This is a genomic window from Acinetobacter guerrae, from assembly GCF_009372255.1.
Lineage (GTDB): Bacteria > Pseudomonadota > Gammaproteobacteria > Pseudomonadales > Moraxellaceae > Acinetobacter > Acinetobacter guerrae.
The window spans coordinates 230686-430515 of sequence record NZ_LXGN01000056.1 but is presented as its reverse complement, the minus strand read 5'-3'; the positions used below and the strand labels follow the sequence as shown (position 1 = coordinate 430515).

The following is a 199830-nucleotide window of genomic DNA, read 5'->3' as shown; positions in this document are numbered from 1 at the left end:
ACAGAATATTACTTGGGTGACACCTGAAGGTGGCGGTGGGCCGAATTATCCAAATATGTAAGTTTTAGCCACCTTCGCTGCAAAAGCATAGCTTTTGCACTTGCAGCAGGGCAAAGCATGCTTTGCTCTCCCTGCTTCAGGCGGTGGGCCGAATTATCCAAATATGTAATTCGTTAAAAAACGGCGAGAGATTATCTTGCCGTTTTTTTATTTTTCCCTAGTGATAGCGATATTCTATATCCACATCATGGGTTAACCCATCGCAATAGTGTCATCGGTTTGAAGAACGCTTATTTTATAGAACACACCTTCTTTGAAACGAACTCATCATTTAACAGGCTGAGCTTCTGGGAAGTGCCATGTACCATTTAAAATAGAGGCTTGAGGTCGATATAACCGCACCATATAGTTCCAGCCTTTTACTATCGGAATACAGTTGACTGTGGTTTTATTGCAAGCGCCAAATTGAATACTAATTGAACCATCTTTGGCCTTTTGTGCAGTCACGCTGTTTAAGTTATAGCTGTTAAATTCATTTGGCTCATAATATCCCTGTTCGTTATAGACACTTACTGACCAAAACTCTTTTACAGGTACATCTTTAACCGTAAGTTTATAAACAGTTTTACCATCATTTTGTTTTGGTGTTATGTTCAGATAAGTGGCTTCTGTTTCTGGATTTCCACCCCAAGCCGATGCAGAACCAATCAAATGTAAAACAGGATCAACTTCATCTTTTTTGCCAAACATTCCATTCGTATTCGGTAATGTTTCACTTAATACCAATAAAGCATCTCTCACTTTTTTCTGGCTAGTTTGATCCCATTTTGGAATCACAAATTTTCCAGGCCCATTATTCTGTTCAATTTTTATTTGATCTTGCACTAAATGCGCCGATTTAACATCGTTAGGATCATTCGGATTTACTAATGTTCTGAAACCAAATAGTACATAACGTGTCCCAATATTTTTCTTATTAAATATATATGTCCCTTTGTCGTAAATAACAAAAGGGGTGTAATGATCTTCGGAAATTACTTGTAAAGATTGAAATCTCCCTTTGGTATCAGGCATAGTGATTTTTACAGGCCCCGCATCTAAATCATATACCCCTGAAGAATATAGCGTGTCACGGTTTAAGCGAATAATGGTCTGATTTTTCACAGAAGCCACATCTCTTCGATTATATAATTTACCTAAGCCCCCATCCTTTACCTGAGCAGCCAAATATAAATCACTTTCAGCTCGTACAAAGTTTTTAGGTGTAACCGTTACAGTCTCATCTGCATAGACACTGTTTGCTATAAATGCAATAGAGGACAAGAGTGCTGTATTCAATAATTTTTTAGACATGATAGATCCCTTCTTTTTGGGTTTTTTGATTATTCTCGTTAAAAATAATATACGCTTTTGATCTAACTGTTTATAAAAAAAAACTCACTTTTATTTATATCAATTTGAAAATCAGACGAGCAAAGAGTAAGCAATTAACCACATTACAATACCAATGATAATATCTAAAATTTTCCATGCTTTAGGTTTCTCAAATATCGGTTCGAGTAATCTGGCGCCATAACCCAAACTAAAAAAGAATACAAAAGATGCCGTGACGGCTCCTGCAGCAAAAGCAGCTTTATTGGCATATTGAGAAGAAATAGAACCTAATAAAACCACCGTGTCCAAATAAACATGTGGGTTCAACCAAGAAAAACTTAAACATAAAATTAAAGTCTGTGCTAAAGAATTCACTTTTTGTCCCGCAGCATGCAAACCATCTTTAGCAGTATAAGCACTATAAAAACTGCGTAAGCCATAAGCGAATAAGAAAATAGCACCAAACCATTTCATCGCCTGAATGAGCCATGTCTGTTGACTCAACAAGCTTGCAAAACCAAAAACACCTAATGAAATCAGCAATGCATCTGAAACCGCACAAATCAAACACACCAAAAATACGTGTTGTTTAAGTAGCCCTTGTTTTAAAACAAAAGCATTTTGTGCGCCAATGGCTAAAATTAAAGAGAAACCAAGTAATAAACCTGCCAAATAGGTAGAGAACATTATCCTTTTTGCACCAAATAACGGTATTCTTTTAAACCTGCATCATCTAAAAGTTCTTCTTGAGCTAAAAGTACATGCCCCAAATGCAGGCAAAACTTGGGAATATCCCATGAAGTAGACGGGTCTGTCGCCAACACTTCTACCACTTCTCCCGATTTTGATTTTCGAATGGCTTGATGCAGCATCATGACAGGTTCAGGACAACGCAAACCGCGTGTATTCAACTGAATCGTTGGAGTTAAATCTAGTGAGGACATGCCTATACTTGAGCAAAAAACTGGATCGTAGTTTAACATAAACTTAACTTCCCAAGAAAAATGAAAAAAATCATGACTCATCAATTTGAATCATTTACGGTTTCTAATCGTTTTAGTAATGCATAAGCCATTTTTCTTCGGTATGATTAAAAATCATTTATTGGCAAATTAAGAGTCTTTAGGAAAGATCATGCAAGAGGAATCAGGCCCATCGTGGGGTATGCGTGGCTTAAGAAAATGGTTAGGCACGGCACCAGAAACACGTGACGAACTGTTAAAACTCGTTCAAGATTCACAACGTTTTTTAGAACCAGATACTGTGGCCATGCTAGAAGGTGTACTTGATCTTCCTGCGACCAAAATCCGCGAAGTCATGACACCACGCACTGCCATGATTAGTTTGCAAGAAGATGATGAGCTACTGGATATTTTGCACGTCTTGGTTGAATCAGCGCATTCACGGTTTCCTGTATTTTCATCAGATCAGCCCGATAATGTAGTTGGAATCTTACTTGCTAAAGATTTATTGCCGTTCTTAACTGAACATGGCGCTAAGGTGGATGTACGCGCTTTAATGCGACAGCCACTTTTTGTTCCAGAAAGTGCACGTTCTGATCAGGTTTTGCGTATGCTCAAACACACACAAACGCATATCGCGATTGTGATTGATGAGTACGGAACAACTTCTGGACTTGTCACGCTTGAAGATATTCTAGAAGAAATTGTCGGTGAAATTGAAGACGAACATGACAATGCCGATGAAGAAGCACAATACATTGTGCCAGATCATGCACATAACACAGCAAATACATGGTTGGTACAGGCACTTACACCAATTGAACACTTCAACACGGTTTTAGATGCTGATTTTTCTGACGATGAAGTAGAAACTATGGGCGGTTTATTGCTTCAGGAAATTGGTTTAGTGAGTGATTTGCAAGGTCAGATCGTAGAGCTTGAAAATTGGGAATTTACGATCGTTGAAGCAGATGCACGTACTATTCATCTGATTCGAGCTGTTCGTAAATGAGAACATACTTCAAAAAATTGTTAGGATCATCCCAGCAAAAACAACAACTGCCTTTTATTATTCCCCTGCTTATTTCACTATGTGCAGGTGCTATTTTTAGTCTGGCACTCGCGCCTTATTATTACTGGTGGCTTGCAATTTTATCGCCAGCATTATTGTATGCTTCTCTCAAAAACCGTACAGCCAAACAAGCGTTTGGGATTGGTTGGGCATATGGTTTTGGCTTATGGTTTGTTGGAGCATTTTGGCTCTATACTTCGATACATGTCTACGGCGATACCAATGCTGTTTTAAGTGTACTTATGATTGGCTTTATGGCCTTAGTCATGGGACTTTTTACCGCAGTTCAAACTTGGCTATATCGTAGGTTTTTCCCAGAAACACCGCTAACTTTTGCACCACTCTGGATATTCTTTGAATGGGCAAAAACTTGGGTGTTTACAGGTTTCCCGTGGCTTTTTGCAGGTTATGCTTTCACCGAACGGTTTCTGGATGGCTATGCGCCGTTATTCGGAATTTTCGGGGTTTCCTTTGCGGTCATCGTATTGGCGTGTGCATTGGTTGAAATTTTACAACGTCGTATTTTCTGGGTGATTCCATCAGCCCTATTATTATTAGGCGCGTGGGGAGCATCAAAGCTTGAATTTGTGCAGCCCAAAGACAGCAAACCGTTATCTGTATCTCTCATTCAAGGTAATATTCCACAAGATCTAAAATGGCTGACTGAATATCAAGTCAAAACCTTGATGATCTACGCCAATTTAACCCGCACAGAATGGGGACGTGATCTAATCGTTTGGCCTGAATCCTCTATTCCAATGTTCCAAACCGATATTGAGCCTTTTCTGGATGCCATGCAGCAGCAAGCAAAAAAAACGGGTTCAGCATGGGTGACGGGGATTCCATATTGGGATTTAGAAGCTTCTCAACACATTGGAACTCCGCAGTACTACAACAGTATTATGGCTTCGGGCAGTGACGCTTCTGGGCTGTATAAAAAACAGCGTTTAGTTCCCTTTGGTGAATATATTCCGCTTTCAGGGCTACTGAGTTGGGTATTACCTGCCTTACAAAATGACCCTTCGATGAGTGGTTTTAGTCAGGGAGCTAGTGACCAAAAACCCTTGATGATTAAGGGGCATCCACTTGCAGCAGCCATTTGTTACGAAATTGCTTATCCGAATCTCACTCGGCGTAATGCAGAGAATAGTGACTTTTTGGTCACTGTATCCAACGATGCATGGTTTACTGGAACCGCAGGCCCAATGCAGCATTTACAAATGGTGCAGATGCGCGCTAAAGAAAATGGGCGCTGGTTTATTCGTGCCACCAATACAGGTGTAACTGCGTTCATCGATCAACATGGTCACATTGTTAAACAAGCACCAATTGATAAAGAAGCCGTACTACGTGGTGAATTGCCTGCGATGCAGGGTGAAACGCTATATACCCGTTTAAGTGACTGGCCAATTTTAGGCTTTTCATTGTTACTTTTAATCATGGGTTGGTTTTATCGCCCCAAACGAGTCGATGTTAGCTTTAAATCACGACGTTAATTTTTGTAGAATCATGATACCGAGATTTAAATAGATCTCGGTTTTTTATCAATACGCTCAAAGCAATTTAGTCCCCAACGGTACATTCAAATCAGGCACACAAAGCGCCACGTCACCATCTGCATTATGAAAACCAGTAACCAGACATTCGGACTGAATAGGGCCAATTTGTTTCTTGGGAAAATTGATCACAGCAACTACAAGTTTATTCACTAAATTTTCTGGTTGATACAGTTGGGTAATTTGTGCACTGGATTTTTTTATCCCCAGTTCTTCTCCAAAATCAACATGCAAGATATAAGCAGGTTTACGTGCTTTTTCAAAAATCTCAGCTTTAATAATTTTTCCTACTCGTAACTCAACTTTTAAAAAATCCTGCCATTCAATTAAATCCATCATGTATTTTCCATTTGCTTCATTTTAGCCACTATTATGCAGATACAAGCCAAAATTAAAAATGGAAAATAAAAAAACGAGTCCTAAGCCTCGTTTGATCATTCAGGATATTTATAGTGTTTCAGTAAGATAAGACACCATTACAGCCAAGCTTAACATTGGCACATAACGATAAATTGAAACCACGGTCTGCTCAAAATTCGAGATTTGTTCTTCAACGACGACTTTTAATACCGTTGCTTTTAACGCTGAATAAAAACTTAAAATCAGGATTGCACTAAATAAACTAAGCGCAATGAAACCTACCATAATTTGGCTAGTTGCATCTGACATTTGCCAAATCGCTAAAATACCCTGACTTAACGGAAGTAGGCTCAAGATCAAGAGAATAGATTTGAGCATTGACCAATGAAATTGATGAATTTCATCTAAAAAAAATAATGCTTTCATACTCTCCCTCCGACAGTAAAATGACTGACTTATAATCTATTATGCAAAGTTTTAATTAAATAAAAAGTCTATTTCCATCCATAATTCACTAATCTTGTAATCAGTAAATATGGGAATAGTTCTTATTATAAGTCTCATCTCTTTATATTTTAACAATATCGATAAAAATCAATTAAATAGTTTAAAAATTCAAATTGATATGTATTATCATTTTATAGTTTTATTCTTTAATCCGATGCAACAAACCGATAATTTCCATATTAACATTTGATTATTTTACATAGATAACATTCTACTTGAGAATGTTATCTATTTTTAAGCCCAACTTTTAAAACTAATCTTAAGGTTTATAGTAAATATCTGCATCGTTACTTTCGCCGCCAGATTTTCCATCTGCACCAAAAGAATATAAGTCATAAGCGCGTCCTTCTGTACCAGGAATAACGTATTGAATATCATTTTCCCAGCTATCTTTTGGATAACCGCCTTTGACATAACCGCCTGGCAACCAGTTTTTCGCAGTAGCAGGCTGAGTCACGAGCGCATCCAAACCACCTTCTTGCATAGATGGATAATGACCATTGTCTAGCTTGTATTGATCTAATGCTCCTGCCACACCTTTTAAGGTGATTTGTGTGGTATCCACTTTGGCTTTTTCACCACGCCCCATCACATTTGGAACAATCAATGCAGCTAAAACACCTAAAATTACGATCACGACCATCACTTCAATAAGTGTGAATCCAGACTGTTTGTTCATGATTTTATTACTCTGCATTTTCTGCTTATTCATTTTCATCTCTAACATACAACTCATTAAATCATATTATTCATATTTACAATTGGCAGCATTACCGCAATGACAATCACCAGTACAATAGCTGCCATAAACACCAGCATCAACGGTTCAAGCAGTGCCAATAAGGTTGAGATAAATGTTGTGACTTCACGATCCTGCATATCGGATGCTCGCTTCAACATTCGGTCTAGTTCGCCTGATGCTTCACCACTTCGTATCATTTGTACCATCATTGGTGGGAAATAACCACAACGCTCAAGTTGGGTTGCCAGATTACCACCTTCAGTGACTCTTTCAGCCGCAATATTAATCGCATCTCTAATCACCCAGTTGCTACTGACCGCAGCCCCAATTTTAAGTGCATCGACTAAAGGGACACCTGATTGAGTCAAAATCGATAAGGTACTGGCAAAACGTGCCGAGTTTATACCACGTGATAATTTACCAAATAATGGCAACCTGAGCGTTAAACGATCAAATGCATAATGCCCTGCGGTTGTTTTTAAAAATCGAATAAAAGCAATAATAGCAACAACACTGATGACCAATAAAAATGGCCATGCGTGACGAATCAGATCACTAGCTTTCATCAATACCACGGTAATCCATGGCAAGGCCTGTTTACTTTGGTCGAAGGTTTTAACAATATCAGGTACTACATAAGTCATGAGCCCCATCACAATTGCAAAAGACATCAGCAATAAAATGATTGGATAGATCATTGCACCTTGAATTTTCTTTTGCATGGCAAATCGATTTTCAGTGTAGTCAGAAAGCTGATCGAGTATCAGATCCAAATGCCCTGAGCGTTCACCTGCAGCAATAGTCGCAATGTATAAGTCAGGGAAACGACCCGATTGCTGCATGCCTTGTGCCAACGAATGCCCCTCAAGTACCTTAGAGCGCACCGAAAGGAGTAAGTTTTGTACATGGGCTTTTTCATTTTGTTTGGCCACTGCCCGTAATGCTTCCTCAAGCGGGATCGATGCAGCCACCAATACAGAAAGCTGCCTCGTCATGAGTGCCAGATCATAAGCACTAAACTTTTTTTGAAACCATGAACGTTGCTGATGTTTATCTTTTTGCTCAACGGGTTCAACAGCGATTGGTGTCCAGGTTTTATCCCTTAGTTGCTGGCGGATTTGTCGTGCTGAGTCCCCTTCCAGCACACCTTTTTGCTGTTTCCCTGAAGCGTCAATGGCAGTAAATTGATAGGCAGGCATGATCTTTTCTAATTTTTTCCAAAAAAATAGTCGGCTAGCTGTTGCATCTTTCCTACAGAATCCCTCATATTTCGGAGCATTACAGCTTTGCACACTTTAGCACAGCGCCTATCATCCGAAAATGAATCGGCTTAAAAATAGTGACGAAACAGATTTATGCCAAATATGCCGCCACATCAAACAGAGATTTACCGTATTCGGGTTGCTGTGCCCGTCTATCTGTATGAGACTTTTGACTACAGCTTAACTCAGGCTCAATATCAACAAGCTCAAGTCGGCACACGTGTGGTGATTCCTTTTGGTCGGCAAAAACTGGTTGGTATTATTACCGAAAAAATCACACCAGATACTCCAATTGATTCGCGTTTTCAACTCAAAACTATTTTTGAACTTCTCGATGACAATGCGATTTTAGATGATAAAGTTTTAACTTTATTGACATGGTCAGCGCAATATTACCAATTTCCAATCGGTGAGGTCTTTCAAGCCGCTTTGCCTGCATTATTAAGACAAGGTAAACCACTGGATATATTGGCACATATCTGGAAAATTAAGCCTTGTGAAGATGCGACATCTAAACTCAAACGCTCGCAAAAACAATTTGAAGCCTATCAAATTTTAAAACTGCACCCCTCAGGTACGACCGAAAATATTTTAAATTTAAGTGGCGTAGAAACAGCAACTCTACGAGCGTTGGCAAAAAAAGATTTAGTAGAATGTCATCTAGAAGCGCAAGACTTTAGCCCAATCCCTGTTCAACTGGCACAGATGCCTTTAAAACCCAATGAAGATCAGAAAAATGCAATTGAGCAAGTTGTGCATTCGCTTCATCACTATCAGGCATTTTTACTGGATGGCTTAACAGGTAGCGGTAAAACCGAAGTGTATTTACATATCATGCATGAGGTGTTGAAACGAGGGCAACAAGTATTGGTTTTAGTTCCCGAAATAGGACTGACACCCCAAACCATTTCCCGTTTTAAATCGCGTTTTCATTGTGATGTTGCGCTCATGCATTCAGGCTTAAACGACTCGAAACGCCTGCAAGCATGGCAACAAGCCAAAATGGGCAAAGCTTCGATTATTTTAGGCACGCGCTCTGCAATTTATACGCCTTTGCATAATCTTGGTTTAATCATTCTGGATGAGGAACATGATATTTCCTATAAACAGCAGGAAGGTTTTCGTTACCATGCAAGGGATGTAGCGCTGTATCGAGGGCATCTGGAAAATTGTCCTGTTATTTTAGGTTCAGCCACACCAAGTATTGACAGTTACCATCTGGTCGAACAGGAAAAATTAAAACGACTACAATTAAATCAACGTGCTGGTCTGGCGCTCATGCCGAAAATGCATGTGATCGATTTAAAAGTTGCGAAGAAAAAACATGGATTAAGTCAGCAACTAATCGACCAAATACAGAAAACCCTCGATAAAAAAGAACAGGTCTTAATTTTTCTAAATCGACGTGGTTATGCACCTGTTTTGGTCTGTGAAAGCTGTGGTTGGCAAGCCAATTGTCCACATTGCGATGCACATTTTACCTTGCACACTCAGCCTTATTCTTATCTGCACTGTCACCACTGCGGTACGATTCAACGCTTACCTGATCAATGTCCAGAATGTCAGCATCAGACCTTAAAAACTCTGGGCATGGGAACAGGCAAGGTTGAAGAACATCTGAATGAGTTATTTCCAGATCATGATGTCATTCGGGTCGACCGTGACAGTACCAGTCGGGTGGGAAGCTGGCAAAAAATTTATGATCGGATTCAGCAAAATCAACCTGTCATCTTGCTGGGGACACAGATGCTAGCCAAAGGGCATCATTTTCCTTACGTGACACTGGTTGCAATTTTAGATGTCGATGCAGGATTACTGTCTGTTGATATTCGTGCGCCAGAACGTACTGCGCAATTGATTGTACAAGTCTCGGGTCGTGCTGGACGTGGGGAACATAAGGGAGAAGTGTATTTACAGACGTTAAGACCCGATCACCCTATGCTGACCACGTTAATAGAGAAAGATTATCGTGCTGTCGCCAAACATATGCTCCATGAGCGTAAAGCAGCTCTCTTTCCGCCTTATCGTTATGCTGTATTAATACGCTCAGAGTCCAGAAGTCGCGAATATAGTCAGCAGTTTTTGGCAGAGATTGCAGCACAATTACAAGCACTTGCACAGGAAAGCATCGAGATTTGGGGACCCATTCCCGCCCCAATGGAGCGTAAAGCTGGACGTTTTCGCGCGCATATGGTGATTTTGTCTCAGGATCGTGCACGTATGCATTTCTTTTTACGACAATGGTGGGCGCAAGTGGTTCATTTACCCAAACAGCATCAATTACGTTTATCCATTGATGTTGACCCACAGGAATTTAACTAAAACGCTTAATATCTTAAATCCCTAATCTTTAAAATGATGTTTATACTGGTGAGACAAAAGAAACCAGTCTCTAAACGATTCAGGGTAATTCATGTCGTTATTACTACAAATCACCATTTTTTTAGGTGCAGCGTTACTGTTGGTGCCATTGGGTAAACGCTTTGGGATTGCCACAGTTTTAGGGTATCTCTTTACAGGGATTTTACTCGGGCCGAGTGTTTTAAATATCGCCAGTGATGCCCAATCGATTATGCATCTGGCCGAATTTGGCGTGATTTTACTGATGTTTATTATCGGTCTAGAATTACGTCCCCAACGTTTATGGGAAATGCGGCATTCCATTTTTGTTATGGGTAGTATGCAGGTTGTGATCACAGGCGTGGTCTTAATGGCTATTATTCTGCTGCTGTTTAAACAAAATCTGGCAAGTAGCTTTGTTATTGGCTTCGCTTTGGCTCTTTCATCAACTGCCTTTATCTTGCAGTTGCTCAACGAAAAACAACAGCTTAATACAACCTATGGTCAATCTTCTTTTTCTATTCTGTTATTTCAGGATATTGCAGCAATCCCACTTTTAGCCCTCATTCCACTTTTGGCTGGCACACAGACCACACATCATGGGATTGCTTATTTCGCTGCAATTATTGCAACTTTTACGGGTTTATTTCTGTTTAGCCGTTATATTTTGCGTTATTTTTTCCGCTTCGTCGCGCGTAGCGGTGCAAATGAACTGATTACCGCAGTGGGCTTGTTTATCGTAATGGCCGTTGTTTTGTTGATGGATTTATTAGGAATTAGTACCACGCTAGGCGCATTTTTAACAGGCGTATTATTGGCTGATTCTGAGTTTCGTCATGAACTTGAAGCCAGCATTGCACCGTTTAAAGGTTTATTGCTTGGTTTATTTTTCATGACCGTTGGCATGACCACTCAGATTTCACTTTTTGTCGATATGCCGTGGCTCATTGTCGGCGGTGCGATCAGTTTAATGCTGATAAAACTACTGATTTTAACGGGTATTGCGCGATTTAATCATTATAGCTGGAAAAACAGCTTACTGATGGGAACATGTCTGGCACAAGGTGGTGAGTTTGCGTTTGTGATATTTAGTGCAGCTAAAAGTGAAAAAGTCCTCACTCAGGCATTGGTTGAACCATTAACATTGATTGTCACTTTATCCATGATGCTGACCCCTGTTTTATATTGGCTCATGACTTCAAAAATTGTTCCTGTTCTGTTTAAGGATAAAGCGCAAGAATATGATGATATTCCTGCCCATGATCATCCAATTATCATTGCAGGGTTTGGTCGTTTTGGTCAAATTATCGCCCGCATTGCACGTTTACATCACTTTAGCTTTACCGCAATTGATAACAATATGCAGCGTATTGATTTCGTACGTCGCTATGGCGGAATACTATATTATGGTGATGTCACACAGCCAGAAATCTTACGTGCTGCAGGTATTGAAAAAGCCAAAATTTTTGTTCTCGCAATCGATGATGTAGAAGATAATATGAATGTCGCTCGACACATTCGCCTGAACTACCCAGAACTCAAACTATTCGTCCGCGCTCGTGACCGACATCATGTCCATTTGCTACGCGATTTAGGCATCGAATATATCTGGCGTGAAACCTATTTATCATCACTGGGTATGGCTTATAGAGTGTTATGCGATTTAGGCGTTTCTGCACAGCAAGCCTATGAAAATATTGAAACTTTCCGCGATTACGATGAAAAACTGTTAGCGAAACAGCAAAGCATCTATACGGATGAACAAAAAATCGTAGAAACTCACCGCAATATGCTTGCTGAACTTGAGCATCTCTTTGAAAGCGATGAAAGAAATCAACCTGTAAGTTCAGGTGTCAATTTACAACGTGGCTTAGAAAACCATACACAAAATCATCGTATTGATGTTACACGGGATGATCATGATTGACTTGTGTTTTACAATAAAGACACCATTAAGACAGGGTTATGGAGAAAAATATGTCTGATCTACGCCAACGCTTTTATATTGAGGACTGCCCTGTTCGTGGAGAAGTCGTTCATCTTGAAGAAGCCCTGCAAACCATTCTGGCGCAACGTAATTATATGCCTGCAGTAAAAGCACTATTAGGGGAAATGCTCTGTGCTACTGCATTATTGGCCAGTACCTTAAAAATTAAAGGGCGTATTAGCTTACAAATACAGGCTTCGGGGACTTTTAAATGGGCAATGGCTGAATGTAACCATTTAGGTGAAGTTCGCGCTTTAGCCGATTATGAACAAGACCCACATTTTCAGGAAGGCACGGATAGCCGTGTGGTATTAAGCAGCCTACAAAATCCTGTATTGTTCATTAATATTGAACCAGAATTTGGAGAACGTTATCAAGGCATCGTGCCATTAGACCAACCGACACTTGCGGGTTGTTTAATGCAATATTATGACTTATCAGCACAAATTCCGACCCATATTGTACTCGCTACCACGCCTAAACGCGCAGGTGGTTTATTGATTCAATTGCTTCCGCGTAATAATGAAGAAGAACAACAACTCATTGATGAAGACATTTGGCCACGTCTCGCCATGTTAACTGAAACACTCAAAACTGATGAGTTAACTGAACTTTCAGCCAATGAGATTTTGTATCGTCTTTATAATGAAGAACAAGTCCGTTTGCCAGAAGTTGAACATCTCAAATTTGGCTGTACTTGCTCCAAAGAGCGTTGTGCCGAAGCCCTGATTCAGATTGGTGTAGACTCTGTACGCGAAACACTCGCTGAACAAAATCCGATCCGTATGGACTGTCAATTCTGTAATACTCAATATCGCTTCACTGCCGAAGAAGCACTGGCTTTATTTGGTGAGCATTTAAGCTAAAAGACATCTAATTTAATGCCAATAAAAGCCTTCAGAGTCCCGAGATTCTGAAGGCTTTTTGCTGTGTTTCATTTTCTAAAAATCAACATATTGTTATGCTTTGTTGCTTGTAATTGCTCAGTTTGTCACCATAATTAAAAAGAAATAAAACCCAATTTTAAAAGAGCTTTTATGGCAAAAAACTATTATGAAGAACTTGGGGTTTCACGTAGCGCAACTCCAGATGAAATCAAAAAAAGCTATCGTAAACTTGCACGAAAATATCATCCTGATGTCAGTAAAGAGTCGGACTCAGAAGCAAAAATGCAAGTCATTAATGTCGCCTACGACACGCTAAGCAATCCTGAAAAAAAAGCTGAATATGATCAAATGCTCGATCATCCACAAGGCTTTTCAGGATTTGGACAAAGTGGTGGTCAGGGTGCAGCCAGTGGCTTTGATGGTGCACAATTTTACCGTCAAGGTAATGCGTCTGACTTTCAGGGCTTTGAAGACTTATTTGGTCGCTTTGGCTCAGGTTTTGGTGGTGGTGATTACCAATATCAGCGTCAAAAACGGAGTCAGCGTGGCGAAGACCAACATGCCAGTATCGAAGTAGATGTCGAGATTGCTTATCATGGTTCGACTCAACAGATTACGCTTCAGATTCCAACGGTCAATGCCTATGGTGAACCTGAGGTACAGCGTAAAACCTTACAGGTAAAAATTCCTAAAGGCATGAAAGAAGGTCAACAAATTCGCTTAACTGGACAAGGCCAAAGCGGAATTAATGGCGGTGAAAATGGCGATCTTTATATTGAAATTCAGTATATAGACACAGACCGTATTCGTGTCGAAGGTGCTGATGTTTATGCAACGGTCGATGTTACACCATGGGAAGCTGCGCTCGGGCAAAACATTCAGGTCAATACGCCTGCGGGCAAACTCGGTGTTAATTTACCTAAAAATGCGAAAACGGGTCAACAACTTCGTTTGAAAGATAAAGGGATTCCGACTAAAACAGCAGGAAATCTTTATCTGGTGCTTAATATTGTGCTACCGCAAGCGACCACCGAAGAACAACTGCAAGCCTATGAAAGCTTTGCTCAAGCCTTTTCATCCTTTACACCGCGTTCATAAGGAGCTGAATAATGCCAACCATACATTATCGTGAAATCGTGTATAACGGATCGAATGAAGCGGAAATCATTGATGAACAATGCACCTTTGATTTGAATCATTTTGCTCAGGTCTGCGGTCAAAGCCCAGAATGGATTTTACAACTGATTGAGTATGATATTTTGTCTGCCACCGTTCAGTCTCAGCAGTATCATTTTTTGGGGAAAGATGTCATTCGTGCCAGACGAGCTTATCGTTTGCAACGTGATTTTGATGCCAGTCTTTCTGCGGTGGCTGTCATGCTAGATTTGATTGATGAAGTTCACCAATTGCGTCGCCAACTTCGCCCAAATCAATCTTAATTATTGCCTATTCGTGATCATGTAACTGATCACGAATTTTATTTTCATGTTAATGTTGGGCAATCCATTGATAGGATAATAATCCTAAAATGGTGCAGATGAGTGAACCCAATAAATGAATACAAATTAGAAAAATCGCAACTGAAATTTTTTGCTGCTGTAATAGGCCCACGACTTCTGCCGAAAATGTTGAAAATGTGGTGAGCGCGCCACAAAAACCAGTAATGATAAATAATTTATAGTTTGAACTTAAATGACTATTTGCAAAAAAAGCAATTGCAAATCCAATAACAAAGCCACCGATCAAATTCGCCAACAATGTCCCTAATGGGACATTCTCAAAAGTTGTATTAAATTTTAATCCTAAAAACCAGCGTGACCATGCACCTAATATAGAACCCAACGCGATAGAAAGAAGCGAATAATACATAATAACCTTATGCTCCAAAATTATTTTTATCGAACAGAGCACGTACACCTACGCTCCCCTGTCAAATAAAGGGACGTAGGCATCATTAGCCAATATTGGCGGTTTGTATCAGGAAGAATGCCATCTCCTGTGGCTCTAGTCTAGCTGACTCAAATTTAAATGTGAAGCCAACAATGGACTCATCAATCCTCTGCTGTTTTACTTAAATTTGGTCATTTTTTCAACTTCTTTAAGGGTTTGTTTCAGTGGTTCGTACTCAAGAAACCAAAATAAATTAACATTATGCTGACGCTTTTGCTGGGCGAGCAGTTCAATCACACTTTTTTCACCACGACCCACCAGATGTTGCCGATAAAAATAGTAAAGCAACAGCAACGTACACAATAACATCACGGCCAGCATCATCCAGAAACCAAGTGGAGATTTTAGACCCGGAATAAACTCAAAATTCATCCCATACACGCCAGTCAACAACGTCAATGGCGCAAAAACAGCAGTAATAATTGCAAGAATACGCATGTTTTCGTTGGTTTGATTGGCAATCGCGTTGAAATGCAAATCAATTGCAGATTGAATCGCCATGCGTAAACGTGAAGTATGCTTCTGAGTGCGTTCCAAATGGCTGACCAGATCGTTCATACGCACCAGTAACAGATCGGGGGACTCTGTTGCATGCTCACCCATCAGATGGTGATAATTTTCGACCAGTTCATCGCGTAATTCCTGCAAGGTTTCAATCTGTTCTTCACACAAATTTTCAACCTGCTGAAATGCCATATTTTCCTGAAATAATTGTGGCCACTGGTTAAAACGCTTTCGTCCTTGTAATAGTTCTCGTTGCCAATGTTCCACACGACGGGTCAAGGGTGTACGTAATTCAAGATAACCATCAATAATGGTATTGAGCAATCTCAAGCTCAAATCAATCGGACTTTGGGGCAACTTTCTGGGTTTATTTTGTTCTTCAATATTTCGCTGTAATATATTCTGAAAGCGTTGCACATAGTTATCAATCGCTTTGTTGCCTTGTTCTCTGATACTCACCAAAATATGCTGACTTACGATAAAGCTGATTGGTGTTGTCGCCAACCCAAAAATACTTTCGTGCTGTTCGCCTGTACCATTATTATTTTCGATATGATCATCTGGGGTAATTATTTTTCTGAAAATCAAAACGTCATAATCTTCCATGGTGTCAAAATCACACGGATGATCAATATTTAAAATATCCCGAATATGAAATTCATTAATGGTGAGCCCTGTTATAGCTTTAATTTTTTTCTGCCAGTCTTCGGCATGATTCACTACATCTTCACGGACACAATCTACCCATTGAAAGATCAATGAATGATCACTTCGAGCTTCATGACTTAAAAAAATATATTGTTCTGTAGTGTGCCGATAAAAATAATAGATCTGCATAACAACGTCTCTTAATTTCTGTTGTTATTTTTAGCATAAATAGCTAGATAAAAGCTTAACTGACCAGCAATTTCATCATTTGGCTTAAAACAACATTCAACTTCCCCAATCAAAAGTGGCGGCAGTAGATCAAGCATATTTCTATAACTTAATAACGGTATTTTACTTACAGAGATCACACGGTATTAACTTAATTTAACTGCCATATTTTAGCATAAAGGCATATTATCTTTAAGGATTAAATCTGTATGGCTCGCCTATGTTTTTTGAGATCATTTTTAGTCAGTTTTAAGCATACTCAAATGAGAGAAATAAACTTAAACATGAAATAAAAGGTGAATCTATGTTTCCAGAATACCGCGCTCTAATTAGCCAACTCAAACAAGATGATGCTCATTTTTCTAAAATTTTTGAAGAACACAATGTGCTAGATCATGAAATTATTCGTTTAGAACAAAATCCTGTGACCAGTGGACTCACCGAAATTGAGGACTTAAAACGTCAGAAATTAAAACTCAAAGATGAGCTGTATAAAATGCTCAAACAAGCAGAGTAATAATTTCAGGCTTGAATTTTCATCGCTACAATAAAAAAATCCGCCGAAGCGGATTTTTTTATACTATTTTAAACAGTCTTATTTAAGCCTGTTCAATGTCTTTCATCGTCAATTTAATACGACCACGATTGTCAACATCGGCAACTTGGACTTTGATTTCCTGACCTTCTTTGAGCACATCAGTTACGTTAGCAACACGCTCATTTGAAATTTGAGAAATGTGAAGCAAACCATCTGTACCCGGCATAATGTTTACAAACGCACCGAATTCAACAATACGAATTACTTTACCATCATAGATCTTACCTGGTTCAACTTCAGCTGTAAGCGCTTGAATCTTCGCAATCGCAGCACGTGCAGCAGCTTTAGATTCACCAAATACACGCACTGTACCATTGTCTTCGATATCAATCGCTGCTTTGGTTTCTTCAGTGATTTGACGAATTGTTGCACCACCTTTACCAATTACATCACGGATCTTATCTGGATTAATCGTGATCACTTCAAATGTTGGTGCAAACATTGAAATTTCTGGACGAGCACGAGAAATCACTTTATTCATTTCATTCAGGATATGCATACGACCCGCATATGCCTGATTCAATGCAACTTCCATAATTTCTTCGGTAATACCTTCAATCTTGATGTCCATTTGAAGTGCAGTAATACCGTTTGCAGAACCTGCCACTTTAAAGTCCATATCACCTAAATGATCTTCATCACCCAAGATGTCTGAAAGAACAGCGAAACGCTCACCTTCTTTCACTAGACCCATCGCGATACCCGCAACTGGTGCTTTTAATGGTACACCTGCATCCATAAGTGATAATGAAGCACCACATACAGAAGCCATTGAAGATGAACCATTTGATTCAGTAATATCAGATACGATACGAATCACGTACGGGAAGCGGTCAGCAGCAGGAAGAACTGCTTGAACACCACGACGAGCCAAACGACCATGACCAATCTCACGGCGTTTCGGGCCAGATTCACGACCTGTTTCACCCACAGAATATGCAGGGAAATTATAATGCAACATAAAGTTGTCAGTTTTAGTTCCTGCAAGGGTATCAACCATCAATGCATCACGTGTATTACCCAAAGTTGTTGTCACTAACGCTTGAGTTTCACCACGTGTAAATAATGCAGAACCGTGCGCACGACCTAACACACCAACCTGAACGTCGATACCACGAACTGTTTTGGTATCACGACCATCAATACGTGGCTTACCAGACAAGATGTTGTCGCGTACAGTACGGTATTTAAGATCTTCAAAAAGTTCGTTTACTTCATCAGCAATACCAGTTTCGTCATTTTCAGGAACGAATTGTGCAACGGCTTCTGCATAAAGTGCATCAAGCGCTGTGTAACGGTCTTGCTTGACCGCAATGGTATATGCTTCAGAAATTTTCGCTTCAAAAGCTGTTTTTAATTGCTCAAGCAAAGTTTCATTTTTAGTTGGTGCAACCCAAGTTGACTCAACCGCGCCCGCAGCAGCAGCAAACTCTTTAATCGCCTGAATTGCGATTTGCATTTCATCATGACCAAACAGAACTGCACCGAGCATCTGATCTTCTGAAAGCTCTTTAGCTTCAGATTCAACCATCAACACCGCAGATTCAGTACCTGCCACGACAAGATCAAGATCAGACTGTGCCAATTGCTCATGATTTGGGTTTAAAACGTATTCACCATTGATAAGACCAACACGCGCACCACCAATTGGACCACGGAACGGCGTACCTGCAATTGACAATGCAGCAGACGTACCCAACATTGCAGCAATATCAGCATCCATAGTTTTATCAGAAGATACAACAGTTGCAGTCACCTGAATTTCGTTGAAGTAACCTTCTGGGAACAATGGGCGAATTGGACGGTCAATCAAACGAGAAATCAAAGTTTCTGCTTCAGATGCACGTCCTTCACGCTTACCATAACCACCTGGAATACGACCAGCAGCATATTGTTTTTCTTGATAGTTTACAGTCAATGGGAAAAAGTCTTGACCTGCTTTCGCTTTAGGTTGAGCAACTACTGCAACAAGTACCGTTACACCACCCATGGTGATTAATACGGTATTTGCTTGACGTGCCACACGACCTGTTTCTAAAACAACTTGATGCTGACCGAATTGAAATTCTTTACGAACGATATTAAACATTGACATGTATTATATTTTCCTGGTTCTTTTTGAACAGTTATTCTAGTGGAGACCCCTAAGGTTTGGCATTCAAACCATTGCGATCAGATGATTACAAACAATGGTCAATGACAAAGCTTAGAAGCCGACCTCACTAGAGAATAAACACAAAGAAGGAGCGAACAATCGCCCCTTCTAAAGTCATTTAGTGACACACACTAAATGATACTTTCTTTTCAGTACTATTTTATTAACGCTTAGACACAACGTCATATAAATACCGAAAATCAAGCCTGAAATCGAATTAACGACGTAAACCTAGTTCGTTAATTAGACTTACATAACGACCATGGTCTTTACCATTTAAGTAGTCAAGTAATTTACGACGTTGGTTAACCATACGGATAAGACCGCGACGGCTATGATGGTCGTGTTTGTGTTCTTTAAAGTGACCTTGCAAATCATTGATTTGTGCAGTCAATAAAGCAACTTGTACTTCTGGTGAACCAGTGTCGTTTTCAGCACGAGCAAATTTAGCGATGATCTCTGCGCGATCTGTGTTAGTTAAAGCCATTCGATTTCTCCGAGATGCTTAAAATAAAATAGATTGATACTGATCAATAAATTTAAGGTAAAACCCAAACCTACTGACTGCCGTGCATCACTACAGCAGTGACATATTTTAAAGGATTCAGGTCGAATTGACAATTCTTAAATCATGCAGCTTATCCGCTTGGCAATATTTCATTGCATAATACGCATGCATACTGGTCATTTAAGACACTGACATTTACATAACAGCTCTGCACACTAGCCTGATATAAAAAGAAAAGAAATGGATTTGCTGTGAAATTACTATCAACCAATACTTGTTTTGTCCCTCACAATCTTATTTCAGTGATGCGTAGTCAGGATGAAGTCAACCCAGAACAAGGGGGCATGACCGAGCAACAACTACAAAAAATATGGAAAAGTGTAGAAGGGGCTTATAAAACTGGAAATTATCCATTTATCGGCTTTTGTTTACGTCGTCATGGAAAAGTTTTACTTAATCGCAGTTTGGGATATGCATCAGGAAATTCGACGCAAGGTTTGAGTACAACGGCAAAAATCGGCTCGCCAGACACCCCTGTTTGTTTATTTTCTGCCTCTAAAATGATAACTGCCATGCTCATCCATATGCTTGATGAACAAGGCGAAATTAATTTACTCGACCCAATTAGTTATTATATTCCTGAATATGCTGTACATGGTAAACGCCGCACCACGATATTTCATTTGCTTTCTCATCGTGGTGGTATTCCCAAAATCGAAGGTGAAGTAACACCTGGATTACTGTTCGATAAAGATGAAATTTTAAAACGATTATATGCAGCAAAACCCATCTCTGTATCGGGTTCACGTCTGGCATATCATGCGGTTACAGCAGGCTATATTTTAGGTGAGTTGATTGAGCGCGTTACAGGTCAGGATCTACGTCATTTTCTACATGAAACCATCGAAAAACCTATGAATATGACGTATTTCAATTATGGTTTAAAACCAGAATATCGGGAACAAGTTGCCTTAAATTATCCAACGGGTTTACATCCTCGTCTGGGAACAGATCATTACCTCAATCATGTGCTTGGCGGCGGTTTACAATTGGCCGTTGATGTAACCAACGACACTCGTTTTATGGATAGTATTTGCCCCGCAGGCAATATTTATACTAGCGCCGAACAGGCAGGTCGCTTTTTTGAAATGTTGTTGAGTGGGGGTCAATACAACGGTAAACAGATTATGAGCCCCCGCACGGTATTTCGTGCCACTATACCGACGTCTGTAACCAGTCTGGATCGTACCCTACTCGCACCAATGCGTTACGCACTAGGTCCAATGCTTGGCAGCAACCCGATTGGATTGTTTGGCCCGCAAACAGGACAAGCCTTTGGTCATATCGGATTTTCCAATATTTTATGTTGGGCCGACCCTGAACGAGACATTAGCGTATCATTTTTAACTACAGGTAAATCGGTGATTGGCACACATTTGCCAGCATTGGGGAATGTACTTTATCAAATTTCAACACAATGCCCGCGAATTCCAAAACAATCACGTCGTTCACTTTTTGGTTCAGATCAGACTGAACATGAATGGGTACAAACCATATAGATAAAAAGAAGCCCAAGCATAACTTGGGCTCTTTTGCGCTGTATTTTTATTTTGCATCGTTATTGTTTTATTTTATTGTTGTATAGGGTTAACTACCCCTTGTGCTACCATTATGAATGTACTTTAAACATTCATAATGACTTCTTACCCTTGCCATTCTGCCACAACTAATTATGTAGAAAAGTAGTATTTTTCGTATCGATATGTAAGTCAAAACTTACATGGTTTCATTCTATTGATATTCCACTATTTATTTGATTTAACCCATTATCTTTTTTACTGTTCTTTCAAATTTTAATTGATAAAAATAAAAAAGGAGCAATAAAAAAGCCCTGTAGTCTCTCCCAAAACTACAAGGCTTAGCGGCTGTAAATTTCCTCGCTTATCACTTACTTCACTGTAAGTTCGCTGTTTTTCAACTTTATGGTTATTGTTTTGCGATTTTCTCAGCATTCCTTGCTGAGCTTTTTGTGCAAAACTATGATCTCAAAAAAAGCTCATATGCTCTATCAGCAAATTTCTCGAATCTTTGTAAGCATTTTCGTACAGACCTGTCTATAGAATAGGTCAACTTAACAATAAGAATTTTTTATTAATTTTTCTAATTAGTCCACTTTTCCTTGTTGTCTTGACAGTCAAGGCTTTCACCCACGCCTGACGATCTATCAATAAACTAACTGCTTTTTTGGCGCGGGTAATCGCGGTATAAATCAGTTCTTGACTCAGCAATTTTTCTGCTGAATGATCAAAGACCACCATAGTATGTGCAAATTCTGAACCTTGTGATTTATGGATGGTTAAAGCAAAAGCTGTCTGAATATTTTTAGGCAAGCGATGTGCTGCAATCCATTGATTCAAACTTGGAAAATAGACTTCGAACTGTTCAGGCTCTGTACGGTGTCGAAAACACAATCCAATATCCCCATTAGAAATACCAAGTTGGTAATCGTTATAAGTCATCATTACTGGACGACCAATATACCAGCCGCCGACAGGTAAAACGTATAAATGCTGTGTTAACCATTGTTCAACATAGCGATTTATTTGTTCCAGACCAAAATCACCAAAGCGAATTGCCACCAAAATTCGATACTGATCGAATGCTTGCATCACAGCATCTATATTGTCCTGAGCATAACCCGACTGCTGATAAGCTTTAAGCTGCGTTAAAAATGGAATATAGCCTGCCACTACCCGCTCATAATAAGGCATCAAATCGAAGATTTGATCAGGTAAATATTCAATCTGTACCACATCGCTCATGGAGGATGTCAGCTCAATTTTTTGTAAAGTTGTAGGAGTAGCAATCTGTTGTTCGAATTGTTGTAAAACCTGTTCAGCCGATTGCCCAATATCGACAGATTGAATAAAACTAGCTAGTTGTCCAATCTTGGCATCTGCTCCAAAACGACGGCTAGTGGTCAAATTCACCTGATGTTGGGCGAGTTTAGGCACTTGCTGTAAATCGGCCAATACTGACCCCACATCAACCGAAGCTAACTGTTTGGCATCGCCTAATAAAATCACTCGACAATCTTGTGGAATCGCTTCAAATAATAAAGTTGCCAAATTTAAATCAAGCATCGAAGCTTCATCAATCACGATCACATCATAAGGCAAAGGTTGTTTAGTATGAAAACGTGGAATCTGCCGATGACCCAGACCAAGTAATCGATGCAAGGTTTGAGTTTTTTGCTGTTTTAAAGTTTCAGTGATCAGACCAGAAGCCAATAAATTTTCATCATTAAATGAAGCTTGTAGAGCTTCCTGCATGCGCTGTGCTGCCTTGCCTGTGGGCGCTGCCATTGCAATACGAATATCTGGAATAGCCTGATTTAATACCGCTATGATTCGCGCAAGTGTATAAGTTTTACCCGTTCCAGGCCCACCTGTAATAATATTCAAAGCTTGACTGGCGACCATCGCCAAAGCAGCTTTTTGGTGAATATCTTGCAATAAGTCCCGATAAGCATCAATCGAAATCGCCTGAATATTTTGTGTGCTTAAGCGTGTAATTTGGCTCGCCAAACGTTGTTCCAATGACCAATAACGATATAAGGCCAACAATTCACCATCATAAATCATAGGCGCAATCTGGGTTTTCGCCTGCTGTTCTTCAAGAATAAAACCGTCTGTTTCGGGAAGTGCTGTTGAAGAAATCACCAAACCGCTATCACCCTGCAAACTTACATCAATTAATGCTTGCAACAACACTGCAATTTCGGCAGAATTGCGCTCCCTGAGATTGAATGGCGCTTGAGCTAAATACTCACTCCAGTCTTTCAGCCATGTCATTTCTGCATTTTCAGCACCTGTTTGCTTTTCCACACAGTTATCCTCAAGCTTTTCCACAAGCTTATTAACATATTTATCCACAAATCAACTATTTGATTATAATAACATTACAGCAATTATCCGCATTTTTCATAGTTATTTATCCTCAGTACTCTGATCAAAATTAAAGTAACCTAAAATTGCATCCAAACGTAAAATAAACTCAGTGTCAGGTTGCCAATAATAATAACCCTGTCCTGCTGTTCCATTCATACCACGCAAATACAAATACGTTGCGCCACCCAAATGCTGCTCGATCTGATAATGTTGCAATTTCACTTTTAAATAACGATGTAAAGCCACCAAATACAGTGCAGCCTGTAACCAATAACTTGATTGACGCATATTCTGCTGAATCGCATCTGTCTGATAATCATTCAAGTCCTTACCCAGATAATTGCTTTTATAATCGGCAATATGAAACCTTGAACCATCGAAATACATCAAATCAATTGAACCATTTAAGTAGCGCGCGGCATGAGCATCCAGAAAATCAGGCATTTCAATCTGGTACTCTATAAATAATTGCTGAATGCGACGCATCGCCAGTACACGATCAGATAAAGCCAGATAAAAAGGACATTCCGATAAGAACTGCCCCGCCTGTAATTGTTGCAGTTGAAAATTTTGATGTAATGGTGTGGTTAATACTTGCCTTAACCAATCTGCTAACCACCCATAAAGTCGGCTTTCATCCTGTTTCTGTTCAGGAAAATCCTGTTGATAAGTCGAATAAAGCTGATCCCATAAAGTACCATAATCATTTTTAAAACGCCGCCGAATCTCAGTGATCCATTCACTTTGATCCTGAAAATCAACATGTTCAAAAATCTCATGCAGGAAATTCCCTGCAAGTGTGCCTTTGGGGAAATTTTGCTGAATCCAATCAATCGGCTGTGTTGTCGTGGATGTTTCAAAAATTAAGAGATCTTGTTCATCTTCGGCTTGTTCTAATCTTTGATCCTGTGCAGACAACACATCGCTGACCATTTGATGAGGTTTTAAATGTTGTGCCAGATAACTAAAACTGGTTTTACCACGTGCATAAAAACGCTGTGTAGGTAAAGGCTGTGCATAAAGTGTCAGTTTCGGTTCACTTACTGTTGATTTGAATCTTGGTGGGCATTGTGTAAGTTCAAGCTCATCAGTAGCATAGTGATGTTGAAAAGTACCCGTCTGATCTTTCCAAAATGCCAATGCATCCTGTGTTTTTTGTTGCTGATCCTGCATCATGGCATAAACCCGATGGCTGGCACGGGTGAGTGCGACATACCACAATCGATTTTGTTCAGCCTTGCTACGTTGATCATTTTGTTCCAACGCTTCGGGGCTTAAACGTTCTTTATCTTTAATCGCGATGACCCGTTGCGTGGTCACTTGTCCATTTTCAGGATGGGTAACTTCTACAGTCGAAAAATTTAATGCGTTATTTTGATCTTTAAAGGGTTTATCTGCTCTCAATAAAAATACAATCTTAAACTCTAAGCCTTTGGATTGGTGAATGGTCATCAGTTGAATGCCTGCATCACTGGAAAGTTTGCGTTCCATTTCCCAATCACGTTGGCTCGGTGCTTGGAGCTGCTTTAAATACCAATGATATAGATTTTGCGCACCCTGATAATGCTCACTGTGCTGACTTAAAATTTCACCCAAGTGACGCAAATTCACCACATCGCGTTCATTATCTTTACTGTGCTGTGCCACCAGATTTTGCCAAACCTTAAATTGGCTCATACACGCTTGCCATGCAGTTAAAAAGCCCTGTTGCAACCAAAGTTCACGTAAATGATCAAATGTTGCAATATAGCCACTTAAACCTTCCGCAGTCTGCTCCAGTTCCATCAATTGTTTAAGATTAAATCCAATAAGGCGGCTTAATACAGCACGTTTAATTTTTGCTTCGTCATAAGGATGTAAAACAGCGGTAAGTAAGGCAGCTACATCCTGCGCTATCGGATGATCAAATACACTGCGCCGTGAAGGGCGATTGACCCGAATACCCAGATACTCCAAAGCAGACTGTACTGCATCGAGTGCCACATGGTTTTTGGAAAGTACCGCAATGTCATCTTCAATGACATGCTGAGATTGTTCTGCCTGTAAATACAATTCCCCTGCCTGCGACTGATTGAGCAATGCACGAATTTTCCATGCAACCTGCTCAGCCTCTTTAGATTTATCACTCAGCATAAACCAGCGTAAAGGTGCAACATTGGGCTGACCTTGATCGATCAAGGCAGGATGTGCGCGTGAACCAGCCTGAATCGGGTCATAAATAACCTGTTCACCAAAATCAGGTTGCTGTTGAAATAGATGATCAACAACTTCCACTAACTCCTTGACCGAACGATGATTAAAATTGAGCTTATATTCTCGACCTTGCTTGGCTTTAATATCTTGGTATGCATTTAAAAAAGTCAGCATATCGCCACCACGAAAGCCATAAATTGCCTGTTTACGGTCACCAACCATAATCATGCAGCCTTTTTGGTAACGCTGTGGATGCCGCCAAATACTAGCTAGCATATCGTCCTGATCCTGATTGGTATCCTGAAACTCATCAACCAAAATCAAGGGATAGCGGGCTTGAACAAAAATCGCAAACCGTTGTCCTTGCTCGCCTTGCAACGCATCTGCAAGGGTGCGAATTTGTTGTGAAAATGTGGTTTCACCTTTTTGTTGTAGTAATTGTGGTAGGCGCTGTTTAACTTCAAGACATAAATGCGCTTTCAATTGTTGGCTTAGGCGTTGTAAATCTTTCTCAATTCCTAAACGAATCTCGGTCATTGTTTTTAATATTTGAATAAGTGGATGATTAAAAAAATCATCCTGAATGTGTTGTTCACATTTATTAAAAAACTTTTTCCGAGTTTCTTTATCTTCAGTTAAAAATAAGGTTTCGATTGGATAAAATAACGCACGATTGAAGTAAACATTTTTCCCTTTCAAATGAATAGCATCGACAAGTTTCGGCAAAGCTTCAACCAGTGCATGATTTAATTTAACTCCCATCGCTTTTTGAATATTTTTATAATACTTGCCATCAAATAAATAATATTCATGCAATTGTCCAACCAGAGCCTGCTCTTTCAATAGTTCATCTAAAGCCTGTTCAAAGCGATGAAAATTAATTTCTGGTTTTGAAATGGACTGAAAATGCGCAGAGCCAAAATTCAGCGAATTTTCTACAACATCGACAAAAGCATCAACACTTTTTAAAGTGCCCATATGATACAAACCATCGATCAGTTGTTGTGGTTGTGCCTGAATCCACTCACGCAATACATCATGAATCAACTGCCGAGTATAGCGTTTGGCATCATCCGTGATTTGTGCGCGTTCGATCTTGCCGCTTTCAAATGCAAATTCGCGTAATAGTTTTTGACTAAAGCTATCCAATGTACCGACAAAGAGTTCATCCAACTGATCCAGCACCAGTTTTAAGCGTTCGCAGGCATAACCAATCCGTGTCGCAAAGGTACGCAACACATGCTGCATCAAAGGATCAGATTGCTGTGTTGCTTGCAATAAAATTTCTGATTCAGTCAGACCACGATAGGCTTGTAAATCACGATACATGTCTTGCAAACGCAGTCGTATTCGAGTTTTCAACTCTGCTGCCGCAGCACGGGTAAATGTGGTCGCAATCACCTGATTGGGCAAATATTTTTCTAGAAAAATGCGTACCATTAAACTAGAAAGGGTAAAAGTTTTACCTGTACCTGCCGAAGCTTCAATTAAATGTAAACCAGAAAATTCAATATCGGTAATCGGATGATAAGACACAGATGAGTTGGATGACATCAGAGCTTACTCCATACGCACATAGTGAAAAATTGGGGCATATAAGGCATAGGAAAATTCTGTCAACGCGACATTTAATAAAGCCTGTGCATCTTGTTCCTGCAAAATAAATGACCAGTCCTGATGCGACTTGTTGCTTTCATCCTGAGTCACATCGAAAGCACTAAAAGCGCCTGTTTTATTCCATTCTTTTAAAATACTTTCGCGATCTTTTTCAGCAAGCAATAAGTCTGCCCCTTGTTCTTCCCAATGATACTGTTTACCTTTTTCAAGAGGCTGTAATAATAGTGCCGCAGGGAGTACTAAAGGTTGCTGCACAGCATATTGCCATGCCAGCAACCATGCATTCAGATATTCATGTGCCTGAACCGATGAAAGCCCTTCACAAATGACCGTTTGATCACCAAATACTACGATACGGCGCTTGTCTTGTGCATGTTCACCCTGATTCAGATAAGCAAGCCAAATAAGATATTCTAACCATACTTTGGCGATCCTTTTGGCCCGCGCACTTGATGCTTGCACACTGATCCAATCCTGTACATCCTCAGTAGGGATTTGAATGTTCATGTGCAACTGTGATGATAAGCGCCATGTCCGATAAGTGGTGGATGTCTCCTGCATCGCATAGTGTTGCAAACGTTCTTGTAATCGTTCCTGCTCAAATAAACTCTGTTGCCATGCACTGTGTTTAATTTTACTGACAGGTAATTGGTCTAACAGTAAATCAGCAGGTGCATCCTCTGGATGTTGATGTAAAAAATGACGAATAGCATATTTACCTAAGCCATCTAGAAACAGAGGTTCATCCTGATCAAGTCGTGCCTGTTGACTCAGATTTTCGATACCCAATGTTTTCAGGTACAAACGTGCCGGAAAAGTAATATCTGCGATCCATTGCTGACTATCAAGCAAGACCAAATCCTGTGATTGTTGCTGATAATCCATATTTACCCACGGCTGACGTTGCCCTTGTCGCTGCTGAATATTTTGGGCAACTTGATACCATTGATCCTGATAACGCTGTAATGGGGGCTGCTGAATAAACCCTGTAAGGTCAAAAGGTTGCAAGCTATGAATTCGATAAAGAGGAATAAGTTGAGGCGGAACCCCTAACTGCTTAAACTGCTCAAATTGAGGTTGATCAACCTCAGACTTAACAATATAAGCCAGATGGGCTGTTAATTCTTGAACAATACTTGAAGGCTCTCGCACTTCGCCATCATTCACATCAAAGCCATTATAAAATAGCCACAGATTATCTTGCGCCAACAACACCGCATCCAGAAATGCCCCTTGGTCATCTTCCAAACGTGAACGATCGCCAAGTTGTGGTCGCAGCACATCCATCAAATCAAACGGAGTATGATTGTCACGATTTGGAAATTGCCCTTGATCCAGATTGAGTAACACCACTAACCGATAAGGCAAGGGTCGAATCTGACCGATTTGGCTAAAGGTAATCTGACCTGTAGGTTCTGCTTGAGCAGTTTGATTTTCTAAAGTGCGCTGAATTTCTTCAAGCAAATAGGGCAATGGCAAAGAAATCTGACGTAAATGCTGAGTTTCTGCCTCTCCATAGAAACTGGCCAGAGTCACCATACGTTCTTGTTTTTTGATTGCGTCTCGTGCAGGTTTTAAAGCCGTTACGCCTACTTGCTCAAATTCGCTGACATCTGTCATTAAACGTTTTAACCAGATTTCAACAGCCAGTTGTTCGCCCTGTTCATGTGCTACTAACCAATCACGACGCTGGTCAAAATCTCGATAAATCTGAATCAGTTTGCCAATGAGTTCAAAATCATCAGGTTGTACCTGTGCATAACTTAAAGTTCCCTGAAACAACACATGATCTGGAATCGCAATTCCTAAAGCCAGTCGATCCAGTGCAAATTTAAAACTGTAGCGATAATCATCATCGCCACCGACTAAACTTTGTTGTAAGTGAACCGTATCAAAACCACGCTTAAAACCCGATGCAGCCAACAACTTGAGTAAACGTGACACTTGAGTGTCATCTAGTCCATAGCAGAGCTGAGTTGCATTTAGGCTGAGCCAATCTGCAAATTCATCATAATTAAAACGGCTTTGCAGTAGTTGAATACGTCCTAATACTGAACGCCATGCATTCAGTACATCCAATTGTGCTACCCCTGCAATTTTTACAGGCAAAAACACACCTTCATCACTTGGTGTTGCTGGGAAAACACTACGAATCTGTGGTTCTAGTGCTTTAAGATTTGGAGTGAGAACGAGGATATCACTAGGACGGCGCGGATGATCTAAGGTTCCCTGTGCTAACCAATATATCAGTTGATCACGTAAGACTTCTAGCTGTCTTAAACCTGAGTGGCAGACATGAATCTGTATAGATTCGTCCGTTAGCTTAAATGAATACTGCCCTGCTTTAGGCTCGACCAAATGCAAAATATCGGACTGGACATGCCCCAATAACGTATCAGGAAAGCTATCGACAAAAGCATCTACCCAATGCCCTTCTTCACCTGTCGATAAATTTGAAAGTAGCGAAAAATGATCCCGTGCTTGCTTACCTAAACGCGTCAATAAAGGATGACGTGATTCACGAGCTTCAGCATTGAAATGCAAAGTGAATTGTTGGAAAAACTCAGCGATCTCAATATCATTTGCCTTAGGGTTTTTGGCAATAAAACGCTCTTTTACCCCAACATCATAACGCTGTTTCCAAAGTGGATCGACGCTATCGGCCCAGTATTCCTGTGAAGGGTTATAATGAAAAATATAAATCTCAAGATATTGTCCCAAGCGACGCAAAAACTGAAGTTGATTAGGTGGTAAATCCAATAAAGTAAATAATGCCACCTGCTGAGGTAAACGCTTTAACGCCTGCGCACGTGTCTCCTCAGTATCAAGCTGCTGCCAAAACAGCTCATCAATTTTCTCTATTTCTAAAAAATCCTGATGGAAATGCTCTTTCCATAACCAACGTTGCCAAGCTTCTAAGTCTTGCGCTTGTTGTAATTGAAATGCTGAAACGCTTTGATCCTGATTCATCATCAACTTTTCAATATCGAGTGCATGATCATTGCCCCACGCACTTAGCCAATTGGTTGAGCAGGTACATTTTCCAACACAGTTTTTTTGACAATGTCCCCGATACAACATGTAATTGCTAAATAATTGCGAGACTTGTTCAGCAATCCAATACAACATGCTTTGTTTTTTGAGTTGCTTCTCAATACCGTGATTCAGTCGATCTGCGCTGTCATAAATTCGGGCAATGATCGAATGCAATGGATGTTCGATCGTCACTTGCATCTGGTCAGATTGAATATAAGAATGCAAGGCCTGATAAATTCGCCATTTTAAAATCAGGCGGGGAATATTGGCTTTACGTACCTGATCCTTATGTTCACTTAATACTTGTTGATAGGCATACCACTGAAATCCACGAATACGTTGATGAAACTGATAATTGGCATGAATTCCCTGTAGTTCCGAGAGCTTTTCAGTCAACCATTGCTGCACGGCGGCATTGGGAACAATAAAATGTTGAGTGGCCAGTACCTGAAAAGGTTGTTCATAGCTATATTGCGAAGTTTGCGCAAGCCCTTGCAATAATACATCGATACGTTGACTTTGAATGACATGTATTGCCATGTATTCCTTACCTTACTAAGCTATGCTTTTATGCACAAAATCATAAACATTCGTCACTATACATCTAAATGTAACTATGTCACGTTTGTGATATGAAATAAAAATGTGAACATCATTTAAAATACATGCTTGAATGATTGATAAGGAACTGACTTGAGTATAACCCGATGAAAATAGAAAATATCCCCGATTCAATTGATCCTAATTTAGATCTGGAGCAGATCCGTACAGAATGTTTGGAAATGGTCAAAAAACGTGCCTATTTTTCTGCTGGCGCGGCTGTCGTTCCAATTCCTTTTTTTGATGTCGTCATTGATATTGGGATTTTGTCACAACTCATTCCAGAAATTAGCACTCGCTTTGGCTTATCGCCCGATCATATTAGTGTTTATGACCCTGAAACTAAAAAAATTCACTGGAATGAGCTTCGCAAACGCGGTTTTGAATTTTCTGGTTTGGTCGTTGCACGAACTGCGGTTAAAAAATCTTTAAATGGAATTATTGGTAAAGTCATTACCAAACAAGTCACCAAGTTTATTCCGCTAGGTGGGTCCATTGTGGCTGCCAGTTTGGGTTATATCGTCATGAAAAAAGTGGCTGAAGCACATGTACAAGATTGTTATCAATTGGCGAAACGCATTCAACAAAAAAATGCGAATGGAAATGTCGTCGCCTAAGTCGATATTCACCAAGAGATAAAACTGATCCCGAGCAACATGGCTTGGGTTCAACTCTCTTTTTTTAGATTTTGTCTTTAATTAGGTACAATTCATATAAATTTTCCTACAAACAATTCCATATTTTTAAGTTTTATTAAATATTTCATTTTTATCCTGCTGCAACGATGACAAAAAACTATGGAGAGTCGTTGTGCAACATGGATCTTCTTCGCGCCTACGCGCCATTTTTAATGTAACCAGTGGTAATTTTCTCGAACAATACGATTTCTTTTTGTTTGGACTCTATGCCAAAGCCATTGGGGAAACTTTTTTTCATTCTGACAGTAGTTATGCTGCACTGATGAAGACTTTCTTGATCTTCGCGGTAAGTTTCTTAATGCGTCCAATTGGTGCTTTGGTTTTAGGCCCTTATGTGGATCGTATTGGTCGTCGTAAAGGTTTGATGGTCACATTAAGTATTATGGCAGTGGGTTCATTGCTTATTGCTCTAACACCTGGCTATGCCACGATTGGCTTCGCTGCAACTGCGCTGATTTTTATTGGACGTTTAGCACAAGGTTTTTCAGCAGGTGTCGAACTTGGCGGTGTCTCGGTGTATTTATCTGAAATTGCAGAACCGCATAATCGTGGTTTTATGACCAGTTGGCAATCTGCCAGCCAACAAGTTGCGGTCATTTTTGCAGCAGTGTTAGGTTATATTGTAAGTCTTGCCTTTACCAAAGCACAGGTCGATGCATGGGCGTGGCGAATTCCTTTTTTTGTAGGCTGCGCCATTATTCCTTTTATTTTCTGGCTAAGAAAATCATTACAGGAAACCGAAGCATTTACCTCACGCAAAGAACATCCAACCACACGCCAGATTATGTCAACATTGGCAGCTAACTGGAAAGTCGTGTTAATTGGAATGTCGATGGTCGCAACCACCACAACGATGTTCTATTTCATTACGGTTTACACCCCGACTTATGGTAAAGAAGTTTTGCATCTGACTACCGCAGAAAGCTTGATTGCAACGGTGATGGTCGGCATAAGTAACTTTATCTTGTTACCCATTGGCGGCTATCTATCTGATAAATTTGGACGTAAGCCACTCCTCATTACCACAACAACGCTAATTTTTATCACAGCTTATCCACTGCTAAGTTGGTTAACGCAAAATATTAGCTTGAGCCATATGTTAATGGCTTTGTTATGGTTATCACTGCTTTATAGTTTTTATAATGGCGCTTTGGTCGTATCCTTGACAGAGATGATGCCAAGCTCGGTACGTATTGCAGGTTTTTCTGTGGCTTATAGTTTAGCGACCTCTGTTTTTGGTGGTCTAACACCAATGATTGCAACTTATTTGGTCGAACAAAGTGGCAGCAAAAGTATGCCTGCTTTTTGGCTCATGTTTGCTGCGATTGTGAGCTTGATTGCGACATTAATTGTCTTCCGTCAGCGCCAATCTCAAAACAGCCAAACACCCAAGATCAAAGCTCAACTTGCATCAAATACATCGCATTAATTCATATATAACATCTGACTTGAATATTTGCTTCAAGTCAGATGTTTTTTCTTTAATCCGACTTCATTTGTTTCAAAATAGCTTTAAGCACTTGAATACGCGCAGTGTACTTATCGTCAGTTGCTACAATCGTCCATGGTGCGCAATCGGTACTGGTTCGCTCAAACATATCTGCGGCAGCATTTAAGTATTCGTTCCACTTGCTTCGATTACGCCAATCATCTTCGGTAATTTTAAAGCGTTTATGCGGGGTTTTTTCTCTGGCATGAAATCGCTGTTCTTGCTCATCTTTACTGATCGATAACCAGAATTTAATAATCACAGTCTGACTATCAATTAAATCTTTTTCAAAACGATTAATTTCATCATACGCACGTTGCCATTCTAGCTCACTGGCAAAACCTTCTATACGTTCAACCAAAACTCGACCATACCAGCTTCGGTCAAAAATCCGTATATCGCTACAATTATCTAACTTTGTCCAAAAACGCCATAAATACGGATGGCGCAACTCGTATTTTTCTGGCGCACTGATGGTAAAAATATCGTATTCACGTGGATCAAGCCGTTTAATAATACGTTTGATAGATCCCCCTTTTCCAGCCGCATCCATCCCTTCAAAAACAATCATTACCTTACGCTCGTCATAGCGCATTGCATCGGCAACGCGGCGAGTCAGTTTTTTTAACTTTTTCTTATACTTTAGCTTATCGAATTGTTTTGAATCTGGATGCAACAATTCATGCGGAATCAAGGCTTGAGGCCAGTTTTCTTCACCTTGTGTCGAATGTTCAGGTAAATGCTTGAGTGTCTTTAAAATCGACTGTGCAAAAGTTTGATCACGAGCTTTTGCATCTTCACCGTCAATGATGATCCAATCGTGCGTAAAACGTTGACGCAATTTTTGCAGATTGTCATATTGCTTTTTATTACGCCAATCTAGACCATGCAGTTTATGCCACTGCCGCTCGGAAGCATCGATATGATCCAGACGTTTTTGTAAGGACTTCCATGACAAATCAAACCAAACTTTGACGACATCAACCTGATTGTTTTTCAGGTCTTGCTCAAACGCCCGCATTTGTTCAACATAAGCATCAAACAGTGTTTCATCCAATGGTTTGGACACATGCATAGCAGTAGTCAATAAATCGCTATACCAATTTCCAAACATCACTGCAATTTGACCTTCACGTGGAATAAAATTGACATAAGGTTGCCAAAATGCCTGATCAGTTGAAAGCATGTACGGTGGATCTGCTTTTACTTTTAGATATCGGGGATCGACCCATTCTCTGAGTTGTTTAACAGATTCACCTTTACCCGCCAATTCAATTCCACTGACCAGTACTAAAACACTTTTAGCATTTTTTTTGCCCCAACTATTTTTTAAGGTGTACTGTGCTTCAATCAACTCAGAAGAAAGATGATTTTCATCCATTAACTCAAAATGCGTATATTGTTCACTCATGATCTATTCTGTTTGTTCTGATTCTCTTGTGAGTATAACTAAATGTCCTAACAGCTCCAGTCCAATGCATGTACGATTTATGTCAATTTACACTTATCTTGATTCTGACTGACTTAGCATGCGTTATTTTGCTGCGTAAACGTCATAGCTCTCTAAACCTAAGACTTTTATGCTTTTGATAAATTGATTATTTTGAGTGATTCAAATGTCTAAACTTGCTCCTTTTGATGATTTACTTCAACAATATTACGCCTTTGAATATCATAACAACCCTGCAATATTACAACGTCTCAATGATGCCCAAATCTGGCTTAAAGCGCGTATCAAATATACTCATCAGGACTATTTTGACGAGCCAGAAAATCAGTTGATGGCACAATACTTTCTTAACCGTTTATATGGTGGCTCAGATTTTGATCCATTGGCACTACAAATCGAACGCTTGCTTAAATATGCTCATAAAGCAGAGAAACTCTTGCCTGATAATGCCATTAAAACGGGGACAAAATCGGTCAGCCTTGCGGTACTCGCAATGCAATTAGATGAGCAAATCGCCATTCAATTACTTAAAGATTATCCAGCAGATGCGCCAATCACAGATGAAATGATGCGCCAGACTTTGGTCAAACTGGATCAAAAAGAGCAGCGTTTAACCCAGTTAAAATTACTGGACGATTTAGGCGAAGCGCTAGATAAATACATGCGTTCATTTATGATGTATGCTGCTTTTAAAATGTGTAAAAGCGCCGCACATAAATACAATTTCGACCTGATGTATGAGTTTATTCAGGAAGGATTTGTCGCCATGAAACCGCTCAAATCTGCAGAAAAATTTATTAAAACCTTTAGTGCAGTTGAACGTGATATTATTGAAAAAGTGCATTCGGGTCATCCCGATCCTTTTCGCTGATCTCGATCGGCACTCACTGCAAGAATAGGCATTAAGCGCCTTATTTTTATAAATTTCTGTATAGTATTGATAACGATGGCACACTGATGACTGTAAAACCATACTAAACTCTGTCATCATGCAGACAGCCATAATCACTTTATAATGTGTTTAAATTCAGGAGCGACAAGATGTCTAACGAAAATCAAAAGCCCACTTCCTCAACTGAGCAGGCAGAACGTTCAGACAGCAATAGTCCATTCCTAAATGAACCACTTCCGCAAGGAACTCCTCAAGGTCAGCAACAATCTTTGCAACAAAATCTTCATCACACAGCAAACAATAGTGTACCTAAATATAACTTACCACGTGGTGCTGGCCGAACGGGTAATGTCGGTGAAACAACACACTTTGGCTATCAAACTGTGAATGCAGAAGATAAAGCCCAGAAAGTGGCTGAAGTCTTTCATTCGGTTGCCAGTAAATACGACATCATGAATGATTTAATGTCGTTTGGTATTCATCGCTTATGGAAGCGTTTTGCAATCAATATGTCTGGCGTTCGCCGTGGTCAACATGTGTTAGATATTGCAGGCGGTACAGGTGATTTGGCTAAAGTCTTTAGTCGCGAAGTTGGCCCTCAAGGTCATGTGGTGTTATCCGATATCAATGAATCGATGCTCAATGTCGGTCGTGACCGCTTACTCGATGCTGGTTGTACCAATGTCGATTTCGTATTGGCGAATGCTGAAACATTAGAACCTTTTGCTGATGAAAGTTTCGATCTATTAACCATTAGTTTTGGTTTGCGCAATGTCACAGATAAAGATGCTGCGCTTGAAGCCATGTATCGCGTACTTAAACCAGGTGGTCGTTTATTGATTCTAGAATTTTCAAAACCTGTATTTGAACCGTTTTCTAAACTTTATGACCTATATTCATTCACTGCTTTACCGATCATGGGTAAGCTTGTAGCAAATGATTCAGAAAGCTATAAATATCTGGCCGAATCTATTCGTATGCATCCAGATCAACGTACGCTCAAAAGCATGATGGAAAAAGCAGGCTTCCAAAGCTGTGACTATCATAATTTAACAGGTGGAATTGTCGCCGTACATCGTGGTTTTAAACTTTAAAGGTCAATGATTATGTGGTCAATTCTTGCGCTCGGTGCAATCGAACGCGGTATTCATCATTTTATCAATCTGGATGCGATTACCCGTATCCAGCTTAATCAATTACAAGGTCAAATGCTGCGAGTGGTCATTGATAGCCCGCAGCTTTCAGTTGATATTTTTTTTGATGAAAATAAAGTCCGCCTTGAACCCACAGTTACGGGGCATAGTCCGACACCGTCTATCTTTGAGCAGCGCCCATTCGATCAACAAGTAAGCTTAACTGAAGCGACGGCAACCCTGCACGTCAAAAATGTGGTTGAGCTACTTAAACTTCTATTAGGTGACGCAGAGCAGATTGGCAATATACCGCTCACAGGTGATTATCATCTGTTACAAGATATTCAACGTATTATGCAACAGGCTGAACCTGACCTTGCAGCCCATTTAAGTCCGTGGATTGGCCCAGCACTTGCACATGAACTGGCTAAAATCGGTCTTGTGCCAAAACAGATTAAACGCAGCCTACAAAGCCATCTATTTTTTGCAGAAGATGCACTAAAAGAAGATAGTGGTTTGTTTGCACCACGCTGGCAAATGGATGATCTCAATCAAGCTACACGACAGCTTAATCAGGATATTGATCGCCTTGAAGCCAGACTGCAACAACTCAATTCGCAATTTAATAAAACAAACGATTAGGTAATATCCCACTATGATTCCGCACGTTACACGGTTATTCGAACTTTGGCGCATCGCAGCACATTATCGACTTGACACCTTGTTCCCTGCGGAAGAATTGCCCGCTAAAGCGCGCCATGCATTGGCCCTTATCCGCTTACATCCAGCAGCATGGTCGAGCCGTGAACGTAAAAACCCACTGAAGCTTAAACAAGCATTGGAAGATATGGGACCTTTGGCGATCAAGTTGGGGCAATTATTGTCCACTCGCCGCGACTTGATTCCACCTGAAATTTTATCGCAACTGGTTTTATTGCAAGATCAAGTGAAACCTTTCGATGCTCAATTGGCGAAACAACGTATTCAGGAATCATTAAAAGCCGATGTAAATACTTTATTTGCGCGTTTTGATGAGCAACCTTTAGCTGCTGCTTCAATTGCCCAAGTTCATACCGCGGCTTTGCATGACGGTCGTGAAGTGGTGGTTAAAGTCACTCGTCCTGATATTCGTGTGCAAATTTTGCAAGATTTTGAAATCATTACATGGCTAGGACAGTGGCTTGAAAGTCGATTGGAAGCCGCTCGTGCCTTACACTTGACTGAAATTATTCAGGATTATCGTCAGATCATTTTAAATGAGCTTGATTTAACCATCGAAGCTGACAATACCCGTCGCATGCGCCATTATTTTACAGGCTCTAGCATGATGTATGTGCCAGAAGTCTATATGGACAGCAAAGATGTCATGGTTGCAGAGCGGATTACAGGTGTACCTATTTCTGATACCGCGACCTTCGATCGCATGGGAATGGATCGGGCTGAACTGGCAGAAAAAGGGCTTATTATCTTTTTCACACAAGTATTTCGCGATAATTTTTTCCATGCCGATATGCATCCCGGCAATGTCTTTGTCGAAACCATCAACCCCGTTTCTCCCCGTTATATTGCACTGGATTGTGCGATTATGGGTGAGCTTTCCAAACAGGATCAGATGACCGTTGCACGCATGCTATTGGCCGTCATGAATAATAATTTCATGCAACTGATTCAGATTGTGCATCAAGCAGGATGGATTCCACCAGGAACGGATCAGGATGCATTGGCAAGAGAAATGCGCCGTACCGTTGGGCCAATGGTTTCAAAGCCGATGGATCAACTCGATTTCGCTGGAATTTTATTGCAGGTCATGGATATTGCCCGACGCTTTCGTCTGGAAATTCCACCTCAACTGATGTTGCTCCTGAAAACACTGGTGCATGTCGAAGGACTGGGAACAGATCTTTACCCTCAATTAGATATTTGGAAACTGGCAAAGCCGATTTTGACCGAATGGGTCAAATCCAATATGAATCCTGTCAAAAACATGAAAGAAATTGGTCAGCAAATTCCAGATTTATTACTGGGTGCGCATGACTTACCGACTTTACTTATCGACAGTTTAAATGGATTAAAAAATCAGTCTGCATGGCATGACCGCCAAGTTCGGGAAATTCAACAACTGCGTATGCAGATACAACAACAACAGCAACGTAGCTGGTTGTTTGGTAGCCTGATGCTGATATTGCTCAGCATTGCGATGATTGCACCGTGGTATATTTCGATTGTCTTGATTGCGATGACTGCATTATTAGCGATTTGGCGTATTATTAAATAACTGGTATTAAAGATGGGGAAGCTATATTTTTCCTCATCTATCTTCAAAATAAAAGATCGATAATAATGAAAAAAATCAAAAATATTGCCATTATTGGTGCGGGAACCGCAGGTCTGGCCACCGCAATTTTATTGGCTCGCCAAGACATTGATGTCACTTTATTTGAAAAAGTTGAGCGTCTACAACCTGTAGGTGCGGGGCTATTATTGCAACCTGCTGGGCTAGCCGTATTTGAACATTTGGGCATATTACAAGAAACCTTAAAATTAGGCGCAACGGTGACGGGCTTAGAAGGTCGACTCGCCAATCAACGTTTGTTAGTAAATAGTCATTATCATGAAATCGATGCACAACATTATGGTATCGGAATTCATCGTGCGACACTGTGTCATTTACTGAGTTTAAAATTAGAGCAATACGCAAACGCTGTGACATGGAAAATGTCGCATGAAATCGATGAATTACACGAACATAGCGAAGGTGTGAATGTCCGTGGTCAATATCAAGGACAATCTTTCACTGCCAACTTCGATGCAGTCATCATTGCCAATGGTGCGCGTAGTCATTTACGCCCTGCGTCTTGGGTAAAAGTCGATAAAGCTTATCCGTGGGGAGCGGTCTGGAGTATCGTTCCCGAATGCCAAACTCTAAACCCTAAAATTTTGCATCAATTTTATGACCGTTCACAAATGATGATGGGGGTACTACCCACAGGTGCGATTCCACAAACACCGACCCAACGCCTGTCCAGTATATTTTGGAGTTTACCCACTCATCAATTACAACAGTTTTTAGATAATCCTCAAAAGCATGATTTTTTACTTCGTCAAATTTCATCTCGCTGGCGCCCCATAGCGGACTGGCTCGAACAGATTTTGCAAACAGATCAAAATCTACATTGGTTATCGGCTCAGTATCGAGATGTGGTATTGACAAAATTTGGACAAGGCCGCATAGGTATTATTGGCGATGCAGCACATGCGATGAGCCCTCAACTGGGACAAGGCGCCAATATGGCCTTATTGGATGCGTGGGCACTAGGACAAGCCATGCAACAATTTCCAGATCGGCAAGTCGATTGGACAATGTTCTGGCAGCATTATCATCAGTTACGCTATTCTTCCACTCAATTTTATCAAATGTTAAGTCGGCTACTCACGCCCCTCTATCAATCTGATTCAACTTGGGCAGGTCCGTTCCGAGATGTGAGTTTTTATTGGATGTACCAAATTCCTTATTTACGCAAACAAATGGCACTCACTATTTCGGGCTTAAAAAGTTCTCCGCTACAGCATATGAATTATGCGGAAATTGCGCAATCGCAGTCTCAATCACCTATTCTCAGTCAAAACTAAATTTAGAACTGGTTAAGGCTCATCGCTTCCCATCATAAAAAAGATGAGTTTTTTTCCGAAATGATCAACAGATGCCGTACACTATAGGGTGCGATGAATAACCGCAAATGAACTTATTTAATCCATAATTCTGGTGAATCTTTATGAACAACGTGCAATGGCTCGATGAAGTAAAATTTAACGAACAAGGTCTTATCCCTGCCATCGCACAACATCATCTTACAGGGCGTATTTTGATGGTTGCCTGGATGAATCGTGAATCACTTGCTCTAACCGCAGAAAAACAACAAGCTGTTTATTTCTCACGTTCTCGTCAAAAACTTTGGCATAAAGGCGAAGAGTCAGGTCATTTTCAAACGGTTTATGAAACTCGTTTGGACTGTGATGGTGATGTGATTGTATTACAAGTGGAACAGCATGGTGGAATCGCTTGCCACACAGGGCGCGAGTCTTGTTTTTATCGTAAACTTACGCCACAAGGTTGGGAAATTGTCGATCCACAACTTAAAGATCCGACAGCTATTTATGGTGCCTCTGCTAAAGATGCGCATGAACATACAGCACCACAAGAACAAATTGATGTTTTGGCGCATTTGGGACAATTGATGCAACAACGCAAACAAGCGGATGCTGATAGTTCCTATGTCGCAACTCTGTATAAAAAGGGCTTGAATAAAATTTTGGAAAAAGTCGGCGAAGAAAGCGTTGAAACGATCATTGCTGCCAAAGATTATGCCGTTCAGCCGACTCAAGAACATTTAAATGACCTGATCTATGAAACTGCCGATCTGTGGTTTCATACCATCGTCATGTTGGGTCATTTTGATCTTGATCCCAAACTGGTACTGGATGAACTGGCACGTCGTCAGGGACTTTCAGGTCTGGTTGAAAAAGCCAATCGTACGCAAGGATAACTATTGACTGTGTCTAATCTTGAGAAACCCAAAGCGACTTATGAACAGGCAACGGCCATTGATAATGCGCGTCTGGGCGAATCATTTAAAGTCATCGCGTATGCAGGCACAGGTAAAACCACAACTTTACAATTGATTAGTGATGCCATGCCGCAAAGGCGTGGTATGTATCTGGCTTTTAATAAAGCGATTGCCAATGAGGCACAGCAAAAATTTCACCGTCATGTAGACTGTCGAACTTTTCACTCACTGGCCTTCCGTAGTGTTCCACGTGGAATTACCGATAAATTACGCTTACCCCGTTTAAGCCCAAGTTTTATGGCCAAAGATTATCGGTTAGAGCCGATGACCCTGCGCCGCATGATGGGGGGGCGTTATGAAAAATATGTTTTGATGCCAAGTCGTTTAGCAAGTCTGGTCGCCAATGCGGTTAGTTATTTTTGCTCGACCAGTTCACAATATCCTGCACCACGGCATATTCAAGCACCAAGCTGGCTGCATCCTGATGATATTGAACAGTTACAAAAACAGCTCTATCCAGCAGTGGAACGACGTTGGTTAGAATCGATTGACCAAAGTCATCAGGCAGGAATTGGGCACGATATTTACCTGAAACTGTGGGCATTATCTGAACCTAATATTCCAGCCGATTATGTATTGTTTGATGAAGCCCAAGATGCCGATCCATTGATGCTCGGAATATTGCTTAGACAACGTAGCACACAGGTCATTTATGTCGGTGATGCACATCAGCAGATTTATGCATGGCGCGGAGCAGTCAATGCCATGCAGCAACTTCCGCTCCCAGAGTCACGTTTAACCACGTCATTTCGTTTTGGTGAGCAAATTGCCGATGTCGCCAACTATTTATTAAGTGGGCTGGATGAAACCGTGCCATTACTTGGCAATCCAAATCTCAACTCAAAAGTCGTGAATAAACCCCATACCAAGCAACGTGATGCCATTTTATGTCGAACCAATGCTCGTGCGATGGAATTATTGCTAGCAGGTTTAGTGCATGGCGATAAAGTGAGTTTGCAAGCTGATCACAATAAACTGAATCGTTTTGTAGATGCCGCAAGCTTATTAAAACAAGGCAAGCGTGTCACTGATGTGCCAGAACTAGCTTGGTTTAATTCATGGCATGATGTACATGAATATTGTGAAACTAATGATGGCAGTGATATTAAACCATTGGTCAAACTGGTCGATGATCATGGAACTGATCCTCTTAAACGCGCGTTGGCAAAAATCACTCCTATCGATCAAGCTGATTATGTCATTTCCACTGCGCATAAAGCTAAAGGATTAGAATGGGATCGAGTACATCTGGAAGATGATTATCAATTTAAAATCAATGGACTTGAACATAAAATTAGTGATGAAGAACTGCGACTACTTTACGTGGCGTGTACACGTGCTAAAGTAAGCTTAAATATTCATCATATTTACGACCTTGTTCAGCAGCTCAAACTGCAAGCACCGCAAAGTTTGCGTAAATCTGCAGCGGTCTAAAACATCGCGTTCCAACTCTGGTGGGCATATGAAACTTGAATCGATTCATCTTAAACATACAGGCTTGTTTAGCAATTTACAGGTTCAATTTCATTATTCGCATAAACCCATCACACTCATTTTAGGTGAACAATCCACAGGCAAAACGACTTTGCTGAAACACATTTATCAGGCATTAAGTTGGTTTCCGGCACGTTTAAAAGATAGTCGCACTGCGGGCATTGTCATGCTAGATCAGGATATCTTAAATTCTCGGATTCAATCTCGAATCGATATTCAGGTCAAGATTCCGAGTGAAATTGGACAATTACCAGAAGGCAGCCAATCTCAGCAAAGTGATACGTCATGCTGTGCTTGGAAATTATATAAAACACTCAATAGCCAAGGTATTGGGATTAGCCAAACAGAAACACAACAACTCGAATATTTGACCGAGCTGTATCAAAAGGCGATTAAGCAAGACCCGTTACAGGGCCTACCCTGTATTGCCTATTATCCATCTGACCGTTTTATCAATGAAATCAATTTATTAAGCAAAAATATTCCTGCTGTATTTCAAGCTTCATCTGCCTACGATGTTGCTGCCATTCCATTCACAACTTTTGCACGTTTTTTTGAATGGTTTAGGGAGATCAGTGATATTGAAAATGCTCAAAGTGCGCAGTTATTCCAGCATCTTATTGGAAAATTTAGTACAAAAAATTCTCCCAACTTTGAACAAGAATTTTTTCAGGCACACGCTCAACTCAATTCGCCTAATTTACAAGCATTGAAAGCCAGTTTGAATGTCATTTTTCCCGACATTACCGATATTTACCTACAATATCAGCCTAAACTTCAACTGATGGTGACGTATCAGGGGCAAAGTTTATATTACCAACAATTGTCAAATTCACTGAAAATTTGGATCGCCATGATTGGCGATCTTGTCCGCCGTTTATGTTTGCTTAATCCCTTAAGTCTGTATCCCTGCCTTGAAGGTGAAGGAATCCTGTTAATCGATAACATCGATAATCAACTTGATCATGTTTTGTGTCATGAAATTCTGGAGCGCTTACATGAGGCTTTTCCATGTTTACAAATTATTGCGACAGGTAATCGTGAAGAACTGCTCGAACACGCTGAAGAATATCAATGCCTGAGTTTATCCAATAAACAGATTTCATCTTTAGAGTTTGCAAACTCTCAAGAGACCTATGAAAGCGTCTATGAACATTTATTTAATCAGCCTTCAGAACCAGATTTGAATGATTTAACATCCGAAATTGCGATAGAAACAAATATGGATCAGGTTTATCAACTACTAGAAGGTTTAAGTGATACGCAAAAAGACGAAATCTTGCACCATTTACAGTCGAATATCAAACACCTAGATGAGTCAAGATTGTCTGAAAAATAAGTCGCTCCATAATTTAGACATCAAATTATCTTTCATGTTATCATTGGAAATAACTATCAATCAGTTTAAGAAAAACCGTTTTAGTAACATCCTTAAGTGATTGATATTTTGTTTTTTAAGTGTAAAAACAGTAACAGCGTGGTTCTTTCCTGCGGTATACTTTTTGACACTTATTTTTTATTTCTTGCAAGTCGCGCAATACAACTTGTTTTTTCTTTTTATTCACATTTATGGTTTTCAGGCTGTCAAATGCTTTGGAATTCTCTTTGATTTCCTGTACATCCTGAAAAATAAGATTCACGCTTAGGTTCCGACCTAAATCACGACATGGATACGAGTGTGCTACCGATTATTATCTTGTTACCGTTAATATTAGGCACCACCCTTGTTGCATTGCTACAGCGTTTTTCGCGGGAAGCAACGGCTTTAGGGGCAATTGCAGTCAGCTTAACCAGTTTTGGGTTGTTGCTGACTGAGGCAAAACAAATCTTTGCTGGTGCTGCCATTCAACAAAATTGGGACTGGTTACCGCAACTTGGACTAAATCTTAGTTTTCGTCTGGATGCACTTGGACTCCTGTTTAGCCTACTCATTACAGGCATTGGCACGCTCATTTATATTTATGCTTATTATTATTTAAGCCCTCGTAATTCCCTTGCTAAACTTTATATGCTGCTCATGGTCTTCATGTCAGCTATGCTCGGAATTTCTCTTTCAAATAATTTAATCTTATTATTAGTCTTTTGGGAACTGACCAGTATTTCATCTTTTTTACTGGTGGGCTACTGGAGCCATTACGAGGCCGCGCAACGTGGTTCACGAATGGCACTGACCATTACAGGCATGGGCGGTCTAGCAATGCTAGGTGGTTTTATTTTGATTGGGCAGATCACTGGAACGTATCAGATTGATCAACTAGTCAACATGAAAGATACCATTCAATCGCATCCCTTATTTGTTCCTGCCCTATTGCTCATCTTATTAGGTGCATTTACCAAAAGTGCTCAATTTCCTTTCCATTTTTGGTTACCCAATGCGATGGCAGCACCGACTCCTGTATCGGCTTATTTGCATTCCGCAACCATGGTTAAGGCTGGAATTTTTTTATTGGCGCGCCTTGCACCGATTTTTATAGGGGCGGCGATTTATCACAATATTGTCACTTTTGTCGGTTTATTTACGCTTTTTATGGCAGCTTTTTTCGCCATTTTTAAAGAAGATTTAAAAGGCCTTTTGGCTTACTCCACGATTAGTCACCTAGGATTGATTGTTTGTTTATTAGGGATTGGCTCACCTTTAGCAGTCGCCGCAGCTATTTTCCATATTATAAATCATGCCACATTCAAAGCCGCACTGTTCATGATCGCAGGGATTATTGATCATGAAACAGGAACCCGCGATTTACGTAAGCTGAGCGGTATATGGCAACTGCTGCCTTTTACTGCCACGCTTACCATGATTACTGCCGCATCCATGGCAGGTGTACCGCTTACAAATGGTTTTATTTCCAAAGAAATGTTCTTCACAGAATTGGTTTCTAGCTTAAGTGGTGGTGCTTTAATCTTTTCTGTCATTGTTGCAACATTGGCAGGTATTTTTGCGGTCAGTTATTCTATTCGGCTCGTTCACGGCGTATTTTTTGATGGCCCCGTCGGAGAAAAAGTTCCCAATAAAGAAGCACATGAACCTGCTTGGGGAATGCGTTTTCCTGCAACATTACTCGCTATACTTTGTATTTTAGTCGGTATTATCCCTTCTTTACTGGTTGAAAATATTGTCAATGGTGCAACCCGTGCCAGCCTTGCTACGCCTGAGTTTGCAGGAGTACATTTGGCCATTTGGCATGGTGTCAATTTACCCCTTATGATGAGCCTGATTGCTCTGCTTGGCGGAACGATTTTTTATTTTGCTTTGGCAAAAGACGGGCGTATTCGCCGTATTGATCTTGATCCATATTTAGGTAACTTTCAGGGCAGAATTTTATTTGATAAGTTTTTAAAATATTTGCTTTTGGGTAGTCGAAATATAAAACGCCGTACTGAGACAGGCTCTTTGCAGTTATATTTGTTTTTGATTGTACTTTTTAGTATCGCCATCGTTGCAGTACCATTATTTAATCAAGGACTTAATACAGGATCGCGTGAACTTACCCATGCGCCAATGATCGCTATTGTGTTATGGCTGATTTTATTCTCAGCCTGTTGGATGATGCTCTGGTTTCATCATGAACGAATTAAAGCAGTGCTGATTAGCGGTGCGATTGGTTTGGTCGTGACCATGATCTTTATTGGATTCTCTGCGCCCGATCTGGCATTGACCCAGATTACCGTTGATGTCGTGACCACTGTCTTATTATTGATGAGCTTATCATTACTACCGCAACTCACCCCTTATGAATCTAGGCGTTCAAGACGGTGGCGTGATGCCATGATTGCCATTATAGGGGGATTAGGCATTGGTTGGATTGCATGGCTAATTCTAACTCGTGATCATAACTCGCTGTCATGGTTCTTTATGCAGCAATCGCTACCTTTGGGTGGTGGTTCAAATGTGGTCAATGTGATTCTGGTTGATTTCCGTGGTTTTGATACTTTTGGAGAAATCACAGTCTTGGGTATTGCTGCCATTGGGGCACTCTGTCTGATGGATGGTATGCGGATTCATGGTACGAGCGTGACTCAAGGACTCACCTATCGTTTTAATCCATCACCACTGATGTTAAGAACAACAGCCTCATGGGTATTACCAATCGCCTTAGTGGTCAGTCTTTATATTTTTTTACGCGGTCACAATTACCCAGGTGGTGGCTTTATTGCTGGTTTAGTGACTTCAATGGCTTTAATTATCCAGTACATTGCACAAGGTCAAGATCGTGCCGAACACATGCTAAAAGCAAAATCTGGTCGTTTATATGAACTCTGGATTGGTATTGGTTTACTTATTGCGGGTATGTCGGGTATCGGCGCATGGTATTGGTCACGTCCATTCTTAACCAGCGCACATATTTATGTCGATATTCCAGTGATTGGAAAATCGCATCTCGCTTCGGCCGCCTTATTTGATGTGGGTGTCTATGTCACTGTAGTCGGCGCAACCATGTTATTAATTTCGGTACTTGGAGATTCACGTCACTCAAGCATAACTGGTCCAGTTCCGCGTGAAGGAGATTCGTCATGATTAGTCTGGAATTTTTACTTGCTTCTGCAATCGGTTTGCTTGTCGCTTCAGGTATTTATCTAATTTTACGAGCCAGAACTTTTCCTGTGGTACTGGGACTTGCCATGATTGGCTATGCTGTGAATCTCTTTTTGTTTGCGATGGGACGCATTCAAATGAATGCGCCTGCCATTTTGACAGAAACGGTTAAAGCGACTGATCCTTTACCACAGGCCTTAGTTTTAACAGCGATTGTCATTGGTTTTGCTACAACTGCATTTATTGTACAGCTTGCAATTCGAAGCCGTTACGAATCGGGCACAGATCATGTCGATTCCAAAGAAGACCCAGCCTTAAATTATGACCCGCGTGAGGATGAACCTTGATGATTGACTTTATCAATTTCTGGAACATGCACGCGCCTATTTTTAGCATTCTTATTCCTGCATTTACTGCATTTATCTTAATTATTTTAGGCAACCCTGGTTCTGGTGCTTTAGAAACAGATCGTCGCCAACCGTGGCGCAGAGCCATCAGCCTAGTTTCTGTTTTACTCGGTCTTGCCACTGCGGTCAGTTATTTTTTGATTGCACATACAGGTCAAATTACAGTTTATCAACTCGGCGAATGGTCTGCACCATTTGGTATTGTATTGGTTTTAGATCAGCTTTCTGCTTTTATGCTGCTGTTGACCTATGTACTCGCTGTACCTGTACTGTGGTTTGCAAGCAAAGAATGGGATACACGAGGTCGTTATTTCCATGCTATGTTTCATTTTTTACTCATGGGAATTAGCGGTGCTTTTTTAACAGGCGATTTGTTTAACCTGTTTGTATTCTTTGAAGTTTTACTCATGGCATCCTATGTACTGCTGCTACATACACAAGGCAAAGCGCGCTTTCAACTGGGCATTCATTATGTCACGATCAATTTGCTTGCATCTGCGATTTTTTTGATTGGTTTAGGCATGATTTATGGCAGTGTTGGCAGTTTAAATATGGCTGATGTATCACGCCTTTTGCCAACGCTTGAGCCAGATCAACACAAACTTGCCATTGCAGGCGGATTGCTCTTATTTGTTGTATTTGGCATTAAAGCAGCAATATTGCCCGTTGGACTATGGTTACCAAAAACCTATGCGGTGGCAACAACACCCGTTGCAGCCATCTTTACCATTATGACTAAAGTCGGTATTTATGCAATTTTAAGGGTCAATGGAACAGTATTTGATGATGTATTTGCACAAAATATTTTGAAGTACTGGTTGTTACCCATTGGTTTAGTGACTTCATTATATGGAGTCATTGGCGCTATTGGTGCAGATCGTTTACGACGTTTTGTCGGCTTTATGGTGCTGTCTTCTATCGGGACGATTTTAATTGCGATTTCCATGTTTAATACCCAAGCATGGGCTGCGGCTTTATATTATCTGGTACATAGTACGCTGATTGCAGCCGCTTTTTATTTACTCTGTGGTTGGGTTACGTCTCAACGTGGTAATTTTAAAGATCATCTCAAAGTTGCCCCAAGAATGAAACAAGGCAAAATAGTGGCTTTGGTTTATTTCGTCATTGCGATGATGATGGCAGGTCTGCCTCCGTTTAGCGGTTTTCTGGGTAAGGTATTTATTTTACAAGCCACTCATGATCAGCCTTATCAAGCTTGGATCATTGCGATTGTGCTGATTGTCAGTTTGCTCAGTATTATTGCTCTCACCCGTGTTGGTTTTGTTTTGTTCTGGCGATCGACTGCGCCTGAAGAAAATGAAAAGGAACCTGCTTTTGCTGCATATCAGGATTTACCTGAACATGCTCCTGCACGTAACGATTTGACAATTTATACACTCTTGGCAGGTTTAATTATTTATGTCATTTGCGCGCCTGCTATTTATTCCTATACCTTAAGTACAGCGACACAAATTCAGGATCATGCACTTTATACCAATTCTATTTTAAGCAAAGACCGTTTTGGTGAAGTGATCAGTGTACAACCTTATGATCCAAGCTATGTTCCTGAAACCAAATATGGTGGTGAAACGATCGATCCATACGCACATTATATTCCCGATGTCATATCTGATGATACGCTTGAAGGCGAGCACATTTCAGAATATAAGAAACGTCAAATTGAGCAAGAACAAAAGGATCAAGATATCGTACCAAATGAAAGCCAACTCAAACCGATGGAGCCTTGAAATGAAAAAAAAGAGTCCTTTGCTAGAACGCTGGTTTCCCCATCCATTTGTTTCAGTTCTTGTCGGTTTAAGTTGGGTCATGCTGGCACATAGTGTTTCCGCCGATAACATTCTCATTGCGATTGTTCTGGCTATTTTGATTCCGCGTCTGGTACAGCCTTTTATCACTCGTACTCCTCATATCCATTGGAAGCAGGCCATTTATCTGTTCTTTGTGGTGTTATGGGATATTGTTATTTCAAATATTCGTGTCGCAAAACTGGTACTTGGACCCACAGATCGGTTACATCCAAAATGGTATCGCGTACCATTAGAAACCCAACATGAGCAGGTCAATAGTATTTTGGCGATGATTATTACCACGACACCTGGCACTGTATCCGCAGGAATCGATCAGGAACGTGGTGACATTCTGGTACATTCACTCAGTACAGATAATGAAGAACTGGATATTCAAGAAATCAAATCACGTTATGAAGCACCATTGATCGCCATTTTTGATGTAAAGACGGTTGAAGAAGGAGAACCGACATGATCATCTTACCCTATGCTCTAGGCATTTGTATGGTCGCGATTACCATCTCCATGTTTCTATGTCTGATTCGACTGGTCGTTGGCCCTTCTATAGTAGATCGACTGCTGGCTTTAGATACTTTATTTTTGAATGCCACCTGTTTAGTCGTGGTCTTGGGTATTTACTGGACCAGTACCAATCTATTTGAAGGTGCACTTTTAATTGCCATGTTAGGTTTTGTTTCTACCGCAGCGTTGGCACGTTATTTCACCACGGGTCATGTGATCGATTAGGAGAAGCATCATGCAGCTATTTATGGAAATTTTAGTTTCATTTTTTCTGTTGGTTGGTGCTTTTTTTATGCTAGTCGGCGGTATTGGCATGATTCGGCTACCCGACTTGTTTATGCGTCTTCATGCACCAACCAAATCCAGTACACTCGGTTTAGGGAGTTTTTTGCTGGCATCCATTGTTTACTCTGCCTTTCATGGACGTTTTGGTTTTTCAGAATTATTAATCACTTTACTGGCTTTTATTACTGCACCTGTTTCAGCCAACTTGATGGCACAAGCAGCTTTACATTTGCGGTTACGTTCTTTGAGCGGTGAGGTTCCTGAAACACTCAATCGTCCACTGCCGTGGGATCGGTATTCTTTTTTAAATCGTCGTAGAAATTCAACAATTGACTCCCATTCAGAACCTCCTAAAGAGTAGAGTGAAATTTAAAAATAAAAGAAGCTTAAATTGACTAATACAATTTAAGCTTCCGCATAGTTCCATATATTTAATGAAATTGTGTACATGTCCTATAATTTAGATCTATTTTTAAACAATAGATCTAAAATCAATTATGCTGCAATTTTCTTAGACAAAATAAACATACAGATTGCTGCAATTACAATACAAGGAATAGCTGCTAGAAAAATTGTTGATGTACCACTTCCTAAAAAAAGTAATTGACCTACAACCATTGGTCCAACAATAGCCCCCAATCTACCAACAGATGATGCAGCGCCAATGCCTTGTCCACGAGATTCTGTGGGATACACAAAACTTCCAAAAGCGTACATTACCCCAATACCACCAATCATAAAGATTCCTGTGAATGCAGCAGCTAAATACATCATATTTAAGTGAGTTGATCCGCTCAGTAAAAATAATCCTGATAAAATACCAACGTACATCATTAAAATTACAAACGATTTATTCCATCGATCAATTAAATACGTTAGTAAAACTGTTCCAATCGTTGCACCTATCAGAAAAAATAGCTGTGCTTTACTCCCTTCTTGTTTAGTGAAACCTAATTCAACAAAGAGTGAAGGAAGCCAACTCAACATAATATATTGCACCATAGTCGTAAAAAAATTACTAACCCAGAACAATACTGTTTTTGATCTCATGCTCGTCTGAAATAAAGCACTAAACATATTGGTATTTTTTAATTTTTCAGTTTTTACTCCCATAAAATCTTTGGATTCTGGTAAAAACTTAATCAGTACAGGAATCAGTAATAGGGGAATAATACCGCCAATATAAAAAATCGATTTCCAGTTTTCACTAAAATCATACGCCACCCATAATGCGACTAATGCAGCTCCAACAGGCATCCCACAGTACATCAAGCCCACTGCCTTACCGCGTTTTTGGGGAGTTACAGACTCAGATGCCAAAGTGATTAAATTAGGTAAGGCTGCACCGAAACCTAATCCTGCCAAGAACCGTACTAACAATAGACTATGATAACTTTGAACCCAAACCATACAGATTGTAAACAGTGCAAAAAGTAATACTGAAAAAATCAGGACTTTCTTTCGACCAATTTTATCTGCGTAGTATCCACCAATGACTGATCCAGGTAACAATCCCAAAATACCTGCACTAAAGACCAATCCAAGTTGAGATTTATCTAATCCAAATGCTTCTTTGAGAGAAGTTGCAACAACCCCTACAGCCTGTATATCCATCCCTTCAATGATGGCAATGAGAAAACATAAAACAATCGTGATATTAAATTTTAATTTTTTCTTAGTACTAACCACCGAAACTACCATATTCATAATATTTATCTCTTAATTAAAAATTCCATGTATAATCAATGCCTAAACGAAATTCATGATCAGGTTTAAATGCTGCGGTTGAAGCAAAATCATTATCATACAAAGCATATCTTGCTCTGACAGATAACCCTTTTAACTTTCCCTCAGGAACGGTGTATTGAATATCAAAAGCAGTCTCTTTTTCTTTTAAGTCTGTTCCACCCAAGTTTGGCAAATAGATATTATGACCTTCGCTATAGCGCACCATTCCTTTAAGCCCTGAAATATAATTTTTAAAGTCATAGTCATAACGAATACTAAAAACATCTTCACGAGGATTAAGAAAATCCGTACTTATACCATCAAGAAAAAATAAAACTTCTCCTCCTGTAATATATGGAAATGCCGTATCACCATAACTTTTTAAAAAACCCAGAGAGAATGCATGAGTATCGTGTTGAAGACTAAAATTGGCAGCAATCAAATCATTGTCGACTTTTCCTGCCAATTTTTTACCATCTGCACGGTTAATGTAATATTTAAGGTCTGGAATTAAGCTCAAACTGTCATTCAAATGAATCACATTGTTTGACATGAATACGTGTTGTTGATAAATATCATCAAGCTTTATAGTGTAGAATCCAATAGAGTTTGATTTATCAAATAGATAATTAAAACCACCATAATAAACACTGTCAGTTTCTGCTGCTTTAAACTTACCATTGGCAGTCGAAATACGAATATTCTCAAAATTAGTAGAATCACGCTGATTTACTTTATCCACGTAGCCTAGCGTTAGATTAGTATTGTCGATATCTTTAGATTTTAATTCCACCCCTCTAAAAGTTTGTGGTAAAAGTCTTGCTCTAGATGAAAAAATTACAGGAGTAAAAGGCATAAGGGTTCCTGCTTTCACTTCAGTTTGCTGATACTTTGCTTTGACAGTCCAACCAATTTCTCCATAGCTATCTGCTGCTTCACGCGTTACTTTATCAACCGGTAACAACCCTGCTCCAGTCTGATCTCGATCCGCATGCAACTTAAAACCTGCAGCTGCTTGAATATCCAATCCGAATCCTACGGTTGTAGCCGTATAACCAGACTCAAAACTATAAATAAAACCTTGAGCCCATTCTTTTAGCGCAGGCGTAGTTGATACCTCTGTATAATTTCGATCATAGTAATAATTACGTGTCCATAAACTATTTTTGGAATCATTAAAAAAATGTTCAGCATTAGCATAACTACAAGCTAACATTGAACAAATTATTACCTTTTGTCTCACTGTATTTTTCCCCTTTTATTCTCTAGATATTTAAAAATCAGAAAATCGTTTATTTTTTTGATCGAACTTTTCATTCAATTTTTTAGTCAAGAAAAACATTAATTTTCTCTTACACCGATAAAATTAATGTTTTTATCCTGATCATTGATGGCCTAACCAGAAAAGTACTCCGATTATGTGGCTAACCTTTTTTCAATTTTTTTGCTAAAAAATCATGAGCTGTTCAAAACTCATCAATAATTTTCATTAGATATCGCGCACTCTGAATTTAAATCGAGACACAATATGCTTATGACAATTTTAAATATACAATTCATGTTTTATATACAAAACATTAATTTTCATTTAAAACATTTTTTAAACTTATAACGTTTTTTTAAAAAGCTTGTCAACGACTAAAAAACAGTCTTTTTCATCCGCCCATAATTGGAACATTTGAAAAAAATTGATTAAATTTAAATGCACTATTTTTTATCAAAAAAAATATAATTATTAATATCAGTATCTTATTTAAATTAATTTTCTTAAATTCTATTATCTGCAGCAAAACTGAAAAAATTTTAAAATAAATTTAAAAATTAATGCACTATAAAAATTCACTTTTTTTTGTTGAATAAAAAATGTTTTTATCTTCTAAAAATTTTTAGACTATTTAAAAAAAATATGTTATCTATATTTGATATACAAATACATGTTTCACCAATAAAACATATATTTTTATTAAAATTTTAAAAGATGCGGAGCACCTACATGCTAACTCAGGAAAAAAATGATCGCTTAACAAAAGTAGGACCAGATACTGAAATGGGACAATATCTGAGGAGATATTGGCATCCTATCGCAGGGGAATCTGAATTTGACAATCAAGCTATAAAACCCATCCGGATTTTAGGTGAAGATTTAGTTTTATATAAAGATTTAAGTGGCAACTATGGCTTAGTTGAACGTCATTGTCCTCACCGTAGTGCAGATATGTCTTATGGATATGTTGAACAAACAGGTATCCGTTGTAGTTATCATGGGTGGCAGTTTAATCTAGCTGGTGAATGTATTCACCAGCCTTACGAACAAGTTTGTGATCCCACTGCACGTATGTGCAAAATGACCAAAATTATTGCCTATAAGGTGCAGGCTAAGGCTGGATTATTATGGGCCTATATGGGGTCGGATCCGGTACCAGAGCTTCCAGATTGGGATTTATTTAATTATAAAAATGGTTTTGCGCAAGCAATTTTTGCCGAATTACCCTGTAACTGGTTTCAATGCCAGGAAAACTCAATTGATCCCATTCATTTTGAATGGACGCATAATAACTGGACTATACGCCAAGCAGAAACTGATGAACCCTATGTGGCAACTCATATTAAAACCAAATTTGAAGAATTTGAATATGGTTTTACTTACAAACGTCTAAGAGAGGGCGAAAGTGAAGATAACCCAATGTGGACTGAAGGACGAGTTACTTTATGGCCAAATGGGTTCTATCTAGGGCATCATTTCGAATGGCGTGTGCCAATTGATGACTATAATACCTTAAGCGTACTTTGGGTCTTTAGCAAAGTTCCTAAAGAACAGGAACCATATGTTCAAGAAAAAATTCCTTCTTGGTATGGTCCATTATATGATGAAAATGGGAAATGGATTACCACCCATGTTGCTAACCAAGACTTTGCCGTCTGGGTAGGACAAGGACGAATTACTAATCGTGAACGCGAATTTCTAGGGCAAAGTGATCGTGGCATTATTATGCTACGTAAACGTTTCTTTAAAGAGTTAGAGGAATTAAAAAACAACCCTGATTTTATTCCTAAGGCTCTGATTTTTAATCCAGAAAAGAATAAGGATATTTATTTACCATCTGCCTGTAGTAAAGAGTTGAAAGAAGGTTTACCACGCGGACAACTTGCAGCCCATCCTCTTCTTGGACCTTATCTCAATGATTTTATTGGACAAGCAGGACAACCCAAAGAAGTAAGAGAGGCTTATGAAAAAGCAGTAGGCCAAAAAATGTCTGGAGCTAAATTTTTTAGCGTACATGGTGGCAACAAAAAATCTGCATAAAGCAAAAACAAACAAGATAAAAAAATGCCACCCGAAGGTGGCATTTTTTTATCTAAATCTATTATTCAGAATCATCTTCTTTTTTATGATCAGGTAAGTCCTGTACTGCTTTCTCAATCAGACCAAACATATAGTTGCCATAAGCATTTGTCTTGTCATAATGAAAACGCAAGCGCGGTGTAATACGTGTTTTGATACGACGACTGAGTTCGTGACGCAAAAAACCAGACGCTTTATTTAATACATCTAAAGTTTCTTTATTTGCGGCTTCACTTTGTTCATCACCTAGCTCACGCCCCATTACTGTGACATAAACCTCAGCGTATCCCATGTCTGCGCTAACTTTCACCGCAGAGATGGTCACTAGACCACCCAAACGCGGATCTTTCAACTCCTGACGGATCAACTCTGACAACTCACGTTGTACCGAATCCGCCATGCGTTTCAAGCGTTGTCCACCCGCCATTAAAGACTCCGTTTCACCATTTGTACATCATAAACTTCGATCTTATCGAGCGCTTTGATGTCATTATAACCTTTCACCGCTAGGCCACATTCCATACCTGCACGAACTTCATCCACCACGTCTTTATAACGACGTAATGATTCAAGCTCACCTTGGAATACCACCACGTCATCACGAAGGACGCGAATTGGTTTATTACGGTGAATGACACCTTCCATCACCATACAGCCCGCAGCAGCACCGAACTTACTTGAACGGAATACTTCACGAACCTGAGCCACACCCAGAATCGTTTCGCGATGTTCTGGTGCAAGCTTACCGCTCATGGCATTCTTCACATCATCAATTAATTCATAAATGATGCTGTAGTAACGAATATCGATACCATCTTGATCGCTCTTCTGACGCGCAGTCGTATCAGCACGGACGTTAAATCCGAGTAAAACTGCTTCTGAAGATTCAGCCAGTGTTACATCAGACTCAGTGATTGCACCAACACCTGAACTAATCACGCGTACTTTAACTTCGTCAGTTGAAAGCTCATCCAAAGCAACAGTCAAGGCTTCTAACGTACCGCGAACATCTGCTTTTAAGATAACGTTCACTGCTGGTACATCTTTTTTGCCCATAGATGCCATAATGTTTTCAAGACGCATTGCACTTTGGCGATCAATACGTTTTTGACGTTCACGGTCTGCACGAGCATCTGCCACTTCACGTGCTTTTTTCTCGTCATTTACAACAAGAACTTCATCACCTGCCATTGGCGCATCTGGTAAACCTAAAATTTCGACTGGAATTGATGGACCTGCCGATTTAATTGGTTGACCATTTTCATCCGACATGGCACGTACACGGCCATAAGATGAACCCGCAAGAACAAGATCACCAATATTAAGCGTACCGTTTTGTACCAGAATAGAAGTGACAGCACCACGACCTTTATCAACACGTGCTTCGATCACGACACCCTGAGCAGCACCTTCGCTTGATGCTTTCAATTCCATTAATTCAGCTTGGATCAAGATTAAGTCAAGCAGTTCATCAATGCCCTGTCCAGAATGTGCAGAAACCATCGCAACTGGAACATCACCGCCCCATTGTTCAGGCACGATCTGTTTTGTGGTTAATTCATTCAATACACGGTCTGGATCTGCCGATTCTTTATCCATCTTATTGATGGCAACAATAATCGGCGTACCCGCAGCGCGTGCATGGTCAATTGCTTCTGCTGTTTGTGGCATCACGCCATCATCAGCCGCAACCACCAATACAACGATATCCGTTGCTTTAGCACCACGTGAACGCATCGCAGTAAATGCTGCGTGTCCCGGCGTATCAAGGAAAGTAATAATTCCCTTATCAGTCTCAACGTGATATGCACCAATATGCTGAGTAATACCACCCGCTTCGCCTGCTGCTACTTTAGAGCGACGGATACGATCAAGTAATGAAGTCTTACCATGGTCAACGTGACCCATGATTGTGACTACTGGAGGACGAGTTGTTTGCTCACCACGTGCTTCTTCAGCAGCGACAAGTAAGTTATCTTCGGCTTGTGTATCAGAAACCAAAACAGGGTTATGTCCCATTTCCTCGACCACGAGTACCGCAGTATCTTGATCAATCGCTTGGTTTTGAGTCACAAGCTCACCCATTTTCATGAGCGTCTTAATAACTTCGCGAACTTTAATCGCCATCTTTTGTGCTAAATCAGCAACAACGATTTTCTCACCAATCTCAACATCATAAATTTGCTTTTTAACAGGTTTTTCAAAACCGTGTTTATTCGCCTGACTGGTTTTTAAGCCGCGCTTATGATGGCTTTTGCTAAAGCTTTGCTCAGCTTGTGCATCACCACCTCGACCACCTTTTTTACCAGCACGTGGATTGGTTGTTGCGCCACCACGTTTGATTTCACGGTCTTCCTGATTGAAGGAATCTTCATAAGCCTGACCTACAAGACCAGCAGCCAATGGAGAATCATCAATCACACGAATGGTCGCACCAGTATCGTCATTTGAATATTTCGATGCCATTTGACGCATTTGCTCAAGTGTACGCTGTTGCGCTTCTTCAGCTGCTTTACGACGAACGGCTTCTTCAGTTGCTTTCAACTTTGCAGATTCAGCTTCACGTGCTTTTTTCTGTTCAGCTGTTTCTGTTGGTTTTACAACAATCGGCTTAATCGGCTTATTGGTTGAACGACGCTTCACCACAACTTCTGTAGTTGAAGTCTCAGCTTTCACTGTTTCTTTCTTCTGAGCAGCGCGCATTGCGTCTAATGTTGCTTGTGCTTTGTTTTCAGCTTTTTCACGAGGTTGCTGGGTCGTTTGCTGGTTTACTTTTTCATCAGTACGACCTTTTGCTTCAGCTTCAACACGTGCTTTTGCTTCAGCCGCAATTTGCTCAGGATTAGGCTTGGTAAACGTATGTTTCTTACGAACTTCTACGTTAATCGTTTTTGCCTTACCTGAAGTACTGGCCACTTTCGCCGTACTGGTTGTTTTACGTTTCAACGTGATTTTTCCTGCGCCACTGGCATCTTGACCGTGTACCTTTTTCAAATGGTTCACAAGCGTGTCTTGCTGCTCAGTGGTAATTGTGTCATTTGCGTTACGCTGTGGTAGACCTGCTTCACGAACCTGTTCTAGAAGCTTGTCGACAGGACGACCAACTGTTTGAGCCAAGTCTTGAATCGTTTTGTCTGTCATACGCTACTCCTTAGTTAAACCATGATTCGCGTGCTTTCATAATGAGCTGACCCGCTTTATCTTCACCAAGCCCTTCAATATCAGAGATATCGTCGGTTGCCTGATCGGCCAAATCATCGACTGTAATCACACCACGCGCTGCAAGAGCATAAGCAAGCTCCTGAGTCATCCCTTCCATTTCTAGAAGTTCCGCACTTGGTTCCTGAATATTTTCCTGCTGTTTTAATGCATCAGTTAATGCTGCCTCTTTTGCACGACTTTGTAGTAACTCAACCAAATCAGCATCAAGTTCAATTTCGTCAAAAGTTTCAGCTGGTACGTAGGCAATTTCTTCAAGTGAAGTAAAGCCCATTTCCACTAATGCCATCGCCAAATCTTCTTCAATATCAAGACGCTCTACAAACATGTCCAGATATTGCTGTGCTTCATTTTGCTGACGTGCACGATATTCATCTTCTAGCATCATGTCGAGTTTATAACCCGTTAATTCCGATGCCAAACGCACATTTTGTCCCTGAGAACCAATCGCACGTGCCAATTGATCATTGGTTGCAAAGATAATGTCTGCACTGCGTGCATCTTCATCCAGTACAATCCCTGATACATCAGCAGGTTCTAAAGCGCTCGCAATGTATTGTGCAGGATCATCTGACCACACCACAACATCAATACGCTCGCCATTAAGTTCTTGTTGTACGGCTTGAATACGCGTACCACGCATACCAATACACGCACCAACTGGGTCAATTCGATGATCGTTGGTTTTGACTGCAATCTTGGCACGTACACCTGGTTGACGTGCTGCTGCTTTAATCTCAATGATTTCTTCAGAAATTTCTGGAATTTCCTTTTTCATCAAGGCAATCAGCATTTCAGGTTTAGCACGTGACAACAATAATTGTGCACCACGACCTTCACGATTTACATTATATAAAATCGCATTCATACGCTGTTTAGGACGAAGTAATTCTTTAGGAATCATTTCTTCACGTGCTAAATAAGCCTCTGCATTATCACCCAAATCAATGATAAAACCGTCTTTGGTTTGCTTTTTCACTTCACCATAGATCAATTCGCCCACTTTGGCTTCATAAGCATCGGCAACTAAAGCACGTTCAGCTTCACGAATTTTCTGTACAATTACTTGCTTGGCAATCTGCGCTGCGATACGACCAAACTCGATAGATTCAACCTCAAGTTCGCGAATATCGCCAATTGACCATTGTGAAGGATCGACATCAGAAATCGCATCCTGACACGCTGGCATTTCATGATCTTCATCAGCAACGACTTCCCATTGACGGAAAGTACGATAATCGCCAGTCTTACGGTCAATTTCAACACGTAACTGCGCTTCTTCAGAGTGTGTTCCTTCGTAAAATTTCTTCTTCGTTGCAGCAACCAGTGCTTGTTCTAATGCTTCGAAGATCGCTTCACGACTAACACCTTTTTCATTACTAACCGTTTCTACAACGGTAAGAATTTCACGGCTCATAAGTCACCTACAGATTCTTATAAATTTAAATGAATTTAGTCCTGATAGATCAAGTTTGCTTTATCAATATTATGACTATCAATGTCAAGCACATGGTTGCCTTCAACTTCAACCTGAATCATTTCATTTTCAAGGTCGACACTGAGCAATTTTGCTTGGAACTTACGGCGATTTTCAACTGCGGTAATCAGTCGTAATGCAACTTGCTGCCCAATATATTCTGGCATTTGTTCAAGTTGAAAAAAAGGACGATCCCAACCAGGAGATGAGACTTCCAGTGCATATTCGCCAGAAATCGGATCATGAACATCTAACATTGCGCCAACTTGTTGAGTCACAAGCACACAGTCTTGCACACCAATACCACGCCCCTGTTCAACTTCACCATCTTCATTCATGACAGGTTCAGCATTATCATCGATAGCTTTATCGATATAGATACGCAACAGTGAACGCTTACCTTGAGGAACAAATTCGATTCCCCACAGATCAACATTACAAGCTTGCACTGCGGGTGCAATTAAATCATGCAGTGCTTGAGTTTTATTTGATAGCTTCATTTACTCTCGTCATTCTCGCGCGGTTCAATCGGCTCATGGCCAATTCAGACTAATCTATATAGTGAAGCACGACTATTTCACCTTTACGACATCTTATGTCTTGTTTCACCGCTACACGATAGCCAATAAAAAAGGGCGTTAAATCGCCCCTATATTTTACACAGAAAACTATAGCTCACTGTGCAAAAAGGCCCACCTATTTGTGAGCCCTCTTAGAAACTTGGTAGCGGGAGCTGGATTTGAACCAACGACCTTCGGGTTATGAGCCCGACGAGCTACCAGACTGCTCCATCCCGCATCAACGTGCAAACATTATATACAACTATCAAAAAAAGTCAATTTTAATAATTGCTGACTAAGTTGTTGCCCTTAGTCAATTAAAGGTGTAAATCAACTAAATCGGTATCAATACACTTTTAAAACTTGGTAGTACTAGGTATTGAGTTCTCAAAAAACTCTTTAATGATTTTATAAAGTAAAAGTCGTTAGACTAAAGCTTTATTTTCACATTTACCTAAAACTTGGTAGCGGGAGCTGGATTTGAACCAACGACCTTCGGGTTATGAGCCCGACGAGCTACCAGACTGCTCCATCCCGCATCAACATCACTGCAACACCAACTTTCTTTCTGGATCAAGTTGGTGCGGAAGGGGGGACTTGAACCCCCACGCCCGAAGGCACTACCACCTCAAGGTAGCGTGTCTACCAATTCCACCACCACCGCAGCTTGTGGGAGGCATTCTATTCGCTTCAATCACAAAAAGAAAGCGTTAATTCTAATTATTCACTCGTTTTTGGTGCAGTTGGTGAAGTTTCAGGCGAAGTTGGTTGCTGACTAGGTGCGGTTTGTACAGATTGTAAGCTATACGCATCTGTTGTTTGTTTTTTGGCAAAAACTGCCAGCGTCAAACTAGTAATAAAAAACAGCGCAGTACAGATAGCTGTCAACCGCGTCAGGAAGTTACCTGAACCTGAGGCACCAAATACGGTTGCAGCACCGCCACCGCCGAATGATGCACCTGCATCTGCACCTTTACCATGCTGAACCAGCACCAGTGCAATAATCAAAATGGCGAGAATAATGTGTACGACCAGCACAAAAGTATGCATGCTGAACTCCTATTGTTTTGATTGGGCAAATGCCTGAGCAATTTGATAAAACGATTGTGCATTCAATGATGCGCCGCCGACCAACGCGCCATTAATATCTGGACAAGCCGCCAACTCTACCGCATTCTCGGGTTTAACACTACCACCATATAGCAAGGCAATACGCGCGCCATGTGCAGTCATCTGGCATAACCCTTCACGAATTTTGGCATGCATGGCTTGAGCATCTTGCGGTGAGGCTGTTTTTCCAGTACCGATTGCCCAGATCGGCTCATAGGCAATCACGATTTGTTTCGACCATTGCTCATCATTTACAACACTGGCAATATCACAGATTTGTTGTAAGACCACCTGTTCAGCCAAGCCTTGTTCACGTTGTTCAAGGCTTTCACCTACACAGTAAATAATAGTCATGCCAGCCTGAAGTGCATTGTGGAGTTTAGCTTTCAAAATTTCAACTGAATCACCCAACAGGTCACGACGCTCTGAATGACCAATCAATACATGTTGAATCTGGCTATCTACCAAAAGCTCAGCACTCGTTTCACCTGTATAAGCGCCAGTTCCTGCAAAACGAGAAACATCCTGAGCAACGGTATAAACTTTACAAGGGGCTGAACTCAATGCCTGATGTGTACGATCCAATGCAATCAATGTAGGTGCAATCCCGATATGACAAGCATCAGAATCGATGGTCGATTGCGTCAATAAAGTTTTAAATTGTTGAATAAGTTGTGTGGCATCAGCTTGTATTGGGTTCATTTTCCAATTGCCAACTACCCAAGGAATAATAGTCGAACCCGACATACTGCTAACCTTTTATCGAAAATGCTGCACATTCTACACGCATTTTAGACAAACTTAGAATGTTTTCTTTAATTAATCAGTACCACATTGGTTGAAGTGCTCTTTGCAAATCTCGTATTTCAAAAATAATTATTTAAACCTACTTTCACCACCCCCAACCATTTAATAGAAAATAACATTTTCTGTTAAATGTTAAGCAAAATGACCTTATAAATGGATAATAAAGCAACCGTAGATTTGCCAACTGAAGATTGTTTAATAAAAATAGTATACGTATAATTTCTAAATAAAGTTTTTTAATAATGTTTATACTTTTTAATTTTGGGGTTAACTGATGGCGGATGACGAACTAAAGTCAAAATATCCAACCTACCTGGATCGTTTAGTAGCGACTGGATTTCTGACAAAAGAACAGATCCATCGGATGTTTTATGAAATAAATAAGAATAATAAATTTATTGTCCAATATCTTGTAGAAGCTTTTGATATAAAGCCATCAATTATTGCTGAAGCTATTTCAATTGAATATGAAGAACCTCAATTTGATCTTAATACATTTAATCTCTCTTTAATTCCTCATGGTATTATCGATGAAAAATTAATCACAAAGCATAAAATTTTACCTCTAAGCGTAAAAGACCATACGTTATATGTCGCTGTTGTAGATCCCTCTCTTACTCAAGATTTAGATACCATTAGATTTAACAGTAAGAAAAAACTAGAACTTGTCATTGTTGAACATGACAAATTGGAACGCGCACTCGAGGAAACTTATGGCACAAATGCTCAACTTGAATTTCTCAATAACCTACATAACGAAGATAACGAAAATACTGACGACATCCTAAGTGAGTTTAGCTTTGATATAAACGCTGATCATGAAAAAGATGACACTATTGTTGTTAAATATTTGAATAAGTTACTTTATGATGCAATTAAAATGGGGGCATCTGATCTTCATTTTGAGCCTTATGCCAAGATTTATCGTGTTAGATACCGAATCGATGGTGTTTTACACGCAATTTCCTTTCCACCTTTAGTCCTAGCACCAAGGCTCACTGTCCGTCTAAAAATTATGGCTAAGATGGATATTTCAGAACGACGTTCACCACAAGATGGTCGTATAAAGTTACCAGTGTCACAATTTAAATCTATCGATTTTCGTGTCAGTTCACTACCTACATTATATGGTGAAAAATTAGTGTTACGTATCCTCGATGCATCTAGTGCAACATTGGGTATCGATGCACTTGGATATGAGGAAGACCAGAAAGCATTATTTTTAGAGGCCTTAAATAAACCACAAGGTATGCTTTTAATTACAGGACCTACGGGTTCGGGTAAAACGGTCTCTTTATACACAGGACTGAACATTCTAAACACCGAGAGTTCAAATATTTCTACTGCCGAAGATCCCGTAGAAATTAATCTTGAAGGGGTTAATCAGGTGAATGTGAACGCTAAAGTTGGGCTGACTTTTGCTGCAGCATTAAAGTCATTTTTACGTCAAGATCCTGACATTATTATGGTGGGTGAGATTCGTGACCTCGAAACGGCTGAAATTGCAATTAAAGCTGCACAAACAGGTCACATGGTAATGTCCACACTGCATACTAACAGCGCTCCAGAAACTTTAACCCGTTTACGTAACATGGGGGTTCCCTCTTTTAATCTTGCGACATCTGTCAACTTGGTAATTGCTCAGCGTCTTGCTCGACGCCTCTGTAATAAATGTAAACAACCTATTGAGATTCCCAAAAATAGCTTAATAGAGATGGGGTTTACTGAACAAGACCTATCCAATCCCAAACTCCGTATTTATCAACCTGTGGGTTGCTCAGAATGTCGAGAAGGATATAAAGGCCGTGTGGGGATTTATGAAGTGATGAAAGTTACACCTGAAATTTCGAGAATTATTATGGAAGATGGCAATGCAATACAAATTGCTGATGCATCTGAAAAATTGGGGTTTAATAGTCTTCGTCGATCAGGTTTAAAAAAAGTGATGCAAGGGATTACTTCTTTACAGGAAGTCAACCGTGTCACTAATGAATAAAATATGAAATTCTAAAAATTAAGGATGAAACTATGGCAATTCAAAAAACACAAATGATGCCAACTTTTGCTTATGAAGGGGTTGATCGTAAAGGGGGAAAAATTACAGGAGAGCTATCTGCAAGAAATATAGCTTTAGCAAAAGTAACTTTGCGCAAGCAAGGCATCACCATTAAAACGATTCGTCAAAAACGTAAGAATATTCTAGAAGGGCTTCTTAAAAAAAGAGTTTCCACACTAGATATTACGATTTTTACCCGCCAACTCGCGACCATGATGAAAGCTGGTGTCCCATTAATTTTAAGCTTTGAAATCGTTGCTGAAGGATTAGAAAATCCTGCTATGAGAGACGTAGTTATCAGCTTAAAACGAGAAGTTGAAGGAGGGAGTACATTTGCAGATGCTTTAAGCAAATATCCCCAATATTTTGATCCTTTATTTTGTTCTTTAGTAGAATCGGGCGAAATATCTGGTGCGTTGGAAACTATGTTGGATCGAGTTGCGATCTATAAGGAAAAAAGCGAACTATTAAAACAAAAGATTAAAAAAGCTCTGAAATATCCACTTACTGTTATCGTTGTTGCAATGATTGTAACCATTATTTTAATGGTTAAAGTAGTTCCCGTATTTCAGGATTTATTCAGTTCATTTGGTGCAGAACTTCCTGCTTTCACTCAGATGGTTGTGAATATGTCAAAATGGATGCAATCCTACTGGTTTATTATGATTATCGGAATTGGTGTAGTTATTGCTATTTTCTTAGAAACAAAGAAACGAAGTAAAAAATTTCGTAATACGTTAGATAAATTAGCGTTAAAACTCCCAATTTTTGGTGATTTAATATACAAGTCAATTATTGCACGTTATAGCCGCACCCTTGCAACGACTTTTGCTGCCGGCGTCCCTTTAATTGATGCTCTAAAATCAACTGCTGGTGCGACCAATAATGTGATTTACGAAGATGCAGTTATGAAGATTCGTGAAGATGTTGCCACTGGACAACAATTACAATTTGCCATGAAAACATCTAACTTATTTCCATCTATGGCTGTTCAAATGGTTGCCATTGGCGAAGAATCTGGCGCACTAGATGCAATGCTAGATAAAGTTGCTACACACTATGAAAATGAAGTCGATAATGCTGTAGATGGTCTGACTTCCATGATGGAGCCCTTGATTATGGCTATTCTCGGTGTGCTGGTTGGTGGTCTGGTCATCGCTATGTATCTTCCAATTTTCCAGATGGGTTCAGTGGTTTAATGTCCGAAATTATCAATTATTTTATCCAAACCCCAACTGCGCTTTATCTTGCAGTTGGGATTTTTAGCTTGTGCATTGGTAGTTTTTTAAATGTTGTGATTTATCGCACGCCTAAAATGATGGAACAGGACTGGCACACTGAGTGCCAGATGTTATTACATCCTGATCAAGCGATCATTGATCAACCAAAACTCAGCTTAAGTTCACCACCTTCAACCTGCCCCAAATGCCATAGCCGTATTCGTTGGTATCAAAATATTCCAGTGTTAAGTTGGCTATTTTTAAAAGGGAGATGTGGCAATTGTCAAAATCCCATTAGCATCCGTTATCCCCTGATTGAACTGCTCACCATGCTATGTTCACTGATGATCGTGGCTGTCTTTGGCCCGAGCTTTCAAATGCTGTTTGGTCTGATTTTAACTTGGGTGCTTATTGCACTGACATTTATTGATTTTGATACTCAACTGTTACCCGATCGTTTTACTCTACCGCTAGCAGCATTGGGGCTAGGGATTAATAGCTATGGTCTTTATGTCTCACCAACCGCCGCGATTTGGGGCTATCTGATTGGTTTTTTATGTCTGTGGATTGTCTATTATTTATTTAAAATCATCACAGGTAAAGAAGGGATGGGCTATGGCGACTTTAAGTTGCTCGCTGCACTTGGCGCATGGATGGGACCTTTGATGCTTCCACTCATTGTGCTACTTTCTTCACTGGTCGGTGCGATTATTGGGATTATTTTACTCAAAATCCGTAAAGAAAATCAGCCCTTTGCCTTTGGTCCTTATATCGCAATTGCTGGATGGATCGCCTTTTTATGGGGTGAGCAAATTATGAAAGTTTATCTGGGAGGCTAATGATGAGTTTCATACTTGGTTTAACAGGTGGCATTGGTAGTGGAAAGTCCGCTGCCAGTCAATGGTTTGAAACTCAAGGGATTACTGTGGTGGATGCGGATGTGGTCGCCAGAGAAGTGGTTGAAATTGGGCAACCAGTGTTAAAGAAAATCCATGACAGCTTTGGTGATTGGGTACTCAGTCCTGATGGTAGCCTAAATCGCCGAGCGTTAAGAGAGCATATTTTTAAGAATCCTTCTGCACGCCATCAATTAGAACAAATGACTCACCCTGCTATTCGCCAATCTATTATTCAGCAATTACAGAATGCGACCAGCCCTTATGTGATATTGGTTTCGCCATTATTGTTTGAAACAGATCAACATCAACTTGCTGATCGTACTTTGCTAATCGATGCCAGTGAAGCTATTCAGATCGAGCGAGCCAGTCAACGTGATGGTCAAGATTCAGAACAAATTAAAAAAATTATTGCTGCACAAATGCCACGTGAGCAAAAGCGCAATATCGCAGATGATATCGTGATCAATGATGGTCATCTAGATCATCTATATCAACAGCTTTCAAAGCTACATCAAAACTATTTGGAACGTTCCTGATTCTTTTGGCGTTCCAGTTGTACCGTTAATGTATCTTTAAAACGCCAACGCCACGGTTGTAAAGCACCGATTCCCATCCCCAAAAGACCACATACAATCGCAAGACTTAAAGGTTCACCCAATAATGGCACAGCAATCACTGCGGCAATAAAAGGTGCAAGTGTGACGATACTACCTGTTTTAAATGCACCTAGACGCTCAATCGCCGCCACATAGGTAATGGTGGCAACAATCACCACAAAAACCCCATGAAATAAACCTTGAATCGCTAAATGTAATGGCTCAACCTCATGATAATGTTTAGGAAGAAATAGTAGGTAGATTGGTAAATAAATGATTGCTGACCAAATCGCGACGCTCGCCATCGAATGCCATGCAGAAAGCTTCCACTGTTTCAATAAAACAGTAAAAATACCCCACCAGATTGCACTCATCACAAATAAAATATCGCCTAGACCAAAATGAGACTGTTGATCCCGTGACATCAAATAGCTCATCAGTGCAATTGCAGTCAACATAATCCCGACACTCCACCATGTGTGCCGATCAAAAGGTTGTTTGAATAGTAAATAAGCTGCAAGCGCAGTACACAAAGGAATGCAGCCATTTAAAAAGATTGCTGCATGTGCCGCAGGGGCATAAAGAAAGGCGCTATAAGCCGTAAGACAATAACCGACGCCACCGATTAAAGCCAAAATCACCGACTCTTTTGTCCATAAAAAAGCCAAATCTTTTTTATACACTAGAATCGGCATTAAAATTACAAATGCAATGGCAAAACGCAGTGCGGTAATGTCCCATGCACTGATATGCCATTGTGCATTTAAACGGGAGAAAATAGTAAAACCGCCCCAGATGCACATTGTAATGGCAATAAAAACATAGCCTTGGGCTCGCGGAGACATAGCGTTCTTCTTTAAAACATCAGATCAGCTTAAAATGATTCTATGCAGGATGACGTTGGCGACTTGCTTCATAGAGTGCCATACCTGTTGCTACACTCACATTTAAACTTTGCAGGTTGCCGCTCATTGGAATATAAACGGTTTGATCACATTGTGACTGAGTAATAGGACGCAGTCCTGTATCTTCTGCACCCATCACAATCACCACACCACCTGTTAAATCACACTTCTGGATCGGTAGGGCTTTTTCATCCAGCATAGTCCCAATGACGCGCAGGAAAAACTGTTCCTTGACATGTGCTAATGTTCTCGCCAGATTTGTCACCTGAATAAATTTGACCTTTTCTGCACCACCTGCCGCAACTTTTCGAGCAGTTGGCGTTAAACCAGCGGAGCGGTCACGCGGTACAACAACGGCTTGTACACCCATTGCTGCGGCAGTACGAATACATGCACCCAAATTATGTGGATCAGTCACTTGGTCCAATGCTAAAAGTAATGCATCTGGCGTGGCTTGCAATAATTGATCCAGATCTTTTTCATTTAAACTTGGATGTGGACGGACGGCTGCCACCACGCCTTGATGAAACGGCATGCCTGCCAATTTTTCTAAACTATCACGACTGGCTTTTTGCACACTGATACCAAAAGGTTCAGCTAACTCCAGAATCTTTTGTAAGCGTTGATCATCCCGCCCTTTTAAGGTAAATAACGTCAAGACGCGTTCAGGCTCAAGCTCAAGCAATGATTCAACCGAATGTACGCCATAATAATATTCTGGTTTTGCCATGCCCGACCTCTGTATATACTTTATTTAACTCAAAATAAAAATCCCGTAAAGCCAACTTCACAGGATTTCTTGATTTACTCATCTATGCGGCTAGTTTAACCGATTTTAAGGCAAACAGGTTAACCTTCTAAATGGCAAACATAATCGAGCACATCATCTGTCTCAATTTTAAATAAGCTATTGCCTGGCACATAAAATGACTGCCCTGCACGAAATAATTCGCTTTCTGTACTGTCGGCAATTTTTACACGGCATTCACCCGAAATAATTTCCATACGTTCTGGTACATGAGTTTCAAAGGTTAATGCTTGTTCACTTGGCAAAATTACGCCCAGTGTCTTTTTTGTTCCATCTTCGAATTGAACCGTATGGCTAATGCACAAACCGCCAAAATAAACATTTGATTTTTTTACTACCGTTACATGATCAAACTGAGCTGAACTCATGCGTAACTCTCCAATTTCGCCGCATTTGTATTAGGGGTGATGACTGACGTAGTTTAATTCTGGGCAAATAACTAATCAATCTCTTTTATCTAGAGTCTGCTATCCAAGCAAGTTTTATATCTTTGTCATTTTAATTTTGATCAACATCCATGCTCACAGATTTATCTGATTTTTATCATTCAATATTTTAAAATATGACACAGAAACTCTTTTTTATTATTTTACAGTGAAAGCAAGACAATCTTATGACAGATTTGTAATAAATGGAGTCGATTTCAACAACATTTCTATTCAGTTTAAATCTTGCTAAACTGCATAAGCAATAATTTTAATAATGCCATGCACTCGTGGCATTTTATTAAGTTTATGCCTTGTGGCTACGATAAAATTTATCTATCTTAAACAAAAAATACTAACGCTCTGGACGCGTGTATGCTGACTCATTTAACACTGATTAACTTTGCGCTTGCTGATCACCTTGTACTCGATATTGAACAGGGATTTAATGTCTTAACAGGTGAAACGGGTGCAGGAAAATCGCTTCTGCTAGATGCACTTTCTGCCTGTTTAGGTGAGCGCACAGATACCAATTATGTTCGCTATGGTGCAGAAAAAGCTGATATTACTGCAAGTTTCAGTTATCAGCCGCAAAGTCCAGAGTCATATTGGCTCAAAGAGCATGAGCTAGATGATGATACGGGTGAAATTCATCTGCGTCGTGTAATTTTTGCAACAGGGCGCAGTAAAGCATGGATTAACGGCCGTCCAAGTAGTTTATCGGAACTCAAAGAACTGGGGCGTTTGTTGGTGCAGCTATATAGTCAACATAGCCAACAACAATTGCTTGAGCCACCCTACCCTAAGCACTGGTTAGATCGTTATCGTAATTTTTATCAACCTGCTCAGGAAGTGAAAGAAGCTTATCAAAATTGGCAAGCCACAATTCGCCAACATCAATCAGCACTAGATGCTCAGGCAACTCGTCTGCAACGTATTCAAACGCTAGAACTACAACTCGAAGAACTCGAAGATATTGTTCAAACAGATTATAAAGAAACTGAACAGGAATTTGATCGTCTCAGTCATCATGAACATATCATGCAGGACTGTGCATATAGTTTAAATGCGCTAGATGAAGCTGAACCGAGTATTAATCAGGAATTAGCGTCTATTTTAAGACGAATTGAAACGCATTCGGGTCGTAGCGAGCAACTTTCTGAAATTTATAATTCGATCGTCAATGCACAAAGTGAGTTAGACGATGCGACTTCAAATCTACGTCAATTCATGGATCGTCAGAGTTTTGATCCAGAGCGAATGGAAGAGTTAAATACGCATCTGGAAGTTTTCCATCGACTGGCTCGCAAATATCGTATTCAGCCCGAAGAACTTAAACAGGAATATGACAACTGGCAGCTTGAACTGGAAAAGCTACACCAACTAGAAGATCCTGAAACATTGGCTGAGCAAGTTGAAATTGCACATGGTATCTTTTTGGAGAAAGCACAGCACCTCGATCAAATTCGCCGTGACGCCTCAATTCCATTAGCCAAACAATTAACAGAACAAGTTAAACCATTGGCACTGCCAGAGGCACATTTTGAATTTAAGTTTGAACCTTTGGAACAACCCAATGCCGAGGGGCTAAGTTTTATTCAGCTTTTATTTACAGCAAATAAAGGGATGCCTCCGCAGCCTTTGGCGCGCGTCGCTTCTGGTGGTGAATTATCACGTATTGCACTGGTCATGCAGGTGATGAATGCTGAAAAAACTGAAGCAGAAACTTTGGTCTTTGATGAAATTGATGTCGGAATTAGTGGCGGTACCGCCGAAGTGGTCGGTCGTTTACTGGCAGATTTGGCACAACATGTACAACTTCTTTGTATTACCCATCAGCCACAAGTTGCAGCACAGTCTGATCAACACTTACTGGTAAAAAAACAACAAACCGATCCAGCCAGCAGTACCATTATCGAGCTAGATGAACAACAGCGCGTACTAGAGCTTGCCAGAATGTCAGGCGGTGTCGAGATCAACGACACAACCTTGCAACATGCCAAACAATTACGCCAACTCAAATTTCAACACAGCTAATCTTTTCATCACACATTTTTGACTTTTATCGACATCATTTTTCTGTAGTAAATCACTGAAAAATGATTGGCGAAATCCATTTACTCTTGTATGTTGATAAGAACATCCTATATCGATACAAAAGCGACCACGTTTTAAGGAGAACCGCTTAGGTGACCAAACAATATTTGACACACCGCTGTCTGATTGCTCCTCCAGAAATGGCCGATGATTTTTTTGCAAATACTGTTATTTATTTGGCACGTCACGATGAAGAAGGTGCGCAGGGTTTAATTATCAATCGTCCGTCTGGAATCCAAGTCAAAGAATTACTCAATGATCTGGATATCGATGCCGACCATGTACAACCTCACGAAGTCTTACAAGGTGGCCCTTTACGCCCTGAAGCAGGTTTTGTATTGCATACTGGACAGCCCACTTGGCACTCCTCTATTGCGGTGGGTGAAAACCTATGTATTACCACAAGTAAAGATATTCTAGATGCGATTGCACATAACGAAGGGGTCGGGCGTTACCAAATTGCACTGGGTTATGCCAGTTGGAGCAAAGATCAACTTGAGAGTGAAATTTCACGAGGCGACTGGTTAGTCTGTGATGCCGATATGGATCTCATCTTCAATTTACCCTATGACGTGCGTTGGGATGCTGCGTACAAGAAGCTTGGAGTAGATCGGACATGGCTCTCTTCCGAGATTGGTCATGCCTGAAACTGTAAGTATGCACATGATTATGGCCTTTGACTTTGGCACACAAAAAATGGGGATTGCAGTCGGTCAATCCGCTATTGAAAGTGCTAATCCACTGGCCTTATTTCCCATGAAAGATGGAATTCCAAACTGGGATCAATTGCTCAAGACTGTCAAAGAATGGCAGCCGAACCTATTTCTGGTCGGATTACCTTTAAATATGGATGATTCTGAATCAGAATTGTCTACTCGAGCGCGTAAATTCGCACGACGTTTACGCCATCAGACCAATATTGAAACATGGATGGTCGATGAGCGTTTGACCACTCGTGAAGCACGTGATGAATTAGACCATTACCATCATCAGGGACGTGGTAAGCGTCTATCGGCAGATAGTTTAGCCGCAGCTCTTTTGATTCAGAGTTGGTATCATCATCCTCAAGGTATTCAACCCTAAAAAAACAGGCTGGTATTGACCAGCCTGTTTTAAGGTAAGCAAAGTTAAACGGCGTTTTAGTTTTCAATCCTTACTGTCGCAGTACGACCTGCCACAAATGCCAAGGCATTTTTAGGGGTTTCATCTAGAACAATTTTAACGGGTACACGTTGTGCCAAACGCACCCATGTAAATGTAGGATTAACATTGGCAAGTAGGGTTGAACTACTAGAACGCTCACGATCTTCAATCCCACTGGCAATCCCTTGTACATGTCCACGAATTTTTTGTGAATCACCCATAAGCTGAATTGTCGCTTTATCACCTACATGAATATGATTGAGTTTGGTTTCCTCAAAATAACCCACCACATAAAGCTGCTCACGATCGACCAATGCCGCAACCGCGTCACCAATTTTGACATAATTACCAACACGTAAGCTAAAGTTGGATAATGTGCCATCTGCAGGTGCAATAACTTCTGAACGTTTTAAATTAAGCAATGCCAGATTCAATGCACTCTGCGAAACTTCGATTAATGCGTGTTCCTGCTTAATGGTCGCCTGCGCTTGCTCAATCGCTGCTGTCATTTGTGCATCTTCAGCTTTGGACTGATCACGTGTTGCATACATTTGATCTTGTTCCTGCTTAGAGATTGCACCGTCCATCAAGTTTGAGTAACGCGCTGCATTTTTTTCAGCGAGTTGTGTTGTCGCACGGGATTTCTCAAGATTGGCCTTTGCAGCAATCTCATTCGCCTCAGCCTGAGCAAGACCTGCTTTGGCTTTGGCTAGATCAGAACGAGCCTGCTCTACATCTAGTTGTTGACGTGCCACATCAATCCGAAATAAAGGCTGTCCTTTTTTTACTGTCTGGTTATCCTGTACCAGCACTTCAGTGACTAAACCAGATACATCCGAAGAAACCTGAATCACATCGCCACGGACTCGCCCATCACGTGTCCACGGTGCGGAGTTATAGTAATTCCACAAATGAACAATGACAAAAATCGCTAATATCGCAATGACCAGTGTAACCAGTGGACGGACAATTTTCCGTGCATCAAAAGAACTCATGTTGCTTACCTTAAATTTCGCCTTAAACTTTCGTTAAAACCTTTGTGACTCATGGCACATTCATTTTATTAACTACAGAGATATCACGTCTGAATCGTTAAAAATACCCAATGCACAATCATCAACATCAACACATATAGACTTAAATTAAAAATACCTGAAAATCCAATCCAGCCTGCCTCAATCAATCGATTGGTCGCCAAAGTCACAATTTTGAATAACACGTAGGCCAAAATTGCCTGAATTAGCAGTGTCGGGACATAAACGCCGTACAGATTCAATTCACCCATGTACTGCTCCGTTTAACACTTGCTTATCTGAATCATTTTTTTGTACATGGAAAATACTACTACGAATATTATTCATACCCATTTGAATCCGATGTCTCACTTCAATATCTGGCTCATTCAAGACCAATGTTTCAATATAATCAATTTGAGCAAGAACTTTAGCCTTTAGCACGCTATCCAGCACGATATTTTTTTCCTGATCGCGAAAACTGGCTTCGAGCAACTGTTGTAGATGTCTCAAGGCCTGTTTTAGTTCTGGCAGTGTTTTATTATTCTGGCTCAACTCGGCAATACGACTGAGATTAATCACAGCACTGGTTTCGATTAGCGCAAGATTCATGGCGTGCTTTAACTCGGCTGACTGTACCAGTTTACTATTTAATATCCCAATCCGATCTAACATACTGCGTAAATGAATACGAAAATTCACGCCATATGGAATGTAAAGCGCCTCTCTCAATGCCCGATAATGCAAACTCAAAATACGCCTTGCACTGGTTTCTGGAGACATAGACCGAATAAAATAAATGGCCAGAATCGAGATGATCGGCCCGATCACGCCTGCCATTGCCGTATCCATTAAAATAACAGCGTCCATCGCATAACGGTTTTGCAGATTTAAGCTCATAATAAAGTTAATTAGCATTGGGAGCGCCAGCATCATGAGCATGGGTGTTGGAAACATACTCGCCAGATAAATCACAAGTGGTGCAAGAACCAGTGCTAACTGCCAGAACTCATGTACCTGTGGCATGATGGTAAAAGCATAAAAAATAGTGAGTATGGCTGCATAAATCGACCCTCGGATAAACGTTTTCAATGCAGGAATCGGGTCATCTAACATGGAGAGAATACATGCACTTACCGCCGTTAGTTGTGCCATCATATAGCCAGCATGCCAACCTGTATAAATCCATATTAAAAATGAAGTCGCTGTCGCCAATGCCGCAGCAACAGAGCTACGTACTGCAATACCATGATCACGATGCAAACTTGGATATTGAGTTGTGATCGCAGCGATCGTGGTCGGAATACGTTTTTCCCCTCGCTGGATCAATTGCCATAATAATTTCACTGCCATGACATTTTGAATAAAATGACGAGTGTCCATTTTCAGAGCATCCATCATCACTATTTGTGCTGGTGTTGATAGACTAAATAGTTGCTCAAAATCTTGTTCAAATTCAGGTGGTAACTGATTTAATTGATCATCTTCAATATCCGTTTGCCCACGTAAAAATTGCAGTACATGCTCGTATAAAACCACTAAACTGCGTCGATATTCCAAATCAATCTGATCGAGTTGATAAATCCGTTCGGACATTGAGACCAGATTAGCGACGACCATAGTTTCCTGATGCAATAATTCCTGTATCGGTTTAGTCATACCGTGCAATTCACCGCTTTCATACGCCAGATGCACTGCAAGACCATGAATATCAGTTGTATCGCGGGCAATACTTCCCAAGAGCTGAGTATAACTTTGGCTATGTTTCTGATCGGTCATAATACTGGTGAATACATCACGGGTATCATCCAATGTTTTTTGCACACGTTGCTGAAGCTGTGCGCCTAAATGTGCAGGAAAAATTGTTGCAGAGACAACTGCACTACAAATCACAGCGATTGAAATTTCTAACACCCGACTTAAGGCCATGTCAAAAACACTGTGACTATCTATATTATAAATCGAACTACAGGCAATCATGACGGTGGTATAACCCGCCAACATAAAGACATAACTTCTTGGTGTACGATCTAACAATGAAATATATAAGCAAAAACCAACCCATATCGCCAGAATACATGTGAAGAGAATTGGCATGTCAATCAAACGTGGCGTAAAGAAAATAGCCAGAATCCCACCCAACACTGTGCCCGTAAGACGATACAGAGCTTTGGATGACACCATACCCGCATAAGGCTGTGCGATAATGATGACTGTCCCTGCTGCCCACATTGGATAAGTTAAGTCCAAAACAAATGCGGTATACAGAGCCAACATCATCGCGATAAAGGTTTTGACTGCAAAAATCAAATCCATTCGCGACGGTCTAAAGGCCAGTATCTGTTTAAATAACATGAAACGATCTCAAAACAAGGATTCCATAATGTTTAGTTTATACTCATGATCAATATGCGCATTGCACTTTTAAACAGCAATAGTCTAAAAGGGTTGCATGCTAAAAGCTTACAACTGCTAGCTAAAGATCATTTAAATAGTCAGATTATCGCTAAATACAGCGTCAAAAATTCAACTTTTACATATTTTTTGTCGTAAAAGCTAAATATGACATTTAGAGACCAATCATAGATGGGGTGAAAAAAGCACATTAGCAACTTTCTTCATTAGATATTTTATCTAAATAATTTTGACAAAAAAACTAAAAATAGTCAACAAAATATCTTATTATGATAATTAATCAAATTTTAAGCTTTATACTTTGTCGATTTTTAATAATTCAAAGAAGTAATGGCTCATGAAATTAGACTGCAAGGCGTGGCACAATTTGTTATAAAAGACGATTATGCACGTGTTTCTGATGGTTCTTTAGCAAAGTAGGTAATCATGGCGCTTTCAAGCTTTGGCAAAATTTTAACGGTTCTGGATTTATTTTCGGTATCACGGCCTGTGATTAACGTCGATCATATCTGTGATGAATTGGGTTTATCTAAACCCACAAGTTACCGTTATTTAAAAGAACTGGTTTCTGCTGATATTTTACAGCGCATCAGTGGTACTTCAGGTGATTACACACTGGGTTCAAAAATTGCAGTATTGGACTATATTTCACGTACCACAGATCCTCTGGTACAAATTAGTAGCCCTTTTATGCAGGAAATTGCTGAACGTATCGAATTGTGTTGTTTGCTGACACATTTGAATCGTGATTATTGTATTGATATTCATCATGAAGTTTTCCGCAACACCGATCTACTTTCCTATGGGCGAGGCTGTCCACGTCCTGTTTATATGGGTTCATCACCTAAAGTGATTATTGCTCAACTGCCTAAACGCCAGATTCAAGATTATTATTATCGTTTTGCAACACAACTGGCTGAGGTTGGCTTTGCGCAGGATGAAGAAAGTTTTCTTACACGCATGAAGAAAATCAAAAAGCAGGGTTACTACTTATCTCACGGCGAACTTGATCCCAATGTTTCAGGCTTATCTGTGCCGATTAAGCTGTCCACCAATAAAGAATCACCTTTAGCACTCACTATTGTGGCTTCAAAAAATCGTTTTGAATTTATTAATATCGACAAGCTTATTGAAATTTTGAAAAGCAATGCAGCACAAATTGAGCATAGATTTTTAACACTTTCTCAAAATGAGAAAGTATAAGGCTAAATAGCAACTTTAACGGAATATGACAATTGATCTAATTTTTATTAGATATACCATTTGAAAAATTATTCATATTCTCATATAATGAAACTACTCTTCAATATCGCTTAATTTTTCCATGAAATTAAGTCATTTTCATTTGAAGATACTCCTCCTCAGAGTAAAAAGCTCATGTTGATTTCATGGGCTTTTTTTCTTGTTACATAACACCCTCTTGAACATCTTATTTTTGCTTTTTAGACTGAAGCTAATGTAGATTGACTCTAAGCCATACAACAATAAAGATCACATGAATTTCTGGCATCTTTTTCAACAATTACGCCCTTTTGTACGACCATATCGGCTATTGGTCATCGCCACACTCATTTTAACGTTGATTGGCGCACTTACGGCTCAGGTCAATGCGCTCACTCTGCAATATGCAGTTGATCGGATTAATGCGTTGGTCGAAGCAGGAAAAGGACTCAACGAAGGCTGGATTATTTTAGCTACGATTTCAGCGATCTTACTGGGTAAAGAAATCCTCAATGCCTTAGTTCAATTTGGACAAAAATATTACGGTGAAAAACTGCGTATTTATGTTTCGCAAGATTTGGCACAAGGCATTATTGAGAAGTTTCTGACTTATCGTCTGACTTTTTTTAATCAGGAAAAAAATCAGGCAGGCAAATTGCAAACCCGTATTGATCGGGGGATTGGCTCGCTGACTCGTCTGGTACAAATTTTCTTTATTGATATTTTACCGCTATTTACCAGTGCGATTATTGCTTTGGGACTTATGTTCTACGCCAATTTCTGGATTGGTCTAGTCGCATTAATGATTGTTCCAATTTATTTTTGGTTAACCTTTAAACAAGCACAAAAACTGGGGGGATGGCGACGTCGTTTACGTGATGGTCGTGAAAAAAAGAGTCAGGGTATTTTAGGCATTATCCAGTCGATTACCGTAATTAAATCGTTTAATCGTGAAGAAATAGAAGCCGAAAAGCAACTTAAGCTACAGCGCGATCTGACTGACAATCAAATGCATACCCGTCAGACCAGTTTTATTTTTGATGGCGTCAAAACTTTTCTTGAACAGATTGGCATTGTGCTGATTATTATCCTGACTTCTTATTTTGTTCTGGCAGGACAAATGAGTATTGGAATGATCATGTACCATATTTTGTTGTTCAATAATGTTTCTGCCCCCATTCGTTCGCTGCATCGAATTTATGATGAAGTCAATGATGCCATGATTTATTCAGAAAGTTTCTTTCAAATTTTAAATGCCGATGACGAAATTGAAGATAGTGGTCATCTCAAACCTACCATTCACGGACAATTTGAACTTAAACATGTCAATTTTAGTTATGAAAATGGACATCAGGCATTAAAAAATATCAATATGGTGATACAGCCAAATAAAATTACGGCGTTAGTCGGACTATCGGGTGCGGGAAAATCTACGTTAATTAGTTTACTCGATAAATTTTATCTGCCTGAATCTGGCGAAATACTACTAGATGGAGTCAATCTCAATCAGATCGATACGCACTATTTACGTGATCATATTGGCCTAGTACTGCAAAAAAATCATATTTTTCAGGGTTCCATTCTGGACAATATCCGCTATGGAAAAATGGATGCCAGTCTGGATGAAGTCATTGTTGCAGCAAAAAAAGCATCTATTCATGATCAAATTAGTCATTTGGCACAAGGTTATGATACCGATGCACTGATGCTTTCAGGTGGACAACAACAACGTATCGCACTGGCTCGTATGTTTTTAAAAGACCCACCAATTATTTTTCTGGATGAACCGACTGCAAGTCTGGATGCCATTGCCACTGAGCAAATTAAGCAAAGTCTGGATGAAATCAAACAAGGTCGTACCGTGATTATGATTTCACATAGCTTGTCACAAATTATCGATGCCGATTATATGTATGTAATGCAGGATGGTGAAATTGTGGAACATGGTGAACACGAACAGTTGTATTTGCAAACTGGGGTGTATAAAGATATCTTTGATGCCATGGCGAAAAGTTTAAATATCGACAAAATTGCCAAAACTCTTGAAGACGAAGAAACCCATAGTTAAAACTATGGTAAAACGATTTAAAGCAAAAACTGTCTAAAGGTTAAATTGATACGGGGCTGCAAAATTTTTTGTGACTTCATAATCGCATGTTGCCAGTGCTGTTGGGTGACACCCCGCATGACGATGAGCTGACCAGATTGCAGCAGCATTTCAATTTTTTCTTTGGTATCTATATGCCGAAAACAAAATTTTCGAGTCGCTCCCAAACTCAAAGAGGCAATTGTGGTTTTTTCAGCCAGAGACATATCTCCATCGCTATGCCACGCCATTCCTTGTGTACCTTCTTCATATAAATTGGCCAAACAAGAATTAAACTGCTCTCCAAGCAAATGCTCAATATCGTGCTTTAATGTAAATAACTGATCATCCCACGGCAATGAGTCGCGCATGACACCCGAATAGGCATAGCGATAATGTGCATCGCCATACCACGCGACCTTACGTGGCGTAATAAAATGTTTTCCATAAAGTTTGGCTTCATCATGCCGCCAAGGCAAATGTTCAAGCAAATAATGAAAGTAAAACTCAACCTGTTCAGGGTTGAGGAATAGACCATAATCCTGCACTTCCCCCTCATAGGGCAGCAAATTTATTTGTGGTTCTGGAGCAAATAAATCAAGTGTCATAAAGCCTGCTCCTGCTTCGCCATTTCCCACGACAAAAGTGCCAGTTTACGTGCTTTTGTCCAGTGATACTCACCAATCATACCTGTAGATCGAATCACACGATGACACGGAATCAGATAAGCTATCGGATTTTGTGCGACGGCACTGGCAACTGCACGAACTGCTTTAGGATGACCAATTTTTTCTGCAACCTGCTGATAACTAAGTAATTGACCTTCTGGAATAGTTAAAAGCGCTTCCCAGACTTTGAGCTGAAAAGATGTGCCTTGTAAACGTAATGGAATTTTTTGCTGTAAATTAAACTTAAAATCATGCTGAAACCAGCCAACAACCTGCTGATGCAGTTGAGTGGATTGCTGCTGAAATTCAGCTAAAGTAAAACGCTGTTGCAATTGCTCAAGCGCGATCAAATCCGAAGATGAGTCTGATAAAAATTGAATGGAGCATATGCCTTTATCGGTACTGGCAATAAAAATGTCGCCAAAAGGCGTTTTTTCGCAGGAATAATCAATCAACAGCGACTCACCCTGCTGCTTGTATTCTCCAGGTGTCATTCCTTCAATGTGTACAAATAAATCATGCAAACGTCCAGTTCCAGACAGGCCTGTTTCAAGTGCAGTATCTAAAATACTATAGCGATGACTCAATAAAGCTTTGGCTCGTTGCAAACTCAAGTATTGCACAAACTTTTTTGGGCTTATACCCACCCATTGCTGAAACTGACGCTGTGCATAACTCGGACTTAAACCTACAGTTGCAGCCATTTGCTCAAGACTTGGCTGATCATCAAAATGCTGGTAAGCATATTCAATCATACTCGCGATCACAGCAAACTGACTGGAAGATAAGTTTTTCATCGTCAAAAACTCCTATATTCAGTTTTACTGTAAATCAAAGCTTAGACCCTGACGACCCGATTCTTGCACTCAATAAAAAGCCCTTCATCAGAAAGGCTTTAGAGACTTAAGGCTGTTTAAGATACGGCCATGCCGCTTTTAAATAAATAAACATCGACCATAAGGTTAAAATAACAGCTGTATATAATAATGCATAGGCCAGTAATTCAAGTGGTTGCCAGTTAAGTAAAAAGACACTGATCGCAATCATTTGAAATGCCGTTTTATATTTACCTACAGTAGACACAGCAACATTGGTTCTTGCTCCCAATTCGGCCATCCACTCACGCAATGCAGACACGGTAATTTCACGCGAAATGATCACAATCGCGGCAAAAGCCATTGCAATAGTCGGTTGCCATTGCACCAATACAATCAAAGCTGCTGCCACCATTAACTTATCTGCAACTGGATCTAAAAAGCGCCCAAAAGCCGAACTTTGATTCAATGCGCGAGCCAGATAACCATCAAACCAATCGGTAATTGCAGCTAGCACAAAGATTGCAGTCAAAATCAGATGCCTAAAAAAGCTTCCCTCGTGCTCATTTATTCCAATCGCAGGTGGCCAGTAAGCAATTAATAAAAACACTGGAATAAGCGCAATTCGCGCAAGAGTTAAGATATTTGGGATATTCAGGATGCGTCCTGTTGTCATAGACATCGCCAGTTTATTCCCCTCATTGCCGCCATTCGGCGTATGCAACATTTAAAAAAAGGCAAGATATTTTCTACACCCAACTTTATACGAAATACCCAATAGTGTCGACTAGGCAAATACAGTAACTGTCTGACGGCAAATCGCCATCAATTGATCTTGTTCATTCCAGACATAGGCATGTTCGGTTGAATAACCATGCTCGGCATATTCAGTGACGACTTTATATTTAAACCAGTCATGTAGTTGCTCTTTTAAAGAATGAATAAATGTTATATGCCAAGTCAATGAGCTCGCTGGTGCAAGTGTTTTAAACATGCTGAGTACACCGGGTGGCCAGATATCAGTCAAAGTTACAAAATCTGCCAGAGTCATTTTACGATTCGCTTCCTGCTCTGGGGCAAATCTGGCCCATCCACCAAAGTCTGGCGTTGAACTCCCCATCATAGGATATTTTCCTTCTGCCCAGCGTAGTTCAAAATGTTGATAACATTCTGGCATCATTTTAGCAAAAGGTAATGGTGCTAATTGCTCAGGTTGTGGATAAGCAGGGATCATAGGTTCCTGACGGACATGAATACTCGACTCTCGATCTGTACCAAAACTTGCGATCAAAATACTTTGTACTGCATTTTCCTGCCATAACCGTACTTCAATTGTGGTCACTGACTTGCCTTGACGTAAAATTTCAGCCGATAAACGTGCTTTCCCCGACTGTACTGGCCCGACAAAAGTAATACTACAACTCAATAAACGCTTGGTTTCATCCTGAATGGTACACAATGCTTTATGCATTAAAACCCCTGCGGCCAGACCACCAAAAATTGTGCGGCCCTGTAACCATCCATCAGGTAAATCAATCCATTCCTGTTGTTCAATTTCATGAAATAACGTTGCGAGTGACATGTTATTTTTCCAGTTTATTGATCTTTCACATATTGTGATGCTTTTTTATAGATGTAAATGATCATTGACGCATGAGTCATTGAATATTTTGGTCACTCTTTGGCGGTACTGTCATTCCCACAAAAGAGATCAAATATTATTCGTGCAGAATTTTATAGATGGTTCGCGCCATTGCTGGACCAAGTCCGGGAACTAAAGTCAGCTCTTTTTCCGAGGCTTTAAGTACGCCTTGAATTCCACCAAAGTGTGTCAGTAAATCGCGGCGACGTTTTGGCCCAAGCCCGGGAATCGCTTCTAACACTGAACCTGCACGGCGTTTATCACGTTTAGCACGGTGTTTGGTAATCGCAAAACGATGTGCTTCATCACGCACCTGTTGAATCAAATGCAATGCTTTATGATCTTCTGGTAATTGAATTTTGGTGCCATCGGTAAAATGCAGCGTTTCAAGTCCCGGTTTACGTCCTTCGCCTTTAGATACACCCACCATAAAGGCATCCAGTTGCAAATCTTGCATCACCTCCATCGCCATATGCAGTTGTCCTTTACCACCATCAATCAAGAGTAAATCAGGCAACAAATGCTTTTTATATCGGCGTGTTAAGGCTTGGCGCATAGCAGCGTAATCATCGCCACCCGTAATATCCTGAATCGCAAACTGACGATAATCACGCTTACGTGCGCCGCCCTGATCGAAGACCACACACGATGCAATCGGTGCTTCGCCCATGGTATGACTGATGTCAAAGCATTCAATCCGATCAATCGGTCGTCCCACCACTTGTTCTAATTGGTGAAAACGTTCATTCAATTCTAGGTGATTACTCAGTTGACCTTTGATCGCATGCTGCACGTTCATCTGAGCAAGCTCTAACCACTCAGCACGAGTTTCACGTACCTTATGTTTAATCTGTACTTTTTTCTCAAATTCGGTATGTAGCGCTTGTTCCAACTCTTTGCTGTCAGGCAATGCGACATTAATGATTAACTCACTTGGAACTTCATCTGCCACCTGAAAATAAAAGTTAGCCATAAAGTCACTCAGCATTTGCCCTAAATCATCACTGAGCATATCTGGAAAGTAACTTTTGCCACCCAACATGCGACCATTGCGCACATGCATAATCTGCACACAAGTCACTCCTGCTTGATGCGCAATCGCCAAAATATCTGCTTCACCTTTTACTTTAAACACTGCTTGCTGCGCTTGAACTTCACGTAACAATGCCAAACGATCACGATAAAAGACCGCTTTTTCAAATTCAAGCTGTTCTGCCGCCTGCTCCATTTTCGCAATCAGTTCCTGATTGAGTTCTCTGGTATCGCCCTGTAGAAAACGGATGGAGTTATCCACATCTTCCTTATAATCCTGTGGAGAAATCAAACCCACACAAGGCGCCGTACAGCGTTTGATTTGATATTGCAGGCAAGGACGTTTGCGTTGCGAAAAAAAACTATTTTCACACTGACGTACATTAAATAATTTTTGCAGCACCAATAAAGTATCTCGGGCATTGTAAGCGCTTGGATAAGGCCCAAAAAACTTCCCGACCTGATGCTTTCCCTTGCCCCGTCCACTGGCAATACGTGGATAAGGTTTATCTGCCGAAACAAAAATGTACACATAGGATTTATCATCCCGCAGCATGATATTGTACGGTGGACGATGCAGCTTGATCAGGTTTTGTTCTAGTAATAAAGCTTCTGTTTCTGAACGTGTGACCAATGTTTCGATATCATAGATACGTGCAACCAATGCCTGAGTTTTAGGGTGATCAATGGTTTTAACAAAATAACTCGACACCCGATTTTTTAGATTCTTGGCTTTGCCTACATATAATAGTTCACCCTCTTTACCTAGCATTTTATAAACGCCGGGTAATTGGGTCATATGAGCAAGAATTTTTTCAATATGTGGGCGGGCGTTTGAATTCACTGTATCTTGGCTTTCCTTTGGCTACATCAGTGTATGTTGTGCTCAAACATTCTCTTTTCAAGCATTTATATTATTGTTTGCAGGAAAGAAACATTTTCACTCCCAAAAGCCACCTATTTAATTAGCTTGATGATCAAGCTGTAATACTTTAATAAATTTCTGCTTATCTTTAGGCGAAATCAACACAGATTTGTTTTTTCCATCTTTTTGATAATCGATCTTGAGTCGATCCAGTGATAATGCAGGAGACGATAAAGGATTATTGCTTGGCGTAATATTCTGGATTTGGTTTCGTAGAATTTTCCATTTCAAAAACATACTATGAATGATCAGATAATCTTGAGTCACAACATAACGTGTATTCACAACAGGCCACCACATCATCACAATTACCAACGCATACACGATGCCGTGTTCTGGGTATTCTTCCAATGTTCCCCTGAGCTGCATACTCCAAAGCATTTGCAATAAAATTCCTGTTGCTGCAATGATGAAACCCAATATCCACCAGTCTTTTTTAGAGCGAAAGGTCTGCATGCTCAACTCCCCAATCAATATCAATTAATTTTAAAATTTTACTTCATTTGTAGATCTAGCTTTATCTTCTCATGAACATATTGCAAGGGTAAAGAATATACAAAATCATTGATCATGCTCTGTTCAAAACATTTACTTTATACTTAGAAAAAATGCCCTTTCGGGCATTTTATTACATTGGCTTTTGGAAAAATTCGATAATTTGTGACATATAAGGTCGAATAAAGATCAGGAAAAAAATTCCGAGCATCAAAAACCATTTCAGGAAATAGTATAATTTACGGTTTTGAGCCTTTAAAGCCTTGGCTTTTAAGCGAAGTTGATAAACATAACCAAATGCTTTATTTAAACCGCCCGTTTGGTCACCTGTTTCATTGGGTGAGCTAGCAGCCGTCATGACATTTTTACCAAACCAGTGATTGAACTTTTCCATCAATCGGGTTTTCAGTGGACGTTCAACATCTGCAAAGAAAATAATCCTGTTTTCATCTGTACCATTTTCAGCATAGTGGATATAGGTTTCATCAAATACGACACTTTCGCCATCGCGCCATGAATAAATTTGCCCATCGACATCAATAAAGCAACGATCATCATTAGGCGTGATCAAACCCAAATGATAACGTAATGACCCTGCATAAGGATCACGATGCCGCACCAAACGACTATGTGGTGCAAGTTCAGTAAACATGGCAGCCTTAATCGTAGGTAAAGTTTTCAATAAAGCCGTTGTTTTCGGACAAAGTTCAGCAGCAGAAGGATGCGCCGAGTCATACCATTTTAAATAAAAGCGTTTCCAACCAGTTTTAAAAAATGAATTAAAACCCAAGTCATTATAAGTACTTGAAGCTTTTATCCCACCTTGTGCATACAAAGCTTTTGCTTCATCGCGAATCATTTCCCAGTTATCATCTAGCACTTTTAAATCTTTAAAATACTGGGTATCGATATAAGGTTGATTCGGGACTTTTGAAAAGATGTACATCAAAAAATTAATTGGGGCCAATATAGTTGAATGATCAAAAAATTGACGATAGAACGAATGACGTACTTTTCCACGATTCTGGATATACAAGGCAGAAATCACAAATATCGCTAATATGATCCACTTAATCATACTATTACTCTTTTCAAAATATGGCAGACTTGGGAGAGGCCCTAAATGCTAGGCTTTGGTCTGCTCAGGTTCAATTTTAATGGCGAAAGATTCTAGCAAAAGTAGAACTCAAAACGCTACCCTTGCTGCTTTCTGGCATTTTTTTATAAGTTTATTGCAATAATAATTTAAATGAGTTGACCTTTTTGACAGAATGGTTACAAAAATAGGGCTACTTTTTTTGAGTTGAATCTATTATAAAAACCACAGATATAACGAAAAAACTTGAATTGAAACAGGAAGTTCATTATCTACCATTATACTTATGGAACGTCATTTCTAAAAACTCGCAATAACAGGTAACAAAAATAGATGACCCTTGCGTCACGGCTTGATACAACTTGTTATGCTGTTTTTGGATATAGTTATCGTAAGATTAGCGGAGCATAACTGTGTGCAGCAAATGCATACACGCTTCATCACATCAACGTAGAAGTCCTCCAAAATAAAGGAGATCAGGCATGATCCACGCTGGCAATGCCATTACCGTCCAAATGCTTTCGGACGGAATTGCAGAATTCCGCTTTGACTTACAAGGTGAGTCAGTCAACAAATTTAACCGAGCAACTATTGAAGATTTTCAAGCAGCGATTGCAGCGGTTAAAGCCAATCCTGAAATTAAAGGCTTAATCGTCACTTCAGGCAAATCGACATTTATTGTCGGTGCAGACATTACCGAATTTGGACAAAACTTTGCTCAGGGTGAAAAAGCCATTGTTGATTGGGCTTTGCCCGTTCATGAAATTTTCAATAGCTTTGAAGATTTAGATATTCCTAAAGTCGCTGCCATTAATGGTATGGCTTTGGGCGGTGGTTTTGAAATGTGTCTGGTCTGCGACTACCGTGTCATGTCAGAACAAGCACAAGTAGGCTTACCAGAAATCAAGCTAGGAATTTTCCCAGGCTTTGGTGGTACGGTTCGTTTAAGCCGTGTTATTGGTATCGACAATGCCATTGAATGGATTGCGATGGCTGTACCGAAGAAACCTGCTGCTGCACTAAAAGATGGCGCAGTAGATGCTGTAGTTACAGCAGATAAATTGCAAGAAGCTGCGATTGACTTGGTGAAACAAGCACTTGCAGGTCGTTTAGACTGGAAAGCAAAACGTCAGGAAAAACTTGAACCTGTAAAACTGAATCCACTCGAACAAATGATGGCGTTCAATTCAGCTAAAGGTGCTGTGCTGGCTAAAGCGAATCCTGCGCAATATCCTGCTCCTAAACTTATGCTTGATTCATTACAAGCAGGTGCAAGTCTTGGGCGTGATGATGCACTTAAAGCTGAAGCTGAAGGATTTGCCAAAGCAGCAGTTACTCCTCAAGCAGGTGCTTTGATTGGTCTATTCATTAATGATCAGATCGTGAAAAAAGCGTCTAAACAACATGAAAAAGGTGCCCATCCTGTGAATCAGGCAGCCGTTTTGGGTGCTGGGATTATGGGCGGTGGTATTGCGTATCAGGCAGCAAGCAAAGGTACACCAATTATCATGAAAGATATTGGTAATCCACAACTTGCACTGGGTATGAAAGAAGCCAATGGTTTATTAACCAAACAAGTTGAACGCAAAAAATTAACCCCTGCTAAAATGGGTGAAACTCTGGCGCGTATCCGCCCATCTTTAAGCTATGATGAGTTTAAAGAAGTCGATATCGTCATTGAAGCAGTAACTGAGAATCCTAAAATCAAGGAAGCTGTTCTTGCTGATACAGAGTCAAAAGTACGTGATAACACGATTATTGCTTCAAATACTTCAACCATTTCGATCACTCGTTTGGCTAAAGCATTAAAACGTCCTGAAAACTTTGTCGGCATGCACTTCTTTAACCCAGTACATATGATGCCACTGGTTGAAGTCATTCGTGGTGAACAGACCTCTGAAGAAGCTGTGGCAACGACTGTCGTTCTGGCTCAGAAAATGGGTAAAACCCCTATCGTAGTCAATGACTGCCCAGGCTTCCTTGTAAACCGTGTGTTATTCCCTTACTTTGGTGCGTTTGATCTCTTACTTAAAGATGGTGCTGACTTCCAGCAAATCGATAAAGTCATGGAGAAATTTGGCTGGCCAATGGGTCCTGCATACTTAATCGATGTTGTTGGTATCGATACAGGTGTACATGGCGCAGAAGTCATGGCTGAAGGCTTCCCTGATCGCATGAAACCTGATTATAAGGGTGCGATTGAAGTCATGTATGAAAACAAACGTCTTGGTCAAAAAAATGACGTTGGTTTCTACAAGTACGAATTAGATCGTAAAGGCAAAAAAGCAAAAACGGTTGATCCAGTTGCTTATGAACTTGTTGCATCTATGGCAACGAGTGAAAAACGTGAGTTTGATGCACAAGAAATCATCGACCGCATGATGCTTGCATTGTGCAATGAAACCGTTCGCTGCCTTGAAGACAATATTGTTGCAACACCAAGTGAAGCAGATATGGCGATGATTATGGGTATTGGTTTCCCTCCATTCCGTGGTGGTCCATGCCGTTACATCGATCAGACAGGTGTTGCTGAATACGTTGCGCTTTGCGACAAATATGCACACTTAGGTAAAGCTTATGAAGCGCCACAAATGTTGCGTGACATGGCTGCTAACAACAAAAAATTCTACGGTTAAGGAGCGACGTGAATGGCTACTTTAAATCCACGTGACGTTGTGATTGTTGATGGCGTTCGTTCTGCCATGGGCAAATCACGTAACGGTATGTTCCGCAATGTACGTGCCGACAGTTTATCTGCTGAATTAGTACGTGCCCTTGTTGCTCGTAACCAGTTTGATACCAATGAAGTTGAAGATGTACTTTGGGGCTGTGTAAACCAGACTTTAGAGCAAGGTATGAACATTGCTCGTAATATTGGTTTATTGGCTGATATCCCTAAAACGGCTGGTGGTCAAACGATCAACCGTCTTTGTGGTTCATCTATGCAGGCAATCCACACTGCGGCTGCACAAATTGCAACCAATCAAGGTGATGTGTTCATCATTGGTGGTGTAGAGCACATGGGTCACGTTGGGATGATGCACGGCATCGACCTTAACCCTGAAGCATCTAAACACTATGCCAAAGCATCAAACATGATGGGCTTAACTGCTGAAATGTTAGGTCGCATGAATGGTATCTCTCGTGAAGAACAAGATGCATTTGGTGTTGAATCTCACCGTCGTGCATGGGCTGCAACACAAGAAGGTCGTTTTAAAAACGAAATCGTAGGTGTTGAAGGTCACGATGCCATTGGCTTCAAAATCCTATGTGATATTGATGAAGTGATTCGTCCAGATGCAAATCTTGAAGCGTTTAAAGCATTGAAACCTGTATTTGATCCTAAAGGCGGATCAGTTACAGCTGCGACGTCTTCTGCACTTTCTGATGGCGCATCTGCAATGCTACTCATGTCTGCTCAACGTGCGCAAGACTTAGGTTTAAAACCACGTGCCGTCATTCGTTCAATGGCAATTGCAGGTTGTGATGCTGCAATCATGGGTTATGGTCCTGTACCAGCAACTCAAAAAGCACTTAAACGTGCTGGTTTAAGCATGGCAGACATCCAAACCATCGAGTTAAACGAAGCATTTGCTGCTCAAGGCTTATCAGTCATGAAAGGTTTAGGCGTGTATGACAAGCAAGACATCATCAACTTAAATGGTGGTGCAATTGCACTTGGTCATCCGTTAGGCTGTTCTGGTGCTCGTATCACAACAACTTTGTTGAATGTGATGGAGCAACAAGATACACAAATCGGTCTTGCGACAATGTGTATTGGTCTTGGTCAAGGTATCGCGACAATTATTGAACGTGTTTAATCGACACTAAGATAAAATAAAAATCCCCGCACATTGCGGGGATTTTTTATAACTAAGATAAGATTTTTAACGCGGAAACCAAGGGTTTTGCGGAGGATTCAATCCATCTTTAATTTGTTGCTGCAATCTCAAAATATCCTCTAAATTCACCTTCATCGTACCATCACGAAATGCATCGACATTATTTCGGTTGATATTTAAAGGTGCAAGCATATTAAAGATACCACTGGCTGGATCTGATGACTGCAATCCCGATGTAATCGATAAAATATATTGCTGCAAAAATGGAGAAAGTTGACTCATATCAGGTGAAGTTGAAGGTTGATAATCAATCGCGATATAAGGGTTCTGATTAACTTTAGGATTTTGTATCTCATTTTGGATTTTATCAATATGATGTCTAAGCGCCTGACGTACTGCTTTATCTTCTTGAAAAGGAACAATACCAGCTTCTTCTCGCAACTCCGATTCCGCCATGACGTGAATACTGGGTAAGGAAGTCACCTCTTTTGCCTGAACAATGGGCATCGCTAATAAAGCGAATACATAAATCAAGACTGAGGGTTTTAGAATATTCATTGCTTGCTCCAAACATCATTCACCCTTTAAAAAGGGTAAATTAAATAAAAGCATCATTAAATAGGCTACACCAAAGTCACATTTGACTCATCAGAACCCAGATAAACGGTAAAGTCATTTAATGACTCATGATAAACCTACAAATAATATTACCGCCAATGTTGAGTTCATTCGTGTGATTCAAGGCAGAGATTTTCCATTTGACTAAAAGTTTGTATTTAACGCTTCTTTTCATCTTCACCATAAATCGCAGATGCTGCATTTTCGGCACTTAAATCCTGAAGTGTGTATTGCTCATGATGCAACATATTTAAATAATACAAATATTGCCCTGCTTCGTGTGCCTTGCCATTTGCCAGTAAAAGCTGTGCATACTTATGTAAATTATAAGGCGACGCGCGATTTTCTACCATTTGACCCAGTTGAATCAGTTCCTCATCACTCAATTGCATAGTGGGATTCATTTGCAGCCAAAGCATACGATCTTTAAATTGTGTCAGCACATAAATATCGGTACTTCCCCACACGGTTTGTGTAGGCTGTTCACCACGAAAAGCCAAGCCATTATTGAGTTTATACACCGTATAATCACGCCAAATCAGCAGCATCAAAATACTACCGACAACAACAACACCCTTCACTACATACTTGGACAAAATTGATGCTTTAAGTTCAGGAGATTGTGATTGTACGAAGCCAAGTAAGAAACCCAAAGGAAATAAAAAATAGGCGTACCGCAACGGAAACTCGAGTAAGGCATGAATTAAAATGGCACTCACCATAAGTAGAGCAACAACAGACTCCAAGCTTTTTGCTTTGTGATTCAGCCATAAAATCCAGCACGTCATATAACCAATGATCAATAGACCAAGCGGTAAACCATTCCAGACGATAATATCTAGCAAAATATTATGTCCACTGGTCACCCATTCATGCGATGGATGTAAATTAAACACCGTAAGCTGTGCCAGACTGGTTTGCCCCCAGCCAGAACCACTTAAGGGATGCTGCTGAATTGCCAATAACATTTGCGTCCAAATATCAAAACGCAAATAGCCCGAAGTTGCTCGTTCGGCAACTGAACTCGCCTCAACCACTTTTTCTGCACCTAGAGATGCAATAAAACTAGATAAACTTGGTAGCAAGGAGATCATGGCAATAAAGCCGATCACCCAAAGTAGCATATAAGGTATACGTAAACGCACTGGGTATTTATAGGTTTTATACGACCAGTAAACCATAAAGAATAAGCACACCACCCAAGCGGTGCGTGATTGGCTTAAAGCGATTGCAAATAAAATAGCAACTGATGCTGAAATTAATAATAATTTTCTGAGTTTGTTTTGTTCAAATAAATACAAACATGCCATCAGCCCCATAACCAGAAAGGTCGACATATTGTTCGGTTGGGCAAAATTAGCAAATGGGCGATTGCCTGCTCGAAGTTCCATTACCCCATAAATATGTTGATCCAGATTCAGCCATTGCAATACCGCTATCACACTGGAAATAACACTGCTTATCATTAGAACATAGCAAATACGAGTAAAAAGCTTTTTTCGATCACTTTGTATAGCAAGGTTATAACTTGCTAATGTCACCCACCAGAAACCTAGTAAATAAAAGCTAAATAACAGAGCGCTACTTAGATCTAAAACTAGCCCACACATCCATTGAATTAATGGAATAAGGGTACTTGCTAAAGCGATCCATTGAATTCTAGGAACTTTAAAGTTTTGATCACACAGTCCCGCCAATAAGCTCAGCACGGCTGCAAAACTCAGCATTTCACTGGAAAATGTCAGCCATGGAAAAGCATGATCGGGAGATAGCCATGCAAGGCTAATGAGGATAGACGCTAAAAGCAGGAAAAAAGCGCGCATAGGTATAGTGCGAAAAATGGGGTGTGGGGATTATACACGGATTTTTCTGATGAATGATGAGAGGAAAATCCTCTCTTACTTCCATGGCCTTAAATCGACAATTTTAACCACTTGGCCTTTTTCTTTATTCATTAAAACGACCATATCGACTGTGTTAGCTTTTAGTGGAACCCAACTATCTGCTTCAGGATATTGCTTTAAGATTTTATCTGTATCCTGTTTAGCGTTAAATTGATTTAGTTCATTTAAACTTTGGGCACGTTGTTGTATCTGTTGTTTTACTTCGCTAAGAGCCACATAACGCTCAGGTTTTTGCGCTAAAGAAACCCCACCCAGTGCTTCTGCGAACATATCATCATTACGGGTTTTAATATCTTGAGCAAATGCAGTCGCTACATATTGTGGTTTAAACCAAGAAGGGTGTCGGTATTCAGGTTTCGCACGTTGGATATTTTGATCAATAATTTCATTATTACGCACCAACTCAAAACGATCAACGTTATACACCAACCATGCAGGGCGACCTTGACCAATACTATAAACCCCATAACATAATGCAGAAATTTGGATTAAGATAATAATACTTAGATCGAATTTAAGGGTCTTTTTCCCTTCTTTATAAACAATAAAACCAAGAACTGGTCCGACAATTACATCAATTGCCAGCATCATTAAAAAGATGTGAGTCACGCCCACAGCTTTAGCTAATGGAGATGGATACCAACAGAAAAATACCCACATTAAAATAATGACAGCTAATGACAAAGATAAGCCTAAATGCCCTAAAAAGAACTTTTGTCTCTTAGATAAACGATCGTTCATGGTTTAGATCCACTTTTATTTTGCCATTCAAAGGCCAAAGATTGATTAACTTGATATAACGACTCAACACTATATTTTTGACCATGCAGTTTTTCTAAAATTAATAGATGTTTTCTTGCAAGTTCAGATTGATGATTAAGTGCTAAAGCCTGTGCATAACGATACAAAGCGGCTGAAGTTGAATAACGATAAGCTACTTTTCTCATCCAATCCAACTGATCAAGGGTCATATTTTCCTTAGGTGGCGTACGAATAAATCTTATTTGCTCTCTTAATTGCGTCAGTAAAATCACATCTGGTGCATCATGCTCTGCATGTAAAGTACCGATATTAAGTGCCTCGAATCGAACCAACTGCACATCTTTCTCTATGATTTGATATTCAACAAAGATCCAAATATATAAAACAACGAAAATAGCCCATAAACTTGCTACCACTGTTCTTGGAATTTCAATTATCTTTATCGTTTTATCTTGAGCTTGTACTAAACCTAGTAAAAAGCCTACAGGCAATAGAAAAAAGGCATAATCTAATGGATATTCAAGCATGGCATGTACCAATACCGCCCCAATCATTGAAAGCGCAATAAAAGGCTCAATTGATATTGCCAATTGACTTAAACGATATAACCACCATGTAAAAAAACCAATAATTATAAGCCCCAATGGAATACCATTCCAGATCAGTAAATCCAAAAGAATATTGTGACTATGTTCAGTCCACTCAGTGGTTGGATAATCCAGATAAACCGAAAGTTGAGCAACACTCACTTGATTCCAGCCATATCCCCATAAGGGTTGCTCTTTGATTGCTAATAACATTTGATGCCACATTGGGATTCTTAAATAACCCGAACTTGCCCGTGTGACTGCATCTACTGTATTGGTAACACCTAAAGAATCAGAAATATAGGGAACTGTAAAAATAAAAAAGAGGAATATTCCTACAAAATAAAAAACTGAATATTTAGATAATCGAGTCTGAAAATATCGAGTTTTCCAAAACCACCAAATTAAAAAAGCAAGTGTAAACGCCCATGCTGTACGAGATTGAGTGAGCGTAATTCCAAATAAAATGAAGATTGTAAGTAATACTCCACAAAACTGATTAATATATTTTTTTTCGTATAGATATAAACATGCCATTAGCCCTATACACAGAAAAGTCGCACAATTATTGGGTTGACCAAAATTTGCAAAGGGGCGACCGTTAGGCGGTAAATCTGCCATCCAGATTCCACCATTTGTTAATAGCAGCCATTGCTTTAGAATAATATAAAGTGAAACAACTGAACTAAAAATAAAGATATTTGAAATAAAATATAGATACGGCGCTATACCATCTTTTCTTCCTAAATTTAGAGCTACTATATAACCTAAACCAAATGACGCTATATAAATAAAAGCAATAAAACCATCGCCTAAAAAATATATTTTATGAAACAAAATTTGAATTAGAGGAACTAAAGAAATAAATAAAATGAATAAAAATTTTAGGTCTAATACGAATTTTTTTTTTAGACAAAAAGTAAATATTATAGCCAATGCTAAAAAGGCTGAAAAATCTTGGCAGCTTGAAATCCAGGGATAATAGTGATTAGGCAATAAAAAAGAAAAACCAATAACTATAAAAATCGATACTAAAAAATAAATGTTTTTTTTCACAGATATATACCAGTAAAAAAGGGATATTAAAAATATCCCTTTTTCAAAAAATCTAAATATTAATTACCACGACATGAAGCTGGTAAATATTTAACAGGCATACCAGTAGCACCAGCCCCAGCACCACATCTCCAAGCACCTACAGGTGTATTAAGAGCAGCAGCTCCACCACCAGCAGCTAAAGGAGTCATAAGAATTGTTTTTGAACCCGCATCTTTTAAACTAGTTTCACCTGTTGTAGTTACAGTAATTGCGCCATCCGCACCTGTAGTTACAGATAATACATATTTTGATGGATTTGAAGCTGCTGCGCCAGTAACATTTTGCTCACAGCCGTAACCATTAGCAGCTGGTAAACTAGCTGCCGATTGGTACGCTTCTGAAATAGCTGTACGACAAGTTGAACCAGCTAAAATAGCCTCAGATACTTTAGCTCGGATCGTATAATCCTGATAAGCAGGCAGTGCAACTGCTGCCAAGATACCAATGATCGCCACGACGATCATCAACTCAATTAAGGTAAAACCTTTTTGTGCGTTCATAACATTCTCCACGAATTGTGTATTTTTTATAAAGCTTTGTAAGCTAATTTATATGAGCATAAAATATGCCAACTCTGATTATAATCATTTCAGAAGAAAAAACAGTAGTTTATAAAAAGTTTTTTTTGATTATGTTTTTCTAGTTATGCAAATAATAAAAAAGTGACAAATATTGTCACTTTAAAGCATTTCAGATATTTCTCGTTAATTTAAAATAATTGGTGAATTATCCAGCTCATCATCTTTATCTGTGATCTGCTTATCATAAAATTGATCTAAAATTTCCCCAATTTCCAAAACACCATTGACCACCGCTTGTCGGTATTTTTTGGCCTGAAGCTCAGCCACAATCTGCTGACAAACTGCTTGCCATTCAGCTTCATGAGTCAATGCACAAATACCCCGATCAATTACGATTTCGACCTGCCGTTCACACAAGTTTAGATATAACAATATGCCACTATTATATTCAGTATCCCATACGCCTAGTTCAGCAAAAAGCTGTTCAGCACGGCGACGGGTATTTTGATAATACGCGTGGGAACATGGAATATGCCCCTCAATCACGACCTGTATCTCACCAACATGACCATGTTCTGCTTGTTTAACGGCATCTGCTATCGTAACTTGATCCTGTTTTGAAAAGAAATGTTTACTGGGTGAAAAATAAAATGCATGTTTGAACCATCGCTTTAAACTCGGTTGTGCTTTTTCATCCAGTTTGGGCTGGGTAATGATTTGTGTTGTATCTGTTTTAGTTACCATGATCCTGATGCGCCCCCACCGCCAAAACTGCCGCCTCCGCCGCTATAACCACCGCCCCCACCAAAGCCACCACCTCCGTAACCTCCGCCGCCTCCACGTCCACCACCGCCCGAAGCAAAGATTTGCAAAATTAGCTGTGCCAGTGAAGTAATCAATAAGAAGAATATCCCCACACCCGCTAATATGCTGGTGCCTAAGCCTACACCACTCACAATACCTGCTGCGATAGCTGCGACACCTGCTGTAGCAGCACTAATCCGATTGCCTACAAGAAAAGAGGCAAATACGCCGATCACGATAATAATCAGTGAATAGATCATCATCTGTGAACGGGCTTCTTGTTCATGCATGGCCTGTGCCTGACGTTCTTTTAAGTCAGCCGCAGCTTGTTGGGCAATTTCAGGATCAAGGTTCAGAACCCTATCAATTTCGTTTAACCCCGCTTGAATGCCTTGTGCATATTGTCCTTGTTGAAAGTAAGGTGTCATTTGATTGCGAATAATACGACTTGCTACAATATCTGGAATCACGCCTTCTAGACCATAGCCTGTCAAGATTTGAATCCGTCGATCGTTCACCGCAATTGCCATCAACAAACCATTGTCACGTTTAGCTGAACCTAGCTGCCATTTTTCTCCCACGCGCATGGCGTAGTCAAAAATATCTTCCTGTCCAGTCGTTGGGACAATCACGATGCCAATTTGTGCTTTATTTTCCTGATAAAGTTTTAAAATCTGCTGTGAAATTGCCTGTTTCTGGTCTGCTGTGAGTAAGTTTGCCTGATCAATCACAGGCTCATTCATACTGGGTAAACCGCGAATCGACTCACCTTCTGCAATATCATTGGCAATTTCAGGTTGTTGCACCGTCGTCGAGCTTTGCGGTTTGGATATAGATGACTTTTGTTGCTGCTGAATGATCTTGCCTGCAATAATCGTTTCACCATCATCTGAGTCCTGTGCAGTCGCCACTTCGCTCCAAACCGTAGTAGAGAGTAGCAAACTGCAAAAACATAGCATCATCACAACCGTTTTTTTCCAGCTATTTTGCAGCTCCAGCATGACAGTTTTGATCATCACAGCACCTATTTATATAGAGGGTTTAGTTAAACGAAACCGTCGGTGCTTTTTCTGCGCCAGCTTCGGCACTAAAGTTTGGTTTTTCATGCATGCCAATGACTTTGGCTGTCATGACCTGTGGGAACTGTCGCACGTAAGTATTGTAGTCTTGAACTGTCGTAATATAACGATTACGTGCCACTGCAATACGGTTTTCTGTGCCTTCTAGCTGTACCTGTAAATCACGGAATTGTTCATTGGCTTTTAGGTCAGGGTAGTTTTCTGAAACGGCAATCAAGCGTGATAACGAACCTGTTAATTGACTTTGTGCTTCCTGATATTTTTTAAATAGTTCAGGATTTTCCAGAACGCTTTGATCTACTTTTAAACCCGCAACATTAGAACGTGCTTCTGTCACTTCAGTTAATACTTTTTCTTCATGTGTCGCATAACCTTTAACGACATTTACAAGATTAGGCACCAAATCAGAACGGCGCTGATACTGGTTCTGCACTTCTGACCATGACGCGGTCACGGCTTCATCTTTGGCTTGCAAGGTGTTATAACCACAGCCTGAAAAAGTAAGAGTACTTGCCAATAAAGTTGCAACAACCACTTTTTTTAATAGATTCATGTTCATTATCCTCATAGTATTTCTTGGAATTTTTTTTACATAAGCGCATTTTAACGAGGAATGAAAGCAGTGTTTGTTTCTTTTCTTTACATGATAAAAAAAACGGACATTTAGTCCGTTTACTTGAAGCCTTGATTTATATTCAATTTATTTAACTGTAAAGTCTTGGGGCAAGTTGCTCTTGAAAGCTTTCCATTTGATATTCATCTGCCATTTTCTCTTTCCAGTATTGCACAATCTTGCTGTAGTCATGTTCTGCTGGATGAAAACCTGCTTTGTAATAAGATAAATATTCTGGCACAAGCTGAATAAACATTTTCCCTAATAAATATAATCCAAATAGATTGCCTCCAATTTTAGGCAAGCTACTCCATTTGTCCTGCCAGAACAACCGCGTCGTTGAGTAAAGCGTTAAACTGGCAAAGCCCGTTGTAACACTACGCATCAATAAACGACGAACACGGTCATCGCCGTACACAGCCTGATAAACATCAAAAGCCACTGCACGATGTTCAATTTCTTCAATTGCATGCCAAACCCAAAGCTTCATGGCATCTTCATCGAGCGTGCTTAACACTTCAGGATGGCGCAAAATATAACCTCCGAGTAAAGCAGTAAAATGCTCGAAAGCACAGGTCAAAGCCAATTGTAGTTTTGGGTGAATGCCTCGCAAAATGTTATCGCGCTTTTTCAACCATGCCTGAAAACGATCCAGATTGTAATCTTCACGTCGCCATGCATCATTGAACTCAGTATGCGCTTTGGAATGCATTGCTTCCTGCCCAATAAATGCAGCAATTTGAGCCTGTAACTGCGGGTCTGTCACTTTATCCCGAACATTACGCACACTATTTACAAAAAACTGCTCACCGACAGGAAAGGTGGAAGACAATGCTGTAAGCAAATGAGACATAACAGGTGAGTTGGCAAAGTAATGTCGCTTAATTTTTTCAGGATGAAATTGCAAACGGCGTACTGTAATACCAAGCGCTTTCGGACGATTTAAATATGATTTTTCTTTCGTCACTTGAGATAAGCTCATGAGAATTCCTCAAGAATACAACTAAAAAATCAGTATTAGAGATTTCTATACATTTGTATATTGCATAAAACCCCAGCCATTTGCCAAAGTGCTCATCCTGACCAATGTACAAATTTTCAATGTTCTTGAAATAACTCATCACAGTCACCTCAAAATCGTCCCAAAGATTTTAAAAGCGTGTTGTAATTTAAGTGAATTAAATCGAATCGACCCCCACGGTCATCCCACCACAGACATATAAAATTTGCCCTGTAATGAATCCTGATTTTTCACTGAGAAAAAAATCACAGGCGTGTGCAATATCTTCAGGTTGCCCAAAACGTTTTACAGGGACGCTCTTTAAAATCTGCTGAGTTTGCGGTGCATCTTTTGGATTTGCCTGTTTAAACAGCTCTGTTTCGATTGGACCAGGTCCTATTGCATTCACGGTAATGCCATAAGCACCTAATTCCAAAGCTGCGACTCGTGTCAGCCCAATCAAGGCTGCTTTACTAGAAGCATAAGCTGCACGCATAGATTTACCTAACGCCGCCCGCGATGAAATATTCACAATTCGCCCAAACTGCTGTTGTTTCATTTGTGGAATCACCGCTTGAATACATTGCAAGGCACAACGAGTATTTAATGCCATAACCTGATCAAATTCGTCTAGGGTTTGTCGCTCAATACTGGCAGGTTTGACCATCCCCACATTATTGACCAAACCCGTAATTACACCTTGAGATAAAACATCTGCTAAGGCTTTCTGAGTTTGTTCAACATTGGATAAATCAACCTCATAATCGGCATTTTTCTGATCTAGTACGATGACTTGCTGACCATTGGCACGGCACTGAGCAGCAATGGCAGCTCCAATGCCAGAGCCACCTCCTGTAATTAAAATACGTTGTGTATTAAGGTGCATATATTATCCTTTATCATGTGCCAGTGAGTTTGTATCAAGTGCATAAGTCCTTTGTACTGCTTCATAGCGTGAGATCAGATACACTGCACAGACCATGCTGACCACGACATGAACCAGTGCAAGTACGATCACCGCAATGATAGAACCTGTTTGATTTAACAAGAATTGCGCCACAATTGGAGTTGAACCCGCGAAAATCATTCCACATAACTGATAACTCATGGAAATGCCTGTGTAACGTACATTGGCTGGAAAGGCTTTCACCAAAATACCGCCTAAAAATGAGTAATACATCGAGTGGGGAATCGTCGCGATTGCCATACCAAAAGCAGCCCAAGCATAAGATTTGGTTGCTATCAATAAAAATGCCAAAGGCAATAAGATAATTTCAGGTAATAGAATAAAAATAACCGCTTTTTTTAAGCTGATTTTAGAAGCAATAATTGCTCCAAAGGGTTGAAAAATCACTTGAGTAATTAAAGCAATCGTCACAATTCCCAGAAAATCAGAACGAGTAAAACCAATTTCATTGACCGCCCAAGACAAAGCAAAAGTCGTTTTAAAATAAGTCGCAGATAAGCCAATAATGCATGCGCCCATACCTAAAGCGACCATGACTTTATATTTGGCAAAAACTTCTTTGAGCGGCACTTTAACCAAATTTTTACTGCTTTGTAGCTGTTTCATGATTGGAGATTCTTCTACTCCCAAGCGAATCCATAAGCCCGTAATCACCAATAAAGCAGAAAATAAAAATGGAATACGCCAGCCCCAACTTAGAAATTGCTCATCTGGCAGGAAAGAAAACATAAAAAAGACAAACGTCGCAAGTAAGTTCCCCACTGGTGAACCTTGCTGTGCAAAAGCGGAATAAAGTAATTCCTTGCCTTTGGGTGCATGTTCTGCGGACAGTACCACAGCACCTCCCCATTCTCCGCCCATGGCTACACCCTGAATTAATCGTAACAAGATCAATAAAATGGGCGCAGCAACACCAATGCTATTGTAGGTAGGTAATAGACCAATGGCTGTAGTACAAACACCCATCAACATCAGTGTGGTGATCAGGGTTTTTTTACGTCCAATGCGGTCACCTAGATGACCAAAAATCATGCCACCCAAAGGACGTGCTAAAAAGCCAATCCAAAAAGTTGCAAATGCTGCCAAAGTTCCTGTCGCAGAACTGGTAGATGGAAAGAAAATTTTTCCAAACACCAATGCAGCAGCTGTGCTATAAGCATAAAAGTCATACCATTCAATCGTAGTTCCGACAAAAGAAGCCATTCCTGCTTTCTTCGCCGCACGTGTTTTTTCTAATTCGCTGACTTGTTCCATCGTTTTCCCTGTCTCCCGACAGCAAGTTTTGCCATGACGATCTAAAATCATTTCTTATCTGAATCGTCGCTACAGTTATCCTTACTGTCTATATTTATCGTTATCCATCTGGATCATGTAAATCTCAATCCTGATTCATTTCGGCGTGTAGTCTGCTTCGCTCTCTATGCAGGCACACTCATAACATGCTGAGAAATAATGCCTTGTTCGATCAACAATTCGATTTGTTCATCGCTAAAACCTTTTCGTTGTAAAACTTGAACCGTATGTTCAGCAAATACAGGAGGTGCTTGACGGTAGCTGGCAGGAGTCTGACTAAGCTTAATCGGTGAGCCGATGCCCTGATATTCATCACCAATCTCGACCACCATCTCACGATGTTTGGTATGCGGATGCTGAACGATCTCAGCGACATTTAAAATCGGACCACACGGTACGCCCGTTTGAATCAAGTCGTATGCCAGACGATCACCATCTAACTCCGCTAGACGATTTTCCAAAAGTTGCTTAAATACTTTGCGGTTTTGGCAACGTGCTGCGTTATCTGCAAAGCGTGGATCCTGCATCAACTCAGCCAAATCCAAGTGTTGGCAGAGTTTGGCAAACTGTTGATTATTTCCCACCGCAATGTAAATTGGGCTGGTTTTAGTTTGGTAGGCATCATATGGCGTAATATTAGGATGGGCATTACCTGTTCGTTCTGGTACTTTGCCTGACCATAGATAATTTGGAAGGTGAGGATGCAGTAACGATACACCTGTATCAAACAATGCAGCTTCTACAAATTGCCCTTGTCCTGATACTTGACGTGCTTGTAGAGCCAGCAAAATCCCAATCACTGCATTCAACCCTGTGACCATATCGACTACGGGCAACCCGACACGCAACGGCTCTCCGTCAGCTTCACCATTGACACTCATAATGCCTGAAATTGCTTGTATCACTGAATCATAGCCTGGCAGACCACCCAAAGGACCGTCTGCACCAAAACCTGTAACGCGACAATGGATCAATTTTGGAAATTGTTTGGAAAGGACTTCTTCAAAACCTAACCCCCATTTTTCCAGTGTTCCAATTTTAAAATTTTCAATCAAAACATCTGCATCACCGAGTAGTTTAAATAAAATTTTCCGCCCTTCTGCTTGATTCAAATCAATTGAAATTCCCTGTTTATTACGATTGATTCCAGAAAAATAAGCGGCACTGTCCTGACGAAATGGAGGCCCCCAAAAACGAGTTTCATCTTTTTGCGGAGGTTCAACTTTAATGACTTCAGCACCGTGATCGGCAAGGACTTGTGCTGAAAATGGCCCACCCAGTACCCGACTTAAATCGAGAACTTTTATACCTTTTAGCGCGCCTGTATTGATATTCATCCCTGAATGCTCCTTAGTTTAGAATCGACATGGCTTGCTCAAGCGTTAACTCTGTTTGCTGAATCAGTAGATTTTCAGCTTCCTCAAACTGTTGTGCATGATCAGGTTGCAATGGATCAATCACGCTCAGTTTAAATTTCACCACCAGATGCGCCCATGCTAGACGTTGCCAATGTTGTTCGATCTGCACAGATTCCCATGCCATTATGATTGCGGTTGTAATGTGATAAAGTGCTGACGCGGCTTTACGAGTATCTGCTTCATTTCTTTCATCAATGATTGAGATGATCAAGCCTTCAACCTGCTCAAGTTTCTGTTTTAAAATTTGACCAGTCATTTCTGGGATATTTTTGTCTTCAAGTAACTGTAAAAGATAAGGTTTGAGTACATCCAGTGCTTGAGCTCTTTGCGCGGCACGAATCACATCTAGCGCAACGATATTACTGGTGCCTTCCCATATGGAACCTAGATGTGCATCGCGTAAAAGACGTGGGTCTGACCATTCTTCGATATAACCACAACCACCACGTACTTCCATCGCATCGCCCGTGACCTTACGTGCATCACGACAAGCTCTAAATTTAATTAAAGGCGTCAAAATACGCACACAGCTTGCAGCTTTTTCATCGCCCGTTTTAGACGCATGTAGCAAACGTGCAATATGTAGCATCATGCTTCGCGCTTGTTCGCTAGGCAGCATCATTTTCAATAACTGCTTACGCTGCAAAGGTAAATCTTGTAAATATTTGCCAAAGGCTTGACGATTTTGACAAATATACAAAGCCTCGCCCACAGCACGACGCATTAAGCCTGCGGCACGGACACCATTAGACAAACGCGATAAATTAATCATATCGGCCATTTGTTGAAATCCTCGGCCTATTTCACCCAGTAAATAGGCTTTGGCACCTTGTAGCGAAATTTCACCACTGGCCATGGAACGTGTTCCCAACTTGTCTTTTAGGCGTAGAATCTGGTAATGATTATGGCAGCCATTGTCTAAAAACTTTGGCATTAGAAACAAACCAAGACCTTTCATGCCTTGTTCTGCGCCATCAACATGCGCCAGTACCATCGCCACACCTGCATCAGGGTTAGAACAAAACCATTTGTCTCCAGTTAGAAACCACTCACCATTCTTTTGTGTTGCAAGCGTCGTAATTGCAGATACATCTGAACCCGCACCTTGTTCTGTCATAAACATGGCACCCTGAGTCAGGCGATCAAAATCTGAAGTCAACAGATTGGGTAAATACTTTTCAATGATTTCAGGTGCTGCATATTTGCACATGGTATGTGTCAATGAATCGGTCATACTGACTGGACAACATAAGCCAAATTCAGCCTGTACAAAAAGATAAGTAAGCGCATATTTCGCCATAGGTGGCATAACCTCAGGCCAGCCTAATACTCCCTTTTTATGTGACATACTGGCCAGACCCAAATCAATATAAGCCTTTTTCTCTAGAGCAATATAATCAGGATGTTTTTTAATCTTTTGCTCATTAAAACCACGACGATTCCGATATTGTAAGGTTGGCGGATTTTTGTCTGCACTGGAAGCCAAGTCATCTAGCATGCCACCTACATCGGCACCAAGTTGCTCAAAATGCGGTAATAAATATTGATATAGCGGTGTAGCTAGATAGATTTGCAATAACTTCTTAAAGGTTGGATCCTGATTAAAAAAATTCTGTCCACGACGATCAGGGATATTATGCTCTGCTTCTAATTGATGAATAACATTCAAACTAACCATTGTGAGTTCCACTCTTTTTATGTGCTTATTTCCTAATTAAAATTAGCTTAGAGAGTGAACAACGATGTGTAAAATATATTATTTACATAGTTTGATATAAAAAATATATCAAAAATATGCTTTAATCTTGGGTTGAATGAAATATAACTGTCAGGATCGATAGTTAATAAAATAATATGGTAAGTCAATGAATTTAAAGCAATTACGTTATTTTGTGACCGTCGCAGAAGAACTTCATTTTGGCAGAGCAGCACAACGTTTACATATTTCTCAACCCCCTTTAAGCATGAGCATTCAACAACTAGAATCTCATTTAGGATTCGCTCTATTTTTACGAAATAATAAGAATGTAGCACTCACAGATGCAGGCTCATTATTCTATCGTGAGGCGCTAATGTTACTGAAGCACGCAGATGATATGCAGCAAATTGGTGAAAGGGTTGCACAGGGAACGATTGGTCATTTGCGGATTGGTTTTACCAGCTCGACTTTATTTCGTGGATTAAACCAATATATTGCAAGTTTTCAGAAGCAATATCCGCAAGTAGAGATTAGCCTTCGAGAACTTAATTCGTATGAACAATTTCAGGCGATTAAACAAGAACAAATTAATCTCGGTTTTGTTCATACACTCAATGATACTGAGCAAATCTCACATCGTTTATTTCTCGCCGAAGAATTTATCTGCTGTATGCCAAAATCACATCCGTTAGCTCAGCGCAATAGTATTGATTTAAAACACTTACAGCGTGAACCCTTTATTTTATTTCCCCGCGCTGTCTCGCCTTATTATCATGACCAAATTACTGCAATTTGTGTGAATGCGGGATTTAGTCCTCATCTTGTTCATGAAGTACGAAATTGGCTAACCATTGTAGAATTTGTCGAATTGGGTTTAGGAATTGCTCTCGTGCCTAAATCAATGCAGTCATTAAAAAAGGATCATGTGCGATTTATTGAAATTGAAAATAATGACATTCTTTCTGAAACACACTGTATTTGGAATAAACGTAGCTCGTCTATTTTACTTGATCATTTTCTTCAGCTTTTACCTTTTGGCGCAGTATAAAAAGCCCGCATCACTGCGGGCTTCATATCGCTTTTGAATCTCTAGATTTTAAACATCAAGATAATCCAAAATTCCTTCTGCTGCTTGGCGACCTTCCCAAATGGCTGTCACCACCAAGTCAGAACCGCGTACCATATCACCACCCGCAAAAATTTTCGGGTTAGAGGTCTGGAATTTATACTGTTGTTGTTCAGGCGCAATCACACGACCTGAACCATCTAAGCCGATGTTCGCACCAGTGAACCAGTCTGCTGGGCTTGGGCGGAAACCAAATGCCAGTAAAACTGCATCGGCTGCCAAAACTTCTTCAGAACCCGGAATTGGCTCAGGACTACGGCGACCACGACTATCAGGCTCGCCCAATTGAGTGGTAACAACCTTAACGCCAGTCACTTTGCCATTTTCACCAACAACTTCGATCGGTTGACGGTTAAATAGGAAGTTCACCCCTTCTTCACGCGCATTATTCACTTCACGACGTGAACCCGGCATGTTGGCTTCATCGCGACGATATGCACAGGTCACCTGTTCAGCACCCTGACGAATCGAAGTACGGTTACAGTCCATCGCGGTATCACCACCGCCCAGTACAATCACTTTTTTACCTTCGACACTGATGAATTCACCAGCATCTTTTTCCCAACCCTGACAGCGATTGACATTTGCAATCAGGAAATCCAGTGCATCGTAGACACCGTCCAGATCTTCACCGGGGAAACCACCTTTCATATAGGTATAGGTTCCCATTCCCATAAACACTGCGTCATATTCTTGAAGCAGTTGTTCAATCGTAACATCTGTACCAATTTCAGTATTTAAACGGAATTCCATCCCCATACCCGTGAAGATTTCACGGCGGCGTTTCATTACGTCTTTTTCCATTTTAAATTCTGGAATACCAAATGTGAGCAAACCTCCAATTTCAGGACGTTTGTCAAAAATGACGGGTTTTACGCCATTACGCGCTAGAATATCAGCACAACCAAGACCCGCAGGTCCAGCACCAATAATCGCCACTTTTTTATCTGTCCATTTTACATGTGACATGTCTGGACGCCAGCCCAGTGCAAAAGCGGTATCATTGATATATTTTTCAGCATTACCAATCGTCACTGCACCAAAACCGTCATTCAGGGTACATGCCCCTTCACATAAACGGTCTTGTGGGCAAACACGACCACAAACCTCCGGTAAAGTATTGGTTTGATGGCAAAGTTCTGCTGCTTGGAAAATCTGACCCTCAGCAATCAGTTTTAACCAGTTTGGAATGTAGTTATGCACTGGGCATTTCCATTCACAATACGGGTTACCACAAGCCAGACAACGATGTGTCTGATTCGCTGCAACATCAGCAGTAAAAGGCTTATAAATTTCCACAAATTCTGCTTTGCGGACAGTAATATCTTTTTTCTCTGGATCTTGGCGTGCTACATCCAGAAACTGAAAGTCATTATTTAGGCGTTCTGCCATGTCTCTCTCCGTGGGTAGGTGCAGAGTTCGCTGTTACCTGCACCTGCCTATGTATATGCAGTAGTGGAATTATTGAGGATCAGCTTGAGTTGCTTTCAAAAGCGTGAGCAAATTAGCAGCTTTTGGTTTTACAAGCCAGAACTTCCGACTGTAAAAATCGAACTCATTGCGGATCTTATACGCCCAAGCACTACCTGTTTCTTTAATGTGTTCATCCAGAATACGAAGCAGGAATTGTTGATGCTCTTCCATCGACTCAGTCGAGATACGAGTCAGGTCAATCAACTCATGGTTGTAATAATCAACAAAGTCATTATCCAGATCGAGTACATAAGCAAAACCACCTGTCATACCCGCACCGAAGTTATGACCGACTTTACCGAGCACAGTCACAATCCCGCCTGTCATATATTCACAACAGTGGTCGCCTGCACCTTCAATCACGGCAAACGCGCCAGAGTTACGTACTGCAAAACGCTCACCCGCCGTACCTGCTGCAAATAACTTACCGCCTGTTGCACCGTACATACAGGTATTACCAATAATCGCAGTATGTTGGGTTTGGAATGGTGAACCTTTTGGTGGGAAGATCGAAACTCGACCGCCTGCCATACCTTTACCAACGTAATCGTTGGCATCACCTTCAAGTTTGATATGCAAACCACCCGCATTCCATACACCAAGTGACTGACCTGCTGTACCTTTTAAGTTCATAATGACTGGATGTGATTCCATGTCCAGATTGCCATAACGACGCGCAATCTCACCAGAAACACGTGCGCCAATTGAACGATCACAGTTGCCGACTTCAAAATTAAACTCACCACCTGTACCCGCTTCAATGGCAGGAAGCATTTCTTCTACCATACGCTCAGCCAGTAAGCCTTTATCAAATGGCTCATTGCCCTGAACTTCACAGTACTGTGCCTTACCATTTGCCGCAGGATGTGACTGCAACAATGGTGTCAAATCAAGATGTGCGTGTTTATCAGTTTCACCCGGCAATACTTCAAGTAAATCCACACGACCAATCAAGTCTTTCAGGGAAGCAACACCTAATGCAGCCAACCACTCACGGGTTTCTTCAGCAATGAAATGGAAGAAATTGATGAGCATTTCAGGTTCACCAATATAGTGATCCTGACGGAGTTTGTCTTGTTGTGTTGCAACACCCGTCGCACAGTTATTCAAGTGGCAAATACGCAAGTATTTACAGCCTAATGCGATCATTGGCGTAGAACCAAAACCAAAGCTTTCAGCACCCAAAATAGCGGCTTTTACGACATCCAGACCAGTTTTTAAACCACCATCTGTTTGTACACGAACTTTACCACGTAGGTCATTTACACGTAGTGCTTGATGCGCTTCAGACAGACCAAGCTCCCACGGTGAACCCGCATGATGAATGGATGAAAGTGGAGAAGCCGCTGTACCACCGTCATAACCAGAAATGGTAATGAAGTCGGCATACGCTTTGGCAACACCTGCGGCAATTGTTCCTACACCCGGTTCAGAAACTAGCTTAACTGAAACCATCGCCTGAGGATTGACTTGCTTCAAGTCAAAAATCAATTGTGATAAATCTTCAATCGAATAAATATCATGATGCGGCGGCGGAGAAATTAGAGTAACGCCCGGAACTGAATAACGTAAACGTGCAATTAAGCTGTTTACTTTACCACCCGGAAGCTGACCACCTTCACCCGGTTTTGCACCTTGTGCAACTTTGATCTGTAATACTTCTGCTGAAGTTAGATAAGCAGGAGTTACCCCAAAACGACCCGATGCGATCTGTTTAATTTTCGAGTTACGAATCGTGCCATAACGCGCAGGATCTTCACCACCCTCACCTGAATTTGAACGACCGCCAATGGTGTTCATGGCAATCGCAATCGCTTCATGCGCTTCTGGTGACAATGCCCCTAATGACATACCCGCTGAGTCAAATCGTGGCAAAATTGCCTCAACCGATTCAACCTGCTCAACAGGAATTGAATTCGTGGTTTTGAGCTTGAATAAATCACGGATCGTCGCGATTGGGCGGCTATTGACCAGTTCCGCATATTCTTTAAAGTCAGCGTAATTACCAGAACGTACCGCTTTGTGTAATGCATTGATCACATCTGGGTTAAAGGCATGATATTCCTTACCGAATACAAACTTCAGCAAACCACCCTGATCAATTGGCTTACGTGTTTTCCATGCCAAATCTGCGAGTTTTTTCTGATCATTTTCAAGGTCAACAAAAGTTGCACCCTGAATACGGCTTGGTACACCGAGGAAGCATTTATCCACCACTTCTGATGATAAACCAACTGCTTCAAAAAGCTGTCCACCACGATAAGACGCGACTGTTGAAATCCCCATTTTAGAGAGAACTTTCAATAGACCTTTATCAATACCTTTGCGGAAGTTTGCTTGGGCATGTACGGGATCACCAAGTAACTCACCTTTTGCGATTAAATCATTGATCACATCATAAGCAAGGTATGGATAAACTGCCGTTGCACCAAAACCAAGCAAAACTGCAAATTGATGCGCATCACGTGCGACACCCGTTTCAACAATAATATTGGCGTCGGTACGCAAACCAGTCTGAATCAAATAATGGTGTACTGCGCCTGTCGCCAAAGCCGCATTTGCAGGTAAATAACCCTGACGCAAATTTTTATCAGAAAGGATCAATAAAGTTTGACCATCACGAACTGCCTGTGCAGATTCCTCACAAATACGATTGACCGCAGCTTGTAAGCCTTCTTCTGCAAGATAGTTCAGATCAATTTCTGCAATTTCATAACCTGCGCGGTTTAAATTGCGTAATTGATGCATTTTCGAATTTGAAAGTACAGGGCTTGAAATAATCAAGCGATCTGCATGTTCTGGTCCTTGCTCGAAGACATTCTGTTCACGACCTAAACAGGTTTCTAGTGACATCACAATCGATTCACGTAATGGATCGATTGGAGGATTGGTAACCTGTGCAAATTGCTGACGGAAATAATCAGAAACATGGCGAACCTGACGTGATAAAACTGCCATTGGCGTATCATCACCCATTGAGCCTACTGCTTCCTGACCACTTTCAGCAATCGGACGTAGCATCTGGTCACGTTCTTCAAACGTCACCATAAACATTTTCTGTGCTGTCTTTAACTCATCGCCAGCCAATCCCTGCTCAGATAATTTTTCTTCAAGCTCAGGATCTGCCTGTAAACGCAAGGCATGTTCACGCAACCACTCACGATATGGACGCATTTTTTTCAGATGCGTACTGACATCATTTGTGTCAAGTAATTTACCAGTAAAGGTATCGACCACCAGAATTTGACCTGGACCCACACGGCCTTTGGAAATCACATCTTCAGGTTCGTAATCCCACACCCCAATTTCAGAGGCAAGCGTGATGTAGTCATTTTTAGTGATCACCCAACGTGCAGGACGCAAACCATTACGATCCAGCATACAAATCGCGTGACGACCATCCTGAATCACGAGACCCGCAGGCCCATCCCACGCTTCCATATGTTTTGAGTTGAACTCATAAAATGCACGTAGGTCAGCATCTAAAGTTTCAACGTTTTGCCATGCTGGTGGAACCAGCATACGAAGCGCACGGAACAAATCCATACCGCCGCCAACCAGAATCTCTAGCATATTATCAAGGCTTGATGAGTCTGATCCCGTACGATTTACAATAGGATTAAGCTCAGTTAAACCTGGTAATAATGGGTTTTCAAATTTCGGTGTACGTGCCAAAGCCCAGTTACGGTTAGCTGTAATGGTATTAATTTCACCATTATGCGCCAAATAACGGAACGGCTGTGCCAAAGGCCAGCGTGGCAATGTGTTGGTTGAGAAACGTTGATGGAACACCACAATATGTGAAGTTAAACGCTCATCAGCAAGGTCAGTGTAAAAGTCGGCAATTGCCGCAGGCATCATTAAGCCTTTATAACTGATCACATTTGAAGATAAAGTGGTCACATAAAATGAGGAATCATTTTGTAGTTTTTGTTCTGCGCGACGACGTGCCAAGAATAACTTACGGTTAAATTCAACCTCAGTAACACCCATTGGACAATTGACAATAATTTGTTCAAACACAGGTAATGACTGAAGCGCAATTTCACCCAATACATCGTTATTTGTCGGGACAACACGCCAAGCCAAGACTTTTAAGCCTTCTGCTTCAATTTCTTTATTTAAGGTATTTTTGGCGTTGAGTGCAAGTGCAGGGTCGACATTTAAAAAGACCGTACCCACAGCAAAAATTTCACTTAAGGTAATATCACTGAGCTTTTTCGCTTCATCACGGAAAAACGCTTTTGGCATAGCCAGTAATAAACCACAACCATCCCCCGTTTTGCCATCTGCGGCAATACCACCACGATGGGTCATACAACTTAAACTGTGAATTGCGGTTTGGACAAGATGATGACTAGACTGGCCCTTCATATGGGCAATCAGACCAAAACCGCAGTTATCTTTAAACTCATCTGGTTGATATAAACCTTGAGCGGGAGCTACAGTATGAGGCGATGGCAAGTGCATAGCGTACCCTTCTTTCAACATGGCTCTTTCGAGCATAAAACGATCAATTTTCTTCGCGACGTTGTCGATTACTCACGTAAAGCTAAATGTTTCACAATTCATTTCTGCGTTACTCCCTGACTATACGCCGTTTGGCACGTGTAGGCAGTAATTTTCTGGGCAAAAACGTGTTGAGTTATTTCGCACTGTTTTAACGCAGTGGAAAATGACGATTTCGCATGCTAATAGATTTTTTTAGCGCCAAAATAGGGACAAAGTGATCAATTAGCGCATGTACAATGCAAAAAAAGTGCCAACAATAAATTAATTTAACTAAGTGATTTAATTTTAAAAAATAAATAATTTTATATTTTTGTAATGCACCAAAAACATAAATATTATCGAACCATATTTGTGCAAAATTAGTATGGATTTACAAAAAAGCACCATTAAGGTGCGTTTGTTAATTAAATGGATCACTGATCTCACGCTCACCATTTCGGGCAGGCTTATTTTCAGTATTTGTCACATTTGATGAGGCTGGCGAAGGCGATACCACTGTATTCGACTGTCGCTGTACATCCACCACATTACCTTGCTCATCACGACGAGTAATCGTCGTCGAAGTGGTCGGTGTAGTTGCCTCTTGCGTTGCCACAGGAGCAGGTACGGGTGCAACAGGAATAGGTGCATTCCTTAAATTAACACTATATAACTGTCCTGCACTTCCTTGAATTTCTTCTGAACCTAAATCATTGACTAATGGCATATAATTCGCCAAAGCAACAACCCGAGGATGAACTGACGCAGGGAATTTTAAATTTAATTGTGCAAGTTGAGTCTGAGCTTCAGCTTCCCGATTAAATATCCCATAGGCTAAAACGTATTGTTCTTCCTGATCTTCACCACTTAGGCGAAAATAAATAAATTTCTTACGGTCGGCCTGACTTTTTAGGTAGTTTTTAACAATGTTTTCATCTGATGAGCGGAACAATTCAATGGTGGAATTTCGTTGGTTTTCCTGCATAAATTTAGTACCACGAAATTCAGCTTCATGGTTCCCGGCAGTAATCACACGCATGGTTAAATCCAATGGCTTAACTTCATCAGACAAAGTTCCCAAGTTGGTGGTGGCGGTCACTTTTTGAGGCTGAATCTGGGTCTGTGTTTCTGCAATATCTTGTTTTTCAACTTGTACTACTTTGTCTGAACTGGTGATTGCCCAGAAAATCAATGCCAGCAATAAACACAGAAGACCTAACACCAACCAACTATAGTGCTGAATATTCTGCCACAGTGTACGCGATACCGTCATGTTACACCCAATTTTACTGTGCCTGATTGGCCAAAATGGCCTGTTTCATTTTTTCGACATCAAACTCTTTGGTAATGACTGCCTGACCCAATTGTTTTAAAAGTACTAACCTTAGCTGTCCGTTCAAGACTTTTTTATCATGTGCCATATAAGACAAAAAATCATCCAGTGGAATTTTCGGACATGATATCGGCAATTTTGCGCGTTGAATGATATTTTTTGTACGCTGCAAATCATCAAGTGAGATCCACCCCATACGCTGTGACAAATCCGCTGCCATAACCATTCCAGTTGCTACAGCTTCACCATGTAACCATTCACCATAACCAAGATAAGACTCAATGGCATGGCCAAAAGTATGACCCAGATTCAAAAGTGCGCGCTCACCCTGCTCTTTTTCGTCATTGGCTACAATGCGTGCTTTATGTGCGCAAGAACGGTAAACCGCCTGAGCCAATAAATTTTCATCACCTGCAAGTAAGCCATCCATATGCTGTTCAAGCCAAGCTAGAAATTCGAGATCACCAAGCAAGGCATATTTAATCACCTCAGCCAATCCAGCAGATAACTCACGTGCAGGTAAAGTGCGCAACTGCGCCATATTCGCCATGACCACTTCAGGCTGCTTAAAAGCCCCGATCATATTTTTACCCAACGGATGATTGATACCCGTTTTACCGCCTACGCTAGAATCTACCTGAGATAACAATGTAGTTGGCACCTGAATGAAATAAACACCTCGCTGGAAACAGGCCGATGCAAAACCAGCCATATCTCCAATCACCCCACCACCAAGCGCCAATACGGTACAATCCCGATTGAAACCAGCTTCGAGCAAAGCATTAAAGATCAAATTCAAATTTTCAAGGTTCTTATATTTTTCACCATCTGGAAGAATACAGGTCGCTATTTTTTTACCCAATAATTCCAAATCACGAACATAATGGGACAAATACAGTTGTTCCAATGTCGTATTGGTCACAACCATCACTTGTTGACCCTTAATATAAGGTGCTAACAAGGTTTTTGGATCTAACTGGCTACCAATAAAAATAGGATAACGACGATCACCGAGTTCAACATGAAGTGTTTGCATGAAACTTTAATGCCAATAATAAAATAAATAACTTAGTATGATTCTTCTGTCAGGATCACACGTAAAATATGCTGTGCCAATTCTCGTGCAGCACCTTGATGTGTTTCTATCACATAATGCGCAACTTCACGATATAACGGATCACGAATCTGAAGTAAATCTTTGAGTTTTTGCTCTGGATTTTCAACTTGCAATAATGGACGATTTTTGTCCCGATAGGTACGCTGTAATTGTAATTCAACAGGCGTATAGAGATAGATTACAATGCCGCGTTTTTTCAAATATTCACGGTTTTCGGCTTGAGTAACAGCACCTCCACCCGTGGCTACAACCAATTGTTTACGCTGGGTTAACTCATTAATGACCGTTTTTTCCCGCAAGCGAAATCCGATCTCACCTTCTTTTTCAAAGATCCACGGAATACTTGCTCCCGTTTTTCGTTCAATTTCATGGTCACTATCCAGAAACTCTCGCCCGAGAAGCTCAGCCAGATGCCTTCCTACTGTTGTTTTTCCTGCCCCCATCGGCCCTACCAAATAGATATTTGGTAGAGCTTTAAACTCTTTGCCTAGCAAGGAGTCACCTATTGTATAACTTGAATTAAACTTATATTACTGATTTCTCACCTGAGTGTCATTAACAATTCTTGGTGTCACAAAGATCAACAACTCTTGTTTATTGTCTGATTTGAGATCTTTTCTAAACAAACGACCAATCCAAGGTAAATCACCCAAGAACGGCACTTTAGTCTGTTGATTCGCTGTGGTTTGTTCAAACACTCCACCCAGAATCACCGTTTCACCATTATCGACCAACACATTGGTATTAATCGTGTTTTTATTCAAGATCAATTCACCATTTGGTGCTTGGTCAGCAACTGAATCTTTAGAAATATTCAACAACATCTGAATTTTTCCATCAGGCGTAATACTTGGCGTCACTTCTAAGCTGAGTAAAGCCTCCTTAAATGAAGTGGTTGCAGTGGAACCCGCCGCAGAGTTGGTGGTGGACTGATAAGGCACTTCCTGACCCGTTGCAACTTTGGCAGTTTGTTTGTCTGCGGTCATGACTTTTGGCGTAGAAATCACTTCACCATAACCATCTGCTTGTAATGCAGAAAGTTCTAAATCCAGCATAAAGTCAGACAGACTAATCAGACCAAATGCAATTTTACTCGCACCTGCAGAGGTGACACCTAAATCTACATTCAGGTTATCTGGACGTTCAATGGTGTACTTACCATCGTCATCTGGATCACGTAAGTTCCATAAAGTGGTTTCACTACCACCAACCAATAAATCATTATTTTTAGTAATGCCCTGTGAAAGAACACCCCATTTTACGCCCATTTCTTTGGTAAACGAGGTGCTTGCTCTCACAATACGTGCTTCTACCATTACTTGTTTGACTCGCACATCCAATAAATCAATCATTTTACGAATCTGATCAATTTTCTGTGCAGTGTCATTAATGATCAAAGTATTAGTTCTTGGATCAATGGAAACCGTACCTCTTGGACTTAACAAGCTACCAACACTATCTCCAAGCGGTTCTGAACCACCTGAACTTGATGAACCTGAGTTTGAGCTATTCTTTCCTTGCGTCATCAATTTTTCAATATCTGCCGCCTTAGCATAACTGAGTTGAATATATTCAGTTTGTAATGGCGCAAGCTTGACGCTTTGCGCAATTGCTTTAGCTTCTTCTTCTTCGGCTTTTGTAAGCTCCGTAACAGGAGCAATCCAAATCACATTACCATTACGGCGTTTATCCAGATTTTTTGTTTTTAAAATAATATCCAGTGCCTGATCCCACGGAACATCTTTCAAACGCAAGGTAATATTGCCCTGTACTGAATCAGCCGTGACCATATTGATGTCAGTAAAATCAGCTAACAACTGAAGTACACGACGTACCTCAATATCCTGAAAGTCTAAAGAGATTTTTTTACCACTATAGTTTGGTGTAGAACGAGTACGTAACTGATTACGCTCTTCAGGACGCTTCAAACTTAGGGTCAGTTTATTTTCCGCCTGATACGCCATATATTCATAGCTACCAGAAGACTGCACTACAATTACGCCATTTCCACCTTCATTGTAAGCATCAACACTGGCAACGGGTGTGGCAAAATCATTAACATTTAAGCGTCTTGCCAGATTAGTTGGGATTTTATTGCCAAGCATCCGCACAACAATTTTACTACCTTGTTGCTGCACATCTACAGGCGTATTACTGCCAAGCAAATCAATCACAACCTGACCTTCGCCCTGTGAACCACGCTGAAAACCAATATTGGAAACGCCTTGTTGAGCGCTAGAAGCCACTGGCGTAGCAACTGCGGCAGGTGTCATCGCTTGTTGAGCACTATTAATTTTTAAAACAAAAGTATTACCTTCAACGCGTGTGGTAAATGCACCCGCATCTTTTAAGTTGACGGTTAAACGTGAACGCTGCGCATCAGACATGACATCCACACTGCTGGCTTCATTGGTCGCCACAGCAATACTGTTCTGTTTAAGACTTTGTTGTGCTTTATCAAAATCTAAAATCAATCTGGACGGTTGTTCCATTTGATATGCTTGTGGTTGCGGTGGCAAACCATTGAACATGACACGGATTTCTGTTCCTTGCCCTGCGATATTCATGGGTACTACATTGGTAATACTGACCTGTGCATTGGCAACTTGCATGACTGCAAATGCAACCGCCCCCATTGAAAATTGTCGAACTGCATGATTCATCGATTCAACATCCCCAATCAGAAATTTTTTTAAACCCTTTTTCATTGTTATTCCTTTAATACTTAAGGCTCAGGCCCAATCAGAACCAATGTACGTGGTCGCTCGACATAACCTTCGCGACCATCTGGTACAATTTCAACCAAATCAATTTGTGTTGGACTGATTCCCACAATTCGCCCTTGATTCATTCCCATGTAACTTCCCACCTGAACCCGCTCTACTTGCCCATCAGGTGTCTGAATTAATGCAAGAATCTTTCCATTTTGGCTACGCATACTGCCTTTCATATTTAGAGATTCGAGTGCGTAACTTTCAAGCGGTTGTGGCTGACGGTTAAAGTTTGGATAAACACGTTTACCCGCCATTATTCTGAGTTCAGCAGCCAATGAACTTGGTAAAAAAGGACTTTTAAGCTGCATGGCTGAATAAGCAAATGTTGGAACAGGTGTAAAAATGGGTGCAGGTTCAATCGGCAAAGGTGGCTGATTACGAATCGCTGCCATTTGCTCATTGACTGCATCAATACGTGAATCACACCCCACTAAACCGCAGCTCAGCATGACCATGAAAATATAATGTTTTTTCATTATTTTGCCCCCGCTGCAACTGGAGCAGAAGCACCACTAGCCTGTTCATCAGCACCTATATATCGATAGGTTTTTGCTTTAACGGAATAGCTAATTTCAGGAATATCTGCTTTTTCTTTAACCTGTTTACCTTCAATCACAAAGTCATGCAAGGTTACAATACGAGGCAATGCCGCAATTGCGCTTACAAATGCACCAAATGCATGATAATCACCAGTTGCGTCAATCGAAATTGGCTGTTCAATAAAGAACTCTTGTCTAACTTCATTTTCGAGACGGATATTTTTAAATTTAAGTCCAGAATTTACGCCTGTCATATTAATATCTTCAACCAGACTTGGAATTTCTGTTTCTTTAGGAAGTTGCGCCAGTTGCTGGTTAAAATTCGATTCCATTTCCTGCAACTGCACTTGATATTGCTGTAAATTACGCAATTTTGAATCTTTCTCACGAAATTCGTTGAGTAGATTTTGCTCCTGTGCCTGTGCTGTTGAAATCGCATCAAGCTTTGGTTTGATTGCCAAAAAATACCCTAAAGCACATACTGCAAAGAAAATAAAAATCCAGCAGGTAATTTTGACTGAAAGTGGCCAACTGCCATAGTTATTCATATCCAGCGTATTAAATTGCTGGAAAAATTTATCTAAGGTCAATTTCTTTTTCTTTGGCGCAGCAACCTCAGGATCCAGTTCATTAAATTCATCACGACTCATTGCGCTGCCCCCGTATTTGAATTTTGTTGATTGTTATTATCTTCTGTGACAGGTGCCCCAATTTCACCTAAATCTGTTGTCACAACGAAAGTGCCATAACTTTCTTCTACACGCGGTACCACAGAGCTTTGATTTTGATCTTTTTTATCATCTGCTGCCAAAAATGAATTCATAAAAGCATTACGATACCACGGTGACGCTTCTAAATTACGCAATAATTCTGCAACAGTATTTGGACTTTCTGCCTTTCCTTCAATGGTAAATTTATCGCCAACACGACTGAATTTGGTCAAATACATATTACTTGGGGTTACTCGTACCAATTCATCAATAAGACGTACAGTGACTGGACGTTGACCTTCCAGACCTTGAATCAGTTTCATACGCTCTACAATTGCATTTCGGCGCTCTTGCAAACCATCCAATGATTTTAACTGTTTGTCCAGATTTTGATTGGTGCTTACAACCAATTGATTGGCCTGTTCCTGATCATTAAGCTTATGATCATAAAACAACCAAGCCAACACCACAGTCATTACCCCAAGCACTGCAACGGCAGCACTAAATGCAATAAATTGTTTCTTGCGCTGCTCTCTTAGCTCATCACGCCAAGGGAGTAAGTTAATCTTTGCCATTAATCAAAACTCCTCAATGCCAGACCGCATGCCACCATTAAAGAAGAGGCATCATTTTCAATTTTTTTAATATCAACCTGAGGAGAAAAACCCATTTGCAGGAATGGATTGGCTGTCGTAACGCGATAACCTAATTTTTGTTGTAAAAGTTTTGCCAAACCAGGAATATTGGCATTGCCTCCAGCTAATAAAATATGATCAATTTCATTAAACTGAGACGAAGAAAAGAAAAATTGTAAAGATCGCGCAGCTTGTTGAACCAACGCCTCTAAAAAAGGTTCAAGCACTTCAGTATCAAAATCATCTGGTAAAGAGCGTTCTTTTTTGGCACGACCTGCTTCTTCAAAAGATAACCCATAACGTGTCTGAACGTCTTGCGTCAGTTGCTTACCACCAAAAACCTGCTCACGGGTATAAATAATCTTGCCATTTTGCATCACCGAAAGCGTGGTCATGGTATGTCCGATATCTAAAATACCTACTGTATTAACACCCATCGGCAAAGTATCAGAGAACACCCCAAAAGCACGTTCCATTGCGTAACTTTCGACATCAGCAACTTTTGGCGTTAAACCTGCAAGCTCCAATACTTCAACGCGTGTTTCCACATTTTCAGTTCGAGTAGCAACTAATAAGACATTGACACGAGCAGTGTTGGCCAAACGATCAGGCAAAACCTCAAAATCCAGACTAACTTCATCTAGTGGGAACGGAATATATTGCTCTGCATCCATGCGAATTTGAACTTCACGTTCATCATCCGTCATATCAGCATCCATTTCGATGATTTTATGGATCACCATTGAAGTCGGAATTGCGATAGCAGCATTGGTTGATTGTGGGTTGGCCAAGTTAATGACTCGCTCCAACGCATCCCCCACCGCTTCTGGATTGAGAATATTTTTCTCGACCACGCTATTTTCCTGTAAGGGTATCAAGGCATAGCTTTCCACCCAATAGCGACCGTTTTTTACAGAGAGTTCTAATAACTTAACAGAAGTCGAACTAATATCGACCCCTACTAACCCCTTATTTGGTTTACGATATAACCTGCGCACGATAGCATTATCCTATTATTTTTTTATCCCCAAACAAAACAACAAGCTGATCTCGGTCTCTAATTTTATACGGATACAATAAGGCATCTAACAATCCGCATGTCTAAAGGATATACTGACCATCAATTCGTTTGCTATTAGCTCTTATTAAAACTTACTTGTTATGAAAAAGCTATCCAGTTCAGGTCATGTTCATCCATTTTTTTTGGTACTTATCATTATATTAGTCTCAATTCCTATGGGTTTTTATGGCATGTATCTCTATATTGCGCCATCACTGCCTGAAATGAGCTCTTTAAAAAAAGCGCCTTTACTTAAACCGCTGCAAGTTTATACGGCTGATAATGAGCTAATCTCAGAATATGGCGGCAAACTTTCTGTGCCCGTAGAATATAATCAAATCCCACCGACCTTTATCCATGCCTTTCTTGCAGCCGAAGATTCTTCTTTTTTTGAGCATAGTGGCATCAGCTTTAAAGGTTTAGGTCGCGCAGTCAGTGAAACCATTACAGGTTCTGATGTGCAGACAGGTGGCTCTACGATTACCATGCAGGTGGCCAAGAATTATTATTTAAGCCCAGAACGTACTTTAAAGCGTAAACTTACCGAAATCTTTTTAGCTCGGAAAATTGAACAAAATTTAAGTAAAGAAGAAATTTTGACGTTGTATGTCAATAAAATCTTTTTAGGTAAAAATGCCTACGGTATCGCCGCTGCTGCAAAAATTTATTATAACAAAACATTAGATCAACTCAGTATTGCAGAAATGGCGATGCTAGCAGGTTTACCTAAAGCACCGTCGCGTTTCAATCCTGTTGCGAATCCTGAACGAGCTTTAGAACGTCGTAACTGGATTTTGGGTCGTATGCTACAACTGGGTTATATCACTCAGGCACAGTATCAAACTGCAGTTGCTGAACCCATTAAACTTGATATGCCAGACCGTGGAATTGCTAATCGTTTTCCTTATGTTGGTGAAATGGTGCGTTCTGAACTGGTCGAAAAATTTGGTGAACAAGCAATCGATTCAGGCTACAAAGTTTATACTACGATTGATAGCAAACGTCAGGCTTATGCCGAACAGGCAGTTCAGGATGGTCTGGAAGCCTATGATCGTCGTCATGGTTGGCGTGGTGCTGAAGCACACGATAAACCTTTAAATTCATTTATGGCTTATGCCAATACGTATCCTGCGCAAGTGACTAAAGTCAATAACTCGACTTTTGAAGCATTAATGCAGGATGGATCAACGATCACTGTTCCTTGGTCAGGTATGTCTTGGGCCAGACCTTATCAAAATGCCAATAGCGTAGGAGCAGCACCAAGCCGTGCTTCACAGATCGTTAAAGTTAAAGATATTGTCCGTTTACGCCCAAATGCAGAAAAAACCTCTTGGGCGTTAGTACAAATTCCGCGTGCGCAAGGACAACTGATTGCTTTAAACCCAAATGATGGTGCGATTGAAGCCATTGTTGGGGGATATAATTTTTATCAATCCAAATTTAATCGTGCGTTACAAGGTTGGCGTCAACCTGGTTCAACCATCAAGCCGTTTATATATGCATTAGCATTAGAACGTGGCATGACACCCTATACAATGGTCAATGATAACCCGATTAGTATTGGTCGTTGGTCACCAAAGAACTCAGATGGTCGCTACTTGGGGATGATCCCGTTACGTCGTGCTTTATATTTATCACGAAATACGGTCTCTGTACGCTTACTACAAAGTGTTGGCGTTGAGCGTGCGCGCCAATTACTCATGGACTTCGGTTTACAGGAAAATCAGATTCCACGTAACTTTACAATTGCACTTGGAACGCCACAGGTACTTCCTGTACAAATGGCGACGGGTTATGCCACTTTTGCCAATGGCGGCTATCGTGTACAACCTTATTTTATTAGCCGTATTGAAGATGCTTACGGTAAAGTAATTTTTGAGGCCAAACCTGAATATGCGTGTATTTCTTGCATTAATGAGACTGAAAACACCGTTACGGATGAGCAAAAAGCGCAAACTCCTGATGATGAGGTGATTGAAGTAACCAATCAAAATATGCAGACCGAAGCGACAAACAACACAGCATCACAAACCCAAGCAACAAGTAATTCTGGTGATTATCGTCAGGCGCAACGTATTTTAAAATCTAGCTCGGCCTATGATATGGCCAATATTTTACGTGATGTAATTCAACACGGTACAGGACGTGCAGCACTCAAAATTGGTCGTGATGATTTAGGTGGTAAAACTGGTACAACCAACGATGCCAAAGACGCATGGTTTGCAGGTTTCAATGGCAAGTTAGTTTCTGTAGCTTGGGTAGGCTTTGACCGCCCAACTACATTGGGACGACGCGAATATGGTGGTATTGCGGCACTTCCAATCTGGATTAACTTTATGGATAAATCCTTACAAGGGACAGCATCCTCATGGGTTCAATTTGATAAAGATGCCAAAGCACCTATTTCCCGCGAACAACCAAGCCTTCAAGAAAATAGCAGTAAGAGCAGTACAAATCGCACTTCACCACCGCTTGCGCGCCCTTTATATGTGCCTGCGCCAAAAGCACCTGTGACCACACCTGATAATGACTTTGCTGACTTACCAGGAGAGGAAATTCTAGTTCCTTCTGAACAGACCCCACCGGCCCTGAATCAGAACCAACCTAAACATCAGGAACCTCCCAAACGCGATGCACTTGAAGGTTTAATTCACCAAGTCACCTAAGTCAATCAAACGACAATTTTAAAGCCATCTTCTAAGATGGCTTTATTTCTTTTGAAAAAGATATATTTGAAAATGCGCTGTTAGTTTAAACTGGGTTTGCTGTTCCAATTGCTGTCTTTTTTCAGGTTTGGCTTTATAAGCATATGGTGTCATGGCAATCAGGTTTTTTAACTGATCTTGTTCTAAGCTAAATGAACTCTCAATGGGTTGCTCCAACACCAACTCAAAATCTGATTGTAGCTGTTCAACAAACTTATGAGGTTGATGCGGTTTTACCTCATCAAATAAAGCTTCACGTAGCGCATATAAATGCTCTAGTGCTGGTGTCACCACCAATAAATAACCCTTTGATTTTAACACCCTTAAAATTTCATCTTTTGGAATCGGGCTAAATAGACTTGTACAAATATCAATACTTTGATCGAGTACAGGCAAGGTCGCTCCCGTTCCCACCACCCAAGTGACTTGAGGGTTAAGTTTAGCGGCGCGCTGAACTGCCGTTTTTGCAATATCTAGCCCAATACATTGCTGGACTTGCTGTTGCATCGCAGACGTGTAATAACCTTCACCACAACCAATATCTAGCAAAGTATCAAGTTGATACTGCTGTAATTGAGCCACGACTGCATCACGTAAAGGCTGATAAAAACCATTCGATAAAAAAGAACGACGTGCCAACACAGATTCAGGTGTATCCCCTGGTGTTTTACTATGTTTGTGTTGAACTACATGTAAGTTAACGTAGCCCTGCTTGGCCAGATCATAACTATGCCCCTGTTCACATCGCCATGTGCGCTGTACCAAATTTAAAGCCTGACGACACACAGGACACATCAACACACTCATGATTTTCTCTCATATAAAAAAAGCCAGCAACGCTGGCTCTTTGGAACGCTTTCAGCTTAACGTAATTTTAAAGTCATTAGACCAAAAACCACCAGCATAATAGTAATAATCCAGAACCGAATCACGACCTGCGTTTCTTTCCAACCTTGTTTTTCATAATGATGATGCAACGGCGCCATCAAAAACACGCGCTTATTACGCATGCGCAATGAACCGATTTGCAAGAAGACTGAAATCGCTTCCATCACAAATACGCCACCCATAATCGCAAAAACGATTTCCTGACGCACCATTACCGCAATCGTACCAAGCATTGCACCGAGTGCCAAAGCACCGACATCACCCATGAAGATTTGAGCAGGATGTGCGTTGTACCATAAAAATGCAAGACCAGCCCCAACCATCGCAGAACAAATCACGACCAGTTCAGAAGTGTATTTTACATAAGGAATATGTAAATAGTTGGCAAAACGAATGTCACCAGCCAAATAAGCAAACACACCTAAACCTGCTGCAACCATGACAATCGGCATAATCGCCAGACCATCTAGCCCATCGGTCAAGTTGACTGCATTGGAAGCACCATTAATCACTAAATAAGTGAAAATAATAAATGCAATTCCCAATGGCACAGCAGACAATGGAATCGAGAGATTTTTGAAAAAAGGAATCAACAAGTCCAACATATTGGCGGTATGAATCGGATTCGGCTGATGAACCGCAATCACATATAGTGCAATACCCGCACCAATTGAAGCCAGCGATGTCCAGAAAAACTTTTTACGTGCAGGCAAACCAGCATTGTCTTTATAACGAATTTTAATCCAGTCATCCGCCCAACCCACTGCACCAAAGACCACCATCACGCCAAGCACAATCCAGACATATGGATTGGATAAATCTGCCCAAAGCAAGGTACTGATACCAATTGATAAAAGAATAAGTACGCCACCCATGGTCGGTGTACCCATTTTTTTGGCATGGTTTTCAGGCGCATATGAACTCACCGCTTGGCCATACTTGAGTGCCTGTAATTTTCGAATCATCACAGGGCCAAGCAGCCAACCAATTGCCAGTGCAGTCAATATGCTGAGTAAAGAACGCAAGGTTAAATATCGAACCACCTGAAACGAGCTGTTATAGCCCGCAAGATGTTCAAATAGCCATAACAGCATCTAAAGTTTCTCCATCAAATCTGCCATCAACGTTTCCATATGGGTATAACGAGAGCCCTTAAACAGGAAACTCATTGACTCGGGTTGATGTTGTTGAATTAAATTAATTAAAAAAGTAAGCGCATCTGCTTGAGTTGGAAATGCTTTCAATTTTGAGGCATTACCACTTTGTGAAGCTCCCGCGAAGGCTGCTTGGGCAAATTCACCAACCGCCACAATTATATCTAGATTGTAATCAACCAGATCACGCCCTAGATCATGATGCTCTTGCAGGCTAGCATCGCCCAATTCACCAATATCGCCCATGACCATGACTTTAAAGCCGGTTTGTTGACTGAGTACTTCAGCCGCAGCGCGCATGGATGTTGGATTGGCATTATAAGTATCGTCAATAAAGAGATATTGTTGCCGTTGAAGAAAGTTCAGCCGACCTTTTGCGCCTTTTGCATGTTCCAAACCTTTGACAATATCATCAAGCTTAATGCCAATAGCAAGTGCAAAAACCGTAGCCGCAGTGGCATTATGCACATTATGTAAACCTGCAAAAGGTAAGTTGATATCACTTACGCCCTGTGGTGTATGTAATTCAAATTCACTGGATTGGGCATTCAACTGAATATTGGTTGCAAAGACATCGCCTCCTGCACCAAAAGAAAGTTGTTGGGTGGTTTGCACAGCTTGACGAATTTGTGCAGTAAAATCATCTTCTGCGGGAATAATGGATACACCATTTTTTGCAATGTGCCTATAAATTTCTGACTTTGCTCGACAAATTCCCTCTCGCCCACCAAATTCACCCAAATGTGCAGTCCCTATATTGAGAATACCTGCAACCTGTGGCTGTACCAGTTTGGAAGTATAATCAATCTCACCTTGATGGCTTGCACCCAGTTCCATCACTGCATATTGATGCTCAGGTCTAAGCTCAAGCAACATCATCGGCACACCTAAATCATTATTTAGATTACCGCGAGTCACTAAAGTTGGTGCAAGTTGACCAAGAATACTTCCCAACATTTCTTTCGTGGTGGTTTTACCGCTGCTTCCAGTCAAAGCAATAACTTTTAAATCTGGATATTGGGCACGGCGATATGCACCTAAATACCCCAATGCCAGACGCGTATCTGGCACCACAAGCTGAGCAATATCAACATCTACAGGATGTTGTACAATTGCAACCTGACAACCATTTTGAGCCACTTGTGCAACAAAATCATGTGCATCAAAGCGTTCACCTTTGAGTGCTAAAAATGCATCACCCAATTCCGCATGGCGCGAATCAGTCAAGATCCGTTTGATCGTTTGAGTAGGTATTTTATCTTGATACCAATAGCCATTCGTTGCCTGTTGCAACTGTTCTGCCGCCCAAGGAGTCAGCTCTACAGTACTCGTCGTCGATGTATGCATAAAAAAGCCTATTGTGCTGGATACGCGCTATGAACTGAATGTGCCTGTGCATCAATTGCAGCCTGAACTTCTACGACATCATCAAACCAGTGTCGCACACCATCAATTTCCTGATAATTTTCATGTCCCTTACCCGCAATCACCACAATATCACCATTTTTGGCCTCATTGACTGCAAATTTGATCGCTTCGCGGCGATCGCGAATTTCAAAGGTATCATGCAAACTAAAATCTATGCCTTGTCGCATATCTGAAAAAATTTGTGTTGGATCTTCAGTTCGAGGATTATCTGAAGTCAAAACGACTGGATTTGCTGCATCTAGCGCAGCCTGTGTCATTAGTGGTCGTTTACCACGGTCACGATCACCACCACAACCAAATAATGCCCAGAGCTGATGACGCGTATGTCGTTTTAAGGTATTTAGCACTTGTGTCAATGCATCAGGGGTATGCGCATAATCTACGACAAATAAACGCTCACCATCACGAATCACTTGCATACGTCCGGGCGCACCTTGAAGTTTAGGCACGGTTTGAATCAAATCAGCCAGATCAAAACCCGCAGCCTCAACCGCAATAAGACTCGCAATCAGATTTTCAACATTGAATTGTCCCAAAAATGGACTTTGAATATCAAACACACCTTGCGGACTACGCAATTGGATCTGCGCACCTTCTAACTGATAATTGACCGCCTGTACCAGATAATCTGCGCTTTGATTTTGCAGGGAATACGTATAGATTTTAGGTTGAGATGGATTGTTTTTTGCCACCTTGAGCATTAAATCTGCGTAATCATCATCCAGATTGATGACCGCAACTTTAAGTTGTTCAAATGCAAATAATCTTGACTTTGCTTCTGCATATGCTTGTAGCGTGCCATGATAATCCAGATGATCACGGCTTAAGTTCGAATAGACTGCAATTTCAATTTCGCAACCATTTAAACGCCCTTGTTCAAGGCCATGCGAACTAGCCTCGAGCGAAGCAAAACCTGCGCCCTGTTTAGCATAATCATGCAATAAAATTTGTAATTGCAAAGCATCTAAAGTGGTATGTGTCGATGGATTTAAATCAGGCAAAATACCATTACCCGTCGTACCAAATACCGCACAACGTTGTTGTTGCAGACTCATTAACTCTGCCATCAAACGTGAAATGGTGGTTTTACCATTGGTTCCCGTCACAGCAAGAACACGGGCAGGGCGTACGGGATCGGTTTTTTGCAGATAATCACGCTGCCATTGGCCCATTTGCACACGAACATCTGGGCAAACCCATTCATTTTCAAGACCTAAAGACTGTTCACTAATCACCCCTAGCGCACCAGATTCAAGTGCTTTTTGCGCAAAAGCCAGTGTTTTTTCAGGTTGAGAATAACTTGTTAATGCAATAAAAATTTGCCCTACTTGCACCTTGCGGCTATCTAGATTAAATCCAGAAAATGGCTGTTTTAACCATTCAGCATCAACTGTTTTTGCATAAATATCTTGAAAAGAAATCGACATATTTCACCTGATTACTGAATAGTTGGGGTATCGAGTGGTTTATCCAGCGGCACATTCATCAGACGTAACGACTCCTGCATGATTTTCGCAAATACGGGGGCGGCAACCAGACCACCGTAATAACGACCTTGTGGATTTTCCACCACAACAATAATCGCCAAACGCGGATCACTCACTGGCGCAACCCCTGCAAATAAAGCCCGATATTCATTGTTAGAATAGCCCTTACCATCTGCACGTAACTTATGTGCCGTCCCTGTTTTACCACCAACACGATAACCTGGAATATTGGCTTGTCGTGCCGTACCACCTGGCATGGTAACTTGCTCCAACATCAATAAAACTTCATCAGCAATCTTAGGTGATAACACCTGTTCACCTTTTGGAACTTCATCTAACTTACGCAAGCTAAGGGGCATTTTTACCCCATGATTGGCAAGCATCGCGTAGCCTTGTGCCACCTGCAAAATAGTGGCATTTAGACCATAGCCATAGGCCATAGTACCCAATTGTGATGGATTTAAACGATTGGCAGGCAGCAGTAATCCCCCACTTTCACCGGGAAACTTCACAGCCGATCGCTGTCCGAAACCAACACGACGGAAGAATGTAGGTAAAGTATCCTTAGGTAGAGATAATGCTATTTTGGCAGAACCCACGTTAGAAGATTTAATAATCACGCCACTCACGGTTAAGGTGCCGTAGTTATGGGTATCACGAATCGTATGCCAACCCAATTTCATCGAACCCGGTGACGTGTTTACAATACTATTGGGAGTGTATTGTCCTGTTTCTAGCGCAGCGGAAATGGTAAATGGCTTCATGGTTGAGCCAGGCTCAAACATATCAATTGCACCGCGGTTACGCATGGCATCTTTATTGGAAAGACCATTTTTGTCATTTGGGTTATATGACGGCCAACTGCTCATCGCCAAGATTTCGCCTGTTTTGACATCGACAGCGATTGCTGAGGCAGAACGCGCATTGTTCGCTACACCTGCCGCGGTTAATTCGCGGTACATAATATATTGTAACCGTGAGTCGATACTTAAAGTGACATTCTCACCTGGCTCCACTTCTTTAATCACTTCGGAAATTTTTAGCCGATTGCCATGCTTATCCCGAATGATTTTTTGCTCACCATCAATACCTGAAAGTTGTTTATTCAGTTGCATTTCCAGACCTTCAATCCCTTTGCCATCATTATTGGTCAATCCAATAATTTGGGCATTTGGTTGAGGTTGTGGATAATAGCGTTTATAGTTTTTTTCAGTATAAACGCCCTGAAAATTACGTTTTAAAATTACATCGGTCTGCTGTGGCGGTACTTCTTTTTTAAGAACCAGATAACGTGAACGCGGACGATCATTCATCATTTTCTTTAAGATAGCGCGATCAATACCCACCACGTCGGCCAGTTCATCCAGATTTAAATTTTTATCAGGCAACTCTCGTCTTAAACGACGTGCATTTTCAGGTTCCTGCTTGATTTTTTCCGAAATTTCTTCGTATTGTTTTTTTGTTTCAAAATAATCACGCGGATCAATCACGACATTCATAATCGGTGTGCTTATCGCCAGTGGTACGCCATGCCGATCGCTAATTACACCACGCATCGATTTTAATTGTTCGGTACGCAAAATATTGGCATTGGCTTTATTTTGCAAAAAGTCTTTATTAATAACCTGAACATAAAATGCTCGCGCTACCAACACTACAAAGCATAAAAGTACCGTGCCCCAAAGCAAATAAAAACGCCACATATCAAAAGCAAGCGTTGGCTTTTCAGTAATGGACTGCTGTTTTTTTCGTGTTTGCTTAATTCGCTTATCTACCATACAGCATGCCTTACTTTTTTTGCTCTGGAGTCATGGGTAATGAAATTACTACGGTTTGTGCAGCAGGAGGAGAAAACATTCGCAGTTGTGTGACTGCACGTGTTCCAATTTGTGCTGTCGCGCCAAAGGTTTGTTGCTCGATCAGTAAACGTCCCCATTCTGCATTCAGGTCATCTTTCTCACGAATATAAGAACTCAAATCACGATAATCATGGCGATATTCAAATACCTGAAACACCACCATCATGGCACTGATAAATACCAGCGTAATTAAGATCGCATAAGTAACTACTCTTCTAAAAGCTGTTTTATTTGTGAATGAGATCTGTTCTTCTGTTTCCATGATTTGCCTTTTCATACTAATCGTTCGGCAACCCGAAGCCATGCACTGCGTGAGCGTGGATTGGATTTTACTTCTTCTTCACTGGCACGTAGTCGCGCAACTTTCTTTAAACGTCGAGTATCTATTTGTGGCTGTGGCATCCCCCAACCCGTATCTTCCGCAAGCGTTGATTCTTTTTGAATAAACTGTTTAATCAAACGATCTTCCAATGAATGGAAACTAATCACAGCTAAACGACCTTGCGGTTTTAACAACTCTACCGCTTGAGGTAAAAAGATTTCAATATCTTCTAGCTCTTTATTTATGGCAATTCGGATCGCCTGAAAAGTTCTGGTTGCTGGATGCTTATGTTTTTCCCATTTAGGGTGAGCAGTTTTTACCAGTTCAGCCAGTTGCCCTGTAGTTTCAAGATATCCTGCTTGCTTAATCGCTTTAGCCAGACGTCGACTATAACGTTCCTCGCCATATTGATAAATAATATTGGCTAAATCTTCTTCTTTAATGTCGAGTAACCATTCTGCTGCTGTCTGACCTTGTGAATTATCCATACGCATATCTAATGGGCCATCTTGCATAAAACTAAAGCCACGTTCTGCCTGATCCAATTGCGGTGAAGATACACCCAGATCCGCCATGATACCGTCAACCTGAGTAATCCCAATGCGATTCAACTCTGTTTGCAAGTCTGCGAAACTCGCATGAATAATTTGAAAGCGAGAATCATGTTGCGCTAATTCATGCGCAACAGACAAAGCTTGTGGATCTTTGTCAAAAGCATAAACACGCGCATTGGCATCTAGTTTTTCCAGCAATGCCCGTGTATGACCACCGCGACCGAACGTGCCGTCTACATAAATTCCCGTGTCACGTTCAGCCAGTAAAGCATCAACAGTTTCATGAAGTAAAACGGAAATATGTGACATAAGGGCAAGATCATAAAAAGCTAAAAATTTAACTGCACATTATTACCTTGTTTTGTTAAAGCTCCAAACGACTTTTTGTTGGGAATTCTTATTTTGTATAGACAAAACCGTTTTAATTGCCAATGTTCTAAGCAAATGAACAATAAGTACGAACTTTTAGTATGATCACAAGTTCGAAAATATTTTTTGAAATTATTTTTCTTATATAAAAAACCAAGCTGATTCTCCATGATCAGCTTAGTTTTTCCCATCAAATCAAAGTATGACGTTAAGGTTTTTCTGCCGAAATTTGATCGTAAATCGCACCATTTACAAAATGTGTCTTCTGCGCTTTAGCCCAACCGCCAAACACATCACCTATCGTGAATAGTTTAATTTTGGGGAACTTGCTCGCATATTTGGCTGCGGCTTTGGCATCGCGTGGTCTAAAATTATATTTGGCGGCCAAATCCTGACCAAGTGGTGAATATAAATAATTCAAATAGCCTTTAGCTAAACTACGATTGCCATCTTTATCTACAGTTTTATCGACAATGGCAACAGAAGGTTCAGCCAAAATGGAAATAGAAGGATACACAATCTCATACTGCTCTTTACCCAGCCCTTGCTGAGTGGCAAGTAAAGCTTCATTTTCCCATGACAGCAGGACATCGCCAATACCACGCTCTGCAAAAGTAGTCAAAGAACCTCGCGCACCAGAATCAAGAACTTTGACATTATGATAAAGTTTTTTGACCAACTCTCTTGCTTTAGCATCATTACCACCCGGCTGCTTCAAGGCATAACCCCACGCAGCCAAATAAATCCAGCGTGGCGCTCCACCTGTTTTTGGATTTGGTGTAATAATTTCCACACCCGGTTTGGTTAAATCATTCCAGTCTTTAATTTGTTTAGGATTCCCCTTTCGTACCAAAAAAACGATCGTCGAGGTGTATGGTGCCGAATTATGAGGAAACTCTTTTTGCCAGTTCTTTTTAATTAGACCTGTATTGGCAATTTCATCAATGTCATTTGCCAATGCCAAAGTGACAACATCTGCCTGCAAACCATCAATCACCGCACGCGCCTGTTTACCAGATCCACCATGTGACTGCTTAAAATCGACCTCCTGACCTGTGCGCTTTTTCCAATATTCACCGAAGCTTTTATTATATTCCTGATAAAATTCGCGAGTTGGATCGTAAGATACATTCAAAAAAGAAGTTGCCGCATAAACCACGCTTGCACTCGTCCCCAACCATGTAAGCAATATGACAGATACAATTTTATTCATTGTCTTTTTCCAAATTTATTTTTATTCACTATATTTTTATAAAATATCTTTTACAATCATGTGCCTATAACATATTGTTAAATGTTTATCGTATTTTATGCTAAACTCTGCCGCTAAACATTGGATACTATTTATACGCATTAAAGCGACACTGTTTAAAATCTCTCCACGCTTTATCCACATTTATTTGTTAAAAGAGAGATGTTGTAGCTTTAAGTATCTTTAAAGGGATATCTTGACTGATATTTTTTATACTTTTGTAAAAAATGTGACACAATGCGCATTTTTATTGTATATTTATAGCTGAATAGTAATTATTTTAGTTTACATTTATTGTAGACTTGCATATCAGCAATAAAAAAATACACATGCTGGGGATGTTTGTATGAAAATGCAGTTAATTAAAGTACTTGGTTTAAGTTTAAGTTTGGGACTGGTTTCTCAGATGGGTACTGCTGCCGTCATTAAAGATACTCAGATTAAACCAACTGAAAAAAATTTAATGGTTGAAAAGGCACTCGATCAACAAAAACGTAATCTTTCATCATTACCTACAACAGATGATGAACTTAAAATGTTGAACACGATTCGTGTGGCTCCCACTCAAAACTTCTTTGCCACTCAGCATCAACGTTTTTCACGTTTTGTACAGTCATTTTTTCAGCCACATACTTCTTAACCGTTCTTATAGTTCATTAAAATTCATAAAAAACCTAGTGACTTTTGACTCAAATAATGGTCAAGACGCTAGGTTTTTTCCGTTATACTAAGTCCAATTTCTTTTTTGATTTTATTTTTAAATGATGAAAGTCCGTACGCGTATTGCCCCATCTCCTACTGGTTTCCCACATGTAGGAACTGCTTATATTGCCTTATTTAATCTATGCTTTGCCAGACAGCATGGTGGTGAATTTATTCTACGTATTGAAGATACAGATCAGCTTCGCTCAACACCTGAATCAGAAAAAATGATTCTGGATTCACTACGCTGGTTAGGTCTTAATTGGGCTGAAGGTCCAGATATTGGCGGCCCACATGCACCCTATCGTCAATCAGAACGTATGGGGATTTATAAGCAATATGCGTTGGATCTGATTGAAAAAGGTCATGCATTTTATTGCTTTGCAACCGCTGAAGAGCTGGATCAAATGCGTGCCGAACAAATGGCTCGTGGTGAAACACCTAAATATGATGGTCGCGGTTTAAAACTTTCAAAACAAGAAGTTGAACAGCGTTTGGCTGCGGGAGAACCGCACGTCATTCGAATGAAAGTGCCCGAAGAAGGTATTTGTCGTTTTAATGACTTACTACGTGGTGAAGTCGAAATTCCTTGGGCACAAGTGGACATGCAGGTTCTGTTGAAAACGGATGGCTTACCCACTTATCACCTTGCTAATGTGGTCGATGATCATTTGATGGAAATTACCCACGTGTTACGTGGTGAAGAATGGCTACCATCTGCACCGAAACACCAATTGCTTTATCAATATTTTGGTTGGGAAATGCCAGTGCTCTGTCATATGCCACTGTTGCGTAATCCTGACAAATCAAAATTATCAAAACGTAAAAACCCAACCTCGATCAACTATTATCGAGATATTGGTGTATTACCAGAAGCTTTGTTGAATTATTTAGGTCGTATGGGTTGGTCAATGCCAGACGAACGTGAAGTTTTTACTTTAGATGAAATGATCGAGCATTTTGATATTCAACGTGTATCTTTAGGCGGACCAATTTTTGATGTAGAAAAACTCAACTGGCTAAATGGTCAATGGATTAAATCCCTAACACCTGGACAACTGCTTGATCGTTTACTGGCATGGAAAAATGATCGTAACACATTGGAAGATATTGCTGCTGCCATTCAACCACGAATTCATTTGTTGTCAGAAGCCGTCAATTGGGCTGGTTTTTATTTCAATCATATGCCAACTATTATAGCAGAGATGTTTGAAAGCAAAAAACTGTCACAAGAGCAAGTTCGACAAAGCCTACAGTTTGCAATTTGGCGACTGGAAAGCCAATTCACGTGGAACAATGAGACAGTTAGCCAGACTTTGATGGATTTAGCCAATCAAATGGACATTAAACTGCGTGACTTTATGCCTGCGTTCTTTATTGCGATTGCAGGTTCAACCAGTTCTACGCCTGTGATGCAGTCTATGGTCACGATTGGCCCTGATTTAACCTTTGCTCGTTTGCGCCGCGCACTAGAAATTGTAGGTGCACCAAGCAAAAAAGAGCTTAGAGTCTGGGAAAAACTTAATGAATCGCTAAAATTGCCGAAAAATGATGCAGTTGATGAAGCATAATTGATTTTTTTATTGACGCATTAACACAATAGCCCTAATATGGCGCTCACACAGACTGGGGTCATAGCTCAGTTGGTAGAGCGCTACAATGGCATTGTAGAGGTCAGCGGTTCGATCCCGCTTGGCTCCACCAAATCTTGGAATGTGTCGCCTCATAAGTCCCTATCGTCTAGAGGCCTAGGACATCGCCCTTTCACGGCGGTAACCGGGGTTCGAATCCCCGTAGGGACGCCAAATTTCTAAAAAGCCGCTGCACAGACAGCGGCTTTTTTATTATTTTTATTTTAGCAACTCTTGGTTAAAATAGAGAAAATAAGATTCTGGAGCATTTATGCAGTACCGTTGCCCAAAATGTCAAAGTGTTAAAATTATGCCTGTCGGGCAAGGCGGAACTTCTGCTCGCCCTGTTATTCCCAAAAGTCTGGTCATTTTACTACCTGCTATTTTTATTCTGTTATTTCTAGTACTGATGAGTATTGGAATGTGGATTTTTGGTAGTGGTGCAGGTCCAAAACTTCAGATTGCAACCGTTGTGGTTTTTGTGATCACAGCAGGTGCGGGTCTCATGTTTTGGCGTGATCTACCCAACTTTAAACTGAGCATGCAGGCATTCCTGCAATCTCAAAAGCACTGGAAATGTCGTGAATGTCATCACGAATGGCAAATTTAACTGTTTGTTGACTGATCAAAATTAAAAGCCATTTCAATGTGAATGGCTTTGGGTTTCATGATCATGTGTTGTATCGTGTTCGTGCTCATGTACAACACATTCATCTTCTTCAATTTGCAGGGTAATTTCAGAGATACCATGCTGATGCGACAGCATTTCATAAGCATTTCGGTAGAGTTGATTACGATCTGCGTGTGGTGCAAATAAATGTACCGTAAGATGTACGTTCTTAGATGTAATTGCCCAAACTTTCAGTTGGTGAATACTTTCTACACCGTCCAATGCTAATAAATCTTGACGCAACTTTTCAATATCAATTTCCTCAGGCACGCCTTCTAGCAAAATATTGATACTTTGTTTAAGCAATATCCATGTTCTTGGCAGCACCCAAAATCCGATTAAAACAGCGATAATGGTATCGACCCAATACCATTGGGTAAAATAAATAATAACCGCTCCAATAATTACCCCCACAGACCCTAGCGCATCACTTAATACTTCCAGATACGCTCCTTTGACATTTAAGCTATCTTGCGCACTTGAGACCAAAATTTTCATGGAAATCAGGTTAATGATGAGTCCAATCACGGCAACAATCATCATGCCAACACTTTGGATTTCAGGCGGATGGGTAAAGCGCTGATAGGCTTCAAATAGAATATAAACTGCGACCACAAACAACATGGAAGCATTGAACAATGCCGCTAAAATTTCGAAACGTTGATAACCAAAAGTACGTTTATCATCGGCAGGTCGTTTAGCCACTTTGATGGCCGCGAGTGCGATGGCAAGTGCAGCAGCATCGGTAAACATATGTGCCGCGTCAGACAACAATGCCAAACTTTGAGTGATAAAACCTGCGATCACCTCTACGATTAAAAATGTAATCGTGAGTGATAGTGCAATGGTGAGTTTTTTTGCATTTTCTTCGGTCACAACAGCATGACTATGGTCATGCCCATGATGTTCACTCATGCTTCATTCCTTATTTTTCAAAATGCCTCACTCTCAGTGAGGCTTGTTATTTTTTATAGGACTATCTTCAGGGATCAACTCTCCATGAAGATAGCATAATTTAGCTGAAAACCCACTTAATGAGACAGCGGAGATGTGGATGACTTGGCTCTTGAAGATTCATTCATCCAACGATAAATCACAGGCAATAAAATCAGCGTCAATAAAGTCGAAGAAATGATGCCACCAATCACAACACTTGCCAAAGGTCGCTGCACTTCTGCGCCTGTTCCTGTGGCCAAAGCCATTGGTATAAAACCTAGCGAGGCGACACAGGCGGTCATTAATACAGGTCTTAGCCGCAATACTGCCCCCTGCCATGTCGCCGTTGCGACATCATATTTCAGGCGTAGTTCCTTGATAAACGTTAGCATCACCAGACCATTTAGAACCGCAACACCTGAGAGTGCAATAAAGCCTACACCCGCAGACATCGACAAAGGAATATCACGTAACCAGAGCGCAACTAAACCACCCGACAAAGCAAATGGTACTCCACTAAATACAAGTAGGCTGTCTTTAAAATTATGAAACACAGCCATTAACAGCACAAAGATCATGATTAAAGCCAAAGGCACCACGATTTGCATTCGTGCTTTAGCAGAAGCTAGATTTTCAAACTGTCCACCAAAACCTAACCAGTATCCACTTGGCAGTTTTTGCTGCGCCAGTTCTGTCTGCATTTCTTTGACAAAAGAGCCTAAATCACGATCACGTACATTGGCTGTCACCACGACTCGACGTTTACCATTTTCACGGCTCACCTGTGCCAACCCCAAAATATTTTCGACTTTTGCAATATCTTGTAATTGGATCAAGCCACGATTGGGAAGTTGAATCGGTAATTGCGCCAATTGCTGGGGGGTACGCATTTCATCATTTAAACGAATGACAAAATCAAAACGTCGATCACCCTGTAAAATCTGTCCAACTGCCTGTCCACCTATACTTGCCGCGACAAGATCCTGAATAGATTTCACAGACAGACCATATTGAGCAGCTAAAGCATGATCAATGTCGACATTCAACAACGGTAAGCCATCAGTTTGCTCAACCTTAACCTCAGTTGCACCCTCAATCTTTCTCAACTTTTGCGCAATTTTTTCAGCCTCCTGATTTAAGACTTGCAAATCATCGCCAAAAACTTTAACCCCAATATCACTGCGTATGCCTGAAATCAATTCATTAAAACGCAATTCAATCGGCTGTGAGAACTCACTGTTATTACCTGGAATATGTTCAACATATGCCTGCATCCGACCACGCAACTCATCAATGCTTTCTTTAGGATTAGGCCATTGTTCACGAGGCTTTAGTAATACAATCGCATCAGAAATATTAGGTGGCATGACATCAGTTGCTACTTCAGCCGTTCCTGTTCTGGCAAATATCGCTTTCACCTCAGGAAAATCCTGAAGTAATTGTTTTTCAACCTGTTCCTGTATTTTTAAAGATTCTTCAATCCCCGTGCTCGGCGCCCGCATGAGTTGTAAGGCAAAATCTCCCTCACTCAGTTGAGGGGCAAACTCACTCCCTACTCGAGTAAAAATAGCAGCGCTCATGATTAAAATACCCACTGCCAAAGTCGCAACAACATATTTAAACTGATACGCCCAATTCAACACATCGGCATACTTGTTTTTTAGCGCCAACATCCAGCGGCTTTCTTTTTCCTTGACCTCACCTGTAACCCATAACGCCACAGCGGCAGGAACAAAAGTGACGGATAAAATCATCGCACCCACCAATGCTAAGACCACTGCCATTGCCATTGGGTGAAACATTTTGGCTTCCACACCCGAAAGTGCAAAAATAGGTAAATACACCACCATGATGATCAATTGACCAAAAATCAGCGGTCGTCGTGCCTGTTTAGCCGCCAGAAAAACTTCCGTAAAACGTTCTTGGCGGGTGAGTAGACGACCTCTGGCATGTTGAGCTTCAGCCAAACGTCGAATGCAGTTCTCCACAATCACCACTGCACCATCGACAATAATGCCAAAATCCAGCGCGCCTAAACTCATCAAATTGGCACTGATATTCTGCTCCGCCATGCCTGTAATGGTAAACAACATCGATAGAGGAATAATACAAGCCGTAATTAGAGCTGCTCTAAAATTACCTAGAAAGATAAACAGGATGACGATGACCAGAATTGCACCTTCAATCAGGTTCTTGGCCACAGTTTTGATGGCTTTATCGACCAGTGAACTGCGGTTATACACTGTTTCGACCACAACGCCTGTGGGTAAAGAACGCTTTACTTCCTGCATCTTACGATCAAGCGCTTGAGCAACGGTTTTACTGTTCTCCCCCATCATCATCATGGCAATACCGAGTACTGTCTCTTCACCGTTGTATGTCGCACCTCCAGTTCTGAGATCATGTCCAATCGAGACAGTTGCAACATCTGCAACCCGAATCGGCAGACCATTTTTTTGACTCAGCATCACATTTTCGATGTCCTGAATCGTATCTAATGTACCAGGTACACGAACAGTAAACTGCTGACCATTTTCTTCGAGAAAACCAGCACCGCGATTTTCATTATTTTCAGTGAGTGCGCTTTGCAAGTCTGTCACAGGAATCTGTAATTGCTGCAAACGTTTTAAATCTGGTGAAACAATATAAGTTTTATTGTAGCCACCGATACTATTGACCTCAGCAACACCCGCTACCCGCTGTAATTGTGGACGTACAATCCAGTCTTGGATTTCACGTAAATCCATTGCTGTGTAAGTACTGCCGTCTGCTTTTTTAGCATTCGGCTCAGCTTTAATGACCCATTGATAGATCTCGCCTAATCCAGTTGAAATCGGTGACATTTGCGGATCAATATCGTCAGGTAAAGCACTTTGAGCTTCTTGTAAGCGCTGATTAATCAGCTGTCTCGCCCAATAAATGTCTGTACCATCTTTAAAAATAATGGTCACCTGAGATAAACCATAACGTGAAATAGAACGGGTTTGCTCAAGATTTGGCATCCCCGACATCGCATTTTCAATCGGGTAGGTAATGCGTTGCTCGACTTCAGCTGCAGTAAAACCATTGGCCTGAGAGTTAATTTGTACCTGTACATTGGTAATATCAGGAACAGCATCAATAGATAATTTTTGATAGCTATAGAGTCCTACCGCAATCCATGTCAGGGTAAATAACATGACCCAAATGGCATTGCGAATAGAAAACTGAATGATACGGTCAAATAAACTTTGTGCAGATGGCAAATCAATTTCTGGTTTAGTGTCCATGTTCAGCCTCTCCTTTTTCCATTTCTGATTTCAAAAGGAAACTGCCCTGACTGACATATTGTTGATTCTGGGTTAAACCAGATTTAATCTCGATCCATTGACCATCACTTGAATAATGACCAACCTCAACCGCTACGGGCTGAAAATGAACACTATTTTTTTGATTTTTTGCAACAAACACCACCGATTTACCATCGATCTGCTGAAGAGCGTTGCGAGTCACTCGAAGTACAGGCTGACTGTCCTGCGCCTCTAATAAAACATTAACCATCAAATTCGGACGTAATTCCTGTGCAGGTGTGAGTACTTTCGCACGGACTTGCAAGCGTCCCGTCTGGCTATCTGCTTCAGCACTTAAAGTCTGAACCTGCGCCTTAAAGCGATTCTGAGTTTGTAATGACTTAAAATGAATCTGTTGATGAGGTTGTATGCTGATACTCTTTTCACTTGGCATGATAAATTCCAGCCACAGTTGATCAAGTTGATCGATCACAAATAATTGTTTATCTGAAGTGATGTATTCACCTACCACGATATCTTTCTGACTCACCACGCCATTTAAAGGCGCTTTTAATGCATAACGTCCCTGACTTCCTGCATTTGCACCCAAAGCAGAGAGTCGACTGCGTGCGGCCTGTACCTGAATTTGTGCCTGACGATAGGTGTTATACGCTTTTTGATAATCCTGACGTGCCGAAATTCCTTGATCAAACAACTGCTTTTCACGTTGGTAATCCTGCTGTGCCAATGTCAATGCTTCCTGAGCAATACTCAAATTTGCTTGTTGATCGACCAGTTCTGGAATAAATACAGTCGCTAAAATCTGTCCTTTTTTCACCTGTTGTCCAAGCATGGCATTGACACTTTCTACGCGTCCCGTAAAAGTTGAAGCAACATGCGCTTGCTGATCGGTATTGGCAACCAGTTTGGCAGGATATTCCAGCGATCGAGAAACTTGACCTTGCTCAACCTGTGCCAGCTTCACGCCAAACTCTAGCATCTGCTGCGAGGTTAGATTCAGTACTTTAGTGTCTTCAGTGTGCTCCGCTTCTCCTGCCTCATCGGCATGTGTAGATTCTGCTTTGCCGTGTTCGCCTTCATCGTGTGAATCTGTTTTGCTAGATGAACCCTTAAACACAATCCATGCACTCAATAAAACGCAAATGACGATGACCAACCCTGCCCAGAGCCATTGTTTTTGAATATTTTTAGTCGACATTATTCAGCTCCTGAAATGGCATTAAAATTACGGGTGTTTTGCCAGAGTGTTTGATTAATTTGATTCAATGCATCACTGGACATGACTTGCTCAGGAGCAACACCCAGTGCCAAGCTTTCGGTTTCTATGGCTTTTTGCCATGCACTTTTAAGAAGTTGAACCTTTTTTAAACGCTGATCCTGTAACTGAGCAGTTGCCTGCTGCACATCGGTAATCGCATATTTCCCCACTTTAAAACCGAGCAACATTTTGTTTTGCACATCTTCAGACAAAGGAATTTGCTGATCATTCATCAAGTCATATTGCTGCTTTAATCCAACCAGTTCACTCTGTAAGGTTTCAATGCTATTGAGGTTTTGCTGAGTATAAAATCGCTGTTGCTGCACTAAAAAATCTTGCTGTGTCTGTGCAATTTGTAATGCATATTGCTGACGATCAAAAATATTGAGCGGAATTTCCAGTCCAATCCTAAACTGTTGTTCACTGCTATTCGTCTCCGCACTTTTATTCGTCACCATGCCAACATTCAGCGTTGGATTAGGACGACGTTTTGCTTTCAGATAGTCCACATTGGAACGCTGCTGCTGCAACTGAAGTTGAATCGCACGTTGCAATAAATTCTGCTGTAAATGATCGGCAACATCTGCTTTGCTTTGGCTAGGCCATGCATTTTGACCATTTAAACCTAAACGAAATGAATGCGTGGTTTCACCCCACAAATTGGCCAGTCGTTTTCTGGCAATATTCAGATTGAGTTCGACTTCTTGAGCGGCGCGCTGATTTTCAATATGTGCCATAAGGGTACGATCCTGATCGACCTGAGCAATACTTCCTGCACGATAACGCAAGCGAGTTGCTTCCAAAATAGCCTGACTATTTGCCAATTGTCGTTGTGCAATCTGATTTTCCATTTCGAATACGGCAACTTGTGACCATAGATATTTCACTACAAGCTCAAGCTGTGCTTCATACAAATTCTTATTTAAATCAACTTGTTGTCGCTGAACTTGTGCCAGTTGAGTCGCCGCTTTACGTTCACCAAATACATCCAGTTTTTGTGAAATGCCAAATTCTAGTTCACGATCCTGATCTGACTTAAATCCAGTTTGCTGAATAGAAAAAGTGGGATTCTCCCAAAGATGACTTTTCTGAATATGTGCATCGGCTAGTTTCTGCTGCACTTGCCACACACCTAATTGAGATTGATATTGCCGTACTTTTTCGAGTACCTGAGCAAAACTCAGGGAGGATTGTTCGAGTGCAGAAATGTTTTTATGCTGAGCTATCTCAGTGTCAGCCACAGTGATTGCTGAATATGGCAATAGTGCTGCGAATACGGCAATCGACATTGCTTTATTTGGCAATATCGCACGCCGTGCCTGTTGAATGATACGAATGTACATAAAATAACCCTTTCGCTTTAATCATGTTTTGATCATTGAAAAGGTGGGTTATTTTTCGGCTACCCCACCTATAGCGGGGTTAAAACAGGAGGTGGATTCAATCCAGAGAGATGCGGAGATTGATAGGAGTTCGCCCAATCATACACCGATCGGGTTAAATAACCGCTTCTAAAAGGTTCCCTTGCATGTTGTCCAATCTCAGCCATCACGATATGAAGACAAGTCGGCAAATGGTCATGATGATCCATAAATATGGAAGGGCTATGTATCACTGTATTTTTAAGATTTTTGCTTTCAGCGGTTAATAGACTAGAGCCTGACTGATGATCTGTTGCAGAATCAAAATGATGCCCAAAGTGAAAAGCTGTCACGCTATTTTTTGAAGCTGTTTCATGTGCGCAAAAAGCTGTTGCCACGTTCCATAAACTCTGGAACATGAACGTGCTCAGCAAAATTGCAATAAACAGTGAACGCTTCATAAAGATCAAAAATAAAAATGCGTCCTAATATAGCAAGTCAATTCAAGTTAATAAAATTACATTTGGTAAAAATATTCTTTTTATTGCTCACAGACGGATACTCGTTTGGCCTTTTTTTATGTGAAGTGTAACTCTTTTTTATTTTGCGCAACAAACTCATTGCTTGTTACAAGAAATGGATGCGATTTTCAAAAAACTAGCTTATATTGAAAGTGTTAGCTTAGTTTATGAGCAACAAGGAGCATATTATGAAGTTTGACTATTTAAAAACAGTATGGACACTGTTGTTTCAAGCGCAAAACTCTAAAAATGATGTCTTTTTACTTTTAGATACTAATGCAGAGCATGAATATCAACAGGGTCTTTATTTTGAACAATTAGCACTAAATGACCAGTATCACCATTTTATGCGTCATCATATTTATCGCCACGTAAATGATGAAACTCAAACTCATACAACCAGTTTTGCCTATCTTAATGAACGCAACGCAATTTGGTGTTTTTTACGATCTGCATTACGTGGTCATCCAGAGGCTGAATATAAAATGGGGATTGGCTATTTAAATGGTCAATTAGGTTTAGATCGTGACTATATTAAAGCTGAAAAATGGCTCAAACGAGCAGCAAAAGATGGTCATCCCGATGCCAAACGCTGCTTGTATGATGCTTATAGCCAACTTGCATTTTCTTAGTTTTTTTCAAAAAAACGTTAAGCAAAAAAACCAGCTCGAAAGCTGGTTTTTTATTCACAGAAAATTAACCTGTGATCTTTCTATATTTACCACGTTTTTGTACCGCATCTTCGCCTAAACGCGATTGGCGATAAGCTTCGTATTCGGCATAGTTACCTGTATAAAATTCAGGTTGTTCATTTTCAAATGACAAAATATGGGTCGCAATACGATCTAGGAACCAACGGTCATGCGATACCACCATGACTGTACCTGGGAATACCAAAATAGCATCCTCAAGCGCACGTAAAGTTTCGATATCCAAGTCGTTTGATGGTTCATCCAGTAAGATGACATTTGCACCCATCTGAAGGATTTTGGCAAGCTGTAAACGGTTACGTTCACCACCAGACAATTCACCTACACGTTTTTGCTGATCCTGCCCTTTGAAGTTAAAGCGACCAATATAAGCACGTGATGCAATTTCGTAATCACCGATTTTTAAGATGTCTAAACCACCAGAAACTTCTTCCCAAACGGTTTTGTCATTATCCAAAGTGTCACGAATCTGACCAACATAGGCAACTTTAACCGAATCACCTAATGTCACAGTCCCTGTATCAGGTTGCTGTTCACCCGTCATCATACGAAATAGCGTCGTTTTACCTGCACCATTTGGCCCAACAATACCGACAATCGCAGTTGGCGGTACAGTAAAGGTCAGATTTTCGTACAAAAGACGACCATCAAATGATTTACTGATCCCTTCAACTTCCACCACTTTGTTACCCAAACGCGGTCCAGGCGGAATATAAATTTCCGACGTTTCATTACGTTGTTGGAATTCTTTCGAGTTCAACTCTTCAAAACGTTCCATACGTGCTTTGTTTTTCTTTTGCTGACCTTTCGCATTTGAACGAACCCATTCAAGTTCTTTTTTCAGTGCTTTAGCAAAAGATTCTTCTTGTTTCTGTTCCTGCTCTAAACGCGCATTCTTTTGTTCCAACCAAGAAGAATAGTTTCCTTGATAAGGAATACCATGTCCACGGTCAAGCTCAAGAATCCACTCAGCAACGTTGTCCAAGAAATAACGGTCATGCGTAATGGCTACGATCGTACCAGGGAAATCTTTTAAGAAACGCTCTAACCATGATACTGATTCAGCATCTAAATGGTTCGTCGGTTCATCAAGCAGCAACATGTCTGGTTTAGATAACAATAAACGACACAAAGCAACACGACGGCGCTCACCACCAGAAAGTAAAGATACATCTGAATCCCAAGCTGGAAGGTTCAGGGCATTTGCTGCAATTTCCAACTGGTTATCTAAATTATGCGCATCCCAAGTCTGGATAATTGCTTCCAGTTTTTCTTGTTCTTTGGCAAGTTTATCAAAATCGGCATCTGGATCTGCATATTCAGCAAAAACTTGATCTAAACGCTCAAGTGCATCAAGTGCTTCGCGCACGCCATCTTCTACGTTGCCACGTACATCCTTATTTGGATCGAGTGGTGGTTCCTGCTCAAGATAGCCAATTTTAATACCCGGTTGCGCACGAGCTTCACCTGAGAAATCTTTGTCCACGCCCGCCATAATACGGAGCAAAGTCGATTTACCTGCACCGTTTAAGCCGAGTACACCAATTTTAGCACCCGGAAAAAATGATAAAGAGATATCCTTGAGGATTTCGCGCTTCGGCGGAACCATCTTGGAGACTCGGTTCATCGTATAAATATATTGGGCCACTTAGGACTCCTCAATAGAAAAACCAATACATCGCAGTGAGCGAAAAAATAGCCGCTATTATATGCTGAATACGGCAAAAAAATAAGGCATGATTGAGTTTAATCAGACTTTATGACTGATAAATGTCGGCTAAATTGTTTCCTGATATAAATACACAGCACAACGGCAAAATCACCAGATCAAAGTCTTTTGCTATTTTACAGCCATAAATATCTAACATTTAAACTATGTCGCTCATGCATAACCTACTATTCAAATAAACCATTTGATGCATAACGAGTACCTATTTTATATTTTTATGATTCTCAAAACTAAGAAACATCGCTCAGGACTTGCAATGTCACAAAACAACAAAATCCAAAATTTTGCCATGATCGATCCTCATATTCATCAATGGAATCCATATCACAAACCGCATGCTGCCTATCATTTGGTCAAATCACTTGGAAAGCATCCTAAACTGATGGATAAGTTGCTACGCCTCATCAAGCCCAAACCATTGCTTGAGACCATTGGACAAACAGATCACATACTTGCGCCGTATTTACCCCAAGATTATGCAAAAGACTTAGGCGAATTTAAGGTAGAGAGCGTGATTCATGTAGAAGCCAATTGGCATGATCACAAAGATACAGGCACGGTGGGCGAGACACGGTGGCTTAAAACCCTGAATTTTAATGCTCAAGATCTTAAACTTGCTGCTATTGTGGCTGCGGCAGATCCACGTAGTAAGCACTTTAAACAAGTGTTGGATATGCATCAGCAGGAAAGCCCCTTATTTAAAGGCATTCGTAAAATGGCATCCTTCCATTCAGACAAAGGAATTTATCGTTGGTGCGACCAAGCCCATCTGTATCGTGATAAAAAATTTCTGAAAGGTTTTGAAGAAATTGCCAAGCGCAGATTGAGTTTTGATGCTTGGTGCTATTCTACTCAATTATCCGATGTGCTCTATCTGGCACAACAATTCCCTGAAACCGCAATCATGCTTGACCATTTGGGCACACCCGCAGGTTTATTTGGTCCAGTCGGCAACACAACGGGGCGAACTGTAGATATGCGTAACGTTATTTTTGAGGACTGGAAACAGCATTTGAGTCAACTTGCGCAACAACCCAATGTATACACCAAAATTTCAGGACTGATGATGCCTGTTCTAGGACATCGTTATCATTTAAATAGAAAAAAAGCCTCAGTCAGTGAAATTGTTCATGATTGCCGACCACTGATTGACCATGCCATAGACAGTTTTGGTATTGAGCGGGTCTTGTTTGCTTCCAATTATCCGATGGATAAACCATCTGCTCGATTAGATGATCTTATACGTGCCTATATCGATATAATTGAACCGTATGGTACACAAGCATTATCACGCGTTTTTTATCAAAATGCCCAAAATTTCTATCGACTCGATTAAATCTTTAAAACAATCATAATTTGCCATTCAATCTACAAACATTCACATTGCAACTGCTTGGCTATTGAAAAAAAGCCAGCAATTGCAATGCAGATTTCAATAATTTCTAAAAATCTAACGTCATTATGGCTTATTTGACAAAATTATTGACCAGCAGATTCTTCACATCGTCAACACGACCTGACATCAGTGCTTTAATCGCATACAGTGAAGTTGAGGAAACCTGATTGAGATTAGGATCGGGTGGCATCACCAATTCCATTGGGTTGGTATGCACATCCAGTAAAGCAGGCCCCTCATGTTTCAAGAAATTTTCCACTGCCTGCTCCAGTCCATCGCCATGTGTCACTGTCTGTCCATGCAAACCAATCACATTGGCAAGTTGACCAAAATCAGGATTAAGCAAATCGGTATAATGATCAAGTAATCCTTCAACCTTTTGTTCAAGTTCCACAAAATTTAGTGAACTATTATTAAAGACCACAATTTTGATCGGTAGTTTTTCCTGAATGGTGGTGAGTAAGTCACCAAGCAACATGGCTAATCCTCCATCGCCACACAAGGCAATAATTTGACGTTCTGGAAACGCTTTTTGTGCGCCCAAAGCCTGTGGCATGGCATTTGCCATCGTGCCATGTAATAAACTGGTAAAGGTACGGCGTTTTCCGTTGACATCCACATGACGTAACACCCAAACCATTGGGGAACCACCATCGCCAAAGAAGATCGCATCATCATCAGCATAACGATTCAATAATGACACCAGATATTGTGGATGGATTAAACCATCTTTACCCACTCTTTCCTCTTTATGTCGAGTTTCATCACTTTGGCGTTTTAATGCGAGACAATGATCCAGAAAATCTCGATCCTGCCGAGTTTCTAACAAGGGCAGCAAAGCATTTAAAGTGGATGAAATTTTACCAACTGCCCCAAGTGTAATTGGATGCCGTCGTCCCAAATGCGTTGGGTCAATATCGATTTGTAGAATTTTGGCATGGCTCGGATAATACTGCGCCCAAGCAAAATCAGCCCCTAGCAGGATTAATAAATCACAATCCATTAAGGTGTGATAACCCGCTTTATTACCAAAAATCCCCGTCATGCCCATGTTATAAGGATTGTCATATTCAACAAAATCTTTGGCGCGAGATGTATGCGCAATGGGTGCTTTTAATTTCTCAGCAAACGCCACCAGCTGATCATGCGCACCTTCGCAACCCGCCCCTGCATAAATTCCAATCTTTTGATGCTGTGAGATTAAGTCAACCATCTGATGAAGTTCAGCTTTATTTGGCAAAATATCAGGTTCAGCATGATGTGATATAAAAGGCAGACCTGCTTCAGCAGAAGCCTCACTAATGTTTGCAGGCACAATCACGACAGCGACACCGCGTTTATTCATCGCGGCCTGACAAGCCATGCTCATAATATGTCGGGCTTGTGAGGGTTGAGTAATTTCTTCGCAAAATACCGAGTTTTTCTCATATACCGATTTAAAATCGACATATTGTGGGAAATCAATAAATCCTGCCATTTCAGTCGAAATCTGACTGGCAATCAAAATCACAGGAGCACGATTTCGATGTGACTCATACAATCCGTTAATAAAATGCAAGCTGCCTGGCCCACATGACCCTGCACACGCAGTTAAATGACCACTCAGTAAGGCATCTGTCCCTGCTGCAAAACCGCCGACTTCTTCATGACGCACATGAATCCATTCAATGCTGCTTTTTGACATTGAATCGGTGACGTGGTTTAAAGTGTCTCCGACAATACCATAACAACGCTGTACACCAGCTTGTTCCAGTACTTCTATAATAATATCAGATACTTTTTGAGTACTCATTACGTGACTTCTCCAGTTTTTTTATCAAGAATAATGTCTCTTTTGTTTTTATACTGGTCTTGCAAGCCCATAATCGCCAGTAGGTTTTTGTGGCGTTATATAAACATCATGTAAGCTGAATCTTAAAATTTCACGACTCAATATTGTTGTATTTTGGCTTTAATTGAAACCTCATGAAACTTTCTGAATATTCTTTATTATTTTGTGCTATGGAGAGAATTCATTTTATTTTTGAGATAAAAACCAACATATAATGTGCAAAGATATTATTCATAAAAAAGCTAAAAGTTTCCAAAAAATATATAAATTGAATATATGAAATATGCTAAAACAGGATCTTGCTTAAAATTTACGCTTTGATGGATATTATAATGACACAGACTTATAAAGATGAAACGCTTGCGATACATGCAGGATATTCACCAGAACCGACAACCAAAGCTGTCGCTGTCCCAATTTATCAAACCACTTCTTATGCCTTTGATAATACACAACATGGGGCAGATTTATTTGATTTAAAAGTTCAGGGGAATATTTACACCCGTATTATGAATCCAACCACAGCGGTATTAGAACAACGTATTGCCGCACTCGAGGGCGGCATAGGCGCATTGGCTTTAGCTTCAGGTATGGCTGCAATTACCTACGCCATTCAAACTATTGCTGAGGCTGGAGACAATATTGCTTCGGTTTCTACGCTTTATGGCGGAACTTATAACCTGTTTGCACATACCCTTCCTAAACAGGGCATTGAGGTACGTTTTTTTGATTACCAACAGCCCGAGAGCCTTCGTCGCTTAATCGATGATAAAACCAAACTCGTATTTGTTGAATCGATTGGAAATCCACTGGGTAATATTATTGATCTGGAAGCCATTTCTAAAATCGCGCATGAATACGGTGTTCCTGTCATTGTCGATAATACTGTCGCCACGCCTGTGCTTCAAAAATCATTCGACTTTGGCGCAGATATTATTGTGCATTCGCTTACCAAGTATATTGGTGGTCACGGCAACAGTATCGGCGGTGTAGTCGTAGATAGCGGCAAGTTCCCGTGGGGACAGTATCCTGAGCGTTTTAAAGTTTTAAATACACCCGATCCAAGCTATCACGGTGTCAATTATGTCGAAGCTTTGGGTGCAGCCGCCTATATTGGTCGTGCCCGTGTTGTGCCATTACGCAATACTGGCGCAGCAATTAGCCCACTGAGTGTATTCCTTATTTTACAAGGGCTAGAAACCTTATCTTTACGTATGGAACGTCATACTGAAAATGCACTTAAAGTGGCTGAATATTTAAAGCAACACCCTAAAGTTAAATGGGTCAATTACGCAGGCTTAAAAGATCATCCACAGCATGCACTTGCACAAAAATACGTGAAAGGTAAACCCTCTGCGATTCTTTCATTTGGGGTACAAGATGGCCGCGAAGGTGGAACCCGCTTTATTGATGCACTGCAACTGTTCACGCGTTTGGTCAATATTGGCGATGCAAAAAGTCTGGCCTGCCATCCTGCGACTACAACACATCGCCAATTAAATGCAGAAGAACTTAGAGCAGCAGGTGTTAGCGAAGATATGGTTCGGTTATCTGTTGGGATTGAACATATTGATGATTTAATTGCTGATCTGGAACAAGCCTTAGCCACCGTTTAACAAAATATAATCAGTTGTGCTTAAGTCCGCCCACTGGTGGACTTTTTTATTTTGAATCTTGATATTTTTATGTTAAAAGTCTAGTAACCAGAGAATAAAATTAGAGCAATTACTCTAAAAACATTTGTAAATTCATATACTTAAATATAGACATTTTAAAAATTAAATCCAATAATAATGAACTAGACTTTGGTTGAATAAGATGTTCGCCAAAACTCAAGACGGTAAAAAAACAAGTAAAGCTTTCGGATTAATCTTCGAGCTCAGGGAAAAACGCGTGAATAAAAAACTTGAAACTCTTTTTCTAGAGAAAGTCCAAAATAAAGTCATTCTGATTACTGGCGCATCTAGTGGTATTGGTTTGACAGTCGCAAAAAAAATGGCATCAGCAGGCGCTCATGTCTTATTAGTGGCACGTACTCAAGAAACACTTGAACAAGTACAAACCGAGATAGTAAAAGCAGGTGGAAAGGCTTCAATCTTTCCGTGCGATTTAAGTGACATGGAAGCGATTGATCGCGTCGCCAAAGAGATTATGCAGAAGGTCGAACATATCGATATTCTAATTAATAATGCTGGACGCTCTATTCGTCGTGCTGTACATGAGTCAATCGATCGTTTCCACGATTTTGAACGTACCATGCAACTCAATTATTTTGGTGCTGTACGTCTAGTGTTAAATATTCTTCCGCATATGATCAATCGTAAAGGCGGTCAAATTATCAATATTAGCTCGATTGGTGTCCTCGCCAATGCAACGCGTTTTTCTGCTTATGTCGCGTCTAAAGCAGCACTAGATGCATTTAGCCGTTGTTTATCGGCCGAAGTACATTCACATAAAATTTCGATTACCTCGATCTACATGCCTTTGGTTCGCACACCAATGATTGCACCAACCAAAATTTATAACTATGTTCCAACGCTTTCACCCGAACAAGCCGCAGATCTCATTGCCTATGCTGTAGTAAAACGCCCTAAACGTATCGCGACAAATTTAGGTCGTTTAGCTTCGGTCACGTATTCGCTAGTCCCTGAGGTCAATAATTTATTAATGTCCATTGGCTTTAATTTGTTCCCAAGTTCCGATGCTGCAATTGGACAAAAACAAGAAAAACTAAACTGGATGCAAAAAGCATATGCTCGAATTTTCCCAGGAGAGCATTGGTAAGTTCGAATATATTGCTAAAATAAAAAACCGCCAGTTTGAATCAAACTGGCGGTTTTTTTATGGTGACTAAATTAAAAGATTACTTCGATCCTTTAATCCCTGCCTGTAACAACAATGCACCAAAACCACCGATTTTATTTTCTTGTGGTTTATCCTGTTTAGGACGTTGTGGTTTTTTCGATTGATCATTCTGACGAGCCGCTTGCGGACGTTTGCCCTGAGGTTTACGTTCTTCACGTTGCTCTTGTTGATCACGACGTGGTGGACGCTGTGATTTTGCAGGCGCCTGAGAACCCTCAGGACGCATACTTAAATTCACACGATTACGTTCAGCATCGACTGTAAGTACACGAACTTGTACGATTTGACCCGGTTTTACGACTTTATGCGGATCTGACACAAACTCATTTGCTAGCTCAGAGATATGCACTAAGCCATCCTGATGTACGCCAACGTCGACAAATGCGCCAAAGTTGGTCACGTTCGTCACCACCCCTTCAAGCTGCATACCTTCGGTCAACTGCGCAACTTCGGTAATGTCTTCACGGAATTTAGCTGTACGAAACTCTGGACGCGGATCACGACCCGGTTTTTCAAGCTCAGCCAAGACATCTTGAACAGTCGGTAAACCAAATGTTTCGTCTACAAATTCATCGGCTTTTACCTGACGAATAATTTCAGTATTGCCAATCATATCTTTTACTGTCGTCGCTTTAGCTTCGACAATTTTTTCGACCAAACCATAACTTTCTGGATGCACCGCAGATGCATCTAATGGCTCTGAACCATCTTGAATACGCAAGAAACCTGCCGCCTGTTCAAAAGTGCGTTCACCCAAACGTGGTACTTTTTTCAAAGCCTGACGATTTTCAAAACGACCGTTTTCTTTACGATATTCTACAATCTGTTGAGCAATCGCTTTATTTAAGCCTGCGATATATCCCAAAATAGCTGAAGAAGCAGTATTTACATCCACACCAACCGCGTTTACACAGTCCTCAACCACGGCATCTAGCGTTTTAGCCAAACCTGTCTGGTTCACATCATGCTGATATTGACCCACACCAATCGATTTTGGATCGATCTTAACCAGTTCAGCCAAAGGATCCTGCAAACGGCGGGCAATCGAAACTGCACCACGGATTGATACATCCAGCTCAGGAAGTTCAGCCGCAGCTAGCTCACTCGCTGAATAAACTGAAGCACCCGCCTCGCTGACTGAAACTCGTGTAAGTTTTAGATCAGGATTTGCAGCCATCATTTCTGCAACAACGGCCTCTGTTTCACGGCTAGCAGTACCATTCCCAATCGCAATCAAGTCGACGTTGTATTCACGACACAAACGTGCCAACTCAGTCATTGAGCCTTCTTTATCTTCTTTTGGTGCAAATGGATAAATAGTGCTGTGTGCCAAGACATCGCCTGCATCGCTTACGACCGCAAGTTTTACCCCAGTACGAATTCCAGGATCTACACCTAAAGTGGTACGCCCACCCGCTGGTGCAGACAATAATAAATGACGCAAGTTTTCAGCAAAAACATCCATCGCTTCTGCTTCAGCATTTAAACGCTTTTCGGTCAATAATGAATGTTCAATTTGCGGACGAAGTTTACCTAACCAAAATAATTTTGCCGTTTGCTTGAGGAAATCCTGACGTGCTTGCGGTTGAACTTGATCGAGATTGTATTCTGTTTCAATTCGTGCCAATGGCGCATCATCTTCACCATCAACTTTTAAACCCAATACATTTTCTTGACGACCACGTAACATAGCCAACAAACGGTGCGAAGGGACTTTATTTAGATTTTCAGAAAACTCAAAGTAGTCACGGAATTTTTTACCTACTTCTTTTTTCTCGTCAGAAGCAACAGTGCTTTTTAAAATAGCAGTTTTGGCAAAAAGTGCTTTGAGCTCAGTCGTTAGCGCAATATTTTGTGCCCATTCGTCAATAATAATATGCTGTACAGCATCCAGTTGGCTTTCTAAATCTGGATAGTCTTCATGGCTAAAGCCTGTCAATGCATCCGCAAGTTCAATATTTTCGTTTAGAATTTTTTCTGCGGCTGGTCCAAGACCTGCTTCTTTGGCCTTAAACGATTTACTGGTTCGTTTTGGACGATACGGCGCATAGATTTCTTCTAACGCATTTTTGGTTTCAGCCGCATTAACACGGGCCAATAAATCATCTGATAATTTATCTTGTTCTTTTAAAGACTCAATAACTTTTTCACGGCGTTCGTACAAATCACGCAAATAAGCCAAACGAGTATCCAACTGACGCAGTTGCGTATCATCCAAGCCCTGCGTTACTTCTTTACGGTAACGTGCGATAAATGGAACACTGGCGCCTTCATCAATTAAACGAATGGCAGCTTCTACTTGGTTTGGACGTACGGCAAGTTCGCTTGCCAACTGCTGAACTAAGTCAGTCATCGTATCTGATTCCACAAGGCTAAAGTTTCAAAGCACTGATTATAAAGACCGAGTCTATAAAATCCACAATTGTTTTGCGTATTAAAAACGAAATTTTGAATCAAACCTGCATTTTTTTCAATTTTTAGGCATTTTTATTTGACCTAGCTCAATCTTTTCCCTAAAAAAGTCATATTTTCCCAAAACCCGCTTCATCAAATCCAGAATTCAGCGCTTCTGCCAATCCAGTTTCGGTAGAAATAAAGTCTTCTAATTTCTATAAACTCACATTTAGATATCAGCCCATGAGTATAATCTAAGATTGAAAATAAGAAGATTAAACTCCACACAAGTAAATTTAATTAAAAAAACAAAGATTTAAACAAAAAAATGACACATATAACATGATAAAATCAAATTCATAAAAAACTGCAAAATCTACGGCAGCAAAATCGCTTTAACATGTTGTTTTTTGGTTTCAAATCACGCGGAAAATTGTAATTTTGAGCAAATTGATACATAGTCTTAATAAGACTATCCGCATTATACTGCAATGATCCAATAAGCTATAAATATTGACTTAAATTAAGGGAGTACATCATGAGTTTAGTTGTACCTGCTGAAAATAATGAAGCTGTACAAAACGAAACCGACCGTGTCGAGCGCATTTTGGTGGTCGATGATGATGTGCGTTTACGCACCCTTTTACAACGGTTCCTTGAAGATAAAGGTTTTGTCGTTAAAACTGCGCACGATGCGACCCAAATGGATCGCTTGTTGCAACGCGAATTATTTTCCTTGATTGTTCTGGATTTCATGCTACCTGTTGAAGATGGCTTAAGTATTTGTCGCCGTTTACGCCAGTCTAATATTGATACTCCAATTATTATGCTCACCGCTCGAGGCAGTGATTCAGATCGTATTGCAGGTCTGGAAGCGGGGGCTGATGATTATCTGCCAAAACCATTTAATCCAAATGAGTTATTAGCACGTATTCGTGCAGTGTTACGTCGTCAAGTGCGTGAAGTTCCAGGTGCGCCAAGCCAACAAATGGAAGTGGTCAGCTTCGGTCCTTGGTCACTGGATTTATCTACTCGTACCCTGACCCGTGAAGGTCAAGTCGTGACTTTAACCACTGGTGAGTTTGCTGTTCTTAAAGCATTGGTACAACATCCACGTGAACCACTCACACGCGATAAGCTGATGAATCTGGCACGCGGTCGTGAATGGGGGGCAATGGAACGTTCAATCGATGTTCAAGTATCACGTTTACGTCGCCTCATTGAAGAAAACCCTGCACGTGCACGTTATATTCAAACCGTTTGGGGCGTAGGCTATGTATTTGTACCAGATGGTGCTGAATAACTTACCCACTGCTTTAGGATAATGCATTGAAGCCAGACCCAGTCAGTCCACAGGACTATACTGATTTTGTAGCCTACTCAGAGCGTAAACGTACGCGCTGGGAACGATTTCTTGACAAAATAAAACCACGCTCTGCTGCCATGCGTACAGCAGTGCTGGTGGGTTTCGTGGTTATTTTTAGTTTAGTGATGTCACTTTGGTTTTTCTGGCGCACTCTTTATTTGCCTGAAATTCAACAACATGCACGCTACTTAGCAGTTGAATTAGAGTTAGTCAACAATCCTGACATTCGTATTTTTCATCGCAATAATGAAGTTGATATAGATACATGGCTGAAAAATCGGATTGGGATCGAATACATTACCGATCCCAAAGAGTATCCCAATGTTCGCAACAAAGTGATCGCGGATTTCTTTACCAATAATGTCGAAGATAAGCTTGCCAAAGAACTCAATGTCAAAGACGTAACAGTCTATTTTCAATTTAAACCTAGTCCACGCATCTGGATTCAAACACCAGAAATGAATGGAAATTGGGTTCGTGAGCCGCTTAAAACCTATGCGAATTATAGTCCTGAGTTAATTTTCGGTTGGTTGCTTGGCGTACCTATCATTGCCAGTATTATTATTTTAACGCTCGTTCGACAATTAAACCGCCCATTACGCCGTTTACAGAATGCCGCCAATGAATATAGTAAAACAGGTAAAGCTCCATATCTTGAAACGAATCATGGCCCACAAGAAATTCGCCAAGTGAATCAGGCTTTTAATCATATGATTTATACCCTTGAGCAAACTGAACGTGATCGCCGTATTATGTTGGCTGGTATATCGCATGATTTAAGAACGCCATTGACCCGAATTCGCTTAACAGCCGAAATGCTGCCCGATGAATTTTTCCGTGAAGGTTTAATTTATGATGTCGATGATATGGACGCCATTTTAAATCAGTTTATTTCTTATATGCGTGATGGTTCAGATGAAGAACTTCGCGAAACCAATATCAATATCTTGTTACAAGAATTGGTCGTGCAATTTAAGCCACTGGATATTCGCTTTCAGGCGCAGGACGTGCCGATTATTCCTGCACGTAGTTTGTCTTTAAAACGTCTGATTGCCAATCTGATCAATAATGCGAAACGTTATGGCGCCGAACCAATTGAATTGAGTGCGCATGTGGAAAATGAATATATTTTAATCAGTGTTGCAGATCATGGTGAAGGTATTCCCGAAGACCAAATCGAAGAGTTGATGCAGCCATTTGTTCGTGGCAACGCCGCACGTACAGTACAGGGCAGTGGTTTAGGACTTGCTATCGTCAAACGAATTGTAGATATTCATCAAGGCGAATTACTGATTCATAATCGTCCACAAGGCGGGCTTGAAGCGATTATTTCTTTGCCATTACCCAAACACTTACAAGAAGAAATATTACCGGCCAATCCACTCAATAAAATCAAGCAGACCTTGTCAGATCGCTTCTAAGACTTTTGTCTAAAAAAACAACAAACAATTCAGTCAGACCATTAAATGATCATTTTTTATTTGTTAAAAATCAATTACTTGTAATCATAAATAATATTTATACCCACATTTATTATAAAAATTAGACCTTAGCCTAACAAGCCTCCATATCTATTGCAGAGTAGGTACAATCCCCTCCTATGTAATAAACAAGATTGAGAGTAAGCCATGTCTTTAGATCGTATTCGATTAGCCTCCCTCCATGACAAAGTGATCAGTGCCGATCAGGCAGCTGAATTTATCCAAGACGGCATGACAGTCGGTATGAGTGGTTTTACTCGTGCAGGTGAAGCGAAAGCTGTTCCACAAGCTTTGGTTCATCGCGCCAAAATCAATCCTTTAAAAATCACCTTAATTACAGGTGCCAGTTTAGGTAATGATTTAGACAAACAACTAACCGAAGCAGGTGTTTTGGCTCGTCGTTTGCCTTTCCAAGTCGACAATACTCTACGCCGTGCCATCAATAATGGCGAAGTGATGTTTATCGATCAGCATTTGTCTGAAACTGTTGAACAAATGCGTAATCTACAATTAAAACGTCCTGATGTCGCTGTCATTGAAGCGATTGCAATTACTGAAGATGGCGGCATTATCCCAACAACTTCTGTAGGCAACTCTGCTAGCTTTGCAATTTTTGCAGAAAAAGTAATTGTAGAAATCAATACCTCTTTAAGCGAAGCTTTTGAAGGTTTACACGATATCTATATTCCAACTTATCGTCCTACGCGTCAGCCAATTCCACTGACTAAAGTCGATGAACGTATTGGTACAACAGCAATCCAGATCGATCCAGCAAAAATTGTTGGTATCGTATTTAATGACACTGCTGATTCACCATCCACTGTGACATTGCCAGATGACGAAACTCAAGGTATTGCCAATCACCTCATCACTTTCTTTGAAAAAGAAGTGGCAGAAGGTCGTTTGCCTACAAATCTTGGTCCATTACAAGCGGGTATTGGTTCAATCGCAAATGCCGTACTTACAGGTCTAAAAGATTCTAATTTTGAAGATCTAGTCATGTATTCAGAAGTATTACAGGACTGTACATTCGAACTAATTGATGCAGGAAAAATGAAATTTGCATCAGGTAGCTCAATCACGCTTTCTGCAAAATGTGGTGAAAAAGTCTTTGGTAATATTGAAGCCTATAAAGATAAACTGGTATTACGTCCTCAGGAAATTTCAAATCATCCAGAGTTGGTACGCCGTTTAGGTATTATCGGGATCAACACTGCTCTTGAATTTGACATCTATGGCAACGTGAACTCAACACACGTTTGCGGTACAAAAATGATGAATGGTATTGGTGGTTCAGGCGACTTTGCCCGTAATGCTCATTTAGCCATTTTTGTAACCAAGTCAATTGCTAAAGGTGGCGATATTTCTTCAATCGTCCCAATGGTTTCTCATGTCGACCATAGCGAACACGATGTCGATATCCTAGTGACTGAACAAGGTCTGGCTGACTTACGTGGATTAGCACCACGTGAGCGCGCTCGTGTCATCATTGATAATTGTGTACATCCACTTTATCAAGGGGCTTTAAATGACTACTTCGATCGTGCATGTGCTAAAGGTGGTCATACTCCACATATCCTACGTGAAGCATTGTCATGGCATAGCAACTTTGAAGAAACTGGTCATATGCTGGTTGCAGAAGCTCAGGCAAAATCTGCTTAATCTCCAGATTTAATCAGTTAAAAAAGCACCCTACTGCCCTTGGGTGCTTTTTTTATATAGATATTCTTTAGCGACTTATCAAATAGATTATTTTCGATTATCTTAAAGCAATACAATAACAAGTAGAAAATTCCATGTTTATGATTCGCCAATTTATCCAGTCCGATCTTGATGATGTCATTCATCTTTGGGAAATTTGTGGACTAACCCGCCCGTGGAATAATCCAGAAATTGATATTTTCCGTAAACTGGTTCAACAAGATGATCTGTTTCTAGTCGCAATCAAAGATGAACAATTAATAGCTGTATTAATGGGTGGTTATGACGGGCATCGAGGTTGGATGAACTATCTCGCAGTACATCCTCAACATCAACGTCTAGGCATTGCAACTGCATTAGTTCAACAGCTTGAAAAACGTTTAATTGCGCGTGGTTGCCCTAAATTACAGCTTTTGGTACGCAAAGATAATCTGGAGATACAAAGCTTCTACGAAGAATTGGATTATGAAGAAGAAGAGGTAATTTGTCTGGGGAAACGTCTGATTCAGGATTAAGTTTTTTATAAGCGATTAAGCCAATGAAATGACTAAGGTTTTAAATGCCAATTAAATACAGATAAGATGACAATTATTAAAATAAGTATCTGATTAAAATTAAGCCTGAATTTTTACTCATCAGGGGAAATTAGATATGAAAATTAAAATTTTATGCTGTGCCATGCTTTCTCTCGCCGCATCTAATATTGTTCAAGCTGAGGTCAATACCAAAGCCTTTACCACTACAGAACTTAAAGCACTAAGCTGTACAGACCTAAGTGTCGAAAAAACCAATGCAAAACGTGAACTTGCAACTGCTGAAAAAAATCTAACGAATATCCAGACTGAAACACCGAATAAAACCATTAGTAAATGGGCTGGTGTAGCCAGTGGGGCTTTAAGTGCTTTCGGCGGAAAATCTGAAAATGCAGCTAAGGCCAAAGATATGGCCAACAGTTTGGTGGGTTCAGAAGATACATCGGACGAAAATAATCTAAAACTACAACAAGCACTTAAAAATAAAGCTCAAACCAATATCGAAAATATTGAGACTTACCAAAAAAGTAAAAAGTGCAAACTATAATGCAGTGCAAAAATTGGTCACATAATTAATTTCAATAAATATCATGTTTTGACTCTGGCCAAGTTCCTATTTTTTTCGGTTCTTGGCTTTTTTTTTAATTAAATCTAGAATTTTATTAATTTTGAGAATCGAATCGCCATTAATTAATAATTTTGCCTGCAATGATTACACAGACCAATTATTAGAATGCTATATCAAACCTTATTCATCAATTTGGCCACAGAGAAAAGTACACTATGTAAAACATTTGGGTTCTTGTAGCTGTTAGCATGGTCATATCCATTGATTTCAAAAACTTGTAAGATTTTATCACGAAGTACATCTTGAGCCGATTGATGACAGACTGTTCCATCACCAGCTCCCGTAGCAGGGTTAGGTGCTACACGCAATTTAAATATAACATCCTCTTTTCCTTCTCTTTTGATGCGTCGTTCACCATCTTCATTAAACAGTTCTTTATCCCATCCATCATTAGAAGAGCCACTTGCTGTAAAAATGAGATTCGACATTTTTTGTATAGGTTGCCCAGTAGTCTCCCCTCCAGAAGAGGTGTCTTCCAACGTTTTATCGGGAGTTGTATTTTTAGCAGTAGTGAGACGAGCAATACCAGTGTATTCGATCAGATCATCTTCAGTCTCAATTTCTAAGATTTGATCTGTTTCCCACACAACCTCACTAAATGCGAGATATTTCGTATCATTGCCATAGTGGGAATAACAATTATCATGATAACTATCAGAGATTGCCCCTTGGAAGTCTTGAACCACTCCTAAGTTTTTAATTAATGCATCCTGCAAACTTAAATCCAAATCAGACTTTGTTGGTTTTTTTACTTCCTTATTCGCCTCTTGCTTAGCTTTTACTTCTGCGATATTGCCGAATTCAACTGGCATCTTCTCAGGCTTAGGAAATGCTTCATTTCTAATGGATTGATTGGGATCAAGGAAATCCGTATTGATCATCCTCCACCAAGTATCCGTTCTGTAGTAAATTTCGGAATATGGATCGCTCTTTGGTAAGGTAGCGGTGATAGTTTTACCATTCTTATTTTTTGCGATAAGTTTTAACCAAGGTTTTACTTTCACTGTTGGGTTGTCATCATGGGTGGTCATAAAGTTTGGAAATGGCAATAGTTCAAGCCCACCCGGTGCATTGCCGAGTACTGGGGTTAATTTTGCAGAGGTTGCTCCAAAAACGTGTTTAGCAATACTATCTACAAAATTACCTGTAACTTCCTTACCATCCCAACCATTGGCCAACCGCTTATAGACTGTTGGTGCTCCACTGGCTGGCATTACACCATGAACAACACCCAAAATATCCCCAGCCACTTCAGCATCTTGGATTAATGCTCTAGTGACTAGGCCACCCATGGAGTGTGTGACGATGATATATTTCTTAAAGGTGGCTTTTGGAAATTCTTTGGCAATCTGTGGCTTAACCATTGAATTTAGTCTTACTTTCACAGATTTTGCTGAAACACTGTTGCATTGCAACCAATTATATCCCAGTGCAAATACAGGGAATGCATAGTCAGCCAATTTTTCAAATTCTTCTTTTTTTAAAAATTCAAAAACTTTCGCGGGATTAAAGAGTTGCTTAAGTTCATCTTTTTGTTGTGCGGTTGATTCAGGTATCTCTGTTATGTGTTGCCATGGTTCAGACCCAGCAAAGCCATCCCTGTCTTCGTTATGAGAATTATTAGCAGCTTGAGATCTGATTAATTGGCTATTCAGGAACTTCTCTAAAAAAACCAACCCTTCACCGTAACCATCCCAATAAACTGTGCCCCAGCCTCTTGCTCGGGCTTCTTTCTCACCAAATCTTTTAATTGCTTTCTTTTTGATGTTTATATCACCCTCATTGCTAACAGAAGTAGTTTTTGGATCTAGCTCAGTCTGTCGAGTTTTAGCAGATCTAAAAAACTTTCCATAGAAAGCTGCACCAGCCCCTGCAAGCAATCCGTTAGGTGGAAACCAAACTTTCTTTCCTTTATCATTCATTATATTGGAACCCATTATACCCGGAATAAATATGATAGGAATAACGTATTTAGGACCTAAAACCGCATGAGTAAGTGTTTCATTTGAAGTCGGTGTTGTTGTGGATTCAAAACTATCACCTTTTTGTTTTTGTGGTGCTTTATCTATAGCCATTTGAGTTCCTAAAATTTTTTAATTGAATTTAAAATGAATTCATAAAGTTGAATGGTCTCTTTTTCATGCAAACTCGATGTTTTGATATTATTGCCATCAAAACCACTATCTACATCAAGCTGTATCGCTGGATCTAACGCATTTTGCACTGTACCAGCATGTTCCCAAGTCGCGATTGCACCGTTTTGACCTTGCATAGGCGCTTGTGACAACCACTCTTGACCCGTGAGTTGATCACCGCCAGTCTGATTTTTATTTCCTTTGCGTATGGTCTTAAAGCTTGATGTGGTGAGGCTATAAATTCCTCGTTCTTTTAGATTGCTTTTTATTGTTGTGATTAAGTCAGCTTGCGGATTCAACAATGCTTCAGCCTCTAAACTCATTTTTACTGATGGATAGCCAGATAAATCAAAAGGTAGGGTATTGGTGCTTTTTCGGAATTCTCGCCCATCATCCAGAATAAATCCATTGGTGATGCATATGCCTTTATCCTTTGGGATAGTGTTATTACTCCTAGCACTTATAGAATCAATTAAGCTATTGAACTCAGCTGTAACTAAATCCTTATTTTCCTTAACATAACTAATTTCAATCTTAAATAAGGTACCTCGATCTAAAACAAACCCAAAAAGATCCATTGGACCTCTTGGATGTGAACCAAATTTACCACTAAATATTTTTATTGTTTTTGTGCCAGATACTTTAGTGGGTAACTCGAAAATGACCTTTCTAACACCTAAATTTCCGCTATACCTTTCAAAAGCACTTTTATATTCATAATTCAATTTAGCTGTATTTGCATTTATATAGCTTGTAATTTGAAAAGAGTTATAAAAATCCGTACCGCCAGTTAAAACAGCATTTTTTGGTAATTTAAAAGTGTATCGCCCAACACACCAATCTTTGGTATTTTTTAGATCAAGCATTGAATTGGTTTCCTCATTATTTTGTGCTGGAGAACAACCTGAAAATAAAATGACAGCTGAAAATAAAAAAGCAGCTTTAAAATTTTTATTCATGGTGTTTATCCGTTGGTTACTTAATGTTTTATTAAAATCTGTTAAAAAGCTCAATTTAAAATATTTTCTTTAATCTGCGTGTCCTAAAATCTCTAGCACCACTTTACCCATTGATAGTGACGTAGCTTTTTCGGTCTTACCCTCACTATCGGTCACGCCAGTGACCACTTTGCCATCTGCTGTTGTCATTTTATATTTTATGTTTGGCAAAGGTTTTCCAGTTCTATTTTTAACGATATATTGCTCATCATAATCCATCTGTAATTGTGGCATTGCGGCAAGATCACTAGATAAAGAAGCACCACTCATAGTTTTAATTTGACCAGCCTTTAGTGTCATCAAACCCGGACACGCAATATCAATATTGCCACCTTCGAGTTTGATATATCCGCCACCAGCAGTGATTAAAACACCCTTGCCACTCTCAACTTTTACATAATCATTCACCGCATAGACATGCATAAGCTCTTGAGAGGAAATTGTCATCACATCATCTTGGGCCTGAATTTCGACTGGACCTTTACCCGCTTTAATTTTTATTCCAGCCGTTTTTGCAAAAATACTTATTTTTTCAAGAGCATTTGCTAAGAAGTTGCGACCTGCAAAGAATTGAACACTACTTGGGGTACTAGTATCAATGTTGGCTTGAGCTTGAGTTAATATGCCTTTTTGACTGTCCAGAAGCATTGTATCTGCAGAATGAGCGATTAAATATTGTGTTGAATCTGAATCGCTCCATTCTGGAAGTGTGGATTCAAGTTCTACATGTTGTTCAATTTCCGGATCATCCACCAGATGGGCAGTTGCAGCTTTTTTAATAGCTTCATTTGTGACATGTGTAACTTTTAGATTTGCTTGAATTTCAGCACGATCTAGATGTTTGCCTTTTGCATTTTCTGAAACAGTTGTAGTGATGAGTATGCCTTTACCACCACGTATAGCACCATGAGCATCTGAACGTAATTCAAATCCCTCACCACGACCCTCACTTGTCGCGATTTCTTTCGGATGGCTCAAATTTCCTAAGTTAAGCTGTGTTACTCCATGACTACTGTGTAATTGTGCGCTGATCTGTCCAGTAGTATCGTCAAAGCGAAGTTGATTAAATCCTTCACCATTTACTTCTTTTGAACGAATACCACTGAGTTTTTTGGTATCGGGCAATTGTCCTTTGATATCAAACTTAGTTGGATTTCGCTCTGCTTCATGGATTCGACCAGTAACGAATGGCCGATCTATATTTCCATCAAAGAAGTCAATTACAACCAATTCATCTTTACGCGGTAAGAATCTAGCACCGTAGCCTTCACCCGCCCAAGGGGTAAGCACATCCACCCAAGCTGAGTCGGTATCATTGTCATTTGAACCTGCACCACCATCATGATGATGATCATCTGTACGGGTGAATAAGAAACGAACTTTAATCCGTCCCCATTCATCCACATGAATTTCTTCACCATCTGTAGTGACTTTGGCTCTTTGTACATATGCAGTAGCGCGATGTTGTAGAGGATCATATTCAGGAACAACGGCAATACTTCTACGCACCACCATCAATTCATTGGCTTGACGTTCTTGTTCGCTGTCTTTACTTGTTTGCCAATGACTGAGTATAAGCAAATTTTCAACTTGATCTTTGATGTCTTTCGGAATGTTGTTTTGATTGTAAAAGTGCTTATTTAGTATCAAAAACTCACGATCATCCGAACTATGATTTTTTTCAAGCTCTGGATGATCGGAGAGTTGAAACCAGTAACCGACTTGACTATCACGGACACTGCTGCGTGCTGTGAAGTATTTGGCTTGTAAGGCTTGGTACTGGTTCATTTGTTTATTCAACTTATCAAGTTGATTATTGGCTGATTTTGTGGCTTGATCTTTACCTTTAAGATCACTGATCCATGCAGGGGAGATACTCCATGCTTGTTCTAGGCTTAAACTTTCATTGTCCCTATTGGAACTGTGTTTATGTGAACTGAGTACTGATCCACTGGCATCTTCTTGACTTAAGCTATCAGCTTGCCAACGCTGTACGTGTATCGCTGTAGGTTGTAAACTACGTTGTGCGATAAAACTAGTAATACTGTCATATTGTTCAGTCGCATTTGAACGATGGTAGCGAATGGTTCTACGCTCAAGCGATTGAAATTGAGCGTTATCATCAATTAAACGTAGTTTTTGTGCTTCAATACTTTGGCTATTACTCGATACAATATAACTAGCCTCATCAATAAGCCAATTAATTGATTCCTCACGCATTAATCGGGTTAGGTATGCATAATCGCTTTCGTTTGACTGCATCGAAAATGGACGGATATCATAAGTCTTGGTTAAACCACTCGTGTCTAGTTTTAAACTTGAAGCAAATAATGAACTTATAGACTGCCATTCTTTGAAAATTACTTCAATAATTTCAACAACATTCTTATTCATGAATACACGACTGTTACGTCGTTTATGCCATAAGCTTGTTGGGTCTTGCATTGTCAAGCGGTATAGACTCAAAGCACCATCAGATTGTCCTTGCGAAGCACCTGTGATAATACCAGTTGTTCTAAACAATCTACCTGAGTCAGTCACTTGATCCACTGCCACTTGGCAGCCAATGAACTGCTTAAGTTCTATGAATGGATTCGTTGATAGGCAGATTAATTCTGCTGACAATCCTTCATTCACACCATGGTAACCATCAATGCGCTGTAGCATCATTTGAGAATTGAGTTGTGAATTAGAAAATTGTGCGCTAATGGCGCTTTTTTTTGTTCCAATGCTTAATTTATCTAATATATTGTAAATATTATGCAGCATGGTTTTTTCGCGGTGTCTGTTATTTATTCCTATCTTAGAAAAAGGGGACGTACAAATCTTGTCACTTCCCACTTTATTTTTAGTATAAAAAACAATCTAGATTATAGAAATTAAATAAGGGGAGATGCCTTAGTTTTGCGTTTTAGTTCGGTCCTACAATCAAATTTATAAATACTTGATTAATCCATCTTGAATTGTATCTAAAATTAAATTGACGTTTAAATGATCACGGCATTATCCGAAAAAATCTTCAATTTTCTCAGTGTTCTATTGTTGGAAATCAAAACTCTGGTAATCTGAACAGATCGAACCCAAGTATTAGACCTCTTTCATAAATCAAAAAATGCTCATCTTTTTGTTCAATATTCATCCTGCAAAATTTATGCTTTTCAAACATAATCAACCGATGAAATATCTCGACTCAAAGAAGCTCTCTGATTCTCAGTTTAAACGTTATACAGGCATATCTCGTTCAACATTTTCTCTAATGGTTGAACAAATGCAGATTACTTCTAAAGGCAGAACTCCAAAACTCTGCCTTGAAGATCAAGTTTTACTCTGTTTAAGCTATTGGGAAGGAATACCGAACCTTATTTCATGTTGCTACAAGCTATGGTGTATCAGAGCCGACACCTTCCAGAATTGTTCGTCAAGTTGAAGATAGTTTAATTCAGTCAGGTTTGTTTAATTTACCTAAGGATATCCCCGAAGGTGAAGGCATAGACTGGAATGTTGAATTGTAGATGCCACTGAAATTCCAATTCAAAAGCCTAAAAAAACAATCGAGTTGCTATAGTGGTAAGAAAAAGACTTACACCTTTAAAGTGCAGGCGTTCATTCACTATAAAACGCAGCAAATACTCAGTTTATGCACCAGTATATGACTTTGAACTGTTTAAACGCAATCTGCATTTAGTCTCCAAAAGCTCATTTATTCTTGCAGATAAAGGCTATCAGGGTATTTATACTGTGTATCCAGTAGTTCTTCTTGATGATCAATCAACCACTGGATTTTATCTTGCTTACTTTTTTGGAATTTTTCAGAGAAATTTAACTCGCCACGTTCTTCATAAATACGGTTATGCACGAATACCAGAAAATCTACAGTACAAATATTAATCAAAAGATGACTAATTTTTGATTTATGAAAGAGATCTATTATTTTAACGATCAGATTTTATAGAAAATACACGCAATTTACGAGTTGAAAAAATATAAACAACAGATTCAAATGATATTTTTTAAATATAATATTTTCTTAAACTATAGTATCCCTACCCGTAAAAGAATTGGAAAACTGACAGCGATATATCCTTCAAACCGTTCAGGTTTTAAGATCATCTGCACTGGATTTTTCTGATTTTTATTTAGATAATGTTTTACCGCAGACCAAGTATTTAAATAATCAATCAATTGCTCATAAGACCATTTCAATTCAATTTTAAACTCAGGCATTCTAATTTCTTTGAATGGAAAGGGAATAGTTCGATAATGCTCATCAATATAATGACGTTCGGCATCCCAATAGTCCTTGAGCGTTACATAGTATAAATACTGGATCGATTCATTAAGCTCTGTCTGATCGACTTCAATCAAAGCATAACCTAATACCGCAAACAAACCATCAGACTTTAAAGTACGTTTAACTTGAGCATAGAAAGCATCGAAATCAAACCAGTGAATCGCTTGTGCAACAGTAATGAGATTAAAGCATTGTGCTGGAAAAATGCTTTTCTCAGCAGCCTGTACTTGATAACTGACATTTTCAAAATAAGGAGCGTGTTGTAATTGATTGGCACTCAGATCAGTTGCCACAATCTGATCAAAATACGGGGCTAACAACTGAGTGAACTGCCCAGAGCCTGCACCACAATCCCAAGCAAATTCGCGCGAAGGTACGTGCTTGAGTAGCTCCTGAATTACAGCCTGTGGATAAACTGGTCTAGCCTGTTGATAAAGCTGACTCTGTGCTGAGAACAAATCCTTCATTACTCAGTTCCTTTATCGAATATCTTCCTTATCTTTGACTATAAAATAAAAAATAACCAATAGGGCTTAAATTGTTAGACAAAAAAAACCCTAAACAATGTTTAGGGTTTTTTGAATATGGTGGCGTGAGGCAGGATCGAACTGCCGACACACGGATTTTCAATCCGTTGCTCTACCGACTGAGCTATCGCGCCGATGGCGTGTATTAAGCCGTATCCTGTCTAATTAGTCAATCAAAATCAGTAACTTTTTCATTGAATGTCTTTTTTTTACTCAAAAAAAATCCCTGATGGGAATCAGGGATTGAAAACACAAATAAGGTTTTAAATATGGTGGCGTGAGGCAGGATCGAACTGCCGACACACGGATTTTCAATCCGTTGCTCTACCGACTGAGCTATCGCGCCGATGTGGCGTATTAAACAATGTTCAAGTGTTTCAGTCAAGCAGCACTGAGATTTTTTTGCTTGAATGTTTAAATTTACAGCAGCATTTCACTAAAAGATTAGCCCTGAACAGATAATTTACCAATATGTGCAAGACAACGGTGAATCGCACCACAGCCTGGCTCAAAGAATTTGACTCCTTTTTCTTCTTCCAGTCGACAAGCTTCACTCACTAGTCGTTCAGCCACACCTCTGCCCCGATTGGCAGGATGTACAACAATATATTCCAGAATCTTGCTTTCACCTTGTCCTGTACACCAGATTGCACCTATAATCTTGGTGTTAAATTCAGCTGTATAGACCGTGGTATACTGCGCCAGATTTTGTTCTAGCTGCTCAACCGCATCTTGCCCATCGCCAAATTCAGGACTTGTGTCATACAGTCGCTCAAGCTGGCTGCGCATTTCTTCGTTTTCGAGTGAAGTATAAGCATGTACGGTTATAGGCATGGGTTAACCCTCCAGAGCAAGCGATAATGCTGTGACTTTATTTTGCCACAGCGAATTGATCTTTATATTCATCATTTTTAACGTTTTTTGAGGAACGTGTCCATGACAGAGCGTATCAGTGAAGTGGTAAGAAATACCAATGAGACCAAAATTCGAGTTCGTTTGAACCTTGATGGTTCTGGTCAGGGCACACTGAACACTGGAGTTCCATTTTTAGACCATATGATTGATCAAATCAAGCGTCATGGTTTATTTGATATTGATATTCATTGTGACGGTGATTTAGAAATCGATGATCACCACACAGTTGAAGATTGCGGAATTACGCTTGGTCAGGCATTTGCACAGGCTTTGGGCGATAAAAAAGGTTTACGACGTTATGGGCACTTTTACGCACCCTTAGATGAAGCTTTGTCTCGTGTGATTGTAGATTTGTCAGGTCGTCCTGGTTTATTTATGGATATTCCATTTACACGCGCTCGTATTGGAAGTTTTGACGTAGATTTGTTCTCGGAATTTTTTCAGGGCTTTGTCAATCACGCGCTCATGACTTTGCATATTGATAACCTCAAAGGCAAAAATAGCCACCACCAGATTGAAAGTGTCTTTAAAGCATTTGCACGCGCACTCCGCATGGCCTGTGAAGTTGATCCACGTGCATCAGGAACCATTGCTTCAACCAAAGGTAGCCTGTAATGACTCGCATTGCTCTACTTGATTATGGTATGGGAAATCTGCATTCGGCCGCCAAAGCGCTAGAGCATGTTGGTGCGACTGTAGATGTTACCAATGATCCTAAATTGATTGCCAAAGCAGATAAAATTGTTTTCCCTGGTGTTGGGGCTATGCGTGATTGTATGCAAGGCATGCATGAAGCAGGGATTGATGAAGTGGTGCGTCAGGCTGCTTTTAATAAACCCGTTTTAGCTATTTGTGTCGGTATGCAGGCGCTCATGCAACGTTCTGAAGAAAATGGCGGTACAGATGCTCTTGGGATTTTTGCGGGTCAGGTGAAGCATTTTCCTGAAATTGAAGGTTTAAAAGTGCCACATATGGGCTGGAATCAGGTACATCAGGCAGATCCTTCTCATCCTATGTGGAATAACATTGAACAGGATGCACGTTTTTATTTCGTGCATAGTTATTATGTTGAACCTCAAACAAGTGACTTAATTGCAGCGACCTGTAATTATGGACTTGCATTTTGTACTGCGATTCATCAGGACAATCTGTTTGCTACCCAATTTCACCCTGAAAAAAGTCATACTGCGGGCTTACAACTTCTTAAAAATTTTGTGGAATGGGACATTTAGTCATATCGAGATCAAGCCAAACTATTGGCTTGATCTTTTAATTTCATCACAAAAAATACAAATACTTTTATTTACTTTATATTTTTACTTTATACCTTATACTTAGTCTCACTATTGTTTTATTAAAATAAAAGACTATTTTTAGGGAAATCACAATGCGTTCTTCGGTTCAGGGGACTCACCTAGCCAATGATTCTCCGCTCAGTTCACATGGTCGTTTTGGCCGTCTATCTTATGCTGCATGGACTTTGATCAGCAGTTTATTTTTTATAATGGCTTGCCTTGCCCTTGGCTTTGGTATTTACCAAATGAGTCAGCGTCAGGTCACACCTTCTTCACAATTTTCGCTATTCATGTTTTTCTCCATCGGCAGTCTCTATATTTTTTTCCTTTACTATAATTTTGTTTTTATTGTTCGTCGTTTACATGATCGAAATCAAAATGGATGGTTATCTTTACTTTATCTCGTGCCATTGGTGAATATTATTTTTATGATTTATTTACTTTGTGCCAAAGGTAATGAACGATTAAATGATTTTGGCCCTGTACGTACAACTTGTGCATGGGAAAGAACTTTAGGATGGATTTATATTATTTTGGTGCCTGTTGGCATCCTCATTGGTTTGGCAGCAGCTTTGATAATTCCTGAATATCAACACTATCTACAATAAGCAAAATGACTAAACAATTGAAAAATCATCTGGATTAGAAACGAAATCTTCACACTGCTGACTTAGCAATTACGATAGAGTTTGCTAAGATGAGGCAATTTTTTATTTCCCAGATGAAGCAAGGAGCGAAAGCATGCTGATCATCCCTGCAATTGACCTGAAAGATGGTAAGTGTGTCCGTTTAAAGCAAGGCCGTATGGAAGATGATACGGTATTTTCAGATGATCCAGTCGCAACTGCACAGCATTGGGTGAATGAAGGCGCGCGCCGTTTGCATTTGGTTGATTTAAATGGTGCTTTCGCGGGTACACCTATTCACAAACCTGTTGTAGAAGCCATTGCCAGAGCACAGCCAGAATTACCGATTCAGATTGGTGGTGGTATTCGTTCGCTTGAGACGATCGAACACTATCTGGATGCAGGTGTATCTTTTGTCATTATTGGTACAAAAGCCGTTCAAGATCCTGAGTTTGTTGAACAAGCCTGTAAGCAGTTTGCAGGACACATCATTGTTGGGATTGATGCCAAAGATGGTTTAGTTGCAACAGATGGTTGGGCGAATGTAACTGATGTCAAAGCAATAGATTTAGCCAAACGTTTTGCCGATGCGGGTGTATCTAGTATTGTTTATACTGACATTGCTCGTGATGGCATGATGCAAGGTGTCAATGTCGAACAAACTGTAACTCTGGCTCAATACTCTGGGTTACCTGTGATTGCTTCTGGTGGTGTGACCAATCTTGAAGATGTGCGTTTACTCAAAGGTCAGCCTGGTATTTTAGGTGCAATTACGGGTCGTGCCATTTATGAGGGCAGTTTAAGTTTACGTGAAGCACAGCTTTTACTGGATGAACAATCTTTTTAGAAAATTAAAGTAAAAAAATGGGCGATATCTTCGCCCATTTTTTTTACCTAAATTTAAACTGGGATTAACCATTTACCCAAGGTTGGGCAGGTGATCCAATCCATGCAGATTTAGTTGGAATTTTTTCGCCTTTCATCACGAGCGTCAATGGCCCAAGTAGAGTCTGATCAGCAACTTCCGCATTATAAAGTACGATACTGCGACAATGTACAGTGACATGACTGCCAATTTTGACCTCACCGATTTTCATGATCCGATCTTCAAACAAATGCGTTTGAGGGCCACTAAAACTATTCAGTTCGCTATAGTCACCAATGCTCACACAATCAAACTCAGTGATATCTGCGGTATCCAGATAAACATTTTTACCAACTTTTACACCCAATAAACGCAATAGCGGTGGCAAGAATGGCGTACCACGCACGTAGTTTAGGCAGTTTTGAATGGCAATCGATTCATATAAACTAGTAATGCCCTCACTTAGCCAGACAAACATTGTCCACATCGGAGCTGAACGAGTTTTATAACGACCAATAAACGCCCATTTTAAAATCACAATCAAAAAGAAACTGGCAACACCATACAAAATGCCCGATAAAGTTAAAGCCAGTAAGCCATAAAACCAGCCTTTTGCGACAACGGTATCAATCACGGATAAGACGATCATATACCCGACACCAATTGCAAAAGCAGAAGGTAGGACAATACGCAAACTTTCAATAAATCCACGCATCATACGACGTGCAGCACTTGGTTTAAAAGTCAGATGTTCGGGAAAATCTGCCATCGTTTCACGCGCTGGTAAGCGTAATGCAGGTGAACCAAACCATGTTTCACCACTTTGTAATTGATCCTTTTCAGGAATTTTTGATTGAACACCAATCAGCACACCATCGGGCAAATTTGTTCCGTCAGCAATATATGCACTATTTCCAACAAAGCTACGGCGGCCTACGGTCGTAGGCTGTAAGATCATCCAGCCACGGGTAATTTCTTCATCGCCTAGCATCACGGCATCAGCAATAAAACTTTCATCACCCAATGTTAATAATTCAGGCACGACACCTGTTGCAGTTGAAATTTCACTGTCTTTCCCCACTTTTGCACCCAGTAAACGGAACCATGCTGGCGCATATACAGTTGCAAATAAACCATGCAAGGTTTGCAAACTGGTTTCCAGAATCTGGGTCGCAAACCATTTGCGATAATACGTCATGCTATGTAACGAATAAGTTCCAGCTTTTAAACTTGGCAATATGAGTTTTCGTATAAATGCTGCAAATAATGCGGTTGCCACAATCATCAGCGCACTGGCTGGAATTGCGAGTAGGAAATAATGCAGTGCTGTCATCACAATATGATGGCTTTCCCAATCACTGAAATATTTAATATCAAACCAATCTACTAAAATAAAACTTGGAAAAATCGGGATAAAGAACAAACAAGCAATCACAAGACCACTGACACCATAATACAATGGCTCCAGCGTTTGACGTACACGACTCACTCTTTCGCGTGGTAATAATGTCTCAACATTGATATGGCTATGATATTTGGCAGGTGTGCCATCCCAGATTTCGTGTGCAGGAATAGTTTGTCCATTTGCCAGTGCTGAAAGTGCTTTTAAATGTGCATAATCCTCAAGACAGGTATTTTCCTCTAACACGCTGTAAGAACCAACATAACTTTCTTGTTTTAAATGAATCGTTCCCAAAACAAGATGTCCCTGCTCTACTTTGGCATTTTCCAGATTTACATGCGAACCAACACTGACACCATGATCAATACGCAATAATGCGGGCATCCGTACAAAGACTGAACCTACATGAACATTCTGACCAATTTTAGCGCCAAGTGCGCGTAAATACAGACGATTTAAGCTCGAACCTGCCAACAAGTAAACGGGTGAAATATTAGTCAAACGATCGGCAAGCCACCAACGGAAATATGTTCTACTCCAAAGTGGATATTGCCCTGCCTGAATACCGCTCAATAAAAGCCGATTACCTAAGATTGAAATTGCAAAACTGGCAATGATACTCGCGACATAAACACCTAATGAAATCGCAATTGCATTGGGGATGCTATCTGTTGGACTACCTGTAAAATAGTGATAACTAAAGAATGGGGCAAGCCATTGCAACATAGTAAGCGCAATCAATACAGGAATAGCAAATAACTGTGCTGTACCACAAAGAATTCGACTAAGTGAATTTATTTCATAACTGCCGACTTCGCGCATTTGCTGCTGTTTGGTCTGAGCCAGCATAAACTGGCTAATTGCACCAACTTTTCGATTTTGGTAGATATTCTGGATCGTGATTTGCGCATATTCAGGATATTCACGCAGTTCAGAGGTAAGTACGGCTGCCAAAAGTGAATGCCCACCCAGATCATCAAAAAAATCTGCACTTAAACGTATCGCTTGGTTAGGAAATAATTTCTGTAAAATACCAAACAAAATATGTTCTGCTTCATTTTGTGGCTCATCTGAAATTTCTTTTTCAACGCTTGTGGTCAGCTCAATCTTACGTAATGCATTTCGATCAATTTTACCCGACAATAAACGCGGAACTTGCTCTACAATTTCAAATCGATTTGGAATCATATATACAGGTAAACGCGCTTTGAGATATGCACGAATATCTTTCACCTGAATCTGGTTTTTAGCCTCCTGATCCAAAACAATAAAAGCCACTAGCTGATCCATTTCGTCATCACGGCGTAAAACCACAGCCGCTGTACCAATTCCATTTAAATCACACAGCGCCGCTTCAATTTCACCCAGTTCAACACGAAAACCTCGAATCTTGACCTGATCATCAGCACGACCTAAACACTGAATTTGACCATTTTCATCTAGTCGAGCTAAATCTCCTGTGCGATACAGTTTAAGCTCATGCTCATTTTGTGCCCATCTATTATCAATAAATTTTTCGGCTGTTAACTCTGGACGTCCTAGATATTCACGCCCTACACTTGGGCCAAACACACAAAGTTCGCCCACCTCTCCCTGCGCTAACAACTCAAGCTGATCGTTTAAGACTAACATGCCATAGTTGGGCAATGGCACGCCAATCGTGACAGGTTCATTGGCATAAACACGTGCCAGACTTGAGGTGACAGTTGTTTCAGTCGGGCCATAGGTATTAAAAATCTGATGATGCGGTAAATCCCAACGTGCCACCAAAGCTTCGGGACACATTTCACCCCCTAGATTGATGATTCTTAAATTCGGCACATCTTCTGGAAATAATGCCAGTAAAGTTGGCACTGCATGTAAAACTGTAATATTTTCCTGTTGAAGGGTTTTACATAGACGCTCAGGATCAGTCACTAAATCTTTGGGGGCAATCCAGATTGTGGAACCGACCAAATAAGAAATCCAGATTTCCTCAAAGGACATATCAAAAGCCACAGAAAAACCCTGATAGACTTTGTCTTCGTGACGTACACCCAAAACTGAATTTTCTGAACGCAGGAAGTGACAGATATTGCGTTGCTCAATCACAATCCCTTTTGGCTTACCCGTTGAACCAGACGTATAAATAATATAAGCCGCATCATCTTGCGCCGCACGTTGTTGAATAATCGGTTGCTTGCTCGGTTGATTCAGTTCATCTGATGTCCAGATCGTTTGTTCCAGTTGATTAAGTAAAGTTGCCCAATCCTGACTGGTGACAATTCCGACTGCCTGCGCATCATCCAGACAGATCTGAATACGATCGACAGGAACATCCATATCAAAAGGTAGCCACGCGGCCCCTGCTTTACAAATACCCGCTTGTGCAATGAGTAAATCTGCACCACGGGGCAACCATAGACCTACTCGATCTCCCGCTTTGACACCACGCTGAATAAGCTGTTGTGCAATCTGATCAACTTGTTGTTGCAATTGGGCATAACTGATCTGTCGATCCTGATCAATCAGGGCAATATGCGTAGGATATTGGTTGGCTGTATGGTCTAAAATGTCTGAAAGGACTTCAGTTAGAATAAACTCTGGTCGTTGATCGCCGCGTATCACAGAGGTAGCATGAATAATTGCATTCATAAGATGTCCAGATGTTCGCCATCGCGTTATTTATCTCAAATCTTTGCTAAACCAAAGTTCGGGATAAAACTCTTGTATTTTTATATGCAATCAATTAGAAACATATAAATTGAAAACAATGACCTAAAAATTAATTTTCTTATTCAGGTTTATTGTTTCCTGAGATGCTATGTAGAATGGCTTAATGAATGATTAAAAAATGAGAATGTCTACTTTAATTTTTCTTAAAATTAAAAATCATAAGATATTGTTATTTATAATAATTAATAAAATATAGCAGAAATTATGGAATCATCATTACAAAATAATGTGAATTATTTACTTGCTTTGACATTTTAAAGCATCTGAATACAATTTCTCATCTGCCTCATTTAATGATAATGCGCTGTTTTAAACAGCTTAGATAAATTGCCGATCCAAATCAATAATTTCATCCATTAGATCAATACATTGCTGTGAATGTGTAACGATCACCAATGATTGTATTTGCTTTTTAAGCATTTCAATAATTTCTAGCGCAGTACTGGTATCTAATGCTGACGTTGGCTCATCTAAAATCAATAATTGCGGTTGCCTTAAAACTCCACGTAAAATACTTATTCGCTGTTTTTCGCCCCCTGAAAAATTTTTATATAAATCTCCCATATCATCATTTAATGTCAGTTGATTCTTTTCAAGAATAGAGTTTAATTTAAATTTTTTTAGCCATTTTATCAATTCAGCATCTGTATAATCATAAGGACTATTATAAACCAGATTGTCTTTTAAACTGCCAGAAAAAATAACAGCATGCTGCCCGACAAAACTGACTTGATTAAAAATTTCTTCAGAAAAATGTACCGAAATATCCAAATCCTGATAATAAAGTCGCCCAGATTTAATCTTTGAAATCCCAATTAAATAGTTGATAAGTGAAGTTTTCCCGCAACCTGTCTGACCTATAATCGCATAATGAGTATCAGCCATTAGCTGTAAATTAAAATGCTGTATCTCATGTTTACCCAAGTTCAGTGTGGCATCTTCAAATTGATATAAAACAGAAGTGCTAGACGCTGTTGATGCCCAAGGCTGATAATGCTCACGCGTTAAATCAAAATATTGTCGATAAGTTTTCAGCGCTACAATATTGCCATTCACCCGCATCAGGCTTTGCGAAACCATCAAAAAGGGCAGAGTCAACTGGATAATATAGGTGCTAATCAGTACAAAATCTCCTGAACTAATTTGCTGATGTTGTGAAATATAGGCGGTGTAAAACATAAATCCGAGTAAAAAAAGAAAAATTAAAAGAACCTGCATCATCATTAATCCACCAATACGAAGATTGGTTTTTTTTACGATGACTGCATAGCTTGATAAACTTTGTTTTAAACGATTCTGTTCATAAACTTGTGAGTGTTTAATTTTAATTTCATAACTTTGGGATACTTTTTCTAAAATAGCCGTATTGATTAAATTACGTCCCTGATAAATTTCATTAAAATAGCCACTACTCTTTTTACTAATTAAAATAGAGACAATAAAAATAATGAGGGCAGACCCCACAAAACACGCACTAAAAACGATATTAATCGTTTTAAACAACACAGCAAAAATAAATAAAAGTTGAAATATAATTGGCCCTAATAACATAAAAAAAGCAAACGTCATTTCGGTCATCGCCAATGCCCCACGTTGCAAGTCGGTCAGTAATGCGCCTATTTCCGTTTGATCTTGATGCTTTTTTTGCAAGGCTAAAAAGTTTTCGACTCCTGAATACATCAGCGCTGTCTCAAAGTTTACAGACATGATCATGCTAAATAAATTTTGACACCATGATAGCAATTGCGACATGAGCCATGCTGCGGCATAAGCCAGCACCAGTAAATAGAGTTTTTCTATACTAAACAAATGAGCAATTTCAATATGATGATTTTTTTCAACCTGATCGACCAGTAACTTCATGAGATAGGGAAACAAGGTCCCAAATATCGCAACGAAGACCACCAGTAAAAACATCAAGATAAAGTCTAATCTCAAGCGTGGATATCGCTGCATGGCAAGTTGACAGGAAAAGTAATAATTCTTTATAAATTCAAGATGTTTTGGTGTATTCATAAATATGAGGCGTTATTATTTTCAATTAATTTTGGATATAAATTAACACAATAAGCCTGTCTCAGGCAGTACGTTATACACTGGTATAATCACAGATCAGGCAATATATTTCAGTTCATATTGCCTGAGTCAAGCCTGCTTTTAGATTAGAACGATACCATTTTGCCTGGATTCATCGCAGCACCAACGCCATAAAACCCTTTCGCCATTGGAATAACAAGAGGTGCTAAGGCTCTGCCCCACAGAATATCTTGATGCTGAATCTTTGTAAGCATCTCAAAGTCATCTGACTGCCCACAAAAATCATCTGCGATGGCTTTCCCAATTCGGACAGTTTGCGCTACGCCATGACCGCTCCAACCATGTACAGCATACAAAGGAAATTTATGACCTGATTTACGGCTATCGGTTGCGCCATTGATAGTCAGATCAGTTGTGCCACTCCAGACAAAATCTAGCTCGACCTGTTCAAGTTGTGGAAACACATGCAATATACGGCTTTTCAAATATTGTGCTGTTTTCTCAGCATTCCAGCAGGTTCCTGTACCTTGTCCACCAAAGAGTAGGCGATTATTGGAAACCCCACGGTAATAATCAATTTGAAATTGGGTGTCATACACAGGATGATCCTGTGGCAATAATTGATTCAATTCAACTCTAAGTGGCGCTGTGGTACAGACATAGGTATAAAATGGAATAGTGGTTTGTTTTTTTTGTTCCAGCAATTTAAAAGAAGCATGATGAACGGCCAATACCACACTTTTTCGCGCTTTAATGCATCCTGTCGTGGTCTGAACATAAATCCCATCCTCCCGTTCTTGTATCGAGACCACTTCGGTATGTTCATACACTTGCCCACCTTGCTGACAAAATCCATAAATCAGCCCACGATTGAATGCTAAAGGATGAATATGCCCGCCTAAGGTATCAACTAATCCCCCAAAATAACGATCGGACTTCACATATTCATAAAGTTCATGTTTACCCACCACCTGAGTATGGTTTTCACCCAGATATTTTCGGGCATCTGCTCCTTGTGTCAATGCAACCAAATGTCCTTCATGTACTGCGGCGGTAATATGCCCATGTTTGCGCGCCACATCGATTTGATAACGCTCCAGAATTGAATCAATCAAATGCATAGCTTCGGTTGAAGTAAACTGCCATAATTTTTTGGCATCGGCATGGCCAAGTTGCTCAATCATTTCTTCGGCTTCCCAACGTGCAAGACCTGGAGTAAGTTGCCCGCCGTTACGTCCCGAAGCACCGCTCCCTATCCGATTTTTTTCAACTAAAACGGTATCAATGCCTTGTTCAGCCAGATGTAATGCTGTAGATGCACCAAGTAAGCCTCCACCAATGACCAAGACATCACACTCAAGATCAGTTTGTAAACTTTCAAATTGATGCCAATCTGCCAGAGAACTTTCATAATAATTGGCAGCATGCTCGATATGTCCATGTTGTGGAGCAATCCAGTTCCACTCTTTGTCACTTGTCATAGCTTGGCTAACTTTAAATTCCACATCATTCAACAGCACGGGTTTCATTAACAGATTTTTCATTTGTTCAACTCACTTTGATTCAGATATTCATTAAGCATTGCTCATGACAACACTTTGCTTTCTCAATTTTTTATAGATAAAAATAGCAATTCCCAGACTGAGCCAAACACAACCAAAATGCAGTGCGGCAGCATCGAGGTTAAACCACAGACAGACAATGGCAGCGACAGAGAAGATCGGAAGCACAAGATTTTTAAAAATATTGTTCCAGCCTTTGTTCTCTCCTTTCTTGATGTAAAAATGCATAAAGACCGAGAAATTAACCGCAGTAAACGCAATGAGCGCACCAAAACTAATGAGGCTGACCACCGTTGCTAAATCTAGCAACATTGCAGTCATGGAAATCGCACCAATGACCAAAACGGAATACAAGGGTGTGCCTAATCTGGAGTTAAAGCTTCCAAAAATCTTTTTATAGAAAATACCGTCTTTACCCATAATATGAATTAATCGTGCGGCACTGGCATGGGTTGCTAAACCTGAAGCCACCGTATTCATAATCTGCCCGCATAGAAAGATAGCCTGAAAAAAAGCTCCGCCTACATACAACACAATTTCTGGCAAAGCTTCACTTGGATGCTTAAAACGTGTGTTATCTGGGAAATACAACTGAATAAACCATGAAGCGCTGATGAAAATAACACCACCTGCCAACGTGGTTAAAATCACAGCTTGAGGAATCACTTTTTTTGGTTGCTCTGTTTCCTGTGACAATGTCGTGACTGCATCGAAACCAAGAAAAGAAAAGCATAAAATCGATGCGCCTGCGATTAATGGAATGAGTTGGGTATTGCCATTCCAAAGTGGAGTAAGCGTAAGCACATGCTCATAGCCTTCGGACGTCCCTATTCCTTTAATCACCAGATAAATAAATACCAGCATTAGCGCAATCGGCGCAAAGACAAATAATAAGCTCAAGTTCGCCAAAATCTGGATTCGAAAACAATTTACCAATGTGACCAAAGCTGCTGCTAGCATCACCCAGAACCAATATGGCATCGCAGGAATCAAAGCATGTAAATAAATACCTGCCAGTAGAGCATTAATCAAAGGTAAAAGCAGATAATCCAGTAAGGCACACCATCCCACAAAGAAACCCGCTGTTGCACCACAACTTTCAGCCGTGTAGCTATAGGCTGAACCAGGTCGTTCTGAACAACGGCTAAATCTTGCATAGCTAATTGCAGTTAATAACATCGCCACCAGCGCAAATAAATAGGCCATGGGTACTCGCCCATCTGTGGTTTCAGAAACGATGCCAAAAGTATCAAACACCGTCATAGGCGTCATATAAGCAATCCCGACAATGACCACTTGCCACAAGCTTAGCTTTCTGGTTGAAAATTCTTCATTTTCCATTTTATTGTAACTCGCAATAAAATAATGTTCAGTTATTATTCTTTTGCAACAACTATGCCATATAATAAAAAAATTATTTTGAACAAAGTTGAGAATAAAATGCCACGCTACTCGATTGAAACTCGTAAAGCCGCAATTGCAGCCTATAAAAAAACCGACTATAAACTTGCCGTTTGTAAAGAATTTAATATCTCAAGAGTCACACTGGATGCATGGATTAAGCTTGAAGAAGAGACAGGAAGTTTGAACCCCAAACCGACCAAAAAACTCGGTGCACCCACGCATATTAAAGACTGGTATGCATTCCAAGTATTTGTAAAAAATACAAAATTTCAAAATATTAGTGATTTAATTCCCTTATTTGAACAAGAATTTGGTTATTCAGTTTCCTATGCAGTATTGGTACGTGCGATCCATGTTTTAGGTTTACGTCGCCGTAAAGGGCGCTTCTATGGTTAGCGTAAATATAAAATTTATCGATTAAAAATAGCGGCATTATTTTGTAAGCTTCAGACATTAAATATGTAAATTTTATTTATTAAAAAAGTAAATTAATTAAATTAAAAATGTAATTTTATATAAATAAAAAAGTAAAGTTAAAATATTAAAAATGTAATTTTATATAAATAAAAAAGTAAATTAATTAAATTAAAAATGTTTAGTTATTTTTGACACTTTTTTCAAAATAGCGCAGAAAATTGTACCAATACCGTTCAAAATGCACTCTTATTAAGCAAAAAAAGAGAAGCGATTCGCTTCCCTTTTCAACTAAACTTCAAAATTATTAATACATTGCCTTGCCATCATTCAATGCGATTAAACCACGAATAGCTCGATATACAATCCAGATCCATGCAGCACCAATCACGACCACACAAAAAGTACTCGCAGATAAGGCTACACCTGCAAACAAGTTATCATTATCACCAGTAAAAAATAAAAATAAGAACGGTACAAAAGCAATAATGTTCCAGAACAAATACCACCAAAATGTGCGAATTTGCCAAGTGAAGTGACTGGCAAGCCATGTCCCTTCAACATCACTACGCTTCACATAGTTAATAATAAGAGCCACTACCGCCAACAAACCTGCACTAAAAATTGCGGCAATATATAAAATATAAAGAACTAGCGTTAATGTTTTATTGGATTGAAGTTGTTCTGAGGGAAAATTCATAAATGCACCTTTTGATTTATTTTATTGATCTCCTAACGCAACATCACATTTAAAGGAGAAATTAGCCATAACAATAAAAGTATGTTTAACACTATGGTACAAAAATAAATTTTCCTAAATGGTTGTTTTTGTGTTTTATGTCGCAATTTTTGTTGCGCTAACCCTGCCGCAGGCCATCCTCCAAGAAATGAAATAACATGTAGGGTTTGCTCAGGCACACGTCGATTTCCCAGTTGCGCGGCTTCTTTATCTTGCGCATACAACCAATAACTCAAGACATTCATCAGCGCAATAAAGATAAAACTATATGCAGGTAATATGTGTATAAAGCTTAGAATGGCAACAACCACAATATAAACCGCTGCTGCGATTTGCATCGGCTTAAGTGAAGATGTATGAGCGGTGGAAACTGGACGTTTTTTATTTGCGGCTAAAGCACGAGTTTGTGCCGCTTTTAAATAAATAACTTGCTTGGCACGATAACGTCCTCGTTCATCCAGAATCACCTCATATTCGAGCGCACAGCCTACGATTGGCCGTGGCCCAGAACGAGCAAAATCCTTGATATGTAAAAAAACAGGATCTTTATCTGCATCGTTGGGTTGAATAAAACCGTAACCTTTTTCATCGAACCATTCAATTAATCGTCCCTGATCACGCATGATGGTTTTCCTTAATGTGTTAAAGCGGCTAAACGGTTTTGCAATAATTGTCGCATTTCTAAAGGATTTTTTTGCAAAATATCTTCACTCTCTCGCACTTCCTGCGCATTACGCTGCGCGACTTGCAATCGTAATAACCAAAATCGACAAGCAGCCATCGCCAAATAAACCCTCAAACATGCTTGTTCATCTGAAGTCAGTGTACGAGCTGTTTGATAGCCTTCAATAAATGCATTTAATTGATCTGAATTAAGTTGTACTGTCGGATGTTCGGTACAAAAATCATTGATCGCAATGGCAATATCAAATAATAGATCATCATGATTCATTTCAGAAAAATCTAAAATTCCCTGTAATTGTTCACCCTCAAACAAAGTATTATCACGAAATAGATCGGAATGAATCCAACCCTGTGGTAAATCACAATGTTGCTTACGCTGCTGATTAAATAAGCGATAGACACGATCTAATAATTCTAGATCATCTTGACTCATATAGGCTTTAAGCTGATCTGCAACGCTTGTCCAATAAGCGTGATTTCGATAACTTTGACGTTCAAATTGAAAATTCTGCAAGGCTAAATGTAACTGTGCCTGTGCTTGACCAAGCGCAAATATTTGCTTAAGTGTTGGTGGAATTGGATGCTTTCCTGCAATTCTTGGAGCAATTTGAGCAGGTTTATCGGCAATAATATGGATAAATTGTTCCGCATAACTTAAAGGTACAGCAACAGGAATATCTTGCTGACCTAGATATTGTAATACTGGCGGCAATTCATTTGCGCCTTGCAAATCCAGTTCTTCAAATACGGTCAACACGTATTGTTGATGGTCCTGCGTCACTAAAAAATAATTGGTGTTTTCAATTCCTCCCTGAATTGGAATCAAGTCCGTAACCTCCAATCCATAAGGCGAAGCAAATGTTTGAACTTGTTCTAAACTCAACGGCGTATAAACCGACATAGAAAACCTGCGTGTAACAATTATAAGTTTGATAGAATAGCGCTACAGTTTACCAAGATTCTGTTATGTCTCGTGAACTTTATTGATTTTGACCAATATCGCTGGATGTCACCATGCTTGCAAAACGTATTATTCCCTGCCTCGATGTCGATAATGGCCGTGTCGTCAAAGGTGTTCAATTTTTAGATATTCGTGATGCAGGTGATCCTGTTGAAGTGGCGCGTCGCTATAATGAACAAGGTGCCGATGAAATCACTTTTCTGGATATTACGGCAACACATCATGGGCGCGACACCACTTATCGTACTGTAGAGCGTATGGCAGAAAGTGTATTTGTGCCATTAACCGTCGGTGGCGGTGTGCGTAAAGTCGAAGATATTCGTGCGTTACTCAATGCAGGCGCAGATAAAGTCAGCATCAACTCTGCGGCGGTGTTCAATCCTGAGTTTGTACAAGAAGCTTCTCAGCGTTTTGGTGCACAGTGCATTGTGGTAGCAATTGATGCAAAAAAAACGGGCGAAAATAAATGGGAAATTTTTACCCACGGTGGTCGTAAACCGACTGGCATTGATGCGCTTGAATGGTCGGTCAAAATGGCAGAATATGGCGCTGGTGAATTGTTAGTGACCAGCATGGATGCAGATGGGACTAAAGCTGGTTATGACATTGCACTTATGCGTGCGATTAATGATCGAGTTTCAATTCCAACCATTGCTTCTGGTGGCGTTGGAAATTTACAACATATGGCAGATGGTATTTTACAAGGTGGCGCAGATGCAGTGCTAGCAGCCAGTATTTTCCACTTTGGACAATATACAATTCCTGAGGCGAAAACATTTTTAGCCGAACAAGGCATTGAAATGCGCCTCTAACTGATAGCGCATTTATTTTAAAAATTACATCAGATCAAGGGCAGTTCAGTTAACTCGACTGCCCTTTATTTTAAGCCACAGATGCAGTGGTTTCAGTTTTTTCTGAAATAGCGCTATTCACTAATTTAGGTTTATGTTCTACCCATTTTGCAGGAAATATACGCTCAATCATTATTGTCAATTTTTTAGACATTTCTGTCGGTAACGGTAGACCCAGAGGATTTGCTTCTTTCAAATCCGCCGATGAAACTACACGTGTTCCCAAAATATAATCAAACCATGGTTTTGTCACACACCAGTTGGCATCCTGATTTGAGTTCATATGGTGGTCGTAGTGCCACGGAATGCTTCTTTTTGCCCATTCAGGTTCAAGATGAGCACGGCGATGAATATAAAAATAATTCACCGCACTATAACCCGCAGCAAGTGCCATACCTTTCGAAAAAGGATAAAACGCTGCACTTGCAATACCTGCGGCAACTGCAAGTGACATTAATTCATTGCGAGTACGCCAGCTCTCCAATCCTTCCACATAACAGTCATCATGGAATTGGGTTTTCCGCACTTCGCGATGATGCGCCCAATGCGATTCCATACTTTTAGGAACCGGACTATAACGTGGCTGACCTTTACGATGTACACCATGCAAAATATATTTATGTGCAACCCACTCAAAGCCATTAGCCAGAATTAAACCTGCTATAAAACCTTTTATCATTTTAATCATCCTCCTCTTTGACTTGAATATAAGAATTTTTCTATGCTATGTATTGACTGTATTTTTATTGTTCATTGACAAAACACGACAAAAGAGTGCTCAAGGATGGCTTTACTCAAAAATTATGCGGGATCGGTCTATGGAGGACTAGGGCATCTTTTAAAACTATATTGTGAATCTCAACATTTACCTGAACCGCAAGCCTTGCTTGAGATTCAAAATCTGGAACGCTTTGATTATGTCATCTGGCGAAGCTTACTTGAGCAGATTTATCAGTTACAACCGCATACGGGTTTGGGACTACGAATTGCAGAATATGTACAGCCTAAACATCTGGGTATTTTGGCTTATCTTGCACTGTCATGTGAAAGTCTTGGCGAAGCACTGAATCGTTATCAGGATTTTCATCGACTGGTTTATGATGGCAGTCCTTTAAAAGTTGAGTTCGTATCGCCCTATTTTTCGATTCGTTGGGAAGAAACCGAACTGCATCCCACTCAACTGACCGATGAAATCGCAATTGCATTAATGGTTCAATTTTTACAGCAGTTTATGTGTAAAGAACAAATTCAGTTACATGAAATACATTTCATCAATCCTCCTCCTAAAGATGCGCAAGTTTACGAACGCTATTTTCATTGTCGAGTACGATTTTCTGAGGCAAAAACACAAATTTTAATACCTATGAGTGAGACTCATAAAGTCATTGGAAATGCTGATCATACCTTGCAACAATTACTTATGCGGCAGGCACAGGCTTTGTTACAACAACTGCCCCACTCCACGCAACTGGATCAGCGTTTACAGCAAGCCATTTTGAAAGGCTTACAAAAGAACGAATATCAAATTGATCAGATCGCAACGCAACTAGGATTATCGGTACGCCAATTACAACGGCATTTACAACAACAAAATATGACCTTTCAGCAACGAACCCAACAGATCCGCTATATGCTTGCGCTTGAATATTTAAAAGATCCTCATTTAAGCTTACAGGAAATTGCGCTCTTGTTATGTTATTCCGAACAAAGTGCTTTCCAGCGAGCCTTTAAACAATGGAGTCAAATCACACCGCAACAATGGCGACAGCAGTCATTATTGAAATTAAAATAATTTTTTTCAATTAAATCGATTCTCGGCTCTTGCTTAAAATATGATCTCAGAGTAAATAATAAGACTAAAGTCACAAAAAATATTCATTTTAATGGGTGACTGAATAATTCAATAACAAAAGTAAGAGAAAACAAAATGCATAAATATTTAGCAGAGTTCTTAGGTACATTCTGGCTGGTTTTCGGTGGTTGTGGCAGTGCCGTATTGGCCGCCGCATTCCCTGAACTGGGTATTGGGTTTCTAGGTGTTTCATTTGCCTTCGGATTAACTGTATTAACAGGTGCTTATGCCTTTGGGCATATTTCTGGTGCGCATTTTAATCCAGCGGTAAGTGTTGGCATGTGGGTTGGTGGGCGCTTAGATGGCAAGGAGGTGATTCCTTATATTATTTCACAGGTCATTGGTGCGGCTGTTTCTGCTTTTGTACTCTATATCATTGTACAAGGTCAGGCCGGTTTTTCAGGTACAGGTGGTTTCGCCACCAACGGTTATGGCGAATTATCACCTAACCATTTCTCATTAGGGTCTGCATTCTTAATTGAAGTCGTACTCACCGCTTTCTTCCTGATCATTATTTTACTATCGACACATCGAAATGCGCCTGCGGGTTTTGCACCGATCGCCATTGGTTTAACTTTGACTGTCATTCACTTGATCAGTATTCCAGTCACCAATACCTCTGTAAATCCTGCACGTAGTACAGGAGTTGCTCTTTTTGCCGAAACCGCTGCTTTAAGTCAATTATGGTTGTTCTGGGTTGCCCCTATTTTAGGTGCGATTGTCGGCGCGTTCATCTATAAAGTGGTGATCAATGAAAAAGACTAAGATTTAAATGTCAAAAAACAGTCTTTTTAAAGGCTGTTTTTTTAATCCTTAGATTTACAGAAATGGATTATCCGTTTCTTGTTCGTTATGGATCTGAATTTTCTCGGGAAGTGGCTGTTTCTCAAGTTCAGTCACCATTGCATTTACAAATGCCTGTAATTGTTTTGCCAATTGCAAGCCATGTTGATCTTTGGTGATCTGCAAATTGCCATATAGACTCACGTAATCTATCTGATTTTCCAAAGTCAGATCTTCAATACTGGATGACTCATTTCCATTTTCAAACGGTTTAAACATTTATTTACGGCTCTTTGTTGTTTTCTATCATTTGAAATTAACCTATTTTGCAATTTCTGCACGATTGATTTATCTCAAAATTTGTAAAAAATAATGCAATAAAGCATCGACTAACTGTTTGATAATCGCTTGTTTAGTATCTTCGTCAATTCCTTTCGCTTCAATTGGTATCGCTTGCTGTTTTTGCTGAGTAAATTGCTTTTGCACAGCGGTCAGGGTTTGTTGCTCAACGTCTTCCGCACACTGGCTTTCACCATCCCAGTGTAAATAGTTTAATGATTTTTGTGCTTTGACCATAGTTGCATTGAGTGGCAGTTGGTAAACATTTCGCTTTTGTTCTTCAGTCAATTGTGGAAAAAGATTCATACCCAACTTTTCTTCCAGATAACAAACGCTTACCACCCTAACCTGTAAAGAATTATTATTCGGCGCATAGTACGCACCAATTGCACCCGTTTTAGGCAAATAAATGACCTTATAAACTGCGCTTGGAACAATCACACCGCGCCCAATGATTTTTAATTTTTGACCTTCAAATACAGGCCCAGTGACAACATAGACATCTTGTTTCTGCTTAGTGACCAGTGCCCGAGTCGCTTCTTCTAATTCACGCCAAACTTGTTGGTTATTTTTAGGAGCTTGTGGCACCATATTAGCCAGTGAAAAACTATCATATTGAGCAGTCGTATTGCCCATATCACCATTTGGCGCCATATGCCCACGATCATAACCCGAAGCACGATAGTCACTTAATAAGGCACGATGCATCTCTGGAATTCGGGTTTCTTCATGAAAATTATCTTCGCGTTTAATTCGATTACTTAAACGTTGTGGAGTTAATTTTTCTGCTACCCAAAGCGGTGTTTTTGAAACCCCTGAATACATAACATTAAAATCATGAAAACACAGTGCATAACTATTCTTTTGAAGACTGTCCTTTACCAAAACTGGAGGAATGTCGCGATAAAACTGATTGAGACACGCGCTATTGCTTGAGATTGGGCCGATCCATTGCGAAACTTTTCCTTCACCAAAAGCCATCACAAAACTACTAGCAGCAACTGCGCCCAAAAATAATTTACCAATATGCTGTTTGATCCAAGAGAAATCTGAATTCGCTCTTGTCTTTTTACGTGCCACTATCTTCTACATACGTTAAGGTCTTGTGAAAAGCTTAACAATTCAAGTTTTCGCTGTATATTCAGCAACTTTTCATTTGATTAAACTATGGGCGCATATTGATTAAAAAACATACCATGCGCGTAACAGTTTGTCGTTTTATTTTTATCATTCACAACGCGATTGGTCATGTTTGGTATCTTTCATTGAAAATCTATCCCCTACTGTGCAAAGGTAGCTCCACGATAAACATGAAGAATGATTATATTTAGGAGTCTATTTATGCGCTTTCAATTCATTGGTGCAGCTTTAATCACCGCTTCACTAAGCATGACTGCATTTGCAGAGCAACCTGTACAAGCAGGTGAAACGCTAGAAAGTCTATCTAAGGCAAAAGTAACAACCACTGTGAATGGTCAACCTGGTTCACTTGCAGATTTAGTCAACAGCGGCAAAGTTCAACTGATTTCTGCCCAACCTAATTCAGTTCAAGCTCAGCCTGTAAATCCCCAGGATGTTCAGGCCGTGACTCCACATCAGGAAACAATGTCCGAACCTGCTGCGGCGCCGAATCAAGTGCTTGATGCAAATGCACCTGCTCAAGCAATGCCTGAATCAGGCAATCCCGAAGCGCCAGCTATGCAGGCAGCCCCTGCTGAATTAAACAACCAAAACTTGAATGCAGTACCAGAACAACCTATGGCTGAGCCTGAAGCTCAATAAACCTAGTAATAAAAAACCAAGGCATAGCCTTGGTTTTTTATTACATTCAGTATTATTAAAATTTAGATTTCAATTTGACTACCTAGCTCAACAACACGGTTTGGAGGAATTTGATAGAAATCGCTGACAGGACTGGTATTTCGTTGCATTGAAATAAACAGCTTTTCACGCCACGGCGACATTCCATCCCCAACGGTATGAATCAATCGATCGCGTGAAATAAAGAAACTAATCTGCATCATGTCAAAATCAATACCCCACTCATCATACGCCTGCTTTAAGGCCTGTGGAATATTGGGCTGATCTTTAAAACCGTAATACATAAAAATGCGGTAGAAATGGTCATTCAATTTTTCGAGTTTAATTCGATCCTGTTGTGCAACATAAGGGATATCCTGCGTATAAACCGTCACCATAATATTACGTTCATGCAGTACTTTATTATGTTTGATATTATGCAACATGGCATGCGGCACAATATTCGGATTGCCTGTCAGGAAAATGGCTTCACCTGGAACAAAATGGGTTTCATTGCTTGCTCCAATACTTTGAATAAAAAGGCTCATTGGTAAAGCATCTGTTTCCAGACGGTTATATACAATTTCACGACCACGTTTCCAAGTCATTAAAATGGTAAACACAACAATACCAATCACAATTGGCACCCAACCACCCGCTAGAATCTTGAGTGAGGTTGATGCGACAAATATTCCATCCAATGCCAGAAATGGAATTGCAAACATTGCAACTTTCCACCATGGCCATTTCCACGCGCCATAAGCCAATACTGAAATCAAAATCGTGACACAGAGCATCGTCATGGTGACAGCCACGCCATAGGCACTGGCCAGACTACTACTGGTTTCAAATAATATAATCAGAATAAAAACTGAGATATACAGCACCCAGTTAATAAACGGCACATAGATTTGCCCTTGTTCTACATCTGAAGTGTGAATCACACTTAAACGTGGCAAATAGCGTAATTGAATGGCTTGATTGACCATTGAAAATACACCTGTAATTACGGCTTGTGACGCAATTACGGCAGCGGCGGTCGCCAAACCAATCATTGGGTATAGCGCCCATTCTGGCACCAGTAAATAAAATGGATTTGAAACTGCTTCTGGATTACGCAGAAGCAATGCGCCTTGTCCTGCATAATTGAGCAATAAACACGGACAAACAATAATAAACCATGCTAAACGGATCGGGAGACGACCAAAATGTCCCATATCTGCATATAGTGCCTCACCGCCCGTCATCGTTAATACCACTGAACCCATTGCAATAAATGCAACATAGGGTTGATGGATGGCAAACTCAATTGCCCATAAAGGATTTACAAACAATAAAATATGCGGTGTCTGGATAATACTCCATAGCCCCAATAAGCCAATAGAAATAAACCAGACCATGGTGACTGGACCAAAAAATTTACCCATGGTTGCCGTACCATGACGTTGTACCACAAACAAAGCTGTTAAAATCCCCAGACCTATCGGCATCAACCATTTATCAAAAGCTGGCGTCGCAATACTCAACCCCTCAATAGCAGAGAGGACTGAAATGGCAGGGGTAATAATTCCATCTCCAAAAAACAAAGAGGCGCCAACAAAGCCTAATGCAATGAGGTAAATTTTCTTTTTAGGATCAAGTTTTTTTATTCGTAGCAACAATGCCAGTAATGACATGATACCACCCTCACCGTTGTTGTCTGCCCGCATGACAATCGTGACGTATTTAAAACTGATGGAAAGTGTAATGCACCAGAAAATTAGGGAGAGGATACCAAATACTGTTGCCTCGGATATATTTACATGGGCACTGGTAAAGGTTTGTGCAAATGCGTAGAGTGGACTGGTTCCAATGTCACCAAAGACCACACCTAACGCTGCCAACGTAATTGCGGGTAATGCGGCTTTTTTTGCAGGACTTTGCATACTCGATCTTCAATATTTGAACAGTATTTTTGCGTCATCTTAGCATTAAGTTCATTTTTTTTCTGCAAATCAATTGTTTTCGGCTTGGCAGCACGTCTTTTTTTAGCTATTATCGCTCGCCTTGGTGAGGTGTCCGAGTGGCTGAAGGAGCACGCCTGGAAAGTGTGTATACGTTTACGCGTATCGAGGGTTCGAATCCCTCTCTCACCGCCAAGATAAGTACTAACAACATCCAATGTTGTCCTAAAAAGCTTGAATTTAAAGGATTCAGGCTTTTTTTGTGTCTAATACAATCTGACCCAAACTATTGCAATCTTGATATGGTTGGGGGTATAACTGGGGGTAAAATAATTTACCCCCAAATTTTTACCCCCAGATTCTAAACGGAATGATCACAATGCTTACAGATGCAAAGATCAGAAAAATAAAACCATTAGAAAAGAAGACCAAGTATCCTGATGAAAAAGGTATGTATCTAGAAGTTAGCCCTTCAGGTGGTATGCACTGGCGTATGAAGTTTCGTCTTTTTGGTAAAGAAAATATTTTTAGTATTGGCACCTATCCTGATACCTCTCTTGCACAGGCCAGAAGAATTCGGGATGAAGCACGATTACAAATAAAAGAGGGGATTAATCCGAATGAAGCGAAAAAGCAGAGAAAACTGCAAGTAGATGAAAGCACCCTTTTCAGAGCACTCGCGATGGAATGGATGGAGGATCGTAAAGCAGTGATTAAAGAGGCGACTTACTTACGTGATTTATCGGTATTTGAAAAAGACCTTTTCCCTGATCTAGGTGACATGCCGATTGATCAGATCAAAGGTAAAGATGTGCTTGCTTGTGCCAAAAAAATTGAAGCGCGTGGTGCGCAAGAAATGGCTAAACGCTCCATTCCTTTAGCGGGTCGTATTTTCCGCTTTGCGATACGTAAAGGCATTATCGAGAATGACCCGACTCCTCACTTAGGAGAAGCGCTTAAACCGCGTAAAGTAAAGAATATGGCGCGTATAGATATTTCTGAGTTTCCTGCGTTCCTTGAGCGAATGGATCGATATCATGGTAGCCCTATTATTCGATCGGCTTTACAACTCATGACCCTGACCTTTGTCCGAACAGCAGAACTTAGAATGATGGAGTGGAATGAGATTGATTATAATAATTATTTATGGCGTATTCCTGCACACAAAATGAAAATGGCTCAACCACACATCGTGCCATTATCCAGACAAGCACTTGAGCTATTAGAAGAATTGAAACCTCTAACGGGCAATAAACAATATGTTTTTTATAATTACAGCACAGCCAAGCCTATCAGCAGTAATGCACTTTTATGTGCAATTCGGACAATGGGTTATAACGGTAAAATGACTGGTCATGGATTCCGTGGGCTTGCTTCTACAACTCTGCATGAGCAAGGTTATATGCATGATGCCATTGAAATTCAACTTGCACATAAGGTTGGGAATGCTGTTTCACAGGCGTATAACCACGCTCAGCATTTAGACTATCGAGTTAAGATGATGCAGGAATGGTCTGATTTTGTTGATGGGTTGAGAGATAATAGATAACTCATTTAAATATAGTTTTGAATACTAGTATCTCACATCAGAGCTCAAAATTATCCATTTTAGTCTATATTTCAATACTAAGTTGGAGTTAATACAAATTAATATTTTGAACTTCTAGTTCTTTAGATATTTTTAAATTTTTATCAACTATTAATAACTCAGTTCCAATTCTTTTTTCAGCGGCACTATAATTTAGGTCAAAAGTATATTGTGGACTTTTTTTATACAGATTTCTAATTTCTTCAGCATTGTCATAAGTTAGAAGCCAAGGCCTGCTTAATTCTAGTATTTTTTTAGAGATTTCTTCATGATCCTTTTTACTATAAGCATTTGTATATAAAGTCTGACCTTTTTCGAAATATGGAGGATCGATACAATAAATACTATTTTGAGGTAAAGAAGGTCTCGTAAAATCTAAGAACTCTAAAGCATCCAAATTATACAAGTGAATTCTATGCTTATATTTTTCAATGCGTTTAATTTTATCAATTAATGATCCCTTATTATAACGGCAATCAATTTTATAATTTCCATTTTGGTTAAAACCACCGATCATACCTGCTTTTAAAATTATGCCAGATCTATTGGTTCTATTAAGAAAAAAAGATGAAAAAGCTAACTCAAAGTCACTAAAACTATCCTTATTTAGCTGAATCTCCCTTTGTCTGTACCATTCCTCTACATTAACTTCTGTCAACAAAATTTTCTCAATTAAAGCATCCGTTTGATGTAAAACCGCATTCCAAAAAGCCCAAATTGATCTATCAATATCATTTAAGTGCAATTCATGAACGTAGCCTTTAAAAAGCAAAGTTAAAGCAAGTCCACACCCGCCTGCGTAAGGTTCACAGTAGTGGCCTCGTTCTAAATCATTATCTTTTATAATTGTAGACACCATCTTCCAAATAGATGTTTTCCCACCAGGGTATCGTAGAGGTGATGGTGTATGCGCCATTGTAAAATCCTTGAAAACTATATTAATTTTAACTTTTTATTCATTAGCATTATATAGTTCTACTAGCATATATTGGACTATTGCTAAAATATTATCCCATTCGATTATAATTTGTGTCTTATTACTTGGATATTCCACCGCATGAGCATAAAGACCTAGATTACCTGCGGCAAAAATTTTATTTTGATCCGATGGCAGTTTTTTCAAAACAGCCAATGCACTAACCTGTGAATGATTTAATTCATTCTTTTTAGAACTAAGAGCATCACACACTTTTTGTAACACAACATGCATCTTAATTTTATTTTTATCATATTTATTTTTAAGTATATCTTCAAAATATTTGATGTAAATTACTTCTAAGAAAGCTCTTGCAACCAACATAACTGCTAAGGGACTTTGGTCAATTTCAATCTTTCTTAACTCACCATAAACCCTTCTCAAAGTATTATCTGATATACAGGCTATCAGCTTCGAGGTTACTAAATATTTTCTTTTATTTGGATCCTGTGTAGTTCCTGGTTGTCCAGATGTACTAATTGGTCCAACCTCTTCATCCGCTCTCTCTTCATCACTTATGTTAGATGTATCAGTCTCATCAGCATCAGAGTTTTCTGTATCCTCCATATCAGATGTGCCATCCCCTTCTCCATCAGAATTTCCTGCATCCTCCATATCAGGTGTGCCATCCTTGTCTACATCAAAATTTCCTACATCCCCCATATCGGATGTATCAGTTACAATTTCAACTAAACCTTGCTCTCTACTATTAGCATCTTTTAATAAGTAGGCCTCAATATGCGTTATGGGAGCATAGCCATCATGTATAAGTTGTCTTGCATATTGTTCAACATCCGCACTGCTAGATCTCGAAGAAACTGTCATTTCAGAACTATTTGGATCTGCACTCTCAATCAAATCTAAACAAAACTTAGTAATCACTTTTTCAAATTCAAAAATAGGCGTTGCAATTTGTACATTTAAGTCCGAACGCGAACTTGTAATACCTAAAGTTTTTCTAAAAAAAGGATTACCTAAGTATCTTGATGCAGTTGTCAATATACGACCAGTTTCATTATTTTTGACCAAGCTATTATTGATTGCATAATCAATAATAGCTTGCGCTAAAGTATTATCGTCACTTCTCTGTAACCGAGCATTATGTCTCGTTTTTTGTACAGCATTCCACTGCCTAGCTCCTACGCCAGATTGTTCTCCTTCATGTCTACGTTCGATCCATAAATCTGCTTTTTCTCTTCGATCAAATACTTCACAATTGACAGAGTCTGGTATTAATGCAGACCTAGCCTTCAACTTTTTAAAGTAATCTTTTAAGTTTTGATTAGGTGCTCTCTCTGGATCATTCAATAGTATTAATGCACAAACACGACGATTACCTTCGACCACAATGTATTTATTGCCTTTACCCTTAACAACAGCCAATAATTCAATCGGACTAATTCCATTTTCAGCTATATCCTTAGCCAAATTTTTTACTTTTTCTTCTTTTAACAAGTGAGCAATTATTTCAGGTTGATCATTTATTGGATCGTGTCTAGGATTGTCAGTATCCAAATAAATATCTAAGACCTTTATTTTTTTGCTCATAAATATGACCATCTTCAAGTAATTAAATTTAATCAGTTAATATTTATAACACTTTAATTTTTTTTATTAAAGATCTAAGTAAATGTACCATACGCAGATTTTCAGAGAAAATCTTCTGAGAGTAGTGGCAGTCCAATTCTAACCAAAAGGTGTCTAAAAAATCAGTAGCTATTTTTAGCTCTTTCTGAGCCACAGTCTAAATCAAAGTAAGTATCCGCTGAACCATCCCTACTAAAATTAATCATAGATGCTTATTTTCGTACCCACTTATTTATTAATGGTTACTAACTTTGTGAGTCAAGAATTAGTTGATATTGAAGCTGGGTTTGTAAAAAGAAAACGTCGTACATATAGTGATGACTTCAAATGCGAGCTTGTCCAAAAATGTCGCCATCCTCATACTTCTATTGCCAGCGTTGCATTAGAACATGGGATCAATACCAATTTACTCAATCGTTGGGTTAAAAATGCATCCATTGAAAGTGACATCTCAAACGTAGAACCCGTATCAAATTTCATTGCCATACCGATTAACCGTGATGCAGATTGGCGAGAAGAAGCCGAAGAAAGGTTATGTCTGGGCCTATGCCACGACACAGTACAATTCGATTCAAGCGGTCGTGTATGACTTTCAAGCAAGTCGATCAGGTCAACATGCCGAGGATTTCCTTAAAGGCTGGCAAGGTCATTTGGTTTGTGACGATTACAGTGGTTATAAGGCACGTTTTGCCTCAGGTCAGATGATTGAAGTGGGTTGCTGGCGCATGCCCGTCGTAAATTCCATGAGCTGCATGTGACTGGGAAAAGTTTGATTGCTTGAGCAAGCTCTGCTGTTTACACTCTGCAATTGATTCAACAGCTTTACCGAATTGAAGCAGAATTAAAAGACATTCCAGACTGTACAGCAGAACAACGAAGAGAGCGAAGGCAACAGAATAGTCAATCGATCATGCAGCAACTGTATGACTGGCTGAAAGAACATCAGGATAAAGTACCAAAAAGTTCATCTACAGCGAAAGCGATTAATTACAGTCTAAAACGGTGGTCTGCCTTAAGCCGCTATATGAATGATGGCAATTTGCATATTTGTAATAATTGGGTGGAAAATCAGATGCGTCCGTGGGCTTTAGGCAGAAAAAACTGGCTATTTGCTGGCTATTTGCGAAGTGGTCAACGGGCAGCGAACATCATGACGTTAATTCAGTCAGCCAAGCTGAATGGTCTTGATCCGTATGCTTATCTCAGTGATGTGCTGAAAAGGCTACCAACGCATAAAATGAAAGATATCGAAGAATTACTACCGCATAAATGGAACCCTACTTGAGTTCAAGTAGGGTTCAGCGGATGCTTACAAAATTCTAGCAATACTACACTTCTGTAAGAGGTTGATTCTTTAACAATGCTTTACGTTGTTTCCAATCTGGCACATACACATCCATTAAAGCTTTAAACTCATCATTATGGGTACGAACCAATAAGTGGACCAACTCATGTACCACAATATATTCTAAGCACTCGTAAGGTTTCTTTGCTAATTCAAGATTAAACAAGGTTCTAGCAGCATCAGTATTACAACTCCCCCACTTCGTTTTCATTTTGCGGATACCGTAAGCATTCAATTTAACGTGTAGCCGTTTTTGCCATTCAACCAACAAATCATCAAGTGCTGCCTTTAACTCGATACGATAAAATGCTTCAATAACTTTACGACGATTATCCTCTGTGGCATTAGGGCTTACATAAAGATCTAGCCATTTTCCATGTTTTTTAATGACATGCTTTCCGTTGCGCTCTATCACATTCAAGCGGTAATGCTTCCCCCATAAATAATGGCTTTCACCGCTTATCATTTCACGTTTAGATTGCCTTCTTTGCTCTTTAAAATCAGCCTGTTGTTTCTTTATCCATGTTAAGCGTCCAATGATTGCCATTCGCATCGAAGTTTCAGACATGCTTAAAGGTACAGAAACACGTACATCGCCCAATGGAGGATGTACGGTGATATTTAAATTTTTCACATCCTTACGATGAATTTCTATATCAATAGAACCTATTTTTAGCGTTTCGCTCAATGGTATTCCTGATGTTGTTTAGCCAACTCTATGTACGCTATTAAAATATCCCTGTCTCGGTTTCCCAAGGCTTGACTAAGTTCTCTAAGCAAAATCTTTTCTTTTGCATGATCACCAACCCATGCCGCCAACTTATTAGACTGAATTGTTTGATCAATTTTTAAGGTGAGTTCTAGATCTTTGCCAAAATTGTCATATAGCGCTTGTTTACCAACAGTATTAATTTCTTTTGGATAATTACTTCTACTCATAGGCTGAGTCACTTTTTGAGCGACTTCACGAATCTTTTCTAAATACTCTTTATACTCAATTGCTTTTTGACGTCTCATTTCAATAAGTTCATCAAGCAATACCGACATCTGATCATAATACGCAGGGTTTACTGGATTTTCCTCTACAATTTTTTTCCTCACGTTGTTTTCAATTGCTTCCGCCATCGATTCAGGATTTCTACGAATATTTTCGGGGATACCTTTAAAATCGATATCTTCTCGTAAAATTAAATCAATTAAACCTAACTCTTCAAATTTGACGACTTCTTCACTGCTTTCAGCTTCAATATACATATCCAGTAGTTGACGCATCGCTGGCTCATACACTTTCATGTCTATAGCATCACCACTATAAGCTTTAATTTCCTTACTCAGATTTTCAAAAAACTTAACATCTTGCTCTATCGAATCTATCTCAGAATCTGTATAACCTGCTTCAACCATCTCACTAGCAAGATTGGCATAACTACGTAAAAGTTTATTAATAGCCTTATAAAAGCTTAAACGCAAAGCTTCTTTTTCTTTAATTTCATCAGAATTTAAACCTGATTCTCCACAAAAATAATGCTGAAAGTCTTGGCTTAATCTTGGTGCAGGCACAGGTTCACAGAGTGCTTTTACCCCCTCTAAAGCCGTATCTAAATCTAAACGTGCTGCTTTAATACGATCTTTTAAAAGTCCATCTACATCTTCTTTGTCATAACCATCTAAAGCTTCTGAGGTATAGTCTTTAATGGTCTTATCAATAGATTTAAAGAGATCTTTATAATCAATAATATAACCATATTCTTTATCATCAGAATCTAATCGATTAACCCGACAAATCGCTTGGAATAAGTTATGATCAGCCATTGTTTTATCAATGTACAAATAAGTCGCTGAAGGTGCATCGAAACCCGTCAGTAGTTTATCGACTACGATCAATAAACGCATTTGCCCAGGTTCATCAACAAATTTCTTTTTGACTTGTATTTCAAACTCCTCAACCAAACCACCGACTTGATCTGTTGGTTTTTCAAAATAGTCTGCCAGCATTTGTCGATAAATATCATATTTCGCAAGTTTTTCAGTTAAACCAGCACCTGATTCCTCACCTTTAATACTTGCGGCAGACGGCTGATAACTTGTAATAATCGCGACTTTGCCTTTTAAATCAGTTTCATTAAATAGCTTATAAGCAGTACATGCTTGGTAGACACTCGAACAAACAAGCATCGCATTGCCTCGTCCATTCATCAGGCGTGGGCGTGTGTCCATATCCATTAAAATATCGGCAACAATTTGTTCTTGTCTTGAACGGCTTGAAAGCACCTTTTGCATGGTGCCCCACTTTTGCTTTAGTAAGGTTTTACCTAAGTCAGAAAGCTTCCGTGTTTTTGCTTCAAACCATTCATCTACTTTTTTAGGGGATTTTACACGCTGATCAATATCTCTTGCTTCATAGCGTATATCGAGTACAACACCATCTTCGACCGCTTCATTAAATTTATAGGTATGAATATATGATCCAAATATCTCAATGGATTTTTTCTTATCCTTTTTCATCAATGGTGTACCTGTAAAGCCAATAAATAAGGCTTCAGGTAGTATCTGCTTCATTGCTTCATGAAGCTTACCAGACTGCGTTCGATGACATTCATCAACAAAAACAAAAAGATCGCCTTTCGCTTTAAAGTTATGAGGCAATGCTCTTTTCATTTCAGAGATAAAATCAGCCGATGACTCTTCATCGTCTTCTTCATCTTCTGCATGACGACCAAATTTATGTACCAATGAACAAATCAAGGATGGATTAACAGTATTCAGCGTATGAATTAGATCTGCACCACTTTTAGTACGATAAATCTTTTCCTCAACTCCACTAAAGACTTTCTCAATTTGTTCATCGAGTTCAGTCCTATCTGTCACAATAAGCACACGGCTATTTGTCACATTTTCACGAATCCACTTGGCTAACCACACCATGGTTAGGCTTTTACCTGAACCTTGGGTATGCCAAATAATGCCGCCTTCTTGTTGAGCAATTCGTTCTTTTGCGGCTTCAATACCAAAGAACTGATTATGACGACAAGTCTTTTTAACACCTGCATCAAAAACAATAAGATCATGAATTAGCTGTAAAAATCTTTTTTTATTGCACATCAAGCTTAAATGAAAATCCAACTTATTTGTATAAGGATTTTCTAGCTCTTCTTTCCATTCTAGATAGTGTTTTTCTGGAGTTTCAATTGTTCCATAACGTAGACCCTGTGAATCATTACCAGCCATAACCAATTGCATAGTGGTAAAGAAATCACGAATAAAATCTTTCTTTTGATTATCGAGATTTTGTCGAATCCCTTCAGTTAAGCCAACTGTAGAACGTTTAATTTCGATCACACCTAAGGCAATACCGTTGACATAAAGTACAACATCAGGACGCTTCTTATTTTCTCCCTTTACAGATACTTCTTCAGCAATGGCAAAATCATTATCTTCAGGGTTTTCCCAATCAATGAGCCATACCGTTTGGTTTTGCTCGCCTGCCCCTTCTTTGTCTTTTACGCCATAGCGCAATAACTGATATACATCTTTATTGGCATAGTAAAGTTTTCGTCCTTCACCCAAAGCTGATGCGGTATCTAATTGACGAAAGGCTTTTTGAATAAGAACATCACTGACACCACGCTGTTTCAGCCACGCCTTTAAATCTTGCTCACGGATATTTTTATTATTTTCTTCATGTAGATCCCCAAGGTAACGATAACCCAAATCATTTTTGAACAGCTGAACGACACGGTTTTGCGTGATTCTTTCTAATTGCCCAACTTTACTCATTCCCTGCTCCTAATGCTGTATAGTTAAGCATCCGCTATATCATTGACTGAAAATTTATATTGATCTAATCTCTGATCATTAAATCTCCACACATCTAAAGCAAGATCCAACATAATTTTTTGACGATCAATAATTGCTTGTTTAGTCCAGTTCTCAAAAATATAGTTTTTACTATCTTTAAAACGGGTTATTGCTGTTTGTTTACCAATATTAAATTCGTGATCTAACAAATTAACAGTTAGCAAATTAGATTTTGCATACTCTTCTTGCTTCTGCTCAAACCAATTTGTTGTTAAGTCATTCATCTTATTAATAGCTTGATTAATTACACTTTCAAGTAAAGTCACATTGCCTAACTTATAGATAGTATTGTTGTATTCCGCTTTATCCAAAAATTCTTCTGGCAACACATCATCTTTTGGTGTTTGTGGGAAAATGTGCTCTATTTCTAATTGCCCGATTTGTTTAAAGTTAAACTCGGATAGTCCTGCTTGAGTACGTACCTGATTTTCTAATAACCCCAAAATAAAACGCTGACGGTATTGTGGGTTATACCCATCATGACGAATATTTAAGAATTTGAATTTCAGGGTTTCTAAGCGATCTAGCACATACGGTACAATAGTTTTTTCTACGGCCTGTTGAATTTCTTCTATTGTTGTTTTACCACGGAATGACACCACCCAGTTGGCAAATGAATGTTCATTACTTTTACCTAAAATGCCTACTGTATTCGTGACAAAGTAGAAACTTTCAATTTG

Annotated in this window: 161 protein-coding genes, 8 tRNA genes, 1 pseudogene and 1 riboswitch (1 of these 171 only partly in view); of the genes and pseudogenes, 68 read left to right on the top strand and 102 right to left on the bottom strand. The window is 40.1% G+C overall.

Features of this window, described 5'->3' with window-relative positions:
• The coding region (locus A7A69_RS17070; protein ID WP_152878522.1) for a 4Fe-4S dicluster domain-containing protein at window positions 1–61 on the top strand (61 nt) is incomplete at its 5' end.
• Window positions 62–327: 266 nt separating this feature from the next.
• On the opposite strand, the gene A7A69_RS15295 is transcribed toward A7A69_RS17070, so the two are convergent.
• The 3 genes from A7A69_RS15295 to tusA form a co-directional block, all read right to left on the bottom strand.
• Window positions 328–1353 (bottom strand): DUF1214 domain-containing protein, encoded by a 1026-nt coding sequence (locus A7A69_RS15295; protein WP_151980462.1) that lies wholly within the window; start codon window positions 1351–1353, stop codon window positions 328–330.
• 111 nt (window positions 1354–1464) lie between these two features.
• On the bottom strand, window positions 1465–2061 hold the full coding sequence (locus A7A69_RS15290; protein WP_152878451.1) for a LysE/ArgO family amino acid transporter: 597 nt from the start codon (window positions 2059–2061) through the stop codon (window positions 1465–1467).
• Window positions 2061–2318: a sulfurtransferase TusA gene (gene tusA, locus A7A69_RS15285; RefSeq protein WP_120370721.1), complete on the bottom strand. Its 258-nt coding sequence runs from the start codon at window positions 2316–2318 to the stop codon at window positions 2061–2063. The genes A7A69_RS15290 and tusA overlap by 1 nt, the downstream gene beginning before the upstream one ends.
• Window positions 2319–2508: 190 nt before the next feature.
• On the opposite strand from tusA, the gene A7A69_RS15280 reads away from it, so the two are divergent.
• Both A7A69_RS15280 and lnt read left to right on the top strand, forming a co-directional pair.
• The gene (locus A7A69_RS15280) at window positions 2509–3348 is read left to right on the top strand and encodes an HlyC/CorC family transporter (RefSeq protein WP_120370720.1); all 840 of its coding nucleotides are present in this window, start codon (window positions 2509–2511) and stop codon (window positions 3346–3348) included.
• The gene (gene lnt / locus A7A69_RS15275; RefSeq protein ID WP_152878449.1) at window positions 3345–4904 is read left to right on the top strand and encodes an apolipoprotein N-acyltransferase; all 1560 of its coding nucleotides are present in this window, start codon (window positions 3345–3347) and stop codon (window positions 4902–4904) included. The genes A7A69_RS15280 and lnt overlap by 4 nt, the downstream gene beginning before the upstream one ends.
• Window positions 4905–4961: 57 nt before the next feature.
• Here the strand turns inward: lnt and A7A69_RS15270 are convergent, their stop codons facing one another.
• The 4 genes from A7A69_RS15270 to gspF all read right to left on the bottom strand — a co-directional run bounded on the left by A7A69_RS15270 (window position 4962) and on the right by gspF (window position 7772).
• On the bottom strand, window positions 4962–5300 hold the full coding sequence (locus tag A7A69_RS15270; protein ID WP_120370718.1) for a tRNA-binding protein: 339 nt from the start codon (window positions 5298–5300) through the stop codon (window positions 4962–4964).
• Between the two features lie 111 nt (window positions 5301–5411).
• Complete coding sequence (locus A7A69_RS15265; protein ID WP_152878447.1) at window positions 5412–5750, bottom strand: hypothetical protein; 339 nt, start codon at window positions 5748–5750, stop codon at window positions 5412–5414.
• 340 nt (window positions 5751–6090) lie between these two features.
• Window positions 6091–6543 carry a type II secretion system major pseudopilin GspG gene (gene gspG, locus A7A69_RS15260; protein WP_120370727.1) on the bottom strand — a complete coding sequence of 151 codons (453 nt, stop codon included), beginning with the start codon at window positions 6541–6543 and terminating at the stop codon, window positions 6091–6093.
• Window positions 6544–6566: 23 nt separating this feature from the next.
• Window positions 6567–7772, bottom strand: a complete 1206-nt coding sequence (gene gspF / locus A7A69_RS15255; protein WP_120370716.1) for a type II secretion system inner membrane protein GspF — start codon at window positions 7770–7772, stop codon at window positions 6567–6569.
• A gap of 156 nt (window positions 7773–7928) precedes the next feature.
• Between gspF and A7A69_RS15250 the strand changes: the two genes are divergently transcribed.
• From A7A69_RS15250 to A7A69_RS15230, 5 genes are all read left to right on the top strand, one after another.
• Entirely contained in the window at window positions 7929–10157 is a 2229-nt protein-coding gene (locus A7A69_RS15250; protein WP_152878445.1) for a primosomal protein N', read from the top strand.
• Between the two features lie 91 nt (window positions 10158–10248).
• Entirely contained in the window at window positions 10249–12102 is a 1854-nt protein-coding gene (locus A7A69_RS15245) for a monovalent cation:proton antiporter-2 (CPA2) family protein (RefSeq protein WP_120370714.1), read from the top strand.
• Window positions 12103–12152: 50 nt separating this feature from the next.
• Window positions 12153–13028, top strand: coding sequence for an Hsp33 family molecular chaperone HslO (gene hslO, locus A7A69_RS15240; protein ID WP_152878443.1), 876 nt, complete (start codon window positions 12153–12155; stop codon window positions 13026–13028).
• A 171-nt stretch (window positions 13029–13199) separates the two neighbouring features.
• Window positions 13200–14147 (top strand): DnaJ C-terminal domain-containing protein, encoded by a 948-nt coding sequence (locus A7A69_RS15235; protein WP_152878440.1) that lies wholly within the window; start codon window positions 13200–13202, stop codon window positions 14145–14147.
• A gap of 11 nt (window positions 14148–14158) precedes the next feature.
• The gene (locus A7A69_RS15230) at window positions 14159–14488 is read left to right on the top strand and encodes a chaperone modulator CbpM (RefSeq protein ID WP_120370711.1); all 330 of its coding nucleotides are present in this window, start codon (window positions 14159–14161) and stop codon (window positions 14486–14488) included.
• Between the two features lie 49 nt (window positions 14489–14537).
• On the opposite strand, the gene crcB is transcribed toward A7A69_RS15230, so the two are convergent.
• Window positions 14538–14918 carry a fluoride efflux transporter CrcB gene (gene crcB / locus A7A69_RS15225; protein ID WP_120370710.1) on the bottom strand — a complete coding sequence of 127 codons (381 nt, stop codon included), beginning with the start codon at window positions 14916–14918 and terminating at the stop codon, window positions 14538–14540.
• A gap of 69 nt (window positions 14919–14987) precedes the next feature.
• Window positions 14988–15055, bottom strand: a riboswitch (Fluoride riboswitch).
• A 61-nt stretch (window positions 15056–15116) separates the two neighbouring features.
• Window positions 15117–16340 carry a magnesium transporter CorA family protein gene (locus tag A7A69_RS15220; protein ID WP_120370709.1) on the bottom strand — a complete coding sequence of 408 codons (1224 nt, stop codon included), beginning with the start codon at window positions 16338–16340 and terminating at the stop codon, window positions 15117–15119.
• A 343-nt stretch (window positions 16341–16683) separates the two neighbouring features.
• Between A7A69_RS15220 and A7A69_RS15215 the strand changes: the two genes are divergently transcribed.
• The gene (locus A7A69_RS15215; protein ID WP_152878438.1) at window positions 16684–16896 is read left to right on the top strand and encodes an HP1242/YdcH family protein; all 213 of its coding nucleotides are present in this window, start codon (window positions 16684–16686) and stop codon (window positions 16894–16896) included.
• An 82-nt stretch (window positions 16897–16978) separates the two neighbouring features.
• Here A7A69_RS15215 and pnp read toward each other — a convergent pair whose 3' ends face one another.
• Together pnp and rpsO are read right to left on the bottom strand one after the other, a co-directional pair.
• Window positions 16979–19066 carry a polyribonucleotide nucleotidyltransferase gene (pnp, locus tag A7A69_RS15210; protein ID WP_171406791.1) on the bottom strand — a complete coding sequence of 696 codons (2088 nt, stop codon included), beginning with the start codon at window positions 19064–19066 and terminating at the stop codon, window positions 16979–16981.
• A gap of 283 nt (window positions 19067–19349) precedes the next feature.
• A complete protein-coding gene (gene rpsO / locus A7A69_RS15205) occupies window positions 19350–19619 on the bottom strand; it encodes a 30S ribosomal protein S15 (RefSeq protein WP_004991585.1) in 270 nt (89 codons plus the stop codon).
• Between the two features lie 272 nt (window positions 19620–19891).
• Between rpsO and A7A69_RS15200 the strand changes: the two genes are divergently transcribed.
• Window positions 19892–21199: a serine hydrolase gene (locus tag A7A69_RS15200; protein WP_187349241.1), complete on the top strand. Its 1308-nt coding sequence runs from the start codon at window positions 19892–19894 to the stop codon at window positions 21197–21199.
• Window positions 21200–21766: 567 nt separating this feature from the next.
• Here the strand turns inward: A7A69_RS15200 and recD are convergent.
• The 3 genes from recD to A7A69_RS15185 form a co-directional block, all read right to left on the bottom strand.
• Window positions 21767–23527 (bottom strand): exodeoxyribonuclease V subunit alpha, encoded by a 1761-nt coding sequence (gene recD / locus A7A69_RS15195; RefSeq protein WP_187349240.1) that lies wholly within the window; start codon window positions 23525–23527, stop codon window positions 21767–21769.
• A gap of 102 nt (window positions 23528–23629) precedes the next feature.
• Complete coding sequence (locus A7A69_RS15190) at window positions 23630–27337, bottom strand: UvrD-helicase domain-containing protein (protein WP_152878436.1); 3708 nt, start codon at window positions 27335–27337, stop codon at window positions 23630–23632.
• Window positions 27338–27343: 6 nt separating this feature from the next.
• A complete protein-coding gene (locus A7A69_RS15185) occupies window positions 27344–30976 on the bottom strand; it encodes an exodeoxyribonuclease V subunit gamma (RefSeq protein WP_152878434.1) in 3633 nt (1210 codons plus the stop codon).
• A 167-nt stretch (window positions 30977–31143) separates the two neighbouring features.
• Between A7A69_RS15185 and A7A69_RS15180 the strand changes: the two genes are divergently transcribed.
• Window positions 31144–31653, top strand: a complete 510-nt coding sequence (locus tag A7A69_RS15180) for a hypothetical protein (protein ID WP_120370702.1) — start codon at window positions 31144–31146, stop codon at window positions 31651–31653.
• Between the two features lie 193 nt (window positions 31654–31846).
• On the top strand, window positions 31847–33163 hold the full coding sequence (gene tcuC / locus A7A69_RS15175) for a tricarballylate/proton symporter TcuC (RefSeq protein WP_187349239.1): 1317 nt from the start codon (window positions 31847–31849) through the stop codon (window positions 33161–33163).
• A gap of 52 nt (window positions 33164–33215) precedes the next feature.
• On the opposite strand, the gene pap is transcribed toward tcuC, so the two are convergent.
• A complete protein-coding gene (gene pap, locus A7A69_RS15170; RefSeq protein ID WP_152878432.1) occupies window positions 33216–34634 on the bottom strand; it encodes a polyphosphate:AMP phosphotransferase in 1419 nt (472 codons plus the stop codon).
• Between the two features lie 205 nt (window positions 34635–34839).
• Here pap and A7A69_RS15165 point away from each other — a divergent pair, with 205 nt between their 5' ends.
• The 14 genes from A7A69_RS15165 (at window position 34840) to A7A69_RS15100 (ending at window position 50734) form a co-directional block, all read left to right on the top strand.
• Window positions 34840–35544, top strand: coding sequence for a DUF8198 family protein (locus tag A7A69_RS15165; protein ID WP_120370699.1), 705 nt, complete (start codon window positions 34840–34842; stop codon window positions 35542–35544).
• A gap of 170 nt (window positions 35545–35714) precedes the next feature.
• Window positions 35715–36659 (top strand): bifunctional demethylmenaquinone methyltransferase/2-methoxy-6-polyprenyl-1,4-benzoquinol methylase UbiE, encoded by a 945-nt coding sequence (gene ubiE / locus A7A69_RS15160; protein ID WP_120370698.1) that lies wholly within the window; start codon window positions 35715–35717, stop codon window positions 36657–36659.
• 12 nt (window positions 36660–36671) lie between these two features.
• A complete protein-coding gene (locus A7A69_RS15155; protein ID WP_152878429.1) occupies window positions 36672–37340 on the top strand; it encodes a ubiquinone biosynthesis accessory factor UbiJ in 669 nt (222 codons plus the stop codon).
• A 13-nt stretch (window positions 37341–37353) separates the two neighbouring features.
• On the top strand, window positions 37354–38973 hold the full coding sequence (locus tag A7A69_RS15150) for an ABC1 kinase family protein (protein WP_120370696.1): 1620 nt from the start codon (window positions 37354–37356) through the stop codon (window positions 38971–38973).
• A gap of 65 nt (window positions 38974–39038) precedes the next feature.
• Window positions 39039–40328: an FAD-dependent oxidoreductase gene (locus A7A69_RS15145; RefSeq protein WP_152878426.1), complete on the top strand. Its 1290-nt coding sequence runs from the start codon at window positions 39039–39041 to the stop codon at window positions 40326–40328.
• Window positions 40329–40471: 143 nt separating this feature from the next.
• Window positions 40472–41242: a bifunctional phosphoribosyl-AMP cyclohydrolase/phosphoribosyl-ATP diphosphatase HisIE gene (gene hisIE, locus A7A69_RS15140; RefSeq protein WP_151980479.1), complete on the top strand. Its 771-nt coding sequence runs from the start codon at window positions 40472–40474 to the stop codon at window positions 41240–41242.
• Between the two features lie 9 nt (window positions 41243–41251).
• Window positions 41252–42757, top strand: a complete 1506-nt coding sequence (locus tag A7A69_RS15135) for a UvrD-helicase domain-containing protein (RefSeq protein WP_151980480.1) — start codon at window positions 41252–41254, stop codon at window positions 42755–42757.
• Window positions 42758–42785: 28 nt separating this feature from the next.
• Window positions 42786–44156, top strand: coding sequence for an AAA family ATPase (locus A7A69_RS15130; protein ID WP_151980481.1), 1371 nt, complete (start codon window positions 42786–42788; stop codon window positions 44154–44156).
• A 327-nt stretch (window positions 44157–44483) separates the two neighbouring features.
• The gene (locus tag A7A69_RS15125) at window positions 44484–47333 is read left to right on the top strand and encodes a monovalent cation/H+ antiporter subunit A (protein WP_152878422.1); all 2850 of its coding nucleotides are present in this window, start codon (window positions 44484–44486) and stop codon (window positions 47331–47333) included.
• On the top strand, window positions 47330–47698 hold the full coding sequence (locus A7A69_RS15120; protein ID WP_120370690.1) for a Na+/H+ antiporter subunit C: 369 nt from the start codon (window positions 47330–47332) through the stop codon (window positions 47696–47698). The genes A7A69_RS15125 and A7A69_RS15120 overlap by 4 nt, the downstream gene beginning before the upstream one ends.
• On the top strand, window positions 47698–49506 hold the full coding sequence (locus tag A7A69_RS15115; protein ID WP_152878419.1) for a monovalent cation/H+ antiporter subunit D: 1809 nt from the start codon (window positions 47698–47700) through the stop codon (window positions 49504–49506). Before A7A69_RS15120 ends, A7A69_RS15115 begins: the two co-directional genes overlap by 1 nt.
• Before the next feature lies 1 nt (window position 49507).
• Entirely contained in the window at window positions 49508–50041 is a 534-nt protein-coding gene (locus tag A7A69_RS15110) for a Na+/H+ antiporter subunit E (RefSeq protein ID WP_120370688.1), read from the top strand.
• Entirely contained in the window at window positions 50038–50313 is a 276-nt protein-coding gene (locus A7A69_RS15105; RefSeq protein ID WP_120370687.1) for a monovalent cation/H+ antiporter subunit F, read from the top strand. The genes A7A69_RS15110 and A7A69_RS15105 overlap by 4 nt, the downstream gene beginning before the upstream one ends.
• A gap of 10 nt (window positions 50314–50323) precedes the next feature.
• Window positions 50324–50734 (top strand): Na+/H+ antiporter subunit G, encoded by a 411-nt coding sequence (locus A7A69_RS15100; RefSeq protein ID WP_120370686.1) that lies wholly within the window; start codon window positions 50324–50326, stop codon window positions 50732–50734.
• Window positions 50735–50868: 134 nt separating this feature from the next.
• Here the strand turns inward: A7A69_RS15100 and mhpT are convergent, their stop codons facing one another.
• Complete coding sequence (gene mhpT, locus A7A69_RS15095; protein ID WP_241675270.1) at window positions 50869–52080, bottom strand: 3-(3-hydroxy-phenyl)propionate transporter MhpT; 1212 nt, start codon at window positions 52078–52080, stop codon at window positions 50869–50871.
• A 16-nt stretch (window positions 52081–52096) separates the two neighbouring features.
• A complete protein-coding gene (locus A7A69_RS15090) occupies window positions 52097–53317 on the bottom strand; it encodes an OprD family outer membrane porin (protein ID WP_152878516.1) in 1221 nt (406 codons plus the stop codon).
• Between the two features lie 777 nt (window positions 53318–54094).
• Here A7A69_RS15090 and A7A69_RS15085 point away from each other — a divergent pair.
• Window positions 54095–55405, top strand: coding sequence for an aromatic ring-hydroxylating oxygenase subunit alpha (locus tag A7A69_RS15085; RefSeq protein WP_152878417.1), 1311 nt, complete (start codon window positions 54095–54097; stop codon window positions 55403–55405).
• Window positions 55406–55466: 61 nt separating this feature from the next.
• On the opposite strand, the gene A7A69_RS15080 is transcribed toward A7A69_RS15085, so the two are convergent.
• The 9 genes from A7A69_RS15080 to tpiA all read right to left on the bottom strand — a co-directional run bounded on the left by A7A69_RS15080 (window position 55467) and on the right by tpiA (window position 62557).
• On the bottom strand, window positions 55467–55871 hold the full coding sequence (locus tag A7A69_RS15080) for a ribosome-binding factor A (protein WP_120370683.1): 405 nt from the start codon (window positions 55869–55871) through the stop codon (window positions 55467–55469).
• Window positions 55871–58585, bottom strand: coding sequence for a translation initiation factor IF-2 (infB, locus tag A7A69_RS15075; RefSeq protein WP_120370682.1), 2715 nt, complete (start codon window positions 58583–58585; stop codon window positions 55871–55873). The genes A7A69_RS15080 and infB overlap by 1 nt, the downstream gene beginning before the upstream one ends.
• Before the next feature lie 10 nt (window positions 58586–58595).
• A complete protein-coding gene (gene nusA / locus A7A69_RS15070; protein ID WP_120370681.1) occupies window positions 58596–60080 on the bottom strand; it encodes a transcription termination factor NusA in 1485 nt (494 codons plus the stop codon).
• A gap of 35 nt (window positions 60081–60115) precedes the next feature.
• Entirely contained in the window at window positions 60116–60640 is a 525-nt protein-coding gene (gene rimP, locus A7A69_RS15065) for a ribosome maturation factor RimP (protein ID WP_120370680.1), read from the bottom strand.
• A gap of 221 nt (window positions 60641–60861) precedes the next feature.
• Window positions 60862–60938, bottom strand: a tRNA-Met gene (locus A7A69_RS15060).
• A 224-nt stretch (window positions 60939–61162) separates the two neighbouring features.
• A tRNA-Met gene (locus A7A69_RS15055) sits at window positions 61163–61239 on the bottom strand.
• 40 nt (window positions 61240–61279) lie between these two features.
• A tRNA-Leu gene (locus tag A7A69_RS15050) sits at window positions 61280–61364 on the bottom strand.
• Window positions 61365–61420: 56 nt separating this feature from the next.
• Window positions 61421–61750 carry a preprotein translocase subunit SecG gene (gene secG / locus A7A69_RS15045; protein ID WP_120370679.1) on the bottom strand — a complete coding sequence of 110 codons (330 nt, stop codon included), beginning with the start codon at window positions 61748–61750 and terminating at the stop codon, window positions 61421–61423.
• Between the two features lie 9 nt (window positions 61751–61759).
• A complete protein-coding gene (gene tpiA / locus A7A69_RS15040; RefSeq protein ID WP_152878415.1) occupies window positions 61760–62557 on the bottom strand; it encodes a triose-phosphate isomerase in 798 nt (265 codons plus the stop codon).
• Between the two features lie 334 nt (window positions 62558–62891).
• Here tpiA and pilB point away from each other — a divergent pair, with 334 nt between their 5' ends.
• From pilB to coaE, 4 genes are read left to right on the top strand one after another with little or no spacing between them, the layout of a single operon-like run.
• Window positions 62892–64613: a type IV-A pilus assembly ATPase PilB gene (pilB, locus tag A7A69_RS15035; RefSeq protein WP_152878413.1), complete on the top strand. Its 1722-nt coding sequence runs from the start codon at window positions 62892–62894 to the stop codon at window positions 64611–64613.
• Window positions 64614–64645: 32 nt separating this feature from the next.
• Window positions 64646–65872, top strand: coding sequence for a type II secretion system F family protein (locus A7A69_RS15030; RefSeq protein ID WP_151980486.1), 1227 nt, complete (start codon window positions 64646–64648; stop codon window positions 65870–65872).
• Window positions 65872–66732, top strand: a complete 861-nt coding sequence (locus A7A69_RS16990) for a prepilin peptidase (RefSeq protein WP_152878410.1) — start codon at window positions 65872–65874, stop codon at window positions 66730–66732. Before A7A69_RS15030 ends, A7A69_RS16990 begins: the two co-directional genes overlap by 1 nt.
• Window positions 66733–66734: 2 nt before the next feature.
• On the top strand, window positions 66735–67328 hold the full coding sequence (gene coaE, locus A7A69_RS15020; RefSeq protein WP_152878408.1) for a dephospho-CoA kinase: 594 nt from the start codon (window positions 66735–66737) through the stop codon (window positions 67326–67328).
• Here the strand turns inward: coaE and A7A69_RS15015 are convergent.
• The 3 genes from A7A69_RS15015 to ppnP all read right to left on the bottom strand — a co-directional run bounded on the left by A7A69_RS15015 (window position 67310) and on the right by ppnP (window position 69469).
• Window positions 67310–68233, bottom strand: a complete 924-nt coding sequence (locus A7A69_RS15015) for a DMT family transporter (RefSeq protein WP_152878405.1) — start codon at window positions 68231–68233, stop codon at window positions 67310–67312. The two genes, coaE and A7A69_RS15015, sit on opposite strands and share 19 nt — an antisense overlap.
• A 40-nt stretch (window positions 68234–68273) precedes the next feature.
• Window positions 68274–69023, bottom strand: coding sequence for a 23S rRNA (guanosine(2251)-2'-O)-methyltransferase RlmB (gene rlmB / locus A7A69_RS15010; protein WP_120370672.1), 750 nt, complete (start codon window positions 69021–69023; stop codon window positions 68274–68276).
• Window positions 69024–69142: 119 nt separating this feature from the next.
• A complete protein-coding gene (gene ppnP, locus A7A69_RS15005; protein WP_004991681.1) occupies window positions 69143–69469 on the bottom strand; it encodes a pyrimidine/purine nucleoside phosphorylase in 327 nt (108 codons plus the stop codon).
• A 432-nt stretch (window positions 69470–69901) separates the two neighbouring features.
• Between ppnP and recN the strand changes: the two genes are divergently transcribed.
• The 3 genes from recN (at window position 69902) to ruvX (ending at window position 72706) form a co-directional block, all read left to right on the top strand.
• Window positions 69902–71563: a DNA repair protein RecN gene (gene recN / locus A7A69_RS15000; RefSeq protein ID WP_152878403.1), complete on the top strand. Its 1662-nt coding sequence runs from the start codon at window positions 69902–69904 to the stop codon at window positions 71561–71563.
• Window positions 71564–71715: 152 nt separating this feature from the next.
• Window positions 71716–72270, top strand: coding sequence for a YqgE/AlgH family protein (locus tag A7A69_RS14995; RefSeq protein ID WP_120370670.1), 555 nt, complete (start codon window positions 71716–71718; stop codon window positions 72268–72270).
• Window positions 72263–72706 carry a Holliday junction resolvase RuvX gene (gene ruvX, locus A7A69_RS14990; protein WP_152878400.1) on the top strand — a complete coding sequence of 148 codons (444 nt, stop codon included), beginning with the start codon at window positions 72263–72265 and terminating at the stop codon, window positions 72704–72706. The genes A7A69_RS14995 and ruvX overlap by 8 nt, the downstream gene beginning before the upstream one ends.
• Window positions 72707–72762: 56 nt before the next feature.
• Here ruvX and A7A69_RS14985 read toward each other — a convergent pair whose 3' ends face one another.
• The 3 genes from A7A69_RS14985 to A7A69_RS14975 all read right to left on the bottom strand — a co-directional run bounded on the left by A7A69_RS14985 (window position 72763) and on the right by A7A69_RS14975 (window position 76134).
• Window positions 72763–73761 carry an HlyD family secretion protein gene (locus A7A69_RS14985; RefSeq protein ID WP_120370668.1) on the bottom strand — a complete coding sequence of 333 codons (999 nt, stop codon included), beginning with the start codon at window positions 73759–73761 and terminating at the stop codon, window positions 72763–72765.
• Between the two features lie 83 nt (window positions 73762–73844).
• Window positions 73845–74051 (bottom strand): DUF1656 domain-containing protein, encoded by a 207-nt coding sequence (locus A7A69_RS14980; RefSeq protein WP_120370667.1) that lies wholly within the window; start codon window positions 74049–74051, stop codon window positions 73845–73847.
• Window positions 74044–76134 (bottom strand): FUSC family protein, encoded by a 2091-nt coding sequence (locus A7A69_RS14975; RefSeq protein ID WP_152878398.1) that lies wholly within the window; start codon window positions 76132–76134, stop codon window positions 74044–74046. The genes A7A69_RS14980 and A7A69_RS14975 overlap by 8 nt, the downstream gene beginning before the upstream one ends.
• 486 nt (window positions 76135–76620) lie before the next feature.
• Here A7A69_RS14975 and A7A69_RS14970 point away from each other — a divergent pair, with 486 nt between their 5' ends.
• Window positions 76621–77397, top strand: coding sequence for an IclR family transcriptional regulator (locus tag A7A69_RS14970; RefSeq protein WP_152878396.1), 777 nt, complete (start codon window positions 76621–76623; stop codon window positions 77395–77397).
• 292 nt (window positions 77398–77689) lie between these two features.
• Window positions 77690–79483: an ABC transporter ATP-binding protein gene (locus A7A69_RS14965; RefSeq protein ID WP_120370664.1), complete on the top strand. Its 1794-nt coding sequence runs from the start codon at window positions 77690–77692 to the stop codon at window positions 79481–79483.
• A 17-nt stretch (window positions 79484–79500) separates the two neighbouring features.
• Here the strand turns inward: A7A69_RS14965 and A7A69_RS14960 are convergent, their stop codons facing one another.
• The 7 genes from A7A69_RS14960 to lpxO all read right to left on the bottom strand — a co-directional run bounded on the left by A7A69_RS14960 (window position 79501) and on the right by lpxO (window position 86156).
• Entirely contained in the window at window positions 79501–80109 is a 609-nt protein-coding gene (locus A7A69_RS14960; RefSeq protein ID WP_152878394.1) for an alpha-ketoglutarate-dependent dioxygenase AlkB family protein, read from the bottom strand.
• Complete coding sequence (locus tag A7A69_RS14955) at window positions 80106–80966, bottom strand: methylated-DNA--[protein]-cysteine S-methyltransferase (protein ID WP_151980492.1); 861 nt, start codon at window positions 80964–80966, stop codon at window positions 80106–80108. Before A7A69_RS14955 ends, A7A69_RS14960 begins: the two co-directional genes overlap by 4 nt.
• Before the next feature lie 106 nt (window positions 80967–81072).
• The gene (pgsA, locus tag A7A69_RS14950) at window positions 81073–81660 is read right to left on the bottom strand and encodes a CDP-diacylglycerol--glycerol-3-phosphate 3-phosphatidyltransferase (protein ID WP_010588585.1); all 588 of its coding nucleotides are present in this window, start codon (window positions 81658–81660) and stop codon (window positions 81073–81075) included.
• 111 nt (window positions 81661–81771) lie between these two features.
• On the bottom strand, window positions 81772–82566 hold the full coding sequence (locus A7A69_RS14945; protein WP_152878392.1) for a thioesterase family protein: 795 nt from the start codon (window positions 82564–82566) through the stop codon (window positions 81772–81774).
• Window positions 82567–82702: 136 nt separating this feature from the next.
• Window positions 82703–84502, bottom strand: coding sequence for an excinuclease ABC subunit UvrC (uvrC, locus tag A7A69_RS14940; RefSeq protein ID WP_187349238.1), 1800 nt, complete (start codon window positions 84500–84502; stop codon window positions 82703–82705).
• A gap of 117 nt (window positions 84503–84619) precedes the next feature.
• A complete protein-coding gene (locus A7A69_RS14935) occupies window positions 84620–85039 on the bottom strand; it encodes a PH domain-containing protein (protein ID WP_152878390.1) in 420 nt (139 codons plus the stop codon).
• Window positions 85040–85211: 172 nt separating this feature from the next.
• The gene (gene lpxO, locus A7A69_RS14930; RefSeq protein WP_152878388.1) at window positions 85212–86156 is read right to left on the bottom strand and encodes a lipid A hydroxylase LpxO; all 945 of its coding nucleotides are present in this window, start codon (window positions 86154–86156) and stop codon (window positions 85212–85214) included.
• A gap of 500 nt (window positions 86157–86656) precedes the next feature.
• Here lpxO and fadB point away from each other — a divergent pair, with 500 nt between their 5' ends.
• Both fadB and fadA read left to right on the top strand, forming a co-directional pair.
• The gene (gene fadB / locus A7A69_RS14925; protein ID WP_152878382.1) at window positions 86657–88810 is read left to right on the top strand and encodes a fatty acid oxidation complex subunit alpha FadB; all 2154 of its coding nucleotides are present in this window, start codon (window positions 86657–86659) and stop codon (window positions 88808–88810) included.
• A gap of 12 nt (window positions 88811–88822) precedes the next feature.
• Window positions 88823–89995, top strand: a complete 1173-nt coding sequence (gene fadA / locus A7A69_RS14920) for an acetyl-CoA C-acyltransferase FadA (RefSeq protein ID WP_152878380.1) — start codon at window positions 88823–88825, stop codon at window positions 89993–89995.
• Between the two features lie 66 nt (window positions 89996–90061).
• Here fadA and A7A69_RS14915 read toward each other — a convergent pair whose 3' ends face one another.
• The 13 genes from A7A69_RS14915 to A7A69_RS14855 form a co-directional block, all read right to left on the bottom strand.
• Complete coding sequence (locus A7A69_RS14915; RefSeq protein WP_152878378.1) at window positions 90062–90574, bottom strand: hypothetical protein; 513 nt, start codon at window positions 90572–90574, stop codon at window positions 90062–90064.
• 218 nt (window positions 90575–90792) lie between these two features.
• Window positions 90793–92457 carry a PglL family O-oligosaccharyltransferase gene (locus tag A7A69_RS14910; protein ID WP_152878376.1) on the bottom strand — a complete coding sequence of 555 codons (1665 nt, stop codon included), beginning with the start codon at window positions 92455–92457 and terminating at the stop codon, window positions 90793–90795.
• Window positions 92458–92532: 75 nt separating this feature from the next.
• Window positions 92533–93279, bottom strand: a complete 747-nt coding sequence (gene tfpZ, locus A7A69_RS14905) for a TfpX/TfpZ family type IV pilin accessory protein (RefSeq protein ID WP_152878372.1) — start codon at window positions 93277–93279, stop codon at window positions 92533–92535.
• Window positions 93276–94943, bottom strand: a complete 1668-nt coding sequence (locus A7A69_RS14900) for a PglL family O-oligosaccharyltransferase (RefSeq protein WP_338325137.1) — start codon at window positions 94941–94943, stop codon at window positions 93276–93278. The genes tfpZ and A7A69_RS14900 overlap by 4 nt, the downstream gene beginning before the upstream one ends.
• Before the next feature lie 59 nt (window positions 94944–95002).
• A complete protein-coding gene (locus A7A69_RS14895) occupies window positions 95003–95485 on the bottom strand; it encodes a pilin (RefSeq protein ID WP_152878368.1) in 483 nt (160 codons plus the stop codon).
• A 204-nt stretch (window positions 95486–95689) separates the two neighbouring features.
• Entirely contained in the window at window positions 95690–96250 is a 561-nt protein-coding gene (locus A7A69_RS14890; RefSeq protein ID WP_152878366.1) for a TPM domain-containing protein, read from the bottom strand.
• Complete coding sequence (locus tag A7A69_RS14885; protein WP_152878365.1) at window positions 96244–97326, bottom strand: TPM domain-containing protein; 1083 nt, start codon at window positions 97324–97326, stop codon at window positions 96244–96246. The genes A7A69_RS14890 and A7A69_RS14885 overlap by 7 nt, the downstream gene beginning before the upstream one ends.
• A gap of 25 nt (window positions 97327–97351) precedes the next feature.
• Complete coding sequence (locus tag A7A69_RS14880) at window positions 97352–97942, bottom strand: LemA family protein (protein WP_152878363.1); 591 nt, start codon at window positions 97940–97942, stop codon at window positions 97352–97354.
• A 151-nt stretch (window positions 97943–98093) separates the two neighbouring features.
• Window positions 98094–98984: a metal-dependent hydrolase gene (locus tag A7A69_RS14875; protein WP_120370167.1), complete on the bottom strand. Its 891-nt coding sequence runs from the start codon at window positions 98982–98984 to the stop codon at window positions 98094–98096.
• Between the two features lie 196 nt (window positions 98985–99180).
• Entirely contained in the window at window positions 99181–99888 is a 708-nt protein-coding gene (locus A7A69_RS14870; protein WP_152878361.1) for an SDR family oxidoreductase, read from the bottom strand.
• 3 nt (window positions 99889–99891) lie between these two features.
• Window positions 99892–101223, bottom strand: a complete 1332-nt coding sequence (locus tag A7A69_RS14865; protein ID WP_151979973.1) for an MFS transporter — start codon at window positions 101221–101223, stop codon at window positions 99892–99894.
• Window positions 101224–101387: 164 nt separating this feature from the next.
• On the bottom strand, window positions 101388–102599 hold the full coding sequence (locus A7A69_RS14860) for a CaiB/BaiF CoA transferase family protein (RefSeq protein WP_152878359.1): 1212 nt from the start codon (window positions 102597–102599) through the stop codon (window positions 101388–101390).
• Window positions 102600–102612: 13 nt separating this feature from the next.
• Window positions 102613–104358, bottom strand: coding sequence for an acyl-CoA dehydrogenase family protein (locus tag A7A69_RS14855; RefSeq protein ID WP_152878358.1), 1746 nt, complete (start codon window positions 104356–104358; stop codon window positions 102613–102615).
• Window positions 104359–104545: 187 nt separating this feature from the next.
• Here A7A69_RS14855 and A7A69_RS14850 point away from each other — a divergent pair, with 187 nt between their 5' ends.
• Window positions 104546–105427 (top strand): LysR family transcriptional regulator, encoded by an 882-nt coding sequence (locus A7A69_RS14850; protein WP_152878356.1) that lies wholly within the window; start codon window positions 104546–104548, stop codon window positions 105425–105427.
• A 48-nt stretch (window positions 105428–105475) separates the two neighbouring features.
• Here the strand turns inward: A7A69_RS14850 and A7A69_RS14845 are convergent, their stop codons facing one another.
• From A7A69_RS14845 to A7A69_RS14800, 10 genes are all read right to left on the bottom strand, one after another.
• A complete protein-coding gene (locus tag A7A69_RS14845; RefSeq protein WP_005001109.1) occupies window positions 105476–106897 on the bottom strand; it encodes an FAD-dependent oxidoreductase in 1422 nt (473 codons plus the stop codon).
• A gap of 69 nt (window positions 106898–106966) precedes the next feature.
• Window positions 106967–111448: a glutamate synthase large subunit gene (gltB, locus tag A7A69_RS14840; protein WP_120370183.1), complete on the bottom strand. Its 4482-nt coding sequence runs from the start codon at window positions 111446–111448 to the stop codon at window positions 106967–106969.
• 442 nt (window positions 111449–111890) lie between these two features.
• Complete coding sequence (locus A7A69_RS14835) at window positions 111891–112742, bottom strand: hypothetical protein (protein ID WP_152878354.1); 852 nt, start codon at window positions 112740–112742, stop codon at window positions 111891–111893.
• Between the two features lie 13 nt (window positions 112743–112755).
• On the bottom strand, window positions 112756–113838 hold the full coding sequence (gene aroB, locus A7A69_RS14830) for a 3-dehydroquinate synthase (protein WP_152878352.1): 1083 nt from the start codon (window positions 113836–113838) through the stop codon (window positions 112756–112758).
• Between the two features lie 32 nt (window positions 113839–113870).
• Window positions 113871–114413 carry a shikimate kinase AroK gene (gene aroK, locus A7A69_RS14825; RefSeq protein ID WP_120370160.1) on the bottom strand — a complete coding sequence of 181 codons (543 nt, stop codon included), beginning with the start codon at window positions 114411–114413 and terminating at the stop codon, window positions 113871–113873.
• Window positions 114414–114449: 36 nt separating this feature from the next.
• Window positions 114450–116582 carry a type IV pilus secretin PilQ gene (locus A7A69_RS14820; RefSeq protein ID WP_171500831.1) on the bottom strand — a complete coding sequence of 711 codons (2133 nt, stop codon included), beginning with the start codon at window positions 116580–116582 and terminating at the stop codon, window positions 114450–114452.
• A gap of 62 nt (window positions 116583–116644) precedes the next feature.
• Window positions 116645–117169: a pilus assembly protein PilP gene (locus A7A69_RS14815; protein WP_120370158.1), complete on the bottom strand. Its 525-nt coding sequence runs from the start codon at window positions 117167–117169 to the stop codon at window positions 116645–116647.
• Window positions 117169–117882 carry a type IV pilus inner membrane component PilO gene (locus tag A7A69_RS14810; RefSeq protein ID WP_152878349.1) on the bottom strand — a complete coding sequence of 238 codons (714 nt, stop codon included), beginning with the start codon at window positions 117880–117882 and terminating at the stop codon, window positions 117169–117171. The genes A7A69_RS14815 and A7A69_RS14810 overlap by 1 nt, the downstream gene beginning before the upstream one ends.
• Window positions 117879–118517, bottom strand: coding sequence for a PilN domain-containing protein (locus tag A7A69_RS14805; protein WP_152878347.1), 639 nt, complete (start codon window positions 118515–118517; stop codon window positions 117879–117881). The genes A7A69_RS14810 and A7A69_RS14805 overlap by 4 nt, the downstream gene beginning before the upstream one ends.
• Window positions 118517–119575, bottom strand: coding sequence for a pilus assembly protein PilM (locus A7A69_RS14800; RefSeq protein WP_120370155.1), 1059 nt, complete (start codon window positions 119573–119575; stop codon window positions 118517–118519). Before A7A69_RS14800 ends, A7A69_RS14805 begins: the two co-directional genes overlap by 1 nt.
• A 163-nt stretch (window positions 119576–119738) precedes the next feature.
• On the opposite strand from A7A69_RS14800, the gene ponA reads away from it, so the two are divergent.
• Window positions 119739–122303 carry a penicillin-binding protein PBP1a gene (gene ponA, locus A7A69_RS14795; protein WP_152878345.1) on the top strand — a complete coding sequence of 855 codons (2565 nt, stop codon included), beginning with the start codon at window positions 119739–119741 and terminating at the stop codon, window positions 122301–122303.
• 42 nt (window positions 122304–122345) lie between these two features.
• Here the strand turns inward: ponA and A7A69_RS14790 are convergent, their stop codons facing one another.
• The 8 genes from A7A69_RS14790 to A7A69_RS14755 form a co-directional block, all read right to left on the bottom strand.
• Window positions 122346–123149, bottom strand: a complete 804-nt coding sequence (locus A7A69_RS14790; RefSeq protein ID WP_152878344.1) for a putative RNA methyltransferase — start codon at window positions 123147–123149, stop codon at window positions 122346–122348.
• A gap of 56 nt (window positions 123150–123205) precedes the next feature.
• Window positions 123206–124324, bottom strand: coding sequence for a phospho-N-acetylmuramoyl-pentapeptide-transferase (gene mraY, locus A7A69_RS14785; RefSeq protein WP_120370152.1), 1119 nt, complete (start codon window positions 124322–124324; stop codon window positions 123206–123208).
• Window positions 124325–125731: a UDP-N-acetylmuramoyl-tripeptide--D-alanyl-D-alanine ligase gene (locus A7A69_RS14780; RefSeq protein ID WP_152878342.1), complete on the bottom strand. Its 1407-nt coding sequence runs from the start codon at window positions 125729–125731 to the stop codon at window positions 124325–124327.
• An 8-nt stretch (window positions 125732–125739) separates the two neighbouring features.
• Window positions 125740–127239 (bottom strand): UDP-N-acetylmuramoyl-L-alanyl-D-glutamate--2,6-diaminopimelate ligase, encoded by a 1500-nt coding sequence (locus A7A69_RS14775; protein ID WP_152878340.1) that lies wholly within the window; start codon window positions 127237–127239, stop codon window positions 125740–125742.
• A gap of 11 nt (window positions 127240–127250) precedes the next feature.
• Entirely contained in the window at window positions 127251–129077 is a 1827-nt protein-coding gene (ftsI, locus tag A7A69_RS14770; protein ID WP_152878338.1) for a penicillin-binding protein PBP3, read from the bottom strand.
• A gap of 10 nt (window positions 129078–129087) precedes the next feature.
• Window positions 129088–129420 carry a cell division protein FtsL gene (gene ftsL, locus A7A69_RS14765; protein ID WP_152878336.1) on the bottom strand — a complete coding sequence of 111 codons (333 nt, stop codon included), beginning with the start codon at window positions 129418–129420 and terminating at the stop codon, window positions 129088–129090.
• A gap of 11 nt (window positions 129421–129431) precedes the next feature.
• A complete protein-coding gene (gene rsmH / locus A7A69_RS14760; protein WP_120370147.1) occupies window positions 129432–130343 on the bottom strand; it encodes a 16S rRNA (cytosine(1402)-N(4))-methyltransferase RsmH in 912 nt (303 codons plus the stop codon).
• A gap of 268 nt (window positions 130344–130611) precedes the next feature.
• Window positions 130612–131616, bottom strand: coding sequence for a sulfate ABC transporter substrate-binding protein (locus tag A7A69_RS14755; protein WP_151979959.1), 1005 nt, complete (start codon window positions 131614–131616; stop codon window positions 130612–130614).
• Between the two features lie 385 nt (window positions 131617–132001).
• On the opposite strand from A7A69_RS14755, the gene A7A69_RS14750 reads away from it, so the two are divergent.
• The 5 genes from A7A69_RS14750 (at window position 132002) to A7A69_RS14730 (ending at window position 134598) form a co-directional block, all read left to right on the top strand.
• A complete protein-coding gene (locus A7A69_RS14750; RefSeq protein WP_120370145.1) occupies window positions 132002–132295 on the top strand; it encodes a DUF4179 domain-containing protein in 294 nt (97 codons plus the stop codon).
• 124 nt (window positions 132296–132419) lie between these two features.
• Window positions 132420–133928, top strand: coding sequence for a glutamate--tRNA ligase (gene gltX, locus A7A69_RS14745; protein WP_152878511.1), 1509 nt, complete (start codon window positions 132420–132422; stop codon window positions 133926–133928).
• 57 nt (window positions 133929–133985) lie between these two features.
• Window positions 133986–134061: transfer RNA gene (locus tag A7A69_RS14740), tRNA-Ala, on the top strand.
• 25 nt (window positions 134062–134086) lie between these two features.
• Window positions 134087–134162, top strand: a tRNA-Glu gene (locus A7A69_RS14735).
• Window positions 134163–134259: 97 nt separating this feature from the next.
• Window positions 134260–134598, top strand: coding sequence for a zinc-ribbon domain-containing protein (locus A7A69_RS14730; protein WP_152878334.1), 339 nt, complete (start codon window positions 134260–134262; stop codon window positions 134596–134598).
• A 33-nt stretch (window positions 134599–134631) separates the two neighbouring features.
• Here A7A69_RS14730 and A7A69_RS14725 read toward each other — a convergent pair whose 3' ends face one another.
• From A7A69_RS14725 to A7A69_RS14705, 5 genes are all read right to left on the bottom strand, one after another.
• Window positions 134632–135573 carry a cation diffusion facilitator family transporter gene (locus A7A69_RS14725; RefSeq protein WP_151833007.1) on the bottom strand — a complete coding sequence of 314 codons (942 nt, stop codon included), beginning with the start codon at window positions 135571–135573 and terminating at the stop codon, window positions 134632–134634.
• 116 nt (window positions 135574–135689) lie between these two features.
• On the bottom strand, window positions 135690–138863 hold the full coding sequence (locus A7A69_RS14720; RefSeq protein WP_152878332.1) for an efflux RND transporter permease subunit: 3174 nt from the start codon (window positions 138861–138863) through the stop codon (window positions 135690–135692).
• Window positions 138853–140082: an efflux RND transporter periplasmic adaptor subunit gene (locus A7A69_RS14715; RefSeq protein WP_152878330.1), complete on the bottom strand. Its 1230-nt coding sequence runs from the start codon at window positions 140080–140082 to the stop codon at window positions 138853–138855. The genes A7A69_RS14720 and A7A69_RS14715 overlap by 11 nt, the downstream gene beginning before the upstream one ends.
• Window positions 140082–141485, bottom strand: a complete 1404-nt coding sequence (locus A7A69_RS14710) for a TolC family protein (protein WP_152878328.1) — start codon at window positions 141483–141485, stop codon at window positions 140082–140084. The genes A7A69_RS14715 and A7A69_RS14710 overlap by 1 nt, the downstream gene beginning before the upstream one ends.
• A 68-nt stretch (window positions 141486–141553) precedes the next feature.
• On the bottom strand, window positions 141554–141922 hold the full coding sequence (locus A7A69_RS14705) for a cation efflux protein, CzcI-like (RefSeq protein ID WP_152878509.1): 369 nt from the start codon (window positions 141920–141922) through the stop codon (window positions 141554–141556).
• Window positions 141923–142212: 290 nt separating this feature from the next.
• On the opposite strand from A7A69_RS14705, the gene A7A69_RS14700 reads away from it, so the two are divergent.
• Window positions 142213–142656 carry a tetratricopeptide repeat protein gene (locus A7A69_RS14700; protein WP_120370139.1) on the top strand — a complete coding sequence of 148 codons (444 nt, stop codon included), beginning with the start codon at window positions 142213–142215 and terminating at the stop codon, window positions 142654–142656.
• Between the two features lie 64 nt (window positions 142657–142720).
• On the opposite strand, the gene ettA is transcribed toward A7A69_RS14700, so the two are convergent.
• On the bottom strand, window positions 142721–144382 hold the full coding sequence (ettA, locus tag A7A69_RS14695; protein WP_120370138.1) for an energy-dependent translational throttle protein EttA: 1662 nt from the start codon (window positions 144380–144382) through the stop codon (window positions 142721–142723).
• A 337-nt stretch (window positions 144383–144719) separates the two neighbouring features.
• Here ettA and A7A69_RS14690 point away from each other — a divergent pair, with 337 nt between their 5' ends.
• On the top strand, window positions 144720–145799 hold the full coding sequence (locus A7A69_RS14690; RefSeq protein ID WP_152878326.1) for an amidohydrolase family protein: 1080 nt from the start codon (window positions 144720–144722) through the stop codon (window positions 145797–145799).
• Between the two features lie 130 nt (window positions 145800–145929).
• Here the strand turns inward: A7A69_RS14690 and A7A69_RS14685 are convergent, their stop codons facing one another.
• Window positions 145930–147651 carry a thiamine pyrophosphate-dependent enzyme gene (locus A7A69_RS14685; RefSeq protein ID WP_151979951.1) on the bottom strand — a complete coding sequence of 574 codons (1722 nt, stop codon included), beginning with the start codon at window positions 147649–147651 and terminating at the stop codon, window positions 145930–145932.
• A gap of 371 nt (window positions 147652–148022) precedes the next feature.
• Here A7A69_RS14685 and A7A69_RS14680 point away from each other — a divergent pair, with 371 nt between their 5' ends.
• The gene (locus A7A69_RS14680) at window positions 148023–149306 is read left to right on the top strand and encodes an O-acetylhomoserine aminocarboxypropyltransferase/cysteine synthase family protein (RefSeq protein ID WP_152878324.1); all 1284 of its coding nucleotides are present in this window, start codon (window positions 148023–148025) and stop codon (window positions 149304–149306) included.
• 277 nt (window positions 149307–149583) lie between these two features.
• Window positions 149584–150474: an SDR family NAD(P)-dependent oxidoreductase gene (locus A7A69_RS14675; RefSeq protein WP_120370179.1), complete on the top strand. Its 891-nt coding sequence runs from the start codon at window positions 149584–149586 to the stop codon at window positions 150472–150474.
• Window positions 150475–150553: 79 nt separating this feature from the next.
• On the opposite strand, the gene A7A69_RS14670 is transcribed toward A7A69_RS14675, so the two are convergent.
• Window positions 150554–152908 carry a Tex family protein gene (locus A7A69_RS14670; protein ID WP_152878322.1) on the bottom strand — a complete coding sequence of 785 codons (2355 nt, stop codon included), beginning with the start codon at window positions 152906–152908 and terminating at the stop codon, window positions 150554–150556.
• A 579-nt stretch (window positions 152909–153487) separates the two neighbouring features.
• Between A7A69_RS14670 and ompR the strand changes: the two genes are divergently transcribed.
• The 5 genes from ompR (at window position 153488) to A7A69_RS14645 (ending at window position 158577) form a co-directional block, all read left to right on the top strand.
• Window positions 153488–154252, top strand: a complete 765-nt coding sequence (gene ompR, locus A7A69_RS14665) for an osmolarity response regulator transcription factor OmpR (RefSeq protein ID WP_120370134.1) — start codon at window positions 153488–153490, stop codon at window positions 154250–154252.
• 26 nt (window positions 154253–154278) lie between these two features.
• Window positions 154279–155736, top strand: a complete 1458-nt coding sequence (locus A7A69_RS14660; RefSeq protein ID WP_120370133.1) for an ATP-binding protein — start codon at window positions 154279–154281, stop codon at window positions 155734–155736.
• A gap of 207 nt (window positions 155737–155943) precedes the next feature.
• The gene (locus A7A69_RS14655) at window positions 155944–157458 is read left to right on the top strand and encodes an acetyl-CoA hydrolase/transferase family protein (RefSeq protein ID WP_120370132.1); all 1515 of its coding nucleotides are present in this window, start codon (window positions 155944–155946) and stop codon (window positions 157456–157458) included.
• 134 nt (window positions 157459–157592) lie between these two features.
• Window positions 157593–158012: a GNAT family acetyltransferase gene (locus A7A69_RS14650; protein ID WP_120370131.1), complete on the top strand. Its 420-nt coding sequence runs from the start codon at window positions 157593–157595 to the stop codon at window positions 158010–158012.
• A 136-nt stretch (window positions 158013–158148) separates the two neighbouring features.
• Window positions 158149–158577, top strand: a complete 429-nt coding sequence (locus tag A7A69_RS14645; protein ID WP_151979949.1) for a hypothetical protein — start codon at window positions 158149–158151, stop codon at window positions 158575–158577.
• A 194-nt stretch (window positions 158578–158771) separates the two neighbouring features.
• On the opposite strand, the gene A7A69_RS14640 is transcribed toward A7A69_RS14645, so the two are convergent.
• The 3 genes from A7A69_RS14640 to A7A69_RS14630 all read right to left on the bottom strand — a co-directional run bounded on the left by A7A69_RS14640 (window position 158772) and on the right by A7A69_RS14630 (window position 164560).
• Window positions 158772–160733, bottom strand: coding sequence for an esterase/lipase family protein (locus A7A69_RS14640; protein ID WP_152878320.1), 1962 nt, complete (start codon window positions 160731–160733; stop codon window positions 158772–158774).
• An 8-nt stretch (window positions 160734–160741) separates the two neighbouring features.
• Window positions 160742–161752: a T6SS immunity protein Tli4 family protein gene (locus tag A7A69_RS14635; protein WP_152878318.1), complete on the bottom strand. Its 1011-nt coding sequence runs from the start codon at window positions 161750–161752 to the stop codon at window positions 160742–160744.
• 69 nt (window positions 161753–161821) lie between these two features.
• Entirely contained in the window at window positions 161822–164560 is a 2739-nt protein-coding gene (locus tag A7A69_RS14630) for a type VI secretion system Vgr family protein (RefSeq protein WP_152878316.1), read from the bottom strand.
• A 569-nt stretch (window positions 164561–165129) separates the two neighbouring features.
• Between A7A69_RS14630 and A7A69_RS17065 the strand changes: the two genes are divergently transcribed.
• Entirely contained in the window at window positions 165130–165303 is a 174-nt protein-coding gene (locus A7A69_RS17065) for a transposase family protein (protein ID WP_187349243.1), read from the top strand.
• Between the two features lie 188 nt (window positions 165304–165491).
• Here the strand turns inward: A7A69_RS17065 and A7A69_RS16660 are convergent, their stop codons facing one another.
• The 5 genes from A7A69_RS16660 to A7A69_RS14595 form a co-directional block, all read right to left on the bottom strand.
• Complete coding sequence (locus A7A69_RS16660; protein WP_171500830.1) at window positions 165492–165647, bottom strand: hypothetical protein; 156 nt, start codon at window positions 165645–165647, stop codon at window positions 165492–165494.
• A gap of 176 nt (window positions 165648–165823) precedes the next feature.
• The gene (locus A7A69_RS14610) at window positions 165824–166549 is read right to left on the bottom strand and encodes a class I SAM-dependent methyltransferase (protein WP_152878314.1); all 726 of its coding nucleotides are present in this window, start codon (window positions 166547–166549) and stop codon (window positions 165824–165826) included.
• A 118-nt stretch (window positions 166550–166667) separates the two neighbouring features.
• Window positions 166668–166743 (bottom strand) — tRNA-Phe (locus tag A7A69_RS14605).
• A gap of 136 nt (window positions 166744–166879) precedes the next feature.
• A tRNA-Phe gene (locus A7A69_RS14600) sits at window positions 166880–166955 on the bottom strand.
• A gap of 98 nt (window positions 166956–167053) precedes the next feature.
• Entirely contained in the window at window positions 167054–167443 is a 390-nt protein-coding gene (locus A7A69_RS14595) for a GNAT family N-acetyltransferase (protein ID WP_120370128.1), read from the bottom strand.
• 102 nt (window positions 167444–167545) lie between these two features.
• Between A7A69_RS14595 and hisB the strand changes: the two genes are divergently transcribed.
• The 4 genes from hisB (at window position 167546) to hisA (ending at window position 170292) form a co-directional block, all read left to right on the top strand.
• Window positions 167546–168139, top strand: coding sequence for an imidazoleglycerol-phosphate dehydratase HisB (gene hisB / locus A7A69_RS14590; RefSeq protein WP_120370127.1), 594 nt, complete (start codon window positions 167546–167548; stop codon window positions 168137–168139).
• On the top strand, window positions 168139–168756 hold the full coding sequence (gene hisH, locus A7A69_RS14585; protein WP_120370126.1) for an imidazole glycerol phosphate synthase subunit HisH: 618 nt from the start codon (window positions 168139–168141) through the stop codon (window positions 168754–168756). Before hisB ends, hisH begins: the two co-directional genes overlap by 1 nt.
• 155 nt (window positions 168757–168911) lie before the next feature.
• Window positions 168912–169427, top strand: coding sequence for a DUF805 domain-containing protein (locus A7A69_RS14580; RefSeq protein WP_152878312.1), 516 nt, complete (start codon window positions 168912–168914; stop codon window positions 169425–169427).
• A gap of 133 nt (window positions 169428–169560) precedes the next feature.
• Complete coding sequence (gene hisA, locus A7A69_RS14575) at window positions 169561–170292, top strand: 1-(5-phosphoribosyl)-5-[(5-phosphoribosylamino)methylideneamino]imidazole-4-carboxamide isomerase (RefSeq protein WP_152878310.1); 732 nt, start codon at window positions 169561–169563, stop codon at window positions 170290–170292.
• A 64-nt stretch (window positions 170293–170356) separates the two neighbouring features.
• Here hisA and A7A69_RS14570 read toward each other — a convergent pair whose 3' ends face one another.
• The 4 genes from A7A69_RS14570 to A7A69_RS14555 form a co-directional block, all read right to left on the bottom strand.
• The gene (locus tag A7A69_RS14570) at window positions 170357–174346 is read right to left on the bottom strand and encodes a Pls/PosA family non-ribosomal peptide synthetase (RefSeq protein ID WP_152878308.1); all 3990 of its coding nucleotides are present in this window, start codon (window positions 174344–174346) and stop codon (window positions 170357–170359) included.
• Window positions 174347–174745: 399 nt separating this feature from the next.
• Window positions 174746–176443: an ATP-binding cassette domain-containing protein gene (locus A7A69_RS14565; protein WP_152878306.1), complete on the bottom strand. Its 1698-nt coding sequence runs from the start codon at window positions 176441–176443 to the stop codon at window positions 174746–174748.
• A 146-nt stretch (window positions 176444–176589) separates the two neighbouring features.
• The gene (locus A7A69_RS14560; protein WP_152878304.1) at window positions 176590–178008 is read right to left on the bottom strand and encodes an NAD(P)/FAD-dependent oxidoreductase; all 1419 of its coding nucleotides are present in this window, start codon (window positions 178006–178008) and stop codon (window positions 176590–176592) included.
• A 30-nt stretch (window positions 178009–178038) separates the two neighbouring features.
• On the bottom strand, window positions 178039–179367 hold the full coding sequence (locus A7A69_RS14555; RefSeq protein ID WP_152878302.1) for an APC family permease: 1329 nt from the start codon (window positions 179365–179367) through the stop codon (window positions 178039–178041).
• Window positions 179368–179466: 99 nt separating this feature from the next.
• On the opposite strand from A7A69_RS14555, the gene A7A69_RS14550 reads away from it, so the two are divergent.
• On the top strand, window positions 179467–179826 hold the full coding sequence (locus tag A7A69_RS14550) for a COG3415 family protein (RefSeq protein WP_152878504.1): 360 nt from the start codon (window positions 179467–179469) through the stop codon (window positions 179824–179826).
• Window positions 179827–180151: 325 nt separating this feature from the next.
• Here the strand turns inward: A7A69_RS14550 and A7A69_RS14545 are convergent, their stop codons facing one another.
• Genes A7A69_RS14545 through A7A69_RS14535 form a run of 3 tightly spaced genes read right to left on the bottom strand, consistent with a single transcriptional unit; the run spans window position 180152 to window position 182168 of the window.
• Window positions 180152–180544: a DUF4870 family protein gene (locus A7A69_RS14545; protein WP_120370119.1), complete on the bottom strand. Its 393-nt coding sequence runs from the start codon at window positions 180542–180544 to the stop codon at window positions 180152–180154.
• Window positions 180545–180576: 32 nt separating this feature from the next.
• Window positions 180577–181206, bottom strand: coding sequence for a DUF1294 domain-containing protein (locus A7A69_RS14540; RefSeq protein ID WP_152878301.1), 630 nt, complete (start codon window positions 181204–181206; stop codon window positions 180577–180579).
• A gap of 11 nt (window positions 181207–181217) precedes the next feature.
• Entirely contained in the window at window positions 181218–182168 is a 951-nt protein-coding gene (locus A7A69_RS14535; RefSeq protein ID WP_152878299.1) for a homoserine kinase, read from the bottom strand.
• A gap of 113 nt (window positions 182169–182281) precedes the next feature.
• Here A7A69_RS14535 and hisF point away from each other — a divergent pair, with 113 nt between their 5' ends.
• A complete protein-coding gene (hisF, locus tag A7A69_RS14530; RefSeq protein WP_005001040.1) occupies window positions 182282–183040 on the top strand; it encodes an imidazole glycerol phosphate synthase subunit HisF in 759 nt (252 codons plus the stop codon).
• 70 nt (window positions 183041–183110) lie between these two features.
• Here hisF and A7A69_RS14525 read toward each other — a convergent pair whose 3' ends face one another.
• Entirely contained in the window at window positions 183111–183758 is a 648-nt protein-coding gene (locus A7A69_RS14525) for a sterol desaturase family protein (protein ID WP_152878297.1), read from the bottom strand.
• 105 nt (window positions 183759–183863) lie between these two features.
• Here A7A69_RS14525 and A7A69_RS14520 point away from each other — a divergent pair, with 105 nt between their 5' ends.
• Both A7A69_RS14520 and aqpZ read left to right on the top strand, forming a co-directional pair.
• Entirely contained in the window at window positions 183864–184871 is a 1008-nt protein-coding gene (locus A7A69_RS14520) for an AraC family transcriptional regulator (protein WP_151979940.1), read from the top strand.
• Window positions 184872–185006: 135 nt separating this feature from the next.
• On the top strand, window positions 185007–185696 hold the full coding sequence (gene aqpZ / locus A7A69_RS14515; protein ID WP_152878295.1) for an aquaporin Z: 690 nt from the start codon (window positions 185007–185009) through the stop codon (window positions 185694–185696).
• Between the two features lie 54 nt (window positions 185697–185750).
• Here the strand turns inward: aqpZ and A7A69_RS14510 are convergent, their stop codons facing one another.
• Both A7A69_RS14510 and A7A69_RS14505 read right to left on the bottom strand, forming a co-directional pair.
• A complete protein-coding gene (locus tag A7A69_RS14510) occupies window positions 185751–185993 on the bottom strand; it encodes a hypothetical protein (protein WP_152878294.1) in 243 nt (80 codons plus the stop codon).
• Window positions 185994–186062: 69 nt separating this feature from the next.
• The gene (locus tag A7A69_RS14505) at window positions 186063–187136 is read right to left on the bottom strand and encodes a DNA/RNA non-specific endonuclease (RefSeq protein WP_338325139.1); all 1074 of its coding nucleotides are present in this window, start codon (window positions 187134–187136) and stop codon (window positions 186063–186065) included.
• A 258-nt stretch (window positions 187137–187394) separates the two neighbouring features.
• Here A7A69_RS14505 and A7A69_RS14500 point away from each other — a divergent pair, with 258 nt between their 5' ends.
• Window positions 187395–187835 carry a hypothetical protein gene (locus A7A69_RS14500; protein ID WP_152878292.1) on the top strand — a complete coding sequence of 147 codons (441 nt, stop codon included), beginning with the start codon at window positions 187395–187397 and terminating at the stop codon, window positions 187833–187835.
• A gap of 62 nt (window positions 187836–187897) precedes the next feature.
• Here A7A69_RS14500 and A7A69_RS14495 read toward each other — a convergent pair whose 3' ends face one another.
• Window positions 187898–189778, bottom strand: coding sequence for a potassium transporter Kup (locus A7A69_RS14495; RefSeq protein WP_120370111.1), 1881 nt, complete (start codon window positions 189776–189778; stop codon window positions 187898–187900).
• 123 nt (window positions 189779–189901) lie between these two features.
• On the opposite strand from A7A69_RS14495, the gene A7A69_RS14490 reads away from it, so the two are divergent.
• Window positions 189902–189991 (top strand) — tRNA-Ser (locus tag A7A69_RS14490).
• 184 nt (window positions 189992–190175) lie between these two features.
• A complete protein-coding gene (locus tag A7A69_RS14485; protein WP_152878290.1) occupies window positions 190176–191345 on the top strand; it encodes a tyrosine-type recombinase/integrase in 1170 nt (389 codons plus the stop codon).
• Between the two features lie 88 nt (window positions 191346–191433).
• Here A7A69_RS14485 and A7A69_RS14480 read toward each other — a convergent pair whose 3' ends face one another.
• Window positions 191434–192300, bottom strand: a complete 867-nt coding sequence (locus A7A69_RS14480; protein WP_152878289.1) for a DNA adenine methylase — start codon at window positions 192298–192300, stop codon at window positions 191434–191436.
• A gap of 36 nt (window positions 192301–192336) precedes the next feature.
• Window positions 192337–193908 carry a ParB N-terminal domain-containing protein gene (locus tag A7A69_RS16890; RefSeq protein ID WP_241675268.1) on the bottom strand — a complete coding sequence of 524 codons (1572 nt, stop codon included), beginning with the start codon at window positions 193906–193908 and terminating at the stop codon, window positions 192337–192339.
• A gap of 247 nt (window positions 193909–194155) precedes the next feature.
• On the opposite strand from A7A69_RS16890, the gene A7A69_RS17060 reads away from it, so the two are divergent.
• Complete coding sequence (locus A7A69_RS17060) at window positions 194156–194536, top strand: transposase (protein WP_152878287.1); 381 nt, start codon at window positions 194156–194158, stop codon at window positions 194534–194536.
• Window positions 194439–195232: pseudogene (tnpC, locus tag A7A69_RS14465) on the top strand (IS66 family transposase); the annotation flags it as partial. The gene A7A69_RS17060 and the pseudogene tnpC, both read left to right, overlap by 98 nt.
• Window positions 195233–195275: 43 nt before the next feature.
• Here tnpC and A7A69_RS14460 read toward each other — a convergent pair.
• The 3 genes in view from A7A69_RS14460 to A7A69_RS14450 are tightly spaced (at most 23 nt apart) and all read right to left on the bottom strand, a layout consistent with a single transcriptional unit that may run on beyond the window.
• A complete protein-coding gene (locus tag A7A69_RS14460; protein WP_152878285.1) occupies window positions 195276–195980 on the bottom strand; it encodes a M48 family metallopeptidase in 705 nt (234 codons plus the stop codon).
• Window positions 195977–199069: a type I restriction endonuclease subunit R gene (locus A7A69_RS14455; protein ID WP_152878283.1), complete on the bottom strand. Its 3093-nt coding sequence runs from the start codon at window positions 199067–199069 to the stop codon at window positions 195977–195979. The genes A7A69_RS14460 and A7A69_RS14455 overlap by 4 nt, the downstream gene beginning before the upstream one ends.
• A 23-nt stretch (window positions 199070–199092) precedes the next feature.
• On the bottom strand, window positions 199093–199830 hold the 3' portion of the coding sequence (locus tag A7A69_RS14450) for a DUF262 domain-containing protein (RefSeq protein ID WP_152878281.1). The gene runs 1107 nt beyond the window's last position; 738 of the gene's 1845 nt are visible here — the last part of the coding sequence; the start codon falls outside the window, past its right edge — the gene reads right to left on this strand; it ends in the stop codon at window positions 199093–199095.

Coding starts and splice junctions, on each gene's coding strand:
- A7A69_RS15295 (WP_151980462.1), bottom strand. CDS start 1,353: ATGTCTAAAAAATTATTGAATACAGCACTCTTGTCCTCTATTGCATTT.
- A7A69_RS15290 (WP_152878451.1), bottom strand. CDS start 2,061: ATGTTCTCTACCTATTTGGCAGGTTTATTACTTGGTTTCTCTTTAATT.
- tusA (WP_120370721.1), bottom strand. CDS start 2,318: ATGTCCTCACTAGATTTAACTCCAACGATTCAGTTGAATACACGCGGT.
- A7A69_RS15280 (WP_120370720.1), top strand. CDS start 2,509: ATGCAAGAGGAATCAGGCCCATCGTGGGGTATGCGTGGCTTAAGAAAA.
- lnt (WP_152878449.1), top strand. CDS start 3,345: ATGAGAACATACTTCAAAAAATTGTTAGGATCATCCCAGCAAAAACAA.
- A7A69_RS15270 (WP_120370718.1), bottom strand. CDS start 5,300: ATGGATTTAATTGAATGGCAGGATTTTTTAAAAGTTGAGTTACGAGTA.
- A7A69_RS15265 (WP_152878447.1), bottom strand. CDS start 5,750: ATGAAAGCATTATTTTTTTTAGATGAAATTCATCAATTTCATTGGTCA.
- gspG (WP_120370727.1), bottom strand. CDS start 6,543: ATGAATAAGCAGAAAATGCAGAGTAATAAAATCATGAACAAACAGTCT.
- gspF (WP_120370716.1), bottom strand. CDS start 7,772: ATGCCTGCCTATCAATTTACTGCCATTGACGCTTCAGGGAAACAGCAA.
- A7A69_RS15250 (WP_152878445.1), top strand. CDS start 7,929: ATGCCAAATATGCCGCCACATCAAACAGAGATTTACCGTATTCGGGTT.
- A7A69_RS15245 (WP_120370714.1), top strand. CDS start 10,249: ATGTCGTTATTACTACAAATCACCATTTTTTTAGGTGCAGCGTTACTG.
- hslO (WP_152878443.1), top strand. CDS start 12,153: ATGTCTGATCTACGCCAACGCTTTTATATTGAGGACTGCCCTGTTCGT.
- A7A69_RS15235 (WP_152878440.1), top strand. CDS start 13,200: ATGGCAAAAAACTATTATGAAGAACTTGGGGTTTCACGTAGCGCAACT.
- A7A69_RS15230 (WP_120370711.1), top strand. CDS start 14,159: ATGCCAACCATACATTATCGTGAAATCGTGTATAACGGATCGAATGAA.
- crcB (WP_120370710.1), bottom strand. CDS start 14,918: ATGTATTATTCGCTTCTTTCTATCGCGTTGGGTTCTATATTAGGTGCA.
- A7A69_RS15220 (WP_120370709.1), bottom strand. CDS start 16,340: ATGCAGATCTATTATTTTTATCGGCACACTACAGAACAATATATTTTT.
- A7A69_RS15215 (WP_152878438.1), top strand. CDS start 16,684: ATGTTTCCAGAATACCGCGCTCTAATTAGCCAACTCAAACAAGATGAT.
- pnp (WP_171406791.1), bottom strand. CDS start 19,066: ATGTTTAATATCGTTCGTAAAGAATTTCAATTCGGTCAGCATCAAGTT.
- rpsO (WP_004991585.1), bottom strand. CDS start 19,619: ATGGCTTTAACTAACACAGATCGCGCAGAGATCATCGCTAAATTTGCT.
- A7A69_RS15190 (WP_152878436.1), bottom strand. CDS start 27,337: ATGTCATCCAACTCATCTGTGTCTTATCATCCGATTACCGATATTGAA.
- A7A69_RS15185 (WP_152878434.1), bottom strand. CDS start 30,976: ATGGCAATACATGTCATTCAAAGTCAACGTATCGATGTATTATTGCAA.
- A7A69_RS15180 (WP_120370702.1), top strand. CDS start 31,144: ATGAAAATAGAAAATATCCCCGATTCAATTGATCCTAATTTAGATCTG.
- pap (WP_152878432.1), bottom strand. CDS start 34,634: ATGAGTGAACAATATACGCATTTTGAGTTAATGGATGAAAATCATCTT.
- A7A69_RS15165 (WP_120370699.1), top strand. CDS start 34,840: ATGTCTAAACTTGCTCCTTTTGATGATTTACTTCAACAATATTACGCC.
- ubiE (WP_120370698.1), top strand. CDS start 35,715: ATGTCTAACGAAAATCAAAAGCCCACTTCCTCAACTGAGCAGGCAGAA.
- A7A69_RS15155 (WP_152878429.1), top strand. CDS start 36,672: ATGTGGTCAATTCTTGCGCTCGGTGCAATCGAACGCGGTATTCATCAT.
- A7A69_RS15150 (WP_120370696.1), top strand. CDS start 37,354: ATGATTCCGCACGTTACACGGTTATTCGAACTTTGGCGCATCGCAGCA.
- A7A69_RS15145 (WP_152878426.1), top strand. CDS start 39,039: ATGAAAAAAATCAAAAATATTGCCATTATTGGTGCGGGAACCGCAGGT.
- hisIE (WP_151980479.1), top strand. CDS start 40,472: ATGAACAACGTGCAATGGCTCGATGAAGTAAAATTTAACGAACAAGGT.
- A7A69_RS15130 (WP_151980481.1), top strand. CDS start 42,786: ATGAAACTTGAATCGATTCATCTTAAACATACAGGCTTGTTTAGCAAT.
- A7A69_RS15125 (WP_152878422.1), top strand. CDS start 44,484: ATGGATACGAGTGTGCTACCGATTATTATCTTGTTACCGTTAATATTA.
- A7A69_RS15120 (WP_120370690.1), top strand. CDS start 47,330: ATGATTAGTCTGGAATTTTTACTTGCTTCTGCAATCGGTTTGCTTGTC.
- A7A69_RS15115 (WP_152878419.1), top strand. CDS start 47,698: ATGATTGACTTTATCAATTTCTGGAACATGCACGCGCCTATTTTTAGC.
- A7A69_RS15110 (WP_120370688.1), top strand. CDS start 49,508: ATGAAAAAAAAGAGTCCTTTGCTAGAACGCTGGTTTCCCCATCCATTT.
- A7A69_RS15105 (WP_120370687.1), top strand. CDS start 50,038: ATGATCATCTTACCCTATGCTCTAGGCATTTGTATGGTCGCGATTACC.
- A7A69_RS15100 (WP_120370686.1), top strand. CDS start 50,324: ATGCAGCTATTTATGGAAATTTTAGTTTCATTTTTTCTGTTGGTTGGT.
- mhpT (WP_241675270.1), bottom strand. CDS start 52,080: ATGAATATGGTAGTTTCGGTGGTTAGTACTAAGAAAAAATTAAAATTT.
- A7A69_RS15090 (WP_152878516.1), bottom strand. CDS start 53,317: ATGTTAGCTTGTAGTTATGCTAATGCTGAACATTTTTTTAATGATTCC.
- A7A69_RS15085 (WP_152878417.1), top strand. CDS start 54,095: ATGCTAACTCAGGAAAAAAATGATCGCTTAACAAAAGTAGGACCAGAT.
- A7A69_RS15080 (WP_120370683.1), bottom strand. CDS start 55,871: ATGGCGGGTGGACAACGCTTGAAACGCATGGCGGATTCGGTACAACGT.
- infB (WP_120370682.1), bottom strand. CDS start 58,585: ATGACAGACAAAACGATTCAAGACTTGGCTCAAACAGTTGGTCGTCCT.
- nusA (WP_120370681.1), bottom strand. CDS start 60,080: ATGAGCCGTGAAATTCTTACCGTTGTAGAAACGGTTAGTAATGAAAAA.
- rimP (WP_120370680.1), bottom strand. CDS start 60,640: ATGAAGCTATCAAATAAAACTCAAGCACTGCATGATTTAATTGCACCC.
- secG (WP_120370679.1), bottom strand. CDS start 61,750: ATGCATACTTTTGTGCTGGTCGTACACATTATTCTCGCCATTTTGATT.
- tpiA (WP_152878415.1), bottom strand. CDS start 62,557: ATGTCGGGTTCGACTATTATTCCTTGGGTAGTTGGCAATTGGAAAATG.
- pilB (WP_152878413.1), top strand. CDS start 62,892: ATGGCGGATGACGAACTAAAGTCAAAATATCCAACCTACCTGGATCGT.
- A7A69_RS15030 (WP_151980486.1), top strand. CDS start 64,646: ATGGCAATTCAAAAAACACAAATGATGCCAACTTTTGCTTATGAAGGG.
- A7A69_RS16990 (WP_152878410.1), top strand. CDS start 65,872: ATGTCCGAAATTATCAATTATTTTATCCAAACCCCAACTGCGCTTTAT.
- coaE (WP_152878408.1), top strand. CDS start 66,735: ATGAGTTTCATACTTGGTTTAACAGGTGGCATTGGTAGTGGAAAGTCC.
- A7A69_RS15015 (WP_152878405.1), bottom strand. CDS start 68,233: ATGTCTCCGCGAGCCCAAGGCTATGTTTTTATTGCCATTACAATGTGC.
- rlmB (WP_120370672.1), bottom strand. CDS start 69,023: ATGGCAAAACCAGAATATTATTATGGCGTACATTCGGTTGAATCATTG.
- ppnP (WP_004991681.1), bottom strand. CDS start 69,469: ATGAGTTCAGCTCAGTTTGATCATGTAACGGTAGTAAAAAAATCAAAT.
- recN (WP_152878403.1), top strand. CDS start 69,902: ATGCTGACTCATTTAACACTGATTAACTTTGCGCTTGCTGATCACCTT.
- ruvX (WP_152878400.1), top strand. CDS start 72,263: ATGCCTGAAACTGTAAGTATGCACATGATTATGGCCTTTGACTTTGGC.
- A7A69_RS14985 (WP_120370668.1), bottom strand. CDS start 73,761: ATGAGTTCTTTTGATGCACGGAAAATTGTCCGTCCACTGGTTACACTG.
- A7A69_RS14980 (WP_120370667.1), bottom strand. CDS start 74,051: ATGGGTGAATTGAATCTGTACGGCGTTTATGTCCCGACACTGCTAATT.
- A7A69_RS14975 (WP_152878398.1), bottom strand. CDS start 76,134: ATGTTATTTAAACAGATACTGGCCTTTAGACCGTCGCGAATGGATTTG.
- A7A69_RS14970 (WP_152878396.1), top strand. CDS start 76,621: ATGGCGCTTTCAAGCTTTGGCAAAATTTTAACGGTTCTGGATTTATTT.
- A7A69_RS14965 (WP_120370664.1), top strand. CDS start 77,690: ATGAATTTCTGGCATCTTTTTCAACAATTACGCCCTTTTGTACGACCA.
- A7A69_RS14960 (WP_152878394.1), bottom strand. CDS start 80,109: ATGACACTTGATTTATTTGCTCCAGAACCACAAATAAATTTGCTGCCC.
- A7A69_RS14955 (WP_151980492.1), bottom strand. CDS start 80,966: ATGAAAAACTTATCTTCCAGTCAGTTTGCTGTGATCGCGAGTATGATT.
- pgsA (WP_010588585.1), bottom strand. CDS start 81,660: ATGACAACAGGACGCATCCTGAATATCCCAAATATCTTAACTCTTGCG.
- A7A69_RS14945 (WP_152878392.1), bottom strand. CDS start 82,566: ATGTCACTCGCAACGTTATTTCATGAAATTGAACAACAGGAATGGATT.
- A7A69_RS14935 (WP_152878390.1), bottom strand. CDS start 85,039: ATGCAGACCTTTCGCTCTAAAAAAGACTGGTGGATATTGGGTTTCATC.
- lpxO (WP_152878388.1), bottom strand. CDS start 86,156: ATGATTAAGTGGATCATATTAGCGATATTTGTGATTTCTGCCTTGTAT.
- fadB (WP_152878382.1), top strand. CDS start 86,657: ATGATCCACGCTGGCAATGCCATTACCGTCCAAATGCTTTCGGACGGA.
- fadA (WP_152878380.1), top strand. CDS start 88,823: ATGGCTACTTTAAATCCACGTGACGTTGTGATTGTTGATGGCGTTCGT.
- A7A69_RS14915 (WP_152878378.1), bottom strand. CDS start 90,574: ATGAATATTCTAAAACCCTCAGTCTTGATTTATGTATTCGCTTTATTA.
- A7A69_RS14910 (WP_152878376.1), bottom strand. CDS start 92,457: ATGCGCGCTTTTTTCCTGCTTTTAGCGTCTATCCTCATTAGCCTTGCA.
- tfpZ (WP_152878372.1), bottom strand. CDS start 93,279: ATGAACGATCGTTTATCTAAGAGACAAAAGTTCTTTTTAGGGCATTTA.
- A7A69_RS14895 (WP_152878368.1), bottom strand. CDS start 95,485: ATGAACGCACAAAAAGGTTTTACCTTAATTGAGTTGATGATCGTCGTG.
- A7A69_RS14890 (WP_152878366.1), bottom strand. CDS start 96,250: ATGGTAACTAAAACAGATACAACACAAATCATTACCCAGCCCAAACTG.
- A7A69_RS14885 (WP_152878365.1), bottom strand. CDS start 97,326: ATGATCAAAACTGTCATGCTGGAGCTGCAAAATAGCTGGAAAAAAACG.
- A7A69_RS14880 (WP_152878363.1), bottom strand. CDS start 97,942: ATGAATCTATTAAAAAAAGTGGTTGTTGCAACTTTATTGGCAAGTACT.
- A7A69_RS14875 (WP_120370167.1), bottom strand. CDS start 98,984: ATGAGCTTATCTCAAGTGACGAAAGAAAAATCATATTTAAATCGTCCG.
- A7A69_RS14870 (WP_152878361.1), bottom strand. CDS start 99,888: ATGCACCTTAATACACAACGTATTTTAATTACAGGAGGTGGCTCTGGC.
- A7A69_RS14865 (WP_151979973.1), bottom strand. CDS start 101,223: ATGGAACAAGTCAGCGAATTAGAAAAAACACGTGCGGCGAAGAAAGCA.
- A7A69_RS14860 (WP_152878359.1), bottom strand. CDS start 102,599: ATGAATATCAATACAGGCGCGCTAAAAGGTATAAAAGTTCTCGATTTA.
- A7A69_RS14855 (WP_152878358.1), bottom strand. CDS start 104,358: ATGGTTAGTTTGAATGTTATTCATCAATTAGAAGCAGAGCATAATATC.
- A7A69_RS14850 (WP_152878356.1), top strand. CDS start 104,546: ATGAATTTAAAGCAATTACGTTATTTTGTGACCGTCGCAGAAGAACTT.
- A7A69_RS14845 (WP_005001109.1), bottom strand. CDS start 106,897: ATGGCAGAACGCCTAAATAATGACTTTCAGTTTCTGGATGTAGCACGC.
- gltB (WP_120370183.1), bottom strand. CDS start 111,448: ATGCACTTGCCATCGCCTCATACTGTAGCTCCCGCTCAAGGTTTATAT.
- A7A69_RS14835 (WP_152878354.1), bottom strand. CDS start 112,742: ATGACGGTATCGCGTACACTGTGGCAGAATATTCAGCACTATAGTTGG.
- aroB (WP_152878352.1), bottom strand. CDS start 113,838: ATGCAAACACTTCATGTTGAACTCGGTGATCGTCGTTATCCTATTTTT.
- A7A69_RS14820 (WP_171500831.1), bottom strand. CDS start 116,582: ATGAATCATGCAGTTCGACAATTTTCAATGGGGGCGGTTGCATTTGCA.
- A7A69_RS14815 (WP_120370158.1), bottom strand. CDS start 117,169: ATGAAAAAACATTATATTTTCATGGTCATGCTGAGCTGCGGTTTAGTG.
- A7A69_RS14810 (WP_152878349.1), bottom strand. CDS start 117,882: ATGAGTCGTGATGAATTTAATGAACTGGATCCTGAGGTTGCTGCGCCA.
- A7A69_RS14805 (WP_152878347.1), bottom strand. CDS start 118,517: ATGGCAAAGATTAACTTACTCCCTTGGCGTGATGAGCTAAGAGAGCAG.
- ponA (WP_152878345.1), top strand. CDS start 119,739: ATGAAAAAGCTATCCAGTTCAGGTCATGTTCATCCATTTTTTTTGGTA.
- A7A69_RS14790 (WP_152878344.1), bottom strand. CDS start 123,149: ATGAGTGTGTTGATGTGTCCTGTGTGTCGTCAGGCTTTAAATTTGGTA.
- mraY (WP_120370152.1), bottom strand. CDS start 124,324: ATGCTGTTATGGCTATTTGAACATCTTGCGGGCTATAACAGCTCGTTT.
- A7A69_RS14780 (WP_152878342.1), bottom strand. CDS start 125,731: ATGCATACATCGACGACGAGTACTGTAGAGCTGACTCCTTGGGCGGCA.
- A7A69_RS14775 (WP_152878340.1), bottom strand. CDS start 127,239: ATGTCGATTTCTTTTCAAGATATTTATGCAAAAACAGTTGATGCTGAA.
- ftsI (WP_152878338.1), bottom strand. CDS start 129,077: ATGGTAGATAAGCGAATTAAGCAAACACGAAAAAAACAGCAGTCCATT.
- ftsL (WP_152878336.1), bottom strand. CDS start 129,420: ATGGAAACAGAAGAACAGATCTCATTCACAAATAAAACAGCTTTTAGA.
- rsmH (WP_120370147.1), bottom strand. CDS start 130,343: ATGTCACATATTTCCGTTTTACTTCATGAAACTGTTGATGCTTTACTG.
- A7A69_RS14755 (WP_151979959.1), bottom strand. CDS start 131,616: ATGAATAAAATTGTATCTGTCATATTGCTTACATGGTTGGGGACGAGT.
- A7A69_RS14750 (WP_120370145.1), top strand. CDS start 132,002: ATGAAAATGCAGTTAATTAAAGTACTTGGTTTAAGTTTAAGTTTGGGA.
- gltX (WP_152878511.1), top strand. CDS start 132,420: ATGAAAGTCCGTACGCGTATTGCCCCATCTCCTACTGGTTTCCCACAT.
- A7A69_RS14730 (WP_152878334.1), top strand. CDS start 134,260: ATGCAGTACCGTTGCCCAAAATGTCAAAGTGTTAAAATTATGCCTGTC.
- A7A69_RS14725 (WP_151833007.1), bottom strand. CDS start 135,573: ATGAGTGAACATCATGGGCATGACCATAGTCATGCTGTTGTGACCGAA.
- A7A69_RS14720 (WP_152878332.1), bottom strand. CDS start 138,863: ATGGACACTAAACCAGAAATTGATTTGCCATCTGCACAAAGTTTATTT.
- A7A69_RS14715 (WP_152878330.1), bottom strand. CDS start 140,082: ATGTCGACTAAAAATATTCAAAAACAATGGCTCTGGGCAGGGTTGGTC.
- A7A69_RS14710 (WP_152878328.1), bottom strand. CDS start 141,485: ATGTACATTCGTATCATTCAACAGGCACGGCGTGCGATATTGCCAAAT.
- A7A69_RS14705 (WP_152878509.1), bottom strand. CDS start 141,922: ATGTTCCAGAGTTTATGGAACGTGGCAACAGCTTTTTGCGCACATGAA.
- A7A69_RS14700 (WP_120370139.1), top strand. CDS start 142,213: ATGAAGTTTGACTATTTAAAAACAGTATGGACACTGTTGTTTCAAGCG.
- A7A69_RS14690 (WP_152878326.1), top strand. CDS start 144,720: ATGTCACAAAACAACAAAATCCAAAATTTTGCCATGATCGATCCTCAT.
- A7A69_RS14685 (WP_151979951.1), bottom strand. CDS start 147,651: ATGAGTACTCAAAAAGTATCTGATATTATTATAGAAGTACTGGAACAA.
- A7A69_RS14680 (WP_152878324.1), top strand. CDS start 148,023: ATGACACAGACTTATAAAGATGAAACGCTTGCGATACATGCAGGATAT.
- A7A69_RS14670 (WP_152878322.1), bottom strand. CDS start 152,908: ATGACTGACTTAGTTCAGCAGTTGGCAAGCGAACTTGCCGTACGTCCA.
- ompR (WP_120370134.1), top strand. CDS start 153,488: ATGAGTTTAGTTGTACCTGCTGAAAATAATGAAGCTGTACAAAACGAA.
- A7A69_RS14655 (WP_120370132.1), top strand. CDS start 155,944: ATGTCTTTAGATCGTATTCGATTAGCCTCCCTCCATGACAAAGTGATC.
- A7A69_RS14650 (WP_120370131.1), top strand. CDS start 157,593: ATGTTTATGATTCGCCAATTTATCCAGTCCGATCTTGATGATGTCATT.
- A7A69_RS14645 (WP_151979949.1), top strand. CDS start 158,149: ATGAAAATTAAAATTTTATGCTGTGCCATGCTTTCTCTCGCCGCATCT.
- A7A69_RS14640 (WP_152878320.1), bottom strand. CDS start 160,733: ATGGCTATAGATAAAGCACCACAAAAACAAAAAGGTGATAGTTTTGAA.
- A7A69_RS14635 (WP_152878318.1), bottom strand. CDS start 161,752: ATGAATAAAAATTTTAAAGCTGCTTTTTTATTTTCAGCTGTCATTTTA.
- A7A69_RS14630 (WP_152878316.1), bottom strand. CDS start 164,560: ATGCTGCATAATATTTACAATATATTAGATAAATTAAGCATTGGAACA.
- A7A69_RS14610 (WP_152878314.1), bottom strand. CDS start 166,549: ATGAAGGATTTGTTCTCAGCACAGAGTCAGCTTTATCAACAGGCTAGA.
- A7A69_RS14595 (WP_120370128.1), bottom strand. CDS start 167,443: ATGCCTATAACCGTACATGCTTATACTTCACTCGAAAACGAAGAAATG.
- hisB (WP_120370127.1), top strand. CDS start 167,546: ATGACAGAGCGTATCAGTGAAGTGGTAAGAAATACCAATGAGACCAAA.
- hisH (WP_120370126.1), top strand. CDS start 168,139: ATGACTCGCATTGCTCTACTTGATTATGGTATGGGAAATCTGCATTCG.
- A7A69_RS14580 (WP_152878312.1), top strand. CDS start 168,912: ATGCGTTCTTCGGTTCAGGGGACTCACCTAGCCAATGATTCTCCGCTC.
- hisA (WP_152878310.1), top strand. CDS start 169,561: ATGCTGATCATCCCTGCAATTGACCTGAAAGATGGTAAGTGTGTCCGT.
- A7A69_RS14570 (WP_152878308.1), bottom strand. CDS start 174,346: ATGAATGCAATTATTCATGCTACCTCTGTGATACGCGGCGATCAACGA.
- A7A69_RS14565 (WP_152878306.1), bottom strand. CDS start 176,443: ATGAATACACCAAAACATCTTGAATTTATAAAGAATTATTACTTTTCC.
- A7A69_RS14560 (WP_152878304.1), bottom strand. CDS start 178,008: ATGAAAAATCTGTTAATGAAACCCGTGCTGTTGAATGATGTGGAATTT.
- A7A69_RS14555 (WP_152878302.1), bottom strand. CDS start 179,367: ATGGAAAATGAAGAATTTTCAACCAGAAAGCTAAGCTTGTGGCAAGTG.
- A7A69_RS14550 (WP_152878504.1), top strand. CDS start 179,467: ATGCCACGCTACTCGATTGAAACTCGTAAAGCCGCAATTGCAGCCTAT.
- A7A69_RS14545 (WP_120370119.1), bottom strand. CDS start 180,544: ATGAATTTTCCCTCAGAACAACTTCAATCCAATAAAACATTAACGCTA.
- A7A69_RS14540 (WP_152878301.1), bottom strand. CDS start 181,206: ATGCGTGATCAGGGACGATTAATTGAATGGTTCGATGAAAAAGGTTAC.
- A7A69_RS14535 (WP_152878299.1), bottom strand. CDS start 182,168: ATGTCGGTTTATACGCCGTTGAGTTTAGAACAAGTTCAAACATTTGCT.
- hisF (WP_005001040.1), top strand. CDS start 182,282: ATGCTTGCAAAACGTATTATTCCCTGCCTCGATGTCGATAATGGCCGT.
- A7A69_RS14525 (WP_152878297.1), bottom strand. CDS start 183,758: ATGATAAAAGGTTTTATAGCAGGTTTAATTCTGGCTAATGGCTTTGAG.
- A7A69_RS14520 (WP_151979940.1), top strand. CDS start 183,864: ATGGCTTTACTCAAAAATTATGCGGGATCGGTCTATGGAGGACTAGGG.
- aqpZ (WP_152878295.1), top strand. CDS start 185,007: ATGCATAAATATTTAGCAGAGTTCTTAGGTACATTCTGGCTGGTTTTC.
- A7A69_RS14510 (WP_152878294.1), bottom strand. CDS start 185,993: ATGTTTAAACCGTTTGAAAATGGAAATGAGTCATCCAGTATTGAAGAT.
- A7A69_RS14500 (WP_152878292.1), top strand. CDS start 187,395: ATGCGCTTTCAATTCATTGGTGCAGCTTTAATCACCGCTTCACTAAGC.
- A7A69_RS14495 (WP_120370111.1), bottom strand. CDS start 189,778: ATGCAAAGTCCTGCAAAAAAAGCCGCATTACCCGCAATTACGTTGGCA.
- A7A69_RS14485 (WP_152878290.1), top strand. CDS start 190,176: ATGCTTACAGATGCAAAGATCAGAAAAATAAAACCATTAGAAAAGAAG.
- A7A69_RS14480 (WP_152878289.1), bottom strand. CDS start 192,300: ATGGCGCATACACCATCACCTCTACGATACCCTGGTGGGAAAACATCT.
- A7A69_RS16890 (WP_241675268.1), bottom strand. CDS start 193,908: ATGAGCAAAAAAATAAAGGTCTTAGATATTTATTTGGATACTGACAAT.
- A7A69_RS17060 (WP_152878287.1), top strand. CDS start 194,156: ATGCTTATTTTCGTACCCACTTATTTATTAATGGTTACTAACTTTGTG.
- A7A69_RS14455 (WP_152878283.1), bottom strand. CDS start 199,069: ATGAGTAAAGTTGGGCAATTAGAAAGAATCACGCAAAACCGTGTCGTT.